A 229,692-nucleotide genomic window follows, 5' to 3' on the forward strand; every position below is an offset into this window, starting at 1 on the left:
CTCGGCCATCTCGGCATCCCCTACACTATCGTCGAGAAGAACGAGGAGCTCGGCGGCACCTGGTGGATCAACCGCTATCCCGGCTGCGGCGTCGACACGCCGAACCATTCCTATTCGTACTCGTTCGGCTCGGGTAATGCATGGACGCGCTATTTCTGCCAGCGCGAGGAACTGCTCGGCTATCTCCTCAAGGTCGCGGAGGAATACGGCGTCCGCAAACATCTGCGCGTCAACACCGAGCTGACCTCGTCGCACTGGGACGAAAGCAAGCGGCGCTGGATTTCGACGCTCAAGACGAAGAACGGCGAAAAGACCTTCGAATCCACCGCGCTAGTCTCGGCCATCGGCCAGCTCAACGATCCCTCCCGCGCGCGCTTCAAGGGCGAAGAGGATTTCAAGGGCACGATCCTGCACTCGGCTCTGTGGTCCGGCGATATCGAACTCGACGGCAAGCATGTCGCCGTGATCGGCACCGGCGCGACATCGATGCAGCTCGTGCCGTCGATCGCCGGCCGCGTCGCCTCTGTCACGGTCTATCAGCGCAGCGCGCAATGGGCGCGGCCCGTTAAGGGCTATTCCGATCCGATCAGCGACGGTGCGCGCTGGCTGCTCGCGCATCTGCCGTTCTATGTGCAGTGGTATCGCTTCAACATGTTCTGGCGCTATGGCGACGGCCTGCTGCCGTTCCTGCGCAAGGATCCGGCCTGGCCGCATCCCGAGCGCGCCGTCAACAAGGGCAATGACCGGCACCGCCAGGAGCTGACCGACTTCATCCTGACGGAGCTGAAGGATCGGCCGGACCTGATCGAGAAATGCGTGCCCACCTATCCGCCCTATGGCAAGCGCATCCTGCTCGACAACAATTGGTTCAAGACGCTGACGCGGGACAATGTCGAGCTCGTCACCGACACGATCGACCATTTCGACGCTACCGGCATCGTCACCGCCGACGGCGAGCAGCGCCCCGCCGACATCGTCGTCGTCGCGACCGGCTTCAAGGTCACGGAGATGGCGTCGCGCCTCAACATCAGCGGCCGCGGCGGCAAGGATCTGCGCGAGGCCTGGGCCAACGACAATCCGACCGCGTTCCTCGGCCTCACCGTCCCGGACTTTCCGAACTTCTTCTGCATGCTCGGCCCGAACTCCGGCCCCGCCCACGGCGGCAGCGTCATCTTCCAGTCGGAATGCCAGAGCCGCTACATCTCCGCCTGCCTTGCCGGCATGATCGAGCAAGACGTCGCCGCCATCGACGTCCGCCCTGACGTGCTCGACGACTACGTCCGCAAGGTCGATGCCGAGCATGAGGCGATGATCTGGACCCATCCGGGCATGAGCACCTATTATCGCAACTCCAGCGGCCGGGTGTTTTCGGCCATGCCCTGGCGCTTCGTGGATTACTGGCGGATGACGCATGATCCGGATCTGGGGCAGTATAGGCTGACGAAGGCGTAGACTTGAGGAAGACCGACGTGACCAAGCCAATTGTCCGCGTCTACACCGACTACAAGAGCCCCTACGCGTTTGTGGCGAACAAGCGCCTGTTCGAGCTCGAGGAGGCGCACGGCGTCGAACTCGAATGGCTGCCCTATACGCTGCGCGTCGCTGAATTCATGGGGACGGTAGAGGAGCGCACGCCGCATTTCTGGCGCAAGGTGCGCTACGCCTATATGGACGCGCGGCGCTATGCCAATGCGCAAGGGCTCGTCATGAAGGGGCCGCGGCGGATCTACGACGCGTTCTATTCCAGCGTCGGCATGCTGTTTGCCCAGCGGTACGGCTTCTTCCGCACCTACCACGACACGGTGTTTCGCAAGTTCTGGGGCCATGAGCTGGAGATCGACGATCTCGCGTCAATATCCGGTGTCATCACGTCATGTGGCGGCTCGGCCAGCGAGTTCGAGGCCTATGTCCACGGCCCCGCGCGCGCCGAGCACGACCGCATCATCGATGAGGCCGAAAGGCTTGGCGTGTTCGGCGTGCCGACCATGGTGTTCAACGGCGAACTGTTCTGGGGCGGCGACCGCATCGACATGCTCATCGAACGGGTCGAGAAGCCCGAGACGATCGCGGCCGCGCTCGGCAGCCGCCATCGCAAGCCGGCGTAATTTCTAAGCCGCCAGCCCGCTCTCCACCGGAGCGAAGTCCATCCCGAGGCTTTCCGCCACGGCCTTGTTGGCGATGCGGCCGCGATGAACGTTCAGCCCGTTGCGCAAGTGTGGATTCTCCAGCACCGCCGCAAAGCCCTTGTCCGCGAGCAGCAGGCCGAACGGCAGCGTCGCGTTGTTCAGCGCCTGGCTCGACGTCACAGGCACCGCCCCCGGCATGTTGGCGACGCAATAATGCACGACGCCGTCGACCTCGTAGGTCGGATCGGAGTGCGTGGTCGGATGCGAGGTTTCGAAACAGCCGCCCTGGTCGATCGCGACATCGACCAGCACGGCGCCAGGTCGCATCGACTTCAGCATCGCGCGCGTGACGAGCTTTGGTGCACTGGCGCCCGGCACCAGCACCGCCCCGATCACGACGTCGGCGGCGAACGTCTCGTCCTCGACCGCTTCGATGGTCGAGAAGCGGGTGCGCACCCGCCCGAGAAAGACATCGTCCAGCTCGCGCAGACGGGCAATCGAGCGGTCGATCACCGTGACTTCCGCGCCAAGACCAGCGGCCATACGCGCGGCCTGCGTCCCGACCACGCCACCGCCAAGCACGACGACACGCGCCGGCTGCACACCGGGCACGCCGCCGAGCAGCAGTCCGCGGCCGCCGGCCGATCGCTTGAGCGCGGCGCCGGCGGCCTCGATGGCGAGGCGGCCGGCAACTTCGCTCATCGGCGCAAGCAGGGGGAGGTGACCGGCCGCGTCGGTGACGGTTTCATAAGCGATCGCAGTGCAACCTGACGCGAGCAGGCCCTTGGCCTGTTCGGGATCCGGCGCAAGATGAAGGTAAGTAAAGAGGATCTGGCTTTCGCGGAGCTGGGCCCATTCGCTCTTCTGCGGCTCCTTCACCTTCACGATCATGTCGGACGTCGCGAAGATATCGCGTGCGCTCTCGGCAATGGAGGCCCCTGCCCGCTGATAGACCTCGTCGGACGCCCCAATGCCGCTGCCGGCACCGGTCTCGACCGTCACCTGATGTCCGGCCGCGACATATTCGCGGACCGCGCCCGGGGTGAGCCCGACGCGATATTCCTGCACCTTGATCTCCTTGGGCACACCGACGCGCATCTTGGGCTCCTTTTGATTCACCTCACGATCGTAACGAGGTGGCCGGTTTGGTTTCGTGCAAATATCCGCTAGTTTCGCCGCATGCGCGCCGGTTTCGGTCGCGGAAGTGCCCTTTCACGCTGGAAACAAAACCTTGGACCTCGACCGGAAAGATCTCGCCATCCTCGCGGAACTCACCACCAATGCGCGGGCCAGCCACACCGAGCTCGCCAACAAGGTCGGGCTATCAAGCACGGCGCTGGCGCGGCGGCAGAAGGCGCTGGAGGACGACGGCTACATCCAGGCGTACCAGGCTGCGCTCGATCTCGCGCAATTCGGCCTCACCACGACCGTGCTGGTCCGCATTGCGTTGGAGAGCCAGAGCGACGAGGCGCTCAAGGCGTTCGAGGCCGAGGTGGTGAAGTGTCCTTCGGTCGTGCGCTGCTTCCTGATGTCCGGCACCGACGACTACATCCTGATCGTGCTCGCCCGCGACATCCAGGATTTCGAGCGCATCCACCGTACCGAGCTGTCGCGCCTGCCGCGCGTGGCGCGGGTACAATCGAGCTTCGCGCTGCGCGAAATCGTCAACCGTGCGGTGCCGACGGTGGTTTTCGGCGAAGCCAAGCGCTGACCACTTTGTCACGGGCGCATAATTCCCGGCAAGGAACCAAGCGGCCGGTTGTCCGTTGGACGCCATTGGCAAGCGGAGCCAACGGTGCCTCCGCGTCAGTACGGCTGACGTCTCGGCTCGGTCGCCGTCGCAGGGAGCAGGACATGAGTGATGTCACGCACGAGATTCCCGAACGCATTCCAATTCATATCGTCGTCAATGGCGTCGGCCACACGCTCGACCTGGTGCCTTGGACCACGCTCCTGGATGCCTTGCGCGACCATCTCGAGCTGACCGGTACCAAGAAGGGCTGCGATCACGGCCAGTGCGGCGCCTGCACCGTGCTGATCGACGGACGGCGCGTCAATTCCTGCCTGACGCTCGCCGTCATGAAGGACGGCGCCGAGATCACCACGATCGAAGGGCTTGCCAAGGACGGAACGCTTCACCCCGTGCAACAGGCGTTCATCGACCACGACGCCTTTCAGTGCGGCTATTGCACGCCGGGACAGATTTGCTCGGCGGCGGGCCTTTTGGCCGAAGGCCGCGCCCGGGATGCCGACGAGATCAGAGAGCTGATGAGCGGAAATCTCTGCCGCTGCGGCGCCTATCCGAACATCGTCGCCGCGATCCAGCAGGCAATGGACCGGCCATGAACAACTTCCAGTATTCCCGTGCCACCGACATCGCCGATGCGATCCGCCTGCTGACCGCCGATCCCGGCGCCAAGCTGATTGCCGGCGGCACCAATCTGATCGACCTGATGAAGGAAAATGTCGAGCGGCCCTCCCGGCTGATCGACATCTCCCGCCTGCCGCTCCGCGACATCGAGGAGACGGCCGGCGGAGGGCTGCGCATCGGCGCCTTGGTGCCGAATTCGGACCTCGCCTACCATCCGCTTGTCGAGCAGCGCTATCCCCTGCTCGCCGCCGCCATCCTCGCCGGCGCTTCCGCGCAATTGCGCAATATGGCCTCCGTTGGCGGCAACCTGATGCAGCGCACGCGCTGCGCCTATTTTTATGACACGGCGACACCCTGCAACAAGCGAGAGCCCGGCAGCGGCTGCTCGGCAATCGACGGCCTCAACCGCAACCACGCAATCCTCGGCACGAGCGCGTCCTGCATCGCGACCAACCCGTCCGACATGAGCGTCGCACTTGTCGCGCTCGGTGCGCTCGTGCACATCGCAGGTCCCTCCGGCCAGCGCGCGATCGCATTGATCGATTTCCATCGACTCCCGGAGGACAAACCCCATGTCGATACAAATCTCGGCACCGGCGAGATCATCGCGGCCGTCGAACTTCCCAAGCACGGCTTTGCCCGCAACTACAGCTATCTGAAAATCCGCGACCGGCTGTCCTATGCTTTTGCTTTGGTCTCGGTCGCGGCCGCGCTCGAACTGGATGGCAACGCGATCAGCGAAGCCCGCCTGGCGCTCGGCGGCGTGGCTCACAAGCCCTGGCGCAGCCTTGAGGCCGAAGCGGCGTTGCGTGGGCGGGCGGCGACGCCGGATCACTTCTCACGCGCGGCCGATCTGCTGCTGCAGGGGGCAACGTCCCGCGCACATAACCGTTTCAAGATCGAGCTCGCACGCCGCGCCATCGTGCGCACGCTGATACAAGCCGCCGGCGCCACGCCGCAATCGCAGGCTCACAAGAAAATCGCGTGAGGGACCGATGAACGCCTATGTCGGAACGCCAACGTCCCGCATCGATGGCCGCGCCAAGGTCACCGGAGCCGCCAAATATGCCGGCGAATTTTCGGCAGACGGTCTCCTCTATGGCTTCGTCGTCGAGGCCACGATTCCGCGCGGACGCATCGCTCGCATCGACGCCGGCGACGCGCTGCAAGTGAAGGGCGTGGTCGACGTGCTCACGCATGCGCATCGTCCGCCCCTCGCCGACAATGACGATGCCTGGAAGGACGAGGTGGCGCCGGAGAAGGGCTCGCCCTTCCGCCCGCTCTATGACGACAGGATCAGGTTCAACGGCCAGCCGATCGCGCTCGTCGTGGCGGATGACTGGGAAACCGCCAAATTCGCCGCGACCCGCGTGCGTGTTGAATACGATCGGGAGGCATTTGCGACCGATCTCGAATCCGAACATGGCAAGGCCGGCAAACTGGATCGGCCGCACAAGCCGCGCGGCGACGCCGCCGCGGCGCTGGCTGGGGCCGCTGTGCGGCACCAGGCGGATTACGTCCTCCCGACCGAGCACCACAACCCGATGGAGCTCTATGCGACCACGGTGGTCCGCGACGGCAGCGGCAGGCTGACCGTCCATGACAAGACGCAAGGCGTCCAGAACGTCCACAAATTTCTATGCAGTGTGTTCAACAAGAAGCCCGATGATCTCCGCGTGGTCTCGCCCTATGTCGGCGGCGCCTTCGGCTCCGGATTGCGGCCGCAATACCAGGTGGTGCTGGCGGTGCTTGCCGCGCTCGAACTCAAGCGATCCGTTCGTGTCGTGCTGACGCGGCAGCAGATGTACGGGCTCGGCTACCGGCCCATGACCATCGAGCGTGTCGCGCTCGGCGCAAGGCCCGACGGCACGCTCGATGCCGTCACGCACGAGGCCACTGCCGTGACTTCGCGCTACGAGGATTTTTCGCGCAATGACACCGGCTGGGCGGAACAGCTGTACAAAAGTCCGAACAGCCTCTTCTCCCACAAGCTCGTCGATCTCGACCTCTCCACACCCTGCGACATGCGCGCGCCCGGGGCCGCGTCCGGCGTCTGCGCGCTCGAATGCGCCATGGACGAGCTGGCCGTCGCGCTCAAGCTCGACCCGATCGAGCTGCGATTGAAATGCTATTCGGACCGTGACCAGAGTGAAGACCTGCCCTACACCAGCAAGCAGCTGCGCGAATGCTACGCCCGCGGCGCGGAAGCCTTCGGCTGGACCCGGCGCAATCCTGCGCCGCGCTCCATGCGCGACGGCAAGGAGCTGGTCGGCTGGGGCATGGCGACGGGGGTGTGGGAGGCGCTTCAGATGCCGGTCGCCGTCCGCATCGTGCTGACGTCGAACGGCCATGCCGAAGTATCCTGCGCCGCGTCCGATATCGGCACCGGCACCTACACCATCGTGGCACAAGTGGCCGCCGACGCACTCGGGCTGCCGATCGAGAATATCGACGTGAAGCTTGCCGATTCAACCTTGCCGCAGGCCCCCGTCGAAGGCGGTTCCTGGATGGCGGCGTCGAGCGCGCACGCCGTGCTGGGCGCGGCCGAAGACATTCGCCTGGAGCTCGCACGGCTCGCCAAGGCGGTGCCCGCCTCGCCCCTCGGCGGCGTCGATGCGCCCGACGTGATCCTTGTCGACGGCACGATCGCCAAGGCCGGCGACAAGGCGCGTGCCGTCTCGATCGCCGATGCGATGCGCCACGGCAAGCTCGAGCGGATCGAGAAGCAGAAGCTCAACCATTTCGCGGAGGACAAGTCGCACGCGCGCAACACCCATTCGGCGGTCTTCGCCGAGGTCAAGGTCGACGAAGAATTGGGCGTCATTCGCGTCACGCGCGTCGTGAGCGCGGTCGCAGCCGGCCGTATCCTCAATACCAAGACCGGCCGCAGCCAGATCATGGGCGGCGTGGTCTGGGGCATCGGAATGGCGCTGCACGAGGAGACGGTGATGGATCACCGCTTCGGCCGGATCATGAACGCGAACATCGCCGAGTACCACATTCCCGTGAATGCCGACGTTCACGACATCGACGTCATTTTCGTCGACGAACCCGACGACCGGATCAACAGGCTGGGCGTCAAGGGCCTTGGCGAGATCGGCATCGTCGGCGTACCTGCGGCAATCGCGAACGCGGTCTATCACGCCACCGGCAAGCGCATCCGGCGCTTCCCGATCACGCTGGACAAGTTGCTGGACTGATCGCCCGTCACACGAACCCCGCCGGATCGCGCGACTGTCATAAAACTGTCATCGAAAGTGCAGAGACCTGCCAGTCTCTGTACATTCGGGACACACCATGGATTATTTCAAGCGCTTCAACTTCCTGTTCGCTGCACCGGTGTTCGACGCCGACGATCTGGAAGGCATCCGCTTCAACCAGATTGTCGAGGAGATCCAGCGCTCCGGCTTCGAGGTCGTGAGGGCCCGCAGGTTGGAGGACGCCGAGATCGCGGTGCAGACCGACGCCGCGATCGGCTGCATGGTGGTGGACTGGGGCAAGAAGGGCCTTGAGGGGAAGACCTCGGCGCTGATCAACCTGATGCGGCGCCGCGGCCTCGACTTCCCGATCATCCTCCTGATCCGACGCAAGCGCTTCGAGGATTTGCCGGTCGAGGTGCTCGACTTCATCGACGGCTATGTCTTCCTGTCCGAGGAGACGCCGACCTTCATCGCCAAGAATTTGATCAGCCGGCTCAAGCAATATGCCGAGAACCTGAAAACGCCGTTCTTCGGCGCGCTGGTCGATTATGCCGAGGAAGGCAACCAGCTCTGGACCTGTCCGGGTCACAATGGCGGCGTGTTCTACAACCGCAGTCCGATCGGCCGGGTCTTCGTCGAGCATCTCGGCGAATCCGTGTTCCGCGACGACCTCGACAATTCCGTGCTCGACCTCGGCGACCTCCTCACCCATGAGGGCCCGGCGCTGAAGGCGCAGAAGGAAGCAGCAGCGATCTTCGGCGCGGAGAAGACCTATTTCGTGCTCAACGGCACCTCGACCTCGAACAAGGTCGCGCTCGGCGCCCTCGTCACCGACGGCGACCTCGTGCTGTTCGACCGCAACAACCACAAGGCCGCCCATCACGGCGCACTGATGATCAATGGCGGCATCCCGATCTACGTGCCGACCATCCGCAATGCCTGGGGCCTGATCGGCCCGATGCGCTGGGACATGCTCGACGAAAAGACGATGCGCGAGGCGATCCGCAATCATCCGCTGGTGACGGACAAGGATGCCTGGCGCAAGGAGCGGCCGTTCCGCGTTGCCGTGGTCGAGCAGTGCACCTATGACGGCTCGATCCACAGCGCCGAGATGATCCTGCAGCGCATCGGCCATCTCTGCGAATACATCCTGTTCGACGAGGCCTGGGCCGGCTTCATGAAATTCCATCCACTTTATGCCGGCCGCTTCGCCATGGGGCTGGCGAATCTTCCCCCCGAAGCGCCCGGCATCATCGCGACGCAATCCACCCACAAGCAGCTCGCGAGCTTCTCTCAGGCCTCCCAGATCCATATCAAGGACCGCCATATCCGCGGCCAGAAGCGGCGCGTCGAACACCGCCGCTTCAACGAAAGCTTCATGCAGCACGCCTCGACCTCGCCGTTCTACCCGCTGTTTGCCTCGCTCGACGTCGGCGCGCAGATGATGAAGGGCCGCTCCGGCGAGGTCCTTTGGGACGACACGATCCGGCTCGGCATCGAGCTGCGCAAGAAGATTCGCGCGATGCGCCGGGAGTTCGAGGAGAAGGAGCAAAATCCGGATCGCCGCTGGTTCTTCGAGCCCTTCGTTCCCGATCGCGTCGCCATTCCCGACGTCAGCCGTCCCGGCGCCGCGCACAACGTCGCTTGGGAGACCCTCTCAACCGATGAGCTCGCCACCAATCCGGCGCTGTGGCAGCTCTCGCCAGATACCAACTGGCACGGCTTCCCGGACCTTGCGGAAGGCTTTGCCATGACCGATCCGAACAAGCTGACCTTGCTCACCCCCGGCTTCGACCGCACCACCGGCGCCTATGCCGAGCACGGCATTCCCGCGCCTGTGGTCGCGCAGTATCTGCGCGAGAACCGCATCGTCCCTGAGAAGAACGACCTCAACTCCCTGCTCTTCCTGCTCACCCCTGGCGTCGAGGCGAGCAAAGCCGGCACGCTGATCTCCGGCCTCGTCGCGTTCAAGAGGCTGCACGACGACAATGCGCTGCTGGCCGACGCGATCCCGGAATTCTATCAGCGGCGGCAGGCGCGCTATGCCGGCGTGCGGCTGCGCGATCTCTGCGGCCAAATGCATCGCTTCTTCCGGGATGCCAACGTCAGTGCACTTCAGGCACGGCAGTTCATGCCCGAGCACATGCCCGAGATCGCGATGTCGCCCCGCGATGCCGCGCGCTATCTGTTCAAGAACGACGTCGACTATTTACCGATCGAGGCGATCGCAGGCCGCATCGCCACCACGCCCTTCGTGGTCTATCCACCCGGCATCGCCACCATCGTGCCCGGCGAGCGGCTGACGGAACGGGCCAAGCCCATGGTGGATTATCTCAAGATGTTCGAGACCTGCTTCAACACGTTCCCGGGGTTCGATGTGGAAATCCAGGGCGTCTACAAGGAGATCGATGCGCAGGGCCGCATCGGGCTCTATACTTACGTCGTTGCCGAGTAGGTGCTGATGAACGAAACAGCGATTGCCCGCCAAGATGAAGAGCCGGTCCTGGTCCGGCCCTCACGCGAGAGCGATGTCGAGGCGATGCTGGCGATCTATCGCCATCACGTCCGCAATGGGGTGCCGCGCGACGTCGAGGGAACCGGCGCACCCGAACCGGACGATCTGCGCGACCGCCGCAAGAATTTGAAGCAGACCCGCCTGCCGCATCTGGTCGCGACCTACCGCGGCGAGGTGGTCGGCTATGCCTATGCCGTGCTGTTCCGCAAGCGCCCGGCCTATCGATTCACCGCCAAGCATTCGATCTACGTCCACCACGAGCATCTCGGCCGCGGCGTCGGACGGCTGCTACTCCAGGGAATGATCGACGCTTGTGCGGCGGCCGGCTTCCGCCAGATGATCGGTTATATCGATGCCGACAACGCGCCGTCGCTGGCGCTGCACGAGAGGTTCGGCTTCGCGCGCGCCGGCCTGCTCTGCGGCGTCGCCTATCGGCACGGCCGCTGGTCCGACACCGTCATGGTGCAGCGCTCGCTCGGCGCCGGTGTCACCGCCCCACCTCCTGTCACGGCGCCGGGCCGCTAGAGCACGATCCGGACCCGAGGGGCCGCGTTAGCGTAAGGTGCACAGCGGTTTTTTCAAACGCGGAACGCATTTGCGCGGAGATCATGCTCAGGCAATCAACCAGACCGCGATGACGATTCATGCCGATCTCATCGCGTCTTGGATCCTCACGACGGAAAGTCGGCCGGTCTGACCTGGATGCGGTCGGCATGCAGCGACCAGTGATGCAACGCCTGGTCCTTGCAGAATTTTGCCTTCGCCCGCTCCGTGGCTTCGTTCTCGTCGTTGGCGTCGATCTCGAGCGTGCCCTGACAAACCTCGATCTGCCGGCCGTACTGGCCGAGCACGTCCTTCATGAACCTGACGACATAAGTTGACATGGGACCTCCTGCCTGCCCCCCCGGCCAGCCCCGGCGGCACTCTAATCCCATTTATCCCGGATGTGGGAGGGGGAATTTGACGCGGATCAAGACGATCAGGCGGTGCGGCAATCCATTTGCGGAACCGGCCGTCCGGGTCTAAGCCGCAATGCCGGCCTACACCTATGAGGACCCTTCCCTTGCACTTTGTCTCCGACACCGAAGTCACGAAAGCCCTGACGTTTCCGATCCTCATTGCGGCCCTGGAGGAAGCGCATCGCCGGCCGAAGATGGAGGTTCTCGACGCCTTCCTTGGAGACGAGAAAGGGCAATACGTCATCCGGAGCGCGGTCGATCCCAGCCGGTACATGGCGAGCAAGATGTTCACGAGCTTCCCGGCCAATCTTGCGGAGGGGAAGATGCCGGCGGTGCAGGCCGTGTGCGTGCTGTTCGACGGCACCAACGGACGGCCGTTGGCGGCGATGGACGGCACCGAGATCACGCATTGGCGCACCGCCGCCGACTCCGCTCTGGGCACGAAACTGCTCGCCCCGCCCGGTCCCAAGACGCTGCTTTGCGTCGGTGCCGGTGAAATGTCCGAATGGCTGATCCGGGGCCATCGCACCGTGCGGCCGTCGCTGCAACGCGTGCTGATCTGGAATCGAAGCCCGGACCGCGCCGCGGATCTCGCCCGGCGTTTGGCGGAGGACGGCGTGAAGGCGGAAACGGTCACGGATCTCGATGCCGCCACGCGTGAGGCCGACGTCATCACCACCTGCACCCGCGCGCATCAACCGCTGATCAAGGGAAAAAACTTGCGGCCGGGCACGCATCTGGACCTCGTCGGCGGCTACACGCCGCAAACACGCGAGGCTGATGACGAGTCAGCAAAGCTGTCGCGTGTCTTCGTGGACCGGCGGGAGCCCGCCTTCCACGGGGTCGGCGACATCCTGCAACCGATCGCAAGCGGCGCGATCAGCGAAACGGACGTCCTCGGCGACCTCTACGACCTCGCCAGCGGTCGCGTGCAAGGGCGCATCTCACCGTCCGACATCACCTTCTTCAAGAACGCCGGCGGCGGTCATCTCGACCTCATGACTTGCGAAGCCGTGTTCCAGCAGCTCGGCGCAAAGCTGGGGTAGACGCCTTACCCCGGGACAGAGCCGACATCAGCGATCACGTCTTGATGTCGAGTAGCGTGTCTTCCGTCTCGGCGTAGGCTTGAATGACCTTCGCATTGGCAATGAAGCTGTACTTTGCGGTCGCCAGTTGAACGAACTCGCTGGCGAGATCGACATTCGGCGCAGCGACCAGACCGTCCTGGTTTGCGAAGGGAGCGGTTGGGTCAGATTGCGCGGTATAGCTCGGCGAAACCGTCGACACGGTCGCAATGGTCCCGCCGGACGTCGAGCCGCTCGACTGGGAGACCTGATCGACTCGCAGCGGCACATAGGCCGCGGGAAACGTCGGACCAATGCTCGAACTGCCCGCACCGGCCGCTGCGCCCGATCCGCCTGACGCAGGCAGCGGGCCGGTCGTTTGAACGTTGGCGATATTGCTCGCGGCCACGTTCACACGCAAACTCGCGGCAGAAAGTCCGGATGTCGCAATCGAAACTATGCTCATGAACCCTGATCTACAGGACAAGTCATACGCGTTCATTCACGCCATCGGTAAAATCCGCCGCGTTCTATTTTCAGCCTCGTAACCAACAATCGGAGCGCAATAGCCCTTCGCGCGCCCCTACCCCGGCATCACGCCAAACGCCTGCTTGAAGCGCTCGGCATAGCGCGGCCAGACCTCGGGATTGATGATGCGCGGCGGGCGTTTGCCGTCGAGCGTCTCCAAGACCTGCTCGGCGGCGATACGGCCCATGTTCTGGCGCGCCTCGATCGTAACGCCTGCGGTATGGGGGCTCGCCAGCACGTTGTCGAACTGGAGCAGCGGATGCTCCGGCGGCGGCGGCTCCTTGGACCAGACGTCGAGACCGGCACCGGCGATACGCTTGTCGCGCAGAGCCTGGAGCAGCGCGTCCTCGTCATGGATGAAGCCGCGCGCGGTCGTGATGAAATAGGCATGCGGCTGCATCAGCGCGAATTCGCGCGTGCTGATCATGTTGCGGCTGCGCTTGTCGAGCGGGCAGGAGATCGAGACGAAATCGGCGCGGCGCAGCAGCTCGTCGAGCTCGACCTTCTCCCCGCCCCGCTCGGCCATCACCTCGGCCGACAAATACGGGTCATAGGCCAGCACTGTCATGCCGAGCAGGCCCTTGCACAGCGCGGCGATTCGGCGGCCGACATTGCCGAGGCCGATGATGCCGACGGTCTTGTGCTCGACCTCGTTGCCGACGAGTTCGTTACGGTTGACGTCGCGCTCGCGGCGCAGGCGGCGGTCGGACTGGATGATGCGCTTGGACAGCGTCAACATCATCGCCAGCGCATGCTCGGCGACGGAATGGGCGTTGCCGCCGGACTGGTTGACGACCAGCACGCCGGCATCGGTGCAGGCCTCGACATCGACGGGATCGAAGCCCGCCCCATTGCTCGATACCAGCAGCAGGTTCGGCGTACGCTTCAGGAAGGTGGCATCAACGTGAAAATGCGGCGCCAGCTCGTCACGGGCGGCGCCGATCTGGTAGACATGGGCGGCACTCAGGATCGGCGCGTAGAAATCCTCGGGACTCTCGTTCTCGATGCGATCGAGCCGGACGTCGGGCCGCGCCTTCAGGATGTCGATATAGATCGGATTGGCCAGATACTTGACGTAGAAGACGCGCTTGCTGTTGACGGACATCAGGACCCTTCCGGCTCTCTCAAGGAGACCCGCAAGGCCAGCGCACCCCACGCCCCATCCATGCGTCCCTCCCGTTTTCTCGTTATCGCCGCTTATGACATGGCGGCGCCGGCGACGGCAGGCCGTCTGGCGCAGATCACGGTGCCGGCCCGGACATGTTGACAATCCCGCTGCCTGCGTCAAGTTCGGCAGACCGCCGCGACGGCCAGAACCAAGAAGCATGCGCGGCTCAAGGGAGAACGCAATGGCGCTTGCGGAACAGCAGACCTCGCCCCAGGCGGCACAAAGCACCAGCGACAGGAGCTGGCACGGCATTGTCCTGCAGACCCTGAAGCGGAACGAGATCAGCCTGATCCCTTACGTGCCCGACCGCGTGCTGACGCCGCTGATCAAGAACCTGCACGCCGATCCTTTCTTCACCACCTTTGCCACCGCTCGTGAGGAAGAGGCCGTCGGCATCATCTCGGGCGCCTGGATGGGCGGACGTCGCGGCGCAGTGCTGATGCAGACCTCCGGTTTTGCCACGCTTGCCAACGTGCTGGCCTCGCTCGCAGTGCCCTACCAGATCCCGTTGATCATGTTCGTCTCCGAACGCGGCACGCTCGGCGAGTTCAATTACGGCCAGTCGCTGGTCTGCCGGACCATGCGCCCGGTGCTGGATTCGCTGGCGCTGGAGCACCACACCATCACGCGGCTCGACGAGCTCGAATTCATCGCCGACCGCTCGATCAAGCAGGCCGTCACGACGCAGGCGCCGGTGGCGCTGATCCTCAACCCGCTGCTCACCGGCGGCAAGACGTTCGACAAGTGAGGTCGGCCAAATGAGTTCAAAAACGAACACGCGCAACACCAAGGTGATGAACCGGTTCGACGTGACCTCGCGCCTGATCGCGAAGCTCAAGCACGAGGAAGCGGTGATCGGCGGCATCGGCAACACCAATTTCGATCTCTGGGCCGCCGGCCATCGTCCGCAGAATTTCTACATGCTGGGCAGCATGGGCCTCGCCTTCCCGATCGCGCTCGGCGTGGCGCTGGCGCAGCCCGATCGCCGCGTCTTCGCGCTCGAAGGCGACGGTTCGCTGTTGATGCAGCTCGGCGCGCTCTCGACGATTGCGGCATTGAAGCCGAAGAACCTCATCATGATCGTGATGGACAACGGCATCTACCAGATCACCGGTGCGCAGCCCACGCCGGCCGCGAGTGTGGCCGACATCGTCGCGATCGCCTCCGGCTCGGGGCTTGCCAACAGCGCCTGGGCCGCGGACGAGGAGGATTTCGAGCGGCTGGTCGACGAGGCCATGTCGGCTGACGAGCCAAGCCTGATCGCGGTCCGTATCGACGACAAGCCGGGCGTCGGCACAACCCGCAGGGATCCCGTGCAGATCCGAGAACGCTTCATGCACGGCCTCGGCGTGCGCGAGCCACTTTAACGTTTCGTCATTAACTACACGGCGATCTGATCCCTGCCCCTTAACAGGCCGTTGCAAATCCGTGCTATCGGCACCGGATGTCCATTTTTGTTCGCTTTTTTGCCTGGCTGCTCGCGGCCGCCGTCACATTCGCAACCCTCGGCCCGCCCGGCCTGCGGCCCCATTCCGACCTCGGCCAGGACGGCGAGCATGCCCTCGCCTTCATCCTGGTGGGACTGGCCTTCGGCCTCGCCTACCGGAACCGTCGCTGGGCCGTCGCCGCCCTCTCTGTGGTCCTGATCGGCGTGCTCGAGCTGATGCAGTTCTGGGCACCGGGACGGCATGCACGGCTGGAAGATTTCTTGGTCGATGCCGGCACCGCCTGCATCGGCTTTGCACTCGCCGCCGTCGCCGACTGGGTCATGGCGCGCTGCTTCCGCGCCAATTCGGCCCTGATAAACCAGGGCCCCGCGGAGTGACGCTCCGCAGGGCCCGGCTCTTCAAAGCCTTCGCGCTCTGATCGATCAGTCGATGATCTTGACGATGCGGCGCGTGCGCGGTTCGACGATCACGCGGCGATCGTTCACGACCGCGTAGCGATACTCGGTGTAGTTCGGCACGGGGCGCAGCACCACGGTCGGGGGCAGCGGCTCGCCCACCACGACGCGCTCGTGGATCACGACGGAGTCGTCGCGCGGAATCCCGCCAAGCACGGCATTCGGAATTTCGAGGCCGGCGCCGACGGCCGCACCGACGGTGCCGCCGACCATCGCGCCGATCGGGCCACCGATGTCGCCACCCGCACGCGCGCCGTCCGCAGCGCCCTGGGCAGTCGTCGACTGAGCAAAGGCTGCACTCGACGCCAGCAGCGAGGCGGCAGCCAACGAAATCGCAAGACGGGTTTTCATGTCCTGATGTCTCCAGTGATTGTTGTGCGCCTTCAACCGCGGGGCCGGAGCAATGTTCCGGTTCCCCCATGATGAAAGACACGCCAAATCTGGAGACTGTTACCGGGTAACAGTTCAGGCCGCGGCGATCTCGTGGCCCGCCATCAGTTCCAACGCCCGCACCATCGCGGAATGATCCCAGGCCTTGCCGCCATGCGCTGTGCAGGCCGAGAACAATTGCTGTGCCACCGCCGTGTTCGGCAGCGACAGGCCGAGCGTGCGTGCCCCTTCAAGCGCGAGGTTGAGGTCCTTCTGGTGCAGCTCGATGCGGAAGCCGGGCTCGAAATTTCGCTTCACCATCCGCTCGCCATGCACTTCCAGAATCCGTGACGAGGCAAAGCCGCCCATCAGCGCCTGCCGCACCAGCGCCGGGTCGGCACCGGCCTTCGATGCAAACAGCAGCGCTTCGCTCACCGCCCCGATCGTCAGTGCGACGATGATCTGGTTGGCGACCTTCGTCGTCTGCCCGTCGCCATTGGCGCCGACGCGGGTGACGTTCTTGCCCATCTTGTCGAACACCGGCTTCATGGTGTTGAAGGCGCGCTCGGGACCACCGACCATGATCGTGAGGCTCGCGGCCTTGGCGCCGACCTCCCCGCCCGATACCGGCGCATCGAGATAGTCCGCGCCGAGCGCCTCGATCTTCCTGGCGAACTCCTTGGTCGCCAGCGGCGAGATCGAGCTCATGTCGACGACAATCTTGCCCTTGGAGATGCCGCTCGCGACACCGTCCTTGCCGAACAGCACCGCCTCCACATGCGGGGTGTCAGGCACCATGATGATGACCGCATCCGCCTCCTCCGCGACTTCCTTCGCTGATTTGCAGGCGATGCCGCCCGCGGAAATCAGCTCCGGCGCGACCGGTGCGACGTCATGCAGGAGAACGCGATGGCCCGCGGCCAGAAGATGGCCGGCCATCGGCCGTCCCATGGTGCCAAGTCCGATGAAGCCGATGTCGATCATGTCTCGATGTCCTCAGGTCTCGAAGGTTTGCGCGGCGTGCCAGGACAGGCCTTCCAGCGTCGTGGTGCGCGGCTTGTATTCGCAGCCGATCCAGCCGCGATAGCCGATCGCGTCGAGGTGGCGGAACAGGAAGGGATAGTTGATCTCGCCGGTGCCGGGCTCATGGCGGCCCGGATTGTCAGCGAGCTGGATGTGGGCGATCTGCGGCAGATATTCCTGCATGGTGCGGGCGAGATCGCCCTCCATGATCTGCATGTGATAGATGTCGTACTGGATGAACAGATTGTTCGAGCGCACCTCGGAGATGAGCTGCACTGCCTGCTCGGTGCCGTTGAGAAAGAAGCCGGGAATGTCGAGCGTGTTGATCGGCTCGACCAGCAGCTTGATGTTCTCCCGCGCCAGAGTCGAGGCGGCAAAGCGCAAATTTCCGACCAGCGTTTCGTTGAGCTCGCGCGGGTCGGCATCGGCAGGCGCGATACCGACGAGGCAATTGAGCTGCTCGCAATCGAGCGCCTTGGCGTAGTCGATGGCACGAAACACGCCGTCGCGAAATTCACTGACGCGATCGGGCAGGATCGCAATGCCGCGCTCCCCTGCCGCCCAGTTACCCGCTGGAAGATTGTGCAGCACCTGCGTCAGCCCGTGAGCCTCGAGCTGTTCGCGCAGCAACGCCTTGTCGAAATCATATGGGAAGAGATATTCGACACCGCTGAAGCCTGCCGCTTTCGCCGCGGCGAAGCGATCGACAAACGGCATCTCGTTGAAGAGCATGGTGAGGTTGGCGGCAAATTTCGGCATGATGCTCTCTCCTATTCCGCCGGCTGCAGCACGCCGGGCCGCTTGGTCCCGACCTCGTCGAGCGGCAGATCCAGCACCTCCTCGAACTCGACGATGTTGTCGATCTCCGTGCCCATCGCGATGTTGGTGACACGTTCGAGAATGAACTCGACCACGACAGGCACGCGGTGCTTCGCCATCAATTCGCGCGCGGTCGCGAACGCCGCCTGCGTATCCCTGGGATCGGTGACACGGATCGCCTTGCAGCCAAGACCTTCGGCGACCGCGACATGGTCGACGCCGTAGCCGCCGAGCTCCGGTGCGTTGACGTTCTCGAAGGAGAGCTGGACGTGATAATCCATGTCGAAGCCGCGCTGGGCCTGGCGGATCAGGCCGAGATAGGAATTGTTCACGACGACGTGGATGTAGGGCAGATTGAACTGCGCCCCGACCGCGAGCTCCTCGATCAGGAACTGGAAGTCGTAATCGCCGGACAGCGCGACAATCTCGCGATCCGGGCATGCCGCACGCACCCCGAGCGCGGCAGGCAGCGTCCAGCCGAGCGGGCCGGCCTGCCCGGCATTGATCCAGTTGCGCGGCTTGTAGACGCCCAGGAACTGCGCGCCGGCGATCTGCGACAAGCCGATCACGGTGACATAGGTGGTGTCGCGGCCGAAGGCCTTGTTCATCTCCTCATAGACGCGCTGCGGCTTGATCGGGACGTTGTCGAAATGGCTCTTGCGCAGCATCGTCTTCTTGCGATCGCGGCAGGCCGCGGGCCATGCCTGGCGCTCGCGCAACCTGCCTGACCGGCGCCACTCCCTGGCGACGGTGACGAACAGCTCGAGCGCGGCCTTGGCGTCCGAGACGATGCCGAGATCGGGATTGAACACGCGCCCGATCTGGGTCGGCTCGATGTCGACATGCACGAAGGTGCGGCCCTTGGTGTAGGTCTCGACCGAGCCGGTGTGACGGTTGGCCCAGCGGTTGCCGATGCCGAGCACGAAGTCCGACTCCAGCATCGTCGCATTGCCATAGCGGTGGCTGGTCTGCAGGCCGACCATGCCGGCCATCAGCACGTGGTCGTCGGGGATCGCGCCCCACCCCATCAGCGTCGGCACGACCGGCACGTTGGCGATCTCGGCGAATTCCACCAGCAGGTCCGAGGCGTCGGCGTTGATGATACCGCCGCCTGCGACGATCAGCGGCCGCTCGGCGGCGTTGAGCATCTCCAGCGCCTTCTCGACCTGCTTGCGGGTCGCGGTGGGCTTGTAGACCGACAGCGGCTCATAGGTCTCGTCGTCGAACTCGATCTCGGCGAGCTGCACGTCGAGCGGCATGTCGATCAGCACCGGACCCGGCCGGCCCGAGCGCATGACGTGAAAGGCCTGGCTGAACACGCGCGGTACCAGCGCCGGCTCGCGCACGGTCACAGCCCATTTGGTCACGGGCTTTGCGATCGACTCGATATCGACGGCCTGGAAGTCTTCCTTGTAGAGCCGTGCGCGCGGCGCCTGCCCGGTGATGCAGAGGATCGGAATGGAATCGGCGATCGCCGAATAGAGCCCGGTGATCATGTCGGTGCCGGCCGGCCCCGACGTGCCGATGCAGACGCCGATATTGCCGGCCTTCGCCCGCGTATAGCCCTCGGCCATATGCGAGGCGCCCTCGACATGGCGCGCGAGGATGTGGCGGATCGACCCGCGCTTCTTCAGCGCCGAGTACAGCGGATTGATCGCGGCCCCGGGAACGCCGAAGGCAGTCGAGATGCCCTCTTTCTCCAGAATTCGCACGGCAGCATCGACGGCTCGCATCTTCGCCATATCGGACCTCGCTTGAGTTGCGTCAGCGAGCGCAATCATCAGGCGTGCAAGACGCGATCTCAACGAGATCGATTTTATTTTCCACGATGCGGCAGCCGCGGAAAAATCGCGGCGGTCTCAACTAGTTAGATCGAGACATCCGTGAAAGCCGCTCACTCGAACAGCGGCGCGAGCTCCATCTGCGGCACCAGCACAAGGCCCTTGTCGGTGATGCGAATTTCCGGAATGACCGATAGCGGAATCAAATTGAAGCCCATGTAGGGGATGGTGCAGCCGGCCTCGGCCCATTCCTTCTTCAGCACCTTGACCGCTTCGGCGACCTCGGTGACGCGCTTGTCGGAGAGTAGGCCTGCGATCGGCAGCGGCACCAGCGCCCTCACCTTGCCGTCGGCGACGACGCAGACGCCGCCCTGCTCCGCCTTGATGGCTGATATCGCCGCCTGCATGTCGCCCTCGTTGGTGCCGGCGACGATGATGTTGTGGCTGTCGTGCCCGACGCTGGAGGCGACCGCCCCGCGCTTCAGGCCGAAATCCTTCAGCAGGCCGTAAGCGACATTGCCGGCCGACTTGCCGTGGCGCTCGACCACCGTGACGAAGCACAGGCCGTAGCGCTCAAACAGCGACGGCCAGTCCTTGGCCGGCTCGATCGGAACCTTCTCATGGATCAGGGTAATGCCCGGCAGCGCGGTCTTGATGGCATTGACGGTACACGCCTTGGCCGGCAGCTCCGGCGTCAGCTTGACCTTCTCCGGAAGCTTGACGGTCGCATAGGCCGCCTTCGGATATTGATAGCGTTGCGACAGCGCCTGATCGAGCCGCGGCGTGATCTTGCCATGCTCGACCACCAACTCGCCGCCATACCAGGTGCATTGCGGTCTGAGCTGATCGTCCATCAGTACGAGATCGGCGCGGCGGCCGCCGCCGAGCCCGCCGATATCGCCCTCCATGCCGAAGCGTGTGGCGCCATGCAGCGAGCCCATCGACCAGGCCTGTTCGGGCGACATGCCGGCCTTTACGGCCTCGCGCACCACCCAGTCGAGACCGAACAGCAGCAGATCGTCGGCATCACGGTCGTCGGTGCAAACCGCCGTACATTTGTGCGACGCCCCGAGTTCGGTGATGGTGCGGATCGCCTGCGGCAGCGAGTGCCAGGGCGTGGTCGGCGGGCCGCCGCGCAGGAACACCCAGACGCCGGCGTCGAGCAGATCGTCGGCGATGTCGCGATCGATCGCCTCATGGGTGTCGGTGACGCCGCTCGCCGCATAGGCCGCGACGAATTCGCGGCCGTAAACGTGTCCGGACACCGGCCGTCCCCGCTTCAAGGCAGCGGCAAGGATGGCATGGCTGCGCTCGTCACCCATCGTGACAGGCACGAAATCCATCTTCTCGCCGAGTGCGACCGCTTCGGGCCAGCGGTCGAACAGGCCGGCGACCTTGTCCGGCGTGAGATCGCCGCCCGCGGTCTCCAGTTCCGCCGACGTGGCCGGCACCGTGCTCGGCACCGTCAAAAAGATCGAGAGCGGCGCCTCGCGCGCGTCCTCCAGCATCGCCTCGACACCGGCGACGTCCATGACGTTGCCGATCTCGTGGCTGTCGCAGAAGATCGTGGTGGTGCCGTTGAGGAGCGCAGCCTCGGCATAGGCGCAGGCCGTCACCATGGAGGATTCGATGTGGATGTGCGGATCGACCAGTCCAGGCGCGATGATGCCTCCGGCGGCGTCGTAAAGCGGCACCCCGCCCCAGACCTTCTTCGCCGCCCCGGCCGGTTTCACCGCTGCGACGCGGCCACCGGTGATCCAGACCTCCCGACCGGGATGGATGCGCTCCGAATAGGTCGAAAGCACCCGGGCCCCCGTGACCACGAGATCCGGTGCGACGCGGGCGGAGGCGACATCGGCCAGACGCCGGGTCATCGAATGCAGCGGTGCGACGGCGAAGCGGGTAAGTCTGGTCATCGGGACCCTCGCGTGGCGTTACGGCCCAGCGATCGTTACGCCCTGCGCTATAGCGGGCAAGCGCAAATATAACGGCAGGCCCTGCTTACGCCTTAGGCGCCGAACTGCCCGTCGTCCCCACCCTTGCAGGCCTGCGCGGGTTCCGCCTTCTCGGCGGTGCTGCGGCGGCGGGCTTGACCCGAATTCGCATCGACCGGCCCTTTGATTCATCGATCTCGAACGAGTTCGTCTTGCGCACGAGGTCGCTCAGCTTGCGGAACCCGAACGTTCTCGGATCGAAATCCGAGGCCAGATTGGCGAGCTGGCGGCCGACTTCACCGAGCGCGACCCAGCCGTCCTCGCTCTCCATCTGGGTGATGACCTTCTTGATGATGGGCGTGGCGGCATCGGGCGGCTGAAGCGACGTCGACCTTGAGGCGGCATCCTGGGTGGTCGCCGGGACGGCAAGCAGGTTCTCGGTGTAGACGAACCTTCGGCAGGCCTGCCTGAAGCTTTCCGGCGTCTTCTGCTCGCCGAACCCGAAGACATCGACGCCCTGCTCACGGATGCGGGCGGCCAGACGGGTAAAGTCGCTGTCGGACGAGACCAGGCAGAAGCCGTCGAACCGGCCGCTGTGAAGCAGGTCCATGGCGTCGATGACCAGCGTTATGTCCGAGGCATTCTTTCCCGTCGTATAGGCGAATTGCTGCTGCGGGATGATGGCGTGTTTGGACAGGATGTCGGCCCAACCCCTGGACCGCGCATTGGAGAAGTCGCCGTAGATGCGGCGGACGCTGGCCTCGCCGATCTTGGCAATCTCCTCGAACAGCCCATCCGCGATCTTCGCAGAGGCGTTGTCGGCATCGATCAGAACGGCGAGACGGGGCGAGCGAAGGTCCGACGGCATGGCGTTTCCTCAACGAGCTGGACGCAGCATTAGAGGACGCACGCGCCGGGACGGCTAGTCCTCGTTCGCCTTGAAGCGCCCCATCCCCTTCAGCACGAACGGGGCCAGCAGCGCAACCAGCGCGATGCCGAGCAGCGTCGCCGAGATCGGGCTCTGGAGCAGCGTCATGGGATCGCCGAGACTGATTGCGAGCGCGCGGCGCAGCTGGCTCTCGGCGATCGGACCGAGGATCAGGCCGACGACGACGGGCGCGATCGGAAAATCGAACCGGCGCATCAGGAAACCGAGCACGCCGAAGCCGGCCAGCATCGACAATTCGACCACCGAGGGCTTTGCGGCGATGGTGCCCATGGTCGCGAACACGAGGATGCCGGCATAGAGCCAGGGCTGCGGGATCGCGAGCAGCCGCACCCACAGGCCGACCAGCGGAAGATTGAGCACCAGCAACATGCAATTGGCGATGAAGAGACTGGCGATCAGGCCCCACACCAGGTCAGGCCGCTCGGCAAACAGCAGCGGTCCTGGATTAAGGCCGTATTGCTGGAACCCCGCCAGCATCATCGCGGCTGTCGCCGAAGTCGGCAGTCCCAGCGTCAGCAACGGCACCAGCGTGCCGGCGGCGGAGGCATTGTTGGCGGCTTCCGGTCCCGCAACGCCTTCGATGGCGCCCTTGCCGAATTCTTCCGGATGTTTTGTGAGCCGCTTCTCGGTGGAATAGGAGAGAAAGGTCGGAATCTCCGCGCCGCCTGCGGGCAGCGCGCCGATCGGGAAGCCGAACATGGTGCCGCGCAGCCATGGCTTCCACGACCGCTTCCAGTCTTCCTTGGTCATCCACAGCGAGCCGCGCACCGGCTCGAGCTTTTCCTCGGTGTGGTGGCGCCGCGACGCGACGTAGAGCGCCTCGCCCACCGCGAACAGACCAACCGCAAGCGTCGTCACCTCGACGCCGTCGAGCAATTCAGGAACGCCGAACGCAAGCCGCGCCTGACCCGTCAGCTTGTCGATGCCGACGAGGCCCAGCGTCAGGCCGATAAACAGGCTGGTCAGGCCGCGGATCGGAGAATCGCCGAAGGTCGCCGACACCGTGACGAAGGCGACGCACATCAGCGCGAAATAGTCCTCGGGACCGAAGCGCACGGCGAAATCGACCAGCCACGGCGCAAGGAACGCCAGCCCGATGGTAGCGATGGTGCCGGCGACGAAGGAGCCGATCGCGGATGTCGCAAGCGCCGGCCCGCCGCGGCCGGCCTTGGCCATCTTGTTGCCCTCGAGCGCGGTCGCCATCGAGGCGCTCTCGCCGGGCGTGTTGATCAGGATCGCGGTGGTCGATCCGCCATACATGCCGCCGTAGTAGATGCCCGCGAACATGATCAGCGAGCCGCCGGGATCGAGCTTGTAGGTCACCGGCAGCAGCAGCGCGACCGTCAGGGCCGGGCCGATGCCGGGCAGCACGCCGACGGCCGTGCCGAGGAACACGCCGATCAGCGCATAGAGCAGGTTCATCGGCTGGACGGCGACCGCCATGCCGTGGGCCAGCGCCGCAAAGGTGTCCATCACAGCAGTCGCTCCAGCGGGCCGGTCGGAAGGCTCAGCGTCAACAGCCGGTCGAACGCGAGATAGATGAGGGTCGACATCACGAGGGCGATGATGCTGTCGACGACGATGGCACGGCGCCCGAAAGCTGCCGACGTCGTCACGAACAGCGCCGACGTCGCCAGGATGAAGCCGCCGCCGAAGCCGATGATGGCAATGAGGAGCGCAAGGCCAACGAGGATCAAGACCACCGGCACGGGATCGGCGCTCTCGCGCGCCGGCAAGTTACCGCGCAGCGCGTCGATGAAATTGCCGATCGCGAGCAGCGCGAGGCCGGTGGCGACCACGACCGGCATTGCCTCCGGTCCCATCCCGTACATCGCAGTGGATTGCAGCCCGCGCGCGTCCCAGACCAGCACCGCAGCGAGACCTGCGAGCAATACAGCAATGACGATGCCGGCGCGATCGACGCGCCGCGGCAGGATGGGATCGCCTGAGGTCATGACTTGACCAAGCCGACCGATTTCAACACGTCGGTTACGCGCACGGTTTCCTTCTTCAGGAAGTCAGCGAAGGCGTCGCCGCCGAGATAGGCATCCTCCCACCCCTTCTGCTTGAGGATCTCCTTCCAGGCGTCCGACTTCACCATCTTCTCGACCGCATCGCTCAGCGTCTTGCGCTGCTCAGGCGTGATGCCGGGAGGCGCGACCACCGAACGCCAGTTGGCGATCACGAGGTCGATGCCTTGCTCCTTGAAGGTCGGGATATCGCTGCCGGCGATGCGCTTCTCCGAGGTCACACCGATCGCGCGCAGCTTGCCGGACTTGATCTGCCCTTCGTATTCGCTGAGGCCCGAAATACCCGCCGTGACCTTGCCGCCGAGGATTGCCGCCAGCGATTCGCCGCCGCCGGAGAACGGGATGTAGTTGATCTTCTTCGCGTCGGCGCCGACGGCGCCGGCGAACAGTGCAGCCATCACGTGGTCGACGCCGCCGGCCGAACCACCGGCGAAGGTCACCTTGGCGATATCGGCCTTCACCGCAGCGGCCAGATCCTGAGCAGTCTTGATCGGCGAATTCGCGGGCACCACGATCACCTGGATTTCCTCGGTGAGGCGCGCGATCGGCGTCACCTGCTCGAGCGTCACCGGCGACTTGTTCATCGCGAGCGCGCCGACCATTACGAAGCCGTTGACCATCAGCTGGTTGCCGTCGCCCTTGGCGCCGTTGACAAACTGCGCGATGCCAACGCTGCCGCCCGCGCCGGGAACGTTGGTGACCTGCACGCTGCGCGCGACGCCCGAAGCGACCAGCGCCTGCTGCATCGAGCGTGCGGTCTGGTCCCAGCCACCGCCCGGGGCCGCCGGCGCCATCAGCTTGAGCTCCAGCTGCTGGGCAAAGGCCGGTGTGGCTGCCGCAAGGGTCAGCGCGACGGCTGCGCCGACAAGGCGCGCGGGAAATTGAAACATGCGGGTATTCTCCAGGCTCTTGCGGACGTCGTTGATAGTTTGCCGCATTGTGTCGTTTGGTCGCATATCAGCCAAAACGGCCGATGCTGTCCAGCGACAGGCCCGGTTTCTCGTTAGCCAGGCTTCGGCATCACCCCGCCGAGCGCGACGGTCAGTTCGCCGGCGACTTCGCGCACGATCTGGCCGATTTCCGGCAATCTGTCGTCGGTCAGGCGGCTCGTCATGCCCGAGACGGAAATCGCCGCGAGCGGCTCGGCGCAGTCATTGTAGACGACTGCGGCAATACAGCGCAGGCCCATACAGGCCTCTTCATCGTCGAGCGCAAAACCCTGCTTGCGGATTTTTTCGAGCTCCTTGAACAGGTCGCCCGGCCGCACGATCGACTTCTCGGTCAGGCGGGGCATGCCATGATGGCGGATGACGGCGCCGACGTCCTCGTCCGAATAAGTCGCGAGCACCGCCTTGCCGACGCCTGACGTCACCATGGCGACGCGGCCGCCGACCTGGGTCAGCGAGCGCATGATCTCGCGGCTCTCCATGCGGGTCAGCACAATGATGAATTCGTCGTCGACGACGGCGAGGTTGGCGGTCTCGCGGGTGAGATCGCGCAGCTTGCGCAAGTAGGGAATCGCCTGCGCGGAGAAATTGCGCCGCCGCGCGAAGCTTGCACCCACGGTAAAGCTGCGCACGCCGACATGCCATTTGGACTCGGCGCGGTCGAACTGCACGAAGCGGCGGCTCTCCAGCGTCGCCAGCAGGCGGTGCACGGTCGAGGCCGACAGGCCGGTGCGGACAGCAAGGTCGCTGAGGCGATAGCCTTCGTCGTCCTCGGCCAGCGTTTCGAGGATCGACAGCGCGCGGTCGACGGACTGCACGCCGCCGTCGCGGCCCTCATGATCGGCCTCTGCGGTCGACCTGGGCTCGAGCGATTTGCGCCGGATCACGTTCTTGCTCATCGCGACCTGACCGTTCTCCCTCGCCCTATCCCTTTCCTTCACCCCGCTTGCGGGGAGAGGGCCAGGGTAAGGGGGAGTCTCCGCAAGGACGGTGACAGCCAGACTCGTGGAGAGTCCCCCTCACCCGAATTGCTTCGCAATTCGACCTCTCCCCGCAAGCGGGGAGAGGTGAACAAACATCCGCGCCGGATCAGCCGAAGCGGTATCGTCGTCTCAGAGCAGCCCTGCCCCGCGCGCCCACTTGTACTTGGCGCCGAGCACCTCGACCGGAAGCTCGGTGGAGTAGGCGTAGGCCGGGATGCCGTTCTGGTAGAGATATTCGGCGGCTTCTTCGACCTCGACGTCGCCGGCAAGCGAGGCGACGATCGGCTTCACGAAGCCCTTGGCCTCCATCTCCTTCTTCACCTCGACCATGTTGCGGGCGAACACCATCGGCGGCGTGACGATGGTGTGCCAGTAGCCGAGGATCAGCGAATGGATGCGTTCGTCCGACAGGCCGAGCTTCACCGTGTTGACGTAGGTGATCGGCGGCTCGCCGCCGGTGATATCCACAGGATTGCCGGCCGCACCGAACGGCGGGATGAACTTGCGGAAGGCGGCATCGAGATCCGGCGGCATCGACATCAGCGACAGGCCGTTGTCGACGCAGGAGTCCGACAGCAGCACGCCCGAGCCGCCGGCACCCGTGATGATCAGCACGTTCTCGCCCTTCGGCGTCGGCAGCACCGGCACGCCACGGGCGAATTCGAGCAGCTGCCGCAGCGAGCGGGCGCGGATCACGCCGGACTGCGCCAGGACGTCCTCGTAGATCTTGTCGTTACCGGCGAGCGCGCCAGTGTGCGACGAGGCCGCCTTCGCGCCGGCCGAGGTGCGGCCGGCCTTGAGCACGACGACCGGCTTCTTCTTGGAGACGCGCTTGGCGGCTTCCGCGAAGGCGCGGCCGTCCTTGAGGTCTTCGCAGTGCTGCGCGATCAGGTTGGTGTTCGGGTCCTGCTCGAAGAAGGCGAGCAGATCGTCCTCGTCGATGTCGGACTTGTTGCCGAGACCGACGATCGCCGAGACGCCCATCTTGGCCGAGCGCGAGAAGCCGATGATCGCCATGCCGATGCCGCCCGACTGCGACGACAGCGCCGCGTGGCCCTTGACATCGTAAGCCGTGCAGAAGGTCGCGCAGAGATTGGCCGGGGTATAGTAGAAGCCATAGATGTTCGGCCCCATCAGGCGGATGTCGTACTTCTTACCGACTTCGACGATCTCAGCCTGGAGCTCAGGCGCACCGGCCTCCGCAAAGCCCGATGGGATCAGCACCGCGCCCGGGATTTTCTTCTCGCCGCATTCGGTGAGCGCCGCGGCCACAAACTTCGCGGGGATCGCGAACACGGCCGTGTCGATCACACCCGGAACATCCTTGACGCTCTTGTAGGCCTTGTAGCCGAGGATCTCGGCGGCCTTGGGATGGATCGGATAGATGTCGCCCTTGTAGCCGCCGTTGATGAGGTTCTTCATCACGGAGTTTCCGATCTTGCCGTCCTCGGCGGAGGCGCCGACCACGGCGACCGCCTTCGGCTGCATGATGCGGTTCATGGCCGCGACGATCTCTTCGGTCGGGCGCGGCTTGGGCTTGGGTACATAAGCGAAGTCGACGACGATGCGGACGTCGGCGGCGATCGCGCCCTTCGCCGTTGCAAACACCGGGTTGAGGTCGAGCTCGACGATCTCAGGGAAGTCGGTCACGAGCTGCGAGACCTTGACGATGACGTCGGCGAGCGCCGTGCGGTTCACCGGCTCGCCGCCGCGAACGCCCTTCAAAATCTCATGCGCCTGGATGCCGTCGAGCATCGAGAGCGCGTCTTCCTTGGTCGCGGGCGCGAGGCGGAAGGTGATGTCCTTCAACACTTCGACCAGCACGCCGCCGAGGCCGAAGGCGACCAGCTTGCCGAACGAACCGTCGGTGATCGAGCCGACGATGACCTCGGTGCCGCCGGCCAGCATCTGCTGCACCTGGACGCCTTCGATCTTGGCATCGGCCTTGTACTTCTTGGCGTTACCGAGAATGGTCTCGTAGGCCTTCTCGGCATCCTCGGCCGTCTTGAGGCCGACAATGACACCGCCGGCTTCGGTCTTGTGGAGAATGTCCGGCGAGACGATCTTCATCACCACCGGGAAGCCCATCGAGGACGCCATCTTGCCGGCTTCGCCCGCCGACCTCGCCACGCCCTCCTTCGGCACCGGGATGCCGTAGGCGTCGCAGACCAGCTTGCCTTCCGGCGCCGTCAGGCTCGTGCGGTTGTCCGCCTTGACCTGGTCGAGCACTTTGCGGACGGCATCTTTGGAATTGGACATGTGGCTTCTCCCTTGACTTCAGTTCGTTCTTTTCAAAGCGCGCGCGTGTCGCGGCTGCCCGTGAATGCTTGCCATTCGCCGCGCTCTGTTCCATGTCGCGGAACGGAGTGGCATAAAGCCAACATTACTCCGACGCCTTGGACCAAAAATGGCTGGCGATGGCATTTGGTATGCCAGAAGCCAACTTGTCAAGCTGCTGCATGGCTTAGAACGCCGCAAAAAATAGGCAGCTTGACATTCTGGCATGTGGTATGCCAAAAACTTTCCCGTTAATAATCCTGTAAAAGACGACTCCCACTGGAGGAGATTCGTCGTGTCACTGCGGAAACCAACCAAGGCGTTGCCGAACATGACCGAGGCAGATATCGCGATCGTTCGTATTGCCCCGGAGAGTAGCTTCAAGAACAAGGCGTATGACGCCTTGAAGGAAGCCATCCTCAAGATGGACATCTACTCGACGCCCGAGCCGGTGATGCTCGACGAGCGCGCGCTGTCCGAACGCCTGGGTGTGAGCCGCACCCCGATCCGCGAAGCCATCGCGATGCTCGAGCAGGACGGCTTCGTGAAGACGGTTCCGCGCCGCGGCATCATGGTGGTGCGCAGGACCAAGAGCGAGATCGTCGACATGATCCGCGCCTGGGCGGCTCTCGAGAGCATGGCGGCCCGCCTGATCACCACCACCGCACGCAAGAAGGACATCACGGCGCTGCGCGACTTCTTCAAAGACTTCGGCAAGGACCGCCTGCCCGAGGATCACGTCGAGGAGTATTCGCGCGCCAACATCGCCTTCCACCAGGCGCTGATCTCGCTGTCGGAATCGCCCGTGCTGGTCGACCTCACCAACGATCTGCTGCTGCACGTGCGCGGCTACCGCCAGCTGACCATCGGACGCAAGGATCGCACCGCGACTTCGCTGCCCGAGCATCTCGGCATGATCGAAGCACTTGAAGCGCGCGACACCGAGCTCGCCGAGAAGCGCGCCCGCGACCACACCCTTGGCCTTGCCGCTTACGTCGAAGCGCACGGTCAGGAACTGTTCACCTAGCAACGTTCACCAGAAGGGCGAGCCATTCGCCCGCAAAGCCTAAAACGGCATATGAGACCAGGGAGACAAGGCCCATGCTGAATACCGCGACCAAGTCCGAAGCACCGGGCACCGAGCAGGAACTGACGGATGGCTTTCATCTCGTCATCGACGCGCTCAAGCTGAACGGCATCAACACCATCTATAATGTGCCGGGCATCCCGATCACGGATTTGGGCCGCATGGCGCAGGCCGAAGGCATTCGTGTGATCTCCTTCCGCCACGAGCAGAACGCCGGTTACGCCGCGGGCATTGCCGGCTACCTCACCAAGAAGCCCGGCGTCTGCCTCACCGTCTCCGCGCCCGGCTTCCTCAACGGTCTCACCGCGCTCGCGCACGCCACCACCAACTGCTACCCGATGATCCTGATCTCGGGCTCCTCGGAACGCGAGATCGTCGACCTCCAGCAGGGCGACTACGAGGAGATGGACCAGCTCGCGATTGCGAAGCCGCTGTGCAAGGCGGCCTATCGCGTGCTGCACGCCCAGGACATCGGCATCGGTCTCGCCCGCGCCATCCGTGCCGCGGTCTCGGGCCGTCCGGGCGGCGTCTATCTCGACCTGCCGGCAAAACTGTTCGGCCAGGTGATGAACGCCGATGCCGGCCAGAAGTCGCTGGTCAAGGTGATCGACGCAGCGCCTGCGCAGATCCCCTCACCCGCTTCGGTCAAGCGCGCGCTCGACGTGCTGAAGAGCGCAAAGCGTCCGCTCATCATCCTCGGCAAGGGCGCGGCCTACGCGCAGGCCGACGAGGAGATCAAAACCTTCGTCGAGAAGAGCGGCGTGCCGTTCCTGCCGATGAGCATGGCCAAGGGCCTCCTGCCCGACACGCATCCGCAGTGCGCCGGCGCAGCGCGCTCGACCGTGCTGAAGGACTCCGACGTCGTTCTGCTGATCGGCGCGCGGCTGAACTGGCTGCTCTCGCACGGCAAGGGCAAGAGCTGGGGCGAAACGCCGAAGAAGTTCATCCAGGTCGACATCGAGCCGAGGGAAATGGACTCCAACGTCGAGATCGTCGCGCCCGTGGTCGGCGATATCGGCTCGGTTGTCTCGGCCTTCAACCAGGCGATCAGTGCGGGCTGGACCGCGCCGCCGGCCGAATGGACCAAGGCGATCGTATCCAAGCGCGACGAGAACGTCGCCAAGATGGCGCCGAAGCTCATGAACAACAAGTCGCCGATGGACTATCACGGCGCGCTCGGCGTGCTGAAGAACGTCATCAAGGACCATCCCGAGGCGATCCTCGTCAACGAGGGCGCCAACACGCTCGACCTCGCCCGCGGCGTCATCGACATGTACCGGCCGCGCAAGCGTCTCGACGTCGGCACCTGGGGTGTGATGGGCATCGGCATGGGCCAGGCGATCGCGGCCGCGCTCGAGACCGGCCATCCCGTGCTGGCGGTGGAAGGCGACTCGGCCTTCGGCTTCTCCGGCATGGAGGTCGAGACCATCTGCCGCTACAACCTGCCGATCTGCGTCGTCATCTTCAACAATGACGGCATCTATCGCGGCACCGACGTCAACAGCGTCAACGCCGATCCGGCGACGACGGTATTCGTCAAGGGCGCGCGCTACGACAAGATGATGGAAGCCTTCGGCGGCGTCGGCGTGAACGCCACCTCGCCCGACGAGCTCAAGCGCGCCGTCAGCGAGGCGATGGCCTCGGGCAAGCCGACGCTCATCAACGCGGTGATCGATCCGGCCGCGGGCTCGGAGAGCGGCCGCATCGGCAACCTCAATCCGCAGAGCGTTCTGCAGAAGAAGAAGTAAGTCCACCCCTCAACCCTTTATTCCCTGCCGGGTGCAGGGGCAGACAGAGTACGGAGCAACACGATGACCAAAGCGCTCACGGGCGTTCGCATTCTCGACTTCACCCACGTCCAGTCCGGACCGACCTGCACGCAGTTGCTGGCGTGGTTCGGCGCCGACGTGATCAAGGTGGAACGTCCTGGCGTGGGTGACATCACCCGCGGCCAGCTGCAGGACATCCCGAACGTGGACAGCCTGTACTTCACCATGCTCAACCACAACAAGCGCTCGATCACGCTCGACACCAAGAACCCCAAGGGCAAGGAAGTCCTCACCGAGCTGATCAAGAAGTGCGACGTGCTGGTCGAGAATTTCGGCCCCGGCGTGCTCGACCGCATGGGCTTCCCCTGGGAGAAGATCCAGGCGATCAATCCGAAGATGATCGTCGCCTCGATCAAGGGCTTTGGCCCCGGACCGTACGAAGACTGCAAGGTCTATGAGAACGTCGCGCAGTGCACCGGCGGCGCCGCCTCGACCACCGGCTTCCGCGACGGCCTGCCGCTCGTCACCGGCGCGCAGATCGGCGACAGCGGCACCGGCCTGCACCTGGCGCTCGGCATCGTCACCGCGCTCTATCAGCGCACGCATTCGGGCAAGGGCCAGCGCGTCACCGCCGCGATGCAGGACGGCGTGCTCAACCTCGCCCGCGTCAAGCTGCGCGACCAGCAGCGCCTCGCCCATGGTCCGCTCAAGGAATACAGCCAGTTCGGCGAAGGCATTCCGTTCGGCGACGCCGTGCCGCGCGCCGGCAACGATTCCGGCGGTGGTCAGCCCGGCCGCATCCTGAAGTGCAAGGGCTGGGAGACCGATCCCAACGCCTACATCTACTTCATCACCCAGGCTCCGGTCTGGGAGAAGATCTGCGACGTGATCGGCGAGCCCACCTGGAAGACCGATCCGAACTACGCCAAGCCGGCCGTCCGCCTGCCGCGCCTCAACGAGATCTTCGCCCGCATCGAACAGTGGACGATGACGAAGACGAAATTCGAGGCGATGGAAATCCTCAACAAGGACGACATCCCCTGCGGGCCGATCCTGTCGATGAAGGAGATCGCCGAGGACCAGTCGCTGCGCGCGACCGGCACCGTGGTCGAGGTCGATCACCCGACCCGCGGCAAGTACATCTCGGTCGGCAACCCGATCAAGCTGTCGGATTCTCCGAGCGATGTGGAGCGCTCTCCGCTGCTCGGCGAGCACACCGACGAGATCCTGCGCTCTGTGCTCGGCTTCAGCGATCACCAGGTCGCCGACATCCACAAGTCCGGCGCGCTCGACCCGCCGCAGAAGCAGGCCGCCGAGTAAGCGGATCCAGTTCAAGCCAAGACGAAAGGGCCGCCCGAAGGGGCGGCCCTTTTTGCATGAGAGCACCATCGGGGTGCAGGCTTAAGCTAAAAACTGAAAAATCAACCCCATGCACAGTAGCTAACCCCTTGGCCACGAAAGAATTTCGCATTTAGCGAAATGGCTTTGACGCGTCGGGCAAAACAGGGGTATTATGCCATCATCCGAAAAGTGAATATTTTGCGCGGCGAGGAGCACTTCGCAGCACGATCGAGGTGACTATCTCGAGACAAAAAGCCGCCGGTTTCGGCGGCGAGCTCCGGCATAGCCTTCGGCTTTTTCAGAGAATTCATTTCATCGAAGGGATTTGGCCATGCTTGCTGAATTCATCGCACGGCGTGCGGCAGCGCGAAACATCCATTACGGCTGGGTGATGGCTGCACTGGGATTTCTCTATTCGCTGTTTGCAAGCTCGGCGCTCGGCGTGCCCAGCGTCCTGATGCGGGAGATCGCTTCTGACATCGGCGTCAGCATGAGCGAGTTGTCTGCATCGCAAGGACTTCGCTTCGCGCTGTTCGGACTGGCGGCGCCGTTCGCCGGCGGCTTGATGCTCCGCTACGGTCCGCGGAAGATGCTGTCGATCGCCGGAACGCTGGCGCTGGCCGGACTGCTGCTGACGATCGTCATGACGAACCGGTTCGAAATGTGGCTCGGCCTCGGGCTTATTCTCGGCATCGCGCCGGGGCTCACGGCCCTGCAACTTGCCGCGGTCATCTCGGTACGCTGGTTCACGACCCATCGGGGATTGGTGGTCGGGCTCCTGAACGGATCAATCGCAACCGGCACCTTGATCTTCATGCCGCTGGGCGCGTGGATCGCCGAGAATTGGGGCTGGCGCGTCGCGCTTGTTCCGTCCGGATTCGGTCTTCTCGTCTCGCTCGTCCTCTTTCTGCTGCTCGGGAAGGACCGCCCCCAGGAATTGGGGCTGGCGCCACTCGGAGAGACGGCGATGCCGCCGGTGCCCGCAATTCCTACGCAGAACTTTGCGGCAATCAGTTTCCGGGGCCTGCGCCTGGCATCAACCCGTCTGGTGTTCTGGGTGCTGGCGCTGACGTTCCTCATCTGCGGTGTATCCAGCTACGGGCTGACATCGACACACTTCGTGCCATTCTGCGGCGATCTCGGCTTGCCGGTCGTGACATCGGCAGGTTTGCTCGCCATGATCGGGGTGTTCGATCTGATCGGCACGATCGGATCGGGATGGCTGTCCGACCGCTACGACAACCGATGGCTGCTGGCGATCTATTACGGCTTTCGTGGACTTGCGTTGATCTGGCTTGTGGAGTCCAACGCGACGTTGGGAGCGATGAGCGCGTTCGCGATACTCTACGGCCTGGATTTCATCGCGACTGTTCCGCCTACGGTGAAGTTGACGGTCGGCACGTTTGGGGGGGAGATGGGGCCGGTGGTCTTCGGCTGGATTTTTGCCGCCCACCAGCTCGGCGTTGGCCTGATGGCATTTGCCGCGGGCGTCAGCAGAGATACGCTAGGGACCTATGTGCCGGCGTTTCTTCTCGCCGGGGTCCTCTGCCTTTTGGCCGCTGCAGCCTTTGCGCTGGTGAAGGGTCCGGCGATTGCGGCTCCCGCGTAACGGACCTCTCTCGCCCCGCCGCAGAAGCAGGCCGCTGAGTAAGCGGGACCATCAGAGAAGACGAAGGGCCGGCCGATTTCGGCGGCCATCCTTTGTCTGGCGTTGGCCAGAGCCTTTCCCGTTCCGATGGAATCGGAACGGGGCTCTAGATTCTTGTTTTGACGCGTTTTCTTGACGCGAACCGGCATCCACTTCGCTCGAAAACGCTCTGATCCGGAAAGCGCACAGTGGCTTTCCAGAGGGATCACGCTTCAGAGCGCTTCAAGTCCGAGCCGGCGGAACAACTTTCGATCGGCTTCGTCCTGCGGATTGCCCGCCGTCAACAGCGTGTCGCCGACAAAGATCGAGTTTGCACCGGCAAAGAAGCACAGCGCCTGCATCTCGTCGGTCATCGCCGACCGCCCCGCCGAGAGACGCACGAAAGAGGCCGGCATCATGATACGCGCCAGTGCGACAATGCGCACGAACTCGATCGGACCTATCGGCGTCGCCTTCGCCATCGGCGTTCCCGAGATCGGGATCAGCATGTTGATCGGCACGCTCTCCGGCGCTTCCGGGAGGTTGGCGAGCGTAACCAGCATGTCGACGCGGTCCTGTTCGCTCTCACCCATGCCGAGAATTCCGCCGCAGCACACTTTCATGCCGGCCTCGCGGACATGCTCCAGCGTATCGAGACGATCGGCGAATGTGCGGGTGGAGATAACACTCGGATAGTAGCGCTCCGAGGTATCGATATTGTGATTGTAGTAATCAAGCCCGGCTGCACTCAGCCGGTCGGCTTGATCCCGGTCGAGCATGCCGAGCGTCATGCAGGTCTCGAGCCCGAGCTCCTTCACGGCTCCGACGACCTCGACAATGGCATCCATGTCGCGCGGCTTCGGATTGCGCCAGGCCGCCCCCATGCAATAACGCGTCGCGCCGCTGTCTTTTGCCTTGCGTGCCTCGGCAACGATCTTCCCGACCTCCATCAACTTGGAGGCTGCAATAGCTGTCGCATGATGCGACGACTGGCTGCAGTAACCGCAGTCTTCCGGACAACCACCTGTCTTGATGTTCAGCAGCCGGCTCAACTGCACGCGATTTGGGTCAAAATGCTCCCGATGTACGGATTGTGAACGGAAGAGCAGATCGTTGAAGGGAAGCTGGTAAGCCGCCCATGCATCTTCACCAGTCCATCTTTGAGACCTTTGCGGTCTTTCCTTCGCGGGGATTGTCTCCCCGTCGTTCGCACCGAGCATTACACATCTCCTGACATTGCGGCGGGACAATCGCACTATCGCAAGCCTGGCGCCAGTCCGCAGGGGTCCGTGGAACATAAGCGGCGGCGTGCCGTTGTTGTCTAAGCCGGCGTGCTATCCCGCGGTACGAGCAAGGCAGCCGCCAAGGCGAATGACTGAACATCGCAAAAGCATCTGCGCAACGCTGCAGAATTGGCCCTCTTCTCGCCCCGAAGGTAGCAAGCCCACGCACAGCATTTGCGGATGGGAGGCGTCGGCCAGCACTCGTCCTGTCACAGCTTGTTGATCGAAGTGAGGTCGAAATGTTGAGAGATCAATCCTCGGATCGAGCCAAGCGTGAAGCCAACAAGGCGTTCAAGCCTGTCAAAACGCAGAAGCCGATGAATGACTATGCGAAGGACCAGCACGCCTTCAACGAGAACCGCGAGCGGCTGAAAGCGGAGCGATTGGCCCGCGAGGCCAAGTCGAAGGGCCGCTCTGAATAGGACGCGTTCCGTGCCAGGTTACGATCTTGCGTCCGCGCGAGAAGGCTGGCGCTGAGCGCGTCTCGTCGAAATCGACGCCTGACCAAAGCGCGATGAGATCGGAATGAATCGTCATCGCGCCTTCGCACTTTGCGCTAACGCGGCCCTTCGGGTCCGGATCATGCTTTAGAGCATATCGAGCACGACGACCCCGTCTTCGAGCTCACCGGAAGCCAGTCGGCTCCGCGCGATGCGTTCGAACTCCGTCCGGTATTTCTGAAGATAGCTGAAGGCCTGCTTCTGCGTCTGAAACGTGGTCGCAAGGCGGCACATTTGCCGGCCTGCACCAAGCGCGAGAAAGAAGGTGATTGTGCCGCCGTTGTCCGACTTGACCCTAGGCACGATCCGCACTCATTGGCATGTGACCGGTCCTCTCCAGATTTTCGTCGGCGCTGTTGAAATCGACTATCGCGGCAGCTTTCTCTTGCGCTTCGTCGGGGTTGGCGCCGGCAACGACGCTTGAAGGGTTGCGTCGGCCGCTTCCTTGGCTTCGCGCAGTTCGCGAAGCCGCGCCATGTTCTTGCGAACATCGACGGCATGTCTTTCCACGTCCGCCATTGCCCGCGTTCCCTCCTCGGCAGCCAAACGCTGACGGTTGGAACGCGCGATGCTTTGGGGTGACGGTTCAGCCGACTTCTTGCTGCTCATGCTTCACCCACTCCGCCAACGAACAAAACCCGCTCAATCCCTGGGATCGAGCGGGCAGCGTCGTGGCCGTTTCAGTACATCCGTGAAACGGCCCCGGGATCTCAGGCCAGCGAGAGATTCTCTGCGCTGACCTTACCTCGCATCTTGTCGGTCTTGGCCTCGAAGTTGACCTTCTGGCCCTCGGCGAGACCTGAAAGACCAGCCCGCTCGACCGCGCTGATGTGAACGAACACATCGTTGCCGCCGTCGTCGGGCTGAATGAATCCAAAGCCCTTCTGGCCGTTGAACCACTTCACGGTACCTGTCGTCATTTTCTTCTCCAAAGCGCATACACGCACATTCCGCGTGACAATCACGCAGAACCGATTCAATTCGTCGATGTCTCTGGAAAAGGAGCCCGCGGGCGCATTCAACAAGGCACAGCGGCTGAACGAATAAACATCAGGCTATACCTCATCATTGCTACTTGCAAGGCTTGGCGGGATAAGGCTTGGCGGAACAAGGCTTGGCGGGATTTACTGCCTCAGGAACTCGGCGGAACTTTTCAACTTTGAAGATGCACGCCCGCACGGCGTCTGAGGCAAGGTGAGTTGCACGTTCGCGGCCGCGGCTTGGTGCGAGCTAACTGTGCCGGCGCGAGAACGTCGACACGATGTCGCGCCATCCAGCGCTCACCGCACGCCACCAGCAAGCTGCTGCCGAAAGAACCGCACCACTCTCCGTCCAGCCAATCGGCTGTGAGCACCGAAAGACCGCCAAGCGCCACACGTGCCAGCACCATAGCGAAGGGATATCAGATCGCGCCCGACAGTACGGCGGTGGGTTGGAAGCGTGAACACTTGCTCCTGGCGTTCGCGTCAAGGCAAAGTACGGGAAAACAGGGAGGTCAGCATGTCACTGCTCGGTAAGGCCGCCGTCGCGATGTGGTGGAGCGTCCGCCCCCAGCAGCGCGCGGAGTTCGGCGACTGGCATTCCCACGAACATTTTCCCGAGCGGATGAGCATTCCAGGCTTCCGGCGCGGATCGCGCTGGACCAGCACGACGGATACCGAAGGCTTCTTCGTGCTGTACGAGCTGGAGCGGTACGAGGTGCTCACGTCGAAGGGATATCTCGACCGGCTCAACGCGCCGACGCCATGGTCGACCAAGATGATGCCGCACCATCTCGGCATGGTCCGCAGCCAGTGCCGCGTCGCCGCCAGCTTTGGCGGTGGCGTCGCGACCTCGCTCGCCACCATCCGGCTTTCGCCGGAGGCCGGACGCGCGGCCGCGTTGCAGACACATCTCTCGGAGACGCTCGACACATTGGCGCAAATGCCGGGGCTGACGGGCGCCCACCTCCTCCTGACCGACACGCCCCGGACCAGCTCGCCCACCACCGAACAGCAGATCCGCGGCAAGGACGGCGCCGCCGACTGGATCATGCTGCTCTCCGGTTACGACACTGATGTGGTTGAGCGTGCAGTGGCCGAGCAGCTCTCGCCGCCGGCGCTTGACCAGGCGGGCGCCCGCGAAAATCCGACGATCGGCCGCTACCGGCTCGCCTTCACGATGACGCCGCAGGATGTGGCAACGATCTGACGGATCGGTCGTCCTGGCCGGCCGCGAGGTAGATCTCGCACCCTTGCTGCCTTCGGGCAATCTCAACGTCCGGGGCTGCATGGGAACGTTGTGCGCGGGTGAAGACTGGTCGCGCTGAGCGGCAAACCGATCCAAACAACTTCCAAAACAACTTGCAAGACAACATCCAAGACAACATCAAGGGCCGCCGGTTTCGGCGGCCCCCGTTTTTCTGTCATGCCATGTCGGATCGGCGGCATCCCGGTCGTCCTTGAGACATGAATGGGCCGTAGACGCCAAGGTCGGGCCCATCGATGCAAGAGGATGAAGGAACATGCCCAGCACTGTACGTCTGCACCGCGTTCTCTCGACCAGTCCGGAGAAAGTCTATCGCGCCTTCCTGGAGGCGGATGCGCTGGCGAAATGGCTTCCGCCGAACGGCTTTACCTGCACCGTCCATCATCTCGAGCCCAAGGTCGGGGGCACGTTCAAGATGTCGTTCCGGAATTTCACGACGGGCAACAGCCACGCCTTCGGCGGCGAATATCTCGAGCTCGTCGCGGGCGAACGTCTCCGCTACACCGACAAATTCGACGACCCCAATCTGCCCGGCGTGATCGAGGTGACCGTGATCCTGAAGAAGGTCTCGGTCGGCACCGAGGTGGACATCACGCAGGCCGGCATCCCCGACCTCATCCCGCCCGAGGCGTGCTATCTCGGCTGGCAGGAATCGCTGCGAAACCTCGCAAGGCTCGTGGAGCCGGAGATCAACCAGTAGCGGCGACATCAGTATCGTAGGGTGGGCAAAGCGCAGCGTGCCCACCGATGCTCTCAACCTCGGAAAGATGGTGGGCACGGCGCTCCGCGCCTTTGCCCACCCTACGGCACTGGCACGGCTCGTCGAGCCCGAGATCAATCAGTAACGTAAAGGCACCTTCCGCGGGCGATCTGTTCGATCCGAGGCGCGGATCCACCCACGTCATTGCGAGCGCAGCGAAGCAATCCAGAGTCGCTCCGCAGAACCATTCTGGATTGCTTCGCTGCGCTCGCAATGACGGAGAATGAGGAACCCTCCGAGAGAATGACTCACATCGAGCCTGCGGATATCTGCAGGGCCGCATTGACCTGCGGCGGCCAGCGATGCAGATCTGACTGATTGCGAACGACTGTTACGCGCTCTTCGGCGCAATCCCACCGCTTGCGGTCCATCGGTCCGGCTCGGGACTGTGTCCGATCAAAGCGAGGCCGTAGGCAATCGACTCGAACTGGTCGCCGGACATCAATCGTTCGTTGCCGAACCGCTCGGCGAACAGTTTTCGGACGGCGGGCACAAACGAGGTCCCGCCGGTCAAGAACACCTTTTCCACCTCGCGCGCGGTGATGCCGGCTTCGCCCAGCACCTTGTCGACTGTTGCACCTAACCGGGCGATATCGTCGGCTATCCAGGATTCAAAATTCTTCCGTGTGATGGTTGAGCCGATATCCACCCCGCCGCCCTTGAAGCGGAAGTCCACCTGATCCTGCGCCGACAGCGCCACCTTGGCATCGGACACCGCGCGGTACAGCGAGAAGCCGAGGTCGAGATCGACGATGGTGATGAAATCCTCGAGCTGGCCCGGCTTCAACGCGGTGCGCGCAAGCTCCCGCAGCTCGCGCAGATCGCCATTGCTCTTCATCATCGCGAGCTGATGCCAGCGCGCGAGGTTGGTGTAGTGGCCGCTGGGGATCGGCAGCACCTTGTCGAACGAGCGGAAGCTGGAACCCTTGCCCAGCCGCGGCGAGACGACGTGATCGACGATGCGGTAATCGAACGTGTCGCCTGCGATGCCGATACCGGCATGGCCGAGCGGCTCGGCGCGCAAGACACCGCCGGAGCGCGAGAAGCGCATCACGGAGAAGTCGCTGGTGCCGCCGCCGAAATCCGCAACCAGGACGGTGGCGTCGCGCTCCAGCCGGCGGGCGAAGGAGAACGCGGCGCCCACGGGCTCGTAGACATAGCGCGCGTGGCCGGCGCCGAGGCGTTCGAACGCGGCCCGATAGCGCTGCATCGCCAGCGCCTCGTCGGGATTGCCACCGGCGAAGCGCACCGGGCGGCCGACCGTGATGGTCGATGTCTCGAAGCCGAACCTGTCTCCGCCATGGCGCGCCAGCGTGCGCAGGAATGCCGCCAGAATATCCTCGAACTTGTAGCGCTGCCGGAACACCTGAGTGGTGTTGAAGCTGCTGCTCGCTGCGAAGGTCTTGAATGACTGGAGGAAGCGGTAGACGTGGCGGCCTTCAAGAAACTGCTCGATCGCCCACGGCCCGCCCTCGGCCTGGGCTCCGGCTCCCGGCCGGTCCTCCCAGAAGCACAGGGCCGACACGAAGACGCTGTGCCGGTGTCCGCCATGGTCGAAGCGGATGGCCTCGACCCGGCGGTCGTCCGCCGCGAGGGCTACGACCGTATTGCTGGTCCCAAAATCGATGCCGATCGAGACGGCGGCCGAGGCGCTCGACATGAACCACTCTGACAGTTGATTGGAAAAGGGGGCAGACCACTACCGGCTTTGAATTGCCCTGCCAAGGGCTCAATGTTGCAGCGCGGTCAGGCACATCCCGAAGAGGTGGCCGATCCCGGCAAATGGAACCGTTAGCGCGACACGATTTCCGGTCCTTTGGCAGCAAATCCTGCCCTCTCCGTACGCCGCCTGGCAATTTTAGGCCCAGAACGGTCGCTTTAACGGTTGATTATGCTGCAATGCGGGAGCGCACATGCTGCTATGCAATGGCATGCATAGACAGTGGCATCTGGTATACATAGATTGCCCTTCGAAATGAGACAGCAACACTGACTGTCTTAAGAAAGGGAATTCCGATGTCCAAGACCGCTGCTGTCGCCCTCGCCCCCTCCTCCTCGCTGTTCGCCCGCTTCATGGCCGCGGTCGACCGCTTCCTGATGGCGAGCGCCGAGATCTCGAATCACAACGGCGACCTGCCGCGTTTCGGCCTGTAAGACGGCCCTCAACGGCGCAGCCGACACGGCGCGCGGTTGGCAGATCCCGCAGACGCAACGTTCGATCAAATGGCCCCGCATGTCGGGGCCATTTCTTTTGAGTCCTCTTGATTCCGCGCGTCGCTCGCGGACACAACTGCGACGATTGGTCCGCCGAGGTGACCCGCCGATCCAATTGTTTGTCTACTGGCATCTCGCATACCATTCGCCAACCAAGAACGACTGCACAATTGAAGATGCAAAGGGGACAGGACCGTTCGAGTGCGCGGCACGCTTGCTACGATCCTCGCCGCGCGCTCCTTGGCCGAGCCTTAGCCGAAAGGAGCGGATGCCGCGCAACGTCCCTGCTCATAGAGTTTCGTTTGCGACTGCCACGGGAGATCGACCACCAAAGGTGACCCCGGGCAGGTGAATCGAGATGGGCTGACGCAAGCCGACAAAGAGCGGCTGCGTTCGAGATTCGACAGGGAGAGAAGCAAGATGAAGCCATTCGTTCTGAGTGTCGCCTTGGCGGCAATCGCGATGTCGTGCGCGGGCAGCACCGCAAGCGTTGCGGCCTGGGAGCCGGTCCGTCCGGTCGAGTTCATCGTGCCCGCGGGCACCGGCGGCGGCGCCGACCAGATGGCGCGCACGATCCAGGGCATCGTCACCAAGCACAATCTGATGAAACAGCCGCTGGTCGTCATCAACAAGGCCGGCGGCGCGGGCGGCGAAGGCTTCCTCGACGTGAAGACGTCGACGAACAACCCCCACAAGATCATCATCACGCTGTCGAACCTGTTCACGACGCCGCTGGCGACGGGAATTCCCTTCAACTGGAAGGACCTGACCCCGGTCGCAATGCTGGCGCTCGACGAGTTCGTGCTCTGGGTCAACGCCGAGAAGCCTTACCAAAGCGTCAAGGACTATGTCGACGCCACGAAGAAGGCCCCGAGCGGCTCGTTCAAGATGGGCGGCACCGGCTCGAAGCAGGAAGACCAGATCATCACGGTCGGCATCGAGAAGGCGATCGAAGCGAAGTTCACCTACATCCCCTACAAGGGCGGCGGCGAAGTCGCGGTCCAGCTCGTCGGCAATCACGTCGATTCAACCGTCAACAATCCGATCGAGGCGGTGGCGCAATGGCGCGGCGGCAAAGTCCGTCCGCTCTGTGTCTTCGACGCCCAGCCGATGGCCTATGACGAGCCGATCGCCGACGGCAAGGCCTGGAAGGATATTCCGACCTGCAAGTCGCAGGGGCTTGCGATGGAATATCTCATGCTGCGCGGCATCTTCATGTCGCCCAAGGCCACCAAGGACCAGATCGAATATTACGTCGAGCTGTTCAAGAAGGTCCGCGCCACGCCGGAATGGCAGGACTTCATGAAGAGCGGCGCCTTCAACACGACGTTCCTTGCCGGAGCCGACTACGCCAAGTGGATCGAGGCGGAGGAGAAGCGCCACGAGGGCCTGATGAAGGAAGCCGGCTTCCTCGCTTCGGGGAACTGAGCCCGCGACATCGGTGACGGCCGAGGACGCTCGTCGTCCTCCCGTTTGCCGCGACCGCACACGACTTGCGATTCCGCCTGGAGGTCCCATGACTGAACGATCCGGCTCCGACTCTGGCCCGGCACACAAGACGCTGGAAATCGGCATGGCGCTGCTGATCGGCGCGTTCGGCCTGGTCGTGATCTTCGGCAGCATCAAGGCTGGCATCAACTGGGGCGCGGAGGGTCCGCGTGCCGGCTTCTTCCCCTTCTATGTCGGCGCCGCCATCGTCGGCGCGAGCGCCATCAACCTGTGGAGCGCGCAGCGCGACGATGACGGCCGGCTGTTCGCGGAATGGGGACAGCTTCGCCAGGTCATGAGCGTCGTGGTGCCGACCGCGATCTATGTCGGTTCGATGCCGTTTATCGGCCTCTACGTGGCCTCGATGGTGTTCATCGCCTGGTTCATGCGCTGGCTCGGCGGCTATCGCTGGCTGACGGTCGCCGCCGTGGCGATCGGCATGCCGGTCGTGACCTATCTCGTTTTCGAACGCTGGTTCCTGGTCCCGCTTCCCAAGGGGCCGCTCGAGGAATGGCTCGGCTTGTGAGAGCTGCGCATTCAGTCAATTGCTGCTGCAGGACGAATTGATATGGAAGAGTTGGCCAATCTGTTTCACGGCTTCGCGGTCGCCCTCCAGCCCTACAACATCATGCTGATGATCATCGGCATCACGCTCGGGGTCATCATCGGCGTGCTGCCGGGATTAGGTGGCGCCAACGGCGTCGCGATCCTGCTTCCCCTCACCTTCAGCATGCCGCCGACATCGGCGATCATCATGCTGTCCTGCATCTATTGGGGCGCGCTGTTCGGCGGCGCCATCACCTCGATCCTGTTCAACATCCCCGGCGAGCCATGGTCGGTGGCGACCACTTTCGACGGCTACCCGATGGCGCAACAGGGCAAGCCCGGCGAAGCGCTGACGGCCGCCTTCACCTCCTCCTTCGTCGGCGCGCTGTTCGCCGTCATCATGATCACGCTGGTCGCGCCGCTGGTTGCGGGCTTTGCGCTGCGATTTGGTCCGGCGGAGAAGTTCGCGGTGTACTTCCTCGCCTTCTGCAGCTTCGTGGGCCTCAGCAAGGAGCCGCCGTTCAAGACCATCGCGGCGATGATGATCGGGTTTGCGCTTGCCGCGGTCGGCCTCGATTCGATCACGGGACAATTGCGGCTGACCTTCGGCGTCACCGAGCTGCTGAACGGGTTCGACTTCCTGATCGCCGTGATCGGCCTGTTCGGGATCGGCGAGATCCTGCTGACCATGGAGGAAGGGCTGGCGTTCCGCGGCGGCAATGCCAGCATCAACCTTCGCGTCGTGCTCCAGACCTGGCGGGAGCTGCCCGCCTACTGGATGACCTCGCTGCGCTCCTGCCTGATCGGGTGCTGGATGGGCGTCACGCCCGCCGGCGCGACGCCGGCCTCCTTCATGAGCTACGGCATCGCCAAGCGGCTGGCGCGGCGCGGCAACAATTTTGGCAAGGGCGAGATCGAAGGCGTGATCGCGCCGGAGACGGCCGCGCATGCCGCCGGCACCTCGGCGCTGCTGCCGATGCTGTCGCTCGGCGTGCCGGGCTCGCCGACCGCCGCCGTCCTGCTCGGCGGACTATTGATCTGGGGCCTCCAGCCCGGGCCGATGCTATTCGTCGAGCAGAAGGAGTTCGTCTGGGGCCTGATCGCCTCGATGTATCTCGGCAATATCGCCGGCCTCATCGTCGTGCTCACCTGCGTGCCGGTCTTCGCCGCGATCCTGCGCGTGCCGTTCGGCATCATCGCGCCGCTCATCCTGGTACTCTGCGCGATCGGCGCCTATTCGGTGCACAACAGCACCTTCGACGTGATGCTGATGCTGGTGTTCGGCGTGCTCGGCTATCTCCTGAAGAAGTGCAACTACCCGCTCGCGCCGCTCGTGCTCGCCATCGTGCTCGGCGACAAGGCGGAGGAAGCCTTCCGGCAATCGCTGCTGGGATCGCAGGGTTCGCTCGGCGTGTTCTTCTCCAACGGCCTCGTCAGCACGATCATGGCGCTCGGTCTCGTCGCGCTGTTCTGGTCCGCGATTCAGGAAGGCTACAGCCGGCTGCGCACGTCGATGGCGTAACGCGTCCTGCGTCAGGCTGCCGCAAGAGTCGCGTCAAATCCGCCGCACCCCGGACTTCTGGAATAAAGAATTCCAGGAATCGGCAGTCATCTGACGGCCGCGCATCGATGCGAAAGGACTGGGCACGTCGACGTGCGCAAGTGGGAAGCCGGCGGTGAATCGCTTCCCAAAGCTTGTTTTGCGGCTTCCCGCAACAGGCAAGAATTCTCGCGAAATCAATGAATTGAGCAGGCACGATCGCTGCTGCCGCTGTCGCGCGGCTGCGATGGGGCTTTACAATTTGCTGGCCGAAGCGCATGTGGAGTGATCCCGCGATATTTCGCCGCACCCTCCAGTCCCTCGGTTGAATCTTGGCATAATGAATACCAAGATGCGGGACAGCGCACGCATAAAAATGACGGCGCCTTCGGGAGGGTTTTTAATGACGGACATGGTGCAGTCAACAGTGGCCCCTAGTGCCGCGCGCGTCAGCGATGCCTATCGCTGGACGCAGTTGGCGATTGGCGTCGCCGCGATGGTAATGATCGCCAACTATCAATACGGCTGGACGTTCTTCGTCCCCGACATCCAGAAGAAGTTCGGCTGGGATCGCGCGTCGATCCAATGGGCCTTTACGTTGTTCGTGCTGTTCGAGACCTGGCTCGTGCCGGTCGAAGGATGGTTCGTCGACAAATACGGTCCGCGCATCGTCGTGCTGGTCGGCGGCGTACTCTGCGCCCTCGGCTGGGTGATCAACGCGCAGGCGACCACGCTCAACGGCTACTATCTCGGCATGATCATCGCAGGCATCGGCGCCGGTGGCGTCTACGGCACCTGCGTCGGCAATGCGCTGAAATGGTTTCCGGACAAGCGCGGTCTTGCCGCAGGCATCACGGCCGCGGGCTTCGGTGCCGGCTCTGCCCTCACCGTCGCGCCGATCCAGGCCATGATCAAGGACAGTGGTTTCCAGACCACCTTCCTCTATTTCGGCCTCGGACAAGGCATCATCATCTGCATCCTCGCCTTCTTCCTGCTCGCGCCGAAAGCAGGCCAGGTGCCGGCCGTGGTGGCGAACGCCGCGCTGGTGCAGACACGTCGCAACTACCAGCCGACCGAGGTGCTGCGTCAGCCGATCTTCTGGCTGATGTACTTCATGTTCGTGATCGTGGGCGCCGGCGGCCTGATGGTGACGGCCAACCTCAAGCCGATCGCAGTCGACTGGAAGGTCGACAGCGTGCCGGTGACGCTGATGGCGGTGACGATGACGGCGGTGACCTTCGCGGCCACGATCGACCGCGTGCTCAACGGCCTGACGCGTCCGTTCTTCGGCTGGATCTCCGACATGATCGGCCGCGAGAACACGATGTTCATCGCCTTCGGCATGGAAGGCGTCGGCATCTGGATGCTCTACCTCTGGGGCCACGACCCGGTCTGGTTCGTGCTGCTCTCGGGCTTCGTGTTCTTCGCCTGGGGTGAGATCTACTCGCTGTTCCCCTCGACCTGCACCGACACGTTCGGCGCCAAGTTCGCGACCACCAATGCCGGCCTGCTCTACACCGCGAAGGGCACGGCGGCGCTGCTGGTGCCGATCGCCAACTACATGCAGCAGTCGTCGGGCACCTGGGACAGCGTGTTCATCATCGCGGCCGGCGCCAACATCCTGGCCTCGGCGCTGGCGATCGCGGTGCTCAAGCCGTGGCGCAAGGTCGTGGTCGCAAAATCGACCGCCTGACGCGCTTCACTTCAACTCGTTCAAGCGGCGACGCCCGGCCTCACGGCCGGGCGTTTTCGTTTTGCGCGAAGTTTTCGCGATCGCCACCAGCTCGATGGAACCGCGCATTTTTGTCGCAGTCGGCCCGAGATAGGGCTTGCTTTCTGGGATATGGTATACCAAGCTCCGCGCCGCGCTTGCGACGATAAGCCACAATATTTGCGACATCAGGTCATCTTGCAACCGGTGTCGACCAGACAAGCGCGTTGGGAGGTTCTTGATGATTTCCAGCACGGATGGCGCCGTCACAGCCGCGCCTCTTCGCACAGGTTTCCGTTGGCTCCAGCTCGTGATGGGCATCGTCTGCATGGCGATGATTGCCAACCTGCAATACGGCTGGACGCTGTTCGTCGATCCGATCGATCACGAGTACCATTGGGGTCGCGCCGCGATCCAGCTCGCCTTCACCATCTTCGTCGTCACCGAGACCTGGCTGGTGCCGGTCGAGGCGTGGTTCGTCGACAAATACGGCCCGCGCATCGTCATCATGTTCGGCGGCGTGATGATCGCGCTCTCCTGGATCCTCAATTCCTACGCCAACTCGCTTGCCCTGCTCTACACGGCCGCCGTGGTCGGCGGCATGGGCGCAGGCGCAGTGTACGGCACCTGCGTCGGCAACGCGCTGAAATGGTTTCCTGACCGCCGCGGCCTCGCCGCCGGTGCGACTGCCGCCGGTTTCGGCGCCGGCGCTGCGCTCACCATCGTGCCGATCGCGACCATGATCGCATCGAGCGGCTATCAGCACGCGTTCCTCATCTTCGGCATCGGCCAGGGCGTGATCGTGTTCGTGCTCGCCTTCTTCATCCAGCCGCCGCGGATCTCGATTCCGCCGAAGAAGAAGCAGCTCAACCTGCCGCAGACCAAGATCGACTTCACCCCGCCGCAGGTGCTGCGCGCCCCCATTTTCTGGGTGATGTATCTCGTCTTCGTGATGGTCGCTTCCGGCGGCCTGATGACCGCGGCGCAGATCGCCCCGATCGCGCACGACTTCAAGATCGCCGACACGCCGGTCACGCTCGCCGGCTTCCAGATGGCGGCCTTGACCTTCGCGATCTCGCTCGACCGCATCTTCGACGGCTTCGGCCGCCCGTTCTTCGGCTTCGTGTCCGATACGATCGGCCGCGAGCACACCATGTTCATCGCCTTCGGCACCGCCGCGCTGATGCTGCTGACACTGTCGGCCTACGGCCACATTCCGATCGTGTTCGTGCTGGCGACCGCGGTTTACTTCGGCGTGTTCGGCGAGATCTACTCGCTGTTCCCGGCGACCTGCGGCGACACCTTCGGCTCGAAGTTCGCGACCACCAACAACGGCATGCTCTACACCGCGAAGGGCACGGCCTCCCTGCTCGTCCCGCTCGCCAGCGTGATCTCCGCGGCCTATGGCTGGAAGGCCGTGTTCGTGGTGGCGGTGGCGCTCAACGCAACGGCGGCGCTGATGGCGCTGTTCGTGATCAAGCCGCTGCGGCGCTCCTTCATCCTCGGCAAGGAAGCCGAGAGCGAGAGCACGGCCACGACCAACGCAAAGACCGAGACGGCGTAAGCCGCCACACGCCAACACGACGGTCGGAAAGGGGCGCAGCGATGCGCCCCTTTTTCTTTTGCCGCGACCACAAACGTCAGTATCGCTGTCGCAAGATTTTTCGGATCAGCCAAATCCAGCGCTTGACGATTGGCATTATGTATACCACACTTCCCTCATCGTTCACCCAGGGAGGTTGCCATGCTGGTCGGAGACATTCTGCGCAAGAAGACGCCGCGCGTTGTCACGGTGCGAATGAACGAAACGGTGGGTATCGCCGCCAAGCTGATGCGCGCGAACAACATCAGCGCGCTGGTGGTCAAGGACGTGGTCCGCTCGGAAGGAAACACCGCGGTCGGCATGTTCACCGAGCGCGACGTGGTGCGCGCGGTCGCCGAGCACGGCGCCAACGCCATCAACGTGAAAGTCTCGCAGCTCGTCTCGGTGCAGCAGCTCGTGTCCTGCACGTCGAGCGACACGATCGAGCACGTGCGGCACTTGATGAACCGTCATCACATCCGCCATCTGCCCGTGATCGACGATTACAGCCTCGTCTCCGTCATCAGCATGCGCGACATCGCCGCTGCCGTTGACGAAGCGATCAACGGCGCGCCGCAAGCGGCCGCCTAGACTAAAGCGCATCGCGCCTTAGAGCGTCACGACCCTTCCCCTGCGACTACCGGCCCCGGCTCGGATGCTTCCGAGCCGGACCGGATCTTTCGTCCCAAAATCCGGTCTCTGCTCGCGAGGATTTCATGAAGATCTGCATCTACGGCGCCGGCGCGATCGGCGGATATCTCGGGGTTCAACTCGCGCGCGCTGGCGCGGACGTCAGCCTGGTCGCCCGCGGCGCGCATCTTGCCGCGATGCGCGAGCGAGGCCTGACGCTGCTCGCGGGCGAGGAGAAGCACACCGTGCATCCGCGCTGCACCGACGATCCCGCCGAGCTCGGCGTGCAGGACTACATCATCATCACGCTGAAGGCGCATTCGATCACGGGCGTGATCGAGAAGATGCAGCCCCTGCTCGGGCCGCACACCCGCATCGTCACCGCCGTCAACGGCATCCCATATTGGTACTTCCACAAGCACGGCGGCCAATACGAGAATTCAACGCTTGAGAGCATCGACCCCGGCGGACGGCAGTGGCGCGAGATCGGCGCCGAGCGCGCCATCGGCTGCATCGTCTACCCCGCCACCGAGATCGAGGCGCCCGGCGTGATCCGCCACGTCTACGGCAACAATTTCCCGCTCGGCGAGCCCTCCGGCGAGATCACCTCCGACGTGCAGCGCCTCGCCGACCTCTTCGTCGCCGCCGGGCTGAAGGCGCCGGTGCTCGACCGCATCCGCGACGAGATCTGGCTGAAACTCTGGGGCAATGTCTGCTTCAACCCAATCAGCGCGCTGACCCATGCAACGCTCGACGTGATCTGCACCGATCCCTCCACGCGTGCGCTGTCGCGCGCGATCATGGTGGAGACGCAAGGCATCGCCGAGACGTTCGGCGTCAAATTCCGCGTCGACGTCGAGCGCCGCATCGAGGGCGCCCGCAAGGTCGGCGCGCACAAGACCTCGATGCTCCAGGATCTCGAGCGCGGCCGTCCGATGGAGATCGACCCGCTCGTCACCGTGGTGCAGGAGATGGGCCGCCTCACCGGCATCGCCACGCCCGCGCTCGACTCGGTGCTGGCGATGGTGACCCAGCGCGCCCGCATCGCCGGCCTCTATGACGGCGTCTCGGCACCTCACGATCCCCGCGCACTGGCGGTGGCATGATGGCGGGCGAGATGAAACAATGGCTGCGCTTCCGCCATGCCGGTGCGACCGGTTTCGGCACGCTGACCTCATCGGGCATCAGCGTCCATGAAGGCGAGATGTTCGGCCGCAACGCGACGACCGGCAAAACGCTTGCGCTGTCGGAAGTCGAGCTGCTCGCACCTTGCGCGCCCAGCAAGATCGTCGCGCTCTGGAATAATTTCCACGCGCTCGCCGCCAAGCTGAACCAGCCTGAGCCGCCGGAGCCGCTCTATCTGCTGAAGGCGACCACCACGATCACGACGCCTGGCGCCGTGATCCGCCGCCCCTCTTACTACGACGGCAAGACCACCTATGAGGGCGAGCTCGGCATCGTCATCGGCAGGACCTGCGCCCGCGTCTCGCCGGCGGAAGCGGACAGCTTCATCTTCGGCTACACCTGCGTCAACGACATCACCGCCAACGACATCCTGACCAGCGATCCCACCTTCCCGCAATGGGCCCGCGCCAAGGGCATCGATGATTACGGCCCGTTCGGCCCCGTCATCGCGACCGGCCTCGATCCGGCCAAGCTCACCGTGCGCACCATCCTCAACGGGGCTGAGCGGCAGAACTATCCGATCTCGGACATGATCTTCACCGCGCAGGAGCTGGTCAGCAAAATCTCCCACGACATGACCCTGCTTCCCAGCGACCTCATCGCCGTCGGCACCTCGGTCGGCGTCGGCGTGATGAAGGAGCCGGTGAATATTGTGACCGTCGCAATCGACGGCATCGGCGAGCTGACGAACGAGTTTCGGCTGTAGCCCTCCCAGTCATTCCGGGCGCAGCTCCGTCGTGCCCCGGAATGAAAGCCTACCGGCCATTTTCGCCGCAGCGCGGCAAAATTGATCCTGCGCAAATCGCGCCGTCGCGGCTGCCTTTATCCTTTCCGGCAATCGATTTCTGACGCCAGGGAGGACGCCATGTCGACTGCCGGCAATGCGCTTTTGTGGACGGTCTTGTACTTTGCTCTCGCGTTCGCCGCGATCTTCGTGGTCTGGTTTGCCGACAAGATGCGCTCGAACTTCCTCGGCAAGTGATAGCGAGCACGACGTCGTAGCCCGGATGAGCGGAGCGTCATACGGAACAGACCGTGACGCGGTCCCGCATATCGCTACGCTCATGGGACGACAGGCCTCGCATCTTCGGGAAAACTCGGCAAATCCAGCAGCCCCTTCCATCGTCTGCTGGCACAACCAGTCGTGGATTCACGCGACCAGGCGCATCAGGCAATCGGCGCGCCCCTTGATCTCGGTTCCGCTCTCCAATAGCAACTATGGCGAGAATGTGTCCCAAGTGGGGAAGTCACGATGTGGCTGTTTTTCGTGGTTGCCTGGTTTGTCCTGCTAGCCGCCATCGCGATCCTCGCCCAGCAGGTGTTCGGCTATGACGTCGCGCACTTGCCCGCCCTGTTTGCGGACCTGCCGATGCCGCAGCGCATCGCAACCGGCGCGATCGTGACCCTCGGGCTGGCGCTGATCGGCGCCCCCGCCTGGCGGCTCTCGCGTCAGGACCGGCGCCTCAATACCCTGCGCGACCGCCTCAAGAAGACCCGCGAGGACGTCGTCGTCGCGCACGCCCTGCAAAACCACCTCGACGCCACCGTCCAGCACCTGATCGAAAGCGATCCCCGGGAGGCCGTCTCCGCCCTCCACGACAAGCTGGGCGAGATTGAGCAACGCGCGCTTCTCCAACAGGGCCGCAACGAATCCACCGACATGCACGACCAGCTCGCCGAGATCCGCCGCCGCCAGCAGGCGCTGCGCGAGACGGTTGGCAAGGTCGCCGATCAGCGCCGCGCGGTCGAGCCTGTGTTCACCGAGATCCGCGACCGCCAGAACCAGCTCGAACGCTCCCTGCTCGACCTAGAGACCGACGACCGCAAGAACAACCTCGCCGACCGCCTGAAAGACGTGGCGCGCGACGTATCGGCGCTGCTGTCACGGGTGAACGCGGTCCAGGACATTTTCGTGACCCTCAACCAGTACAGGGAAGATCTGGCGAAATCCCATGCGGAGCTGGTCCCGCTGCGCTCGTCGGACGCCGGCATCAATGCCCTGATCGGCGAGCTCGGCCTCAGCCATGACCGGCTGGCCAAGAGCATCGACGAGCTCGAGACCGGCGGCGAGGCGCCGCTCGACACTCGCGTCGAGACGCTCTCGAAGAACAAGATCGAGATCGCGCAGCGCCTCGCCCGCATCGACGACAGCTTCAACATCCTGAAAGCGATCCGGCTCGATTTCGAGGAGCTCGGCCAGCGCCAGGCCCAGCTCGAACGCTCGCTCGCCGACGTCGAAACCGACCCCGACGGCAAGACCCTCGTCGATCGCCAGAACGCGCTGAACGATTTTGTCCTGCAGTCGCGCCAGCGTCTCGGCGCGTTGCAGGAGACGCTGGCGACGCTGAACGCCTTCAAGACGGAGCTGTCGAAGTCGCAGGCCGATCTCGTCCCGTTGAAGGCGCCGGTGTTCGGCATCGAGGCCCTGATCGCGGAGGTCGGCACCACCCGCGATCTCCTCGCAAAAACCGTCGGCGAGATCGAGGCGAACGGCGACGTCACCCTCGCCTCGCGCGTCGATGCGCTGAGCAAGAGCAAGCGCGAGGTCGAAGACAGGCTCGCCCGCATCTTCGACAATTTCAACGCGCTCGATGCCTTGCGAAAGGACATCGGCGGCATCTTCTCGACGATCAGGAACAGCCTGAACCGAATCGGGTGATTAGCTGCGTAGGATGGGTAGAGCGTAGCGAAGCCCATCCCTTCTCCTCGCGCTGATCGTCAATGGGTTTCGCTGCTCTACTCATCCCGCGGGCCTCAATCACGCCGCGCAGAAACATCCAGACACATCACATCTCGGCGCATCCGATCAATGCCGCCAACTTGTCCCGTGCGCGCCGCAACTTGGACGCATTCCGACGTCCTTCTGTGAAGCGTGTCTGGGGGCACGGCACTGCCGTGTTTGGACTAAACCTTCTAGGGGTATCACTGTGAAGAAGATTGTAATTGCTCTGGGTGCGACGCTTGCTCTGGTGACGGCTGCGAACGCTGCGGATCTGCCGCGTCGCCAGCCCGTCTATCCTGCGGAGCAGGCGCCGATCGGCAAGATGCCGATTGGCAAGAGCCCGATTGGAAAGGCCCCGATCGGCAAGGCGCCCGGTCCGGTCGCTGCGCGCTACTGATAGCAGCATCGCTGCATCAGTGTAACGGCCGGCAGTCGAGGGGGCACAGCGTGACGAACAAAACTGATCGATCGGGATCCTGCATCCTTGCAGGGTTCGCCCTCGCGGCCATGATCGCATGCACGACACCCTCGGCCTCGGCCCACGAAGCGAACAAGCGCGTTGCCGATGCGAATGCGCTTGCTACGACCGACACCGCATCGCGACCTCAGCCGCAATCGACGCGGCGCCCCGTCGCGGGCGCCGAGAAGGGTCCCTACTACGTCGACTTCCGCGCGCGGACGGCGGCGAGCTGGGGCCATGCGTTCGTCTGGTACGGCAAGACCAGCGAGCGCGCCGTCGAAGTCGCGGGCCTCACGCCCGCCGGCGACACCTGGGCCTACGTGCTCGGTCACCTCACCTGGGTGCCAGCCGAAACCGGCGCGAGCTACGGCGATCTCGATCCGGACTATCTGACCGCGAACTACCGCGTCTATCTGAGCGAAGCCGACGCCAAGCGCGTGTTCGCCTACATCAAGAAATTACAGGCAAGCTCGCCGGTCTGGAACGCCGAGACCACCAACTGCACCGGCTTCATCGGCGACATCGCCGAGTTCATGGGATTGAAGGTCCCCTACCGTTGGCAGCGCCCGGAAAACTTCGTCAACAGCCTCAAGGAAATGAACGGTGGCCGCCAAATGGTGCGGCTGTCGGCGGAGTAGCTCTACCGTCATTGCGAGCGCAGCGAAGCAATCCAGAGTCCCTCCGCGGAGACAGTCTGGATTGCTTCGCTGCGCTCGCAATGACGATGTTGAAGCTGCGGGGCTCAATGACGCTTCAGCCGCCGTCCCGGCGGGCGCCCCGGTGAAGGGCACGCCCCCAAATTATCCGCCCCGCGGAATCCCCTCAGTCCCCGCATGACACCCCGCCCTCACCGCACGGCCCCGCAATAGACATTTGCCACCCCCGGCGGCATCCTCCCGGCATCAACCGACAACAGAGCCTGCGGGCCATCCAGGGGGAAACAGATCATGCTGCAGACACGGTTCACCAAACTCGTCGGCGTCGAGCACCCGATCGTCCAGGGCGGCATGCAATGGGTCGGACGCGCCGAGCTGGTCGCCGCCGTCGCGAATGCCGGCGCGCTAGGCTTCATCACGGCGCTGACCCAGCCGACGCCGGAGGACCTCACCAAGGAGATCGCGCGCTGCCGCGACCTCACCGACAAGCCGTTTGGCGTCAACCTCACCATCCTGCCCGCGATCAAGCCGCCGCCTTATGCCGAATACCGCGCCGCCATCATCGAGAGCGGCGTCACGGTGGTCGAGACCGCCGGCAACAAGCCGCAGGAGCATGTCGACGAGTTCAGGAAGCACGGCGTCAAGGTCGTGCACAAATGCACCAGCGTCCGCCACGCCCTCTCGGCCGAGCGCATGGGCGTCGACGCCATCTCGATCGACGGGTTCGAATGCGCCGGCCATCCCGGCGAGGACGACACCCCCGGCCTGATCCTGATCCCGGCCGCCGCCAACAAGGTCAAGATCCCGATGATCGCCTCCGGTGGCTTCGCCGACGCCCGCGGCCTCGTCGCGGCGCTGGCGCTCGGGGCCGAGGGCATCAACATGGGCACCCGCTTCATGGCCACCAAGGAAAGCCCGATCCACCAGCTCATCAAGGAGAAGATCGTCGCCAATGACGAGCGCGAGACCGAGCTGATCTTCCGTACCATGCGCAACACCTCGCGCGTCGCCAGGAACGAGATCTCGACCAAGGTCGTCGCGATGGAGAAGGAAGGCGCCAGGTTCGAGGACATCCGCGAGCTCGTCGCCGGCGCCCGCGGCAAGATGGTCTATGCGACCGGCAATTCGGACGAAGGCATCTGGTCGGCCGGCCAGGTCCAGGGCCTGATCCAGGACATCCCGACCTGCGCCGAGTTGGTCTCCCGCATCGTGCGGGAAGCCGAAGCCATCATCAGGAACAGGCTGGAAGGCATGATCGTTCATCCACAACGCGAAGCAGCGGAGTAAGAAGGACAACTATCGCCCGAGAGGCGAGGTGATACTCGCCGTCGCTTAAACAGATACATCAAGCGCAAGAAAGCAATTCATGAAGGCTTACGTCTACGGCCCTGATGGAGCTACGATTTCCGACGTCGCTCAACCTGCACCTAAAGGTTCACAGGTGCTGGTCCGCGTCCGCGCCTGCGGGCTGAACCGCGCCGACACCGGCATGCGCAAGGGCCACGCCCATGGCGCGGCCGGCGGCGTCGGCACCGTGCTCGGCATGGAATGGGCCGGCGAGGTCGCCGCGCTCGGACCGGACGCCAAGGGCGTGAAAGTCGGCGACCGCATCATGGGCTCGGGCGGCGCGGCGTTCGCCGAGTACACGCTCGCCGACCACGGCCGGCTGTTCCGCGCGCCCTCGAACATGAACTTCGAGGAGGCCGCCACCCTGCCCGTCGCACTCGCGACCATGCACAATGCCGTCGTCACCGTCGGCGGCGTGCAGCCCGGGCAAGCCGTGCTGATCCAGGGCGCGAGCTCCGGCGTCGGCCTGATGGCGATGCAGATTGCCAAGCTCAAGGGCGCCAAGCTCGTGATCGGCTCCTCGACTGATTCCTATCGCCGCGGCCGGCTCAAGGAGTATGGCGCCGATCTCGCGATCGACTCCTCCGACCCCAAATGGGTCGACGAGGTGCTGAAGGCGACCGGCGGCGAAGGCGTCGACCTCATCGTCGATCAGGTCTCGGGCAAGGTCGCCAACCAGAACCTCGCGGCGACCAGGATCAAGGGCCGTATCGTCAATGTCGGCCGGCTCGGCGGCACCCATGCCGACTTCAACTTCGACCTGCATGCCGCCCGCCGCATCAATTATATCGGCGTCACCTTCCGCACCCGCACCATCGAGGAGGTCCGCGAGATCTTCGACGAGGTCCGCAAGGACATCTGGGGCGCGGTCGAGTCGCGCAAGCTCCAGCTGCCGATCGACAAGGTCTATGCGTTCGACGACATCGACAAGGCGTTCGAGCACATGGAGGCGAACAAGCATCTGGGGAAGATCGTCGTGACGCTGTGACCCTGGCCGGGCGATGAGCGCGCGGTTCGTAGGGTGGGCAAAGCGAAGCGTGCCCACCATTCCAGCTGGCGATCGCGAAAAGATGGTGGGCACGGCGCTACGCGCCTTTGCCCACCCTACGAGAGCTGGGCAAGTGGCTTAAGCCCGCATTCAATTCAGAAGCATTCGCAATAGCTTCGCTCCTGCAACTCACTCGCGACTAGAGCTGTGGATCGTCGCTTGATGTTCAGCCCTAGGCTGCTAAATCCCGGCCATGAGCGAACAGCACAACAAGACCTCGGTCGCGGCGATCTCGATCTTCGCCAGCGGCGGCATGGCGGCGGCCAAATTCGCGGTCGGCATCGCGATCGGCTCGCTGGCGCTGATCTCCGAGGCCCTGCATTCCTCGATCGACCTGGTCGCGACCATCATCACCTGGGCGGTGGTGCGGGTGTCCGACAAGCCAGCCGACGAAGAGCACCATTACGGCCACGGCAAGCTGGAGAGCATCTCCGCGCTCGGTGTCACCGCCCTGCTCTACGTGCTCGCCGGCGGCATCCTGGTCGAGTCCTATAGCCGTCTGCGCGAGGGAACCCCGCCGCCGACGATCTCGGCCGTGCCGTTCGTGGTGCTGGTGATCGACATCGTCGTGAACCTGTGGCGGGCCCGCGCCCTGCACCGCGCCGCACGGGAAACGCGCAGCCAGGCACTCGCCGCCGACGCGCTGCATTTCGCCTCCGACGTACTCGGCTCGTTCGCAGTGATCATCGGCCTGATCCTGGCCGCCCTCGGATTCTGGTGGGGCGACGCCGCGGCGGCCGCCGCGGTCGCCGTGATGATCGCCCTGCTCGGCCTGCGCATGGCCGGCTCGACCGTGCAGACGCTGGTCGATCGCGCCCCCGAGGGCGCGCAGGAGAAGGCCACGGCCGCGATCCGAAGCGTACCCGGCGTGATCGACGTCGAGCGGCTCCGGGTGCGCATGGTGGGAGCGACTACGTTCATCGACACCATCGCGAAGGTGCCGCGGACCTATCCGATCGACCGCGTCGAGGAGATCAAGCGCAAGGCGCAGGCAGCCGTCACCAAAGTGTTCGGCGATACCGACCTCAGCTTCACTGCGGTCCCCGTCGCCCGCGACAACGAGACCGTGCGCGACCGCATCATGGTGATCGCGCGCAATTCGGGCCTCGCCATCCACCACGTCACGGTGCACGATCTCGGCGCCAAGCTGATCGTCGGCATCGACCTCGAGGTGGACGCCAGGATGCAGCTCGACGCCGCCCATGACGTCGCCAACACGCTGGAGCGCAATATCCAGGAGGAGTTCGGCGCGGACGTCGAGGTCGACGTCCACATCGAGCCATTGGAACCGGAACTGCCGTTCGGCGTCGATGCCGCTCCGGAGCGGGTGCAGACCATCGCCGGCGCGCTCGCAGAATATGCTGCCGGCGGCGAGATCCACGACATTCACAACGTGCGTGTCCGCAACACCGACGCCGGCGAGATCGTCAACTTCCACTGCCGCGCCGCGCCCTCGATGAGCGTGATCAAGGTGCACGAGCATGTCGACGCGATCGAGCGCAGGCTGCGCCGTGCGTTCCCGAGCGTGAAGCGCGTCATCAGTCACGCCGAGCCGCCGCGTGCGTGATGGACAGTGCGCGAGCGATCACGCGTTCTCGTTTCGGACTCGTCGCGCACGTCGATTTGCGGACGCCGGATGCGCGAACTCTCCGTGGGATAAGAATAATTTCGCGTTAACGTTTCGTTGACTCTCGACAGCCTGCGAAAACTGGATTCAAATCGGGCATGATTCGGAAGTGACGTGGGGCTGCTTCCGAACTCAAGTTGCAAGCAGGTTTTCCAGGGGGCCGAAGGCATGTCGCGTGCAGACGCCGCGAACGCGTGCGTCCAATCCGATTCGATCAAGGGATTGGCGCAATCGATCGCGAAACCTGCCTATCATCGGCTCCTGATCGCGGAGCCGGCGCTGCGCCGCGCCGTGCCGACTCTCATCATCGCTTTCCTGATCACGATCTGCCTCGGCGCATTCGTGCAGGTCGTCGATCAGACGCGCCAGAAGCGGCTGGTGCTGCGCCACGACATCTCGGCGCTGGCCGACCTGCTCGCAGAGCGTATCGATCGCCTTACCTCCTCGCGGCAGGAGCGGCTCAAGAACATCGAGAACCTGCCGACACTGCTGCCCGATCTCATCCCGTCCTGGGGCACGGCCGCCCGCCGCCACGTCGTCGTCACCTCGGCCGGCGTCGACCGCCGCATCCTCGCCCGCATTCCGATCGACAGCGCCCCCTCGGGCAACGACCGCCTGCTCGATGCGATCACCACGGCGCAATTGCTCGCGGCGCCGCCGCGCGACAACAACGTCTCCGACATGACGCTGCCGAACGGCAACGCCGCGATGGCGACCTCGCGGCAGATCAAGTCGCTGCCGGGCCTCGTCACCGTGATCCAGGAGCGCAACGAGCCGCTCTGGGGCTCGGATGCCGCGCTCTCGGTGACGCTGTCGGCGACCACCGGCTTCGTCGTCCTGATCCTCGGCTTCGCCTTCCACTGGCAGTCGACCCGCGCCCGCGAGGGCGACCTCATCAACGACGCCGTGCGCGGCCGCATCGACACCGCGCTCAACCGCGGCCGCTGCGGCCTGTGGGACTGGGACCTGTCGCGCGGCCGGATCTTCTGGTCGCAGTCGATGTTCTCGATGCTCGGCCTCGACGGCCGTAACGAGCTCCTCACCTTCGGCGAGGTCAACGCGCTGGTGAAGTCCGACGACATCGACCTGTTCGAGATCGCCGATCAGCTCATCTCCGAGAAGATCGACCATATCGACCAGACCTTCCGCATGCAGCATGTCGACGGTCACTGGATCTGGCTCCGCGTCCGCTGCGAGAAGACGCGCGGGGCGACCGATTCCAGCGTGCACCTGATCGGAATCGCCGTCGACATCACCGAGCAGAAGAGCCTTGCCGAACGCACCGTCGAGGCCGATCTGCGCCTGCGCGACGCCATCGAGACCATTCCGGAGGCCTTCGTGCTGTGGGATGCGAGCGACCGCCTCGTGCTCTGCAACTCGCACTTCCAGCGCCTGCACAAGCTGCCCGACAGCGCCGTCATCCCCGGCACCTCCTACGAGACCGTGCTCGAAGTCGGCCGCATGCCGGAGGTGCGCACCCGCCACAACGAGACGGCCAGCCAGGGTCCGGGCGCGCGCACCTTCGAGGCGCAGCTCGACGACGGCAGCTGGCTGCATATCAGCGAGCGCCGCACCAAGGACGGCGGCTACGTCTCGGTCGGCACCGACATCACCCGGATCAAGGAGCACGAGCAGAAGCTGGTCGACAACGATCTGCGCCTGCGCGCCACCGTCATCGATTTGAAGCGCTCCCAGGCCGCCCTCGAGCGCCAGACCAACGAGCTCGCCGATCTCGCCGAGAAGTATCAGCGCGAGAAGACCCGCGCCGAGGAAGCCAACCAGACCAAGTCGAAATTCCTCGCCAATATGAGCCATGAGCTGCGCACGCCGCTCAACGCCATCATCGGCTTCTCCGAGATCATGGGCTCGGGCATGTTCGGCGAGCTCGGCTCGGAGAAGTACCAGGAATATTGCCAGGACATCCTGACCAGCGGCCATTACCTGCTCGAAGTCATCAACGACATCCTCGACATGTCCAAGATCGAAGCCGGCCGCATGAAGCTCGACATGGAAGAGCTCGACCTCGGACAGACGCTTGCGGAGTCCCTCCGCGTCGTCTCCGGCCGCGCGCACGACAAGCATCTGACGCTCGACGCCGAGATCGAGAAATCGATCTCGGTCGTTGCCGACCGCCGCGCGACCAAGCAGATCATCGTCAATCTGCTCTCCAATGCGGTGAAGTTCACGCCCGACGGCGGACGCATCGTGGTGCGCAGCCGGCAGCTCGACGACCGGATCGTGCTGATGATCGCCGACACCGGCATCGGGATCGCGCAGCATTCGCTGGCGCGGCTCGGCCGCCCCTTCGAGCAGGTCGAGAGCCAGCTCACCAAGACCTATCACGGCTCCGGACTTGGACTTGCGATCGCGCGCTCGCTGGCGCAGCTCCACGGCGGCTCGATGCGGCTGCGCTCGAAGATCGACGTGGGCACCGTCGTCCGCGTGACCCTGCCGCGCGATGCGATCAAGGCGGCGTCCGCGATGTCGGCTGCGGCCTAGCGCATGATCGGTGCTGATTGAATCAGAACCGAGGCTCTCGATCCCTGTTTTGACGCGTTGTCTTCACGCGAACCGGTATCGCTCGAAAACGCTGTAGACCCTACAATTGCAGTGACGGTGCCACTTCGCGCGCGACGTTGACCAGCGCCGCGATCAGCGGCGTCATCGGATCGCGCTGCGGGATCACCATGCCGATGCTGTAATTGACATCGGGATCGGTGATCGGGATCGAGCGCACCGTATCGGACAGGCCAAGCGTCTCGGCAAGCTTGGCCGGCATTACGCTCGCCCAGCGCCCCGTCTTCACATGCGTGAACAGCACCAGCAGCGAGTTCGAGGTCAGGGTCGGCGTCGCCTCCGCGCCGACCGAGCGGAGCGCGCGGTCGATGATGCGGCGGTTCTGCATGTCGGGCGTCAGCAGGCACAGCGGCACCTGCCCGACCTCCTTCCACGTCACCGTCTCGCGATCGCCGAACATTCCATCCGGCGCGGTCAGCAGGCGATAGCTCTCGTTGTAGAGCGGAATGGTGCGCACCTTGCCGATCGGCTCGTTCTCGATATAGGTCAGCCCAGCATCGACCTCCAGATTTTCGAGCAGCCCCAGCACCTCGGATGAGGTGGTGGACTGGATCCGGAAGCGCACCTCGGGATGCTTGGCGCGGAACGGCGTCGTCAGCTGGGCGACCATGCCGAGCACGGTCGGGATTGCCGCGATGCGGATTTCGCCCGAGAGCTGATGCTTCAGCCCGTTGATCTCGTCGCGCATGGCGCGGGCATCGCCGACGATCCGCCGCGCCCAATCCAGCGCCCGCTCGCCCTCGGGGGTAAAACCCTGGAAGCGGGAGCCGCGCTGGACCAGCATCACGCCGAGGATCTCCTCGAGCTGCTTGAGCCCGGTCGACATCGTCGGTTGCGTCACGCCGCAGACTTCTGCCGCGCGTCCAAAATGCCGCTCCTTCGCCAGCGCCAGCAGCAGTTCAAGCTTGTCGATCAACCGGTCGTCCCCTCGGATTCTGTCGTGGCATGCAAGCTAGCACGCCCCACCCTTGCCAACACACAAAAACCGCCCCGCGGAACAGCCTCGATAGCAATTTCATATCGATCGATTGCACACGCCAATCGATCAGAATTCGCAATCGCAGCATGAGACAGCTTTATTGATCTTCGAACGATTCCAAATAGTTTGCGATCAAGGGACGCTCAATCTGAGAACAAAGAATGACAGCGGTTTACGAGCCTTGGGACGAAACGCGCGGCGCCGAGATCATCGCCGAACATGCGAAGCAAGAGGGCGCGACGCTCGTCATCCTCCACGCCCTTCAAGAGGCGTTCGGCTACGTGCCGGAGGCGGCGATTCCCATGGTGGCGCAGGCGCTGAATCTGTCGCGCGCCGAGGTGCATGGCGTGTTCACGTTCTACCATGATTTCAGGCACAAGCCGGCCGGCCGTCATGTCCTGAAGCTGTGCCGCGCGGAGGCCTGCCAGGCTGCGGGTGGCGACGCGCTGGCTGCGCGCGCCGAGGCGAAGCTAGGCGTGCCGCTCGGTAACACGACCGCCGATGATCGCGTCACGCTGGAGCCGATCTACTGCCTCGGGCTGTGCGCGACCGCACCGTCCGCAATGCTCGACGGCCGCCTCATTGGCCGGCTCGACGAGAAGCGCCTCGATGCACTGGTTGCGGAGGCACAGCGATGAGCATGCGTCTCTTCGTCTCACGCGATGCGGGTGCGGTGGCCGTAGGCGCCGACGAGGTTGCGCTGGCGCTGGAACAGGCTGCGGCCAAGCGCGGCGTTACTGTCGAGATCGTCAGGACCGGCTCGCGCGGGATGTACTGGCTGGAGCCGCTGGTCGAGGTCGCGACGCCGCAGGGCCGGATCGCCTTCGGCCCGGTCAGCGAGACCGATGTGCCTTCCCTGCTCGACGCGCTCGCCAGCAACACGCCGCACCTGCTGCGGCTGGGCGCGACCGACGAGATCCCCTGGCTGAAGCGACAGACCCGTCTCACCTTCGCCCGCTGCGGCGTGATCGATCCGCGCTCGCTCGACGATTACCGCGCCCATGGCGGCTACAAGGGCCTGGAACGCGCGCTGTCGCTTGGCTCCGATGCAATCCTCGTGGAGGTCACCGCATCGGGCCTGCGCGGCCGCGGCGGCGCGGGCTTCCCGACCGGCATCAAGTGGAAGACGGTTGCGCAGGCCAAAGCCGATCGCAAATTCATCGTCTGCAACGCCGACGAAGGCGACAGCGGCACCTTTGCCGACCGCATGATCATGGAAGGCGACCCCTTCCTGGTGATCGAGGGCATGACGACCGCCGGCATCACCGTCGGCGCGACCAAGGGCTACATCTACATCCGCAGCGAATACCCGCACGCAGTCGAAGCGATGAACGCGGCCATCAAGGCGGCGAAGCGCGGCGGTTATCTCGGCGACAAGATCGGCGGCTCGACCTCCAGCTTCGATCTCGAAGTGCGGGTTGGCGCCGGCGCTTACGTTTGCGGTGAAGAGACCTCGCTGCTGGAAAGCCTCGAAGGCCGCCGTGGCCTGGTGCGCGCCAAGCCGCCGCTGCCGGCGCATCACGGCCTGTTCGGCAAGCCGACCGTCATCAACAACGTGCTGTCATTCGCGGCGATCCCCTTCATCCTCGCCGAGGGCGCCAAGGCCTATACCGATTTCGGCATGGGCCGTTCGCGCGGCACGATGCCGATCCAGCTCGCCGGCAACATCCGCCATGGCGGGCTGTTCGAGACCGCGTTCGGCGTGACGCTCGGCGAGCTCGTCGACGACGTCGGCGGTGGCACGTTCACGGGCCGCCCGGTCCGCGCGGTGCAGGTCGGCGGCCCGCTCGGCGCCTATTTCCCGCGCGCGCTGTTTGATACCCCGTTTGACTACGAAGCCTTCGCCGCACGCGACGGCCTGATCGGCCATGGCGGCATCGTCGTGTTCGACGACAGCGTCGACATGCGCAGGCAGGCGCGCTTCGCCATGGAATTCTGCGCCATCGAATCCTGCGGCAAGTGCACGCCCTGCCGCATCGGCTCGACCCGTGGCGTCGAGACCATCGAAAAGATCATCCGCGGCGAGCGCGTGAGCGAAAACCTCGCGCTCGTCGAAGACCTCTGCAACACGATGAAATTCGGCTCGCTCTGCGCACTCGGGGGCTTCACGCCCTACCCCGTGCTCAGCGCGTTGAAGCATTTCCGGGAGGATTTCGCACCCATCCCGACCACGCTTCAGGCCGCGGAATAGGAGAACGACGATGTCTCTGATCGAAGAAATCGACTACGGCACGCCACGCTCCAAATCGGAAACGATGGTCACGCTGACCATCGACGGCAACCAGGTCACGGTGCCCGAGGGCACTTCGATCATGCGGGCCGCGATGGACGCCGGCCACCAGATCCCGAAACTCTGCGCGACCGACATGGTCGATGCGTTCGGCTCGTGCCGGCTCTGCGTCGTCGAGATCGAGGGCCGCGCCGGCACGCCGGCCTCCTGCACCACACCGGTGATGCCGGGCCTCGTCGTGCACACCCAGAGCGAACGGCTGAAGAAACTGCGCAAGGGCGTGATGGAGCTCTACATCTCCGACCATCCGCTCGACTGCCTCACCTGCGGCGCCAACGGCGATTGCGAATTGCAGGATATGGCAGGCGCCGTGGGCCTGCGCGACGTCCGCTACGGCTATGAGGGCGAGAACCACGTCTTCGCCAAGTCCAACGGCGAGGTCAACGCCGCCTGGATGCCGAAGGACGAGTCCAATCCCTATTTCACCTACGATCCGTCGAAGTGCATCGTCTGCTCGCGCTGCGTCCGCGCCTGCGAGGAAGTGCAAGGCACCTTCGCGCTGACCATCTCGGGCCGCGGCTTCGACAGCCGCGTTTCGCCCGGCATGAGCGAGAGCTTCCTCGGCTCCGAATGCGTCTCCTGCGGCGCCTGCGTGCAGGCCTGCCCGACCGCGACGCTGACGGAAAAATCCGTGATCGAGATCGGCCAGCCCGAGCACTCCGTTGTCACCACCTGCGCCTATTGCGGCGTCGGTTGCGCCTTCAAGGCCGAGATGCGCGGCGAGGAAGTCGTGCGCATGGTGCCGTACAAGGACGGCAAGGCCAATCGCGGCCATTCCTGCGTCAAGGGCCGTTTCGCCTGGGGTTACACCAACCACAAGGAGCGTATCCTCAACCCGATGATCCGCGAGCGGATCGAGGATCCCTGGCGCGAAGTGTCCTGGGATGAGGCGTTCTCGTTTGCCGCCACCAAGATGCGCGGCATCCAGAAGAAATACGGCCGCGACGCCATCGGCGGCATCACCTCGTCCCGCTGCACCAACGAAGAAACCTATCTGGTGCAGAAGCTGATCCGTGGCGGCTTCGGCAACAACAATGTCGACACCTGCGCCCGCGTCTGCCATTCGCCGACCGGTTACGGCCTGTCGCAGACCTTCGGCACGTCGGCCGGCACGCAGGACTTCGACTCGGTGGAGGATACTGACGTCGCGGTCATCATTGGTGCAAATCCCGCCTCCGCTCACCCGGTGTTCGCTTCGCGCCTGAAGAAGCGGTTGCGCCAGGGTGCGAAACTGATCGTGATCGATCCGCGCCGGACCGAAATGGTGGAATCGCCGCACGTAAAGGCGTTGCACCTGCCGCTGATGCCCGGCACCAACGTTGCCGTCGTGACGGCGCTGGCGCACGTCATCGTCACCGAGGGCCTCGCCAACGAAGCCTTCGTGCGCGAGCGCTGCGACTGGGCCGAGTTCGAGGAATGGGCCGCCTTCGTCGCCCAGCCGAAACACAGTCCGGAAGCCACCGCGATCCTCACCGGCGTCGATCCGCAGGTGTTGCGCGAAGCCGCGCGCATCTACGCCACCGGCGGCAATGGCGCGATCTATTACGGCCTCGGCGTCACCGAGCACAGCCAGGGCTCGACCACGGTGATCGCGATCGCGAACCTTGCGATGGTCACAGGCAATATCGGCCGTCCCGGCGTCGGCGTGAATCCGCTGCGCGGCCAGAACAACGTCCAGGGCTCGTGCGACATGGGCTCGTTCCCGCACGAGCTGCCCGGCTATCGTCACATCTCGGGCGACGCCGTGCGCGACCAGTTCGAAGCGTTGTGGAACGTCAAGCTCAACCCGGAGCCGGGCCTGCGCATTCCCAACATGTTCGATGCCGCAATCGAAGGCACGTTCATGGGCATCTACGTGCAGGGCGAGGACATCCTCCAGTCCGATCCCAACACCAAGCACGTGGTGGCGGCGCTGTCGTCGATGGAATGCGTCATCGTTCACGACCTCTTCCTGAACGAGACCGCAAACTACGCCCATGTCTTCCTGCCCGGCTCGAGCTTCCTCGAGAAGGACGGAACCTTCACCAACGCCGAGCGCCGCATCCAGCGCGTCCGCAAGGTGATGTCACCGAAGAACGGCATGGCCGACTGGGAGGTCACCATCGCCCTCGCCAAGGCCATGGGCTTCGAGATGAACTACAGCCATCCGTCCGAGATCATGGACGAGATCGCGGCACTGACGCCGACGTTTACCGGCGTCTCCTACGCCAAGCTCGACGAACTCGGCTCGGTGCAATGGCCCTGCAACGAGAAGGCGCCGGAGGGCACCCCGGTGATGCATATCGGCGGCTTCGTCCGTGGCAAGGGCAAGTTCATCGTCACCGAATACGTCGCAACCGACGAGCGCACCGGGCCCCGCTTCCCGCTGCTGCTCACCACGGGCCGCATCCTCAGCCAGTACAATGTCGGTGCGCAGACAAGGCGCACCGAGAACGTGGTCTGGCATGCCGAGGACCGGCTCGAGATTCATCCGCACGACGCCGAGCAGCGCGGTGTGCGCGACGGCGACTGGGTGCGACTCGCGAGCCGTGCGGGCGAAACCACCCTGCGCGCGGAGATCACCGACCGCGTCTCACCGGGCGTCGTCTACACCACCTTCCATCACCCGGACACGCAGGCCAACGTCATCACCACCGACTTTTCGGACTGGGCCACCAACTGCCCCGAATACAAGGTGACCGCGGTGCAGATCTCGCCGTCGAACGGTCCATCCGACTGGCAGAAGAGCTACGACGAGCAGGCGCGGCACTCCCGCCGCATCGCGCCGGCCGAGGCCGCGGAGTAACGGCATGCACGTGCCGGTCCAGGCCATCGACCGCGAGATCTGGCGCGACGGTGTCGCGTCCGAAGGGGCGCGGCTGATCCCCGAGGAGACGCCGCTGGCGCTAACCTATAATGGCGGCACCTACGCCGTCATGATGGGAACCCCGCAGAACCTCGAGGATTTTGCCGTCGGCTTCAGCCTGGACGAAGGCATCATCAGGTCGGTCGACGACATCAAGTCGCTCGAAGTGGTCCGCCTCGACGACGGCATCGAGCTCAGGATGTGGCTTGCGTCGGAAGATGCCGGACGCATCAGCGAGCGGCGTCGCCACATCGCCGGCCCGACCGGCTGCGGCATTTGCGGCATCGATTCAATTGCCGAAGCCGTGCGGCCTGCGGCCGTCGTGCAGCAGGGACAGACGTTCACGCCTGAGCAGATCATGACGGCGATGCAGGCCATCGCGCCCCTGCAATCGATCAACATACAGACCCGCGCGGTCCACGCGGCCGCGTTCTGGTCGTTGTCAAATGGCATCGTCGCCCTGCGCGAGGATGTCGGCCGCCACAACGCGCTCGACAAGCTCGCCGGTTCGCTGGCGCGCAGCCGGACGAACGCAAGCGGCGGCATGGTCTTGCTGACGAGTCGTGTCTCGGTCGAGATGGTGCAGAAGACGGCCGCCATCGGCGCGCCTGTGCTGGTCGCGGTTTCCGTACCCACCGCGCTCGCGGTGCACACCGCGGAGGCCGCCGGCATCACGCTGATCGCGATTGCCCGCAGCGACGGGTTTGAAGTGTTCACGCACCAGGGCCGCGTCACGGCTCATCGTGCTCAGGAGATTATCGATGTCGTCGCCTGACCGCCTCGTCTACATGGCCAACCAGATCGGCATGTTCTTCAAGAGCCAGGGCCACGACAAGGCCGTGCCTGGAATCGCCGACCATATCAAGAAATTCTGGGATCCCCGGATGAAGCGCGCGATCTTCGCTCATCTCGACGCCGGCGGCGCCGGGCTGGAGCCGAACGTGCTCGAAGCGCTGACGTCACTGAAGCAGACTATTTCCCTTCCAGCTGCGCCGTGAACACGCGCCGCACCTCGCTCTGCGTTTCCTTCACGCGGGCCTCGAGCGAGGAGAAATCCGGCGCATCGCCGGCGCGCGCCATGACGCGCTGAAGGTCGGTGCCGGCAGTGTCGGGCTTGAAGCCATCACTGACGCAGAGCCGCAGGATCTGCGTCAAATCGTGATAGAGCCGCGCCGCGGCGCGCAGGATTTCCGCCTCCGACTGCGGCAACACGCCGAGCTTGGCGGCGTTGTCCAGCACCTGGAGGGTGCTGACATCCAATATCTCCGGCTGGTCGTGGGCGTGCACGAGCTGGAGATATTGCGCAATGAAGTCGATATCGACCATGCCGCCGGCGGCGTATTTGAGATCCCAATGGTCGCTCTCGCCCTTCTCCTGCGCGATGGCGCGCCGCATATCGGCGACGTCGTTGGCAATGATCGCCCGGTCGCGGCGGCGGGTCAGGACATCGCGGATGATGCGCTCGATCCGCTCACGGAATTCATCCGAGGCCGATACCACGCGGGCGCGGGTCAGGGCCATGTGCTCCCAGGTCCAGGCCTCGTTGGCCTGGTAGTCCGCGAATGAGACGAGACTCGACGCGACCGGACCGGCGCGTCCCGACGGGCGCAGCCGCATATCGATCTCGTACAGCACACCGTAATTGGTGCGCGTGGTGAAGGCGCTGATCAGGCGCTGGGTGAAGCGCGCGAAGTAGTGTGCACCCTGAAGCGATTTTGGCCCGTCGGAGTCCGGATTGTCGCTGTCGAAATCGTACAGCAGGATCAGGTCGAGATCGGACGATGCCGTCATCTCGCGGCTGCCGAGCCGGCCCATCGCGATGATCGCGGTCTCCTGATCCTTGATACGGCCGTGTTGGGCGGCGAAGCGCTCGGCGACAAGATCGTGCACGGTATGGACGGTGCCTTCGGCGACATCAGCGAAAGCCGTGCTCGCCTGCTGCGCCGAGACCGTGCCGGAGAGAATGCGCGTGCCGATCAGGAACAGGCTCTCCTGCCCGAACAGGCGGAGACGGTCGAGAAATTCCTCATAGGAGTCGGCGTCGCGCACCGTGGCGGCCAATCGCGCCGACAATTCCTGCTTGTCCGGCATCGCGCCGAAGAATCTCGGATCGATCAGGCCGTCCATGAGCTGCGGCTTCCGCGCCAGCATCTCGCCGAGCCGCGGAGCCGCGCCCAGCACCAGCGCCACGAGCGCGACGAGATCGCGGTTCTGGCCGAGCAGCGTGATCAGCCGGCCGCCAAGCTGGAGTGCCTGGAGGAACTGATCGAACGCCACGACGGCGCGATCCGGCTCCTCGGCACGCGCGAGGCCGTCGATCAGGGCCGGCACGAACTCGACGAAAGCGCTTCGTGTCTGGTCGTTGCGGAACACACGGTAGTCGCCGGTGATCCAGTCGCGCATGGTCTGCGCGAGGGCGGCCGGCTTCTTGAACCCGAGCGTCGTCAAATATTGCAGCAGTCGCGGATCGTCAGGACCTGCGCGATAGTCGAGCGCTGGCAATTTTGCCGTGCCGGTCGGGTCATCGCCCTCGAACAGTTTTTCGTAGTGCCCCTGCACGATCTGGAGCTGCCGCAACAGGTCATGCGCAAAGGCTTCGCGATCCGGATAGCCGAAGAAGTGCGCAAAGCGCTCGACCGCCTCCTTGTCCTCGGGCAGCGCATGGGTCTGCTCGTCGGCGATCATCTGGAGGCGGTGCTCGACGCGGCGCAGGAATTCATACGCCGTGGTCAGTTCGTCACGCGCCGCAGAAGTGATCCAGTTGCTGGAGGCGAGAATATTGAGCGCGGCCAGCGTCGGCCGCACCCGCAGCTCCGGATGACGGCCGCCGGCGATCAGTTGCTGCGTCTGCGCAAAAAACTCGATCTCGCGGATGCCGCCGCGGCCGACCTTGACGTTGTGCCCCTCGACCGCGATCTCGCTCTGGCCGCGATAGGTCTGCATCTGACGCTTCATGTCGTGGACGTCGGCAAGTGCGGCGAAGTCGAGATGCTTGCGCCAGACGAACGGCGCGATCTCCGCGAGCAGCGCCTCGCCCGCCCGCGCATCGCCGGCGCAGGCACGCGCCTTGATCATCGCGGCGCGCTCCCAGGTGCGCCCTTCCCGCTCGTAATAGTTTAGCGCAGCATCTCGCGAGATCGCCACTTGCGTCGAGGACGGATCGGGACGCAGGCGCAGGTCGACGCGGAAGACGTAGCCGTCATAGGTACGCTGCTGGAGAATGCGCGCCATGCCCTGCGTCACCCGGACGAAGAACGGCTGCGGCTCGATGTCGGGCGCGAGCGTCGTGGCATCGGGATCGAAGAACACGATGAGGTCGATGTCGCTGGAATAGTTCAGCTCGCCCGCCCCCATCTTGCCCATCGCGAGCACGATCAGGCCGCAGCCTTCTTCCGGAGCTTCGGGATTGGGCGGCAGGATCTTTCCACGTGCGGCTTCCTGCCGCAGCTGGTACTGGAGCGCCGCCTGCACCGAGGATACCGCGACATCGGTCAGCGCCGCCGTCACCTGCATCACCGGCCAGACGCCGCCGATATCGCACAGCGCGGTGAGAAGCGCGGCTTCCGCCTTCATGCGGCGAAGCACTCGCATCACCTCGGCCTCATCGGCGGCTGCCAGCACCGCGTCCCCCGCCTCCGCGATCAGCGCGGGGAGATGCACATCCGGATCGCATTCGAGCAGCCGGATCAGCCGCGGCGTATCCGCGCGCACCAGATCGAACAGATAGGGCGAGAACTCCGCGATGCCGGCCAGAATATCCCGCGCGAAGGGATGAGCCAGCAGCGCCTCCACACGGGCCAATTGCGCCGGCTCGAGTTCAGCCCGCCAATTTTCAAAACGGCGTTCATCGGTTGTGGAAGCGGCAATATGGGGAGCCTCCGCGAAGCGCGCGGCCAGGCCCTCACCATGCTTGTCCGCGTTTCCCGGCGCGGAGTGGTTCATGCCACCTTCTGTGGCACATCCTGCATTGGCGGAGCAACCCTGTCGCCGGCACGCGCCGGGAGCACCAGCGTGGCGACGAGGCCGGGCTGGGCATCACCCAGCCGCAATTCTCCGCCATGCAATGTCGCGACCGCGGCGGCAAGGCTGAGACCGAGGCCGGAACCCGGCAGCGTGCGGCTGGCCTCAAGCCGCACGAATCGCTCGATGACATGCTTGCGGTCGGCTTCGGGGATACCAGGGCCGCGATCGGTGACGCTGAGCAAAACCTGGTCGCCCTCGCGCTTCGCCTCGATGATGATCTGCCTCGAGTCCATGCTGACCACGGTTCCACCGGTCTGCGCGACCGGCTTGCCGTATTTGATCGCGTTCTCGACCAGGTTGGCGAGCGCCTGGCTGATCAATTCGCGGTTGGCGTGAACCGGCGTCGGTTCGGCCTTGACCTTCAACGTCATGCCGTCGTCCTCGGCCAGCGGCTCGTAGAGCTCGTGAATGCCATTGGCGACATCGGCGGCGTCAAAATCGTCCATGTTGCCGCGCGCCTGCCCGGACTCGGCACGCGCGATCATCAGAAGTGCGTTGAAGGTGCGGATCAGCCCGTCGGATTCTTCGATGGTCCGCTCCAACGCGGCACGGTAATCGGCCTCGCAGCCCGACTTCGCCAGCGCCTCCTCGGCGCGGTTCCGCAGCCGTGTCAGCGGCGTCTTGAGATCGTGGGCGATGTTGTCGGAGACTTCCTTGAGCCCCGCCATCAGGGCCTCGATCCGCTCCAGCATGGCGTTGAGGTTCTCGGCGAGGCGGTCGAGCTCGTCGCCGCTGCGCCCCACCGGCAGGCGTCCGCTGAGGTCACCGGTCATGATGCGCTGCGCGGTGCCCGTCATGGCGTCGATGCGCCTCAATACCCTGCGCGCGACGAAGATGCCGCCGCCGAGGCCGAGCACCACGACAATCAGGACCGACCATTGCGCCGCCTTGGCGACGATGCTGAACAGCCGTCGCCGCTCGGCGAGATCGCGGCCGATCAGCAGCCGGAAGCCGTTTTCCAGCTCGGTGACGCGCACCAGCGCGCGGTGGTCACGGTCATCGGCATCCTCGATGCGGCGGTAGGCGGTCTCGGACCAGCCGCGCGTCGCCATCACGCCCGGCGCCAGCGAGCCGACATTGCCGGCGATCGCCTGCCCGGTCGGCGTGGTCACGAGATAGAGGTTGGCGCCCGGCCGCAGCGCCCGGTACTCGATCGCGAGCACGAGGGCGCGCAAGCCGCGGCGGCCGTAGATCTCGTTGATCTCCGAGGTCTCGGCATTGACCGTCTGCGTGATCTCCTCGGTGATCAGCCGCCGCGTATTCCAGGCGAAATAGCCGAGCAGCGAGGCCGCGAACATCGCGAACAGCAGCAAATAGACCAGCGTCAGCCGGAATGCCGTCGTGCGGACGAGTTTACCGAATGCCGTCACGGATCATGTACCCGGCGCCGCGGATCGTGTGGAGCAGCGGCCGCTCAAAACCCTTGTCGATCTTGGAGCGCAGCCGCGATATGTGAACGTCGATCACGTTGGTCTGCGGATCGAAGTGATAATCCCAGACGTTCTCCAGCAGCATGGTGCGCGTCACCACCTGGCCGGCATGCTTCATGAGGTATTCGAGCAGGCGGAATTCGCGCGGCTGGAGCGTCAGCTCGTCCTTGCCACGGGCGACGCGATGGGACAGCCGGTCGAGCTCGAGATCGCCGACCCGGTAGAGTGTGTCCTCGGCCGGACCGCCGCGGCGCCGCGACAGCACCTCGACCCGGGCCAGCAGCTCGGCAAATGAATAAGGCTTCGGCAGATAGTCGTCGCCACCGGCGCGCAGGCCCTTGATGCGGTCGTCGACCTGCCCGAGCGCGGAGAGAATCAGCACCGGCGTCGAGTCGTCCTTATCGCGCAGCGCGCCGATCAGGGACAGGCCGTCGCGCTTGGGCAGCATGCGGTCGACCACCAGCACGTCGTAGTCGCCGTTCTCGGCCATGGCGAGGCCTTCCTCGCCGTCGGCGGCGTGGTCGGCAATATGTCCGACTTCGCGAAACGCCTTCACGAGATAGTCGGCGGATTCGCGGTCGTCTTCGATGATGAGGAGGCGCATCGTGCGTTCGGCGGCGGTCAAGGAGGTCAACCTTCTCTAAACATGGCGCGAGCGGCAATCGCATGCAAGCCAGGCGAACGAGACTTGGGTCGAGAACTTGGGTCGAGAGAAAGGCGGGCGGTGAAGCTGGGGGGACTTCACCGCCCTAGGCCTTCCGACGGAGGGGGGCGTAATTCCACCGGAAGGTAGACTGGGGGAGCGTGCCTTGCGCTGCTCCCCCGAAGGGCGTCGGCGGCGGGGGCGACTGATGCCGGCGACACCCCTCATCTCGTAGGCCTCCTGAAGGCTTAGCCCTTGGCGATGGGCACGGCGACGAAGCGCGACTGGCCGCCGCTCTTCACGCGCATCAGGACGCTATTCTTGTTGTCGGTCCGCGCCGTGTTGATGGCGTCGCGGACTTCGCCGGCGGTGCTCACGCTCTTGCCGCCGACCTCGAGAATCACGTCGCCTTCCTTGAAGCCGCGTTCGGCCGCGGCGCTCTTCGGATCGACTTCGGTGACCACGACGCCTTCCTTGCCGGCGCCGGCCACAGAGTCGGCGGGCGCGACGGTCATGCCGAGCTTGGGCACGTCGGTGCCACGGCTCGCACCCTTGCCGCTATCCTTGCCGGTGTCGGCCTTGGCCTCGACCGTGTTCGGCAGCTGGCCGAGGGTGAGGTTCACGACCTTGTCCTGGCCCTTGTGCAACACGTTGAGCTTCACGGTCGCGCCGGGCGCCAGGCCGCCGATGGTGCGGGCGAGTTCGCGGGCATCCTTGACGGATTCGCCGTTGACCGACGTGATCACGTCGCCCGACTCAATGCCGGCCTTGGCCGCTGGACCGTTCGCCTGCGGCTCTGCCACCAGCGCGCCTTCGGCCTTCTTCATGCCGAGGCTGTCGGCGATGTCGGACGTCACCGGCTGGATTTGCACGCCGATCCAGCCGCGGCTGACCGAGCCCTTATCCTTCAGTTGCGCCACCACGCTCTTCACGGTGTTGGCGGGAATCGAGAACGCGATGCCGACACTACCGCCGGAGGGCGAGTAGATCGCAGTATTGACGCCCATCACCTCGCCGTTGGTGTCGAAAGCCGGACCGCCGGAATTGCCCTTGTTCACGGGCGCGTCGATCTGGATGAAATCGTCATAGGGGCCGTTGCCGATATCGCGGCCGCTGGCCGAGACGATGCCGGCAGTCACGGTGCCGCCGAGGCCGAAGGGATTGCCGACCGCGAGCACCCAGTCGCCGATCCGCGGCTTGCCGTCGGCAAGCTTGGCGAACGGGAAGTTCGTGCTGCCCTCGACCTTGATCAAGGCCAGGTCGGTGCGCTGGTCGGTGCCGATCACCTTGGCGGTGTAGGTCTTGCCGTCATCGGTGGTGACCTCGACCTTGTCGGCGCCGTCGACCACGTGGTTGTTGGTCACGGCAAAGCCGTCAGCCGAGATGAAGAAGCCGGAGCCCTGGCCCTGCACGACGCGGCCACGGCCGCCACCCTTCAGGCCCGGAACGCCATCCGGACCGCCGAAGCGGCGGAAGAAGCGCTCCATCGGCGAGCCCGGCTGGAACGGCGACTGCGCGTCGTCGCCGTCATCGTTGCTCGCGGTCTTTTCCTTGATGTTGACCTTCACCGAAATCACCGAGGGCTTCACGCGCTCGACGATGTCGGCGAAGCCGATCGGACGCTCGACTTTGCGGACCTCATTGTTGACCTGCGCATGAGCCGGGCTGGAGAACAGGTCGCTCGGCGAGATCGACGGGCCGAAGCCGTGCACGGCAATCCCGAGGCCGGCAACGACCGAGGCCATCAGCGCGATCCTGCGCGCGGAGAAAACCGACCGGCGGGGCTGCCGGTAGGACGGAAGGTTCGTGAGGTCGGGACGGTCGGTCATGCAGGAATCTCCAAGGGCCTAGAATTCTTTTGGTGCCGGATGGCAGCACGTTACGAACCTGAAGATGGGGGCTCCCGCCTTACCGTGCGCTGGCGGCGGGGTTAAACTTTTGTAATGAAGGCCCGCGCCGATGCGGCAGTTTATCGCACGCCGAAAGTGGTGGTCTTACAGGAACTTAATCGAGTTCCCCTGACGAGCACGGAACACACTTTTGGCGAGATCAGCTCGCTCTGACGCTGACGATGAATTCGTCGACTTCCCGCTTCAGGGTTTCGGCCTGCTGCGACAAGTCTACGGCGGAATCCCGCGCTTCGGCCGCCATGCGGCCGGTCTCCGCCGACGTCGAGGATCTGGACGATGTGGTTGGAGACGTCCAGGGTTCCGTGCGCGGCATCCTGCGCGCTGCGGGTGATGTCCTGCGTGGCGTTGCGCTGCTGGGCGGTGTCGACCTCGATGCCCGACATGATCGACGAGATCTCCGACAACGTCCTGGAGATGCCGTCGATCGCGCCGCGCGTTTCCGCCGTGATGCCCTGGATGCTGGCGACGTGCGAGGTGATCTCTTCGGTCGCCTTGCTGGTCTGATGGGCGAGGCTCTTCACCTCGGAGGCGACCACGGCAAACCCCTTGCCGGCCTCCCCAGCGCGCGCCGCCTCGATGGTGGCGTTGAGCGCCAGCAGGTTGGTCTGCGAGGCGATCGCCTGCACGAGCTGCACGACCTCCCCGATCTTGTCGGCGGCGTCCGACAGCGAGTGGATGGTATCGCGGCTCTTCTCGGCCTGCGTCGCCGCGCCCTCGGCGCGCTGGGTCGCATCCGTGACGCGGCGGCCGATCGTGCCGATCGAACTCGTCATCTCCTCGGCCGAGCCCGCGACTGTCTGCACGCTGGTGCTGGCCTGGTTCGCCGCGCTCGCGACCGCATTGGCCTTGGTGCTGGTGTCGTTGGCCGTCCGCGACAGCGTCTCGGCATTGCTCTTCAGGTGCAAGGCCGATGACGCCACGCTGTCGACCACACTGGCGACGAGCTCGTTGAAACTTTTGATCCGGGCGTCCAGGAATTTCGATCGCTCGGCCTGGTGCTGGGCTTCGAGCAGCTGCTGCTCGGTGAGGCGCCGTCGCTCCAGGCCATTCGTCTTGAAGACTTCCAGCGCGCCGGCAAGCAGGCCGATCTCGTTGGTGCCGCCAAGGCCCGGAACAGATGTCTCGAATTTCTGGTCGGCGACCTCGCGCATGGCGTGCACGATCGCCGCCAGGGGACTGAGGATTCCGTTGCGTACCGCGAACCAGGTGGTGAGGCAGATCGCGACGGCGACCACCGCAATCACGCCGCAGGCCATCAGGAAATAAGAGAACGCCGTCTGTGCCTGCAGATAGATCTGCATCGCATGATCACGCGCAGGGCCGCTGAGCGCAGCGAAGTCCGACGACAGGCCGGTGATCTCGTTGTTGAGATAGAGCACCGCGACGAAGCCGGTGCCGCCGCCGATGCCCAGCAGGAACAATAATACAGCGACGACGGCGCCAACCAGGAAGCGGATCGTCAGATTGCTGTTCGTGAACATCGCTGAGGCACTCAAAGTCTGGAATCGAATTTCGCGACAAGCTTCCAGACAAAGGTCAACAGAGCATGAAACAGGCTGCGGCAGACGGCCTACGTATCATTACGTAGGCGCTAGGACGACTTCGCATCATCCGACATCAGGGCTGCGAGACGCGCCTCTTCCTCAGGCGTGAGCGGCGGAGCTGGTACGTCTGCACCGCTTCGCGCGCGCCGACGGATTTGCAGCCACAGCGCCAGGCCGCCGCCAATCAGCAGCAGCGGCGCGAGCAACCACAACAACATGGTCTGCCGCTCGAAGCGCGGCTTGAGCAGCACGAACTCGCCATAGCGCGCGACCAGGAAGTCGAGCACTTGCGAGTTGCTGTCGCCGGCCGCGATCCGTTCGCGCACCAGCAGCCGCAAATCGCGCGCCAGCGGCGCGTCGGAATCGTCGATCGACTGGTTCTGGCAAACCATGCAGCGCAGCTCGCGCGACAGGTCGCGCGCGCGCGATTCCTTCGCAGGGTCCGACATGATCTCATCGGGCTGCACGGCGTGCACTGCAGGCAAAGCCAGCAGCACGAGCGCAACGATCGCCAGCATCATCCGACGCATCAGGTCACTCCGCCGGCTGGAGGCGTTGCTTGGCCCGCGCCGGTTTCGGTGCACCGACCCGCAGGCGCCGGTCGGACAGCGACAGCATGCCGCCGAAAGCCATCAGCACCGGTCCCCACCAGATCAGCAGCACCAGCGGCTTGTGATAGATGCGCACAGCAATGGCGCCCTCGGCAGTCGCATCCCCGAGCGAGACATAGAGCTGGCTCGCGCCGCGGGTCAGCAGCGCGGCCTCGGTCGTCGAGGAGCCGCGCGTCGTAAAGCTGCGCTTGGACGGCGTCATGACGCTGATCTTCTCGCCGTCGCTGCTGACGTTGAACTCGGCGATCATCTCTCGGAAGTTCGGCCCCTGGCGCTGCAACAGGCCGTCGAGCTTGAGATCATAGCCGGCGACGTGCGCAACGTCGTTCTGCTTCATGGTCGCGATGTATTCGCTGTTCCAGGTGGTCTCGCAGACGATCCCGATCAGCGCGACGCCGAGCCCTGCATGGGCGAACGCCGTGCCCCAGGCCGAACGCGGCAGGCCGCGGGCCCGGTGCAGCGTCGTTGCGAACGGCAGGCGGAACAAGCCGGTCCGTTCGGACAGATCCGTCACGGCACCGGCGATGACGAAGACTCCAAGCCCAATGGCCAATGGCGCCAGCGCACTGCCGCCGCGCGTCCAGGCCCAGACAATGGCGATCACAACGAGTGCGGCAACGCCCGCCGCGAGCAGCCGCTGGGTGACCCCGAGCAGATCGCCGCGCTTCCACGCCAGCATCGGCCCGAACGGCACCGCGAGCAGCAGCAGCGTGAACAGTGGCACGAAGGTGAGATTGTAGAAGGGCGCACCGACGGACATCTTGAAATCGGCCAGCACTTCCATCGCCAGCGGATAGAGCGTGCCGAACAGCACGACCGCGCACGCCACGGTAAGCAGCAGGTTGTTCAAGACCAGTGCACCCTCGCGCGAGATCGGCGCAAACAGGCCGCCCTGCTTCAACGAGGTCGCGCGCCCCGCGAACAGCGACAGGCTGCCGCCGATGAACAGGCAAAGGATCAGCAGGATGAACACGCCGCGCGTCGGATCGGTGGCGAAGGCGTGCACGGAGGTGATGACGCCGGAACGCACCAGGAATGTGCCGAGCAGCGACAACGAGAAGGTCAGGATCGACAACAGGATGGTCCAGACCTTCAGCGCGTTGCGCTTCTCCATCACCAGCGCCGAATGCAGCAGCGCAGTGCCGGCAAGCCACGGCATCAGCGAGGCGTTCTCGACCGGGTCCCAGAACCACCAGCCGCCCCAGCCGAGCTCGTAATAGGCCCAGTAGGAACCCATGGAGATGCCAAGCGTCAGGAATATCCAGGCGACCAGCGTCCACGGCCTAACCCAGCGCGCCCATGCCGCGTCGATCCGGCCCTCCATCAGCGCCGCGATGGCGAAGGAGAACGAGATCGAGAAGCCTACATAGCCGAGATAGAGCATCGGCGGATGCACGGCGAGGCCGATGTCCTGAAGCACCGGGTTGAGATCGCGTCCCTCGATCGGCGGATTGACGATGCGCAGGAACGGATTCGAGGTCATCAGGATGAAGAGATAGAAGGCGCTGGCGATCCAGGCCTGCACGGCCAGCACATGCGCGCGCAGCGACAGCGGCAGATTGTTGCCGAAGGCCGCGACCAATCCGCCGAACAGCGCCAGGATCGACACCCACAACAGCATCGAGCCTTCATGGTTTCCCCAGACGCCGGTGATCTTGTAGAGCAGCGGCTTCATCGAATGGGAATTCTCGTAGACGTTGGCGACCGAGAAATCCGAGTCCACGTGAAGCATCACGAGCGCGATGAACGACGCGCCGACGAACAGGAGTTGCGCCAGCGCGGTGGAGCGCGCCACGTTCATCAACGCGGCATCGCGCAAGCGCGCACCGATCAGCGGCACGATGGACTGGATCAACGCCAGGGCGAGCGCCAGCACCAGCGCGTAATGTCCGGATTCCGCGATCACCGCACGGCTCCCTGCGGGTTGCCCTGCGCGGTCGCCGCAGGCTTTGTGTCACCATAAGGCTTCGTGTCACCAGAAGGCTTGGCGCCACCGGAAGCTTGCGCGCCGTAATCGTCCTTCCAGTGCCCCTGCTTCTTCAGGGCGTCGGCGACATCCTTGGGCATGTAGGTCTCGTCGTGCTTGGCCAGCACGGTGTCGGCCTTGAACACGCCATTGGCGTCGAGCGCGCCTTCGGCGACGACGCCCTGCCCTTCCCGGAACAGGTCGGGCAGGATGCCCTTGTAAGCGACCGGCAGCTTGGCGCCGCCGTCGGCAACCTCGAAGGTCACGGCGAGATTATCGCCGCGCTGGAGCGAGCCGGGCTGCACCAGACCGCCGAGACGAAACCGCTTGCCCGGCTCGACGTGCTTCTCGGCGACCATCGTTGGCGTCGAGAAGAACACGATGGAGTCGCGCAGCGCGTTGAGCACGAGCGCGGCCGCAAGCGCGAGCACTGCGAGGGAGCCGCCGATGATGGTCATACGTCGCTGCTTGCGCGTCATGGCGTATCCGTTCTCCGCCCGTCTCGTCCTGAAATCGTCATCCGTCGACCCCGAGCGTCTTGAGGCCTTCGTTGAGCTGTCGCAGCCGCGCGGCATCGTTGGCGACCGCCTGGCGGGCATCGCTCGATGCGCCCACCGCCTTGTCGCGATCGCCCATCACGAGATAGGCGCGCACCAGGCGCAGCCACCCCTCGACGTCGTCGCCATTCTGCTTGAGGCGCGTAGCGAGCCGTTCGACCATGCCGCGAACCATCGCGTTGCGATCGCCCTCGTTCATGTCCTTGGAAGCTGCGACCGTCTCGTCCGACAGCGCCGGCATCGTAGCGCCTCCGCCGCCGACCCGCGCGAGCGAGGTCTGCACGAGAGGACGCCACGGCGCATCCGCCGGCGCTTTCGCCAGCAGCGCGCGCCAGATGTTGGCGGCATCGTCCTTGCGGCCATCCTGCTCGGCGGCAAGACCCAGGAAATAGTTCGCCTTGGGATCGTCGCCGTTGAGCGCATGCGCACGCTCGAATTCGGCCTTCGCCTCGGCGGTCACCACGCCGCTTGCAGCAGCCGCGATCGCTTCGCCGAGATCGGACCTGCGCTCCGCACTCTCGCCATTGTAGGTGAGCGAGTTGCGATAGGCGCGCACCGCATCGTCGAAGCGACCGAGCCGCTCCAGCACCGGCGCAAGCACGTTCCAGCCGCGTCCGTCGGTCGGATTCTTTTCCAGATGTTGCTCGACCTGCACGACGAGGTTCTCGAGCGATTGCGCCATACCGGACCCGGAGCCCCGCTCCCGCTGCGCCAGCGGAAAGTCGCGCAGCATGGGCGAGCCGAGCGGCATGTAGACGCCGACCGCAACCAGCGGCAGGGCGACGAGCGCCAGCACTGCGGCTGCGCGGCGCCATTTAAGGCTCGATTTCGGTTCCGATGCGGGCTCGCTCCCGGCCGCGGCAAGCAGCCTGCGGCTGATCTCGACACGTGCGGCCTCGGCTTCGGGCGCGGCGATCAGCCCTGCGGCGAGATCACGCTCGATCTCGGCGAGCTGGTCCTTGTAGACCGCGACCTCGCTACCCTGATTTTGCGCGCGTCCGCTGCGGCCGAGCGGCAGAAGCACGGCGAAAATCGCCGCGACCGTCATCAGCGCGAACACGAACCATAGCGTCATCTGGCAAGCTTCCGGCAGCGCGCGAACCGCGCCCACAGGTGGCTTTACACCACGGCCGGACGATGCGGCAATTGACAATTGTCAATTCGGCGCGACCGCACACAGTCCCGAAACGGTGCGAATCCAACGGCTTAGCCGATCTCGAAGTCCGCGCTTTGAGCGGCGTCCTCGCCGTGCCCGTTGAAGGCCCTCAGGAAGTATGTTCCCGGCTCGATTGCGTCAGGCAATCTGATGCGCAACACCCCGACGGGAACAGGCGAAGCAACCCTGGTAACGGTCTCCGGCAGCTGCCGGCCGCTTGCCTTCTCGATCAGCACCACCTTCGCACCAACCATCAGCCTTTGATATTTGGCAACAATGACGCGGTTTTCAATTTCGATGGAGCTGATAAGGGGTTTCATGCGCCCACAGATAGAAATTTCAAAAACTTGCACGGCGACCGTAGGGCCCGCCACCGGCATCGTCAACCACAAATTGTGATCACAAAAACATGCGCCTGGATCAGCTCGCGCGCGACGATTTGCGCTCGCCCGTGGCCGCGTTCTCCGCGGCGCGACTCATCAGCGACGCATAATCATCGCCGAACAGCACCTGGCAGAAGCGGATCGCGGCCTGCACCTGCTGCTGCCGATAAGTGCGGACCTTGTGATCGGCGGCACGCAGCGACTGCACCAACTGCTCGGTCGACCGTTCGACATATTGCTGGAGATCGGAATAGGTGCGCAGCGTCACTTCATTGATCGCAAGCTCGCTCGCGTAGTTGCGGCAGGTCGCGACGAAATCGATCAGCGCCACGGTTTCCTCGACCTCGGTGCTGTCGATCCGCGCCCCCGGCGGAATGTCCTTCTCGGGACGCTGGCGCAGGATGCGGCGAACGCGGCCGGGAACGCTGTCGATCTCCGATTGCAGCGCATTGGAGATGTCGGCCCGGATCGAGGTCAGCTGCTTGCCCCAGGCGGAATCGTTGCGCAGATCGAGTTCCGTGCGCAGGCCGCGGACGCCGTCATGCAGCGCCTTGAGATTGTCGGCGACATTGTCGAAATGGCCGCGCTTGATGTCCATGCGCAACGCTGCGGCGACGCAGGACAGGTCATGCAGCGCGATCGTGACGGCGACGCCATAGGGCGTTGCCGCGACGCGGATCTCGTCGTCGGAGGCGGCAATCTTGATGGCGAGGCGGATGATCTGCCAGCGCGCCGTCATCCGCTGCGCGATGATCGACAGCGCGAAGGGCAGCATCTGCGGAGTCTGGAGGGCCGGAATGTTCATTGCTGCCGTTACCGAGGCGATCTGTGGCTCGCCGAAGACGCGCAGGAAGCGCGGCAGCTTCTCGTTCAGCGTCGCGATGGCTTCCCGGACCTGGAGCACCGCTCCGATCGAATAGAGGTCCTCGATCACGTTGGGCGAGCCGACGCGGGCGAGCGCGCGCGTCTTGTCGCCGCCGCCGGGACCCGTCAGTTCGAAGATGGCATCCGCGGCCACCGCCTGGAGCTTCGAGGCGAGGGCTTCGACCTGCCCTGCGCTGTCTGAAGCCGGCATGCGCGCCAGCGCCGCCTCGAATTCGTTCACCTTGTCCGGGGCGCCATCGCGGCCGAGCCATTGCCAGATCGGATGCAGCGAAGAGCGGCGGATCTGGCCGACCCGGACCGGGGCGCCGGCCTCGACCAGGAACGGTTCCAACACCTGGAACAAAAGCCGCGACAGGTCGTCCGTGCGCGGCGGCGGAGCCTCGTCGGCTTCGGTCTTGCGGACGACCTTGCGCAGCTGCTCGAGCACGAGGGTCGCCACGGCCGTGTCCTGGCCGCGCTCGAGCGCGCGCTCGAACTCCCGCATCAGCAGTGCCTGCGACTGCGGCGGGAGCTGCGCGAGATATTCCCTCAGCCGCTCGATCGATGTCTGGCTCATGCGCCCGGGTAATGCACGGTAAAATGGCGGACGTGGGATGCGTCCTGCGCGATCATAGATGGGCCCCACTTAAGAAGCCGTTTAGGAAGTCCCTCCGAAATAGCTCCGGTTTCGTCCGGATCGGTGCCGGCCACATCAAATAGTCATGCGGGAACAAAGGATTATATTCCCGGGAGGACCAGCTCCGCCCGCAGGCCACCGGTCGGGGCGCCGCCGAGCGAGAGGCTGCCGCCATAGAGCGCGGCGAGGTCGGTCACGATGGACAGGCCGAGCCCCGAGCCGGGCTTGGACTCGTCGAGCCGCTGGCCGCGCCGCGAGACCTGGGCGCGCTCGGCCTCCGACAGGCCGCGGCCGTCGTCATCAACGATCATCCGCAGGCGCGGGCCGGCGCCCGCCTGCTGCGGCGCTTCCACCAGAACCTCGATGAAGACCTGCGAGGCCGCCCATTTGCAGGCATTGTCGACGAGATTGCCGACCATCTCCTCCAGATCCTGCCGCTCGCCGCGAAATTTCGCGGACGGATCGGCCTTGGCCTCGACCACGATGCCGCGATCGCGATGGATCTTCTCCATGGTCCGCCGCAGGGCCTCGATGACGGGCGCGACCTCCGTCACGGTCGCGACCACCGAGACGCGTGCCGCGATGCGCGCGCGCTCCAGATGATGGGCGAGCTGGTCTCGCATCACGTCCGCCTGCTCCATCACCTTGGCCGCGAACGGATCGGCGACATGGGTGCCGGCCTCGTTCACGATGACAGAGAGCGGCGTCTTGATCGCATGGGCGAGGTTGCCGACATGGGTGCGCGCGCGCTCGACGATCTCGCGATTGGCATCGATCAGAGCGTTGGTCTCGCGCGCCAATGGCGCGATCTCGACCGGGAATTCACCTTCGAGCCGCTCCGCCCGCCCCGAGCGGATGTCGGCGATGGACTCAGAGATGCGCTTGAGCGGCGCAAGACCGAAGCGGACCTGGAACACCGTGGTCAGCAGCAGCACGATGCCGAGCGCGGTGAAGGTGCCGCCAAGATAGTAGTCGAAGCTGCGCGTCTCGTCGAAAATCTCGGTGTCGTCGCCGGCGACGCTGACCAGATATTTGCCGTCCGCGCCGAGATCGACGGGACGCTCCACCATGCGCAGGTTCTGTCCCTCGGGCCCGTCGACATAGGCCAGGCGAATGCCGGCGGCGGTGAGCTCGGTGCCCTGCTCCTCCAGCTTCGGCAGCTTCTTGTCCCAAAGCGAGCGCGAGGAGCGCACCTCCGGCTTTTCGGTATCGGTCCGCGTGATCTGCCAGTACCAGCCCGACAGCGGCAGCTCGAACAGGGGCTCGCCGAGCGACTGGAACTGACGGTCCGGCGGCTCGTCGGGGGTCGCGACCTCGGCGATGAGGGTGCGCAGATAGAGATTGAGCCGGCGGTCGAAGGCGCGCTCGGTGGCGCTCTTGTAGACCGACGACAGCACCACGCCGGTGATGGCCAGGATCACCACGAGCCACGCCGTCGCCGACAGGAACAGGCGGTTGGCAAGCGAGCTAGCGGGCATCGGAAGGATCCCGGCAGGCGCAGGATGGCGGGGCGTCGGACGTCATGACCGGACCAAGGCCCCTGTTCGGCCTGCCGTCAAGTCCTGACGCCTCAAGCGCCGGGCGGCGGGGTCAGGAGATAGCCGAGGCCGCGGACGGTCTGGATGATGTCGACGTCGAGCTTCTTGCGGATGCGGCCGACGAAGACCTCGATGGTGTTGGAGTCGCGGTCGAAGTCCTGGTCGTAGAGGTGTTCGACCAGCTCGGTGCGGGACACGACGCGCCCCGAATGGTGCATCAGGTAGGCCAGAAGCCGATATTCGTGCGAGGTCATCTTGACCGGATTGCCGGAGACGCTGACCCGTCCGGTCCTGGTGTCGAGCGTGACGGGGCCGCAACTCAATTCGCTCTGGGCATGACCAGTGGAGCGGCGCAGCAGCGCGCGGATGCGCGCCAGCACCTCCTCCAGATGGAACGGCTTTGGAACGTAATCGTCGGCGCCGGCATCGAACCCCTGGACCTTGTCGCTCCAGCGGTCGCGCGCGGTGAGGATCAGGACCGGCATGGTGCGGCCGTTGCGGCGCCAGGCTTCTAGGACCGAGATGCCGTCCTTCTTCGGCAGGCCGATGTCGAGCACAACGGCATCGTAGGGCTCATTATCGCCGAGATAATGCCCCTCCTCGCCGTCGAAGGCGCGATCGACGACGTAGCCGGCGTCCGTCAGCGCCTTGGTGAGCTGGCGATTGAGATCGGGGTCGTCCTCAACAACAAGCAGGCGCACGCTTCTCTCCAGAAATAGGCCGCATGAACACCGCTACAGATGAGCAATTCCGGCGTGAACTGAATATGAACACGGGGAACCGGCCGCGTTACTTTTTGGTCATATAGAGCTTCTCATGCGCCGACGCGACTGCGCCCGCCGGGCCACCGGACGAGCCGGCGGCGTGGCGGGCGCTATGTGCCGCTACGCGGCGTAGTCGGAAGGTCCGAACCCTCCCGTCGACTGGCCGTCAGGTCCGGAAGAACACGAACCAGATGACGGCGAGGATCAGGATCGCGAGCCCGGTCGAGATGGCAAGCAGGGCGGCCACTGACGGCCCAGGCTCGCCCTGACGCGCCTCGGTTGCGGTTTCGATGATCTGATCGTGCTCTCGCGTAGCTGCCATAATGCCCTCGATCTCTGGATGTCGGCTGCAGTGGTCGCGACCTCCTCGCAGCCTGATGTCCCGGGCCAACGCGTGATTGGATGTGATGTTCCGGTTTTTGCCGCTGCATCGGGCTGCAACCAGGCGCCGAGCGGACGGTTAACGCAGTTGCAAGATTCCGCTATCCGCCTTGCTATGATTCGTTGTTCCCCGATGGTATCCTCGTCCTCTGTCCCCGTTGCGTTTGGAGTAGCCCATGGCCCCCCGCGCCAATTGGAAGGGTTTTCTGCGTCTGTCGCTCGTGACCTGCCCGGTCGCGCTGTATCCGGCCACTTCGGATACGGAGAAGGTCTCGTTCAACCAGATCAACCGCAAGACCGGCCACCGGATCAAGTACCTCAAGGTCGACGCCGAGACCGGTGACGAGGTCATCTCCGAGGACATCGTCAAGGGCTACAAGGTCGACACCGACACCTATATCGAGGTCACCAAGGACGAGCTCGACGACATCGCGCTGGACTCCACGCATACGATCGAGATCGACGAGTTCGTGCCGAAGGCCGATATCGACAACCGCTACCTGATCCGCCCCTATTATCTCGTGCCTGACGGCAAGGTCGGCCACGACGCCTACGCGGTGATCCGCGAGACCATCCGCAGCATGGACAAGGTCGCGATCGGCCGCGTCGTGCTGACCAACCGCGAGCACATCATCGCGCTGGAGCCGCTCGAGAGCGGCCTGATGGGCACGCTGCTGCGCTATCCCTACGAGGTCCGCAGCGAGAAGGAATATTTCGACGACATCCAGGACGTGAAGCTGACCAGGGACATGCTCGACCTTGCCAGGCACATCGTCGAGAAGAAGTCCGGCGCGTTCGAGCCCGAGCTGTTCGAGGACCATTACGAGACGGCGCTGATCGATCTCATCAACAAGAAGCGCAGCGGCGCGCCGATCACCGCGAAGGCCGCGCCGAAAACCGGCGGCAACGTCATCAATCTGATGGACGCGCTGAAGAAGAGCATCGCGAACGAGAAGGACACGGCGCCCGCGGCGAAGGTCGCCAAGGAGACCGTCAAGGAGACCGTCAAGGGCAAGAAGCCGAAGAAGCGTGTCGAGGGCCAGCGCGAGATGCTATTGCCGATCGCCGGCAAGGGCGGCAAGACAGCAGCAGCCAAGGAAGCGCCCCCCAAGAGGGCCGACAAGCCGGTGCGCGCGCCTGCGCGGGCGAAGAAGGCCGGGTAGACGCAATCCGCAGCTGCAACCGCGCCGTGATGTCGCTCCTCCTCGATCGGCCGGCCTGACATGCCCTGGTCGACGGCGTTCGACGATCCCGTTCGCGTGGGCAGCAAACGCAAGCTGCTCACGCTTCAAGAGGCGGCCGACTACATCATGCGGCTGCCCGAGGACGCGCAGCACGAAACGCACTGGCAGACCGCGATCGAGACCCTGATCAAGGCAGCCGAGACCGGCGGCGGCTGGGTGATGTTCGCCCGCATCGCGATGTTGCGGGCGCTGAATGCGGACGGACGGCGCGAATGAGCGCCATGGTTGGCATCCCCGGTTAACATCCTTCCCGACCTCGACGAACAGGCTCAACAAACCGTTAAGCGGCGCGCTCATTCCGGCACGGCAGGGTATTCCTACGGGAGACAAAATTAACCGTTGGTTCCCCCTGCGCACAGCATGGTCCCGGTCCCGATCGAGCCAAGGGTTCGCGTGCCCCGTGCAGCAGGACGTCAGAAAGAACTACATCAGCATCGTGAACGACGGGCCCGGGACCGAACAGGCCGCCGGCACGGCGACGCGGTCTCGGCCGGGCACCGTGCAGGATCTGGTCAATCGCCTCACCGCCGTGCTGAAACGCCGTCTCCCCGGCGCGCAGAGCCCCACGATCGCGCCATGAAAGCACGGCCCGCGCGAAGGGCTCGATTTTGAATCCATTTGGATGGATCGATGGAACCTTAATTTAATGAATGCCATCGTATGTGACGGAGGCGCGCTCGCCCCGGGGCTAATTCTTTTGGCGCGCAGAAAAATCTATTCGATCTATTTACGAGTCCGAAAACGACGCGGCCATACATTGGATCGGATGAACAGGAGCTGGCAATGAGTTTGCTTAGGTCTTTCCTTGCCGACGAGACTGGCGCCACCGCCATCGAATACGGCCTGATCGCCGCCGGCATCGCGCTGGCCATCGTGACCGTCGTGAACAACACCGGCAGCCAGCTCCTCAACAACAAGTTCAACTCGATCAGCTCGTCGCTGAAGTAACGGCCGCCTCGTAACGGCAGCCCTGGCCTGACGCGAAGTCCTTGCACGCGCTGACTCCGGCACGGCAGTCCGCGCACGCTCCCTCGCCGATCTCGTCATTGCAAGCGCAGCGAAGCAATCCAGAGTTTCTCCGCGGAGGGATTCTGGATTGCTTCGCTGCGCTTGCAATGACGGAGGATGGGTGACGGAACAGCCCATCCATTCGCGTTTCGAACAGCGGACACATCTCCGCACTCTCGCGGCAGCTTTCGTCCCTTCGAGAAAGCGCGCAGGGAAAGCCAGGCGCCGGCTGGCACCTGAGATCCCATGTACGGATGAAAATGCGCACGGGTGGACCACAGGTAACGCTGGAACCGTGCTTTGACGGCCATGCGAGTCCTGATAGTCTTCGGCATGGCTCGAGCCGTGCCGCCAATCGATCAACCAGAGCTGTTTGAAGGATGCGGATGAGAAGCGTGACGCTTTTGGCTCTCAGCCTCATGTTTGTCGGCACCTGGTCCCACGACGGCGCGAGAGGACAGACTTCGGTCGCGCCGCCGGTTTCGCTTGCTCCGCCCCAGGCATCGCCGCCACGCGCGAGCGCCAAAAATTCCAGAATTCCGCCGGCGGCGTCCGGGAGGCAGGCTCCACCCATGATCGGCGGCCCTCCGCCGGTGCCGAATCCCGCCGCCGACTACGATGGCTTCAGCGTCGGCACCGTCGACGACAACGACACTTCAAGTCAGGTGGCGCCGCCTGTGAGGTCTCGCGCGGCAAAGGGCTCCAAGTCCGATTTGGATACAAAGACCAATCTGGATACGAAAGGCCCCGCGGCTCAGCAATTGATCGATCAGGAAGACGAAGCGTTGAAACGAAAGCTGACGATCTGCAAAAACTGCAAATAGGGAGTTTGTCACCCGTTGGCCGGACCGATCGGCGACGGCGGGCAAGCTCGTTACCCGGACGGAGCGCAGCGAAATCCGGGCCAGGCAGCTCGCTGCATGGCTGACCTACCGCGACTGTCACCCGCCCGCGCTTTACCGCCCGGACATTTCCTGATCCTCTCTTCTCAACCAGCCGGATCAACCGGCCTGCCCCAGGGAGACGCCATGAAGCTCGGGACCGCGATTGCGGAAATCATGAAGCGCGAGGGGATCGAGATCCTCTGCGGCTATCCGGTCAATCATCTGATCGAGCATGCGGCCAAGGCCGAGATCCGTCCCGTGATGGTGCGGCAGGAGCGCGTCGGCGTGCACATGGCGGATGCGATCTCACGCGTGACGTCGGGGCGTACGATCGGCGCGTTCTGCATGCAGCACGGGCCCGGCGCGGAGAACGCGATGGGCGGCGTCGCGCAATGCTACGGCGAGTCCGTTCCGGTGCTGGTGCTGCCGATGGGCTATCAGCGCCGGCTTGCGCATATCGAGCCGAACTTCAATTCCAGTGAGGCGATGAAGCCGTTCGCGAAATCGTCCGAGCCGATCATCCTCGCCGCGGAAGTCGCCAACATTTTTCGTCGTGCCTTCACCAAGCTCAAGAACGGCCGCGGCGGTCCCGTCATCGTCGAGATCCCCGCCGACATGTGGAACGAGGAGGTGCCGGAGCCGCTCAACTACACGCCGGTGCTGCGCACGCGCTACGGCGCCGATCCTGTTCATGTGAAGGAGGCAGCGGGCCTGCTCGTCAACGCGAAGCGCCCCGTGCTCTATGCCGGCCAGGGCGTGCACTACGCGCAGGCGTGGCCGCAACTGAAGCGGCTCGCCGAGCGGCTCGCCATTCCCGTCACCACCAGTCTCGGCGGCAAGTCGTCGTTCCCGGAGACGCATCCGCTGTCGCTCGGCTCGGGCGGCCTCGCGGTGCCGCGCGCTGTGCCAAAATTCCTGGCTGAGGCCGACGTCATCTTCGGCATCGGCTGCTCCTTCACGGAGACCAATTTCGGCATCGCGATGCCGAAGGGAAAGACCATCATCCACTCAACGCTCGATCCGAACCATCTCAACAAGGATGTTGAGGCCAAGATGGGCCTCGTCGGCGACGCCGGCCTCGTGCTCGACGCACTGCTGGAGGAGATCGGCAAGACCGTCACGGCGGATCGCGACGCATCAGCGGTCGCGGCCGAGATCGCCACTTCGCACAAGGAGTGGCTGGCGAAATGGATGCCGAAACTCACCAGCAACGACGCGCCGCTCAACCCCTATCGCGTGCTCTGGGACCTCCAGCACACCGTCGACGTCAGCAACACCATCATCACGCATGATGCCGGCAGCCCGCGTGACCAGCTCTCACCGTTCTGGAAATCGGTCGAGCCCCTCACCTATCTCGGCTGGGGCAAGACGACGCAGCTCGGCTACGGCCTTGGGCTCGCGATGGGCGCAAAACTCGCAAGGCCCGACAAGCTCTGCATCAATGTCTGGGGCGACGCCGCGATCGGCTTCACGGGCATGGATTTCGAGACCGCGGTGCGCGAGCGCATCCCGATCATGTCGATCCTGCTCAACAATTTCTCGATGGCGATCGAACTGAAGGTGATGCCGGTTTCGACCGAGAAATATCGCTCGACCGACATTTCCGGCGACTACGCCGCGATGGCGCGCGCCTTCGGCGGCTATGGCGAGCGGGTGACCAAGCCTGAGGACATCATCCCCGCGATCAAGCGCGGCATCCAGAAGACGCAGGAAGGCGTGCCGGTGCTGCTGGAGTTCATCACCAGCAAGGAGACCGAGGTGTCGCGGCCGGGCACGTGAGGCGGTCACAAGGCCGCGGGCGCTGGCTCCTGCCGCAAGGAATGTGATAATCCGGCAGGATGTCGCGCATGTCGCGGCATCAAGCCGGATTGCGAATGACCACCACTTCCAACGATGTCGCCGGGATCGACGAGTTCAGACGGCAATTGCAGTCGGCCGCGGCCGAGAACGCACGGCTGCGCAGCGAGCTTGCGATTGCAAGGGATCGCCAGGGCGCCAGCGCCGAGATTTTGCGCACCATCGCGGCCTCCCCGTCCGATGCGCGGCCGGTCTTCGCCGCGATCGCGTCCAGCTCGAAGCGCTTGCTCGGCGGCTTCTCGGCGACCGTGCTCCAGTTCATCGGCGACGAGCTGCATCTCGTGGCGTTCACGCCGACCAGCCCGGAAGCGGACGAAGGCCTGAAGGCCTCCTTCCCGAGGCGGATCGAGGACTTTCCGACCTTCGCGCTGGTGCGCGACGGCGAGACGATCCAGTTTCCAGACAGCGAAGCCGACGACGTGCCGGAGCTGAACCGCAATCTGGCGAGGCTGCGCGGCTTTCGCAGCGTGCTGTTCATGCCGCTGATGAACCGGGGCGCCCCGGTCGGCATGATCAGCGTCACGCGCGCCGAGCCCGGTGCGTTTGCGCCCGATCTCGTGCAATTGCTTCAGACGTTCGCCGACCAGGCCGTGATCGCGATCGAGAATGCGCGGCTGTTCAACGAGACGCGCGAGACGCTGGAGCGGCAGACCGCCACGGCCGACATCCTGAAGGTGATGGCCGGCTCGCCGTCGGACGTGCAGCCGGTGTTCGACGCGATCGCCGCCAACGCCAACCGGCTGATCGGCGGCTTCTCCACCGCGGTGCTGCGCTATGTCGACGGCGCCGCGCACCTCGCGGCGTTCACGCCCGGCGATCCGGCCGGCGACCGCGTGCTCCAGGCCTCGTTCCCGGTGCCGTTCGCGCAATTCCCGCCGTATCAGCTCGTGGCTAAAGGCGCCGCGGCGCAGCTCCCCGACACCGAGCTTGAGCCGGCCGCACGCGACATCGCGCGTTCCCGGGGCTTTCGCAGCATGCTGTTCACCCCCTTGATGAGCGAGGGCGAGGCCATCGGCGTCATCATCGCCACGCGCCGCGTGACCGGCGCGTTCGCCGAGCATCATGTGCGGCTGCTGCGGACCTTCGCCGACCAGGCGGTGATCGCGATCAAGAATGTCAGCCTGTTCAACGCGACGAAGGAAGCGCTGGAACGGCAGACCGCGACCGCTGACATCCTCAAGGTGATCGCGGCCTCGCCGGCTGATGTCACGCCGGTGTTTCAGGCGATCTCCGACAGTGCCAAGTCGCTGGTCGGAGGACATTCCTCCACCGTCACCCGCGTCGTCAACGGCATGCTGCATCTGGCCGCCTTCACCACCGACAACGAGGCCGGCAACGCGGAGCTGCTCAGCTCGTTCCCGGCGCCGCTTGCGGCATCGGGCATCCACAGCCGGGTGGCGACGAGCGGAGACTACGCCTTCCGCAGCGACATGCAGAACGAGCCCGATCTCACGGAGGCCATGCGCGAGCTGGCGCGAACGCGAGGCTATCGCAGCATCCTCGTGATTCCGATGCTGCGCGACGGCATCGCCATCGGAACCATCGGCGTGACGCGCCCCGAGGCGGGCCCATTCCCGGACAAGGCGATCAGCCTGCTCAAGACCTTTGCCGACCAGGCCGTGATCGCGGTCGAGAACACCCGCCTGTTCAACGAGGTGCAGGACCGCACGCGGGAGCTCGCCAAATCGCTCGACGATTTGCGCGCGGCGCAAGACCGGCTGATCCAGACCGAAAAGCTGGCCTCGCTCGGCCAGCTCACCGCCGGCATCGCGCACGAGATCAAGAACCCGCTCAACTTCGTCAACAATTTTGCCTCGCTCTCGGCCGAGCTGACCGACGAGCTGAACGAGGTGCTTGCGCCCGTCCCGCTCGCCGACGATCTGCGCGCGGAGGTCGACGAGCTGACGGGGCTGCTGAGAGACAATCTTGGAAAGGTCGTGCAGCACGGAAGGCGCGCCGATTCCATCGTCAAGAACATGCTTCTGCATTCGCGCGAGGGCGGCGGCGAGCATCGGCTGGCCGACATCAACGCGCTGGTCGAGGAGAGCCTCGACCTCGCCTATCACGGCGCGCGCGCCGAGAAGCCGCGGTTCGACGTGACGCTGAAGCGTGAGCTCGATCCCGCGGCAGGCTCCGCCGAAGTGTTTCCGCAGGAGATCACGCGGGTGTTGCTGAACCTGATCTCAAACGGTTTTTATGCGGTGACCAGGCGCAAGGCGGATGATGGCGCCGGCGGCTACGAGCCGGCGGTAACAGCGACGACGCGCGACCGCGGCGACAGCATCGAGATCCGCATTCGCGACAACGGCACCGGCATTCCGGAAGACGTGAAGGCGAAGATGTTCAATCCGTTCTTCACCACCAAGCCGGCTGGCGAAGGTACCGGTCTCGGACTGTCGATGAGCCACGACATCATCGTGAAGCAGCACGGCGGCACGATCGACGTCACGACGGAGCCCGGCGCGTTCACGGAGTTCACGATCCTGTTGCCGCGAAAGAGCAGCTTTGCGGATACGACCACAGGATAGCGTCGCTCGGGAGGTGCCTTCATGAATCCAGCGCGGCTCATTCGGCGACAATTGCTGTCGCTGTCCGGCGTCGGCCTCATGCTGGGGGCGCTGTTCTTCGCGGCCGCGCTGACGCCGACGCTGATCCCGCGCAGCTATCTCACGCAAGGTGCCCTCGCCGGCGGCTGCTTTGCGATCGGCTATTTCGCCGGAATCCTGTGGCGCCGGCTGTGGCACTATCTCGAACTGCCCGAGCCTTCGGCGCGCACGAGATCAATTGCGAATGCGCTTGCCGCAGCCGTCTGCTTGCTCGTCGTCATTGTCTTCCTGTGGCGCACGGCCGAATGGCAGAACTCGATCCGCGCCGTGATGAAGATGGCGCCGGTCGAGACCGCCCATCCGTTCAAGGTCTGTATCATCGCCCTGATCACGTTCGTCGTGCTGCTGGCGCTGGGGCGGTTGTTCGCGCTCGTCGCCCGCTTGCTCGCCGCGCGCACACGACGCCTCGTGCCGCGGAAGGTCGCGAACGTGATCGGCGTGCTGGTCGCAGGCCTGCTGTTCTGGTCGATCGCCAGCAATGTCCTGATCCGCACGGCCTTCAACCTGCTCGACTCCTCCTTCCGCGAGCTCGACGCCTTGCAAGAGCCTGAGCGGCCGCAACCGACCGCCCCCGATCGAACAGGCAGTTCTGCGTCACTGGTGAAGTGGAAGGAGCTTGGCCGCATGGGGCGCCGATTCGTTGCCTCTGGCCCGACCGCGGCCGAGATCGGCCCCCTTACGGGAGGGCCTGCGCAGAATCCCGTGCGCGTCTATGTCGGCCTCGGCAGCCGCGACACGGCGCAGGCGCGCGCCAGGCTTGCGCTCGACGAGCTCAAGCGCCAGCACGGCTTCGACCGCAAAATCCTGATCGTCATCACGCCGACCGGCACCGGCTGGATCGATCCGGCCGCGATGGATACGGTCGAATATCTCCACCATGGCGATGTCGCGAGCGTCGCGATGCAGTATTCCTATCTCAACAGCCCGCTGTCGCTGCTATTTCAGCCGGAATACGGAGCGGAAGCGGCGCGCGCGCTGTTCGCGGAAATCTACGGCTACTGGACGACGCTGCCGAGGGACAAGCGGCCGAAGCTGTATCTGCACGGGCTCAGCCTCGGAGCCATGAACTCGGAGAAATCCGCGGAGCTGTTCGAGACGATCGGGGATCCCATTGCCGGCGCGCTGTGGAGTGGGCCGCCGTTCGAGAGCCACATCTGGCGCTCGGTCACCGCGAACCGCAATCCGGGATCGCCGGCCTGGCTGCCGGAATTCCGCGACAGCCGCTTCGTCCGCTTCATGAACCAGAACGGACCGACGGTGCCGCCGGATACGCCCTGGGGGCCGATGCGGGTCGTCTATCTGCAATATGCCAGCGACGCGATCACCTTCTTCGCCTACCGCGACGCCTATCAGGCGCCGGACTGGATGAATGCGCCGCGCGGACCGGACGTGTCACCGGAGCTGCGATGGTATCCTATCGTGACGATGCTGCAGCTCGCCCTCGACATGGCGGTCGCGACCGCGACGCCGATGGGCTTTGGCCATGTCTACGCGCCCGAGCATTACGTCGATGCCTGGGTTGCGGTGACAGATGTCAGTGATTGGTCCGCCGAAGCACTCGCGCGTCTCAAGGAACAGCTTGCGGCGAAGGCGCGGAAGACGAGCGCAGGTGATGCCGACGACGATCCCGATCGCGGCGGCTAGCCCCTACTCCGCCATCTCCACCTGCTGCGTGACGGAGGGGCCGGCGAGCGGCCGCTCCTCCATCGCGATCAGGCAGAGCGCGGCGGTGGTCATCAGCGCGGTGGCGGCGCCGAAGACGTAGCGGAAAGCGTGCCGCATGTCGTCGGCGGGAATGGCGACCGCGCCGGCGGCATGATGCTCGCCGGCCAGCGGAACGTCGGCGCCGAGCGCGATCAGCAGGATCGCCGCGAACGCCGCGACCGTGAACGAGGACATCAGCGAGCGGAAGAAGTTCATCGCGCCCGTGATGGTGCCGACTTGTGGGCGCGCGACCGAATTCTGCAGCGAGACCACGCAGACCGGGAAGGTCGTGCCGAGGCCGAGCGCAAACGCCGCCATCAGCGTCAGCAGGCCCCACAGCGGCAAGGTGGTGACCGTGAGGCCGAGGCCGCACAGCGCGGCCCAGGACGTGCCGATGATGGCAACGCGCTTGTAGTGTTTTGCGCGCGCCATGGTGCGGCCGGCAATCGCCGCGCCGCAGGTCGAGACCGCCGCGAGCGGAATCAATGCAAGCCCCGCCTCGCTGGCACTGAGGTGATAGACCTGCTCGTAATAGAGCGGAAGCTGCACGGTGAGGCCCGTGATCGCACCTAGGCCGCAGCCGCCGGCCGTCAACGCGAACGGCGCCACCGATCCCGTCAGCAGCTTCAAGGGCAGGAACGGCTCGTCGGCGCGGCGCGCGTGCCAGACGAAGGTGACTGCGAGGGCGACGGCGCCACCCACCATCGCAAGCACGGTCGGCGAAAGCCACGGATAACGCGTGCCGCCCCAGGTCACCACCAGCATGAAGACGACGGCTGAGGCCATCAGCAGGACGCCGCCGAGCCAGTCGACCTTGCGCTTGCGGTGGAACACCGGGATCTTCTTCATCTTCGGCAGCAGCAGCGCGATCGCCGCGGCGGCGAGCGGCAGATTGATCCAGAAGATCATCGACCAGTGCAGATGCTCTGCGAACACGCCGCCGATGACCGGGCCAAGAATGCCGCCGACCATCCAGACGCTGGAGAAATAGGCCTGGTACTGTCCGCGCTCGCGCGGCGAGACGACGTCGGAGATCACGGTCTGGACGACCGGCATGATGCCGCCGCCGCCGAGGCCCTGAAGGCCGCGCGCCAGAATCAGCATCGGCATGTTCGGCGCGATCGCGCACAGCACGGAGCCTGCGACGAACAGGCTGAGCGAAATGATGATCATCGCGCGGCGGCCGTAGATATCGCTCAGCGTCCCGAACACCGGTGCGACCGCGGTCGAGGCGAGCAGATAGGCGGTGATGACCCAGGAGAGATTGGAGACGTCGTGAAACTGGCGCCCGATGGTCGGCAGCGCGGTGGCGACGATGGTCTGGTCGAGGGCTGCCAGGAACATCGTCAGCATCAGGCTGATCACGATGGTCCGGACCTCGTCCTGCGACAGCGGCGCCGGCGGCGCGAGCGAGGGCGCGTCATCGACGCTCAGGACCTCGCTCGGAAGGCGGGACAGCTCTTCGGCGATATCGTCGGGCAACGCCTGGATGTCGGCAGAACTGCTCTGCCGGTCGAACTTGTTCATCTCGATCGGAAGCCGTGAGGCGGCGCAACGCCGCGAAGGATTCGTTCTATGCCGCCAATGTAGACAGCAAAGTTCTTCTCAGGCAGGCACCGCGGCGCATGGGTGCATCCCACCGCGGGGTCATCGCGATGACGTGATCCGACGTCGCAGGCGGATCAGTCCTTCGGGCGTCGCTTCAGGCGTGCCCGTTTCGGCAGCTGCGCCGGCCATTGGACGATGTGGTCCTCGAGCTCCTCGTCCGGGATCTCCTCCTCGCTGCCCTCGACCCGGCCGCGCACGGAGACGCCGGCTTCATGAACGGTGTTGGGATCGCCCGAGACCAGCGGATGCCACCAATAGAGGTCGCGCCCTTCCGCGACCAGCTTGTAGCCGCAGCTCGGCGGCAGCCAGTTCAGGGTGCGGACATTGGCCGGGGTCAGGCGGACGCAGTCGGGAACCTTGGCGGAGCGATTCGGATAGTCCTTGCAACCGCAGGTCCCGGCATCGAGCAGCTTGCAGCCGACATGGGTGAAATAGATGTCGCCGGTATCCTCGTCCTCGAGCTTGTTCAGGCAGCAGCGGCCGCAGCCGTCGCACAGGCTCTCCCATTCGGCCTCCGACAGCTCTTCCAACGTCTTGGTTTTCCAGAAGAATCCTTCCTGGCCTGAAGGTCGTTTGGGAGCTGCGGTCATGCGTCTCAACAAGGGTTCGAAAGAGCTACGGCTCGTTCCATCTAGGGCGTGAGGCCCGGACGCTGCAAGCAACGCCCAATTGAGGCCCGTAATGAACCGGGGTCAATTAGGCCTGTTGTTCAAAATCGTGAGCCTGACCATTGGTTTATAGGCCCTGCTCGGCTAGAAGGAACAGCAAGTCCCCTCGGATGCGAAACCGGCGCCTTGGGTTTGCCGCAACATTCCCTCAAGGCGTCTCGGTGCCGCCCCGGCCGGGTGCTAGAACGCTGTCGAACCGAGCCTCAAGGGTTCTAGGTGGTCCAGAACACACCATCCAACTGGAAGAGCCGCATCCGGAATTTCTTTCTGGACCTCGACGCGCGCATCGATTCCTCGCTGTTCTCCTCGGCCAAGGGCATCCGCGAGCTCTACGAGCGCTATTCGACCTTCATGGACCGCTTCTATGTCGGGCGGTGGAAGCGCTGGGTGTTCATCGAGCCGCTGTCGGAGGCCGCGACGCTGGGCCTCGGCGGCCTGGTCGTGATGCTCACGCTCGCCATCCCCGCCTTCCGCGAGACCGCGGACGAGGACTGGCTGAAGAAATCCGATCTCGCGGTGTCCTTCCTCGACCGCTATGGCAATCCGATCGGCAGCCGCGGCATCAAGCACAATGACTCGATCCCGCTGGAAGATTTTCCGGACGTGCTGATCAAGGCGACGCTCGCGACCGAAGACCGCCGCTTCTACGAGCATTTCGGCATCGACATCGCCGGCACCGCGCGCGCGCTCGTCACCAACGCCCAGGCCGGCGGCGTCCGCCAGGGGGGCTCCTCGATCACCCAGCAGCTCGCCAAGAACCTGTTCCTGAGCAACGAGCGCACCATCGAGCGCAAGGTCAACGAAGCCTTCCTCGCGGTCTGGCTGGAATGGCGCCTGACCAAGAACGAGATCCTCAAGCTGTACCTCGACCGCGCCTATATGGGCGGCGGCACTTTTGGCGTCGACGGCGCAGCCCACTTCTACTTCAACAAGTCGGCGCGCGACGTGACGCTGTCGGAAGCCGCGATGCTCGCCGGCCTGTTCAAGGCGCCGACCAAATACGCCCCGCACATCAACCTGCCCGCGGCGCGCGCCCGCGCCAACGTCGTGCTCGACAATCTCGTCGATGCCGGCTTCATGACCGAGGGCCAGGTGTTCGGCGCCCGCCGGAATCCTGCCTTCGCGGTCGATCGCCGCGACGAGGCCTCGCCGAACTACTATCTCGACTACGCCTTCGACGAGATGCGCAAGCTGGTCGACACCTTCCCGAAGTCGTACACCGAGCGCGTCTTCGTGGTGCGCCTCGCGATCGACACCAACGTGCAGAAGGCGGCGGAAGACGCCATCGAGAACCAGCTGCGCCAGTTCGGCCGCGACTATCACGCGACCCAGGCCGCGACCGTCGTCTCCGATCTCGACGGCGGCATCCGCGCCATGGTCGGCGGCCGCGACTATGGTGCGAGCCAGTTCAACCGCGCGACCGACGCCTACCGCCAGCCCGGCTCGTCGTTCAAGCCTTACGTCTACACCACCGCACTCCTGAACGGCTTCACGCCGAACTCGATCGTGGTCGACGGCCCGGTCTGCATCGGCAATTGGTGTCCGCAGAACTATGGCCATTCCTATTCCGGCTCGGTGACGCTGACGCAGGCGATCACGCGCTCGATCAACGTCGTGCCCGTCAAGCTGTCGATCGCGATCGGCCAGAAGGAACAGCCGAAGGCGCCGAACCCGGCCAAGCTCGGCCGCGCCAAGATCGTCGAGGTCGCCCGCCGCTTCGGCCTCAAGGCGCCGCTGCCCGATACCCCGTCGCTGCCGATCGGCTCGGACGAAGTCACCGTGCTCGAGCACGCCGTCGCCTACGCCACCTTCCCCAACCGCGGCAAGGCGGTGACACCGCATTCGGTACTGGAGGTGCGCACCGGTGCCGGTGATCCGGTCTGGCGCTGGGACCGCGACGGTCCGAAGCCGCGACAAGCGATCCCGGCCTCCGTTGCCGCCGACATGGCCGGCATGATGAGCCACGTCGTCAGCGAAGGCACCGCGCGCCGCGCCGCGCTCGACGGCATTCCGACCGCCGGCAAGACCGGCACGACCAATGCGTATCGTGACGCCTGGTTCGTCGGTTACACCGGCAATTTCACCTGCGCGGTGTGGTACGGCAATGACGACTATTCGCCGACCAACCGCATGACCGGCGGCTCGTTGCCGGCGCAGACCTGGCACGACATCATGGTCGCCGCGCATCAGGGCGTCGAGGTCCGGGAAATCCCCGGCATCGGCATGGGCCAGAAGCTGCCGCCGCAGCCGACGGCAGCACAAGCCAATGCGGCACCGAAGGTGCTGGAGACCAAGCCCGGTCCGCCGCCGGTGCTGACCAAGCGCGGCGCCGACATCCTGGTGCGCGTCGAGAAGCTGCTCGATGACGCCGCCAAGACCGCGACCAAATCAACCAGCAACGACGCCAATGCGGCCAAGCCGGCCTCGTCGACGAGCGCGCTCGCCTTTCCACAGAACTATGCGGAAGAGAATGCGAACGCATCCGCCCCGCGCAAGAACTGATCGAAACCCGTGCGGCTGATCCTGATCACATTGACGGCCCTTCTGCTCGCGAGCGTGGTCGGCGTCGGCGCGACCTGGATGACGACGACCCGCGGCACCGAGATCGGCGCGCTGACCATCGGTCCGTGGACCGCGCGGCCGCGCACCGGCACCGCCGACGTCGATCCCTATTCGCGCGCCACTATCGTGCGCAACGGCGAGCTGCCGATCGGCACCGGTGACGGCGTCGCCTTCACCGCGACCGCCGACGAGAAGAAGAAGGCGCTCGACGGCCGCTGCGACGTCGTCGTCTCCGGCGTGACGCCGCCGGCGCGGTTCTGGACACTGACGCTGTACGACCGCAAGGGCCACCTCGTCGCCAATTCGCTGCAGCGCTACGGCTTCACCAGCCAGGAGATCGTGCGGCAGTCCGACGGCTCGTTCGAGATCCGCATCGCCTCGCGCTCACGCGCCGGCAACTGGCTGCCGACCGGCGGCATCGAGCGCTACGCGCTGATGCTGCGCCTCTACGATACCCCTGTCGGGGTCGCGACGCGCACACAGCGCGATGCGCCGATGCCCACGATCAAGACGGTGGGCTGCTCATGATCCGCCTGATGTTCACCATCGTCGCGGGCGTGGTGCTGGGCCTCGTGGTCCATCTCGTCAGCGTGCTGGCGCTGCCGCGGATCGCGACACAGGACGCCTATTCGCGGCTGACGCCGATGACGAAGCTCAACGCCGTGACCCAGCTTCCCCTCGCCGATCCCAACAATTCGCCGATGCCGTTCATGGACCCGGCCTTCGCGATCGCGATCTGCCGCTACGACCTCACGGGCGGGCCGCTCAAGCTGACGGTGCCGGTGAGCCAGGCCTACACCTCGGTGTCGTTCTACACCCGCAACGAGATCGCCTATTACGCCATCAACGACCGCTCCGCCGGCAAGAAGGTGATCGAGCTCGACCTGATGACCGAGCCGCAGCACAACGAGCTGCCCGAGGACGAAGAGATCACCGCGGCCGACCGCCTGATCATCGATTCCCCTGCTACCACCGGCTTGATCGTGATGAAGGCGCTCGCCGCCGAGCCCGGCTTGATGCAGCAGGCCCAGGCAACGCTTCAGGCTGCGACCTGCGCGCCGCAGACAGAAGCGCCGGCCAAGGCCGAGGCGCCGCGTGGCCGGCGCTGAGCGCGGTCGTTTCGACGCAATCAAAACAAAAACACGAAAAACAACCCCATGCACAGTAGCGGGGGTATTGAAATCATTGGACTAACGTTCGTCGGTCGGCGTCCTTTCCGGCATGATCGACATTTGGGACCATGGACCTGGAAGGTTTGACACGTCGGGCAAAACACTGGCACAACGGCAGCATCGAAAAGTTCGTAACACCCGCGCGGAAGAATCCGCTGCGGGTTTTTTCATGTCGGAGAAAGAGCGCCATGATCAAAGAATCATTATGCTCCTCCGCGGCAACCAAAGCTGACTTACCAGCGAACCCAAAATTGGATCCCTCCTCCTTCGGAATCAGCTTTTTGTGCTGGCCGTCTTGTCCAGCGCCGCGCGCAAGCCGTTGGCGAGCTTGATCGCGTCGTCGTTCGCCCAGAAGTGCATGAAGAAGAGGCGCGGCTGTTCATCCAGCATATGGCTATGGAGAGCCGTCACGCCGATGCCATGCGATCGCAACGCCTTGATCACGGGGTTCACCTCGCCGCTGGTCATTACGAAATCGCCGGTAATGACTGCCTTGCCGCCACCGGTCGGTTGAAAGTTGATGGCGGTTGCGACGCCCAGCGGACCGACGGGGCTCAACTGAATCCCTTCTTCGGTAATAGGATCGCGGCGGGGAACGTTGAACTGATAGACGCCGCCGTTGGCCTGCCCCTTGACGCCAATGATCTGGTCGAGCTGCGCGGTGTCGAGATCGACAGCAGGCGGAGGAGCCGTCGGGGCCGCCGCCGACAGCGGCGTCTTGCTTTCGGCAAGCGCATCTCGAATGGCGGTCGCGATCTTGACCGGATCGCCGTGCCCCGCCACGTGCATGTAGAACGTCGCCGGGCTCGCGCCGAGCAGATGATTGTGAACAGCAGTGATCTCCAACTCGCTCGCGATCATCTTCAGCATGACCGGGTTGATCTCGGATTCGAGCAGCACCAGATCGCCCATCGCCATGACCCCGCCATGCGCGGGCTTGAACGCGACCCAGCCGCCGAGCGCCAGCGCCGGCTTGATGGTCACGCCGTCGAGAGTCACCGTGAGGTCGGTGCGCGGAAAGCCGTAGCGATGTACATCGCCGGTGACGGCCGGCTTTCGGCCCAGCGCTTCATCGACCTTCTGCCAGTCGACATCCTGCGCGTGAGCGGCCGCGATGAAACAGGCGACGATGCCTATCAGCGCCGAGCAGGCGCTCCACGCCGTACCGAGGAGACGAGACGATTTGTCGGATGAGATCGAAAAAAAAGACATGTTGCGCCCATGCGTCAGGACGCGATTCTTGGGCATGTCGCCTCACGGGGAGATCGCACATCCCCGGCAACCGAAATAGAAACCCGGACGGCCAAGCTGTCAACCCGAGCATCCCGCGAACCGCCGAGCAAGCGTCACGAAGAGTTCAACCTCGATATGGAACCAGACCGTCATCTTGAGACCCGAGGACGAATTCACACAAGGTCGTCCGCACGGCAGAGGCGCGCTCACACAAGAGCGGGCTCATGAGGAACGCTTCCCGAATTGAGCCCCCCGCGCCCACAGCAATGCGAGCGGACCTAGCGCGATGCCGGCCGCAAGAACAACGAACGCCAGCAGCCAGCCGCTTGCGCTTTGCGGACCGCCGGCTGCGTCGAGCGCGGCGCCCGTGCCCCAGGCTCCGAGCGCTGACAGGCCGAAGCCGACCGTGGAGTGCAGAGCCAGAGTTGCACCACGATGCTCGGAGACGGCCGCAGCCGACATGCCGGCAGTCAACGCGCCAGAATCGGCGGGCACGGTCAGGCCATAGACGAGCAGCAGCAGCGCGAGCACCCATGCCGGCGCCGTAGCATTCAGCCCGACGACGATTGCAACACAAGCCGACGCGATCATCACGATAGTGATCGCGCGATGCCGGCCGAATTTCAGCGCGGCCTCGTTGCCGAGGATGCTCGCGGGCATCGAGATCACCGCGAAACAGAAGCTCAGCACGACGGGGCTCAGCCATGACGGCGCGCCTTGATGGGCGACGACGAAGGTCCAGAACCCGACGAGCCAGGTGCGGATGCCGTAGAGCTCGAAGCAGTGGGCGCCGTAACCGAGGATGTATCCGAGCGCCTCGCGGTTCGCGAAGACGGGCGCGAAGTTGAGAAGACGCTCCGCCTTCGGCGCGGGATGCTGCCCCTGCATCAGGAGGCACGCGGTGACCATGGCGACGGGGCCGAAGCCGGTGACGAGGAATGCGCTCCGCCATCCCCAACGGTCGGCGATAAGTTGCGCGACCAGGAACGAGAGGCCAACACCGACCGAGAAGCTCGACGTGTACAGCGTGACGGCCCGCGAGGTGTCGCCGGCGGGAAGACGGTCCGTCAGCGCCTTCGGGCCCGGCATATAGGCGCCGGCAAATCCAAGTCCTGCAAGGGACCAGATCGCGGTCGCCGACCAGAATCCTTGCGCGAAGATTCCGAACGCCGCGGTCGCGAGCCCGCTGACGATCGAGCCCCAGAGCAGCACGAGCCGCGCGTCGACCCGGTCGGTCAATGTCGTCAGCACGGGCACCGCGAGCATGTAGCCGAATGCATAACCGCTTGCCATCAAGCCGCCTTCGGCCGCCGACAGTCCCCACGCGGGCATCAGGTGCTGCGCCAGATTTGCGGACAGCGTCACGTGCGGCAACAGGTTGCCGACCTGCCCTATGCACATCACCGCAATCAGAGACCGACCGCTTAAGTTACGAATTTTGCTCTCCTGGCTGGAGGGGCGTTGATGTTGCCTGCTCCGTGCGAAGCAGCAGCAGCGCGAAGAAGGCCGAGACCGAGATGAGCGCGCTGATCCACAGCGCACTGCTGCCGATGTGCTCCACCATCAGCCCCAGTGCGAGCGGCGCGGCGGCCCCCGTCAGTCGCGACGGGAGCGAGATCATGCCGACGCGTCTGCCGAATCCCGCCGACCCGAACAGCGCCAAAGGGAGCGTCCCTCGGGCAATGGTGATGATGCCGTTGCCTGCTCCGTACAGCACCGTGAAGGTCGACGCGAGCAAGGGTCCGCCCGCGACGAGCGCAACGACACCGATCGGATTCATGAGCATGGCCAGCCTCGCCGAGAGCAGCGGATGAAACCGGGCGAGCCATCCTGCCTCCAGAAGGCGCGCGCCGACCTGCGCTGGTCCAACCAACGCGCCCGCGAGCAAGGCTTGCGCCGGTGTCGCGCCAAACGCAACCAGCATGGTCGGCAGAATGGCGGAGATTCCCGAGCTGACGAAGCTTGCTGCTACGAACATGTAAGCCAGCAGCACCATCGCGAAGGTCTCGCTCTGGCGTCCGGATTGCTGGCTCGCGCCCCCGCCCGGCCGAGACTCCTGGTCCAAGGGGGCGGCGCGCGGCAGCGAAAGATTGAGCGGCAGCGCAAGGCCGATATGGATCACCGCCCACACCTGACAGACGACGCGCCAGCCGTACTCCGAGGTGAGCCAGGTCGTGAGGGGCCAGCCGAGGGTGCTGGCGAATCCGGCGATCAGGGTGATGCCGGTGATGGTTCGTCGCGCATGGGTACCGTAGATGCGAGCAAGCGTCGCGAAGGCCGCTTCATAGAGGCCCATGCCCATGCCAATCCCGAGCAGCGCCCAGGCCGCAATCAGCACCGCCGCGCCATGGGCGACGGACAGCAGGAGCAAGCCCGCCACAAAAACGAGGTTCGAGATCGCAAGCAGGCTGCGCCCTCCGAACGTATCGATGGCATGGCCCACGCGCGGGCCGAGCAGACCGGAGATGACAAGCGCTCCAGACAGCGCGCCGAACACGTATGTCGGCGCAAGACCGAGATCGCGCGCAATCGGCGCAGCCAGGATGGCAGGGAGATAGTAGCTCGACGCCCACGCAACGGTCTGCGCGGAACCGAGCGCGACGACGACAGCGAGCGGACCCGCAGCCTGGCCCGCAGGGACTTGCGTCATGAGCAGCCGCACCCCGCAGCGCCAGCCTTCTTTGCCGATTCATCGGCAGCGCAGCAGGCTGACGGCTCCTCCTTCGCCGGCCCGCCGCAACATCCCGCTGCGGCTCCGGCGACCTCGATGCCACCACGCGTGCAGACGCCGGTCTCCGGCAGCACAAGCTCCACCCTCGCCGCAGCTTCCTTGTCGCCAGCGAGATCGGCCGCGATCGAGCGGACCTGTTCGTATCCGGTCATCATCAGGAAGGTCGGCGCACGGCCGTACGACTTCATGCCCGCCATGTAGAAGCCCGGCTCATCATGCGCGAGCTCGCGCGCACCGTGCGGACGCACCGTCCCACAGCTATGCTCGTTGGGATCGATGAGAGGTGCGAGGGCGACTGGTGCCTCGATGGCGGGATCGAGCCGCAGACGCAGTTCGGACAGGAACGAGAAGTCGGGACGGAAACCCGTCGACACGATCAATTCGTCCGCCACCACGCTTCGCCCGGCGCAACAGGGGCCGGCCGCGATCTTGAGGCGGCCTTCGGATTCCGAGAGATGCGTGACGCCGAATTCGGCTTCAACCCTGATCCTCCCGGAGGCAACAAGCGCGGCGAAGGCACTCCCAAGCTCGCCGCGTGCAGCAAGCTTGTCATTCCGGCCGCCGCCGAAGGCCTTCGCGGGATCAGCGCCACGCAACAGCCAGACGGGTTGCGTACCCGGCACCTCATCGGCGAGATGCACGAGGTCGATCAGCGTGCCTACCGCGGAATGACCGGCGCCCAGAACAGCAACGGACTTACCTGCATATCTGGAACGGCCAGCACCTCGGGCATCCGGCATGCCGTAGGCAATACGGTCGCTGCACTGGGGCTCGCCGATCGCCGGCAAGCCGTTGTGGCCGGCCGGATTGGGGGAGAACCATGTGCCTGATGTATCGATCACGGCGTCTGTACGCAGAGCTTCGGGACCCTTACCGTTCTGATACCGGATCTCGAACAGCGCCTGGTCGCGCCCCTTGGTCTTCGCCTTGTCGAAGCCGACGCGGCTGATGGCCGAGACGCGGCTGGCGGTCCGGATCACCTCGCGCAGCGGCGTGCGCGTCGCGAGCGGCATCAGGTATCGCTCAAGCAGTTCGCCGCCGGTCGGATAAGATTGCGGGTCCGGCGCATTCCATCCTGTCGGCGCCAGCATCCGCGCGGCGGCCTTGTCGACATTGTACTCACACGGCGAGAACAACTGGACATGCTGCCACTGGCGGACGGCGTGTCCGACTTCGGGTCCGGCCTCGAGCACAATGGGGGACATGCCGCGCTCGAGCACGTGCGCGGCCGCGGCCAGGCCGACCGGCCCTGCCCCGATAATGGCAACTGTCCTTCCGTCGCTCATTTCGCTACTCTCATATTTCTAGAATTATCGAATAAATCGGCAAAAAAATCAGGCCGCCGTCTTGGCATCCTTGCATTCGGCTTCGTCCACGCAGCATTCCGACACCAGGAAATCGACCAAGCCCTGCATCGAGTCGTAATTGGCATGGCAGACAAGCGTCGTGGATTCGCGGACCTGACTCACGAGCCCGACCGCGACCAGAGACTTGATGTGATGCGAAAGCGTCGATGCCGGTATCTTCAGCTTGTCCTGCAAGCGGCCGACGGGCGTGCCCGATCGTCCAGCCCGGACCAGCGCCCGGTAGATCTGAAGCCGTGTCCGGTTACCCAGGGCTTCCAAGCGTGCTGCGGCGTCGTCGATCTTCATGACCGCACCATATGTCGATCGCCTCCCAACGTCAACGGTATTTCTAGAATATTGGAAATATGGATCGACCCCGCGCGGTGGCTCGCCTCAACAGCACTTTCCGTTCTGCTGGATCGGCGGACAAGGAACAGACCCGTAGGAGCAATAGACGCAGCAATCGCCACTCTTGGGCTTGAGCCGGGTCCCGCACCCCCTGCAATCGTAGAAGAACTGACAGGCGTCAATCGGCATGGTTTCGGCTGACGCGTGATGACAGACCGGACACGTGATTATCGATTGCGTTTGCATGGCCGGCTTCATGCCCTACGATGCGCCTCTTCACGATGCCAGCCAAACGATATTTCCAGAATGTCCGAAATAGCGAGCGGAAAGTTCGGGATTTCGGATTGACGCAATTTCAATAATTCCATATATCTGGATATATGGAAACTGAAGAAGCCGTTCTCGCGCTCGCCGCGCTCTCTCAATCGACCCGACTGGAGGCCTTCCGGACGCTGGTCAAGCACGAGCCCGACGGGCTCGCCGCTGGCGACCTCGCACGCCAGTTGGAAGTCCCGCCGAACACGCTTTCGGCCCATCTGTCGATCTTGACGCGTGCGCGGCTCGTCACCTCCGAGCGGCGCAGCCGTTCGATCGTCTACCGCGCCAACCTCGCCGAATTCCGCGACATTGCGGTTTTCCTGGTTCGGGATTGCTGCGGCGGGAGGCCAGAGGTTTGCGAGCCGGTCGTCGACAGCCTTCAAGCCTGCTGCTCGCCAAAGCGAAAGGAGCGAAGCCGTGCCTGACCAGATGTCCAACGTGCTGTTCCTATGCACCGGCAATTCGGCGCGCTCGATCCTCGCCGAGTCGATCCTTCGCAAGGACGGAGCCGGCCGTTTTCAATCCTTCTCCGCCGGCAGCACCCCGAAAGGGGCGGTCCACCCGCTGGCACTGCGCACGCTGGAAAGCTTGGACTATCCCGCCGACGGGATGCGTTCGAAGAGCTGGCTGGAGTTCGCCGCTCCCGATGCGCCGGTGATGGATTTCGTCTTCACGGTTTGCGACAACGCCGCCGGTGAGGCCTGCCCGATCTGGCCGGGACAACCGATGACCGCGCACTGGGGTATCGAAGACCCCGCCGCTGCCGAAGGCACCGATCTGGAGAAACAGGCGCAATTCATCACCGCGTTCCCCTACCTCAAGAATCGGATCGACACCTTTGTGAGCCTTCCGCTCCGGAATATCGACAAACTGTCCCTTGGTACCAGACTGCGCGAGATCGGCCGCTCCGCGGGTACAACACATTCAACGCCGAAGGCCGGCTGATGGACAGTTTCGATCTTCCGCGACGCCTCGCTGCCGAAGCGCTCGGCACGGGGATTCTCGTCGCCACGGTGGTCGGCTCCGGCATCATGGCCGAGACGCTGACCAAGGATATCGCCCTTGCGCTGCTGTGCAATACCTTGCCGACCGGGGCCATTCTGGTCGTCCTGATCACCGTGCTCGGCCCAATCTCCGGCGCGCATTTCAATCCCGCGGTCACGCTCGTCTTCACCGGCAAGCGCGAGCTGCCGGTGAATGAGGGTGCACTCTACATTCTCGCGCAGATCGCCGGTGGCGCCATCGGGACGATGGTGGCACACCTGATGTTCGCGCACCCCTTGATCGACCTGTCGATGAAGGTCCGGACCGGCGAAGCGCAATGGTTCGCGGAAGCGGTGGCCGCTTTCGGACTGGTCGCCACCATCCTCGCCGGCATCCGCTTCCAGCGTGCGGCGGTCCCCTGGCTCGTCGGGCTCTACATCACGGCCGCATATTGGTTCACGGCATCGACATCGTTTGCGAATCCGGCAGTCGCCATTGCGCGCTCGCTGACGAACACTTTTTCCGGCATTCGCATGGCTGATCTTCCCGGCTTCATTCTCGCTGAGCTCTGTGGCGCGATCGCCGGCATGCTGTTGATGAACTGGTTGCTCGGGCGCGACGCTGTGCGCGGCCCGGTTGCCGTTGCGGAGACCCGATCATGAGCGTCACGATCTATCACAATCCGGATTGCGGAACCTCGCGCAACACACTCGCCATGATCCGGCAGAGCGGCGCGGAGCCCGCTGTCATCGAATATCTCAAGACCCCGCCATCGCGCGAAACGCTCAAGCAGCTGATCGTATCGATGGGCATTCCGGTCCGCGCATTGCTGCGAGAGAAGGGCACGCCTTACAAGGAGCTCGGCCTCGCCGACCCCAAATGGACGGACGACGAGCTGCTCGACTTCATGATGGCGCATCCCATTCTCATCAACCGTCCGATCGTGGTAACGGCGAAAGGCACGCGCTTGTGCCGCCCCTCCGAAGCCGTGGTCGACCTCCTGAACAATCCCGTCGGGCGCTTCGTGAAGGAGGACGGCGAGGTGGTGGAAGCCAAATAGGCTCCCCCTCATTTGCGCTCCGGACATCGTTCCTAGTGGAGGATCTGGCTGAGGAAGCCCCTCGCCCGCTCAGTCCTCGGCGCACGGAAGAAGGTTTCGGGATCGGCCTCCTCGACGATCGACCCGCGATCCATGAAGACCATCCTGTCGGCAACTTCGCGGGCAAAGCCCATCTCGTGGGTGACGCAGACCATGGTCATCCCATCCCGCGCGAGCTCCACCATGATATCCAGCACCTCCTTGACCATCTCCGGGTCGAGCGCCGAGGTCGGCTCGTCGAACAGCATGATCTTCGGCTGCATGCACAGCGCACGCGCGATGGCTACGCGCTGCTGCTGGCCGCCGGAGAGCTGTCCGGGATATTTGCTCGCCTGATCGTGGATGCGCACCTTGCGCAAGAAACCGATCGCACGCTCCTGCGCCTCCGCGCGGGACAGGCCGCGCGCCTTCATCGGGGCCAGCATGCAGTTCTCGACGACCGAGAGATGCGGAAACAGGTTGAAGCTCTGGAACACCATGCCGACCTCACGGCGGACGCTGTTGATGTCGCTCATCCGGTCCGTCAACTCGACGCCATCAACGAAGATACGGCCGCCGTCATGCTTCTCGATATGGTTGATGCAGCGGATCAGGGTCGACTTGCCCGAGCCCGAGGGTCCGCAAAGGACGATCTTCTCGCCTGCCCCAACGCTGAGATTGATGTCATTCAGCGCAGTGAACCGGCCGAAGCGCTTCACCACGTTCTCTACGGCGACGATGGCCTGACATCGGCTCGTCTCGGTCACGACTGTCTCCTGAACCATCTTCATCTCCCAAAACCGCGTACGATTTCCTATCGGCGCATTCCGGCGATCGCATAGCGCTTGCGCAACAACGCAACGCATTGGGATGCCGCCGAACTGATGGCGAGATAGACCACGACGACCACGAGATACATCTCGACGAGACGGCCGTTGAGCTGCGCAAGCTTCGAGGCTGCGCCGAGCAGATCGGTGAGCGAGAGCACGTAGACCAGCGACGTATCCTGGAACAGGATGATGGTCTGGCTCAGGATGATCGGGCTCGCCACACGGAGCACCTGCGGCAGGATCACGCTTCGATACGTCTCGAAGGTGGACAAGGCGAGCGCCTGGCACGCCTCGAACTGCCCCCGGTTCACGGCGCGCAATCCGACGCGGATGATCTCGGAATAATAGGCCGCCTCGAACAGGCCGAAGGTGATGAAGGCCGTCCAGGTGGCACCGATCGGTACAGGACGGCCGTTGCCGGCGAGATGGCCGAGTACGATCGGCACCAGGAAGAAGAACCAAAACAGGACGAGGATCAGCGGGATCGAGCGGATCAAGGCGATGTAGCCGCGCACGACCTTCCCGATCACGGGTACTTCGAAGTGCTGCAACAGCGCGAAGCAGGTGCCGAGGATCATGCCGACCACGAACGCCACCGCGGTCAGCGCGAGCGAGAACAGCAATCCGGACCAGAGAAAGGGCCACGCCTGAAGAACGATCGAGAAATCGAGGCTGTTCATTTCGCGATCTCCATCCCCTCCGGCAAGGCGCCGGCCCGCTGGACGTCGTCGGCCAGGCTCGGCTCGATCGCATCCTCTGCCCGCGCGGTGCCGGGGATGCGCACGGCCCTGTCGATCAGTGCCATCGCCTGATAGGCAATCAGTGCCAGCGCGAGATAGATCAGGGTCGCGGCGCCGAAAGCCGTAAAGGTCTGAAATGTCGCTTCGCTGATCTGGCGCGCCTGCGCCGTGAGCTCCATCAACCCGATCGTGAGTGCAACCGAGGTGTTCTTGTAGATGCCCATCACCTCGCTGGTCAGGCTCGGCACGATCAAGCGCAGCGCCTGCGGCACGATGATGTGCCGATAGGTCAGATATCCGGTGAGCCCCAGCGCGTTGGCAGCCTCGACCTGCCCTTTCGGCAGGGCCTCGATCCCGGCACGAACCTGCTCGGCGATCCGGGCCGCGGTGTAGAGGCCCAGGCACACCAGCGCCGGGAAGAACGATCCCCACGGCGGCGGAATCTGCTTGATGGCGTCTCCGAGTGCGGACGGAAGGATCTCCGGCAAGACGAAGTACCAGAGAAACATCTGCGCCAGGACGGGGATGTTGCGGAATATCTCCACATACAGCCGCGCGAGCGCCGCGACGGCGCGGTTCTGCACGGTCCGGCCGATCCCGACGACGATCCCGACCGCGAAGGCGATCCACCAGCCGAAGAAAGCCAGGGCCAGGGTCCAGCCGAGCCCCGACAGCAGCCAGTCGATGTAGCGCTGGCCATCCGCCGTCTGTTCAAAAAGCACTGCGAACATGGCGAGCCTCGAAGCTCCGGATGCGAGAGAGGATCAGCTTATGGAAAATTCTCCACTGCCACGCCGGCTAGTCGACCGCGTCGCTGGGACGCGCGATCCGTTCCATGAGTTCGTCCGTGAGCGGGAAGGCGAGATTCTCCCCTTTCGGCGGGATCGGCCGGGTAAACCATTTGGCGTAGGTCTTCTCGAACTGGCCCGACGCCATCTGCTTCGATAGAACGTCGTCGACCAGCGCCTTGAAGCCGGCATCGCCCTTCGTGAACATCAGGCCATAATAGATCCTGGCGTAGCCCTCGGGGAGAAAGATCAACGCGTCGGGTTTCGGAGCCGCGGCCTTGAGGCCGGCGAGAAGGATATCGTCCTCCATGAAGGCGGCCGCGCGGCCGGTATTCAGCATCAGGAAGGATTCGGCATGGTCCTTCGCCTGGACGATGTTGAATCCGAGCTGCTCCTTCGCGTTCACGCCTTGCGCGAAGCCGACGGCATTGGAGCCCTGGGTCACGACGATCGTCTTGCCTTTCAGATCGGCGGCCGTCTTGAGACCGCCTTCGGCCTTGACCAGCCAGCGCGGCTGGCTGACGAAGGTGGCGACCGAGAACGAGACCTGCTCCTGCCGCTTCCTGTCGTTCGCCGTGCCGCCGCACTCGATGTCGACGGTGCCGCTTTGAATCAGCGGGATCCGGTTGGACGAATTCACCGGAGCATAATTGACCGTGAGATTGGGCAGGCCGAGTTCCGTCTTGATGCGCTCGACGATCGCCGCGCAGAGGTCCAGCGAGAAGCCGATCGGCTTCTGATCGGGACCGAGATACGAGAACGGAATGGAGGCCTCGCGGTGGCCGATGGTGATGGCCCCGCTCGATTTGATCTTGGCGAGCGTGGGACTGTCGGCCGCGATCGACGGTCCGGCGATGGCGCCGGCGACCGCGAGGCCGGACAGAACGCCCAATACACGCGCAAAACTTGTCATGTGCATTTCCCCTCCGAAGACAACGGCTAGGCGGCCCGCGATGACGGCTTCACGCCGCCCCGCTTGATGACATCGATCAGGCGATCGACGTCGGCGAAAGTGTTGAACATCCCGAACGACACGCGAATGCCGTCGCGCTCCGGTGACACGCGAACGCCATTCTGCTCGAAATGACCGAGCCATTCGGCAGCGGGAAGCGCGATGACATAGATGTGCGGCGCGCGGTGCTGCCGCTCGCGAGGACCGACGAGGCGAACATCCAGCGCATCGAGCCCCGCGATGAGATGGTCGCCGAGATCGAAGCAATGGTTCTGGATGTTCTGCACACCCAGCGCTTCGATCATGTCGAGGGAGGCACCGAGCGCGTGGATCGCCGGAAGATTGAAATTGCCGAGCTCGAAGCGACGCGCGCCCGTGGCGAGCTTGAGCCTGTCAGGCCGGGCGATGAGATCGGCGGGGACTTCCGCAAGGCTGGCGGCAGCGAGATAGACGGGCTCGAGCCCGGTCCTGGATTTGTCCCAGTAGAGGAGCCCGAGCCCCTGCGGCACGAGCAATCCCTTGTGGCTGCCGGACCCGATGAAGGTCGCGCGCATGGCTTTGGCATCGATCGGCACGACGCCGATCGCCTGCATCACGTCGACGACGAAATAGAGCCCCTTTTCCTCGCAGAGGGCGCCGATGCTTTCGATATCGAAGCGATGGCCGGCGTGGAAGGTCACCTGCGACATCGAGATCGCGCGCGTGCTCGCGTCGATGTACGGCCGCAGGCTTTCTGCGTTCACGATCTCCGTCATCGGCACGAAGTCGACCGTCACGCCCTTGCGTCGCAGATTGATGAACGCATAGGCGTTGTTCGGATGATCGCCGTGGATCATCAGGACCTTGTCGCCCGCTCGCAGCGGCAGCGCGTTGGCGGCGATGTTCATGCTTTCGGAGGTGTTCTTGGTGAATGCGATCTCGTCGGCCGCTGCGCCGAGAAACCGTGCCAGCTTTTCGCGGGTCTGCTCGACGCGCTCGAGCCACACGCTTTTCGGGCCCGCCGTCTCAAAGCCCTCGCGGAGAAAGAGATCAATCGCCGCCTTGACCGGGCGCGAGAGCGGCGTCTGGAAGCCGGAGTCGAGATAGGTGATCCGCTCGACAGCCGGAAATTCCTTCCGCACGGCATCGACGTCGTAATGGCGAGACATCCCACTCTCCCGATGAGCACACCCGGCAGTCATGGATGCGCTGCACAAATCCTGATCACCTCTCGGCGACGCCAACGATATGAGCAATCTGCTGGAACGGCCAAGCATAATTTTCATATTTCAATAGTATTTATTCCGAAAAATGATAATCATTTGATTATCAGATCAAGGATAGGCGGATGCCGCAACCCAATTCCGACGGACCACTCGACCGTGCATTCGCCATCGTTGGCTATGTCGCCGGGCAAATCAGAGCGGTCTCGGTCGCGGAAATCGCCAACGCGCTGGCTCTCCCGCTGCCGACCGCGCATCGCCTCATCGGGAATCTGGAGCAGCGCGGGCTTCTTCAGAAGGCCCTGGGAACGAAGCGCTACGTGGTCGGCAATCAACTGGTCACGCTGTCGGCCAAGGTCATCGGCGCAGCCTTCCGAACCGCGCGCCGGCACGCCGTGCTCCGCGCAGTCGCGGCTGAAATCGGCGAGCAATGCGAGATCGGTGTCGTGCGAGACAATGTCGTTGCTTACGTCGACAGCGTCCGCATATCGCAACCGCAAGGCCTTCAATTCAATCCGGGCGAAGCGGCCCCGCTTCACTGCACGTCGACCGGCAAGATCTACATGAGCCGTTTGCCGGGACGAGCCCGCGAGAAGCTGTGCCACGCACTCGCGCTGACCAAATACACCGAGACGACGATCATCGATGTCGAAAGCCTGATGAAGATCCTCGATGAGACGCGCAAACGCGGCTGGGCCAAGACCAATGAAGAGTATGTGCGCGGGGTCGTTGGCTGCGCCGTTCCGATCCTGTCTCCGGATCGCGAACTGATCGCATGCCTGGGCGTCTCCGTTCCCGTGGCCCGCGTGAGCTTCACTGAACTGGACCGGTTCATAGCGCCCCTCCAGAAAGCCGCAGCGCTGCTATCGGAGACGATCCTCGGAGACGACGAGGACGGCGCAAGCGATGCGCCCGAGGACGAGAAGCTCACTCGCTAGTCCACCGATACTCGCTTCTCCGGCTGAGCCATGTTCGGCGGTCGTCGCGGCCGACCAGCGCGCGGCGCCAGGTTGGGCTTCTATCTCTGGCTTGCCTGCCCGGTCCCGCTATTGCTTGCGGCACTCTTGAGGCCGGAAGGCCGGAAAGTTACTCCCGATAATGGCCTGAACGCAGGTCGGGCAAATTAGCAACACAACGTCACCATCGACCGACTGCCCCGTCGAACGGCCCGCGCGGATGTTGACGCGCTCATCCCCGGATGCCAGTTTCGTGATCGGTAGTGTCCGCAAGGACTCTTCAAGGGAATGCGGTGCGTCCACCTCAGTGGGCAATTCCGCGGCTGCCCCCGCAACTGTAGGCGGATAGCCGACGACCAAACGAACCACTGGAGCCCCGCTTGGGCCTCTGGGAAGGCGGTCGAAGGCGATGACCCGCGAGCCAGGAAACCTGCTGCCAGCCATGGTCACGCGCGAACGCATTGGGCGGGGTGCCCTGATGTCGGACAAGTAGCCTGTGCATCTGCCGCCTGGGGCGAAGGCAGACTGCTAAGGCAACCGCGGTGACGGTTTGTTTGCGTCGCCGCAGAGCGTTGTCGTGCAACATCTTCATTTCGGTACCGGCATTGCGCCGGAGTCTTCGCGTGTCCGTATCGGCATCGCACAGGGGCGAACGGGCCATCTGGCTGCCCTGCTCGGCTTGCTGGTCTCGACGTCCCTGTCCTCGGTGGCGACGGCGCAGACCGCGACCCGCGGCTCGTCGCAGGAAGTCGGTCCGGTGATCGTCTCTCCGCCCACTTCCAAGCCGGCCCGCGCTATCGGTCCCGACGGTCAGAGATCACGCACGGCACGCCGCGCCACGGGGCGCAACCGCGCCGCTGCGGTCGTTCCTGCGCCTCGCCCTTCAAGCGCCCCGGTGCAAACGCCGCTGAACACGGCCGCCGTCACCGATGTCGGCTCCCGGCTCGGCATCACGGCGCGGGAGATGCCGGCGACCGTCGAGGTCATAAGTCAGCGGACGATGCAGGATCTGGGCATCCGGACCACGACCGACGTCGCCAAGGCTGCAGTCGGTGTCACCGGCGGCGATGCGCCCGGCGCGCCTGCCATCTTCTCGATGCGTGGCTTTTCCGGCGACCAGATCTCTACGCTCTACAACGGCATCCCGATCGGGCCGTCGACCATGACCGGCCGTCCCATGGACGTGGCTGGCCTCCAGCAGGTCGAGATCATCAAGGGACCGGACTCGCTCGTAGCGGGCCTCGGCGCGACCGGCGGCGCCATCAACTACGTGAACAAGGTGCCGCATACCGGGCCTGTTATCAACGACGCCTTCACGTCCTACGATTCCTTCAACGGCTATCGCGCCGGTTACGGATCGGGCGGCAGCACGCTGATCAACGGCCTCGACTACCGCTTTGACATCAGCCATTTCAACAACAAGGGCTTTATCGACGACACCTATTCGAAGCTCAGCAACGTCTCGGGCCAGCTGAACTATCGCGTCAACGAGAACCTGAAGATCTGGGGCGCGGCCGAATACAGGCAGGACAACGACCGCTTCTATTGGGGAACGCCGCTGGTGCCCGCGAACGCGCCGGGCGTCGTGCCGACGAACGGCATCGTGTCCGGTCGGTGGAGTAACTATTACCTCGGCGGCGGCACGCCGGTCCCGGTCACCATCGACGCGCGCACGCTGACCACGAACTACAACGTGCTCGACAATCACAGTGGCGCCGGCGAGCTCTGGCTGCGCAGCGGCTTTCAATGGGACATCACCAACAACGTCTCGCTGAAAAGCCAGGTCTATGGCTATGACGCCCACCGGCACTGGTTCAACAACGAGATCTCGTCGTTCGACCAGACCGTTGGCAATTTCGCAGGCGCGCAGAGCATCTATCGCGAACGCCTGGCGCTGGATCACGCCCAGCGGCTCTACGGCAACATCACCGACCTCACCGTCAATTCCAACGTCGGCGGAATGGACAATCGCTTCGTCGCCACCGTGGCGGCGAGCAGCAACCAGTTCAACGTCTCGCAAGACACGCTGTTCTTCAATGACTACGTCGACCTCCTCAACCCGGATCGCGGCCTCTACGGCCCGCGCAGCGACGAGAAGATCTACACGCATCTCGACACTGCCTCGCTGTCGTTCGAGGACCGGCTCAAGCTGACCTCGACCTTCGCGCTGATCGGCGGCATCCGTTTTGAGAATATCGAGCTATCGCGGACCCGCTTCGACGAGAATGGCCTCCTGAAAGCCAACTATCCTTTCTCGAAGACGTTCAATCCGGTCACCGGACGCATCGGCTACACCTGGGACATCGCGCCCGGCGTGATGCTTTACAGCCAGTACGCGACGGCAGCCGACCCGACGGTGGCGAACATCTTCATCCTCAGGCCCACCACGCCGCTGTTGCTGACGACGTCGCGAACCTACGAGACCGGCGTGAAGCTGCTGTCGGCCGACAAGCGCGCGGAGGCCACGTTCTCGGCCTTCGACATCGAGCGCAAGAACGTCTACGTCCCCGAAAGCGGCATCCTCTTCAACGTCGCCGGCAAGATCGCCTCCAAGGGCGTCGAGATCGCCGCCGCGGTCAATCCGGTCGCAGGCCTGAAGCTATGGGGCAACGTCGCCTTCGTGCAGTCGCGCTTCATCGACTTCACCTATGTCGACGGCAATGGCGACTTCCAGTCCTACTCGGGCAAGACGCCGCCCAACGTTCCGAACTTCATCGCCAATGCCGGCGCGTCCTACCGATTCGACACGAAGCTGCCGGTGGAGATCGGCGGCCTCGTCCGTCATGTCGGCGACCGCTTCAACTTCCAGGATAATCTGGTCACGATGAACGCCTACACGATCTTCGACGCATACGCGTTCGTCGATATCCCAAAAGCCTATTTCCCGGGCGTCGACCAGACCCGGATCAGCTTTCGCGTCAAGAACCTGACCAACAAGCTTTACGCGGCGTGGGGCGATCCCGGCTATCCCGACCAGATCATCCTGGGCGCGCCGCGCAGCTACGAGGTCGCGGCTTCGTTCAAATGGTAGTCGCGGATCACCTTGCCCTGGCAGTGGCAGGAGTTGTCACGCGACAGTAGGACGCAATCGCAAATCGATTGCGCCGTTGAAGCCGCAGGTCTCGAGAGCTATCGATCAGCGAAACCTCACTTCCATCGGGAGGAACGCATGAGCACCATCACCGGCGGTTGTCACTGCGGCGCGATCCGCTATCAGGTCGAGGGCGAAGCGATCGTGCATGCGCTGTGTCACTGCCGCGATTGCAGGCTTCACGCGGGCGCTCCTGTCGTCGGCTGGACGATGTACGCGGACGATGCCGTCAAGGTGACCAAGGGCGAGCCCAAGGTGTATCACTCCTCGGAACATGCCCGGCGGCACTTTTGCGGCGACTGCGGAACCGGCCTGTTTTATGTCAATGCCGACATGTTGCCCGGGGTCATCGACGTCCAGAGCGCGACCTACGACGATCCCGATGCCGTACCGGCGACGATGCACATCCAGGTCGCAGAGCGCCTTGGATGGATGGAGCGCGCGCACGAACTGCCGACATTCGACCGCTATCCTCCGCCACCGTAGCGACGCGCGCGAAGCGTTCGCCGTCTGGATGGAACCGCACAAACACCATCTTGCAACGGCCGGACGATCTCACGTACATTGATCGGCGTGGGGACGAAGCAGACTCCCCGTGAGACCTCGGTCCAAGCTCTGCGCAGCACGCCATTCGTGGAGCTTGCGCATGGATACCGAACGCCACTCTCCTCTCCGCCATACCGTTGCCATCCTCTCCCGCGGCGACGCTGCCGCGCGCCGGGACGCGACGGCGCAAAACAGCCGCTTCGTCCGCGTTTTCGAAGCACTCGGCGCAGTCGGCATCGACGCCCGGCCGGTGATCTACGACGAGAGTTTCGCCGACGCCGTCCGCGATCAACTGCTCGCCGTCGATGGCGTGCTCGTCTGGGTCGATCCGATCCATCAGGGCAAGACGCGCGAGGCTCTCGACCCGATGCTTCGCGAGGTTGCTGCGCAAGGGCCATGGGTGAGCGCCCATCCCGACGTGATCCTGAAGATGGGCGTCAAGGACGTGCTCTACCGAACGCGTCATCTCGGCTGGGGGGCCGACACGTATCGCTATGACACCGCCGCAAGCTTCCGCGCCGAATTTCCCTCGCGCCTTCAGGCGAACGGTCCGCGCGTGCTCAAGCAAAATCGCGGCAACGGAGGCCAAGGCGTGTGGAAGATCGAGGCGCTGGCAAACACGGATTCAGTGGTTCGGATACTCCATGCCCAACGCGGCAGCATGCCCGAGGACGTGCCGCTCGATGCCTTGCTCGCCCGCTGCGAACCGTATTTCGGCTGGGGCGGCTGCATCATCGATCAGCCATTCCAACCCCGCCTGCCCGACGGCATGATCCGCTGCTACATGAGCGGCGCCAAGGTCGCGGGCTTTGGGCAGCAGCGGATCAAGGCCCTGATCCCGCCGCCGCCGGAAGGCCCCGACGCACCCGAGGCGCAGCCGGGCCCACGGATCATGCACGGACCCGATGCTTCGCAATTCCAGGCGCTCCGAAGATCGATGGAGGACGAATGGACGCCGCAGATGATGGATACGCTCGACCTCGACGAACCGTCGCTGCCGGTGATCTGGGACGCGGATTTCCTGTATGGACCACGGAATGCGGCCGGCGCGGATACGTACGTCCTGTGCGAAATCAACGCGAGCTCCTGCTTCGCGATTCCCGACGAGGCGCCGGCGGCGATCGCGCGAACAGTGGGGCAGCGCTTGCTCCGGACTCGCGAGGTGCGTTCGGGCGCATAGCGGGACAGCGGGATACCGCGATAGCATCCGACACTAATGCGTCCCGCAGCGACAGCTCTCGTAATCGGCGGGATCATGGCTGTTGACGATCCTCACGCGGTCACCGTGGTTCAGCTTCAGCGCGCGCAGCCGCGCCTGGTTGGCCATCCGCATGCCCCGGTCCATGTCGCCCTTGCGCTGGAAATAGCCGAGCATCAGCGGCACGCGCGGCGATGCGTCGAGCTGGGCGTGGTGGAAATAGCTGTCGCCGGCATGCAGCAGCCATTTGTCACCTGATCGCACCGCGATACCGCAATGACCGAGCGTGTGGCCGGCGAGCGGGATCATCAGGATGTCCGCCTCCTTGTCGCCAAGCGCGCGCACGCCCTTGAAGCCGAACCAGTCCTCGCCGGCGTCGTCGTAGAACTTCCAGCCCGGTCCGTGGCTCCACTGCCCGGTGACGTAGCGCCCTTCGGGCGGCGCGGGCTTGCGCAGCACCGCCATGTCGTATTCGGCGCGATGGACGTGGATCGCGGCGCGGGGAAAGTCCGACACACCGCCGGCGTGGTCGCGGTCGAGATGCGTCAGCAGCACGTGACGCACGTCGCCGGGTGAATAGCCGAGCGCCTTCACGTGCTCGAACGCCGTCTCCGCCGGATCGAGCCTTGGCACCGTCTGCCGTAGCCATCGCCGGCCGAGCCGGCCGGGCACCGCGATATCGCCGAGGCCGATGCCGGTGTCGACCAGAGCGAGTCCGTCCCGGGTCTCCACCAGCAGGCAGTGGCAGACCAGGCGCGCGCGCTGGAACAGGCCGCCGGTGCCGTTCACCAGGCGGCGGCCCATCGGGCACATCGTGCCGGTGTTGAGATGGTGGATCTTCATCGCGCGTCCCTGCCTGTTGTGTGCAGGGCGTTCTTGCCACCGGCCAATCCATAGGTAAAATATCGAATATTGATAGTATCTCTAGGTTTATCCTATGGACATCCGCGAGCTTCGTTATTTCGCCGCCGTCTACCGCGAACGCAATTTGACCGCCGCGGCGCGCGCGTGCTTCGTGTCGCAGCCGTCGATCTCGACCGCGATCACCAATCTGGAGGCCGAGCTCGGCACCACGCTGTTCATCCGGCACAAGAAGGGCGTCGCGCCGACCGCCTCGGCCGAGCAGTTTCATGCGCTGGCCCGCCGCATCATCGACGAGGCGGACGCCGCACGCAGCCTGTTCAGGAAGCCGAGTACGAGGACCAATGTGACGCTGGGCCTGATGCGCACGCTCGACGTGCCCCGGACGATCGCGCTCTTGAAGCCGCTGACGGCGCGCAGCGACATCGCGCTCCGCCTCGTCGGCAGCGACGAGCGCGCCGATGCGCGGATCATTGCGAAGACCATGCTGCGCGACGACGAACATTTCGTGCCGCTGTGGAGCGAGCGTTATGTCGCCGCGCTGCCGCCGTCACATCCGCTGACGCTGAAGGAGAAGCTCCGCGCCGCCGATCTCGCCGAGGTCCCGCTGATCGACCGCTGCCATTGCGAGCAGAGCGCATTCTTCGGCCGCAGCGCGCAGCGGCGCCAGACGGCCGCGATCGCGCAATCGGAGGACTGGGCGATGGCGCTGGTCGCCGCCGGCGTCGGCATCGCCATCGTCCCGGAAGGCGTGGCGAAGGGCAATCCGGACGTCGCGATCAGAGAGATCGAGGTCAAGGTCGGGCGCGAGGTTGGGCTGGCCTATCGTGCCTCAGTGCCGCTGGCCGATGCGCTGAAGGATTTTGTTGCGAAGCTTCAGAGGCAGCGAAAGGTCGATCGGACTCCAGGCCGGCGCGTTGCGCGCAAAGCGCCTAGCCCTTCGAGACGACCGCGCGGCCGTAAGGCGGCTGGCTCATGACCGGCGGATGGGCGGTCTGGGCTGCGAGCTCGCCGATCAGGCGGTCGGCATCGGCCGCCAAACCGTCGGGCGCCTGGATCACCAGACGCTCGAGCGCCCAGCGATAGGACGAGATGCGCTGCTCCAGGCACTGCTGCACCCACTGCACGATCAGCGAGTTCTCCTGCATGCGCGCGACCGCATCGTCCCTCTCCCTCGGCGAGAGCTCGGAGACGCGCGCCATGCTGGCATCGCGCTTCCTGTCGAGATCGATGACGCGGATCGCGGAGGCGAAGAACGGCTCGAAGCGGGTGATGTCGTTGCGGACGTCCTCGATCAGCTGCGCATAGCGCGAGGAATGCGAGCGGTGCGGCTCGTCGATCAGCGTACGGCCGTACATGGTGCGGTCGAACACGATCCTCTGCCGCCAGGGCGAGGGCAGCGGCTTGTAGTCGCCGAACACGCTCTTCCAGGCCGGGCGCGACAGCGGCGGCTCGATCATGGGATAGGCGAGGTCGCGTAGCTGGCGCTCCGCGTCGGTGAGCTGGAATTGCGAGGACTGCAGGCCGACGCTGGAGGTGACCTCCGCGCCCAGCCAGCGATGCATGTCGTCGCTGCGCATGTCAGCGCGGGTGCGGCCGAAATCGCCGCCGCTACACGCGCCGAGCGCCGCGCCAACGAGTGCGAGCAGGACGGCCGTTACGGCGGTGCGGATCTGGCGGCTGGCATCCGGCATTGCAAAAGCCGGATGCTAGCGGCGACGACGACGGCGCCCCGGCGCTGTGCCCTGCTCCGGCCCGCGATCGCCGCTGGTTTCGTCCGTCTCGCGCTCGATACGGATCACGGGGAGGATCAGAATCGTTCCCGTTTCCGTGCGCGGCGTGGCATCCCCCGACGAGCCTGCCCGGCGACCGGCCGGAAATTCGATAATGGTCCCCATATCAGCTCTCTATCAATTGCCGCGCGACCCGGCGCACTCGTGCAACATGCATTCATTAAGATCAGTTCATGGTTAACGGGATGTAAACGCCCCTTCCGGACCGTAGCCGCACGGGCCCGGCCGGACGTCCCGTTGCGGCACGAAATCGCCCTGAATTACGGGAGGAACTTCACGGCTCGTTTTCCTTAACGAGCCTTTAAAGGAACCTGCAGTAGGCTGGCGGTGAGTATCTTTTCCAGGTCGCGTATCTCTCCATGACCAAGTCGCTGTTTCCCGGATTCGACGGGCTGATGAGCCTCTCCCGTCGCGAGGGCGTCGATGTTCGCCCGACGCTGCTGCGCGTGCTGACGGACCTTTATGTCCAGGCACCCACCCACAGCGACGACGAGCAGCGGCAATTCGTCGAGCTCGCCACACGATTGATCGACCAGGTCGACGATGCGACGCGCGCGGCCGTCAAGGCGAAGCTCGCGATCTACGCACAGACGCCCGTCCCGGTCCTGCAGAAACTCGGGCTGGTCGCCGCCCAGGAAGGCCGCAGGGTTCCGCTCGCACGCGAAATTCGGAGCTCCCCGCAGGCGGCTTCACCTGCCCGCACGCCGACCGACGCCGAGTTGCGCATGGCCGCCAACATGGCGATGCAGCCGAAGGAAGCGGCCGAGATCCACGACATGTTCTTCCGCGCCGATGCGAGCCAGCGCGCGCTGATCCTGCACAATCTGGCGCAGACCCCGCTAAAGGCCGCGCCGCGGATTCCGACCGTGCGCGCCAGGCGCGCGATCCAGATCCTGGAGATGGCGGCGATCGCCAATGATTTCGAGAATTTCACCTACGAGCTCGGCGACAGCCTGATCCTGCCGTCGCGCGTCGCAGCGCAGATCGTCGACGATGCCGGCGGCGAAGCACTCGCGGTCGCCGCACGCGCGCTCGACATGCCGAGCCCGAACTTCCAGCGCATCCTGCTGTTCTTCAAGCCGGAGATCGGGTCGTCGGTCGATGCGGTGTACCGGTTGTCGCGGCTCTACGACCGGCTCAGCGACCGCTCCGCGCTGGTGATGCTGGCGGCCTGGCGCGGCTCGACGCTCGCCGTCACGCGCGCAAAATACCAGTCCTCGCTGCATGACGGCGAACGCCAGCGCGCGCGTGCGGGCGCCCACCAGACGCGGCCGGGCGCGCAGCCGGGCTCCGCGCCTGCGGTGCGGACGGGCACCGACGGATCGGACAGCTAGGTCTTCGCCAGTTCGAGGAAATGCCGCCCCGTGCGGTCCTCGGTCTCGACGATCCAGGCATCCGGATCGAAGCGGATTTCCTTGCTCAGCCGTTCCTCGATGGTGTGCTCCGGCAGGGGCTGCTGCGCGACCGGCACGAAGAAGCGATCGACCGGGCGGCCGTCGTCATAGACGGTCTGCGGCGCCGGCGCGTACAGCATCGCATTGCCGTCGAGCAGCGACACCTTCACGAATACCGCCCCCGCCTCCTCGGCACCGCGACGACGCACGGCACCGAACACGCCTTCGGTCTGACACCGGCGCAGGTAGGCGGAGACCCAGATGTTTGATTTCAAACGCATGAAGGGCACGATAGGCCAGCGCTGCATTCAGCACCAGCCTTCGCACGACAATGACGCTTATTCGACCGGATGGCCGATCGCGGCTCCGAGCTCGCGCAGCAGGCGGTCGGACACCTGACCCGTCACCTGCATCTTGTGTTCGCGCTCGAATTTCTGGATCGCGGACTGGGTCTCGGCACCCATCGTGCCCGTGATCTTCAAATTGCCGTAGCCGTATTCGGACAGCGCGCGCTGCACGCCGGCGATACGTCGTGCGGCCGGGCTCTGCTGCACGGGAATCGGCGCCGGCGGACGCGCGATGGCGACGGAAGGCGGCGCCGACGCCGTCTGCTTGACCAGATTGGTCATCGGATCGCCCGAGCGCTGCGTCGATGCCGTCGCCTCGACCGGCTTCTCCGGGGCCTTCTCGGCGGCACGCTCGGCGGGTTTGGGCTCGGCGCGGAACTCCGTCGCTCTCGGCTCCAGCGGCGACGTATCTGCGCCGACGGGGCGCGGACGCGGCAGGGGGTTCGACAGCGGCACGGACGATGGCGCGGGAAGATTGATCACCGTGCCGAACATCGGCGCCGGATGACGTCCGGTCTGAAGGAACAGCGCGTTCGCAACGATCGCGCTGACTGCGGCGACGGCGACGAGACCGGCCAGCGTATCCTTGGGACTGTGCAGCAGGATGCGCATCGCAAGATTGCGCTCGGTCTCGACATCGATGACCGCGGCCTTGGCGCCACGGCGGCGCGGAGCGGCTTCGTCCTTGGCAGACTTCTTAGGCACTTTTCTTCACCAGCGCGGGTTGGTCGTGAGATTGGTCCTGAAGCTCCTGGCGCAGCACCGGCGTCAGCGTCGCGATCTTGCTCTCGGCGGGCCTGACCTGCGGCGGCGTGTAGACCAGCGGCAGCTTGACGGTGACGGAGGTGCCCTCGCCGAGCCTGCTTTGTACAGTCAATTCACCGAGATGCAACGCCACCAGACTCTTCACGATCGAAAGTCCGAGACCCGTGCCTTCATGGCGGCGCTGATAGGTCTTTCCGGCCTGGAAGAACGGCGCGCCGATGCGCTTGAGATCATCCGCCGCGATGCCGACGCCGGTGTCGCTGATGCGCAGCGTGAGCTGCGAGCCCGACACCGCGGCTGATACGGAGACCTGACCGCCGCGCTCGGTGAACTTGATGGCGTTGGCGACGAGATTGAGCACGATCTGCTTGAAGGCGCGCGGATCGCCGGTCATGACAGGCAGGTCCTGCGGCGCATCGGTGATGAGGTCGATGCCGTTCTCCCGCGCCTTCAGCGCCAGCAGATTGCAGCAATGCAACAGAGAGGCGCGCGGCGCGAACGGCTCCGACGCAATCTCGAAATTGCCCGATTCCATCTTGGACATGTCGAGGATGCCGTTGACGACCGACAACAGATGCTGGCCGGAATCGTTGATGAGCTGGGCGTATTCCTTGCGCTGGGCCGCACCCAGCATCAGGGTCTGCTCCTGCGCGATCATCTCGGAGAAGCCGATGATGGCGTTGAGCGGCGTGCGCAGCTCGTGGCTCATGGTGGCGAGGAAGCGCGTCTTGGCGGCATCGGCCGCCTCGGCGGCGCTGCGGGCCTCATCGAGCGCCTGCTCGCCGAGCTTGCGATCGGTGACGTCGCGCATCACGCCGACGACTTCTGCTTCGCGCGTGACATCACGGTGAAGATTCTGATCGAGCGGCCGGCAGCGCATCTCGACCCAGATGAAATCGACTTGAGCGCGCTCGGAGCCGAAGGGTTCCCGCCGCAGCCGGAACTCGACGCTGCGCACGTCGCCGCGCGCGGCATCGGAGAGCGCGGTGAGATAGGCCGGCCGATCGGCGACATGGACGCGGTCGAACAGGCCGTGGCCGAGCAATTGCGCGACGGGCATGCCGAGCATCGCCTCAGCCGCCGGCGAGATGAATTGCACCGCGCCGTTGCGCTGATGCCGGGAAATGACGTCGCTCATGTTGCGCGCGAGCAGACGATAGCGTTCTTCCTCGCGCGACAGCAGCGTGACGCTGGTGCGTGCGAGCGACTCGGCGCCGAAGGCGAGGCCCGCGGCATAGAGCGTCGCCGAGGCGACGCCGAACGCCATCAGCACGCCGCGTTCTGCGGCGCTGCCGTCTCCAGCCGGCAGCCAGCCGAGCTGGCTGACGAGGATCAGGACGCTGGCGCAGGACAGCGCAAGCAGGGAGGCAAAGGCCGCGACCCGGCGCGAGGCCGACAACGCGGCTTCCAGGGGAACCACGACCAGCCAGATCGCGGCGAATGATTCGATGCCGCCGGTGGTGCCGGCAATCGCCATGATCAGGCCGGCGAGCGCCAGCGACGACAGCACATGGGCGCCTTCATAGCGGCCGGTGCGCGACAGGAACCATGACAAGAGGATGGGGGCGATCAGCCACGCAAAGGCAGCGACCTCGATCGCGCTCGGCGCGCCGCGCATGGCGAGATAGACCGGGAATGCGGCAAAAGCTGCCAGGCTGCCCAGCAGCCGCGGCGCCATGAAGGCACGATGCCGCGCTCGCGTCAGCGCGTCATAACGCGCGGAAGGATGCAGCAGCGCATCGAGACAATCGCGGATGATACTCAAAACTGTCACGGGTCTCGCGCTTCGGCTCACTCGTCTGAGAAGACGCGCCGGAACGCCTCCTTATCGTTGAGCTACCGTGTCAGAGCGACCTTAAACGAGTGCTAAGGCAATGCGGCCCGCCGCCGGACACCGCGTCATCGCGGAGATTTTTAGGCGATTTGACCATGTCATCATCGGGGATGGTGAACACAGGGTTTCACCGCCCCCCACATGGTTTCGAAATGGTGGATATGCGACCCCCGGGCGGACTCACGGACCTGCGCGTCAATCGAAAATTTACGAGACGGCGATTTGCGAAGTTTCTAGCGTAAATTTTCCGCGAATTAAGCGGAAGGCAATCACTTGCGATTTATCGAGAGTTGCTAGGTCCGACGCCTCGCGGAGATCGCCGCGGCGGGATCTAACATACAGGTCGATAAGATGCGCTTTCTGCTCCGCATCACATTCTGGCTCGGGCTGGTGCTGGTGCTCCTGCCGCGGGACAAGACGCCCGGATCGGAGAAGCTGCCGCAGATCGGCGCCGCCGACGCGGTGCAGGCTGCGACCGCGGCCGTCTCCGACGTGAGCCAGTTCTGCAAGCGCCAGCCGGCGGCCTGCGAGGTCGGCGGACAGGCTGCGACCATCATCGGCCAGCGCGCACAGGACGGCGCGCGCAAGATCTACCAGATCATCAACGACAAGAAAGAGCAGCTCGAGAAGCCCGACAAGAAGGCGCCCGATCATACCGGCTCGATCGCGCTGGCCAGCGAAGGCGACACTGCTGCGAGCGAGGCGCCGCGCGACACCCTGAGCCAGGACGACCTCGCGCTGGAATGGCGCGGCCCTGCGGCGGCGCCGGCGAATTAGCGCCCAAACCCTATCGATTTCGCGTCCTCGCATCCTTATATTGGCCTGAACGGGAACATTGGGCCAGCATGACGACGATCGACGAAATCAGGGACAATTTCGAGCTTCTGGACGAGTGGGACGACCGCTACCGGTACGTCATCGAGCTCGGCCGAACCCTGGAACCGATGCCCGAGGCCGAGCATTCGGCCGAGAACAAGGTGAATGGCTGCGTCAGCCAGGTCTGGCTCCAGAAGCTGGTCGATCGCGATGGCGGCGCCCCGATCCTGAAATATCGCGGCGACAGTGACGCCCACATCGTGCGCGGGCTGGTCGCGATCGTGCTCTCGCTTTACTCCGGCCGCACGCCGCAGCAGATCCTCGCGACCGACGCGATCGCGGTGTTCAACGAATTCGGCTTTCGCGATCACCTGACGCCGCAGCGCTCCAACGGCCTGCGCTCGATGGTCGAACGTATCAAGACCGACGCGAGAGAAGCGCTCGCGGAGGCGTCGTAGGAAGCTTCGTAGGGTGGGCGAAGCGGAGCGTGCCCACCTCCTGAGTGTGATCGGAGAAAGCACGTGGGCACGGCGCTTTGCGCCTTTGCCCACCCTACGGGATCCAGCGCTTGGCTCTACTTCCGCCGCCGCTGCTGCTGTCCCAGTCCCATCTGCTTGGCCAGTTGCGAGCGCGCCACCGCGTAGTTCGGCGCGACCATGGGATAGTCGGCCGGCAGGCCCCATTTCTCGCGATATTGCTCCGGCGTCATGTTGTACTGGGTACGCAGATGGCGCTTCAGCGACTTGAAGCGCTTGCCGTCTTCCAGACAGACCAGATAGTCCGGCGCGATCGACTTCTTCAGCGACACCGCAGGCTTTGCCGGCTCGAGCGGCGCCGTCTCGTTGCGGCCTGACGAGACGCGCACCAGGGCGCCATGCACCTGGCTGATCAGGTTCGAGATCTCGGCCGCCGGCGTCGGATTGTTGCTGACATAGGCGGACACGATGCTCGCCGTCAGCTCGATGAAATTCTTAGCCCCGGCATCCGACATCGGCCCGACCTTTCCCTGACCTTGCGTCTCGCCGGATTGGTGACGCTAAAGTATTCCGTGTCAACAATACCTTCGACCGAAAAAAGACAACTGACGAATATGAGCTGATTACTGGCGAAGCAACAAGAACGATAGTGCTCTACTTCGATGATTCAGTCTCAGGACCGCTGGTCGAGATGGGCGCGCAGCTCGTCGATCGAGGCGAAGCGCATCATGCCTTCCGGCATCTGCGCTTCGATCGAGCCGTCGGAATAGAGCGAATAGGCCATGCCGTCGACGATACCCGATTTGAGCACGGTCACGGGCGCGTGCTCGGCCGCCGGCTCCGGTTCGGCTGCAGGCGGCGGCGGGCCGGGCTCAGCAAAGCTCGACGGCGAGCGCGGCGGCGGGCGACGCACGGCGGCCGGCGGTTCCGGCGGCCGCATACGGTCCGGCTTTGGCCAGGCATCGTCGAAGCTCGCAGGCGGACTATCCGGGGCGGCAGGCTCCGCAGGCTCTTCATGAGGCTGCGGCGGCAAGCCCTCGGTCGCCTTCGCCTCCGCGCGCTCGCGCTCCTTGCGGGAGGTCGACGCGAACAACAGGTTGCGACGGCGCGGCGCTTCCGGAGCCGCAGGCGACGTTGGGGCGTCCGGTTCCGGCGGCGGCTCGACGCGCGGACGTTCGCGCGCGGCGGCCTCGCTCTGCCATGGCGGCGGACCCGCGGCCGGTGGCGGCGGTGGCTCGGTTTTCGTCGCCGGTGCCGGGAACGGCTCGGATACAGGCGCGCCAGGCACCGCGAGCCCCGGAAGCACGGGCCTGACCCGGACCTCGCCCTGCGCAGCCGATCCGGCCAGCCGGCGGGCGATGCCCTTCAGTTCCACGACCACGACGTGGAGGCCGGCCAGTAACATTCCGGAGCAGACGCCAATGGTGCCGGCGATTATGAGGGTGCTGCCGAGGCTGAACTCCCTGACGGTGAAGCCGAACAGGATCGTAAGGAGGCCCGCCAGGACGGCGAAAATCCCCACAATCAACAATGCCAAGCTCATCGAACTCACCCCTGGTCGCGCAGCCATGCGCGACACCCGTTACGGCACGATACCGTCATACGGTGTTCCACGCCAACGGCGAATTAGAGCCTGCGTTCCTAAAGGGAAGGATATCAGGGACTTATTCACATTCCCTTCAGCTACCGCCCGCTACTTCTAAGCTGCTCTCAAGGTTCCGGATTTGCTGCGTCGCATCAGGATTTTAGCCATAATGCCCAATTACTTGGTAATGGAACTGCGCTATAGGGATTCCGGGGAAGTGGCCCGCGGGCACCAGCAGGGCCAAGAGGGGATTCCGGGTCACCAATAGCCATGACATCCATCACGACTTCGGCGATCGACACGCCTCTGCGGCGCTCGGTTGAACGGACTTGCGACGATCTCGCCATGCTGGTGCTGGCTGCGGTCGCCGTCACTGCAGGCTTGACCTTCCGCGATTACGGGCTCGGCTGGGACGATTACACGCACGCTGAATATGCCGACCTGCTGCTGCGCATGTTCGGTTCCGGCTTCAGGGACACCGCGGCGCTCTCCTTCGCGAATCTCTACATGTATGGCGGCGGCTTCGACATGGTCGCGGCTCTCCTGCACAAGGTCATTCCGCTCGAGCTGTTCGAGACGCGACGTCTGCTCGGCGCCGTCGTCGGCGTGATCGGGCTTGCGGTGACGTGGCGGCTCGGCCGCCGCATCGGCGGGCCCCTTGCCGGTCTTGCCGCACTCCTGCTGCTCGCGCTCTGCCCGATCTTCTACGGCCACATGTTCATGAACCCGAAGGATGCGCCCTTCGCGGTGGCCATGATCATCCTGATGCTCGGCCTCGTCCGCCTCGCCGAGGAATATCCGCAGCCGTCGCCGCGCACGATCCTGATCGTCGGCCTGGGTGCCGGCCTCTCGCTCGGCTGCCGCGTCCTCGGCGGCCTCGCGCTGGTCTACGCCATGATCGGCTTCATGCCGCTGTTCCTGGAGGAGCTGCGCACCGAAGGCGCCCGCGAAGCAGCCCGCCGCTTCGCCCATGTCGTCTACGTGCTGCTGCCCGGCCTCGTGTTCGGCTATCTCGTGATGGGCCTGATCTGGCCCTGGTCGATCATGGAGCCCGGCAATCCCTTCGAGGCCCTGACCTATTTCTCGCACTTCTTCGAGAAGCCCTGGAAGGAGATGTTCGACGGCGCGATCGTGTCCGTGCCCGACATGCCCTGGTCCTATCTGCCGACGCTGTTCGCGCTGCAGCTTCCCGAGGTGATGCTGGTGCTGATGGGCGGCGCCGTGGTCAGCACCTTCGCCATGCTGCCGCGCCGCGAGGTTCCGGCCCGCCGCAAGACCATCCTCTTGATGCTGACGCTGGCGGCGACCCTGCCGCTCGCGATCGCGATGGTGAAGCGGCCGGCGCTGTACAACGGCATCCGCCACTTCGTCTTCGTGATCCCGCCGATGGCGGTGCTCGGCGGTGTCGCCTTTGCCTGGGCCATGGAGCGCCTGCGCACCAACCACCGCACCTGGCAGCCGGTCGTGCTCGCGACCTTCTGCTTCGGCCTCGCGCTCTCGCTGGCCGAGATGATCCGGCTGCATCCCTATCAGTACACGCATTTCAACCACATCGCCGGCACCGTGCGCGGCGCCGACGACCGCTTCATGCTGGACTATTGGGGCCTTGCGCTGAAGCAGGCCTCGGACGAACTGCGCGAGCAGATCGTCGAGCGGCAGGAAGTGGCGCCGGGCAACCGCAAATGGAAGGTCGCGGTGTGCGGTCCGCAGCGCCCGGCCCAGGTGGCGCTCGGGCCCGACTTCACCATCGGCTGGGATTCCAACGCGGCCGATTTCGCGATGACGCTCGGCGAGTTCTACTGCAAGGGCCTCACCGCGCCCGTGTTGGTCGAGATCAAGCGCGACGACGTGGTGTTCGCCCGCGTCTACGACATCCGCGGCCGCAGCATTTCCAGCCTGCTGTCGATCCCGGCGCCGTAATATTCTTCTCCGGGACCTTTCATTTCGCTTCGCTCCATGCGGGCTACGCGTGGCTGCTGCGATTTGACCGCCTTGCCGCCAGCTTCACCCGCGACTACGCTCCTTCCCCGCAACAACGATGTTCGGAGAGACAAGCCATGTCGCCAGCGGAAGCGCGCCTGAAGGAAGTACCGTCGAACATGACGGAGGCGGAGTGGCAGCAACGGGTCAATCTCGCCGCCTGCTACCGCCTCGTCTCGCTGTACGGCTGGGACGATCTGGTCGACACCCACATTTCAGCGCGCGTGCCCGGCCCCGACCATCACTTCCTCATCAACCCCTACGGATTGATGTTCGACGAGATCACGGCATCGAGCCTCGTCAAGGTCGACCTGCACGGCAACCAGCTCTCCGAGAGCGAGTACAGCATCAACCCGGCCGGCTTCACCATCCATTCGGCGATCCACGAGATACGCGAGGACGCGATCTGCGTGCTGCATCTCCACACGCTCGACGGCACCGCGGTGTCGAGCAGCGCAGAAGGACTCTTGCCGCTCAACCAGACCGCCCAGCTCGTCACCCACGACCTCGCCTATCACGACTATGAGGGCATCGCACTCGATCACGACGAGCGGCCGCGGCTCCAGAAGGACCTCGGCGACCACAACCACATGCTGCTGCGTAACCACGGCACGCTGACCGTCGGACGCTCGGTGGCCTCCGCATTCGAGCGCATGTACCATCTCGAGCGCGCCTGCTCGATGCAGGTGCGCACGCGCGCGCTGGGCACGCCGGTCTATCCGGTCGACGACGTCGCGATCGACAAGAACACCGAACTGCTCGCCAACCGCGACCGCGCCGAGCTGCGCGCCAACAACCTGGTCTGGCCGCCGCTGCTGCGCAAGCTCGACCGCGAGCTTCCGGGCTATCGGTCTTGAGATTTTCGGGATTTCGTGTAGGGTAGCTCCCAACTACCTCTGCACGTTCTGGAATGAAACGCCGCCCAATTCCGGGCGGCGTTTTTATTTGGTCCGTTCGTCATTGCGAGGGGCGAAGCGACGAAGCAATTCAGACAGCCTCCGCGGAGGGATTTCTGGATTGCTTCGCTTCGCTCGCAATGACGGGAACAGGTCTCGTAGGGTGGGCAAAGCGGAGCGTGCCCACGTCTTCTTCCCTCGTAATCACTGAACGATGGTGGGCACGGCCCTTTGCGCCTTTGCCCACCCTACGGCACCTCGCCTTACTTCACATCCGCGAGCGCCGCGAGGATGCGGGCCCAGGAGCGGATGCCCTTCTGGAAGCTGCGGAGGTCGTACTTCTCGTTCGGCGAGTGGATGTTGTCGTCATCGAGACCAAAACCGACGAGCAGCGAGTCCAGACCGAGCGTGCGCTTGAAGTCGGCGACGATCGGGATCGAGGCGCCCGAGCCCATCAGCACGGTCTCCTTGCCCCACTCCTCGGTCAGCGCCTTGCTGGCGGCGGCGAGCGGCTTCATGTTCCAGTCGAGCGCGACCGCGGGCGCGGCCGAATGGTCGCCGAACTCAACCTTGCAATCGCCCGGCAGCCGCGCCGTCACATAATCGCGAAAAGCCTTGCGGATCTTCTGGGGATCCTGCCCTTCGACCAGACGGAACGAGACCTTGGCTGAAGCGTGCGACGGGATCACCGTCTTGGAGCCTTCGCCGATATAGCCGCCCCAGATGCCGTTGACGTCGCAGGTCGGACGCGAAGAGGCCTGCTCGATCAGCAGCCGGCCCTTCTCGCCGGCGGGGATCGACAAGCCAATCGGCTTGAGGAACATCTCCGGCGTCAGGTTGAGCTTCTTCCACTGCTCCAGGATATCAGGCGGCAGGTCCTTCACGCCGTCATAGAAGCCGGGGATGGTGATGCGGTTGTCGTCGTCGAACAGGCTGCCCAGAATTTTCGTCAGCACCCGGATCGGGTTCATCGCGCTGCCGCCGAACACACCGGAATGCAAGTCGCGATTGGCGGCGGTGATCTTCAGCTCTTCATACAGCAGACCGCGCAGCGACGTCGTGATCGCGGGCGTGTTGCGGTCCCACATGCCGGTGTCGCAGACCAGCACGTAGTCCGCTTTGAACTCGTCCTTGTTGGCTTCGATGAAGGGGACAAAGTTCTTCGAGCCGACCTCCTCCTCGCCTTCGATCAGGAAGGTGATGTCGATCGGCAGCGAGCCCGTCACCTTCTTCCAGGCGCGACAGGCCTCGACGAAGGTCATCACCTGGCCCTTGTCGTCCTCGGCGCCGCGCGCGACGATGATCTTGCGGCCGTCGGCATGGTCGGTGACGACGGGCTCGAACGGCGGACGACGCCAGAGATCGAGCGGATCGACCGGCTGCACGTCGTAGTGGCCGTAGAAGATCACATGCGGCCGTCCGCCCGCTCCGGTCTTGCCGACGATTGCGGGATGGCCGGCGGTTGGCCTCACTTCGGTCGCGACACCAAGGCTCGCAATGTCCTTGGCGAGATGCTCGGCCGCCGCCTTGCAATCCCCGGCGAAGGCCGGATCCGCGGAGATCGACTTGATCCGCAACAGCGAGAACAGACGCTCCAGGCTGTTGTCGAAATCCTTGTCGATGTGGTCGAGCACGGATTGAAGCTGCGCATTGGCCATGGTCGGATTCCCTGACTTTTGAGTCTCAAGATGTCTGCGGTTTTAGCGCTGCCGCAGGCTCAGAGCCAGCCGCAACCGGCGGATGGCGGATGTGCCACGCCAGCGCACCGGCAAGAACAGCCGTAGCAATGAGGTTATTGCCCCAGGCCTGGAGGACATTGGGAAACCAGGGCAGCGACAGCAACATCAGGATGCCGGCAGCGCCCAGGGCAAGCCAGGTTCCCAGGCGCACATTCGCCCGCTCGTCAAAGGCGGCGCGATGCATCAGCACCGTCATCGGGAAGAACAGCCACATGAAGTAGTATTGCCGCGCCAGCGGCGATGCCACCGTCATCAGGCAGAACAGGATGCCGAGCTCCTCCGCATCCGAGCGCGCCGTTCGGCGCGCTTGCGGCGGCATGACCGCGAGGAAGCCGAGCCCGAGCAACGCCGACAGCGCCAGCACGATCAAGTTCGCCGTCTTGTAGTCGACGTCGATGACATTCATCGTGCGCGGCGGCTTGTTGGGGTCTTCCTGGTTGTAGTTGATCGGCCGGACCAGGCGGTGCGTGACAGCAATGAGGGACTGGTTGACCCACGACCAGTTCTGCTCGTCGCGCTGGCCAAAGCCCTTTTCCGAGCTCGTGCCGACCATGCCCTGGTACCAAGTCTTGAGCTCGGCCGCGTTGCGCTCGAAGCCGCGGATCGGTGCAGGCACGACATAGAGGAGGATGCCGGCGAAAGCGACCGTCGCGACGACGGCCGCCCACTTCCTGCGCCAGATCAGATAAGGCAGCACCGCGATCGGAAACACCTTGATGGCGGAAGCGAGCGCGAACAGGAAGCCCGCGAGCCAGGACCGTTGACGCTGCAACAACCAGAAGCCCCACAGCATCATCGCCAGCAACACGAGGTTCGGCTGGCCGAGGTCGAACATGTCGAACACGAAGGTCAGGGTGACCATGGCCGGCAGCGCTTCGAGCCATGGGCCGGGCCTGCGGCCCGATCCCGTCATGGCATTGGAGAATACGCCCGTGTACCACCATGCCGCCATGTTCAGGATCGACAGCACGACATAGAGCGCGATCTTGCCGAACCAACTCGGGATCGCGAGCAAGATCGCGGGCAGCGGCGGATAGATGAACTCGAAATACTCGCCGATCTTGTCGGGATAGAGCGATCCACCGTGCAGCACCTGCTGCCCGGCCCAGTACCACAGCCCATAATCCTTGGTCTTGCCGTGGCCGAAGATCTCGGGAACGAGCACGTCGGCGGTCAGGAGGACGCAGCAGAACAGGAAGAGCAGATCGAGCGGCGCGCGCAGCGACAAGGCTCTGTGCGGGCCGAGTTTGTCTGATAGATTCGGTGATGTCACATTATGTCCCGTCGGCAACAAATAGCACGTAGCAGACCGACGGACGCTTGGAGAACCCCCTTCGCCTGAAATTATGGTGTTCGGCCTCGCCCGGCGTGCGGGGTAATCGCATCCAAATATTCGCGAGATCTCGTCATGCCCGGGCTTTTCCCGCCCGCGCGGCCGAAGCCGCTTCGGCGAGGCGAAGGCCCGGGCATCCACGTTCTTGGAGCTGCAAGCAAGTGGATGGCCGGGACAAGCCCGGCCATGACGCTGTGGAGGCTTTAGGCCTCAAACCCGGCTTCTCTGCCTATCGACGCAGCAGCCCGCCGAGAGCGCCGCGGACCAAAGTGCGGCCGATCGAGCCGCCGAGCTGGCCACCGACCGATTTGCCGACATTGGCGGCCATCCCGCCGATCACCTGATTGGTGACCGATCGCGTCACGTCGCGCGCGATGATCTGGCCCGCGGACAGGCGGCCGCGCTTGACGTTGGTGCCGAAGATGGTGCCGACGATCGAGCCGATCTGGCCGAGGATGCCGCCGCCACCTCCGCCGGCCGCGCCAGCATCGGCCGTCGCAGCCGTGCCGGCAATGCGCTTCTGGATCATCTCGTAGGCGGACTCTTCATCGACGGCGGTATCGTATTTGCCCTTCACAGGGCTCGCATCCATGATCACCTTGCGCTCTTCCGGCGTGATCGGTCCGATGCGGGCCGACGGCGGTCGGATCATGACACGCTCGACCATCGTCGGCGTGCCGTTGCCTTCGAGGAAGGACACCAGCGCCTCGCCCTTGCCGAGCTCCATGATCACCTTGGCGGTGTCGAGCTTCGGGTTGGGCCTAAAAGTCTGGGCCGCGGCGGCGACCGCCTTCTGGTCGCGCGGAGTGAAGGCGCGCAGCGCGTGCTGCACCCGGTTGCCGAGCTGCCCGAGCACGCGATCCGGCACGTCGATGGGGTTCTGCGTCACGAAATAGACGCCGACGCCCTTGGATCGGATCAAACGCACCACCTGCTCGATCTTGTCCATCAACGCCTTCGGCGCATCATTGAACAACAGATGCGCCTCGTCGAAGAAGAACACCAGCTTCGGCTTCGGCAGATCGCCCGCCTCGGGCAGCTCCTCGAACAGTTCTGACAGCATCCACAGCAGGAATGTCGCGTAAAGCCGTGGACTCTGGAGCAGCTTGTCGGCGACAAGGATGTTGACCATGCCGCGGCCGTCGCGGTCAGTCTTCATGAAGTCCTTCAGCGTCAGCGCCGGCTCGCCGAAGAATTTGGTGCCGCCCTGGTTCTCCAGCACCAGAAGCTGGCGCTGGATGGTGCCGACAGTGGCCTTGGTGACGTTGCCAAAACCCTGCGCCGCCTTCTTGACGTCGGCGAGCGGGCTTTGCTCCGCATCCGCTGCCTTCTTGCCGCCATCCGGCACGATGGCGTCGAGGAGCGCGCGCAGATCCTTCATGTCGATGAGCGTCAGGCCGGCATCGTCGGCGACGCGGAAGGCGACGTTGAGCACGCCTTCCTGCACGTCGTTCAGGTCGAGCATGCGCGCGAGCAGAAGCGGGCCCATCTCCGTGACGGTCGCGCGCACCGGATGGCCCTGTTCGCCGAACACGTCCCAAAACACCGTCGAAAACTGGTCGGGCTGGAAATTCAGCCCCATCTCGGTGGCGCGCTTGACGATGAAATCCTTTGCTTCGCCGACCTCGGAGATGCCGGAGAGGTCGCCCTTGATGTCGGACGCGAAGACCGGAACACCGGCGCGCGCAAATCCTTCCGCCATCACCTGCAGTGTCACGGTCTTGCCGGTTCCGGTTGCGCCGGTGACGAGACCATGGCGATTGGCGAGCGCCAGCGTCAGCCATGCCTGCTCGTCTCCCTTGCCGACGAAGATCTTGTCGTCGGTATCGCCGAGCTTGCTGTCCTGTGCGGTCATTATTCTCTCTGATCTCTCTGCCGAGTTTCGCGTATTGAAACTCAAAGGCACCTGTTCCGCAGTTTAACGCATGTCGCGTGCCGATTAAAACCGTTCAACGCGCCCTGAGCATGCGACATTGTCGGAAACATACCGCCGAACATCAGCCGAAAGTAGGAGCGACGCATTCGCACCGCGGCAATTTTTCGCGGAATCCAGCTCCGCTCTTGCATCGCGGCAACACTTTTCGCGCCTTCGAGAGTGAATCGGAACGTTGCGTGCGTTCATCGCTTGTATTTCACATCGCACCGGATCAAGATCATTTTCGAAAGAAATACTCCGGCGTGCAAACCGGCTGAGGGGCGGGCATTATGGACGAGCTGATCGGGCGGCTGGCGACAAACGCCAGCATAGATGGTGCTGTGGCTGAAAAGACCGTCGGCATCATCCTGGGCTTCCTCCGCAGCGAAGGTCCTTCCGAGAATGTCGAAGCCCTGATCGATCAAATTCCCGGTGCGGAAGCGGCAATCGAGGCATCCAGGAGCGGCGGCGGACTGTCGCGGCTGATGGGCGGCGGCCTGATGGCCGTCGGCACGCGCCTGATGGGCCTGGGGCTTGGCATGTCCGAGATTCAGAACGTTGCCCGTGAACTTTTCCGCTATGGCCGAGACAAAATCGGAGCTGATCAGATGGGCAAGATTATTGCGGGGACGCCGGGCCTCAGCCAGTTCGCCTGAGCGACGTTTTTTATATCGAGCATCATGACATATCCGATCTCCGAGATTGAGGGCCTGCCAGCCTTTGCCGCCAACAAGTTGAAGGCGCACGGAATCCGCACGACCGATGCGCTGCTCGAGGCTGCCTCGACCGTGAAGGGCCGCAAGGCGCTGGCCGCCAAGACCGGCATCAGCGAGCAGCAGTTGCTGGAATGGGCCAACGTCTCCGACTACATGCGCATTCCCGGGATGGGCCGGGCCAAGGTCGGCCTTGTCCGTGCCGCCGGCGTCACCACCGTGCGCGAGCTCGCCTATCGGAATCCAGCAAGACTCGCCCAGAGCATGCGGGAAGCCAACGAGAAGAAGAAGCTCGTCCGCGTCCTGCCCTCTGAAAAATCGGTCGGCGACATCATCGCCAAGGCGAAGAAGCTGTCGCCGAAGATTACGTATTGATCCGGAGATAAGGCTGGGCCGATAGGGCACCGCTACTCCCAAGTCGTCATTGCGAGCGCAGCGAAGCAATCCAGAATCCCACCGCGGAGAGACTCTGGATTGCTTCGCTGCGCTCGCAATGACGGAGAGTGGGCAAGAGCATTGCTCCCTCACGGGGCCTCGGAGCGGATCGAACGCCTCCAATCCCGCCTTGACTCCCCCTCCCCGACCGCGCAAAGCCACGCGCATGAATGCCTCGCCCTCCCCATCCGTCCCGCCGGCCGGCTCGGCCGGGCCTGACGTGCTGCGGACGCTGCTGGAACGGCCGATTCCGGCAGTGATGGGCGTGCTCAACGTCACCCCGGATTCCTTCTCCGACGGAGGAGAATTCATCGCGCCCGAGCTGGCGCTTCCGCGGGCGCGGGCGATGATCGAGGCCGGGGTCGACATCATCGACATCGGCGCCGAGTCCACCCGGCCCTACACGGGCGCCCGGCCGGTCACGGCGGAAGGCGAGCTTGGCCGGTTGAGGCCCGTGCTGGCCAAAGTCGTGGCGCTGGGCGTTCCCGTGTCGATCGACAGCATGAAGGCAGAGGTAGTGGCCTTTGCACTCGACCAGGGCGCTGCGATCGCCAACGACGTCTGGGGCCTGCAACGCGATGCCGACATGGCGCCACTGGTCGCCGCGAAAGGCGTCCCCGTCATCGTCATGCACAACCGCGACAGCGTCGATTCCGTCATCGACATCGTCGCGGACATGAAGGCGTTCTTCCTGCGCTCGCTGGACATAGCAGCGAAAGCCGGCATCGCGCGCGACAAGATCATCCTCGATCCCGGAATCGGCTTCGGCAAGACGGCCGAGCAGAGCATGATCGCGCTGGCGCGGCTGCGCGAGCTCGACATGTTCGGCCTGCCGGTCCTGGTCGGAGCCTCGCGCAAGCGCTTCATCGCCTCGGTGTCGCCGTCGGAGCCGAAGGAGCGTCTCGCCGGCTCGATCGCCGCGCACCTGATCGCCGCGCAGCGCGGCGCGAAAATCATCCGGACCCATGACGTCGCCGAGACCTTGCAGGCCCTGCGGGTCGCGAACGCAATCGAGAGCAAGCAATGACCGATACGATCTTCGTCACCGGCCTGTCGATCCACGCCCGCCACGGCGTGATGGATCACGAGACCGAAGTCGGCCAGCGTTTCGTCATCGATCTCGAACTCTACACCGACCTGTCGGAGCCCTCGCGCAGCGACCGCCTCTCCGACACCGTGTCCTACGCCGAGGTCGTGGCGACCACGACGGCGGCATTCAAGAACACCAACTACAAGCTTTTGGAGCGCGCGGCCGGCGCGGTGGCCGATGCCATCCTGTCGCACTTCCCGCGCATTCGCGCGGTGAAGATCACCGTGCACAAGCCGCATGCGCCGATCGCGGCGATCTTCGACGATGTCGGCATCATGCTGACGCGTTCGCGGCACCCCTGACATGGCGAGCGTGCTGATCGCACTCGGCGGCAATGTCGGCGATGTCCGCGCGACATTCCGCAAGGCGATCGCCCATATCTGCGGCATGGCGCAAGCCGCAATGATCGCGCGCTCGTCCGACTATACGACGCCGCCCTGGGGCGACGAGGATCAGGATCCGTTCATCAATGCCTGCGTCGAAATCGAGACCGACCTCGATCCGCACGCGCTGCTGTTCGTGATGCAGAAGGTCGAGCAGAAATTCGGCCGCACGCGGGAGAAGGATCGGCGCTGGGGGCCGCGCACGCTCGATCTCGACATGATCGCCTATGACGACGTCAGCTTCGAGAAACCCGACCTGACCCTGCCGCATCCGCGTTTGTTCGAGCGCGCTTTCGTGCTGGTGCCGCTGGCGGAGATCGCGCCCGACCGCGTGATATCAGGCATTCGTGTGCGTGACGGGCTTGCCAGCGTCTCGACGCAAGGCATTGAGCGGCTTCCGGATACCGGTTAACCAAAAACAACCGTTTGCAGGGGCGGCCCGCCGTGGCAATTTCGCCTGCGAATAACAAGCCGTTTGGGAGCCCTTCGCCGTATGACCTCCGTGACTGACGACCTGCCGCTGGCGGCCGATTTTCCCAAGGCGACCGTCGAAGACTGGCGCAAGCTGGTCGACGGCGTGCTGAAGGGCGCGCCGTTCGAGAAGCTGGTCGGCAAGACCTATGACGGCCTCAAGATTGATCCGCTCTATCCGCGCGCCAGGGGCGTCGCGCCCGTGGTGGGACGGCCTGCGGCCGCGCCGTGGCAGATCATGCAGCGGATCGACGATCCCGATGCGGCGCTCGCGAACGCGCAGGCGCTGACCGATCTCGAAAACGGCGCGACGGGTCTCGCGGTGGTGTTCGCCGGCGGCAGTGGCGCTCACGGGTTCGGGCTGGAACCTTCGGCGGATGCGGTCGCAAAGGTCTTCAAGGACATTCATCTCGATGCCGGCATCGGCATCGAGCTCCAGATCGGTCCGCAATCGCGGATGGCGGCGATCCACGTCGCGGAATATGTCAAGAGCCGGGGTCGCGATCCCGCCGCCTGCAACATCCGCTTCGGGCTCGATCCGCTCGCGGCCGGTGCGGTGTGGGGTCACAGCCCCTATACATGGGACGAGATCGTTCCGGCCGTCACTGGCGCGATCAAGGGTCTCGCCGCGCTCGGCTTCAAGGGACCGTTTGCTTCGGCCGACGGGCGCGTGATCCACGATGCCGGCGGCTCCGAAGTGCAGGAGCTTGCGTTCGTGCTCGCCTGCGGTGTCGCCTATCTGCGCGCGATCGAAGGCGCGGGCGTTCCGCTCGAGCAGGCGCAGGGCATGGTCTATGCGCGGCTCGCCGCGGATGCCGACCAATTCTTGACCATGGCAAAATTCCGCGCGCTGCGACTGCTGTGGGCACGCATCGAAACCGCGTGCGGGCTGACGCCGAAGCCGCTGTTCATTGCGGCCGATACGGCGTGGCGCATGCTGACGCAACGCGATCCCTACGTGAACATGTTGCGCGCGACCATCGCGACATTCGCGGCCGGACTCGCCGGCGCCAATGCGATCACCGTGCTGCCGCACACACTGGCGCTCGGGCTGCCCGATGCGTTCGCGCGGCGCGTGGCGCGCAACACGCAAGCCCTGCTGCTGGAAGAAAGCAACCTCGCCAAGGTCAGCGATCCCGCCGCCGGCGCAGGCGGCGTCGAGACACTGACCGCGCAGCTTTGCGAGGCGGCCTGGGCGCTGTTCCAGGACAGCGAGAAAGCCGGCGGCGCCTTTGCCGCGCTTCAGCAGGGCCTGTTCCAGGGCAAGGTCGCGGCTGCGCGAAAGGCGCGCGATGCCAACATCGCAAAACGCCGCGACGTGCTGACGGGCGCCAGCGAGTTTCCGAACCTGCATGAGAGCGAAACGGCGGTGCTGAAAGCAACGCCGGTCGCACTGGCACCGTACGGCGAGCCAAAATACAAGTTCGATGCGCTGCCGCCGATCCGGCTTGCGGAACCGTTTGAGGCACTGCGCGACAAATCCGATGCGGCGCTGAAGGCCCGCGGTGCGCGGCCGAAGGTGTTTCTGGCCAATCTCGGCACGCCCGCCGATTTCACGGCGCGGGCGACCTTTGCCAAGAGCTTGTTCGAGGCCGGCGGCATCCAGGCCGTCGACAGCGAGGGCTTTGCCGATCCGGCCAAATTGGCCGCCGCATTCAAGGCCTCCGGCGCCGAGCTTGCCTGCCTTTGTTCCAGCGACAAGGTTTATGCGGAACACGCCGAAGCTGCCGCCAAGGCCCTGCAAACGGCCGGTGCGCGACATATCTATCTGGCAGGCCGTCCGACTGATGCCGAGGCGGCGCTGCGTGCGGCCGGCGTCACGGGTTTTGTCTTCGCCGGAGGCGATGCGCTTGCGACACTGCAAGACGCTTACCGACGGATGGAGCAGGCATGAGCGAAGCGGGCAAACCAGTCTTCACCGGCGGCTGCCAATGCGGCGCAGTGCGCTTTGCGGTGACGGCCACGCCGAACCGGGTTTCGATCTGCCACTGCCGGATGTGCCAGAAGGCGAGCGGCGCGCCGTTCGCCTCCTTCGCCGACATCAACCGGACGGACTTCGCCTGGAGCAAGGGGCAGCCGTCGTTCTTCCGCTCCTCCTCGATCGCCGATCGCGGCTATTGCGCCGCCTGCGGCACGCCGCTGAGCTTTGGCCGCATCGACGGCGACCGGATCGAGATCATGACCGGCGCCTTCGACCGGCCCGACCAGTTGGTGCCGACCCGGCAATACGGAACCGAGTCCCGCCTCGGCTGGGTGGTCGGAATCTCCAACCTGCCGAGCCAGACCACGCAACAGAATTACGGGCCGGAGAAGATGGCGACCATCGTCAGCCATCAGCATCCGGACCATGATTGAGCGCCTATGATATGGTTGAAGCCATGAGCCGCATTCCGAACTTTGCAGACATCGCTTTCGAGCGCGCCGCCACCGCCGCGCCTTCAGGCAGCGCCGAGCCATGGCTGACGCCCGAGGGCATCCTGGTGAAGCCCGCCTATGGCGAGGCTGACCTCGCCGGGCTCGACTTCCTCGAGACCTATCCCGGCATCGCGCCCTATCTGCGCGGCCCCTACCCGACCATGTATGTCAACCAGCCCTGGACCGTCAGGCAATATGCCGGCTTCTCCACGGCGGAGGATTCCAACGCGTTCTACCGCCGCAACCTCGCGGCCGGCCAGAAGGGCCTCTCGGTCGCCTTCGATCTCGCCACCCATCGCGGCTATGACAGCGATCATCCGCGCGTCGGCGGCGACGTCGGCATGGCCGGTGTTGCCATCGATTCCATCTACGACATGCGCACGCTGTTTGCGGGCATTCCGCTCGACCAGATGAGCGTGTCCATGACCATGAACGGCGCGGTGCTGCCGATCCTCGCGCTCTATGTTGCGGCTGCGGGCGAACAGGGCGTGGCGCCGGAGAAGCTCTCAGGGACGATTCAGAACGACATTCTGAAAGAGTTCATGGTGCGCAACACCTACATCTATCCGCCCGCGCCCTCGATGCGGATCATCTCGGACATCTTCGCCTACACCTCCACGAAGATGCCGAAATACAATTCGATCTCGATCTCCGGCTATCACATGCAGGAGGCCGGCGCGACGCAGGACCTCGAGCTTGCCTATACGCTCGCCGACGGCGTCGAATATCTGCGCGCCGGACTTGCCGCAGGTCTCGACGTCGACCGCTTCGCGCCGCGCCTGTCGTTCTTCTGGGCGATCGGCATGAACTTCTTCATGGAAGTCGCCAAGCTGCGCGCGGCGCGCTTGCTCTGGGCGAAGCTGCTGAAGCCGTTCAACCCGAAAGACCCGCGCTCGCTGTCGCTGCGCACGCATAGCCAGACCTCGGGCTGGTCGCTGACCGCCCAGGACGTGTTCAACAACGTCATGCGCACGACGGTGGAGGCGATGGCGGCGACGCAAGGGCACACCCAGTCGCTGCACACAAATGCGCTCGACGAAGCGCTGGCGCTTCCGACGGACTTCTCCGCCCGCATCGCCCGCAACACGCAGCTTTTCCTCCAGCAAGAGAGCGGCACCACCCGCATCATCGATCCCTGGGGCGGCTCCTATTACGTCGAGCGGCTCACGCGCGACCTTGCGGCGAAAGCCTGGAGCCACATCCAGGAGGTCGAGGAGCTCGGCGGCATGGCGAAGGCCATCGAGGCCGGCGTACCGAAGTTGCGCATCGAGGAGGCCTCGGCCAAGACCCAGGCCCGCATCGATGCCGGCAAGCAGGCGGTGATCGGCGTCAACAAGTACAAGCCGACGGATGAGGCTGCCATCGACATCCTCAAGGTCGACAACACCAATGTCCGGCGCTTGCAGATCGACAAGCTGACGCGGCTCAAGTCCGAGCGCAGCCAGAAGGACGTCGATGCCGCGCTCGCCGCGCTGACGCGCTCGGCAGGCGAAGGCAACGGCAATCTGCTCGCGCTCGCGATCGACGCGGCACGGGCAAAAGCCACCGTCGGCGAAATTTCGGACGCGATGGAGAAGGTGTTCGGCCGGCACCGCGCCGAGATCAAGTCCATCACCGGCGTCTACAAGCGGGAGGCGTCCAGCATGGGTAACCAGGTCGAGAAGGTTCAGGCGCTGATCGACGCCTTCGAGGAGGCGGAAGGCCGCCGGCCGCGCATCCTGGTCGCCAAGATCGGCCAGGACGGCCACGACCGCGGCCAGAAGGTGATTGCCTCGGCCTTCGCCGACATTGGCTTCGACGTCGATATCGGGCCGCTGTTCGCGACCGCGGACGAGGCCGCGCGGCAGGCGGTCGAGAACGACGTCCACATCCTCGGCGTCTCCTCGCTCGCCGCGGCCCACCTCACCGCAGTGCCTGAACTCAAGGCCGCGCTGAAGAAGCAGGGCCGCGACGACATCATGATCATCGTCGGCGGCGTGGTGCCGCCGCAGGATTATGACGCGCTCTATGCGGCCGGTGCAGAAGCCATCTTCCCGCCCGGCACGGTGATCGCCGATGCAGCCGAGGAGCTGATCCGCAAGCTGAATGCGCGGCTCGGGCATAGCGAGGCGGCGGAGTAGATGCTACGCTGGCCGGATAACCGGCCGGGTTGCGTCCATGACACGTGATGAGATCATCGCTGCGATACGCAAGAACGCTGATGCCATCAAAGCCAAGGGCGTCTCGAAGCTCGCCATCCTCGGCTCCCGGGCTGGCGACGATTATCGCCCGGACAGCGACATCGATGTCCTGGTCGAGGTCGAACCGGAGGCCTCTTTCTCGCTGCTCAACCTGATCGACGTCGAGCGGATCATCGAGGATGCGACCGGCTTGCAGGCGCAGGCGACCGTCCGGCGCTCCGCCTCCCCCCACTCTGCGCAGCAGATCGCAGACGACATCCTCGAAATATTCTGACGCTCACGTAAGGAGCACTCCCCTTGAAGTTCATGATTGGTTTGAGCGTCGCCGTGGCGCTTGGCGCAACGTGCGTGATCTCCACCTTCGCGGCGGACACCAAGCCCGACGCCGTGCTCAAGACCAAGAGCATCGAGGCGCGCGTCTTCCTCGACGACGGGATCAAGGCGGATGCAATGCTCGCGGCGGATTGCCTGGCCGAAGGCAGGAAGTGGCTCGACAAGAACGCAGCCGAAGCCGCCGCCTCGCGCAAGGAGGATCCGCAATTCTTCAAGGACGGCGGTTGGGACTTCGAGCGCAAATATGCGATCCGCTCAGTGGTGGCAGAGCGTTATGTCAGCGTCCTGCGCAACGACTACATGGACACCCATGGCGCCCATCCCAATTCGGACGTGAATACGATCCTGTGGGACAAGATGGACGGCAAGCGCATCTCGATCCGCCCGTTCTTCACCGAGACCGCCGACAACGGGGCGACCATGAAGGCGATGGTGAAGGCCGTGGTCGCCTCACTGAGAGCCGAGAAGAAGAAGCGCGGCACCAGCGAGACCGCGACCGACGAGTGGTTCAAGGAGCTCGCTCCGAGCCTGCTCAAGATCGGCGCTGTGACGCTCGCGCCTTCAACCGACGCGGGCAAGAGTTCCGGGCTCACCTTCCACTATCCGCCTTACGCGGTCGGCCCTTACGCCGAGGGCGAATATGTCGCCTTCGTGCCGTGGGAAACGCTGAAGACCTATTTCACGGCGGAAGGCATACGCATCTTCGGTGGCGCGCGGCCGAAGGGCGATGCGGACGAGCCGCAGTGATGATGTTTTGAGCAGCGACACGTTGCTCACAGCGCTGTGGTAGCGCTACCTTGCAGCGGCGCCGCAAAGCCGACTAGAATGCCTTCATTGACAAGAGCGCCCGATGTCACGGGCGCCGCTGGGAGGCATTGATGTCCAAGATTTCGCGCCGCACTTTTGCGGCCTCTTCCGCCGCGATTGCCGCATCCGCAGCATTCGGTCTCACACCCGCACGCGCACAGGCCTATCCGGCGCGCCCGGTCACCGTGATCGTGCCCTGGGGCGCCGGTGGCGGCACCGACGCGACTGCGCGCATTGTCGCAGCCTTGCTGGAAAAGGATCTCGGCCAGCCCTTCAACGTCGTCAACCGCACCGGCGGTTCAGGCGTGGTCGGCCATAGCGCGATCGCGACCGCGCAGCCGGACGGCTACACGATCGGCATGCTCACCGTCGAAATCTCGATGATGCACTGGCAGGGCCTCACCGAGCTGACGCCGAAGAGCTACACGCCGCTGGCGCTGATGAACGAGGACCCGCCCGGCATCCAGGTCTCCTCGTCCTCACCCTACAAGACCGTGAAAGAGCTCGCCGAAGCGATCAAGGCGGCGCCTCCCGGCAAGTTCAAGGCGTCGGGCACCGGCCAGGGCGGCATCTGGCATCTGGCGCTGGTCGGCTGGATGCAGGCGATGGGCCTGCCCGCCAACCAGGTCGCCTGGGTGCCGTCGAACGGCGCGGCGCCCGCGATGCAGGACCTCGCCGCCGGCGGCCTCGACCTCACCACCTGCTCGGTGCCGGAGGCGCGCGCCATCATCGAGGCGGGCAAGGCGAAGAGCCTTGCCATCATGGCGCCGGCGCGCAACCCGATCTTCAAGGACGTGCCGACGCTGAAGGAGGCGATGGGTATCGACTACGCAACCGGCGCCTGGCGCGGCATCGGCGCACCGAAGAACCTGCCGCCGGAGATCGCAACGAAACTCACCGCGGCGCTGAAGAAGGTCTACGACTCCGCCGAGTTCAAGGACTTCATGAGCAATCGCGGCTTCGGCACGGTGTGGGGCGACGGCGGCGAGTTCGCAAGCTTCATGGACAAGGGCGACGCCCAGATGGGCACCGCGATGAAGGCGGCGGGTTTGTCGAAGGCTTAATTCCGCTGCTGCTCTCGCGTGAGATAAACGTGGTTGGAGTGATTGGATCGCGGACTTCCTCGCCTCTCCCCGCCTGCGGGGAGAGGCCGGATCGCATCGCAGATGCGATCCGGGTGAGGAAGGGTCTCCGCGGAACCAACTCTCACCTCCCTCGCGGCGAGCCTCCCTCACCTCAACCCTCTCCCCGCAAGCGGGGCGAGGGAGCGCACTTCCCGGAATTCTGACAGGACTTCGCCCATGCGTCTTCCCGACTCCGTCACGGGATCGTTTCTCGTCGTGCTCGGCGCTGCGGCCGCCTATGGCGGCTGGATCTTGCCGCCCGTGCCGGGGCAACCGGTCGGCCCCAACGTATTCCCGCTCGTGATCGGCATCGGGCTCGCGCTGTGTGGGCTCGCGATCGTGTTCGGCATCGGCCATTCATTCGAGGAGGAGGAAGAGCTGGTCCCGCTCGAGGACGGCCAGGTGGCTGCGCCGCCGCCGCAGAGCAAGCTCTACGGCCTGCGCGCCCTGCTGCCGCCGGCGCTTCTGCTGTTCTACGTCGCTGCCGCCGACCGGCTCGGCTTCATCATCACCGCGGCGATCATGGTCTACATCACCGCGACCGCGCTCGGGGCGAAGTGGAAGCTTGCGCTGCCGCTGGCGGCGCTGTCGCCCTTCGCCATCCACCTCATCTTCGGCAAGCTGCTGCGCGTGCCGCTGCCCGCCGGTCTGCTGCCGACGCCCTGGTGATCCCATGCTGAAAACCCTGATCGACGCGTTCGCCCTGATCTCCACCTGGGAGGTCATCATCGCGATGTTCGCAGCCTCCGTTTACGGGCTCGTCATCGGCTCGCTGCCGGGCCTGTCGGCGACGATGGCGACCGCCCTGCTCGTCCCCGTCACCTTCTACCTGTCGCCGATCGCAGCGATCGCGACCATTGTCGCGGCCTCCTCAATGGCGATCTTCTCGGGCGACATCCCCGGCGCGCTGCTGCGCATTCCCGGCACCCCCGCCTCGGCAGCCTATGCCGACGAAGCCTACGCCATGACGCGCAAGGGCCAGGCCGAGCTCGCGCTCGGGGCCGGCGTGTGGTTCTCCGCCGTCGGCGGCATCGCCGGCGTGCTGTCGCTGATGATCCTGGCGCCGCCGCTCGCCGAGATCGCGCTGTCGTTCTCGACCTTCGAATATTTCTGGCTGGCGCTGCTCGGCCTGATGTGCGCCACTTTGGTTGCGCGCTCCTCGCCGGTGAAGGCGATCGCGGGCATGTTCCTCGGCCTGCTGGTCTCGTGCATCGGCATCGAAAATCCCGGCGGCGTGCCGCGCTTCACCTTCGGGATCACCGATCTGTTCGGCGGCATCGAGCCGATCCCGGCGCTGGTCGGCGTGTTCGCGGTGGCACAGGTGATGCGCGCGATGCTGACGCCCGAGCCGCCGCCGCTGCCGCGGCGAAAATTCGGAAGCATCATGGCCGGCCAGTGGAAACTGACGAAGAAGTATCACTGGCAGATGACGCGTGGAAACATCATCGGCATCATCATCGGCGTGCTGCCCGGCGCCGGCGCCGACATGGCCGCCTGGGTCTCCTATGCGATGTCGAAACGCTTCTCCAAGGAGCCGGAGAAATTCGGCACTGGCCACGTCGAGGGCCTGGTCGAGGCCGGCGCCAGCAACAACGCCAGCATCGCCTCGGGCTGGGTGCCCTCGCTGCTGTTCGGCATCCCCGGTGACACCATCGCCGCGATCGCGATCGGCGTGCTCTACATGAAGGGCCTCAATCCCGGCCCGACGCTGTTCACCGAGAAGGCGTCGAGCATGTATGCGATCTACCTGATGTTCATCATCGCGAATATCCTGATGATCCCGCTCGGCATCGCCATGATTCGGGTCGCCGCCTACATCCTGCTGGCGCCGCGCTCAACCGTCATGCCGATCATCATGCTGTGCTGCGCGGTCGGTTCGTTCGCGATAGGCAACAACATGTTCGGCGTCGTCACCGTCGCCGCCTTCGGCGTGATCGGCTACGTGATGGAGGCCAACGGCTATCCGGTGGCCGCGATGGTGCTCGGCATCGTCATGGGCACCATGGTCGAGCAGGCCTTCGTCACCTCGCTGATCAAGTCCGACGGCAGCATCCTGCCGTTCTTCGAGCGCCCGGTCGCCGCCATCCTCGCCGCCATGGCAATCGGCGCCCTGCTCTGGCCGGTGATGGTGTGGGTCTGGCGCAAGGTGAAACCGGTGCAGGCGGCGGCAGCAACGACCCGGTGATATCGGGCGGGCGGCCCTCGCCTGCCCTGCCGGGGCGTTGTAAAGCAGGGCATGACTGAGAAGAAGGCCCCGCTCGACATCAAGACCCTCGCCAAGGAGCTTCGCGCCGGTAGCCGTGCGGCGCTGGCGCGAGCCATTACGCTGGTGGAGAGCCGGCGCGGCGACCATCAGGCGCTGGCACGCGAGCTGGTGCAGATGCTGCTGCCCGACACCGGCAAGGCGATTCGCGTCGGCATCACCGGCTCGCCTGGCGTCGGCAAGTCCACGACCATCGACGTGCTCGGCAGCTATCTGATCGAACAGGGCAACAAGGTTGCAGTGCTCGCGGTCGATCCGTCCTCGGCGCGCAGCGGCGGCTCGATCCTCGGCGACAAGACGCGGATGGCGCGGCTGTCGGGCTCCGACGACGCCTTCATCCGCCCCTCGCCATCGTCAGGCACGCTCGGCGGCGTCGCCGCCAAGACGCGCGAGGCCATGCTGTTGTGTGAGGCTGCCGGCTTCGACGTCGTGCTGGTCGAGACCGTCGGCATCGGCCAGTCCGAGACCGCCGTCTGCGACATGACCGATTTCTTCCTCGCACTGATGCTGCCGGGCGGCGGCGACGAGCTCCAGGGCATCAAGAAGGGCCTGGTCGAGCTCGCCGACATGATCGCGATCAACAAGGCCGACGGTGACAATCTCAAGCGCGCCAAGATCACCGCCGCCGACTATCGCGGCGCGCTGCATATCCTCAGCCCCCGGTCCGAGCATTGGCATCCGCCGGTCGAGACCTATTCGGCGCTGACCGGCGACGGCATCGCAAAGCTCTGGCAGAAGGTCTTGGATCACCGCAAGGCGATGAACGCATCCGGCGATTTCGCCGCGCGGCGCCGCGACCAGCAGGTGAAGTGGATGTGGTCGATGCTGGAGCAGCGCATGCTGGCGCGGCTGCGCAGCGAGGCATCGGTTCGCACGAAAGTCCGGAAGATCGAGGCTGAAGTGGCGGAAGGCCATCTCACGCCGGCACTCGCCGCCGAGCAGATCCTGGGGTTGCTGCAATGAGCGAAAAGCTTCGTATTCTCCTCACCGGCTTCGGACCGTTTCCCGGCGCGCCCCATAACCCGACCCAGCCGCTGGTGGCGCGGCTCGCGCAACTGCGCCGGCCAGCGCTCGACGATGTCGCGATCGCGAGCCACATCTTCCCGGTCACCTATGCCGCGGTCGACCGGCAATTGCCTGATGTGCTCGCGAAGGAGAAGCCGGATGCGCTGCTGATGTTCGGCCTCGCCGCGCGCACGCCTTACCTGCGCATCGAGACCCGCGCGCGCAATGCCGTCACCATGCTCTGGCCCGATGCCGCCAACACCCGTTCGAGCAAGCGCGGCATCGCCGCCAATGCGGACGCGATGACGTTCGGGCCGCACACGGCAAGGCTGCTGCGCGCCGCGCGCCTCACCGGCATCGATGCGCGATCCTCGCGCGATGCCGGTGCCTATCTCTGCAACTATCTGAGCTGGCGCGCGATCGAGAATGTAAGAGCCGGCGGGCCGCCGCTTGCGGCGTTCATCCACATTCCCCTGCTTGCCCGCAGCGGCGCGGTGCGGCGCAAGGGTGCGCCGCGGATCACGCTGGAGGAGTTGGTGGACGCGGGCGAAGCGATGCTGATGGAGCTGGTGGGCTTGGCAAGGAAGCGGCGGAACACACAGGTCCCGTAGGGTGGGCAAAGGCGCGCCTGCGCCGTGCCCACCATGCATCTGCATTGGTGGAGACAATGGTGGGCACGCCTGCGCTTCGCCCACCCTACGGCACCTCGTTTTGCGTAAACATTTAACCCTACCGCGAACAATCCTCACGCTGCCAGCCGCCCTGCGCTACCTAACTCCCGCGGACCCCCGCGTCCGTCGGAGGACGCGTCATGGACCTCAATCGCCGTCATCTCATCGGAGCTTCCACCGCAGGAATCGCGGGCGCACTCGCCATGCCGGCCGACGCCGCGCGCGCGGCGCCGCTGACGTCGCTGCTCGGCCGCGATGCCACGCAATATGGCGTGCGGCCCGGCAGCAGCGAGGATCAGACGCGCGTGCTCCAGCGCGCGATCGACGAGGCTGCGCGGGTGCAGATGCCGCTGGCGTTGCCGCCCGGCATTTATCGTTCCGGACTGTTGCGGTTGCCGAACGGTTCGCAACTGATCGGCGTGCGCGGCGCGACGAAGCTCGTCTTCACCGGCGGAGCCTCGGCGATCCAGAGCGACGGCTCCGACGCCATCGGCCTCACCGGCATCAGCTTCGACGGCGGCGGCATTGCGCTGCCGACGCGGCGCGGACTGATCCACGTCCTCGGCGGACGCGACGTCCGCATCACCGATTGCGAGATCACCGGATCCGGCGGCAGCGGCATCTGGCTGGAGCAGGTCTCTGGCGACATCTCCGGCAACATCTTTACCGGCATTGCAGTGACGGCGGTCGTCTCGTTCGACGCCAGGGGCCTCAGCGTCTCTCGCAACACCATCATCGGCACCAATGACAACGGCATCGAGATCCTGCGCACCGCGATCGGCGACGACGGCACGCTGGTCGCCGATAACCGGATCGAGAACATCAAGGCGGGCCCCGGCGGCTCCGGCCAGTACGGCAACGCCATCAACGCCTTCCGCGCCGGCAACGTGATCGTGCGCGGCAACCGCATCAGGAACTGCGATTACTCGGCCGTGCGCGGCAATTCGGCCTCGAACATCCACATATCAGGCAACAGCGTCAGCGACGTGCGCGAGGTCGCGCTCTATTCCGAGTTCGCGTTCGAGGCCGCGGTGATCGCCAACAACACGGTCGATGGTGCCGCCGTCGGCGTCTCGGTCTGCAACTTCAACGAAGGCGGCCGCATCGCGGTGGTCCAGGGCAACATCATCCGCAACCTGATCCCGAAGCGCCCGATCGGCACCGCCCCCGACGACGATGCCGGTGTCGGCATCTACATCGAGGCGGATTCATCGGTCACCGGCAACGTCATCGAAAACGCGCCGTCCTACGGCATCGTCGCTGGCTGGGGCAAATATCTGCGCGACGTCGCGATCACGGGCAACGTAATCCGCAAGGCGCTTGCCGGCGTCGGCGTCTCCGTGGTGCCGGGCGCCGGCACCGCACTCGTCAACAACAACATGATCTCGGAAACCCCGCGCGGCGCCGTGGTTGGGCTCGATCACGCCCGTGCGGTGACGTCGGATCTGTCGGCCGACGGCGCGCAGCGGTTTGCGCAGGTGGTGGTCGGTGGCAACGCCGTGCGGCGGTAAGTGTGGCTGACAACGGGGCCGCTCATCCTTCGAGGCTCGCCATGCGGTGCTCTGCACCGCAGAACTCGCACCTCAGGATGACGGGATAGCTTTAGGTTGTTTCATAGAAACTTGACAACCCAAGCACCGCCGTCATCCTGAGGTGCGAGCGGCGCAGTGCGGAGCACTGTGCCGGAAGCCTCGAAGGATGATGTTGTGGGCATCTATGTCTACATGCTGCGCTGCGCCGACGGCTCTTTCTACATCGGAAGTGCCACCGGCGAAGACACGTCCAAGCGGGTTGACGAGCACAATGCCGGTGCGCATCCCGGATACACTTATTCGAGGCGCCCGGTCGTTCTGGTGTGGTCGGAGTATTTTGATCGGATCACCGACGGCATTGCGGCCGAACGACAGCTCAAAGGGTGGAGCCGCGCCAAGAAGGAAGCGCTCATCCGTTCGGATTGGACGTCGGTGAGCCAGCTTGCACGGCGGCGTGCAGGAGCGCCTAGGGCAGAGAAGTAATCTGAGGCGTGGCAGCGGATGGGCCGCCCATCCTTCGAAGCTCCCGGCGCGATGCTAGGCATCGCGCCACGCGCACCTTAGGATGACGGAGTTGGAGAGGACGCAGTGGTCCTCTTGGAAATTCGCCTTAGAACACGTTCCGCAGCAGCGGGTACTTCGCTTCCAGGCCGTCGAGGCTGAAGGTGAATTCGACGACGCGCTCGGGGGCTGCGACGATTTCCGCGGCCGGTGGAGCGAACTGCGGCAGGAGCGCTGCCATTGCAGCGGGCGTGGCGAGTGGCGGTCGCACAGCAGGCGCGGTGATCGGCGCCACCACAGCGGATGCGGCGACCGGCGGCCTCACGACAGGTGCGGTGCGCGGTGCCGTCGCAATGCGTGGCGCCGTCGCAACAGGCGCGGTCGGCGGTGCCACCTCGGCAGGTGTGACGAATGGCCCTCGCGCTGCACGCGCCTTGAGCAGCGCCACGGGGGCAGCCGCGGGAATCGGCGCCATCACGGCAGGTGCGGCGATCGGGGCGAGCGGAGCTTCGTTGATTTCGGCAAGAACGTCCGGCCTGGGCGCGAGCCTGACCGGTACGGCGGTCTCGGGCGCGATGTGGACGGCCTTCGGCTGCATGGTCTGCGCCTGCGGCTCGCGCGGAAACATGCGGGGCATGGTCGCCGGCGACCAGCCGAATGCGGGCGAGACACTCGCGGCCGCCGCGGCCACATCAGCGCCGGTCGCCAGGGCCCGCCAGGTCTGGACGGCGCGCTTGGCTTCCTGGATGTTTTCGAGGAATGCGATCTCGGAGTGGTAGCGGCGCCAGCGTCCGGTCTCGAACATTTCGGAGAGGTGCTCCAGCCGCTGCTCGGCGAGAGCGCACCAGCGTGTCGCAATGTCGCGGCCACGAGCCACGTCGCGAACAGCCTCTTGGCGATGTGTCATAAACCAGCCCGTCAGGAGAAAAATACGGACGCGACGCAACGCACACGAATCGATTTAGACGCGACATGAATATTTTGTGGAAAAGTTTTGACTTGTCCAGCAACGACACGCCGGACGTCGTCAATCACCGTAGTCGTGCGGAGAATTGATGTGTTTTCGAGTCAAGCTTCGCACAAGCATAACCGGCCTGCCGGGGCGATTCCTGGGCGCTGACCATGGGCGCCGCCACGTTTGCTCAACCGGAAGCTGATCGCGCGGAGCGGTTCAAGAAATCAGCCCCCAAAAAGAAAAGACCCGTCCGGGGGGACAACCGGACGGGTCGAGCCATATGGGCGCTTGGGGTGGATGGGCGCTCGCGCCTGATATGACTTATGGGGAGGGATGACCGCTCCCACATAATTTGGTCGTGGCAGACGACTGAACGTTCAATGCGGCGTTCGATTTCCTGGCCTTCGCACCGCGCGCAAAGTTGTCGCGGCCGCGCTATCGCGTCGCCGGGCTATCCGTCTGAGAAATCGTGGATTTATCGTCTGCGCTCGACAGCGAGGGTTGTTCGATCGCGCGGCTGCCAGGCTCGTCGCGACGCTTCTCGGCATCTTCACGTTTTGTTGTACCGGACGCAGCCGCAACCGGCGTCGCGCTGTCGACGGGAACGGCCATGACTGCGGCAAACGCGTCGGCCTCGCCGTCGCCGAAAAGATCATCACGGCCGGGTGAACCGAGGTCGCGCGCGGTCTTCGCCAGCGTCATGCGCAGCGCCTCCGGTTTGAGCGTGTAATTGCGCTCGAGCAGCAGCGCGGCGACGCCCGAGACATAGGCGGCCGAGAACGAGGTACCCGAGGTCATCTGGTACTTGCCGTCGGGCGCCGGCAGGAAAATGTCGACGCCAGGCGCCGCCAGCGCGATGTAATTGCCGCGGTTGGACGCCGAGAACAGCCTGTCCTGCTGGTCGGTCGCGCTGACCGCGATCACATTGGGATTGGCGGCGGGATAAAGCGGCGGCGATTTCGCACCGGCGTTGCCGGCGGCCGCGATCAGCACCAGCCCGCGCGCGGCGGTCGCCGCGATGGCGCGCTCGATCACGGCGTCCTTCGGACCGGCAAAGCTCATATTGACGATCTGCGCGCCGTGCTCGGCGGCGTAATTCAGCGAGCGCAGGACGATGTAGGACGAGCTCTGGGCCCCGCCCGTGGTGCCGCCGAAGGCGCGGATGGCGATGATGCGCGCCTCGGGCGCGCTGCCCATCAGCTTGGCATGCGCCACAATGGCGCCGGCGATGCCGGTGCCGTGGACATGCGGGCCCTCGGTGCTGCCGAGCGCATCAAAGTTGTCGGCGATGGAATGGGCGAGCTCCGGATGTTGGGCGTCGATCCCGGAGTCGATCACGGCAACCGTCACATTGGCGCCGTGCGCCAGCGTATGCGCTTGCGGCAGGCGAAGCCTGGCCAGCGCATATTGCGCGGGATCGCCCTCGGTCGGCGCGGACGATTTCTGATCCTGGAGCAAATAGCGGAAGTTCGGCTGAACCGAGCGCACGCTGCCGTCGGCGGCGAACTCACGCCGGACCGTCTCGGTCGGCCGGCCGTCGGTGATGCGGAACAGCCCGAACGTCGCCCCGATCAGCGGAAAATTCTCGGAGGACACGCGCGTCAGGCCATGACGGCGCGCAAGTTCGTCGGCCTCGGTCCCCGACAGCGCGCTGTCGATCTCGGCGACGAATTCATTGGCAAAGGTGCGCAAGTCGACGGCGGCCGGCGTGTTGCTGCCCCGCCCCTTCCCTGCGCTCTTCTTGCCCGATTTGCCCGTGCCGTCGCCGCTTGTGCCCGGCTGTGCCAGGCATTCACCGCTGGCGTCGCGATAGGGGGCGGTGCAGGCCGGATAGAGGTTCGGCGAATAGCGGGCATAGGGCAGCACCGGCGTCGGACCGATCCGTGCGGTGATCCGGGACGTCGTGGCGATCGGACCCGGACCGCGGCCGACACCGACCGCCCGCGCGGCAACACCGGGACTGACGCGCGCGGCGATGCTCGGAGAGATGGTCGGCGTGCGCGTGGGCACGCTGATCGTCGGCGTGCGCATGATCGCCTGCGCCTGCGCAACCTCGACGCCGAGACAGGCGGCGAGCAAGAGCGCAGCTCCAACCGACGAAGCGTAGGCTCTCCCCCTTACCCCACTCTCGGAGTTGCCCGTCATCGGTGCAGCGGCGCCTTACGGCGTCGCGACGGCGAGGTTGACGAACTTCTCGCGCGACATCCTGCCGAGCAGCGAGGCGAGTTCGTCCTGGCTCATCGCCTTGTCGAACTGGAGACGGAACATGCCGCCCTTGGCATCGCCGATGATCGACGCCTGGTAGCTGTCGAGCAGCGCAGTGATGTCGGCGATGCGCGCCTCGGGCGTGAAGCGCACCAGCGCGCGCGCAGGTGCAGCGGCAGCCCCGAGCTCGCGCGTGATCGGCGCGCCGACCGACAGCGAGGCGGTCTCGAAGGTCGCGGTCTGGGTCTTCATCAGCACGGCGCCGATGATGCCGGCCTGGAGCAGCAGCGCAATGGCACCCAGGCTCGCCGACCAGGCCAGCGTACGCGGCGACAGGCTCGAGAAGAACGTCGCGATCCGCGCCGACAGCGGCAGCGAACCGACCGGCCGCGCGGGCTCCGCGTCGATCTCGGCGAACAGCTTCTGCATCGCCCGCGCCGACGGAGCCCCCAGGCTCTCGTTCAGATGGATGGTCTCTTCGTACTCGCCGCGGATCGCGGCATATTGCTTTGCAAGTTGCGGATCACGCGCCAGCGCGTCCTCGACGCGGCGAGCGTCGCGCGCGTTCAGCGTGCCGGCGGCGTGCCAGGGCAGCAGCAGTTCAATTTCACTGGGCTCTTGCTCCAGCATCTTCTTGCTCAATGCCATCATGGCCAGCCTCGCTCAACGCCGGCTGCCTTCAGCAGTTCGGCCAGTTTCTTGCGCGCATAGAACAAGCGCGTCTTCACAGTGTTCTCGGGAATGCCGACGATTTCGGCCACTTCTTCCACGGACTTCTCGTGGTAGTAGACAAGATCGACGATTTCCCGGTGCTCCGGCGTGAGGCCTGTCAGACACTCCCGCAACGCTTCACTGGTATCCTTCTTCTGCACCACCGTTTCCGGATCATCGGACGTATCCTCGATCGCGTTCGCGGCGTCTTCGTCCAACTCAAAATCCTTCCTGCGCCGGAGCGCAGACAGGGCCTTGAATCGGGTAATTGCCAGCAGCCAGGTGGAAACGGCGGATCGACCCTCGAACTTGCCGGCTTGACGCCAGACGTCGAGAAACACCTCACTGATGAGGTCTTCCGCCGCCTGCTCGTCCCGCACGAGCCTCAGCCCGAACCTGTAGACCCTGACATGGTGCCGCCCGTACAGCACCTGCATGGCGAGCCGGTCACCTTGAGCGATCCTGGCGATCAGGACCTCGTCCGTAGCCGCCTGTGTCACGCTCAATGCCCGTCTCGCAAAGTTGGTCGGGTCGATACGGCGGACGGTTCGACGGGGGGAGCTAAATTCTTCAGGCTACCGCAGTCACACGGGGACCTGTGTGATCTACCCCACATACGCGAATTTTCCTTTTGCCACCCGCGGCGGTTGGCCGCCTCGCTCGATAAAGGTAACATAGTAGTGATGCACTTTCCTGCGCAATGTCGTCCGGCACAGATTGCCCGACATGTGGAACCATAGCAGCCCTGTACGACGTATGTCTCACCAAGCCCTGCTTTGGCTCGAACCCGTCGCCAACGATGCCTAATCGCCGGCAAATTCTCCCCCCGGCCGCTATCAGCCTGTTGCGCGCTGCACCCTTTGGATTCGATTTCAAAGGATACCAAACCTAAAGGCTTGCCGCGTAGATTTTCGGGCTGACATCCACCCTTGGCGGGACAATGAGCACGGCCGCGACGACCTTATCGGAGAGGAATGCCGCTGAGGTCGCGGATCTCGTTCTCATGCCCGACGCGGCCGCGCCCCAAGTGCGAGCGCGCCGGGTCCGGCAACGCCGGCAGATGTATGTCGGCCAGGCCGCAAGCTACTCGCTCGGCGCCTTCGTGCTGCTGCTCTATGCCCATGACGGCGTCGTCCGGATGAACGTTCCGTCGCTGTTCTGGATCGGCGGCCTGATGATCATCGGCATCTTCGTCGTGATGTCGGAAGCCGGCGTCGGCGACAGGCACAGCGACCACTATCTCACCGTCTTCCAGATCTCGGCGCACATGGCGCTGCAGTTCATCTTCCTGGTGTCGGTGCCGACCATCGGCATCGCCTTCATCAGCGTGCTGTTCCTGATCTTCGCCTTCGGCACGCTGCGCATGACCTCGGCGCAGGCGATGTTCACCTGGGCGATCGCGACGACCTGTCTGGCTGCCGTCTTCCTCGCCTCCGACCTGCCGATCGGCATGCCGGTCGCCACGAAGCTCCAGCGGACCGCCTCGATGCTGTGCTTCGTCCTGGTGATCGGCCAGTGCGCTTTCCTCGGCCTGTTCGGTGCCACGCTGCGAAAGGTCCTGTACCGGCGCAGCATCGAGCTGAAAGCCGCCTATCAGCGTATCGAGGAGCTCGCCGAGCTCGACGAGCTTACCGGTTCCTACAACCGCCGCTGCATCATGCGGTTGCTCGATGCAGAAGTCGAAAAATCGCGGCAGGCGTCCGCACCTTGCGCCATTGCGCTGATCGACCTCGACTGGTTCAAGCGCATCAACGACGCCCACGGCCACCCTGTCGGCGACGAGGTGCTGCGCACCTTCGCCATCACCATTTTTGCAAATATCCGCCCGGCCGACTGTTTTGGCCGCTACGGCGGCGAGGAATTTCTGCTGCTGCTGCCGGACACCGCGGGCGACGCCGCCTCGCGCATGATGGAGCGGCTGCGCGGCATCGTCGCCGATCTCGACTGGAGCGCATTTTCGCCCGGCATGCGGGTGACGATTTCCGCGGGCGTCGTGACGCTGCGCGACGTTGATACTGCCGACACGTTTCTCGCGCGCGCCGACAGCGCGCTCTATTCCGCCAAGGCGCAAGGGCGCAACCGTATTGTAACGAGCTGACCAATCCATTTTCCCCCCGGCTGCGCAGAAGCCGCAGCCGGACCGAACGCTCCAGGACAGGGCCATGAGATCGAAATCCGCCAAACCATCCGAGAACCTGCTGGAGGAGTTGCAGGTTGCACTCTCGCACGGCACCGTCGCGCGCCGGGTCGAGACGCTGCGCCGTGTCACCGATCTCTTCGTGGGCAACGCCGTGGACTATTCCGACGACCACGTCCGCGTGTTCGACGACGTCTTCCAATGCCTGATCGAGCAGATCGAGACCTCGGCGCGGGCACTGCTCGCCGACCGCCTCGCACCGATCGCGATCGCGCCGCCAAAAATCATCCGCACGCTCGCGCTTGACGAAGTCATCGAGGTCGCCGGCCCAGTGCTGTCGAAATCGGAACGGCTGGACGATGCGACCTTGATCGAGATCGCGCGCACCAGGGGCCAGGCGCATCTCAAGGCGATCTCGCTGCGGCGGGTGCTGTCGGAAGCGCTGACCGACGTGCTGGTGACGCGCGGCAACGAGGATGTCGTGCAATCGACCGTCAGCAATCCGGGCGCGCAGCTCTCCGAGGGAAGTCTCACCGACCTCGTCACACGCGCCGAACGCGACGATGACCTCGCCGCCTGCATCGGCCTGCGGCCCGACCTGCCGCGCCATCACTACCTGAAGCTGGTCGCAAAGGCGTCCCTGAGCGTGCGCAGGAAGCTTGAGGCCGCCCACCCCGGGCTCGCGGACGAAGTCTCGAGCGTGGTCCAGGAAGCCACCCAGCGGCTCCGCGCCGCCGCCATGACCAGGCAGACCGAAATGGCCCGCGCGCTGGTGAAGTCGCTGCACGACGACGGCCGTCTCAACGAGTTCCAGGTCACGACTTTCGCCGAGCAGGGCAAGTTCGACGAGACCAATGCGGGGCTCGCCGCCCTCGCGGGCGTTCCGGTCGAAACCGCCGAGAACATGATGATCGAGAGCCGCACCGAGGGCGTGATGATCCTCGCCAAGGTCGCGGGCATGCAATGGTCGAGCGTTCGCGCGATCATCGCGATGCGCGAGAAGCTCGCGGGCGGCTCGCAGACCGACATGCTGACACTGCGCGATACCTACGAAGCCCTGCGCGGCTCGACCGCGCAGCAGGTGCTGCGCTTCCACCGCATGCAGCAGGGCGCGACGCCCGCGGCCTGAGACCGGCGCCGCTAGTAGCGCAAAACTCTTGAACCTGCGTACGCACCGATCGCGGCCACCAGCGCGGTCGCAAGCGTGTACCAGGTCGCGACGAACAGTGGCGAGTCGTCGGTGCAGTGCGAGGCGTAGAGCGTCGCGGCGAGGCCGGCCGACAGCAGGCCGGCGAGCGCACCCGCGAGTGCAGGATGCGACGGTGCGCCGTGGCGCAGGCCGAACAGCGCGCCCGCAAGCAGCGGCAGCGACATCGCGGGGATCGCGAGCAGGCATACCCTGGAATTCTTGCCCATCAGCCGCATCGTCATCGGCATCGCCGGGGCCATCATGGTCTCGCTGCCGATCGCAACCGCAAGCAGGCCGACGGGAAGCAGCAGCAGCCAGCCCCAGCCGCGCATCAGGGCTTCGGGCCGCGACAGATGCAGGCTGACGATGATCGCCGGGATCGCGAGCGAGAGCGTCACCGCGAACTTCATGTCGAAGAACGGATTGTGCATCGCGCTCATCACGTCGGCACGCACGCCGAGGAACGTCGCGAAGATCAAAATCGACAAGGGCGCGGCCACCAGCAGCGCCATCGTCAGCACGGCGCCGACGCGCGGCGCGCGATGGGCGTTGTCGGCCGCGAGCGAGCGAATGAGTTGATCGGTATCCATGACTAGTGGTCCCGCAGTTTGGCAGTCAGCGCCGCAAGTCCGCGATGCAGCGCGACCCGCACCGCACCTTCGCTCATCGAAAACTTTGCCGCCGTGTCCTTGATCGAGGTGCTGTCGACGGCGATCGACTGCAGCACGTCGCGCTGGCGCTGCGGCAGGGTGCTGAGCTGCGTTGCGACCTCGCCTGCCGAAGCCGTCTCCTCCGGCACCTCGCCCGGCAGCGTCTCGGCGAAATCGTCGATGTTGACGAAGACCCGCCTGCCCCGCCGCCGCAGCGTATCGATCAGCTTGTTGCGCGCGATCGCGAACAGCCACGGGGCGAAGGGGGCTTCGCTGTCCCAGGTGTGCCGCTTCAGATGCACCGCCAACAAAATCTCCTGCACGATATCCTCGGCCTGGTCAGGAGGCTGCCCGGCCCGCGCCAGACCCCGCCTCGCAGCAGCGCGCAGCACAGGCGTGACCGCCCTCAACAGGCGATGATACGCCGCATCATCGCCTGCCATGGCCGACCGCATCAGGCCGGTCCACTCGTCCTCACGTCCGCGCACGCGCGCCCTCACCATGCAATTCGGCAGCTCTTTCAGTTTGTTACGTCGGCATCCGAAAGATCACGAACTCGTGATCCGCGCCACGCCTCGCCACTCGATGCCGCCGTCAAGACCCGCGACGGCTCATAACACCGATCGGTCCCGTCCGCATCCGGCGGCCGGTTGCGAGGGAGCGGTTTGCCCCGCTTTTGCCCGGTGTAGCCCGAAGATTCCTATTTTCTGCCCCGCTGTGGTCACGCGCCAGGGTCTCTGTTCGGTCCCGGGACGGGCGGAATTGGGGAGACGTCAACATGATGAGAGCCAGCGGGCGCGCGGCATTGATTCTTCTTGCCGGCCTTTTTGTGCTGTTCGGAGCCACTGCACAGGCGGCACCGGGTTCAGCCGCAAGCAGCAAATCGGACAGCGCGGGCAACGAGACCGAGGCAGTCAAGCCGAGCAAGCAGCGGCACCATGCTTCGCGCCACCGCGACAGCGACAAGACGGCGCAGAAATCCGACGACAAGCCCGGCAAGAAGGACGGCGCCGCAAAGGCCGAAAACGACGTGCCGGCCTCGAGCCAGATGCCGCCGGCAGTCGCCAACGCCAACGCGCAGGTCGCCGCAGCCGATACGCCGACGGCCGCCGCGGCCTCCGCGATGACCGGTCGAGCCAACGACAACGTTCAGGCAGCAGCCGATAATACCGCCGCCCCGAATGACGAGGCTCAGGTGGTGGCGCCCGATCAGCTCAACGACATCGACCGCGCCCTGCAACAGGACCCGCCGGCACAGAAGGCGGTAATCGCCGCAACCGACGCGCGGCCGGCGCCGGTGATGGCGAGCAGCCACAGCTCGGCCTGGGACCAGAGCTCGCTGATCGGCAAGATCTTCATCGGCGTCGGCACGCTGCTGACGCTGGCCTCCGCCGCACGCATGTTCTTCGCCTGATTCTCGGGCGATTTTGGCCTGAGGAACCTCGTCCGGAACGCGCGTCTCGCGGCGCGTTCCGGACGGCTTCGTTCCGACGGCTTTTCGGCCCTTGAAGCCCACCGCGCCAGCGGGCACATTGCCCGCCCAATCAAACGCGTGGGTGGAGCATGAGCACGTTCGAACACATCATCGTCGAGAGCAAGGGCGCGGTCGGCATCGTCAAGCTGAACCGGCCGAAGATGCTCAACGCGCTCTCCTTCGGCGTCTTCCGCGAGATCGCGGCCGCCGTCGACGATCTCGAGGCCGATGACGCCATCGGCTGCATCGTCGTGACCGGCAGCGAGAAGGCCTTTGCCGCCGGCGCCGACATCAAGGAGATGCAGCCGAAGGGCTTCATCGACATGTTCTCCGAGGACTTCGCCGCGATCGGCGGCGACCGCGTCGCGCGCTGCCGCAAGCCGACCATCGCCGCGGTCGCGGGCTATGCGCTCGGCGGCGGCTGCGAGCTCGCCATGATGTGCGATTTCATCATCGCCGCCGACACTGCAAAATTCGGCCAGCCCGAAATCACGCTCGGCACCATTCCCGGCATCGGCGGCACCCAGCGCCTGACGCGCGCGATCGGCAAGTCGAAGGCGATGGACCTCTGCCTCACCGGCCGCATGATGGATGCGGCGGAAGCGGAGCGCTCAGGCCTCGTCAGCCGCATCGTGCCCGCCGACAAGCTCATGGACGAAGTCATGGCCGCCGCCGAGAAGATCGCATCGATGTCGCGGCCCGCCGTCGCCATGGCCAAGGAAGCGGTCAACCGCGCCTTCGAAACCACGCTCGCCGAGGGCATGAGCGTCGAGCGCAACCTGTTTCACTCGACCTTCGCGCTCGAGGACCGCTCCGAGGGCATGGCGGCGTTCATCGAGAAGCGCAAGCCGGTGAACAAGAACCGGTAACACCCGCGAGCGGTCAGGCTGGTGTAAGGCTTCACCGCCCTGCCGCAGAAACCGTGTGACGCACCTGCAACAAGCACGGAATAGATGGGGGTTTTCCCCGCGGCAGTTTGCCTGCGCGACCCGCGCTGGTTAAACAGTTAAGAGGCCACCGTCGGCGGGGGCGGACAGCCGGGGTTGAGCGGGATTACATGATTGGGCGTGCCGCCAGAGCTGGTCGCATGATGACGCGGCATCGATCGGGCGTGGGTCCTGCGCTTGCGACATGGACCACGCTGGCGCTCTGTTGCGCCCTGCCCTCCGCCGCATGGGCGGAGGCCCTGCCGGAGGCGCTCGCCAAGGCCTACCAGACCAACCCGCAGCTGAATGCCGAGCGCGCGCGGCAACGCGCCACGGATGAAAACGTGCCGCAGGCGCTCGCCGGCTACCGGCCGCAGATCGTGGCAAGCCTCAGCGCCGGCCTGCAATCTGTGCGTAATCTGCTGCCCGACAACACGATCCAGACCGCCAATCTGAAGCCGTGGATCATCGGCGTCACCGTGACGCAGACCCTGTTCAACGGGTTCCGCACCGCCAACAGCGTGCGTGCTGCGGAACTTCAGGTGCAGTCCGGCCGCGAGGCCCTGCGCAATGTCGGCCAGGGCGTGCTGCTCGACGCGGTCACCGCCTACACCAACGTGCTGGCCAACCAGTCACTGGTCGAGGCGCAACGCTCCAACGTCGCGTTCCTGCGCGAGACGCTCGCCGTCACGCAGCGCCGCCTCAATGCTGGCGACGTCACGCCGACCGACAGCGCCCAGGCCGAGGCGCGACTCAACCGGGGACTCGCCGACCTCAACGCCGCGGAAGTCGCACTCGCCGTGAGCCAGGCGGTCTATGCGCAGGTGATCGGCAATGCGCCGTCGCAGCTTCGGGCCGCCGAAGTCGTCGACCGCTATCTGCCGAAGAGCCGCGAGGATGCGCTGACGATGGCGATCCGCCAGCATCCGGCGGTGATGGCGGCGGGCTTCGACGTCGATGTCGCCTCGACCAACATCCGCATCGCCGAAGGCGCGCTGCTGCCGAGCGCCAGCCTCCAGGGCAGCGCCAGCAAGAGCCGCAACAACGACCCGACGCTCGGAACCTTCGCCGAAGACCAGGCCTCGATCGTCGCCAACGTCACCGCGCCGATCTACGACGGCGGCCAGGCCGCCGCGCAGACCCGGCAGGCCAAGGAGATCACGGCGCAGAGCCGGCTCGTGCTCGATCAGGTCCGCAACCAGGCGCGCACGGCGGCGACCAGCGCCTGGGTGGCCAATGAGGGCGCCAAGATCACGGTCTCCGCTTCCGAGTCAGAGGTGAAGGCGGCGACGGTCGCGCTCCAGGGCGTGCAGCGCGAGGCCGCCGGCGGGCAGCGCACGACGGTCGACGTGCTGAACTCGCAGGCCGATTTGATCCAGGCCAAGGCCCGCCTGATCGGCGCACTGCGCGACCGCGTGATCGCCTCCTATACGCTGCTCAGCGCGGTCGGCCATCTCGACGTCAAGACGCTCAGCCTCAACACGCCGGACTATCTGCCCGAAGTGCATTACCAGCAGGTCCGCGACGCCTGGCACGGCCTGCGCACGCCGTCGGGACAGTGATATCTTGCTGCAGGCAGCACCCCAGCTCGACATATCGCTGTCTCAGTCCTCTACGCCGCCGGAGCAGCCATGACCAACCAAGCTCACGCCCGCGCGTCGCAGCCCGCGACACCAATCAATTTTGACGTTCCGCCGCATGCCTGCGACTGCCACACGCATATCCACGGCGATGTCGCAAAGTTTCCGTTCTTTGCGGGGCGCGTCTACACGCCGGGACCGGCCTCACCGGAGGAGATGGCGGCGTTGCACAAGGCGCTGCATATCGAGCGCGTGGTGATCGTCACCCCGAGCGTCTATGGCACGGACAATTCCTCCAGCGTGTTCGGCATCAAAGCGCGCGGTGCGAGCGCGCGAGGAGTGGCCGTGATCGACGACAAGACGACGGAGGCGGAGCTCGATGCGATGCAGGCAGACGGCTTCCGCGGCATCCGCATCAACCTTGCAACCGACGGCGTCAACGATCCCGATGTCGGCCGGGCCCGCTTCACCGCCGCTGTCGAGCGGATGAAGGCGCGCGACTGGCACGTGCAGCTTTACACGACGCCACCGATGATCTCGGCGATCAAGCAGCTTGTGCTGGCCTCGCCGGTGCCTGCTGTGTTCGACCATTTCGGCGGCGTTGAAGCCTCACTCGGGCTGGACCAACCGGGATTTGCGGACCTGGTCGAGCTCGTCAAATCGGGCAAAGCCTACGTCAAAATCTCCGGCGCATATCGCTCGTCGAAGCTCGCGCCTGATTATCAGGACGTGCTGCCCTATGCGCGTGCGCTGATCGCAGCGAATGCGGACCGCATCCTCTGGGGCACCGACTGGCCGCATCCCGACTCTGTTCCGCTGCCCGGGCGAAAGGCGACCGACATTGCGCCGTTCTACCCGATCGACGACGGACGCCTGCTCAACCAGCTGCCGGTGTGGGCGCCGGAGGCGGATGTCCGCAAGAAGATCCTGGTCGACAATCCGGCGCGAGTCTACGGTTTCTGAGTCGCAGCGGCCGCGCGCGATCAGCGCGCGCGGCGGGAGAAGAAGGAGATCAGGACCGGCAAGGTCACCAGGATCACGACCGGCGCGAGCAACATGCCGGTGACGACCACGACGGCGAGCGGCTTCTGCACCTGCGAGCCGATGCCTTCCGACAGCGCCGCCGGCAGCAGGCCGACGCCGGCGACGACGCAGGTCATCAGCACCGGCCGGAGTTGCAACTCGCCGGTGCGTATCACCGCGCTCATGCGGTCCATGCCTTCCTCGATGAGCTGATTGAACTGCGACAGGATGATGATGCCGTCCATCACGGCGATGCCGAACAGCGCAATGAAGCCGATCGCAGCCGAGACGCTGAACGCGGTGCCGGTGATCAACAGCCCGAGCACGCCGCCGAAGATCGCCATCGGGATCACGCTCATGGCAAGCAGGGTATCGGTCATCGAACCGAAATTGAACCAGAGCAACACGCCGATCAAAGCCAGCGAGATCGGCACCACGATCGACAGCCGCCGGATCGCATCCTGGAGGTTGCCGAACTCGCCGACCCAGTCCATGTGCGCGCCGGGCGGCAGTTGCACCTGCTCGGCGATCTTCTGCTGCGCTTCGCGGATCGCGCTGCCGAGGTCGCGCTCGCGCACCGAGAACTTGATCGGCAGATAGCGCTCCTGCTGCTCGCGGTAGATGTAGGCGGCGCCAGAGACGAGGCTGATCGTGGCGACCTCGCTCAGGGGGATCTGCGTGACGGTGCCGTTCGGCCCGGGCGCGCCGATGCGTAGGTTCTGGATCGCCTCCGCGCTCCTGCGATATTCCGGCGCGAGGCGGACGATGATCGGGAAGTGGCGGTCAGAGCCCGGCTCGTAGAGATCGCCTGCGGTATCGCCGCCGATCGCAACCTTGATGGTGGCGTTGATATCGCCGGGCGCGAGCCCATAGCGCGCGGCCTTGGCGCGATCGATGTCGATCTGGATGGTCGGCTGTCCGAGCGAGGTGAACACCGCAAGGTCGGTGACGCCCTGCACGGTCGACAGCACCGACTTGATCTTGTTGGCGGTATCGGTCAGCGCCTGGAGATCGCTGCCGAACAGCTTGATCGAGTTCTCGCCCTTCACGCCGGAGACGGCTTCGGAGACGTTGTCCTGGAGATATTGCGAGAAGTTGAACTCGACCCCGGGGAAACGGTCGTCGAGCTGCTTGAGCAGTTGCGCGGTCAGCTCTTCCTTGTCGTGGGTGCCGGGCCATTGGCTCGCGGGCTTCAGTGGCGCGAAGAACTCGGCATTGAAGAATCCGGCGGCGTCGGTGCCGTCATCGGGACGGCCGTGCTGCGACACCACGGACTCGACCTCGGGCCGGGCGCGGATCAGCTTGCGCATCTCGTTGACGTAGGTGTTGCCTTCCTGGAGCGAGATGGTCGGCGGCAGCGTGGCGCGGATCCAGAGATTGCCCTCTTCGAGCTTGGGCAGGAATTCGAGGCCGAGCAGCCGGCTGAGGGCTACTGTCATCAGCACGAGACCGATGGCGCCGCCGAGCATGATGCCGCGGTTGGCGACGGCCCAATTCAGCACCGGCATGTAGATCCGGTGCAGGATCATCATGACCCTCGTCTCGGTCTCCTCGACATGCGCGGGCAGAATGATCGCGGACAGCGCCGGAGTAACCGTGAACGTCGCGAGCAGCCCGCCGGCGAGCGCATAGGCATAGGTGCGCGCCATCGGTCCGAAGATGTTGCCCTCGACGCCCGAGAGTGTGAACAGCGGTATGAAAGCCGCGATGATGATGGCGGCGGCAAAGAAGATCGAGCGCGACACGTCGGCTGCGGCGCTGAGGATGGCATGGCTCTTCATGCCGAACAGCGTCTCGGGCGAGACGTGCTCGAATTCGGTGAGCGGCGTGGTCTGCGTCAGGCGGCGGAAGATGGCCTCCACCATGATCACGGTGGCGTCGACGATCAGGCCGAAATCGATGGCGCCGACCGACAGCAAATTCGCGGATTCCCCGCGGAGCACCAGGATGATCACGGCAAAGAACAGCGCGAACGGAATGGTGGCGCCGACGATCAGCGCGCTGCGGAGATCGCCGAGAAACATCCACTGCAACAGCACGATCAGCAGGATGCCGACCACCATGTTGTGCAGCACGGTGTGGGTGGTGAGCTCGATCAGGTCCCCGCGATCGTAGATGCGCTCGATGCGCACGCCGGGCGGCAGGATGCTGGAATTGTTGATGGTTTGAACGAGCTGGTGCACGCGCTTGATGGTTGGCGAGCTCTGCTCACCGCGGCGCATCAGGACGATGCCCTGCACGATGTCGTCGGAATCGTCGAGGCCGGCAATGCCGAGACGGGGTTTTTGACCGACAGTGACGGTGGCGACGTCCTTGACCAACACCGGATTGCCGTTGGTCTGCGACACCATGGTGTTGGCGAGGTCGTCGATGGAACGGATCAGGCCGACGCCGCGTACCACGGCTGATTGCTGGCCGATATTGACGGTGTTGCCGCCGACATTGACGTTGGAATTGCTGACCGCCTGGAGCAATTGCGGAAGCGTCAGGCCGTTGGCGACGAGCTTGTTGAAGTCGACCTGGAGCTCGTAGGTCTTGCTCTTGCCGCCCCAGCCGGTGACGTCGATCACGCCGGGCACGGCGCGGAAGCGGCGCTGGAGGATCCAGTCCTGGATGGTCTTGAGGTCAAGCACGCTGTAGTTCGGCGGACCGACGAGGCGGTAGCGGAAGATTTCGCCGATCGGGCTGAGCGGCGAGATCTGCGGCTGCACATTGCCCGGCAGCGGCGCGAGCTGCGCCAGGCGGTTCAGCACCTGCTGCTGCGCCTCGTCATAGGTATAGGCGAAGGAGAACTGGATTTTGACGTCGGACAGACCGTACAGCGAGATGGTCCGGATCGTCGTGATGTTCTTCAGACCCGCGACCTGGGTCTCGATCGGGATCGTGATGTAGCGTTCGATCTCTTCTGCCGACAGGCCCGGACTTTGCGTCACGATGTCGACCATCGGCGGCGTCGGGTCGGGATAGGCCTCGATGTTGAGCTGGTTGAACGCGATCAGGCCGCCGATCAGCACGGCGACGAACATCCCGACCATCAGGAAGCGCCGGTGGACGGCAAGGGCGACGAGACGATCCATTCAGGTCTTCAATTTTCTTGGGTCGTCGATCAGCTACCGGACGCCGCGCGGTCGATGAACAGGCTGCCCTTGGTGACGATCTGCTCGCCTGGCTTCAGGTTGCTGGTAACCTCGACGAGATTGCCATTGATGAGGCCGATCTGGATCTGGCGCAGCTCGACCGACTTGTCCTCGCGCGCGACCCAGATGCGGACCTTGTCGGCCTCGTAGATCAACGCCTGCTTCGGCACCGCCGGTGCGGCACGGTCGCCGGCCGAATAGATCGTGACGTTGGCGAACATTTCCGGCTTGAGCAGCCCGTCCTTGTTGTCGATGGTCGCGCGAACCAGGAGGCGACGGGTGTTGGGATCGATGGCGGCGGCAACGTAGTTGATCTTGGCGGTCAAGGGGCGGCCCGGCAGCGCCATCACGTTGACGGTGATGTCCTGCCCGATGCACATAGCGGCAGCATCGCTTTCGCGCACGAAGGCGGTGAGCCAGACCGTGGAGAGGTCGCCGATCACGAAGACCGGATCGCTGGCGCCGGAATTGACGTACTGGCCGGGACCGATCTTGCGCTGCACGACGGTGCCGGAGATCGGCGAATAGATCGTGATCTCCGGATTGATCGCGCCCTTGTCCTGGAACGCCTTGATGGTCTCGTCGGTGAAGCCGAGGATGCGCAGCTTATTGCGCGCGGCTTCCAGCGCCGTCGCCGAGGAGCGCACGTCGTTCTGCGCCTGGACCTGGGTCGCTTCCGCCTGCTGATAGTCCTTCAGCGGAATGGCGCGGCCCTCATAGAGGTCCTTGGCGCGCTTGAACTGGATGTCGGCAAGATCGATCGCAGACTTCGCCTTGTTCTGCGCGGTCATCGCCGCGATGAAATCGTTCTGGGCCTGCACGGTGTCGGCGGCCTCGATTGTGAACAGCGGTTGGCCTTGCTTCAGCATCTCGCCCGGCTTGGCGAGCAGCTTGGTCACCCGGCCTGCATAGGGCGAGAATACCGGCGTCGAGCGATCCTCATCGACCGCGACCTTGCCCTCGGTGACATATTCGGCCCGGAAGGTCTTGGCCTTGACCGGCTCGATCGTCAGCGTCGCCCATTCGGACGGCGTCGGCGTGAAATTCTGCGCATTCCTGCGCGACTGGCTGGAGATCTCGGAGTGGCTCTTCTCCTTGGCCCCCACGCGCATGAAGCCATAGGCACCGGCGCCGGCGAGTGCCAGTAAAACTACGGATGTGATCACCCGTTGTTTTGTAAACACCTGCAATCGCTTGGTATTTTCAACTACCATGGGGCCCGGTCGTGTCTGCGACGATCTCGGCAGACGCCTGCCTTATCGGTCGCGCTAATAGTGCTGAATTGGGATTTCAAACAACCTAAAAAACGCTGGCCACCTTTCGGTTTGCGTTAAAATATTGCAACGCGTCAGCTTCACGTCAGTTTCGCGCCGGCCATTGTGGCGGATGACTGCCGAGCGGCATCGCCGGGCGGCTCCATCGCGCCGGCGTTGTCGACAGCAGCGCCGAATGGCGCACCGCCTTCAACGTGCCGAAGCCAGATGGCATGGGCTCGATGAATGCAGCATGTACGGCATCCCCCGTAAGATCCGGGGTGTCCAGGCCGCCGTCGAGACGGCCGAGATTCCACAGCCAGCGCCCGGTCTGCGCCAGCGACACGCGCACGTGCCAGCTGCCGCCTTCGCGGGCCTGACGCGCCTTGGCCATCATCGCGCCGAACGCCATCAGATAGCCGGTGGCGTGATCGAGCATCTGCGCCGGCAATTCCTTGGGACCGTCGATGCCCGCGGCCTGCCCCTCGGCGTGGTTGAAGCCCGTCGTGGTCTGCACCAGTGAATCGAAACCGCGCCGCTCCGCCCAGGGGCCGGCATGGCCATAGGCCGACAGCGTGACGTAGACGATGCCGGGATTGATGTTCGCTGCATCCTCCGGCGCGAAGCCGAGGGCTGCAAGCGCGCGCGGACGATAGCCTTGCGAGAAGATGTCGGCGCCCTTCAACAGTTCGCGCATCTGCGCCCTGCCCGCCTCGCTCTTCAGCTCGATGAAGGTCGTGAGCTTGCCGCGGCCGGTGTCGATGGTGAGCCAGGGAATGGCCGGCAGCTCCGGCCCTGAGACGAGCAGCACGTCCGCGCCGTGCGCGGCGAGCGTGCGGCCGGCAACGGGGCCTGCGATGACGCGCGAGAGATCGAGCACGCGCAGACCGGAAAGCGGACGATCGCTGTTCGACAATCCCTGAGGCCACGACTTTGGCGGGGCCTCGCCGATCTTCTCGATCGAGACCAGTGGCAGTTCGGCGAGCGCGCGGGCCTGCGGCAGCGCGGACCATTCGTCGTAGGAGCGCATCAGGGCAACGACGCCGCCTGCAGCATAGGCCGCAGTTTCAAAATCCTCGCCCTTCCACTGCATCAATGCAGCCTGCACCCTCTCGCGCTCGGGCTCGCAACCGAGCACCTTGCAGACGGCGTCGCGGTGATGCGGGAAATTGGTGTGACAGCGGACGAAGCGATTATCACCGGTTTTATAAACGCCGGCGATGGCGTCCCAGGCCGGCGGCGGCGGCTTGTCGTCGAGCCGCAAATAACGCTCCGAGCGACATTCGGCGACGGCGTGGCGCATGTCGACGGAGACGTCCTGCGTCTTGCCGCTGCGCAATCTCCAGATTTCGGCGGCCGCAAGGCCGGCGGCGGCGATCGTCGTCTGCCCGGCGACGGCGACGCGAAACGAGGACGGAATTTGCGGCTCCTCGCCGGTCAGCCGCACGCGTTCGAGCGCGGCCTTGTCGCCACGGATGGAGGTCCAGAGATCCTTGAGAATATCGGCGGGGCCTTGCATGACCGCTTCTCTCCCTTTCGGATTTGAGCCTGATCTTTTCGGAAATCCGCTGCGCATTTTTCCGGATCATGCTGTAGTTTTCGCGACCATGTCATGATCGCAGAAAGGAATGCAATGGCCGCCGTAGATCCCCTCACCGCAGGCGCCGTGTTCATCGCAACGGCGGCCACCGATGCGGTCTATGTCATGTTCACCTCGGCCGTGATCGCGCGCAAGCGGGTGCCGGCGGCGAACTGGAGCGCGGTCTGGTACCTGCTCTCCTCCTACGCCGTGATCAGCTACACCGAAAACCCGTTCTATGTCGCTTTCGCGGCGATCGGCTCCTGGGCCGGCGCCTACGCCTCGCTGACCTTCCTGCACCGCCCGCCCGGCGGCCCGCCGGTGGGGGCGGCGCCGGAGTAGAGGGCGGCACTCTTTCGGCTCGCACGGTGTCGTCATCCGCGAAGGCGGATGATCCAGTACTCCAGAGGCGGTTGTGATTGAACCGAGAGGCCGCGGCGTACTGGATACCCCGCTTTCGCGGGGTATGACACCGAGAACGAATTCGACATCCTCGCTCAAACAACTAAGCTCCGCACGATCAACAAGGAAAACCAAACAATGGATCTCGGTCTCAAAGGCAAGAACGCCATCGTCCTCGGCGGCACGCGCGGCATCGGGCGGGCGATTGCGGCGACGCTGGCCGGTGAAGGCAGCAATGTCGCGGTGTGCGCACGTAACGCGGATCAGGTTGCGGCGACCGTCACTGAGCTGAAGGCGGGCGGGATCCGCGCCAGCGGCGGACCGGTCGACGTCACCGACGGCGCGGCGCTGAAAGCCTGGATCGAGGCTGCTGCAAAAGAGCTCGGCGGCGTCGATCTGCTGTTCTCCAACGCCGGCGCGATGTCGCAAGGCCACGATCCCGCATCGTGGGAGCAGAATTTTCGGCTCGACGTGCTCGGCGCCGTGCATGCGTTCGATGCCGCACGGCCGTTCCTCGAGGCGAGCGGCGAGAAGAGCGGCGATGCCGCCTTCGTCATCATTTCCTCGATCTCGGCGGCGCAGGCTGATCTCGCCAGTTCCTACGGCCCGATCAAGGCGGCGCTGATCCACATGGCCAAGGGACTGGCGCGGCAATACGCCAAGAAGAAAATCCGCGTCAACGTGGTCTCGCCCGGCACGGTCTATTTCAAGGGCGGCGTCTGGAACATGATCGAGCAGAACATGCCGGAGCGCTACAAGGACGCGATGAAGCGCAATCCGACGGGCCGCATGGCAACGCCGCAGGAGATCGCGAGCGCGGCGGTGTTTCTGGCGAGCCCGGTGTCGGGATTCACCACGGGATCGAATCTCGTCGTGGACGGCGCGATTTCGAACCGGGTGAACTTCTAGAGGGCTGACGCGCGATCGCGTCTCGTCCCGTCATCCTGAGGTGCGAGACGTGGGACGCAACGCGTCCCATGGGGAGCCTCGAAGGATGCACGGCCTCGATGCAGCCGGGCCGTCGCCCTTCGAGGGCCGCTGAAGAAGCGGCCACCTGAGGGTGACGGTGAAAGATTTGCGTGCGTTGAACAAGCCTCAATGAAAATCCCGCGATGGCGGCAGGATGCGGACGTTGCGGGGGTGGCGGATTTTTTGCGCGGGCATATCCGCGTGGGAATGGGGGTCGTCGTTGAGGGGCTCGATCACGGTAGCGCCTGCCGGTACCGGATGCTTGCGGCTCAGCGCATCGTTGGCGAGGCCGACCAGATCGTGCGAACGGTCGACCATGCGCTGGGCGATGAGATGCGTCACCTTTTCGGGGCTGCTCTGGATATAGCCCTCGACCAGGATGAGGCGCGCGCCCATCACCTCCTTGCGGTACTGCTCCATGATCTTGGGCCACACCACGACATTGGCGATACCGGTTTCGTCCTCCAGCGTCATGAACACGACGCCGCTGGCGCTGCCCGGCCGCTGCCGCACCAGCACCACGCCGGCGCAGCGGACGCGGCGCCGCTCGTTGTCATGGCTGATGTCCCTGCAGGCCACCACACGCTCGCGCGAGAACATCTCGCGCAAAAACTCCATCGGATGGCCCTTCAGCGATAGCCGGATGGTCTGGTAGTCCGCGACCACCTGTTCGGCCCGCGGCATCTCCGGCAACGGTTTTGCGTGCTCGTCCGGCTGCTCGCGCGCGGTCGCCGCCTCGAACAGCGGCAGCGGCACGCTGTCGGGCAGCCGCCGCACCTGCCACAGCGCCTCGCGGCGGTCGAGGCCGAGCGAACGGAACGCGTCGGCATCCGCCAGCAGGATCAGCGCACGCTTGGGCAGCCCGGTGTCGCGGGCGAAGTCTTCGAGCGAGGTGAAGGGACGGCGGTTGCGGGCCTTGATGATGCGATCGGCCCAGTCTTCCTGAGTGACATAGACTTTGCCTTGCCGCTTCGCCTGCTCCTCTTTGAGGAACCCCTCATCAGGATCGAGCCAATGAAAACCGTCGATCTGGCGGAAACCGAGACGCACGGCACAGTACTTGTCTTCGGTATTTTCCAGCGTGTTCTGCGCAAAGCTGTAGGAGACGTCGATGTCGCGGACCTCGACGCCGTTCTTGCGAGCATCGCCGACAATCTGCGCCGGAGCGTAAAAGCCCATCGGCTGCGAGTTCAGCAGACCGCAGCAGAATGCGTCCGGGTGGTGCCATTTGAGCCATGAGGAGATGTAGACGAGCTGCGCAAAGCTAGCCGCGTGGCTCTCAGGAAAACCGTAGGAGCCGAAACCCTTGATCTGCTCGAAGCAATTTCTGGCGAATTGAGGGTCGTATCCTCGGCGGATCATGTTGCCGATCATTTTCTCTTCGAAATTGCCGATGGTCCCGACGTTGCGGAACGTTGCCATGGCACGTCGCAATCCGTTGGCCTCTTCCGAGGTAAAGCCTGCGGCCACGATCGCAATCCGCATGGCCTGCTCCTGGAACAGAGGCACTCCTAACGTCTTGTGCAACACCTTATAGAGCTCGTCTGCCTCTCCATATTCAGGCGACGGAGCCGGATAATTTTCCTTCTCTTCACCGTTCCGTCGCCTCAGATACGGATGAACCATGTCGCCCTGGATCGGGCCGGGACGCACGATCGCGACTTCGATGACGAGATCGTAGAAGGTCCGCGGTTTCAGCCGCGGCAGCATGTTCATCTGCGCGCGGCTCTCGACCTGGAACACGCCGAGTGATTCCCCCCGCTGCAGCATTTGATAAACTTCGTCGTCATCCTCCGACTTGATATCCGCAAGCTCGTAACGCTTGCCCTTGTGCCGGTCGATCAGATCAAAACATTTCCTGATGCAGGTCAGCATGCCCAGCGCGAGCACGTCGACCTTCATCATGTTGAGTGCGTCGACGTCGTCCTTGTCCCATTCGATGAAGGTGCGATCGTCCATCGCGGCATTGCCGATCGGCACATAGGTGTCGAGCCGGTCCTGCGTGAGCACATAGCCGCCGACATGCTGGGAAAGATGGCGCGGGAATTCGATCAGCTCGGTCGCGAGCTCGACCGCGAGATTGATCATGGAATTGTTGGGATCGAGCCCGGCCTGCCTGACCTGCATGTCGTTGAGGCCCTTGCCCCAGCTTCCCCATACGGTGTCGGCGAGCGCGGCGGTGACGTCTTCGGTCAGACCCAGCGCCTTGCCGACGTCGCGGATGGCGCTGCGCGGACGGTAATGGATGATGGTGGCGATGATCGCGGCGCGGTGGCGGCCGTAGCGGCGATAGACATATTGCATCACCTCCTCGCGCCGCGAATGCTCGAAATCGACGTCGATATCAGGCGGCTCCAGCCGCTCCTTGGAGATGAAGCGCTCGAACAGCAGATCGACCTGGGTCGGGTCGACCGAGGTGATGCCAAGCACGTAGCAGACGGCCGAGTTCGCCGCCGATCCCCGCCCCTGGCACAGGATGTTCTGGCTGCGTGCGTAGTGCACGATGTCGTGCACGGTGAGGAAGTAATGCGCGTATTTCAGCTCGGCGATCAGCGCGAGCTCTTTCTTCAGGGTCGCATGAAGCTTCTCGTCGATTTTGGTGATGCCGCCGAAATATTTGTCGACGCCCGCCCAGGTCAGATCCTCCAGATGCCCCTGCGCGGTCTTGCCCGGCGGCACCGGCTCGTCCGGATATTGGTATTTGAGCTGGTCGAGCGTGAAATCGATCTTGTCCGCAAAGCGCATGGTCTCCGCGATCGCCTCGGGAAAGTCGCGGAACAGCCGCGACATTTCGCGTGGCGTCTTCAGGAAGCGCTCGGCATTGGCTTCCAGCTTCCGTCCGACCGCCTCGATCGTGGTTTTTTCCCGGATGCAGGTGAGCACGTCCTGAAGCGGACGGCGGCCGGGGTCGTGATAGAGCACTTCGTTGGTCGCGAGCAGCGGAACGTTTGCCTTGGCGGCGAGATCATCGAGCCGCGCCAGGCGGCGGCGGTCGTCGCCGCGATAGACCAGGCTCGCCGCCAGCCACACGCCCTCGGCGCGGCTTGCTTTCAGCTTTGAAAGAATATCCAGCGCCTGCTCGGGCTCGAATCGATGTGGCAGCGTCAGGACCAGGAGCTGGCCCTCGGAAAACTCAAGAAGATCGGTAAAAGCGAGATGGCATTCGCCCTTCTCGATCCGCGTGATGTCGTCGCCGCGCTTGCCCCTGGTGAGGAGCTGGCACAGCCGGCCATAGGCGGCGCGGTCGCGCGGATAGACAAGAATGTCGGGCGTGCCGTCGATGAAGACGATGCGCGCGCCGATCAGCAATTTCGGCTTGTGCAGCACCTTGTCATTGCCGAGTTCCTTGTAGGCCCGCACCACGCCGGCGAGCGTGTTGTGATCGGCAATGCCGATCACGGGAATGCCGAGGATACTCGCCTGATGCACATAGGCGCGCGGATCCGAGCCGCCGCGCAGGAAGGAGAAGTTGGTGGTGATGCCGATCTCGGCATAAGCGGGCATAGTCATGCGAAGAGACCGTGCACATACCAGTTGGGGGGAATGGGTTTGCCTTCGGCGTCGAACACCTCTCCCTCGTAAAGACCGTCGCGAAAGATCCAGAAGCGCAGGCCTTCGGCATCCTCGATGCGGAAATAATCCCGCGTCAGTTGCTTGCCATCCTGCCGCCACCACTCCATCGCGATGCGCTCGGGTCCCTCCACCCGCACCACCGCATGTTTCGCGCGCCGCCAGGTGAATTGATGCGGCGGGCCGTCGGGCACGGTCGCGAAAGGCACGGTGACCAATTCCGGCTTGTCGAACAGCCGCAACGGACGCAGCGGCGGCTCGCTCTCGGCGCGCGCCGGCCACTCGGCCTGCATGGCGGCGGCGAGATGATGCTGTGCGGGGGCGGCCAGCACCGCGCATTCGGGGATATGGGTATCCTCAGGCAAATGCACGACGACGCGCTTCCCGCCGATGCGCGCGGCGATGCGGTCGATCAGCGCGGCGAGCTCGTCATTGTCGTGGACATGGGCGTCGAGGTCGCGCTGCTCCTGCACCACGATCTCGGTGCGGCTCGCCGATAGCCGCACCATGTCGAAACCGAAGCCGGGATCCAGCGGATCGGCAAGCGCATCGAGACGCTCGCGGAACAGACGGTCGACGACCGCGCTTCGCGTCACGGAACGTCCGGTCTCGACCATGATCGTGCGCACCACGCCGTCGGTGCGGAAGAACGCGGCTTCTAACCGGCGCGCGCCCTTGCCCTGCTTCTCCATCGACGCGATCAGCGTATCGGCGAGCCGCGACAGCGTCATCGCGATCATGGTGTCGGTCGCGATCGGCTCGGCAAAGCGCTTCTCCACGATGTAATCCGGTAGCGGTTTGCGCGGACTGATCGGCGCATCGCCCTGCCCCAGCGCATGCGCGAGCAGCGTGGAGAATCGTGCGCCGAACCGCGCCGTGATCTCGCTCGGCGCGCGCGAAGCGACATCGCCGATGGTTTTCAGGCCGGCACGACGCAGGCCGGTCGTGATCACCTCGCCTGCGCCGAGCGCTGATACAGGAAACCGGTCGATCGCCGCGGCCTCCCCACCATCCGCAACGATGGTGCCGGAGGCCTGCCGCGTCAGCGTGCGCGCGCAGACCGAGGTGCCGGCGATCGCCGCGCTGACGGCAAAACCCTGCCGGGCGAGCGCGCGGACGAGGGTCTGCAACAACGCAGCTTCCCCGCCGAACAGATGCGCGCAGCCGGTGATGTCCAGAAACAGCCCGTGCGGCGGATCGAGCGCCACCAGCGGCGTGAAGCGGTCGCACCAGTCGGCGATGTCGCTGAGCGTCTTCGCATCGGCCACGACATCGGCGTCGAACACTTTTAGATCCGGACACATCGCCCGCGCATTGGCCAAGGGTTGACCGATATGCAGCCCGAGGCGCTCGGCGGCCTCGTCCAGCGCATGGATTATCAGCGCATTGTTGTCCTTGATGACAACGATGCTCGGATCATTGGCCTTACCCAGCGCGCCGAAGAACCGCTGAATCCGATCGATGGGCAGGCGCGGCAGCCACAGGCTGAGGATACGTCGACGGTTCAGAGAACTGGCACTCATCACATTTCCATTCCATGATCCACCGGCCGCACGGGCCATGACGATTGCGCAAGAGTTCGGCATCGAAGCGCGGTGCGCCCCAGGAGCTCCAAGCCGACCCCGGCGGTGAATGCGCCGCGCGCAGCATCCATCTGGTTTCGGCAGTCGAGGGCAGCGGTTGCGCGGCCATCCGCAGCAGCAGGCCGGTGACGCCGGAAGACTGCGCGGCCAGCGTCAGCTTGCGGCTCGCCACGAGATCGAATTGCCGCGTCTCGCCCCAGAGCTCGAGCACGACGGCGCCCAGCGCATCGCAGGCGAGCGCATCGGCCGAGGTCCGCAGCGCGCTCTCGACATCGGCGGCGCGCACCATCACCACGCGGCGCGGATCGAGACCGATCTCGGCAAGCCCGCTCATCGACAGCGCGCCGGTCTCGAGTTCCGAAAAATCCTGCCGCACCCACAGCAGCGGCCGGCGCCGCGAGACACGCCCCGCAAGCCCCATGACGAAACCCGTCGCGGCTGCGCCCTGCCGGCCCTCGCAAAACACCTCGTGGATCACCGCGCGCGCGAGCCCGCCCTTCAGCGCGCTGTCGGCCTCGCTATGGCCGAGCGCGACGCGATCGTGCTGGTGCACGACCTCCGCGGTCTCGATGCGCTCGATCTGGCCGCGCAAGGTCGCAAGCGCGCTCATCCGTGCGGTGGCGCATGATCCGCCAAAGTGTGAGCGGTTTGGCGACAAGATCATGCGCCCTCTTAAAAAGAAGAGCGCGATCGGACGCAAAACCGGCGACCACTTTTGCTGATCGCGCTCTGCATGCTCGCCGCTCCTTCAGGGGTGATTGCCGAGGTTCTCAAAAATAAGAACCTGTGGCTGGCTCATTTGTTCATGATATGTTCTAATATAAAGCTAACGGCGGCCGGGGAGTCAATCGAATTGGTGCTCATCCGGATTCATAAGCTGAATCAAAGGGATTCCACGATGGACGTACAACGCAAGCTGGAGATTCTGGCGGATGCCGCCAAATACGACGCGTCGTGCGCCTCCAGCGGCACCGAGAAGCGGGATTCCAGCGACGGCAAGGGCATGGGCTCGACTGCGCCGGGCATGGGCATCTGCCATTCCTACGCGCCTGACGGACGCTGTATCTCGCTGCTCAAGGTGCTCCTGACCAACGCCTGCAATTACGATTGCCTCTATTGCGTCAACCGCGCCTCCTCGAACGTGCCGCGCGCCCGCTTCACCATCGACGAAGTGGTCAAGCTCACGCTCGACTTCTACCGGCGCAATTACATCGAGGGCCTGTTTCTCTCCTCCGGCATCATCCGCAGCCCCGACTACACCATGGAGCAAGTGGTCAGCGTCGCGCGCAAACTGCGCGAGGAGTATCACTTCCGCGGTTATATCCATCTCAAGACCATTCCCGAGGCCGACGATGCGCTGATCGCGGAAGCCGGCAAATATGCCGACCGTCTCTCCATCAACATCGAGATGCCCCAGGAGACGAGCCTGCAACAATTCGCGCCGGAGAAGGATGTCCGCGCGATCCGCCGCACCATGGGCCGGCTGCGGCTGAAGCTGGACGAGGCCGAGGACAGCCGCAGTACGAAAACGAAGGCCAAGCCGCAGCGCTTCGCGCCGGCCGGCCAAAGCACGCAGATGATCGTCGGCGCTGATGCGGCCTCCGATCACACCATTCTCCACACCAGCTCCAATCTCTACGGCTCTTACCGGCTGCGGCGCGTCTATTACTCCGCCTTCAGCCCGATCCCCGATGCGAACCGCGCTTTGCCTCTGGTGCAGCCGCCCTTGCTGCGCGAGCACCGGCTTTACCAAGCCGACTGGCTGATGCGGTTCTATGGTTTCGATGTCGGCGAGATCGTCGACGACAGCGCGATGCTGCCGCTCGACATCGATCCAAAACTCGCCTGGGCGCTGCGCCATCGCGACCGCTTTCCGCTCGACGTCAACCGCGCCAGCCGCGAGGAATTGCTGCGCGTGCCGGGCTTCGGCACCAAGGCGGTCGAGCGCATCATCGCGACACGGCGCACCACCACGATCCGCGTCGCCGATCTCGCGCGGCTGCACGTGCCCCGCAACAAGGCGCTGCCATTCATCGTCCTCAGCGATCACCGCCCCGCGCCGCACCGCCTCGACGAAGCAGGGCTGATCGAACGGTTCAAGCCGAAGGCAACACAATTGGGGTTTGGCTTCTGATGCAGTACATCATCCTCGACAATCAAACCGATTTTGACGGCTGGCGCAAAGCCGCGCGTACGCTCGTGCTCCACCACGTGACGCCCGCCGATGTCACCTGGGCCGTGCAGGGCGGCGAAGCCGATTTGTTCGCACCACCTTCGCCGTCTCCGATCCTTGAAGTGAATGATGGCACCTTCAACGTCTCCGCAAAATTCGTCGATCTCGCAAAAGCCGCGATCCTGCATCGTGATCCCGAGCGCTTTGCGATCCTCTATCGCCTGCTCTGGCGCTTGAAGGACAATCACGATCTCATCGAGGTCGCGATCGATCCTGATGTCGCGCAGGTCATTGCGATGGCAAGAGCGGTTCATCGCGACGAGCACAAGATGCATGCCTTCGTGCGTTTCCGCGAGATCGGACGCGAGCGCGCAGCGCATTACGTCGCCTGGTTCGAGCCGGAGCATCACATCGTCGAGCTCGCCGCGCCGTTCTTCGCAAAACGCTTTGCCGACATGCCGTGGTCGATCCTGACACCCGATCTGTGTGCGCATTGGGATGGCCACGCGCTCTCGTTCACACCGGGCGTAAGCAAGAGCGAAGCACCCGGCGAAGACCGGCTGGAGGAAACCTGGCGGCGCTACTACGCCAGCATCTTCAATCCGGCCCGGCTCAAGGTGAAGGCGATGCAGACGGAGATGCCGAAGAAATACTGGAGGAACCTGCCCGAGGCGTCGATCATTAAGCCCTTGATCGAGGACGCCGAGCGCATGACCGGTGCCATGATCGCCAATGCCGCTACCGATCCGCACAAGCCCCAGAAGCGGCCGGAGGCTCCGATGCCACGCAAGCGAGCTGCCGACGATCTCGAAGCGCTCCGCGAGGAGGCGGCTCATTGCCGCGCCTGCCCGCTCTACAAGGACGCGACGCAGACCGTGTTCGGCGAGGGCCCGAAAGACGCCACCATCATGCTGGTCGGTGAGCAGCCCGGCGACAAGGAAGACCTCGCCGGCCATCCCTTCGTCGGCCCGGCCGGCCAGATGCTCGACCGTGCGCTGCAAGAAGCCGGCGTCGACCGCAAGAAGGTCTATGTCACCAACGCGGTGAAGCACTTCAAATTCGTGCCGCGCGGGAAGATACGCCTGCACCAGAAGCCGGCGACGCCGGAGATCCGGGCGTGCCGGCAATGGTACGAGCGGGAAGTTTCGGCAATCCAGCCCGAGCTCATCGTGGCGATGGGCGCCACTGCCGCGCAAAGTGTGTTCGGCAAGATCACCCCGATCGGAAAGACCCGCGGCCGGCTCATAGACCTGCCCGACGGTCGCAAGGCACTGGTGACGGTGCATCCGTCCTATCTGCTGCGGCTGCCTGATCCGGAAGCGAAGGTGCTGGAATATCAGCGCTTTGTCGAAGATTTGAGGATCGCCGCCGGCTTGCAGAAGAAGGCCCCGCGCGCCGCCTAAATCCAGATGGGAAAGCGACTTTACGACGCAGTTGTCATCCAGCCTTCAAATCCATCGCGGACAATAGCCCTTCAAATTAGTTAAGGGGCGTCCAAAAATGACAGATGTTGCATTCGACCGTGCGGTAGGCGATCCGACGCCTGTCCAGCCGGCTTCCAGGCCAAATCTCGACAAGGGCTTTAACCCGCTCACGATGATCCTGTTCTTCGGCATTCTCGCCGCGGGCCTGCTGTTCGTCGCCTACAGCATCTATGTCGACGTCAACGCGACCGGCACGAAGGTGACGACCTTCGTGCCCTACATCCTCCTGTTCGTCGCGCTGCTGATCGCGCTCGGCTTCGAATTCGTCAACGGCTTCCACGACACCGCCAATGCGGTGGCGACCGTGATCTACACCCACTCGCTGCCGGCCGAATTCGCGGTGATGTGGTCGGGCTTCTTCAACTTCCTCGGTGTGCTGCTGTCGTCCGGCGCGGTCGCCTTCGGCATCGTCTCGCTGCTGCCGGTCGAGCTGATCCTCCAGGTCGGCTCCAGCGCCGGCTTCGCGATGGTGTTCGCACTCTTGATCGCCGCGATCATCTGGAACCTCGGGACCTGGTATTTCGGCCTGCCCGCCTCCTCCTCGCACACGCTGATCGGCTCGATCATCGGCGTCGGCGTCGCCAACGCCGTCATGCGCGGCCGCGACGGCACCTCGGGCGTTGATTGGAGCAAGGCCACCGAGATCGGCTACGCGCTGCTGCTGTCGCCGCTGTTCGGTTTCATCTGCGCCGCCGTGCTGCTGCTCCTGCTCAAGTTCATCGTGCGCAACCCCGCCCTGTACGCCGCGCCTGAAGGCAACAAGGCGCCGCCGCTTTGGATCCGCGGCCTGCTGATCGCGACCTGCACCGGCGTCAGCTTCGCCCATGGCTCGAACGACGGCCAGAAGGGCATGGGCCTGATCATGCTGATCCTGATCGGCACCGTGCCGACCGCCTACGCGCTCAACCGCACGCTGCCGGAATCCCAGGTCGCCCAGTTCCAGAAGGTCTCGGAGGCCGCCTCCAAGGTGATCGCGGCCAAGGGCGCCGGTCACTCGATCATCGGCGATCCCCGTCCTGCGGTGACGCAGTACATCACCTCGCACCACATCAGCGAAGGCACCTACCCCTCGCTGTCGGTGCTGGTGAAGGATGTCGGCGACCAGGTTGCGAAGTACGGCTCGCTCAACAAGGTACCGGCGGAAGTGGTCGGCAACACCCGTAACGACATGTACCTGACCTCGGAAGCGATCCGCTTCCTGATGAAGGACAAGGAAAACGACCTTAACAAGGAAGAGGTCGCGACCTTGAACGCCTACAAGGGCGGGCTCGATAGCGCCACCAAGTTCATCCCGAACTGGGTGAAGATCGCGGTCGCCATCGCGCTCGGCCTCGGCACCATGATCGGCTGGAAGCGCATCGTCGTCACCGTCGGTGAGAAGATCGGCAAGACCCATCTCACCTACGCTCAGGGCGCCTCGGCCGAGCTGGTCGCCGCGGCCACGATCGGCGCCGCCGACGTGTTCGGCCTGCCGGTCTCGACCACCCACGTGCTGTCGTCCGGCGTCGCCGGCACCATGGCCGCGAACGGCTCGGGCCTGCAGATGGCGACCATCCGCAACCTGCTGATGGCCTGGGTGCTGACGCTGCCCTGCGCGATCGCGCTGTCGGCCACGCTGTATGTGATCTTCTCGCGGATCTTCTGAAGCCGATCACGCGCCTCAAAGACAAAGGGCCCGTGCGATGCACGGGCCCTTTTCGTTTGTGCTTCGGGGTTCGGCGTTAAGACGCCGCGAGCGATTCCTCGACCAGCTTGACCCAGTAGGAGGTGCCGAACACGATCGCCTCGTCGTTGAAATTATAGGCGGGGTGATGCAGGCCGGCGCTGTCGCCGTTGCCGCAGAAGATGAAGGCGCCGGGCCGCGCTTCCAGCATGTAGGCGAAATCCTCGCCGCCCATCAGCGGCGGCATCTCGTGCACATTGGCCTCGCCGGCAACGTTCCTGGCGATGCGCCGTGCCACCTCGGTCTCCGCGGCGTGGTTGTTCACGACAGGGTAGTTGCGCTTGTAGTGCAGGTCGATCTTGGCGCCGGTGATCTGTGCCACGCCCGCCACCACTTCGTGCACGCGCTTCTCGACGAGCGTGCGCACCTCAGGCGACAGCGTGCGGATGGTGCCCCTCAACGTCGCAGTCTGCGGAATGACGTTGCGGGCATTGCCGGCGTGGAATTCGCAGATCGAGATCACGGCCGATTCCAGCGGATCGACGCTGCGGGCGACGATCGACTGCAGCGCGGTGATCACCTGCGCACCGACCAGCACTGAATCGACGCATTTGTGCGGACGCGCGGCGTGGCCGCCGAGGCCCTCGATCATGATGTCGACCTCGTCGGTCGCAGCCATGATCGGACCCGGCCGGATCGCGAACGATCCGATCGGAATGCCCGGGCCGTTGTGCATGCCGTAGACCTGCTCGATGCCGAAGCGCTCCATCAGGCCGTCCTTGACCATGGCCGCGCCGCCGGCGCCGCCCTCCTCGGCCGGCTGGAAGATCACCACCGCATCGCCGGCGAAGTTGCGGGTCTCGGCGAGGTAGCGGGCCGCCCCTAACAGCATCGCGGTGTGGCCGTCATGGCCGCAGGCGTGCATCTTGCCTGGGTTCTTGGAGGCGTAAGGCAGGTTGGTCTGCTCCTCGACCGGCAGCGCATCCATGTCCGCGCGCAGCCCGATGGTCTTGAGCCCCTCGCCGGCCGGCTTGCTGCCCTTGATCACACCGACCACGCCGGTCTGGCCGAGGCCGGTCACGACCTCGTCGCAGCCGAACTCGCGCAGGCGGTCCGCCACGAATGCTGCGGTGCGGTGAACGTCGTACAGCAGCTCCGGATGTTGGTGGATGTCCCGGCGCCAGGCCTGAATATCGGGTTGAAGGTCGGCGACGCGGTTCACGATGGGCATGGAGGGTCTCAAGCTTTGTTGAAAATACAGGACTGTCTACCATGCAAGCGCCAGTCCACCTAACTCCCGCGGATCGAGGGGAGCCCTGTCCTCTCGTCATGGCCGGGCTTGTCCCGATCCGCCGCGTCTGCCTATTAGGACGCAACGCTGAGTGACCATACGGGTGGAAACAGAATGCCAAGACGGCTCGAAGGTGAGTTTGACTACATTGTCGTCGGAGCCGGCACGGCGGGCTGTATCCTCGCCAACCGGCTGTCGGCCGATCGCAACAATCGCGTCCTCATCCTCGAAGCCGGCGGCGACGACAACTGGATCTGGTTCCACATTCCGGTCGGCTATCTCTTCGCGATCGGCAATCCGCGCTCGGACTGGATGTTCAAGACCGAGGCGGAGCCCGGTCTCAATGGTCGTTCGCTCTCCTATCCCCGCGGCAAGGTGATCGGCGGCTCTTCGGCGATCAACGCCATGATCTCGATGCGCGGACAGGCCGCCGACTATGACCACTGGCGCCAGCTCGGCATGACCGGCTGGGGCTATGACGACGTGCTGCCGCTGTTTAAGCGGCTCGAGGATCATTTCCTCGGCGCGAGCGAACATCATGGCACCGGCGGCGGCTGGCGCATCGAGGCGCCGCGGCTGTCATGGGCCGTTCTCGACGCCGTCGGCGATGCCGCAGAAGAAATGGGCATCAAGCGCATCCCGGATTTCAACACCGGCGACAACGAGGGCACCAGCTATTTCCACGTCAACCAGAAGCGCGGCCGGCGCTGGTCGTCGGCACGCGGTTTCCTCAAGCCCGCGCTGAACCGCCCCAATTTGCGGCTCGAGAAGCACGTGCTGGTCGACCAGCTGATCATCGAGCAGGGCCGCGCCGTCGGCGTGCGCTTTATCCAGAACGGCGAGATCATCGAGGCGCGCGCCAAACGCGAAGTGATCCTCTCGGCAGGCTCCATCGGCTCGGTGCAGGTGCTGCATCGCTCCGGCATCGGCCCCGCCGACTGGCTGTCGCCGCTCGGCATCGACATCGTGATGGACAAGCCCGGAATCGGCCGCAACCTCCAGGACCATCTCCAGCAGCGCGCGATCTACAAGGTCGAGGGCGTGCGAACGCTGAACGAGACCTACTACAATTTGTTCCGCCGCGGCCTGATGGGTCTCGATTACGCCTTCCGCCGCCGCGGTCCGTTGACCATGGCGCCGTCGCAGCTCGGCATCTTCACACGCTCCGATGCCACGCGCGCGCGCGCCAACATCCAGTTCCACGTGCAGCCGCTGTCGCTCGACAAGTTCGGCGATCCGCTGCACCGCTTCCCCGCGATCACGGTGAGTGCCTGCAATCTCCAGCCGACCTCACGCGGCACCGTACGGCTGCGCTCGGCGATAGCGGACGAGAAGCCGATCATCGCGCCGAATTATCTGTCGACCGACGACGACCGGCAGGTCGGCGCCGACGCGATCCGCACCACCCGCCGCCTGATGCGGCAGAAGGCACTGGCAAAATATCGCCCGAGCGAGTATCTGCCCGGCCCTTCCGTCGGCGACGACGACGCCTCACTCGCAAAAGCCGCCGGAGATATCGGCACCACCATCTTCCATCCCGTCGGCACCGCGAAGATGGGTGCGGTGAATGATCCGATGGCGGTGGTGGACGAGCGCCTGCGCTTCTACGGCCTCTCTGGCCTGCGCATCGTCGATGCCTCGATCATGCCGACGATCACGTCGGGCAACACCAACACGCCGACCGCGATGATCGCCGAGAAAGGCGCGACGATGATTTTGGAGGATGCGAAGTAGCATCCCGCCACCATGATCAACCCGCACCCCTTTTCAATCGGCCCGGCCGACGCAGAGATCGCCATGCTGCAATGGGGCGAGAGCGGCAAGCCGCCCGCCCTCCTCGTGCACGGCACCGGCTTCGTCGCCGATGTCTGGGACGAGGTCGCGCGCGAGCTTGCATCGACCTATACGGTCTATGCGCTCGACCGCCGCGGCCACGGCGCCAGCCACAAGCCGGGCTCCTATCATTTCCTGGATTTTGCCGAGGACGCCTGCCGGGTAATCGATGCACTCGATCTGCGCGATGTCTACGGGATCGGACACAGCGCGGGTGCGACCGATCTCCTGCTCGCGGCAAAGCTCTTGCCCGGACGTTTGACACGCCTGTTCGTGATGGAGCCGACCATCATGGACCCGCGCGCGGCACGCTCCGGAGGATTGGAGGAAGACTCCCTGTCCCGCGTGCAGGGCGCGCTGCGCCGTCAGGCGGAGTTCGATAGCATCGATGCCGTCTTCAACCGCTACCGCACCGCGCCGGCATTTGCGGATTGGACCGAAACGTCGCTGCGGGCCTATGTACGCCACGGCTTCGTACCGCTGGAAGATGGCCGGATTCGGCTCTGCTGCACGCCCGAGATCGAGTCGGCGATGCTGCGTCCGATCTACGAGGCGATGGCGCAGGTCTACGTTGGCGATGCTCGGGGCAATCCGTTTGCCTCGCTTGCCGAGATCGACTGCCCGGTGCGCATCACGACTGCCGCGAAGTCCGGGCCGATCTACAAGGTGATGGCCGCGCGCGCGGCGTCGCTGATCCCACGCGTCAGTACGCTGGTCTTCGAGGGCGCCGGGCATTGCGTGGCGCAGGAAGTGCCGGCGGCTGTAGTGGAAGCGGTGCGAGACTTTTCAAAGTAGGTCTCGTGCCCCGGCTCTGCGCCGCAATGCTTACGCATTGCAGCGCGTCCGGGACACGATACCACCTCACGAAATCGTCATCGCCTCCCGCGAATAAACCCGCCCCTCCCCCAATCACCTCCCCGAAGCCCAATTCCGGGCGAGAGGAGACGTGCGATGAGCGGACACGATCACGGCGACGACGGCGTCAGCCGCCGCAAGGTGCTGGAATGCATGACCTGGGCCGGCACCGGGGTGCTCTGGACCATCACGGGCGGCGTGCCGCGCTCGCTCGGTATCATCGATTCCGCGCAGGCCGCGACCGCGACGGCGCCCGGCATGACCTTCCTCCAGATCAGCGACAGTCATGTCGGCTTCGACAAGCCGGCCAATCCCAACGCGCTCGGCACGCTGGAGGAAGCAGTCAACAAGATCAACGCGATGCCGGCGAAGCCCTCCTTCATGATCCACACCGGCGACATCACGCATCTCTCAAAGGCCGCCGAGTTCGACAATGCCGACCGCATCATCTCGCAGACCAAGCTCGACGTGCACTACGTGCCCGGCGAGCATGATTTCCTCGACGAGGAGGTGAAGTTCTATCGCGAACGCTACGGCCGCGGCACCAAGGGTGCGGGCTGGTATTCGTTCGATGCCGGCGGCGTGCACTTCATCGGCCTCGTCAATGTCGTCGATCTCAAGGCCGGCGGCCTCGGCAATCTCGGCGCCGAGCAACTCGCCTGGCTGGAGGATGACCTCCGCGGCAAGTCGAAATCGACGCCGATCGTGCTGTTCGCGCACATCCCGCTCTGGACCGTCTATCCGGAATGGGGCTGGGGCACCGAGGACGGCGGCCGCGCGCTGGAACGAGTGAAAGGCTTCGGCTCGGTCACAGTGCTGAATGGCCACATCCACCAGGTGATGCAGAAGGTCGAGGGCAACGTCACCTTCCACACCGCGCGCTCGACTGCGTTCCCGCAGCCGGCGCCGGGGGCCGCGCCGTCGCCCGGACCGATGAAGGTCGAGGACGCAAGACTGCGCGGCATGCTCGGCGTCGCCAGCATCAACTTCAAGCAGAACGAGCAGCGGCTCGCGATCATCGACACACCGCTGCAAGGCTAAGGCTGAACGGAAGCTGACAATGAAGACACTCAATCGCCGCGACTTCGGTGTCGCTGTGGCCGCGGCCATCCTGTTGCCCGCAACAACGGCCCGCGCCGACGACATGGAAGTGCACATCGACAATTTCGTTTTCCAGCCGGCCGAGCTCAAGATCAAGCTCGGCACCACGGTGACCTGGACCAACCGGGACGACATCCCGCACACGATCGTTTCGGCCGGCAAGTTCAGGTCGAAGACCCTGGACACCGACGACAAGTTCTCGTTCACTTTCACCAATGCGGGCGACTACAAATATTTTTGTTCGTTGCACCCGCACATGACGGGGATGATCAAGGTTGAGTAACATCTCGAACCAAGGCATCAACGTCTTGCCCGGCCAGTGGTCCCACGCTGGCCGGGCTCGTGTGCCTTCCGTCACACACGGGAACGAAACGAACAGGGACGAAACAACGCGACGCGCAGAACAAGAGGCAAAGCGAGGAGCGATGCCCGCCAACGACGATTTGGAGAAGGCGCAGCGTTTCCGCGAAGCGGCGCTGCCTTATCTCGACGACGTCTACACGCTCGCGCGCTATCTCTTGCGCGATGCCTCCGATGCCGAGGACGCGGTGCAGGAGTGCTACCTGCGCGCGCTGAAGCACTTTGACAGCTATCGCGGGCCCGCGATGAAGCCCTGGCTGTTCGCGATCCTGCGCAACGTCTGTAACGCCGAATATGCGCGGCGCGCGCATAGGCACAGCGCGATCGAGGACACGCCCGATGCCGCCGAGCAGACGCCGATGTGGCAGGAGACCGAGGCGAGCCCCGAGACCGAAGTGCTGCGCAGCCGAGATGCCGGCGCAATCCGCAAGCTGATCGACGCGCTCGCCGAACCGTTCAAGGAAACATTCGTGCTGCGGGAGATCAACAACCTGTCCTATCGTGAGATCGCCGAGACCATCGGCGCCCCCGTCGGCACCGTAATGTCCCGCCTCGCACGCGCCCGCGCCATGCTGCGCGCGGCCTGGATGGCGGAAGAGGAGCACTCGAAATGACCTGCGACGAAGCAAAGATCCTGCTTCACGCGCTGCTCGACAACGAGCTCGATGCCGGCCACGCGCGCGAGGTCGAAGCCCACATCGCCGGCTGCCCGGGCTGCGCCGCGGAGTTTGCCGCACAGCGCGAGATGCAGCGCGTGCTCGCCGAAACCAATCTGCGCTACACCGCACCAGCAAGCCTGCGCAGCCGGATCGAGGCCTCGCTGCCGCAACGCCAGCAGCCGAGCCGCCGCTCGGTGCTGCGCGGCTTTGCGATGGGCTCGGCCGTCTCCGCGCTCGCCGCCTCCGGCGTCGTCGCCGTCGTGCTGCGCCAGGACGACCAGCAACGCATCCTCTCTGAGGTCGTCTCCGCGCATCTGCGCTCGCTCCAGGCCGGCCACCTCATCGACGTGGTCTCCACCGACCAGCACACCGTGAAGCCGTGGTTCAACGGCAAGCTCGACGTCGCCCCGCCCGTGATCGATCTCACCGCGCAAGGTTTTACGCTGGTCGGCGGCCGGCTCGACTATATCGACGCCCGCGCCATCGGTGCGGTCGTCTACAAGCGCCGGCAGCACGTGATCAATTTGTTCGTATCGCAGACATCGAACGCGGAATATCGCGCGCCGAAGACCGAGACCATGCAGGGCTTCAACTGCCGCCGCTGGGGCAATCGCGGCCTGAACTTCTGGGCCGTCAGCGATATCGGCGCCGACGAGCTCGCCGAATTCGTCGACAAGTTCGAGGCGGCGATGAAGGCGAATGTGGAGGGCTAGCGCATCCACCCGTCATTGCGTCGCAGCCCCGTCATCGGGCCGCGGGTTCGGCCGCTTGGCTCGCAATAGCGATCTAGAACATGCCGTTGCCATGCACCGCCGTGTCGGGCACGGGCTGGCGCACCTCCCAATGCTCGACGAGCTTGCCGCCCTCGAGGCGGAAGATGTCGACGATGGCAAGACCGGGATCCGCGGGCGTGCGCTGCGCGTGGACATGCGCGATGACGAGATCGCCATCGGCTGCGATCCGCTTGACCTCGGCGCGCAGTTCCGGAAACTGCCGGCGCAGCTCGGACAGGTGCTTTCGAATGCCCTCGACGCCATCCGCGATCATGGGGTTATGCTGGACGTAGCGCGGACCTAGATGGATCGCGGCCGCATCGAAATCTCCCCGGTTGATCGCCGTTTCCAGAAATTCGCGCACGATGGCCTTGTTGGCCGACATTTCGCTCATCAGCTTGTTCTCCCATGAAATCGTCACGCGTTCTGGACCGGCGCGGCGTCGGCGTCGATGTGCGCGGCTTGCAAAGTCCAGTCCGATCGTCTCAAAGAGCAACCGTCGGCACGCGGGAGCGGACGTGATGGATGCAAGGTCGGAGGTGTTGGCGGCATATCGCACCGGCAGCGCGTTCCTTGGCACGGCCCTGCTGCGCCGTCCCTGGGGTATCGGCGTCGAGCCGCAGCGGAACTCTGCGCTTCACGTCGTGCTCGCGGGCAGTTGCTGGCTGAAGCTGACGGGCCGTGACGAGCCCATTCATCTTTCACCCGGCGATGTGGTCCTGGTCGCGAGTGGCGTCGGCCATGCGCTGAGCGATCCGCCGGATGCCGCGATCGTTCCCATTCGTGACGCGCTGTCCGCGGCATCAGCCCCGGAGGCGGCCTCGGCGTCCGATGCAACGAGGCTGCTATGCGCGAAATACCAGCTCGACGAGGCCGGGCCTCATCCGATGGTGTCGCTCATGCCGCCCTTGGTTCACCTCACCGCACAGCAGGTCGAGGCCAACGAGCCGTTGCGACTGGCGTTACAGTTGCTCCGTGTCGAAGCGCAGGGCCGCCGCAGCGAGGCCGAAATCGTCGCATCGCGCCTGCTCGACAGCGCATTGGTCCTGCTGTTGCGCGCGTGGATGGACAATCAGCCCGCGGGCAGCGGCAACTGGTTCGGCGCATTGAGCGATCCCGCGATCGTGCGCGCCTTGCGCCTCATCCATGAGCAGCCGCAGGACGACTGGACGGTCGCAGCCCTGGCGGACCACGCTCTGCTCTCGCGCGCCACCTTCGCGCGCCGTTTCACGCAACTGGTCGGAGAGCCGCCGCTCGCCTATGTCACGCGCTGGCGGATGAGCCTGGCGGCCAAAACGCTGCGTGAAACCGGCCGCTCCATCGACGAGATCGCACGGGCCGTGGGGTACGAGTCCGCGCCGTCGTTCTCGAAGGCCTTCAGTCGCGTGTTTGGACGATCACCAGGACGCTATCGAAACGGCAGCTCGTGAATGTATATTTCGCGACGGTCGGAGAAGGCCAAGAAACTCAGACCCATGCATCCTGGCGAGGTTCTGCGGGCGGAATTCCTTGTTCCGCTCAACATGTCTGCAGGCGCTCTCGCCAAGACGTGCGGCCTGCCCCGCACGCGCATCGGGCGGATCGCGAATGAGCAGACTGGAATCACCGCCGACATCGCACTTCGGCCGGCCAAGGCGCTCGGCACGACCGCCGAGCTTTGGCTCAATCTTCAGAATGATGACGGCATCCAGATCGCCAGACGCGATCTCGGCAAGGCACTCAACCGCATTGAGACTGTGAACAAGCCGAAAGCGGCCTGAGCGATCGGCGGCCTTACGCCGACCGCCGCACCGCGTTGTCCACCAGCGTCTTGCCGAGCGACCAGATCGCGCCGGGGACCTTGTGGCTGCCGGCGATGACGTCGTCGAACGCCTTTTCGATCCAGCTGCAGTCTTCCTCGGTGATGGTGAGCGGCGGCAGCAGCTTGATGGTGTGGCTGCCGTGGCCGGCCACTTGCGTCAGGATCTTGTGATCCTTGAACAGCGGCACGGTGATGAGCTGGCAGAACAGGCCCTTGTTGGCGGTCTCCAGCACGTTCCACGAGGCCCGCAGGCGCAGCGACTTCGGCGGACCGAACTCGACGCCGATCATCAGACCCTTGCCACGCACTTCCTTCATCAGCTCGTAGCCGGGCACCATGCGCGTCAGCGCGAGGCGCAGCTCGGCGCCGCGCTTGGCGGCGGACTCGATCAGCTTCTCGGACTCCATGACGTCGAGCGTGGCAATACCCGCGGCCATGGCGAGGTCATTTTTCGAGAAGGTCGAACCGTGCACCACAGCGCGGTCCATCTGATTGAAAATCTTGTCGAAGATGGCCTTGCGCGTCAGCACCGCGCCGACCGGAACGTGGCCGCCGGACAGCGACTTCGACAGCAGCACCATGTCGGGTTCGACGTTCCAGTGCTCGACCGCCAGGAAGCGGCCGGTGCGGCCCATGCCGGTCTGGATCTCGTCGGCGACGAACAGCGTGCCGTATTTCTTGCAGAGGGCGGCCGCGCCGGGCAGGAACTCGTCGGTGGGCATGTTGACGCCCTTGCCCTGGATCGGCTCGACGATGAAGGCCGCGACCTCACGCGAGGCCAGCGCCTTTTCGAGCGCGGCCAGGTCGTTGAACGGGATCGAGGTGCAGCCCGGCAGCAGCGGCTCGAAGCCGGTGCGGAAGTTCGAATCACCCGTCAGCGACAGCGCGCCATAGGTCAGGCCATGATAGCCGTGGGCGCAGTAGACGATGCCCGGCCGGCCCGTGGCGCCACGCGCGAACTTGATCGCGGCTTCGACGCATTCGGCGCCGGAATTGGCGAAGAACGCCTTGTCGAGATAGGGGACGTATTTCAGCAGCCGCTCGGCGAGCACGCCGGCGAGCACCGAGACGTCGAACTGGACGAGGTTGGGCAGGTCCGCATCGAGCACGCTCTTGAGCGCCTCGCGCATCACCGGGTGATTGCGCCCGATCGCGAACACGCCAAAGCCGGACAACAGGTCGAGATAGCGGGCGCCCTCGCGATCGTAGAGATACTGCCCCTGCCCCTTCTGGAAGCCGACATCGTAGCCGATGGTCTTGAGAACCCGAACGAACTGCTCGTTCAGATGCCGATTATGCAGGGTGCTGCGCTGGGCCTGACGGTCCGCGAATAGCTGAGACATGTCTGGATTTGGGCTGTGCATCCGCTACATACTTCGGTTGAGGGCCGTCTCGTCAACTGAAAACGGACCGTTACTGAAAACGGTCTGTGCGGCCTTTTGCCCTTTTTCGGACCATCTTCGCAAGCACAGCTTTAGACCATGTTGCACTGCCAAGGAACTATCATGCGTTTAGCCCTTTACACCGGACTAATACTGGCTGGCGGTTTCACCGGCCTGAACCCGGCGCTCGCCGCCGATCCGACCGGCGACTGGCGGGTTGCCGACGCCGTCGCCAACATTCGTGTCGCCCAATGCAACGGCAGCATGTGGGGCGCGGTTTCCTGGGAAAAGCAGCCCGGCGGCCGCGATGAATACAATCCGGATGCATCGAAAAAGACCAGGCCAACGCTGGGCATGGCGACCCTGATCGACATGAAGAAGAAGCCCGGCACCGATCAGTGGGAAGGACAGGTCTACAACGCCAAGGACGGCCAGCTCTACAGCGCGACGATCACGCCTGTCGGCACTGACCAACTCGAGATCAAGGGCTGCGTGATGGGCTTCCTCTGCGGCGGCGAGACCTGGACCCGCGTCGGCCCGCCGATTCCTTTGAGCACCGCCAACGCCATGGCCAAGGGCGCGCCGAAGCCCACCGGCGCGGCGCCTAAAGCCCAAGGCTCCACAGGCGGCACGACCGGCACCACAGCGCCGGCCCCTGCCCCCGCAGCCCCGAAGACCGCCACCACTGCCAAGCCCGGTCAGAAGAGCGCCGCCGACCCGGTCGGCGACATCTGCCTACTCCCTGAGATTGCGGGGTTTGCCCATTAGGGCCGGCTGGAACAGCAGCACTGCGGCAAGCGTCGTCACCAGCGAGAGTGCGAGCAGCTTGCCCATGCTGGATGTTCCGGGGTGGCTCGATAGCCACAGGCTGCCGAACGCGGTCGCCGTCGTCAGCGCGCTGAAAAAGATTGCGCGCGTCAGGCTGGTCTGGAGCAGGTTTGTCCTGCCCGAGCGCCATGCCACGACATAATAGATCTTGAAGGCGACGCCGACGCCGAGCAGCAGCGGGAACGCGACGATGTTGGCGAAGTTGAGCGGCAGGCCGATCAACACGCAGATTTCGAGCGTGACGGCGCCGGCGACCAGCAGCGGCACCAGCGTCATCAGCACGTCGACGAACCGCCGCAGCGTGATCCAGAGCAACAGGCCGATCACCAGCAACGCGTAGATGCCGGCGTGGATGAACGCCTTCACCACGGTGTCACCGGATTTCAGGATCGAGACCGGACCGCCGATCGCGGTCGGCTCCGCCGCGAGCACCGCCGCTGCAAATTTGCGCAGCGTGTCGTTGTCATTGGGATCGCCTTTCGGCAACGCCTCGACGCGGATGATGCCGTCCTTGCTCTTCCAGGCGTTGACGAGATCGGGCGGCAGTGAGTTCAGGGTGACCGGCCCGGCCTGCATCGCGTTCCTGAGCTGGTTGAGCGCGATCTTCAGCGGCGTGACGAACACGTCCTGCGCTTTGTTCCGCGTGGTCTCGTCGCCATTGGCGAGCTTTTCGAGCGCGTCCGCAAGCCGGCGCGAGGCGACCGCACCCGGGCCCTTCGCGTCACCCGCGGTCCGGCGCAGATTGTCGACCGAGGACTTCAGCGAATCGACGTTCTCCTTGTCGGTCGGCGCCGCATCGATCTGATCAGGATTGAGCGCGGGGTTAAGCACCTTGGCGCCCTGCTCGAGAAGCTTCAGCTTCGGCGGCTGGTCTTGCGGCACGAAGCTGTCGAGCGACATCACGCGCAGCACCTCGGGCACCTTCTCCAACCTCGCCTCGACCTGCCTCGCCTGCTCCTCGGACGTGGTCATCACGTTGATGGCATTCGCGCCGGTGTTCGGATCCTTGCGCAAATCGAGGAAGGTCGCGATCGACTCCGCGTGCGGGTTGCGCAGGTTCATCGGGTTGAAGTCGAACTTCATGAAGTAGAGCAGCGGCAGGCCGGCGAGCGCCAGCAGCAGTGTGCCGCCGACGACCAGCACACGGTGCTTCTCCAGGAAATGATCGAGCGGTGCCAGGAAGGCGTAGCCGACCGGTTCCTTCTCGCCGGGCGGGTTCAGCAACTTCAGCATTGCCGGCAGGATGGTGATCGAGGAGAGGAACGCGACCAGCATGCCGACACCGGCGATCTGGCCGAGTTCCGCGATGCCCTTGTAGTCAGTCGGCATGAAGCAGAGGAAACCGGCCGCGGTCGCCATCGCCGCAAGCGAGAGCGGCACCGCCGAGCGTTTCGCAGCCAGCACCAGCGCCCCCGAAAGGTCGTTGTGCTTGTAGCGCTCCGAGCGGTAACGAACGCTGTACTGGATGCCGAAATCGACGCCGAGGCCGACGAACAGCACCGCGAACGCGATCGACAGCAAATTGAACGAGCCAACCATCATCAGACCGGCGGCGGTCGTGATCGCAAGCCCGACGAAGAGATTGATGAACACGGCGAAGATGATCTTCGCCGAATGCAGCGCGAGCCACAGGATGAGCAGCACGACGAGGACCGTGCCGACGCCGTTGACGACGGCGCCCTCCTGGACGGTGGCGTATTCCTCGTTGGCGATCGGCACCGGACCGGTCAGCCGCACCCGCGCCTGGTACTTGGTCGGAAAATCCAGGTCCGCCGCGGCCTTGCGGATCGCGTCGGTGGCGCCCTTGCCGGGCTCCAGCGCGTTGTAGTCGAGGATCGGCTTGAACTCGATGAAGGCGCGCTTGTCGGAATCCGACAGCGGCTCGTCACTGACGAGCTCACGCCAGGAGAAGCTTGCATTGCCCTTGTTGAGCACGGTCTCGACGGTCTGCGCGATCTGGTTGAAGGGCCGCGCGGTGTTGTCGAGCTTGACCTGGCCGCGCTTGACGCCGGCAAGTCCCGTCTCCAGCGCGCCGGTCAGGCCGCGGATCGAGGGGTCGCCCGCCATGATCTCGACCAGGGGCGCTGCGGATTCGAACTGGCTGGTGATCTTGGCGACTTCCTCGGTCGGCAGGAACAAGAGGCCGTTCTTCTCGAAGAACTCGCCGGTGCCGAGCTGCTGCATCGATTGGAAGTTGGTCTTATCGTCCTTCAGCTTGGCAAACAGCGCGTCCGAAGCCGCGGTCGCCATCTCCGGCGTCTTCGCCTCGACGACCGCCGTGATCGTGGCATCGCGGTCGAAGGCGCGGTCGAACTGCTGATCGCGTTGGCGCCAGTCCAGATTCTGGGCAATCAGCGAATTGATGTCGGTGTTGATGGCGAAATGCTGGGACGCGTAATAGCCCGCCCCCACCGCCAGGAGGAGCCCGAGAACGACGACGAGGGAGGCAAACCGGGTGCAGGCCCTGACGATGGCAACGACTACGCTTTGCAGCATCTTTTCTTTCTGCGGTTAACAGCTTGCCGGAAACGCCCGCTGTTTATCGGAGTTCCCCAGCGAAACCTATTGCTGTTTTGAGTGGTTCTCACCGCACGAAGGTTCGAGGTAAACGGCGAGAGACCGTGGCAAAATCATGCGGGGCGGTCGGTATAGCCGGGGACTTGAGGCGGGAAAGTGACGAAGAGGTGAGCACAATTGCCGCCCTCTTGCCCGTCGCGATTGCCCTATTATATTACCGTGAAACGACATCGCTCGGAACCCGGGTTTCATCCGGTCTTTCCTTTTTGCCGATTTTTTGACACAAAGCGCTGTGCCTCCATGCGCCGAGGCCCAGTTGGGGTGGGCGGTTACCGCATGCGCGAACCAATGGTGCGGTTATTGCAACTCATTGGGCAGTATCGAGGTGCCGCCGGGGACCTAAGAAGCGGATTGGTGCAACTTGCGTGATGGGCGTCCTATGGAAGTTTTTCTAGCGCAGCCGCGCGGCTTTTGCGCGGGCGTGGTGCGTGCGATCGAGATCGTGGAACGGGCGCTGGAGAAGTACGGCCCGCCCGTCTACGTGCGCCACGAGATCGTACACAACAAATACGTGGTCGAGAGCCTGAAGAACAAGGGCGCGATCTTCGTCGAGGAATTGTCCGAGGTGCCGCCGAAGTCGGTGACCGTTTTCAGTGCCCATGGCGTCGCCCGCAGCGTCGAGGAAGAGGCCGCCGCGCGCGACCTTCCGGTCCTCAATGCGACCTGCCCCCTGGTCACGAAAGTTCACAATCAGGGGAAGAGGTACATCACCAAGGGCCGCACCCTGATCCTGATCGGCCATGCCGGCCACCCCGAGGTCGAGGGCACGATGGGCCAGGTTCCCGCCCCGGTGCTGCTTGTCCAAAGCGTTGAAGAGGTTAAGGCCCTGACGCTGCCGGCGGATACGCCAGTGGCCTACATCACCCAGACCACCCTGTCGGTCGACGACACCAGGGACATCATTTCGGCCCTCCAGGCCCGCTTTACAGATATTCAAGGTCCGGATATCCGGGATATCTGCTATGCGACACAGAACCGCCAATCTGCGGTAAGGGACTTGAGCAAGCTGGTCGACGTGATCTTGGTGGTGGGCGCTGCCAACAGCTCGAACTCGAACCGGCTCCGCGAAATCGGCACTGAAGCCGGCGTCGCGAGTTATTTGATTGCCGACGGCAGCGCGCTCAATCCGGAGTGGTTGAAAGATGCCAAGACCGTCGGCGTCACGGCCGGCGCTTCGGCGCCTGAGGTACTCGTGGATGACGTGATCGAAGCGATGCGGCGGATCGGACCGGTCAAGGTCCAGGTGCTCCCCGGTCGCGAGGAAAACATCGAATTCCGGCTTCCGGCCCAACTGGCCGCGAGCTGACCCACCCGAATTTCAAGCCCAGAAAGAAACGTGTAATGGCAATCCCCTTCTTCAAGGAAATGCGTATCGGCGGCTATTTGCTCAAGCAGAAACTGCTTGGCCGCAAGCGCTATCCGCTCGTGCTGATGCTGGAGCCGCTGTTCCGCTGCAACCTCGCCTGCGTCGGCTGCGGCAAGATCGACTATCCCGATGCCATCCTCAACCGTCGCATGACGGCGCAGGAGTGCTGGGACGCGGCCGACGAGTGTGGCGCGCCGATGGTCGCCATTCCCGGCGGCGAGCCGCTGATCCACAAGGAGATCGGCGAGATCGTGCGCGGCCTCGTCGAGCGCAAGAAGTTCGTCTCGCTCTGCACCAACGCGCTGCTGCTCGAGAAGAAGCTCGATCTGTTCACGCCGTCCCCGTATTTGTTCTTCTCCGTACATCTCGACGGCCTGAAGGACCATCACGACAAGGCGGTGTCGCAGAAGGGCGTGTTCGACCGTGCCGTCTCCGCGATCAAGGCGGCCAAGGCGCGCGGCTTCACCGTCAACGTCAACGCCACCATCTTCGACGGCCATCCGGCCGAGGAGATCGCGAAGTTCCTCGACCTCACCGTCGAGCTCGGTGTCGGCGTCTCGATGTCGCCGGGCTATGCCTATGAACGTGCGCCGGACCAGGAGCACTTCCTCAACCGCACCAAGACCAAGAAGCTGTTCCGCGACGTCTTTGCGATGGGCAAGGGCAAGAAGTGGAATTTCATGCATTCCGGCCTGTTCCTGGACTTCCTCGCCGGCAACCAGGAATACGAGTGCACGCCGTGGGGCATGCCCGCGCGCAACATCTTCGGCTGGCAGAAGCCCTGCTACCTGCTCGGTGAAGGCTATGCCAAGACCTTCAAGGAGCTGATGGACACCACCGACTGGGAGACCTACGGCACCGGCAAGTACGAGAAGTGCGCCGACTGTATGGCCCATTGCGGCTACGAGCCAACGGCTGCCACCGCTGCCCTCAACAACCCGCTGAAGGCGATGTGGGTGTCGCTGCGCGGCATCAAGACCACGGGTCCGATGGCGCCGGAAATCGACATGTCCAAGCAGCGTCCGGCGCAGTACATCTTCTCGGAGCAGGTCCAGAAGAAGCTCTCCGAGATTCGCAAGGACGAGGCCGCCGCCGCGCAGGAGAAGGCCGCTCGGAAGGCCTCGACTGCTGCGTAATCGCGCCAGCAAGAGTCACAAATGAGAAAGGCCCGGTCGCCATTGGCGACCGGGCCTTTTTCTTTTGCCGGATCGAGAAGCTCAGGCTGCCTTGGAGACCAGGGCCTCGCTGTCGACGAGCTCGGTGCCGATCAGGTAATCGCGGCAGCCGCGCAAGCTGCGGAGCGCGCGGTTGAAGTCGATGCCGGTCGAGACCAGCGCATGCAGCGTCGCCGGGTTGCGGACAATGCCGCGCAGCACGGCGGCAAGGTCGATCTGGCCGTTCGGCTTGATGGCGGCGCGGGCGAGCGCCGGCAGCGCGCGATGGGCGGGATCGCTGATGACGCGGACCGCGGCGAAGGGCAGCCCGGCTTCGGCGGCGTAGGCGGCCGCGATATGGCTTTCCATGTCGACGGCAGAGGCTCCGGTCTCCGAATGCAGCGCCGCCTTGCAGGAGCGCCCCGTGACCACTTCCTCGGCACCGGCGAGGCTGCCGCGCACGACGCGGCGGCGGCCCGACGTCAGACGGTCGATGAGGTCGTCGCCGAGCGACAGGCCGGCCGCCCAGCGGGTATCGCCAGAGAGCACCTCGGTCGCCAGCACGACGTCGCCGGAGCGCAGCGTCGGGTCGAGCCCGCCGGCCACGCCAAACGAGATCACGCCGCGAATCGTATCGGGATCCACCACCGTCAGAAGCGCCCGCAACTGGGTTGGGCTGCTCGACGAACAGATGACCGCCATCCCGGGCCCAGCCGCGATGCGGGCCTCCTGGACCAGTCCGGTCACGATCAGTATCGGCCGCGGGTCGATGGCAGTCCCCACGGTAATATAGTCCCCCGTCCCCAAAGTCACATTCCGACCCCTACCACCCTGCTGTTGGTGTTCCGCAAGTTCCGATACCGCGCCAGTGCCCACAACGGAAAGAACTTCGAGTAACCATGGTACCGCAGATAGAATACACGGGGAAAGCCTGTGGCGGTGTACCGCTGCTCGTCCCACAGTCCTTTTTTGTTCTGTGTTGCAATCAGGTACTCCACCCCGCGGGCGACGGCCGGGTGATCAACCTCGCCAGCTGCCATCAAGGCAAGCAAAGCCCATGCCGTTTGCGAGGCGGTCGACGGGGCCGCCTCCCATCCCCGGTAGTCCAGCCGGTAGCTGACCGCGTCCTCGCCCCAGCCACCGTCGTCGTTCTGGATCGAGGCCAGCCAGTCGGCAGCCTTCCGAATCATGGGGTCGTCATGGCGGACGCCGGCCATGTTGAGGGCACAGAGCACCGACCAGGTTCCGTAGATGAAGTTCATGCCCCAGCGGCCGTACCAGGACCCTTCCGGGTGCTGGGTCTTCCTGAGGTAGGCGACCCCGTCGGCGACGTGCTTGCTGGTCTGCTCGGTCTCGCCGAGCTGGGCCAGCATGGACACGCACCGCGCGGTGACGTCCTCGGTCGGCGGATCGAGCAGCGCGCCATGGTCCGAGAACGGGATGTTGTTCAGGTAATATTCGAGGTTGTTGACGTCGAAGGCGGCCCAGCCGCCATCGTCGCTCTGCATTCCCTCGATCCACTCGCGGCCGCGATCAATCGCGACGTCGTAGCCGGTCGCACCGTGTTCCCGGCGCATGCGGTCCATCGACATCACCACGACGGCGGTGTCGTCGAGATCAGGGTAGTGCGCATTGTTGTACTGGAAGGCCCAGCCGCCCGGTCGCACGTCGGGCCGCTTCACCGCCCAATCGCCCTTCACCTCGAGCTCCTGCTTCGGGATCAGCCAGTCGAGGCCCTGCTTGGCCGCAGGCACCGCCTTGTCGCCGCCGGCTTCCAGCAGCGCGTGAGCGGTCAGCGTCGTATCCCACACTGGCGAGACGCAGGGCTGGCAGTAAGCTTCGTCCTCGCCGATCACGAGCAGCTTGTCGATGCCGCGGCGCGTGATCGCGCGCGGCGGGAAGTTCTCGTCCTTGCCGAGCGCGTCATACATCATGACGATGTTGGCCATGGGCGGATAGATCGCGCCCATGCCGTCCTCGCCATTGAGCCGCTCCTCGGTGAAGGCGAGCGCAGCGTCGATCGCGCGCTTGCGCAGGCTCTTCGGAAACAGCGGCTCGATCACGCGCAGAATCGCGTCGAGCGAACGGAACAGCAGGAACCAGGCCATGCTCTGATGCGGCGCCTTGGCGGTCATGCCGATCGAGCGCGGATCCTGCAGGAACAATTCGTCGATGCCGACGCCCTTCGGATTCTTCGCGCGCGGCTTCAAGGCCGCAATCACCATCAGCGGCACCATGGTGGTGCGCGCCCAATAGGAGATCTTGTTGAGGTGGAACGGCGACCAGAACGGCAGCAGCACGATCTCGATCGGCAGCACCGGCACCGCACGCCAGGTCACGACGCCGAACGTCGCGAGCAGGAAGCGGGTGAAGACGTTGCTGTTGATCGCGCCGCCGCGCGCGTGGATCGCCTCGCGCGCACGCACCATGTGCGGGCTATCCGTGGAATCGCCGATCATCTTCAGCGCGAAGTAAGCCTTCACGCTGGCGCTCATGTCGAACTCGCCGTCATGCACGAGCGGCCAGCCGCCATGGGCGCCCTGCACGCGACGCAGATAATTGCCGATCTTGGCCTCGAGCACGGTGTCGACGGGCTCTGCGAGATAATGGCGCAGCAGGATGTATTCCGCCGGAATCGTGCAGTCGGCCTCGAGCTCGAACACCCAATGGCCGTCGGATTGCTGGAAGCCGAGGACGCCTTGCGTCGCCGACGCAATGCTCGATTCCAGGATGCTCGATTCCAAGGCTTCGCGGCTGGTCGCGTTCACGGAATCCATGTCGCTCGATTGCTCCGATAGTCGATTGAAATTTGACCGGGACTTTGCCCGTCAGGGCCGCTTTGCGGCCAAAACCAGATCGGCGGCGCGATCACCGGATCGGACCGATCCCTCGATGGTTGCAGGCAATCCCGTAGCAGTCCAGTCGCCGGCAAGAAACAGGTTTTTCAGCGCGGTGGCCGGCCCGGGACGCAGGGCATTCTGCGCCGGTGTGGCCGCAAATGTGGCACGGCGCTCACGTACGATCTGCCAAGGGGGCAACTCGCCGGAAACACCGCCCGCCTCGCAGACGTCGTTCCAGATCGCCTGCGCGAGTTCCTCGCGCGGCATGTCGACCAGGCGGTCGCCATTGCTGATGGTCACGGACAGCCGGTTCGGGAACGCGAACAGCCATTCCACGACACCGCCGATCACGCCGAGGATCGGCGCCGAACCCGGCGGCGGTTCGAATCGGAAATGCGCATTCACGATGGCGCGGAATTCGGTCGGCGTCTTCAGGCCGGGCAGCAGGCTGGAGGCGGCACGCGGCGGCACCGCCATCACGACGACATCGCCCTCACCGATCTGGATCACATCCTCGCCGCCGAAATTCAGCGCGCCGACCTTGCCGTCGCTGGTCGCAAACGAACGCAGCTCATGGCCGAGCTGAACGGTGTGACCGCGCTCCTGCAAGAACGTCACGGCGGGCTCGATCAGCACGGCGCTGAGACCGTCGCGCGCGATCAGCGGGCGGCACGCCTGTCCGCCGGCGAGCAGCGTTTCGCGCACGATCGCGCCGGCAAGCCCGGCCGAGCCCTCTGGCGGATCGACGTTGAGCGCTGCAAGCAGCAGCGGCTGCACCAGGCGCTGATAGAGGACGCCCTCGCAGGGAATGGACTTGCCGACCAGCGTCTCCTCCGACGCCCAGATCAGCGGCGCCAGCTTGAGATAATCGCTGAGCCCGGTGTCGGGAACGCGGCGGCTCTCGTCGAGCACCCAGGTCGGCAGCCGGCCATCGCCGAGATCGATCTGCCAGCGCTGCCCGGTCTTGATATCGACGAACGGAAACTGCGCGCGTTCGGGGCCGACGAGACCGGCCTCGGTGCCGATCGAGCGGGCATAGGCGCGCGCATGGCTGTTGCCCGACAGCAGCAGATGATTGCCGTTGTCGATGGTGAGATTGGTGGCGCCGTCGAAATAGGAACGACAGCGGCCGCCGGCCTGGTGCGTCGCCTCGTGCACCGCGACCTTGAAGCCGGCATTGGCGAGCCGCACGGCGGCGGAAAGGCCGGAAATCCCGGCGCCGATGATGTGAGCTGTCTTTTGCATCAGATGAACGCGTAACGGAGCAAGATCAGGATGCGTGTGACCTTCGACACACGCACCGGCTCGCGCGGCGCGTTGAAGCCGCGCGCGATCAGGAGGTCCAGAATGGAATGGTAGTATTTCGACATGATCCGTGGCGCGCGCACGGCGCGGCGCTTGTTGCGGTTCATGATCTCGTCCGACTTCTCGAAATGCGCCTTCGCACGCTGCGTCAGAGGCTGGCAGACCTTTGGCAGCGCACGTTCGGTGATCACGCGGTTCGGATCGTTGGAGGTGATGCCCGCATGCAGCAGCGCCTCGCGCGGCAGATAGAGCCGGCCGAGGCCCGCGTCCTCGTCGATATCGCGCAGGATGTTGGTGAGCTGGAGCGCGCGGCCGAGATGGTAGGCGAGCTGGATGCCGTCTTCCTCGGGCAGGCCAAACACCCGCACCGACAGCCGTCCTACGGCGCTGGCGACACGATCGCAGTAGAGATCCAGCGTCGCCATGTCCGGCGCGCGGATGTCCTGCGGCACGTCCATCTCCATGCCATCGACAATCGCAAGGAAATCCTCGCGCTTGAGGCCGAAGGTCTTCACCGAGGCGACGTAGTCCTTCAGCCGCGGCGGCGGATGGCCCTGATAGAGCGCGTCGATGTCGTTGCGCCACTCCTGAAGCGCGGCGAGCCGCTCGTCGCGCGGACCGTCGGAATCGGCGATGTCGTCGACCTGGCGGCAGAAGCTGTAGATCTGGAACATCGCTTCGCGCTGGTCATGCGGCAGGATGCGCATCGCAGCGTAGAAGGAGCTGTTCGATGCGGTCGAGCCGTAATTGGCGCTGGGCGAGGTCGCCTCAAGCGTCATGTGCAGTCCCCGGTCTGGAAATGGCCTTGCGTCCGATCGCGCGGCGGCCGACTTCGCCGATCATGCCGGCGAGGCTGAAAGTGAGAAGCTCGAACTTGTTCAGATGCACGCGCTCGCGCAGGGGATCACGCACCTTCAACAGGCGCACGATGCGGTCGGCATAGGCCTGGATCACCGACACGTCGACGCCGAGGCGAAAATCCCTGATCTCCGCGCTCAGCGACCTGCCCTCGTCGAGCAGTGCCTGGTTGCGCACGGCGAGCGCCTGAAGGCAGGCCAGCATCGCCGGCGGCGACTGCGTCAGCCCGAGTTGCTCGACCGAGGCGCCACTTGCGGCCAGCGCGTCGCGCGGCAGATAGACGCGATTGAGCTCGCGGAAATCCTTGCCGCAATCCTGCAGATGGTTGTTGATCTGGAGCGCCGCGCAGAGCGCGTCCGACGCCGCCCATGTCGACGTGCTCTCGCCGTGGACGTCGAGCATGAAACGGCCGACCGGCATCGCCGAGTAGCGGCAATAGTGGATGACCTCGTCCCAGTTCTCGTAGCGCAACTTGGTCACGTCCATGCGGAACGCGATCAGCACGTCGAGCGCGTGGCGCGGTGCCATGCCTCGCTCGGCCAGCGCCCGCCGCAGGATGACGGCTTCGGCCTGGGTTTCGCCCTCGCCGAGCAGTTCCGCCTCGAGCAGATCGAGATAAGCGAGCTTCTGGTCGGGCGGCAGCGTCGCGTGATCGGCGATGTCGTCGGCGGTGCGGACGAAATTGTAGTACGCCAGGATCAGCGCGCGATGGCGCGGATGAATGATCCAGGACGCGACGGGAAAATTCTCGTCGCGGTCACCCTTGCCGGATCGCAATTCGCTCGCAGAGGTCATCGAGGGCTGGTTTACAATCGTTTGGACAGGAAGGGCTTTTTCGTTCGCGCGGGCTCATGCCGGCGATGCCGCCGCGGCCCCCATATAGGGGAATACGGCCGCAAAACCAATCCTGTCTCTCGATGGCTGCCCTTCCGGATCCGGCCCGAAAAGGCGGCCCCCGGGCCGCCCTCGGTGGGCCAGTGGCCGAGCTTACTGGTTGTGGTTCTTCAGGACCTGGTCGCAGGCCTGCGAGATCTTGGCCCGGTGCTCCTTGAGGCAGGCCAGGATGGTGAAATCGCCCTGGTCGATGACCGGGCGGCAGAACTTCTGCACATCGCGGGTGCAGGCCTTCTGTTCGGCGTCCGTGCCGCGTCCTGCCTGGGCGAATGCCGCCGTCGAAAGGGAGGCCGACAACAGGGTGAGAGCGACGAGAAGCTTACGCATTGTATTCCTTCATTCTGACGGCAGAACCGCACCTATTCCCGGACAGCACAGGGCGGACGACCGGAACGGATTGTTCTGATGGCAAGTCGCCGCGGAACATGCGGCCTCGGAGAAGCCACAAGCACTGGCAAATGCGGCCAAATTGGCGCCACATCCACCAAATCAGGTCTTCCCTCGCTCATCATTGGCAGATGTAAGAGATTGATACTACGTCATAATTCTGGAACACCGCGTTTTGATGCGTACCTGTTGCAGAGCTGCATCTCTCGGCCCTGCTTTTCCCGCCAGAAACACACCGAAACAGAGAGAATCGCTCAGGCCGACCTGGCGCGAGGGCGTCGTGAACCGCCGTCCCTGGCTGTCACGCTTTGAACCTGACATAGGCTCGGAACACTAAACTTTCGATGTGGCGAGACGTTCATCGTAAGCGAACGTCATTCGAAAACGGGATATTCAAAATGCAATTCTTTGGGCGATCTGGACAGGCGATCAAGGCGGCCGGCATCGGGGCTGCGCTGCTCTTCTCAGTCTCGGCAAGCCACGCTCAGTCGTCCGGACCGTTTGCTGGTTTCGACGGTGCGTGGACCGGCACCGGCACGGTGTCGCTGTCCGATGGCACCACCGAGCGCATCCGCTGCAAGGCCGACTACAAGGTCGCCGGTACCGGTCTCAGCCTCAAGCAGGCCCTGCACTGCGCATCCGACAGCTACAAGTTCGATCTCACCAGCGACGTGACGAGCCAGGGCGAACGAATCTCCGGCAACTGGAGCGAGACCAACCGCAACATCTTCGGCAATCTCCAGGGCACCGCCGGCGGCGGCCAGATCGAGGTGTTCGTCGAAGCCAACGGCTTCGCCGCCAACCTGTCGCTGCGCACCAACGGCACCAAGCAGACGGTGCAGATCAGCTCCAAGGGCGAGATCCGCGGCGTCAACATCACGATGACGAAGGGCTGATCGCCCTCTCCGCTTCGTTCGGAATACGGCCCCCGGTTCACGCGAGCCGGGGGCTTTTTGCTGACATGAACATGCTCAGATGACTTGCCGAGACGGATCCAATTCGCAGACATCTTCTCAAGGCCGCCGGGCTCCTCGTGGCCAGTCGTGCCTTCGCCAATGACCAGCAAGGGCCGAACATCCAGCCGTCGTCCGTGAAGCCGCGTCACGTGCTCTGTTTCCTCGGCAAGGACAACAGCCTGCTGCATCGGCCGAAAGCGATGGCCAAGACGATCGCGGATTTCAACTTCAAGATCGACCGCACCTATTCGCAAGCCAAACCCGATCCGCATATGGAGCGGTCGTTCGGCGTCTGCTGGGACCGCGTCTTCCCGAAGGCTTGGTCTGCCGCGGACGAGCCGCCGTGGTCAACCACAAGGCGGTGCTCTACGTGCTGAGCCCGCCGCTGGACGAGATGTTCGACGCGGGCGCCGTCGCTGCAAAATGCGAAAGCGCTGGCGTCGCCCACGGCGTCGCGCGGTGGCGCAATCTCGCCGATCAGGCGCGCAAGGGCGCAAAGACCAGCCAGCGTCTTGGCATGCCCCTCGCCGTTGCCAAGGCGTGTCGTCTTGCTTTCGCCAAGCGTCCGCTCGGCGGCGAGCGCTACTACGAGACCGTCGGCTATCACCTCGTCGGCCTGCCGGATATCTACGTCGCGAGATCGCGCGGCAACGAATGGTCCGCGGTGATGCTCATGGAGGAGATCGCAAACGCGATGGCGGAGCACGGCATCGAAACGACGCTACGCGACCGCAGGCTCGCGCTCACGCTCGAGCAGGACTACGCCGCGGACGATTTCAAGTTCAATCCGTACGGGATCGTCCGCGTCGAGGCGTGAGCGCGAGGCGGCGTCTGCCGCCCCCGCCACTAGATCGCCGGCTTGTCCGGGCCCTGCAGTCTGGCGTGCAGGTTGATCAGCCACATCGCCGTCGGCCGCAGGATGAAGAGGTCGGCGACGAGCGCCATCACCATCGAGAAGGCGCTGAGCCAGCCGAACAGCCGCAGCGACGGCAGATCCGAGAACACGGTGACGACGAGCCCGCAGGCCAGCACCACCGTGGTCAGGATCAGCGCCGGTCCGACCAGCACGGTTGCCCGCTCCACCGCAAGCGCCGAGCCGACGCCCGGCTTGCTCTCGAGCCTGAGGCGGTTGAGGAAGTGGATGGTGGCGCTTAAGCCCAGGCCGAACGAGACCGTGAGCGCGACGACGCTGGCGAATTGCAGCCCCTCGCCCATCGCCCACAGCACCGTTCCCGACATCACCACAGGGAAGATGCCCGGCAGGATGCAGGCGAACATCACCACCCAGGAGCGGAAGGCGAGCCCGATGAAGATCGCGACCAGCGCGAACTCGACGGTGAGGCCGCGGTTCAGCTTCTCGATCATGCTGGCCGAGTTGCGCGCCGCAATCGCGGCAAGGCCCGTCACCGCGATCTCGTAGCCGGGATGCTTCTTGCGGACGGCGTCGAGCTCCGTGTCGAGCTTGTCGACGATCGGCAGGAGCTGGCTGGAATCCTTGTCCGGCACGCGGCCTGCGACCACCACCGCATCCTGTTCGGCGTCGATGAAGCGCCGGACCAGATGCTCGGGGATGACGTTGACATATTCCTTCAGCGTCGCGACGTCGGCGCTGCCGGCCTTTTCCGCAAGCCAGCGGCGCAGGGTCTCGAGCGACCAGACGTTGCCGACACCGGCCGCCTTCTCGACGGTCGCATGCACGTCCGCGATGGTCTGGAGCGTCTCCGGCGAGTAGAGCGTTTCACCCTTGGGGAACTGGACCAGCACGTTGACGGGGTTGGCGCCGGTGAGCTTGGCATCGAGCCGGTCGCTGGCGGCAACGGCCTGACGCTTGTCCGGCACCTGGTCCGCAAGCCGGTAGCGCGGCTCCAGATTGGCATAGATGACGCCGAGACCGGCGACGAACAGCACGGCGATCAGGCTGAACAGGCCGGGACGGCCCACCATGCGCACCGCGATCCAGTAGCAGAAATTGCGCAGCGCCTGGACGCCGGCATCCGCACTCTGGAACTTGACCGCGAACGTCTTCTCGTTGCGCACGAGCAGCACGCCGAACACCGGCACCAGCGACAGCACCGCGACCAGCGCGATGATGGTGGCGGCGAGGCCCGCCTCGCCGAACTTGCGGATCAGGTCGGAGTCCGAGAATTGCAACGCAATGAAGGAAATGCCGGCGGTGCCGTGCGTCAGCACGCAGGCCGGCCCCACCACCAGCACCGCATTCTTGAACGCCGTGAACTTGTCCTGTCCTGCGATCAGCCGGTCGCGCGCGGCGAAGGTGAGCTGCATCGAGTCGGAGAAGCTGATGACCATGATGAGCGGCGTCATCACGTTCAGGAACATGTTGAGATTGAAATTGGCCCAGCCGAGCGCACCGAGCGCCAGCAGGATCGCGATCATCGGCGGGAACGCCGCCGCCACCATGAACGAGATCTTGCGGAAGAAGATGATGGCGATGATGCAGCCGGCGAGAATGCCGAGGATGTTGTAGGTGAGCCCGTCGCGTTCGACCGCGTTGCGGATCTCGAGCTGCATCACCGGCACGCCGGAGAGCTGCACGTTGAGGCCGGTATCGCCGAGGTCTTCCTTCATCAGCGCCCGGATGTCGCCGACGGTCTTGGTCAGCTTGCTGGAGGCGACCACCTGCGGATCGAGCGACAGCACGATCAGCGCCAGCGTGCCGTCCTCCGACAACAGCTTGCCGCGGATGATCTCGTTGTTTTTGACGGTCTCGATGAACTTGTTGTAGGCGTCGCCCTCCGGGAGCTCAGCCGGGAAAAGCGCCGCCGGCAGCTTGCCCGGCGCCGGCGCCTGCCGCGCCGAGAACAGCGAGACCAGGCCGCGCGTGCCTTCGACCAGCTGCATGTCGGTGACGAAGTCGCGCAGCTTCTCGAGGTTGTTTCGCGCCAGGAGGTTCTTGCCTTCAACCACGACGAGAACGTCGAATTCCTCGGCCGGGAACTTCTTGGTCACCTCCTCATACTGCTTGAATTCGCGGGTGTCGGAGCGGAACAGCTGCGACAGCGAATCGTCGATCTTGATCCGGTGGATGCCGAACACGGCACCGACGATCAGGGCGAGCAGGACGATGCAGGAGACGATCGGCGCCCGGACGGCGATCAGCCCGATGCGCTCGAGCCCGAAGGCGATCGAGGACGTCGGTCCCTGCTCGACCTTGTCGACATGAACCTCATTCTCGCGGTGCTTTTCGAGCATGCCTTGTCCAGTTCCTAAATCGGCTCGGTCTGTGAGCTTATTGCGCCCCGCGAACGGCTTGAAAATGCCATACCAATGGGAGGCTTGCCCGTTGAAAATGCGCGGAAAATCGCCGCGAGGGGTTTAGCAGGTCAACCGGTCTTTTCGCAAGCAGGCCAAGTGTGGCCGAATCGATCAAGATGTGGCGATTTTGCCAGAACGCCCGTCATTCGGGCAAAGCCGTGCCAATTCGACGCGGCGCACGGTCCGCGCTCTCATCTTTCAGCGCCACGCCGGTGACCTCCCGGGCCATCCCCTCACGGACCAGCCAGGCGATCTTGAAGGCGGCCTCGTCATAGCTCAACCCGGACTTGTGGAGGTTCGAGACGCAATTGCGCTCGGCATCGGTGCGGCCCGGCTTCGGCGCGAAGGTCAGATAGGCGCCGAGGCTGTCGGGCGCGGACAGGCCCGGCCGCTCGCCGATCAGCGTCACCACCATGCGCGCGCCGAGAATCGCGCCGATCTCGTCGCCGAGCGCGACGCGCGCGCCTGAGGCGACAACGACACGTCCAATCGCGACGTCGTTCCCTTCCGCGAGCAGCGGCAGCAGATGAGACACCAGCGCCACCGCATGGGCGTGAACCGCCGCCGCCGACAGGCCATCGCCGATCACGACCGCGAGCTGGCACGGCTCCGCCGCATGTCGTGACAACAATTCGACCGAGTCGGCATCAAGCTGGCGTCCCAGATCAGGACGTCGCAGATAGTCTCCGCGGTCGGCCGCCCGGCTCCGCGCCTCGGTGACGACGAGGCCAAGCGCGCGGAGATCGGAGGCCAGACGCGCCGCGTCGAGGACGGCATGCACGGCATCGCGGGCGCGGGCATGGTCCAGCGTGAAATCGAGCAAGGCCCTTGTCGGCACACTCGCGCCGCTGCGGCCGAGCGCGACGCGCGCAGGCGTGAGCGAGCGCAGATCGAGGGTCGGGCGGCGCGGGACGGCCGGATCAGACATGTCGCGTCATTCGGCGGGAACGGAGGCCTCGCGCAGCCGCAGCGAATAATTCGAGGCGTTCTGCTTGCCGCTGGAGGCCGCGCGCGCAAAGGTGATGAGATGGTGCGCGATCAAGGTGCAGCCGATCAGCCCTTCGATGTCGCCGCGCTTGATGCGCCCGAACGCAAACTTCCAGAACACGCGCCTGTAGTCGCCGAGCACACCGACCTTCCAGAAGATGTTGCGCAGCATGACGAGACCGCGCCGGATGTTGGGCCAGGTCTTCATCTCGTCCGGCGTCGGCATCTTCAGGCGGTGCACATAGACGTTGTCGCATTGATACTGGAAGCGCGCGTAGACCTTCTCGGGCTCGTAGGCGACGCCCATGGCGTGCTTCCAGGATGCGACGACCTCGTCATAGGGCAACAGGAAGTCGACGTTGGAATCGCGGCCGTCATCCTCGATCAGGCGTCCCTCGCGCTCAAGACGGTCCCACAGCGGCGTCTTCGGCAGCGCCTGGAGCAGGTTGATCGTGAGCAGCGGAATCCGGGACTCCTCGACGAAGGCGAGCAGCGCCTCCGAGGTGTTCGGCTTGTCGGTGTCGAGCCCCATGATGATGCCGGACACGACCTCCATGCCGTAGGAGTTGATCGTTTGCACGCCCTCGAGGATCGGGACCATCATGTTGTGGTCCTTGTGCATCGCCTTCAGCGCATCGGGATCGGGCGTTTCGATGCCGCAGAAGATGGTGATGAAATAGGCCTCGCGCATCTTTTCCAGAATTTCGGGCCGCTTGGCGATGTTGAGCGTCGCCTCGCAGGCGAGCCGCACCACATAGCCGGTCCGCTTTTGCCATTCGATCAGATGCGGCAGCAGGTCCATCGCTGCCTTGCGGTTGCCGATGAAATTGTCGTCGACGAAATAGACCGTGTCGGTCATGCCGCACTCGCGCAGGCGGTCGAGCTCCGCGATGATCTGCTCGGGCGACTTGAGGCGCGGATTGCGGCCGTAGAGGCCGGGGATGTCGCAGAACTCGCACTGATAGGGACAGCCGCTGGAATACTGGATGCTGCCGAGGAAGTATTTCTTCACGTCGGCAAGCTCGTAGGCCGGAATCGGAAACTCCGTCATCGGCACACGGTCCTTCGTGGTCAGCACGACCTGCTGCGCCGGGCGCGACGTGTCGCGCGACAGGATATCGAGCAGCTGATTGGTGGCGTCGCCAAGCTCGCCGACATGGAGATAGTCGAAGGACGGATAGTAATCCGGGCAGGCGCTGACGGAGGGACCGCCGAGCGCGACCGGCAGATCGAATTCATGGGCGCGGCGGCAGATGTCGTTCATCTGCTGGCGCTGGATGTGCATGCCACTGACGAAGACCGCCTCCGCCCACGCAAACTCTTCCTTGGTCGCGCGCCGGAGATTCTCGTCGACGAATTTGACCTGCCAGTCCTCGGGCAGATAGGCCGCGAGCAGCAAGAGCCCCTGCGGCGGCATGAAGGCGCGGACGCCATCGGTCAATGGATAAGAATGCTCAAACGTCCCGAACGACGAGGTGTACCGCGGAAACACGCAAAGAATCCGCCGGGCTGTACCGTTACTTTCAGCTCGCATCAAAGCTCCCCCGCCACTCGACATAGCTGCGGAAATTGCCAGCCAGACACATAGCGTAATGCTGTCGCCGGAATTTCTCAATATTGTGGCATGAGCATAATTCGGAGAGGGACCAATGGTTTCCTCAAGCCGAAGGGGGCTCCGGCGGCGTCAGGCGATCAAACGCGAGGCAAAATCGGGGAGCAGGCCTGCATCGCCGGCAAGGCGGAAATCGGCGCCCGCAATCCCCGACTGCACCAGCCAGTCGTCGAATTCCGGCGCGCGGCGCAGCGAGAAGACGTCGCGGACATAGAGCGCGTCGTGAAAGGACGTCGACTGGTAGTTCAGCATGACGTCGTCGGCGCCGGGGACGCCCATGATGAAGGTGACGCCGGCGGCGGCCAGCAGCGTCAGCAGATTGTCCATGTCGTCCTGGTCCGCCTCGGCATGGTTGGTGTAGCAGATGTCGATGCCGAGCGGCAGGCCGAGCAGCTTGCCGCAAAAGTGATCCTCCAGCCCGGCGCGGATGATTTCCTTGCCGTCGTAGAGATATTCCGGGCCGATGAAGCCGACCACGCTGTTGACCAGCAATGGCGCAAAGGCACGGGCGACCGCGTAGGCGCGGGCCTCGCAGGTCTGCTGGTCGACGCCGTGATGGGCGCCCGCCGACAGCGCCGAGCCCTGGCCGGTCTCGAAATACATCACGTTCTCGCCAACCGTGCCGCGCCTCTGCGACAGCCCGGCCGCCTGCGCCTCCTTCAGGAGCGCAAGGTCGACGCCAAAGCTGCGGTTGGCGGCCTCGGTGCCGGCGACCGACTGGAAGACGAGGTCGACCGGCACGCCCTGCCCGATCAGCGACAACGTCGTCGTGACATGGGTGAGCACGCAAGCCTGGGTCGGGATCTTCAGCCGCGCGATGATCTCGTCGAGCAGCCGCAGCAATTGCGCGATGACGGCCGGATCGTCGCTCGCCGGGTTGATGCCGATGCAGGCATCGCCGGCCCCGAGCAGGATGCCGTCGAGGATCGAGGCGGTGATACCCCTGGCATCGTCGAAGGGATGGTTGGGCTGGAGCCGCGTGCTCATCCGCCCCTTCAGCCCGATGGTGTTGCGAAAGGCGGTGGTGACCTCGCATTTCCGCGCCGCCAGGATCAGGTCCTGGTTGCGCATCAGCTTCGAGACCGCCGCCGTCATTTCCGGGGTGATGCCGCCTGCCAGCTTGCGCAAAACCTCGGGCGTTGCGGCATCCGACAGCAGCCAGTCCCGGAAGGCGCCGACCGTCAGCGAAGCCGCCGGCGCGAAGGCCTTTGCGTCGTGGCTGTCGATGACGAGGCGGGTGACCTCGTCGCTTTCATAGGGGATGACCGCTTCCTGCAGGAATTGCCCGAGCGGGACATCCGCAAGCGCCATCCGCGCCGCGATCATCTGCTCGGCGCTGACGGCCGCGATTCCGGCCAGCCGGTCGCCGGAGCGCGGCGGCGTCGCCTTGGCGAGGAGATCGCGCAGGTCCGGGAATGTGTAGGTCGTGGCGTCGATGGTGTGGCGGTAGACCAAAGGCCCCTCCGGGGTTCATCGGCCAGTGGCCGACCCAAAATCGAATACGCGCTTGGCGGCCGGCGTGCACGCCGATGTTTGGGGCATTGCGGGCGAATCCCGGGCCGGGCCGGCGGAAACCGAGACAACGAAACCAAGAGGCTGAAATAACTGACCTTTCTTTCGACTAAGGACGAAGGGGCCGGGCCACGGCGTTAAGACTGCGTCCATCTTCATTCTGCATAGTTTTGCATCAATTTTATACCACCGCGCTTTTCCGGCCACTCCCGGCCATTCGGGTCCCCGCACCATGACAACCGATCGATCTGGGAATGCCACTGCGCTGGCAGGCCGTTTCACGCTGGCGACCAAGCTCTACGCGATCTTCGCGCTGTTCGCGCTGCTCACGGCGGCGATCGCGATGCTGTCCGACTACAACAGCCGCCGCAGCGCCGAGTTGACGAGCGCGATCGAGACCGCGAACGCCGCCGCGCTCAATGTCGAGCGGGTCAACTCGCTGGTCTACGCGGTCGTGATGGAATCGCGCGGCGTCTACATGTCGACCGAACCCGCGGTCGTGAAGAAATACGGCGAGGGCCTGCTCAAGTTCAACGCCCAGATCCTCGACGTCGTGAAGCGCTGGGAAACCATCGTCAGGGCCGACGATGCCGAGCAGTTCGCCACCTTCAGGAAGCGCATCGAGCAGTTCGTCGACTTCCGCAAGGAGCTGGTGCGCCGCGGCGTCGAGATCAATGCGGCCGCGGGCCGCGAATGGGGCGACAACGACGCCAACCGCGCCGTGCGCTCGGCGCTGAACAAGGATCTCGAGGCGCTGTCCAAGGTCTATACCGAGCGCGCCAAACAGATCGCGCATGAGACCGAAACCAATCGCACCCTCTCCTTCGTGCTGACCTGCCTCGGCGGCGTGGCGCTGGCGCTGGTCGTGATCGGCATCATCATCATCGCCCGCTCGATCGCCCGCCCCCTCTCCGCCATCACCGCGACCATCGAGCAGGTCGCGGACGGCGCCGAGAATGTCGTGGTGCCGCACTCTGGCCGCGCCGACGAGATCGGCGCGCTGGCACGCGCCATCCAGATCTTCCAGGACGCGATGGGCCGCAACCGCAATCTCGCCTCGCAGGTCTCGCAGGACTCCGCCGCGCGCGAGCAGCGCGCCCGCCACATCGAGCAATCCGTCGAGGCGTTTCGCGAGGCGATCGGCGCGATCATGCGCGGCCTCAGCGACAACGCCTCCGTCATGCGCGACACCGCACAGACCATCACCCGCGTCACGGCGGACGCGAGCAGCCGCGCCGGCACGGCGGCGAACGCGACCCAGCAGGCCTCGCACAACGTCACGGCGGTGGCAGGCGCAGCCGAGGAGCTGTCCGCCTCGGTGGTAGAGATCGGCCGCCAGGTCCGGCAGTCCGCAGGCGCGGTCGAGCAGACCGGCCAGCGCACCGCGAAATCGATCTCCGAGATCGAAAGCCTCGCGGCCGCCACCCAGCGCATCGACGGCGTGCTCAATCTGATCCAGGCGATCGCCGAGCAGACCAATCTGCTCGCGCTGAACGCCACCATCGAAGCCGCGCGCGCCGGTGACGCCGGCCGCGGCTTTGCCGTCGTCGCGCACGAAGTGAAGGCGCTGGCGGGTCAGACCGCCAAGGCGACCGCCGAGATCGGCGAGAACGTCTCGATGATCCAGGCGTCCACCCGCAACGCGGTCGACGCCGTGCGCGAGATCGGCGGCGCGGTGCGCGAGATCAACGATGTCACCTCGGCCATCGCCGGCGCCATCGGCCAGCAGGACGCCGCCACGCGCGAGATCTCGTCCAACGCGCAATCGGCTGCCCAGGGCAACGAGACCCTGGTCGCGAACATCACCTCGCTGCGCGACGCCATCGGCGAGACCGACACCGCGGCGGCCTCCGTGCTGACGGCCGCGAGCAGCCTGACGGAGACGGCGGACACGCTGTCGCGCGAGGTGGAGAAGTTCTTCCAGAACTTGCGGTCAGGGGCGGACAGCCGCATCGCCAGGGCGGGATGACAGTGCGCCCACCGCCGCGAAGCCTGCGGTGGGCTCGCTCCGACAAAAAACTGAAAAACAACCCCATGCACAGTAGCCGGGGATAGCGATATCAACGGCTTGACTATCGGCACGAGGTCTTGCGGATTTTACGAATCCCATTTGACTCGTCGGGCAAAACACCGGCATGATGTCATCATGGCGATGGTCCTCCTGAACCGAACCTGGCGAAGCACTGCGCGATGAACAAAAGCAATCGAGTGCTATTTCTCTGCACTGGAATCAGCCCAACGATTAAGCTTAGGCGTGCGCCAGTATCGTGTCGGACCTTGATCTATCTCAAGGTCTCCGGGGGCTAAATCGGCAATCTTTTGGCGGCGGGTGCATTGCCGATACCTCGCGCACACAGGCGGCGCGCGAGTCGAACGATTGAAGCCGGCATGGGCCCTTGTGCCTGATCTGACGGCAAGTCCCATGGAAGATCCATTCCTGAACTACTTCGCATTGGGCCTGTTGTTTTTCGTAGTGATCGTGCTGGTCTACGGCATCATCGCGATCCACGACATTCCGGCTCGGATCGCGCACGCGCGTCATCATCCGCACCAGGACGCGATCCACGCCGCAGGCTGGATCAGCCTGTTCATGCTGCACCTGCTGTGGCCGTTCCTCTGGATCTGGGCGATGATGTATCGACCGGATCGAGGCTGGGGCTTCGGCCAAAAGCCGGGCGAGCCCGCTTCGCCGCAGGAGGCGGTGGCTGAGCTCGAGGCGCTCAGGCGCCGAATGACGGAGATCGAAGCAAAGCTAGAGAACAGGGATCCAGCAGCTCAATCGAACAAGGAACAGCCTCGGCCTGCCGTCGGGCAATCGGGACCAGCGATCTCGGCTGCCGAGGGGAGCGCTCCTGCGACAGATGCGGTAGCTTTGGAGAGCCGAGGCGGCCGACGATAACTGACGTGCTCTCGAAGCTTGGAGCGGGAGGCCACCGATGGAAATCTTGCTCACTTTGACCTACGTGGCGATCTGCATTGCCATCTTCAAGATTTTCAGAATCCCGGTCAATCAATGGACGCTTACGACAGCGGCCCTCGGCGGCATCTTTGGCCTTGCGCTCCTGTTCATAACGATGGCCTACAATCATCCATTTTCCACCAACGCGCGCGTTTTCTTCACGGTCACGCCGATATTGCCTTCCGTTCGAGGCCGGGTGATCGAAGTGCCAGTCCAGGACCGTACCAACCAGCACCTCGAAGCTGGAGACATTCTCTTCAAGATCGATCCCAAACCTTACGAATATATCGTCGCGGAAAAACGGGCGGGGCTGGCGGATGCGGAGGCCAGTGTCGCCCAGCTCAAGGCGTCCGTCGATCAGGCCTCGGCGGCGACCGCAAAGGCGAAGGCCCAACTGCAGCTTGCCCAGGAGAACTATGACCGTCAGTTGACGCTCTTCCAGAAAAATGTCGTCGCTCAGGCCACACTCGACACCGCAACGCGCAATCTCGATGCGTCAAAACAGGCGACGGCCGAGGTGATTGCTGCAGAAGACCGTGCCCGGCAAGCATATGGCGCGACAGTGGATGGTGAGCACTCCGTCATCGTGCGTTTACGCAATGAGCTAGCCGACGCTCAATACGATCTGGATCAGACCGTTGTTCGAGCCCCTACAGGCGGCTTCGTCACCGAGCTGGCGCTGCGGCCGGGCGTGTATGTGGTCCCGGCGCCGTTCCGTCCAGCCATGATTTTCGTCAACGACGACAAAAAGGACCGGGCTTTGGCAGCGGCGTTCCAGCAAAACGCCTTGCAGCGCGTTCATGCCGGCGATGATGCCGAAGTTCTGTTCAGGGGCATACCGGGCCGCGTATTCAAGGCCAAGGTCCGCCTTGTGATCGATGCGATTGCCGGTGGCCAGCTTCAAACCACGGGCACGCTACAGAATGCCGGTGTGGTGGTGCCCGGAGACCGGACTTTGGTCGTTTTTGACCTCGTCGATGACATCTCAAATTATCAGGTGCCGCTCGGTTCGGCGGGCGAAGCGGCCATCTATACCGAGCATTTTCACGAGCTTTCGTTATTGCGGAAGATTCTCTTGCGCATGCGCAGCTGGCAGAATTACGTCTTCCCGGAAAGCATCTAGAAACCGCGACGTCAGCTGAGGTTTTTGTAGATCAGGTCAATGACCATACGGACTTGAGGGGCCAGGTGCTTGTTGGCGGGTCATCTGGCGGCCGCATTTCCGCTATTGGTCCATTGCACTGATTTATGCAGATCAATCATTGGGGCTTGATGATGCTTGGACTTGCGCGTCATTTGCGGATGCTCGCTGTTGATTGGGAGCTTCTCGCATCGGCATAGGAGGCTCTCGCCGGGGCTGGAGCCTGTACCAAGCCACTTGACCGGGTTCGAATTGGGCGCGGTCATGCCTTGACCAGAACGGCGGCGCATGGTCGCCAACCACCAGGATGTCCGCCGGCGCCACGGCTGGATCGCGTGCTATCTTCGCGACGACGGCAAATACGTCGTGCCAAAGTTCGGCCATCCGGCAAACTTTAGGTCGACCAAAAGCGCCGCCGTCGATACCGCAGTGAAAATCTGTCAGGGCTTGACCAGGTGCGACTGGAATATGTGTATTCAGTGTGAGCCAATAGATGAAGCGTGGCTTGCCTTGCTTTCCCGCTTCGCGTGAGACCGCTGAAATCACGGGCGCGAGATCTGCATCGCACGCGCCGGCGAAGGCGCTCCCGCATACGCGATGGGTCGTTTTGACTAGCTCCTCGCGGAAGAGTTCCTGGTCGAATCCGATTGTCGGATACCACCGCTCGCGCTCGAACATTCCTCCAGCGAACCCGTGCACGGCGATGTTGCGATACCCTTGCGCAGCAAGCAAATCCGGCAGGCAAGCCCCGGTGTCACTTTGAACGTACTCTGTGTAGAATGTGCGTGTATTACACAGTTCCCGCATCTCGCCTGATGTCGTCGAACCGAAATAGACCGTTTTTCCGGAGGTGACGATGTAGTCCCTTCTCAGGCTTTGATCATACAGGGGTTCCGCTATGCGCGCTCGGGCGTTCTGGTCCTGAAGGTAGCCCAGGCCCTCAACAATCACTAGGACAACGTTGTTTCCTTCAATCCCCGCCGCCTGTCTAAAACCCGAAACTTCCGCAGCGGAATGCACCGGCTCATTGCGGCCCATCGTAGAGCCGAAATGGTAGTGCGGCGAGGCGTTGCTGACATAGTCGAGTACGCCGAACGCCTGCGCCAAGAAGAAGAGAACGGGTATGTTCGCTTTCACAAGAGTGGTGCGCGACCTCAAGCATGCCAAGGTCGCTACTGTGGTTATGACGAGGGTAGCGATCAGAGCAAGGTAAAGCGGAGAAGCGAAGAAATTGATACGCTTCGCGTGGTCCACAGCTGCCGTTAAGTCGCTCACTGCGAGACCGAACATGAGAGACAGCGTTTGCACAACGTCGAAGGAGAGCGCGGCAAGAAACAGCGTGACGGTAAGTATGAAGGGAATGCGCCGCGCCAGGATGGCAATGCTTGCATAGAGAGCGATAGCGACGGACCGCGGCGGCAAACCGATATCAACCAATGAAGTCATCGTTGCGAGCGAGACCAGGTTTGGCATCAGCAGCCCCCCCGCGAGTAGCCTTGCGTTGGGTAAATCGAGCTTGCTGAAGAACGTGAATCGCTTTTGACGATGGGGCGCGACGGCGGGCACTGACGACGGAAGCATTTTCGCAACCAAAAGGACCGTTATTCTTTGGTGCAATCTATGGGCGAGTCATGAAAATTAGATTAACTGGGATTGCGGAGAACACGTTGAATGAGTTCACCAGGTGGAAGGAAAGCTCGTGCCTCAGGCGTCGTTTCTGAGCCAGCGCCGGGTCGCGGAAAAGCTTCACCGTGATCCGCACCAACTGGTCGTTTATGCTGGGGCAGCAATGTCAGCTTCCGGCCCATCGCGACAAACTGCGCTGCCGCACGCATTTGGTCGCTATAGGAGCAAAGCGGACGTAGTCACCAGTCACATAACGCCGCCGGGTTTATAGGTACACGGCCTAGCAAAGAGAACGCCGACAGTTTCGGCTCCCTTGACTTCGCTCTCGTCCCAAGCGCGAGTAGATCCCCAGACCGCACTGGAGAAGATCGATGAACTCGTTGGGCTGCCTGCCATCGAACGAAGGGGATCAGCGTGCCGAATTCGATTGATCGACAAATATCCGAACGCGCCCAATTCCCTCGACTTCGCGATAGTGGCTCAACTCGGTTTGGAGCTCGGGATCCGAATTGGCCCAGGCCAGCCAATCGAACGGGAACGTGCTCAGCAGATAGGTATCCACGAGAATGACATTGGGGCGCCCGTTTCGCAGGTCCGCCAGCAATTGCCGCCGCTCGAACTCGATGATGCGGTCCAGCCTTGCTCGCTCGCCTTCGGTTGGCTGCGAGCTGTTTTCGCGCAATATCGCGCCGGCGGCCAGCAGTTGCGCACAAGAGCTGCCCACCCAAACTCCGCCGATTTGACGGACGAGCGGATGCCCAAGGCCGATGTGATCGGTAATCGTCAGCAGCCGCGGGTGCTTCACATATGCCTGGACGCGCACCTGCAGCGGCGGAAATCCCGGGGCTGGTGATGACAGATAGAGCCCTATGGCGACGACGGTCGCGAGGCCGCCGATCACGATGGGCCCCCGCAACGCCTTGGTGCCAACCTGCAGCAACGGCGCCGCAATCGCGAACAGACAGAGCGCGAAAGCCGTGTATGGCCATCCCTTGCCTTGAAGCAGGAAACTCGCGGCGCCGCCGACCGATGCGGCCAACCAGGGGATGGCGTTGCTCCCCGTCTTGAGATTTTGAGGACCGCACAGACGCAGGAACCCAACAGAAGCACCGATCACAGCGATCGGGATGGGAAGCAGGGCACTCAACTCCCTTCTGATCGGCAAATAGGCCTCGGCGACCATCGGGGCATAAATGGAGAGATAAGCGGGGAAGACGGCAACGACCACCACCCCGTAGCTGATTGCGACAATCGCGGCCGCCCATGCTTCGGGGGTGAACAAGGGCCTGAAGGACCGCTGGCGAAGGGCGCCCAGAATGATCGGGAGGCCGGCCACCAGGGCAAAGAAAGGCTTGATGCTCATGGCCAGCCCGGCCCCTACGCCAGCGAGGATCGCGACCCGTCCGGAATGGAGCCCGCGCCAGCGCAGCGCGGTGATGGCGACAAAAGGGGTCAGCGCGATGACGGCGATGTGCTCACGCTGTCCGAAGATGGTGCCGGGAAGAATTGCGAGCAGAAACGCAAACGACCAGGTTGAAAGACTCCTCTCCCGAGCGCCCAGCTTCGCCGCCGCAGCTGCGCGATCGATCACAAAAAGCGCGCCTGATATCTCGACGATCACGAGGACGATCACGATGAATTCGGGTGCAATGCCGGTCATTCGCCCGAGCATCGCCGCCGGCATGTACATGTAGACTGAGAGGGGCGGATTGGACTCGAATAGGTCGATCCCGAGCCTTCGGCCGTCCAGAATTTTTTCGTTGACAGACAGCAGCCAGCCCACATCCGCGTTGAGAACGACAGGTATTTGGACGAGCAAGGCCGTCAGGAGGATCGCGGCCACGATGATCCAGCGTTGACGCGTGCTGAAATCGTCTCCCAGCAGGGCAAGGGCGCTTTGCTTGGGCGCAGGCGATCTATTCTCGTTCACCTGCGGGAACCTGCCATGGCGTGATCAGCGCCACTCTCAATCAGGAGTAGTTACTATTGTGCTACAATGATCTGAAACAATGCCGTGACGACCTGAAACAATGCCGTTCATGGTCAAGGGGGCAGAGCCGCGGGGCCGGACTGTCCCCGTCGGCCGACCTCACATCCAGAAGTGCCAGCGCAGCACCTATCCCGCCATCACCCCGCCGCGCTTGATCAGCTCCTTGCCGACGGCAGCGAGATGCACCTGGTCCGGCCCATCGCCGATGCGGATGAAGCGGGCGTAGACATAGGCGCGGGCCAGAAACGTGTCCTGCGAGACGCCGGCGGCGCCGTGGATCTGGATGGCGCGGTCGATGACGCGGGCGGCCATGCTGGGCACCACGATCTTGGCGGCCGCGATCAAGTCGCGCGCGGCCTTGTTGCCTTCGCGGTCCATCTTGTCGGCAGCTTGCAAGGTGAGCAGCCGCGCCTGTGCGATCTCGCAGAAGGAGTTTGCGATGTCCTCGCGCACCGAGCCCTGCTCCGCGAGCGGCTTGCCGAAGGCTGTGCGCGACACCGAGCGCTGGCACATCAATTCGAGCGCGCGCTGCGCGCAGCCGATCAGCCGCATGCAATGGTGGATGCGGCCAGGGCCGAGCCTGCCTTGCGCGATCTCGAAGCCGCGGCCCTCGCCGAGCAGGATATTCTCGGCCGGCACGCGGACGTTCTCGTAGACGATCTCGGGGTGGCCGACCGGCGCGTCGTCGTAGCCGTAGGTCAGCATGTCGCGGACGATGCGCACACCGGGCGTCGCCTTCGGCACCAGGATCATGGACTGCTGGCGATGGCGGTCGGGATCGTCGGGCGCGGTCTTGCCCATCACGATCAGGATCTCGCAATCCTCGTTCATCGCCCCTGACGTGAACCACTTCCGGCCGTTGATGACGTAGTCGCCGCCGTCGCGCCTGATCTCGCACTGGATGTTGGTGGCGTCGCTGGAGGCGACCTGCGGCTCGGTCATCGAGAAGCCGGAGCGGATGCGCCCCTCCAACAGCGGCTTCAGCCAGCGCTCCTGCTGCGCTTTCGTGCCGTAATTTGCCAGCACCTCCATGTTGCCGACATCGGGAGCCGAGCAGTTGAAGACTTCCGGCGCCCAGAGGATGCGGCCCATGATCTCCTTCACGGGCGCATATTCGAGATTGGTGAGGCCAATGTTGTTAGGGTCTTGGTTATTAGGGTCTTGGCCGTGCTCGCCGGAGAGAAACAGGTTCCAGAGCCCCTGCTCCCGCGCCAGCCGCTTCAGGTCCTGAAGCACCTGCGGCGTCCTGTAGCGCGTGGCTTCCGGCTTCACCTGCTCGTAATAGAGCTCCTCGACCGGCTCGACATGCGTCCGCATGAATTGGCGGACGCGCTCCTGGAGCTCCAGCGAACGGGCGGAGTGTTGAAAGTCCATTTAAATCCTCCGCTCGATGACCTTTTCGCCAGTCTCGTAGGGTGGGCAAAGCGAAGCGTGCCCACGTCCTGTTTCCGTATCGAGCAGGTCGTGGGCACGGCGCAAGTGCGCCTTTGCCCACCCTACGATTCCGAGCGAGCGGAGAGAGCCAACTCGCTCGCCCTCACGTTCCCCGCAAGAGCTCGCTCGCGACGATCCAGTCGTTGCCGTCGAACTGGAGCATATAGCCGTCCTTGATCGGGCGGAAATCCTGCGGTGTGGTGTTGAGGGTGATGCCGGGCATCAGAAGTGACAGCGGCACGTTCTTCAAATTGGATGCCTGGGCCATGATGTTCTCGCGCGTCAGATTGTCCTTGCACTGCTTCAGCAGGACAACCAATGCCTCGGCGACGGTGTAGCCGTAGAGGCCGGCGACGTTGTTGATGTCGGCATTGGGCAGGCGCTTCTTCATGAACTCGATATAGGCCACCATCGCCGGATCGTCCTTCGGCGTTTCGACGAAGGGCTTGAGCGAGCCGAGCGAGAGCACACCCTTGCCGGCATCGAGACCTGCCGGCACCATCACGGTCGCCTTGTTGGCGCAGCCGGAGGCGAGAAAGCGCGTCGGCTGCCAGCCGACCTCGTGGGCCTTGCGGATCGCCTGTGCGCAGGCGCGCGGCGTCACCGAATAGATCATGAAGACATCGGCCTTGGTGTTGGCGAGCGTCAGCACCTGGGAATCGACGGTGGGATCTGTGACCTCGAAGCTCGAGGCCATCGCGAGCGCCTTGTCGGCGTCGGCACCAAGCGCTTCCTTGACGCCGCGAAAATATTCCTTGCCGGCGTCGTCGTTCTGATAGAGCACCGCGAAGCGCGCATTCGGGTTCTTGGCGCGGGCGTAGGCGACGTCGATCGCGGCTTCGCTGGTATAGTTCGGCGCCCAGGGCAGCGCCATCGACCACGGCATGTTGGCGGGATCGTTCCACTTCGAGGCCGAGCTGATCAGGAAGATCTGCGGCACCTTGTTGCTGTTGAGATATTTTGCGATCGCCGAGCTCGGCGCGGTGCCCATGGTCGCGAAGATGAAAGCGACACCGTCACCCTCGACCAGCCGCCGCGCGGCTTCCATGGTCTTCGGCGGCGAGAAGGCGTCGTCGAGCGACAGGAGATTGAGCTTGCGGCCATTGACGCCGCCCTTCTCGTTGACCTCGTCGAAATAGGCCGAAATGACCCTGCCGGTGATGCCGAGCGGCGATGCGGGGCCGCTATAGGGCATGGTGTTACCGATCTTGATCTCGGTATCGTTGACGCCGGGACCGTAGGATTTTTGCGCGGAGACTGATGTGGACAGGCAGACGGCAGCCAGCGCTGCGGCCAGGGCCAAAGCGGCTTTCATGGTTTCTCCCCAGTGACGATCGTCCGCGCGACCCGAACGCGCAGCGTGCTGCTCTTTTGTCAGCGCGTCAGCTCAGCGGAGTTCCGCGAGATGGTCTTGCGTCGAGTTGCTGGTTCATTCGACATCTCGTTTCGAACCTGCGTATGAACGCCGAAGCAGGGCGAACAGGCTGCCGCCGGTCGCGGCTCCAACGAGATAGACAACGAGGGTTTGGAGCGCGAGCGGAAGACTGAGATTCATCTTGAAGAAGGAGATCGTGACCGTGTCGAGATTCTGCACGGCGAAGACGATGGTCGCTGCGGCGAAAAACACGATCACGGCGAGATGAAACCAGCGCATGACAATCCCTCAGCGTCGCCTGACGCGCGATGAAATCTGGACGAACAGTCATCGCGCTCTTGGGCGACCACGGTCCTTCTCCGGATCAAGCCTTAATGGCGCCGCCGCAGGCTAAAGCCCAGACTGACCCAGCCGGCGCCGGCCATGATCAGGTCGATGCCGAGGAACAGGCCGAGGATATAGACGCTGTTGACCGGCCAGCGCGCCAGGATCAAGAGCCCGAGCAGCAGGGTGATGACCGCAGACAGCGCCACCCACACCCACGGGCTTTCCCTTTTCATGCTGAAGGCGAGAAACAGCCTGACGGCGCCCGAGGCCAGCAGCGACGCGCCGAGGAACAGGGTGAGCAGCACCGCGGCGAACAACGGGTTCTCGAAGGTCAGGAAGCCCGCGACGATATAGAGCACGCCGAGCAAGGCCCAGATCAGGAACTTGCCCCAGCTCTTCATCTGGAACGCGCCGATCACCTCGGTGACCCCGGCGATGATCATCATCACACCAACCACGAGCACGCTCGCCACCGTGGCCATCATCATGCTGCCGAGCGCGATGAAGCCGGTGATGAGATAGACGACGCCGAGGGCGACGATCCAGCCCCACTTGGCGTGCAGCGCAGCAATGCCGGACCCAAGACCCAAGTTTGGAGACGTATCCGAAGCACTTGTCATGACGGCTACTCCTGCATGCGAAGCCCCAAGGCACATCTCAGGATAGCACGAGCCGCGCCGGGACAACAGCCAGTAGAGCAGCCCCCGCGGGAGCCCCATTGACTTAAGTCAAGGGCGGACGGGGCGTCCTCACCCGCGCGAGCGCTCCATGTCGAGCTCGGCCTTGAGACTATCGAGATCGCGATAGATCGAAGCGACTGCGAGCACACGTCCGTCCTTGCGGTACTTCAGCAGGCAGTCCTTGCCGTCGATGCTGCCGTCGATCGCAATGTGGTCAAAGCTTTCGGCGTGACCGACATAGTTGATCGGGACGTCGTAATGCTGCGACCAGAAGAAGGGCACGGCGTCGAAGCGTTCGCGCTTGCCGAGCATGTTGCGCGCAGCGGCCTGGCCCTGCCGCTCGGCCACCACCCAGTGCTCGACGCGGATGTTCTGGCCCGAATGCGGATCGGGCCAGCGCGCGATGTCGCCGGCGGCGAAGATGCCTGATGCGCTGGTTTCGAGATACTCGTTCACGCTGACGCCGCGATCGGTGACGAGCCCCGCCTGCTCGACGAGCGCAAGGCGCGGCTTGACGCCGATCCCGACCACGACCAGATCGGCCTCGATCACGCCGCCGCTCTTCAGCGTCGCGCGGGTGCCGTCGAGCTTCTCGACGGTGTCCTTGAGGTGAAAATTGACGCCATTCTCTTCATGCAGTGCGCGAACGAAATCGCCCATCTCGGGGCCGAGCACGCGCTGCATCGGCCGCTCCTCGGGCGCCACCACATGCACCTCGAGCTTGCGCGCCCGCAAGGAGGCCGCGACCTCGAGGCCAATGAAGCTGGCGCCGATCACCAGCGCGCGCTTCGCGGTGCCGGCCGCCTTGATGATGGCGCGGCTGTCGGCGACGGAGCGCAAGGTGTGGACATGTGGCTGGTTCGCGCCCGGAATCTGCAACCTGACGGGCTCGGCGCCGGTCGCGAGCAGCAGCCGGTCGAACGGCAGCCTGTCGCCATTGCCCAGCGAGACGTTGCGCGCCTTGGGATCGATCGCTGACACATCCGTGTTGAGCCTGAGATCGATGCCCGCGTCCTGATAATAGTCCTCGTCCCGCAGCGGCAGCCAATCCTCCGGTGCGCTGCCGGCGAGGTAATCCTTGGAGAGGTTGGGCCGGTCGACCGGCATCGCGCCGTCATTGCTCAGCATGGTGAGGGTGCCGGCAAAACCCTCGCGCCGAAGCGTCTCGGCCGCCGCGAAGCCGGCCGCGCCGCCGCCGACAATGACGAATTTTTCCGGCGTCGGCGCGCTGCGATGAGCGGGTGATGGCTTCGGCGCCTCGCGCTTGCGCTGAACGATGATGTCGTCCCGATCGCGCGAGACCTCCCACACCGCGAGCGCATTCAGCGCCGGCGGACGGGTGGCTTCGCCTGTGCGCAAGGCGAAGCAGGCGTGATGCCAGGGGCAGCGGATGGTATCACCGACCACCAGGCCTTCGGCGAGCGGGCCGTGGTAGTGGCTGCAAGCCGGCTCGATCGCAAAGACCTCGCTGCCGGCCTGCACCAGCAGCACATCCTCCTCGCCGACATGGCCGAGCAGTTTGCCGTCCTTGAATGTGGTCAGCGACACGCCTTTGGTCAGGTCGGGCCCGCTCGGCTTCTTGTCATCGGTCATGGCGTTGCCTCCTTGCGGATCAATCGTCCGAATTTGCCAGGCCCAGCAGTTCCTGCCGCGTCAGCGCATTGTCGCGGAACACGCCCAGCATGCGGCTGGTGACAAGATCGGTCCCGGGCTTGTGCGCGCCGCGCGTGGTCATGCAGTGATGCGTCGCCTTGATGATGACGCCGACGCCTTCGGGCTGGAGCACATCGTTGATCGTGTTGGCGATCTGCGCGGTCATCTTCTCCTGGATCTGGAGGCGCTTGGCGTAGACATCCACCACCCGCGCAAGCTTGCTGATGCCGACGACGCGACCTTGCGGGATATAGGCGACCCAGGCGCGCCCGACGATCGGCGCCATGTGGTGCTCGCAATGGCTTTCGAAGCGAACACCGCGCAGGACGATCATCTCGTCATAGCCCTCGATCTCCTCGAAAGTCTTTTGCAGGATTTCCGTCGGATCCTGCGCATAGCCGGAAAAATATTCCTCGAAGGCGCGCGCGACCCGGTCCGGCGTGTCGTGCAAGCCGTCGCGCGCGGGATCATCGCCGGCCCAGCGGATCATGGTCCGGACCGCCTGCTCGACCTCCGCCCTGTCCGGCCGTTCGCACGGCGCCTGCGCGACCGCGACACGCTCCAACCTGCGCGCTTGTGACGTCATCAATGGCCTCCCCTGCAACGAGCCGCACAAAAAGACGGCCCCTCAGCTTGGACGGCTGCAATCGCAAAAGGTTCCCAAGATCAGGAAAAATCGGAAGGGCGGGCCCTGAAGACCCTCATGGTGAGGAGCGCGAAGCGCATCTCCGGACGATGCGCCGCATCGCCGGGAGAACCATGCAGGCCCGGCTGGGGCCGTCATCCCTAGAGACACCCGCTTGGCAGGGTCCTCAGGGTGAGGGTTGAGCAGCCTTCCGCACGTCGAGCACGGCCTGCGCCCATTCGGTGGGGCGCTCCTGCGGGAGGTTATGGCCGGCACCAGCGAACACGCGGCGTTCGAAGACCCCCTCGAACTTGCGCGCGTGACTGATGGTGCCGGGGTTGACGCCGTCGCTGTCGCCGTCGATCGCGATGGTGGGAACGCGGACCGGCGGCTGCGCGGCGAGTTTTGCCTCGATCGCGGCATAGGCGGGATCGCCCTCGACCAGTGCGTAGCGGTGGCGATAGGAATGGATGACGACGTCGACGAAATCAGGATTGTCGAACGACACGGCGCTTGTCTCAAAGGTCGCGTCGTCGAAGGCCCATTTCGGCGACCACATCGCCCAGAGCTGGCGCGCAAAGCCGCGCCGGTCGCGCTCCAGCGCACAGCGGCCGCGCTCGTTGTGGAAGAGATATTGATACCAGAGCGCGGCTTCCTCCGACGGTGAAGCCGGCTCCATCGAACGCGCGATGTTCTGGATGTTGTAGGAATTGCCGGAGACCAGCCCGATCACGCGCTCGGGATGCAGCACCGAGACCACGCAGGCCGCGCGCCCGCCCCAATCGTAACCGCCGACGACCGCGCGCCCGATGTGAAGCGCATCCATGAAAGCCAGCAGATCGGCGCCGAGCGCCGCCTGCTCGCCCGAGCGCAGCGTCCCGGCGGACCGGAAACGCGTCGGCCCGTAGCCGCGCAGCCACGGCACAAGCACCCGCGCGCCTGCTTCTGCAATGATCGGCGCGGTCTCGGCATAGGCGTTCACATCATAGGGAAAGCCGTGCCCCATGATGCAGGGCCAGCCATCCGGGGCGCCGTATTCGAGATAGGCGATGTCGAGAACGTCGGTGGCGATTGTTTTTTGTTGCATGATTTGCTCACGGAGTGAGAGGCCGTAGCCCGCATGGAGCGAAGCGGAATGCGCGAACGCCAGCATCCGCGAATCCCGGATTTCGGGCTACAGGGCCGACTTATTTCTGCGGGCCGGACAGCGAGATGTCGCGCTCGGCGCGGAACACGTTGCTGTAGAGGTTGGCGATCCACTGCCGGCCGATCTCGGTCTTGTTGAGGTAGCCGATCTCGGTCTGGATGTGCGGTGCGACGCTGTTCCAGTAGAATTGCGGATAGCGGTTCACGATGTCGGCGGGCGAGTCGTAGCCGAGCTGGCGGTTGATCCCGACCTCCTCGAACTCGTAATAGAGTGCATTGGCCTTGCGCAGATAGTTGGGATCGCCGAGCTGGCCGATGAAATCCGCAGCGCGCAGGATCGACGCTTCGTCGTCATACTCCTGCCCTTCGCGCGCGGGGAAACGCGTGCCCTCGATCGCGCGCGCAATGCGCTCGCTGTCGATGCCGTGGACATGCGGCAGCCGGCGCCGCACGAAAAGCTTCGAGCGATCAACGTGATACATCATCAGACTGGCATCCGAGGCACCGCGCTGCAGCGACACCTTGGTGCCGGCATCATCGATGATGAAGCCGTCTTCGTCATCCTCGGGAAATAGACCGCGGACATAGCCGATGTCGTGAGCAAGGCAGGCAATCAGGATATGGAGGTAGTCCTCCGCAGCGAGATGAACGTGGAGATTACGTCCCGTCAGGATCGCCTGAGCTGCCAGGGTCACCAGCATGGTATGCTCGATGTTGTGATACAGCGCGTCGCTGTTGCCG

General features: G+C 64.5%; 205 protein-coding genes, 1 pseudogene and 1 riboswitch (2 of these 207 cut by a window edge). Of the genes and pseudogenes, 110 read left to right on the plus strand and 96 right to left on the minus strand.

Annotated features, from left to right (window positions below):
* Positions 1–1,452 carry the 3' portion of an NAD(P)/FAD-dependent oxidoreductase gene (locus JQ627_RS03515; protein ID WP_212482749.1) on the plus strand. It extends 459 nt beyond the left edge of the window, so the window shows 1,452 of its 1,911 coding nt (coding positions 460–1,911); the start codon falls outside the window, past its left edge; its stop codon occupies positions 1,450–1,452.
* Positions 1,453–1,469: 17 nt separating this feature from the next.
* Positions 1,470–2,105 (plus strand): 2-hydroxychromene-2-carboxylate isomerase, encoded by a 636-nt coding sequence (locus JQ627_RS03520; RefSeq protein WP_212482750.1) that lies wholly within the window; start codon positions 1,470–1,472, stop codon positions 2,103–2,105.
* A gap of 3 nt (positions 2,106–2,108) precedes the next feature.
* Here the strand turns inward: JQ627_RS03520 and ald are convergent, their stop codons facing one another.
* The gene (ald, locus tag JQ627_RS03525) at positions 2,109–3,224 is read right to left on the minus strand and encodes an alanine dehydrogenase (RefSeq protein ID WP_212482751.1); all 1,116 of its coding nucleotides are present in this window, start codon (positions 3,222–3,224) and stop codon (positions 2,109–2,111) included.
* 133 nt (positions 3,225–3,357) lie between these two features.
* Between ald and JQ627_RS03530 the strand changes: the two genes are divergently transcribed.
* The 6 genes from JQ627_RS03530 (at position 3,358) to JQ627_RS03555 (ending at position 10,737) form a co-directional block, all read left to right on the plus strand.
* Positions 3,358–3,837, plus strand: a complete 480-nt coding sequence (locus JQ627_RS03530; RefSeq protein WP_212482752.1) for an Lrp/AsnC family transcriptional regulator — start codon at positions 3,358–3,360, stop codon at positions 3,835–3,837.
* Between the two features lie 143 nt (positions 3,838–3,980).
* Positions 3,981–4,472, plus strand: a complete 492-nt coding sequence (locus JQ627_RS03535; protein WP_212482753.1) for a (2Fe-2S)-binding protein — start codon at positions 3,981–3,983, stop codon at positions 4,470–4,472.
* Positions 4,469–5,485: a xanthine dehydrogenase family protein subunit M gene (locus tag JQ627_RS03540; RefSeq protein WP_212482754.1), complete on the plus strand. Its 1,017-nt coding sequence runs from the start codon at positions 4,469–4,471 to the stop codon at positions 5,483–5,485. The genes JQ627_RS03535 and JQ627_RS03540 overlap by 4 nt, the downstream gene beginning before the upstream one ends.
* A gap of 7 nt (positions 5,486–5,492) precedes the next feature.
* Positions 5,493–7,697, plus strand: coding sequence for a xanthine dehydrogenase family protein molybdopterin-binding subunit (locus JQ627_RS03545; RefSeq protein WP_212482755.1), 2,205 nt, complete (start codon positions 5,493–5,495; stop codon positions 7,695–7,697).
* A 97-nt stretch (positions 7,698–7,794) separates the two neighbouring features.
* Positions 7,795–10,152: an Orn/Lys/Arg decarboxylase N-terminal domain-containing protein gene (locus JQ627_RS03550; protein WP_212482756.1), complete on the plus strand. Its 2,358-nt coding sequence runs from the start codon at positions 7,795–7,797 to the stop codon at positions 10,150–10,152.
* Between the two features lie 6 nt (positions 10,153–10,158).
* A complete protein-coding gene (locus JQ627_RS03555) occupies positions 10,159–10,737 on the plus strand; it encodes a GNAT family N-acetyltransferase (protein ID WP_212482757.1) in 579 nt (192 codons plus the stop codon).
* A gap of 146 nt (positions 10,738–10,883) precedes the next feature.
* On the opposite strand, the gene JQ627_RS03560 is transcribed toward JQ627_RS03555, so the two are convergent.
* Positions 10,884–11,096 (minus strand): hypothetical protein, encoded by a 213-nt coding sequence (locus JQ627_RS03560; protein WP_212482758.1) that lies wholly within the window; start codon positions 11,094–11,096, stop codon positions 10,884–10,886.
* A 179-nt stretch (positions 11,097–11,275) separates the two neighbouring features.
* On the opposite strand from JQ627_RS03560, the gene JQ627_RS03565 reads away from it, so the two are divergent.
* A complete protein-coding gene (locus JQ627_RS03565; protein ID WP_212482759.1) occupies positions 11,276–12,217 on the plus strand; it encodes an ornithine cyclodeaminase family protein in 942 nt (313 codons plus the stop codon).
* A gap of 34 nt (positions 12,218–12,251) precedes the next feature.
* Here JQ627_RS03565 and JQ627_RS03570 read toward each other — a convergent pair whose 3' ends face one another.
* Positions 12,252–12,701, minus strand: coding sequence for a flagellar basal body rod protein FlgC (locus JQ627_RS03570; RefSeq protein ID WP_212482760.1), 450 nt, complete (start codon positions 12,699–12,701; stop codon positions 12,252–12,254).
* A 117-nt stretch (positions 12,702–12,818) separates the two neighbouring features.
* Positions 12,819–13,868, minus strand: coding sequence for a hydroxyacid dehydrogenase (locus JQ627_RS03575; RefSeq protein WP_212482761.1), 1,050 nt, complete (start codon positions 13,866–13,868; stop codon positions 12,819–12,821).
* A gap of 244 nt (positions 13,869–14,112) precedes the next feature.
* On the opposite strand from JQ627_RS03575, the gene JQ627_RS03580 reads away from it, so the two are divergent.
* The 3 genes from JQ627_RS03580 (at position 14,113) to JQ627_RS03590 (ending at position 15,756) form a co-directional block, all read left to right on the plus strand.
* A complete protein-coding gene (locus JQ627_RS03580) occupies positions 14,113–14,679 on the plus strand; it encodes a thiamine pyrophosphate-binding protein (protein WP_212482762.1) in 567 nt (188 codons plus the stop codon).
* Positions 14,680–14,689: 10 nt separating this feature from the next.
* A complete protein-coding gene (locus JQ627_RS03585; protein ID WP_212482763.1) occupies positions 14,690–15,298 on the plus strand; it encodes a thiamine pyrophosphate-dependent enzyme in 609 nt (202 codons plus the stop codon).
* 77 nt (positions 15,299–15,375) lie between these two features.
* Positions 15,376–15,756, plus strand: a complete 381-nt coding sequence (locus JQ627_RS03590) for a VanZ family protein (protein ID WP_212482764.1) — start codon at positions 15,376–15,378, stop codon at positions 15,754–15,756.
* 45 nt (positions 15,757–15,801) lie between these two features.
* Here the strand turns inward: JQ627_RS03590 and JQ627_RS03595 are convergent, their stop codons facing one another.
* From JQ627_RS03595 to JQ627_RS03645, 11 genes are all read right to left on the minus strand, one after another.
* Entirely contained in the window at positions 15,802–16,185 is a 384-nt protein-coding gene (locus JQ627_RS03595) for a DUF1236 domain-containing protein (RefSeq protein WP_212482765.1), read from the minus strand.
* Between the two features lie 114 nt (positions 16,186–16,299).
* Positions 16,300–17,187 (minus strand): 2-hydroxy-3-oxopropionate reductase, encoded by an 888-nt coding sequence (locus JQ627_RS03600; RefSeq protein ID WP_212482766.1) that lies wholly within the window; start codon positions 17,185–17,187, stop codon positions 16,300–16,302.
* 12 nt (positions 17,188–17,199) lie between these two features.
* On the minus strand, positions 17,200–17,985 hold the full coding sequence (hyi, locus tag JQ627_RS03605; RefSeq protein WP_212482767.1) for a hydroxypyruvate isomerase: 786 nt from the start codon (positions 17,983–17,985) through the stop codon (positions 17,200–17,202).
* An 11-nt stretch (positions 17,986–17,996) separates the two neighbouring features.
* Positions 17,997–19,787: a glyoxylate carboligase gene (gcl, locus tag JQ627_RS03610; protein WP_212482768.1), complete on the minus strand. Its 1,791-nt coding sequence runs from the start codon at positions 19,785–19,787 to the stop codon at positions 17,997–17,999.
* Positions 19,788–19,939: 152 nt separating this feature from the next.
* The gene (locus JQ627_RS03615; protein ID WP_212482769.1) at positions 19,940–21,742 is read right to left on the minus strand and encodes an adenine deaminase C-terminal domain-containing protein; all 1,803 of its coding nucleotides are present in this window, start codon (positions 21,740–21,742) and stop codon (positions 19,940–19,942) included.
* Positions 21,743–21,827: 85 nt separating this feature from the next.
* Complete coding sequence (locus JQ627_RS03620; protein ID WP_212482770.1) at positions 21,828–22,628, minus strand: NYN domain-containing protein; 801 nt, start codon at positions 22,626–22,628, stop codon at positions 21,828–21,830.
* Between the two features lie 54 nt (positions 22,629–22,682).
* Positions 22,683–24,182 carry a tripartite tricarboxylate transporter permease gene (locus JQ627_RS03625; protein ID WP_028150271.1) on the minus strand — a complete coding sequence of 500 codons (1,500 nt, stop codon included), beginning with the start codon at positions 24,180–24,182 and terminating at the stop codon, positions 22,683–22,685.
* A complete protein-coding gene (locus JQ627_RS03630) occupies positions 24,182–24,664 on the minus strand; it encodes a tripartite tricarboxylate transporter TctB family protein (RefSeq protein WP_212482771.1) in 483 nt (160 codons plus the stop codon). Before JQ627_RS03630 ends, JQ627_RS03625 begins: the two co-directional genes overlap by 1 nt.
* Positions 24,661–25,629 (minus strand): tripartite tricarboxylate transporter substrate binding protein, encoded by a 969-nt coding sequence (locus tag JQ627_RS03635; RefSeq protein ID WP_212482772.1) that lies wholly within the window; start codon positions 25,627–25,629, stop codon positions 24,661–24,663. Before JQ627_RS03635 ends, JQ627_RS03630 begins: the two co-directional genes overlap by 4 nt.
* 113 nt (positions 25,630–25,742) lie before the next feature.
* Positions 25,743–26,585, minus strand: coding sequence for an IclR family transcriptional regulator (locus JQ627_RS03640; RefSeq protein WP_212482773.1), 843 nt, complete (start codon positions 26,583–26,585; stop codon positions 25,743–25,745).
* Positions 26,586–26,798: 213 nt separating this feature from the next.
* Entirely contained in the window at positions 26,799–28,928 is a 2,130-nt protein-coding gene (locus JQ627_RS03645) for an acetate--CoA ligase family protein (RefSeq protein ID WP_212482774.1), read from the minus strand.
* Positions 28,929–29,277: 349 nt separating this feature from the next.
* Between JQ627_RS03645 and JQ627_RS03650 the strand changes: the two genes are divergently transcribed.
* The 4 genes from JQ627_RS03650 to JQ627_RS03665 all read left to right on the plus strand — a co-directional run bounded on the left by JQ627_RS03650 (position 29,278) and on the right by JQ627_RS03665 (position 34,752).
* Positions 29,278–29,973 (plus strand): GntR family transcriptional regulator, encoded by a 696-nt coding sequence (locus JQ627_RS03650; protein ID WP_212483158.1) that lies wholly within the window; start codon positions 29,278–29,280, stop codon positions 29,971–29,973.
* Between the two features lie 74 nt (positions 29,974–30,047).
* Positions 30,048–31,781, plus strand: coding sequence for an oxalyl-CoA decarboxylase (gene oxc / locus JQ627_RS03655; protein WP_212482775.1), 1,734 nt, complete (start codon positions 30,048–30,050; stop codon positions 31,779–31,781).
* A 63-nt stretch (positions 31,782–31,844) separates the two neighbouring features.
* Positions 31,845–33,122 (plus strand): formyl-CoA transferase, encoded by a 1,278-nt coding sequence (gene frc, locus JQ627_RS03660; RefSeq protein ID WP_212482776.1) that lies wholly within the window; start codon positions 31,845–31,847, stop codon positions 33,120–33,122.
* Between the two features lie 352 nt (positions 33,123–33,474).
* On the plus strand, positions 33,475–34,752 hold the full coding sequence (locus tag JQ627_RS03665; RefSeq protein ID WP_212482777.1) for an MFS transporter: 1,278 nt from the start codon (positions 33,475–33,477) through the stop codon (positions 34,750–34,752).
* Between the two features lie 251 nt (positions 34,753–35,003).
* Here the strand turns inward: JQ627_RS03665 and bioB are convergent, their stop codons facing one another.
* Complete coding sequence (bioB, locus tag JQ627_RS03670; protein ID WP_212483159.1) at positions 35,004–35,990, minus strand: biotin synthase BioB; 987 nt, start codon at positions 35,988–35,990, stop codon at positions 35,004–35,006.
* Positions 35,991–36,292: 302 nt separating this feature from the next.
* On the opposite strand from bioB, the gene JQ627_RS03675 reads away from it, so the two are divergent.
* Positions 36,293–36,475, plus strand: a complete 183-nt coding sequence (locus JQ627_RS03675; protein ID WP_212482778.1) for a hypothetical protein — start codon at positions 36,293–36,295, stop codon at positions 36,473–36,475.
* 165 nt (positions 36,476–36,640) lie between these two features.
* Here JQ627_RS03675 and JQ627_RS03680 read toward each other — a convergent pair whose 3' ends face one another.
* From JQ627_RS03680 to JQ627_RS03690, 3 genes are all read right to left on the minus strand, one after another.
* On the minus strand, positions 36,641–36,865 hold the full coding sequence (locus tag JQ627_RS03680; protein WP_212482779.1) for a hypothetical protein: 225 nt from the start codon (positions 36,863–36,865) through the stop codon (positions 36,641–36,643).
* Positions 36,866–36,919: 54 nt separating this feature from the next.
* On the minus strand, positions 36,920–37,162 hold the full coding sequence (locus JQ627_RS03685) for a transcriptional regulator (RefSeq protein WP_212482780.1): 243 nt from the start codon (positions 37,160–37,162) through the stop codon (positions 36,920–36,922).
* Between the two features lie 101 nt (positions 37,163–37,263).
* The gene (locus JQ627_RS03690; RefSeq protein ID WP_028151479.1) at positions 37,264–37,473 is read right to left on the minus strand and encodes a cold-shock protein; all 210 of its coding nucleotides are present in this window, start codon (positions 37,471–37,473) and stop codon (positions 37,264–37,266) included.
* Between the two features lie 580 nt (positions 37,474–38,053).
* Between JQ627_RS03690 and JQ627_RS03695 the strand changes: the two genes are divergently transcribed.
* Both JQ627_RS03695 and JQ627_RS03700 read left to right on the plus strand, forming a co-directional pair.
* Entirely contained in the window at positions 38,054–38,743 is a 690-nt protein-coding gene (locus JQ627_RS03695; protein WP_212482781.1) for a hypothetical protein, read from the plus strand.
* A gap of 313 nt (positions 38,744–39,056) precedes the next feature.
* A complete protein-coding gene (locus JQ627_RS03700; RefSeq protein WP_212482782.1) occupies positions 39,057–39,500 on the plus strand; it encodes an SRPBCC family protein in 444 nt (147 codons plus the stop codon).
* Between the two features lie 391 nt (positions 39,501–39,891).
* Here JQ627_RS03700 and JQ627_RS03705 read toward each other — a convergent pair whose 3' ends face one another.
* Positions 39,892–41,220, minus strand: a complete 1,329-nt coding sequence (locus JQ627_RS03705; protein WP_212482783.1) for an Hsp70 family protein — start codon at positions 41,218–41,220, stop codon at positions 39,892–39,894.
* Between the two features lie 356 nt (positions 41,221–41,576).
* Here JQ627_RS03705 and JQ627_RS03710 point away from each other — a divergent pair, with 356 nt between their 5' ends.
* From JQ627_RS03710 to oxlT (JQ627_RS03730), 5 genes are all read left to right on the plus strand, one after another.
* Positions 41,577–41,714, plus strand: coding sequence for a hypothetical protein (locus tag JQ627_RS03710; protein WP_212482784.1), 138 nt, complete (start codon positions 41,577–41,579; stop codon positions 41,712–41,714).
* A gap of 480 nt (positions 41,715–42,194) precedes the next feature.
* A complete protein-coding gene (locus tag JQ627_RS03715) occupies positions 42,195–43,202 on the plus strand; it encodes a tripartite tricarboxylate transporter substrate binding protein (protein WP_212482785.1) in 1,008 nt (335 codons plus the stop codon).
* An 88-nt stretch (positions 43,203–43,290) separates the two neighbouring features.
* Positions 43,291–43,788: a tripartite tricarboxylate transporter TctB family protein gene (locus JQ627_RS03720; RefSeq protein WP_212482786.1), complete on the plus strand. Its 498-nt coding sequence runs from the start codon at positions 43,291–43,293 to the stop codon at positions 43,786–43,788.
* Positions 43,789–43,830: 42 nt separating this feature from the next.
* A complete protein-coding gene (locus tag JQ627_RS03725) occupies positions 43,831–45,330 on the plus strand; it encodes a tripartite tricarboxylate transporter permease (protein WP_212482787.1) in 1,500 nt (499 codons plus the stop codon).
* Positions 45,331–45,751: 421 nt separating this feature from the next.
* A complete protein-coding gene (gene oxlT, locus JQ627_RS03730; protein ID WP_212482788.1) occupies positions 45,752–47,041 on the plus strand; it encodes an oxalate/formate MFS antiporter in 1,290 nt (429 codons plus the stop codon).
* Positions 47,042–47,047: 6 nt separating this feature from the next.
* On the opposite strand, the gene JQ627_RS03735 is transcribed toward oxlT (JQ627_RS03730), so the two are convergent.
* A complete protein-coding gene (locus JQ627_RS03735) occupies positions 47,048–47,314 on the minus strand; it encodes a hypothetical protein (RefSeq protein ID WP_212482789.1) in 267 nt (88 codons plus the stop codon).
* On the opposite strand from JQ627_RS03735, the gene oxlT (JQ627_RS03740) reads away from it, so the two are divergent.
* The 11 genes from oxlT (JQ627_RS03740) (at position 47,301) to JQ627_RS03790 (ending at position 60,815) form a co-directional block, all read left to right on the plus strand.
* On the plus strand, positions 47,301–48,623 hold the full coding sequence (oxlT, locus tag JQ627_RS03740; protein WP_212482790.1) for an oxalate/formate MFS antiporter: 1,323 nt from the start codon (positions 47,301–47,303) through the stop codon (positions 48,621–48,623). The two genes, JQ627_RS03735 and oxlT (JQ627_RS03740), sit on opposite strands and share 14 nt — an antisense overlap.
* A 180-nt stretch (positions 48,624–48,803) precedes the next feature.
* On the plus strand, positions 48,804–49,232 hold the full coding sequence (locus tag JQ627_RS03745; protein WP_212482791.1) for a CBS domain-containing protein: 429 nt from the start codon (positions 48,804–48,806) through the stop codon (positions 49,230–49,232).
* A gap of 125 nt (positions 49,233–49,357) precedes the next feature.
* Positions 49,358–50,377, plus strand: a complete 1,020-nt coding sequence (locus JQ627_RS03750) for a 2-dehydropantoate 2-reductase (protein WP_212482792.1) — start codon at positions 49,358–49,360, stop codon at positions 50,375–50,377.
* On the plus strand, positions 50,374–51,162 hold the full coding sequence (locus JQ627_RS03755; protein ID WP_212482793.1) for a fumarylacetoacetate hydrolase family protein: 789 nt from the start codon (positions 50,374–50,376) through the stop codon (positions 51,160–51,162). Before JQ627_RS03750 ends, JQ627_RS03755 begins: the two co-directional genes overlap by 4 nt.
* 546 nt (positions 51,163–51,708) lie before the next feature.
* Positions 51,709–53,115, plus strand: a complete 1,407-nt coding sequence (locus JQ627_RS03760; RefSeq protein ID WP_212482794.1) for a hypothetical protein — start codon at positions 51,709–51,711, stop codon at positions 53,113–53,115.
* 268 nt (positions 53,116–53,383) lie between these two features.
* The gene (locus JQ627_RS03765; protein ID WP_212482795.1) at positions 53,384–53,575 is read left to right on the plus strand and encodes a hypothetical protein; all 192 of its coding nucleotides are present in this window, start codon (positions 53,384–53,386) and stop codon (positions 53,573–53,575) included.
* A 50-nt stretch (positions 53,576–53,625) separates the two neighbouring features.
* Entirely contained in the window at positions 53,626–54,276 is a 651-nt protein-coding gene (locus tag JQ627_RS03770; RefSeq protein ID WP_212482796.1) for a hypothetical protein, read from the plus strand.
* A 309-nt stretch (positions 54,277–54,585) separates the two neighbouring features.
* A complete protein-coding gene (locus tag JQ627_RS03775) occupies positions 54,586–55,581 on the plus strand; it encodes a nitronate monooxygenase family protein (RefSeq protein ID WP_212482797.1) in 996 nt (331 codons plus the stop codon).
* A gap of 79 nt (positions 55,582–55,660) precedes the next feature.
* On the plus strand, positions 55,661–56,629 hold the full coding sequence (locus JQ627_RS03780) for a zinc-binding dehydrogenase (RefSeq protein ID WP_212482798.1): 969 nt from the start codon (positions 55,661–55,663) through the stop codon (positions 56,627–56,629).
* Between the two features lie 253 nt (positions 56,630–56,882).
* The gene (locus tag JQ627_RS03785; protein WP_212482799.1) at positions 56,883–58,256 is read left to right on the plus strand and encodes a cation-efflux pump; all 1,374 of its coding nucleotides are present in this window, start codon (positions 56,883–56,885) and stop codon (positions 58,254–58,256) included.
* 228 nt (positions 58,257–58,484) lie between these two features.
* Entirely contained in the window at positions 58,485–60,815 is a 2,331-nt protein-coding gene (locus JQ627_RS03790) for a PAS domain-containing sensor histidine kinase (protein WP_212482800.1), read from the plus strand.
* A 100-nt stretch (positions 60,816–60,915) separates the two neighbouring features.
* Here JQ627_RS03790 and JQ627_RS03795 read toward each other — a convergent pair whose 3' ends face one another.
* A complete protein-coding gene (locus tag JQ627_RS03795; protein ID WP_014496684.1) occupies positions 60,916–61,809 on the minus strand; it encodes a LysR family transcriptional regulator in 894 nt (297 codons plus the stop codon).
* A gap of 224 nt (positions 61,810–62,033) precedes the next feature.
* Here JQ627_RS03795 and JQ627_RS03800 point away from each other — a divergent pair, with 224 nt between their 5' ends.
* Genes JQ627_RS03800 through JQ627_RS03820 form a run of 5 tightly spaced genes read left to right on the plus strand, consistent with a single transcriptional unit; the run spans position 62,034 to position 68,005 of the window.
* A complete protein-coding gene (locus tag JQ627_RS03800; protein WP_135215011.1) occupies positions 62,034–62,510 on the plus strand; it encodes a formate dehydrogenase subunit gamma in 477 nt (158 codons plus the stop codon).
* The gene (locus tag JQ627_RS03805) at positions 62,507–64,063 is read left to right on the plus strand and encodes an NADH-quinone oxidoreductase subunit NuoF (RefSeq protein WP_212482801.1); all 1,557 of its coding nucleotides are present in this window, start codon (positions 62,507–62,509) and stop codon (positions 64,061–64,063) included. Before JQ627_RS03800 ends, JQ627_RS03805 begins: the two co-directional genes overlap by 4 nt.
* A 10-nt stretch (positions 64,064–64,073) precedes the next feature.
* Positions 64,074–66,947 carry a formate dehydrogenase subunit alpha gene (gene fdhF / locus JQ627_RS03810; protein ID WP_212482802.1) on the plus strand — a complete coding sequence of 958 codons (2,874 nt, stop codon included), beginning with the start codon at positions 64,074–64,076 and terminating at the stop codon, positions 66,945–66,947.
* Between the two features lie 4 nt (positions 66,948–66,951).
* Positions 66,952–67,782, plus strand: coding sequence for a formate dehydrogenase accessory sulfurtransferase FdhD (gene fdhD / locus JQ627_RS03815; protein WP_212482803.1), 831 nt, complete (start codon positions 66,952–66,954; stop codon positions 67,780–67,782).
* Entirely contained in the window at positions 67,769–68,005 is a 237-nt protein-coding gene (locus JQ627_RS03820; protein ID WP_212482804.1) for a formate dehydrogenase subunit delta, read from the plus strand. Before fdhD ends, JQ627_RS03820 begins: the two co-directional genes overlap by 14 nt.
* Here JQ627_RS03820 and JQ627_RS03825 read toward each other — a convergent pair.
* The 14 genes and pseudogenes from JQ627_RS03825 to JQ627_RS03890 form a co-directional block, all read right to left on the minus strand.
* A complete protein-coding gene (locus JQ627_RS03825; RefSeq protein WP_212482805.1) occupies positions 67,980–70,949 on the minus strand; it encodes a bifunctional [glutamine synthetase] adenylyltransferase/[glutamine synthetase]-adenylyl-L-tyrosine phosphorylase in 2,970 nt (989 codons plus the stop codon). The two genes, JQ627_RS03820 and JQ627_RS03825, sit on opposite strands and share 26 nt — an antisense overlap.
* Positions 70,946–72,400: an ATP-binding protein gene (locus tag JQ627_RS03830; RefSeq protein ID WP_212482806.1), complete on the minus strand. Its 1,455-nt coding sequence runs from the start codon at positions 72,398–72,400 to the stop codon at positions 70,946–70,948. The genes JQ627_RS03825 and JQ627_RS03830 overlap by 4 nt, the downstream gene beginning before the upstream one ends.
* Complete coding sequence (locus JQ627_RS03835; RefSeq protein WP_038944287.1) at positions 72,384–73,064, minus strand: response regulator transcription factor; 681 nt, start codon at positions 73,062–73,064, stop codon at positions 72,384–72,386. Before JQ627_RS03835 ends, JQ627_RS03830 begins: the two co-directional genes overlap by 17 nt.
* Positions 73,065–73,351: 287 nt before the next feature.
* Entirely contained in the window at positions 73,352–74,932 is a 1,581-nt protein-coding gene (locus JQ627_RS03840) for a Do family serine endopeptidase (protein ID WP_212482807.1), read from the minus strand.
* A gap of 220 nt (positions 74,933–75,152) precedes the next feature.
* Positions 75,153–76,494 (minus strand): annotated as a pseudogene (locus JQ627_RS03845) (methyl-accepting chemotaxis protein).
* A 110-nt stretch (positions 76,495–76,604) separates the two neighbouring features.
* Positions 76,605–77,087: a cytochrome c-type biogenesis protein gene (locus tag JQ627_RS03850; protein ID WP_212482808.1), complete on the minus strand. Its 483-nt coding sequence runs from the start codon at positions 77,085–77,087 to the stop codon at positions 76,605–76,607.
* 4 nt (positions 77,088–77,091) lie between these two features.
* Positions 77,092–79,074: a heme lyase CcmF/NrfE family subunit gene (locus JQ627_RS03855; RefSeq protein WP_212482809.1), complete on the minus strand. Its 1,983-nt coding sequence runs from the start codon at positions 79,072–79,074 to the stop codon at positions 77,092–77,094.
* A complete protein-coding gene (ccmE, locus tag JQ627_RS03860; RefSeq protein WP_212482810.1) occupies positions 79,071–79,613 on the minus strand; it encodes a cytochrome c maturation protein CcmE in 543 nt (180 codons plus the stop codon). Before ccmE ends, JQ627_RS03855 begins: the two co-directional genes overlap by 4 nt.
* A gap of 37 nt (positions 79,614–79,650) precedes the next feature.
* Positions 79,651–80,766 carry a c-type cytochrome biogenesis protein CcmI gene (ccmI, locus tag JQ627_RS03865; RefSeq protein ID WP_212482811.1) on the minus strand — a complete coding sequence of 372 codons (1,116 nt, stop codon included), beginning with the start codon at positions 80,764–80,766 and terminating at the stop codon, positions 79,651–79,653.
* Positions 80,767–80,897: 131 nt separating this feature from the next.
* On the minus strand, positions 80,898–81,167 hold the full coding sequence (locus JQ627_RS03870) for a hypothetical protein (RefSeq protein ID WP_212483160.1): 270 nt from the start codon (positions 81,165–81,167) through the stop codon (positions 80,898–80,900).
* Positions 81,168–81,267: 100 nt separating this feature from the next.
* Positions 81,268–82,671, minus strand: a complete 1,404-nt coding sequence (locus JQ627_RS03875) for a hypothetical protein (protein WP_212482812.1) — start codon at positions 82,669–82,671, stop codon at positions 81,268–81,270.
* Between the two features lie 161 nt (positions 82,672–82,832).
* The gene (locus JQ627_RS03880; protein WP_212482813.1) at positions 82,833–84,209 is read right to left on the minus strand and encodes a sensor histidine kinase; all 1,377 of its coding nucleotides are present in this window, start codon (positions 84,207–84,209) and stop codon (positions 82,833–82,835) included.
* A 92-nt stretch (positions 84,210–84,301) separates the two neighbouring features.
* Positions 84,302–84,970 (minus strand): response regulator transcription factor, encoded by a 669-nt coding sequence (locus JQ627_RS03885; RefSeq protein WP_212482814.1) that lies wholly within the window; start codon positions 84,968–84,970, stop codon positions 84,302–84,304.
* 229 nt (positions 84,971–85,199) lie between these two features.
* The gene (locus tag JQ627_RS03890) at positions 85,200–85,355 is read right to left on the minus strand and encodes a hypothetical protein (protein WP_212482815.1); all 156 of its coding nucleotides are present in this window, start codon (positions 85,353–85,355) and stop codon (positions 85,200–85,202) included.
* Between the two features lie 235 nt (positions 85,356–85,590).
* Here JQ627_RS03890 and JQ627_RS03895 point away from each other — a divergent pair, with 235 nt between their 5' ends.
* From JQ627_RS03895 to JQ627_RS03930, 8 genes are all read left to right on the plus strand, one after another.
* Positions 85,591–86,577: a Ku protein gene (locus tag JQ627_RS03895; RefSeq protein ID WP_212482816.1), complete on the plus strand. Its 987-nt coding sequence runs from the start codon at positions 85,591–85,593 to the stop codon at positions 86,575–86,577.
* Positions 86,578–86,637: 60 nt separating this feature from the next.
* Entirely contained in the window at positions 86,638–86,874 is a 237-nt protein-coding gene (locus tag JQ627_RS03900) for a hypothetical protein (RefSeq protein ID WP_212482817.1), read from the plus strand.
* A gap of 184 nt (positions 86,875–87,058) precedes the next feature.
* Positions 87,059–87,238, plus strand: coding sequence for a hypothetical protein (locus tag JQ627_RS03905; protein ID WP_212482818.1), 180 nt, complete (start codon positions 87,059–87,061; stop codon positions 87,236–87,238).
* 203 nt (positions 87,239–87,441) lie between these two features.
* Positions 87,442–87,606, plus strand: coding sequence for a Flp family type IVb pilin (locus JQ627_RS03910; RefSeq protein ID WP_091890949.1), 165 nt, complete (start codon positions 87,442–87,444; stop codon positions 87,604–87,606).
* Between the two features lie 446 nt (positions 87,607–88,052).
* Positions 88,053–88,490, plus strand: a complete 438-nt coding sequence (locus tag JQ627_RS03915; RefSeq protein WP_212482819.1) for a hypothetical protein — start codon at positions 88,053–88,055, stop codon at positions 88,488–88,490.
* Between the two features lie 204 nt (positions 88,491–88,694).
* Positions 88,695–90,329, plus strand: coding sequence for a thiamine pyrophosphate-requiring protein (locus JQ627_RS03920; RefSeq protein ID WP_212482820.1), 1,635 nt, complete (start codon positions 88,695–88,697; stop codon positions 90,327–90,329).
* 95 nt (positions 90,330–90,424) lie between these two features.
* Positions 90,425–92,935 carry a GAF domain-containing protein gene (locus JQ627_RS03925; protein WP_212482821.1) on the plus strand — a complete coding sequence of 837 codons (2,511 nt, stop codon included), beginning with the start codon at positions 90,425–90,427 and terminating at the stop codon, positions 92,933–92,935.
* A gap of 21 nt (positions 92,936–92,956) precedes the next feature.
* Positions 92,957–94,657, plus strand: a complete 1,701-nt coding sequence (locus tag JQ627_RS03930; protein ID WP_212482822.1) for an alpha/beta-hydrolase family protein — start codon at positions 92,957–92,959, stop codon at positions 94,655–94,657.
* Positions 94,658–94,660: 3 nt separating this feature from the next.
* Here the strand turns inward: JQ627_RS03930 and JQ627_RS03935 are convergent, their stop codons facing one another.
* Both JQ627_RS03935 and JQ627_RS03940 read right to left on the minus strand, forming a co-directional pair.
* Positions 94,661–96,244 (minus strand): MDR family MFS transporter, encoded by a 1,584-nt coding sequence (locus JQ627_RS03935; protein WP_212482823.1) that lies wholly within the window; start codon positions 96,242–96,244, stop codon positions 94,661–94,663.
* 155 nt (positions 96,245–96,399) lie between these two features.
* Entirely contained in the window at positions 96,400–96,915 is a 516-nt protein-coding gene (locus JQ627_RS03940) for a YcgN family cysteine cluster protein (protein ID WP_212482824.1), read from the minus strand.
* A 294-nt stretch (positions 96,916–97,209) separates the two neighbouring features.
* On the opposite strand from JQ627_RS03940, the gene JQ627_RS03945 reads away from it, so the two are divergent.
* From JQ627_RS03945 to JQ627_RS03955, 3 genes are read left to right on the plus strand one after another with little or no spacing between them, the layout of a single operon-like run.
* Positions 97,210–99,495, plus strand: a complete 2,286-nt coding sequence (locus JQ627_RS03945; RefSeq protein WP_212482825.1) for a transglycosylase domain-containing protein — start codon at positions 97,210–97,212, stop codon at positions 99,493–99,495.
* A 9-nt stretch (positions 99,496–99,504) separates the two neighbouring features.
* The gene (locus JQ627_RS03950) at positions 99,505–100,083 is read left to right on the plus strand and encodes a DUF1214 domain-containing protein (RefSeq protein ID WP_212482826.1); all 579 of its coding nucleotides are present in this window, start codon (positions 99,505–99,507) and stop codon (positions 100,081–100,083) included.
* Positions 100,080–100,664, plus strand: a complete 585-nt coding sequence (locus JQ627_RS03955) for a DUF1254 domain-containing protein (RefSeq protein ID WP_212482827.1) — start codon at positions 100,080–100,082, stop codon at positions 100,662–100,664. The genes JQ627_RS03950 and JQ627_RS03955 overlap by 4 nt, the downstream gene beginning before the upstream one ends.
* 336 nt (positions 100,665–101,000) lie before the next feature.
* Here the strand turns inward: JQ627_RS03955 and JQ627_RS03960 are convergent, their stop codons facing one another.
* The 6 genes from JQ627_RS03960 to JQ627_RS38940 all read right to left on the minus strand — a co-directional run bounded on the left by JQ627_RS03960 (position 101,001) and on the right by JQ627_RS38940 (position 106,631).
* On the minus strand, positions 101,001–101,939 hold the full coding sequence (locus JQ627_RS03960) for a DUF1259 domain-containing protein (RefSeq protein WP_249142842.1): 939 nt from the start codon (positions 101,937–101,939) through the stop codon (positions 101,001–101,003).
* A 243-nt stretch (positions 101,940–102,182) separates the two neighbouring features.
* Positions 102,183–103,361: an MFS transporter gene (locus JQ627_RS03965; RefSeq protein WP_212482828.1), complete on the minus strand. Its 1,179-nt coding sequence runs from the start codon at positions 103,359–103,361 to the stop codon at positions 102,183–102,185.
* Between the two features lie 28 nt (positions 103,362–103,389).
* Entirely contained in the window at positions 103,390–104,610 is a 1,221-nt protein-coding gene (locus JQ627_RS03970; RefSeq protein WP_212482829.1) for an MFS transporter, read from the minus strand.
* Positions 104,607–105,977 (minus strand): NAD(P)-binding domain-containing protein, encoded by a 1,371-nt coding sequence (locus tag JQ627_RS03975; protein WP_212482830.1) that lies wholly within the window; start codon positions 105,975–105,977, stop codon positions 104,607–104,609. Before JQ627_RS03975 ends, JQ627_RS03970 begins: the two co-directional genes overlap by 4 nt.
* A gap of 48 nt (positions 105,978–106,025) precedes the next feature.
* Positions 106,026–106,343 carry a helix-turn-helix transcriptional regulator gene (locus JQ627_RS03980; protein ID WP_212482831.1) on the minus strand — a complete coding sequence of 106 codons (318 nt, stop codon included), beginning with the start codon at positions 106,341–106,343 and terminating at the stop codon, positions 106,026–106,028.
* A gap of 87 nt (positions 106,344–106,430) precedes the next feature.
* Entirely contained in the window at positions 106,431–106,631 is a 201-nt protein-coding gene (locus tag JQ627_RS38940) for a GDCCVxC domain-containing (seleno)protein (RefSeq protein ID WP_249142908.1), read from the minus strand.
* A gap of 134 nt (positions 106,632–106,765) precedes the next feature.
* Here JQ627_RS38940 and JQ627_RS03985 point away from each other — a divergent pair, with 134 nt between their 5' ends.
* From JQ627_RS03985 to arsC, 4 genes are read left to right on the plus strand one after another with little or no spacing between them, the layout of a single operon-like run.
* Entirely contained in the window at positions 106,766–107,128 is a 363-nt protein-coding gene (locus tag JQ627_RS03985) for a helix-turn-helix transcriptional regulator (RefSeq protein WP_212482832.1), read from the plus strand.
* Positions 107,121–107,648, plus strand: coding sequence for an arsenate reductase ArsC (locus JQ627_RS03990; protein WP_212482833.1), 528 nt, complete (start codon positions 107,121–107,123; stop codon positions 107,646–107,648). Before JQ627_RS03985 ends, JQ627_RS03990 begins: the two co-directional genes overlap by 8 nt.
* On the plus strand, positions 107,648–108,349 hold the full coding sequence (locus JQ627_RS03995) for an MIP/aquaporin family protein (protein ID WP_212482834.1): 702 nt from the start codon (positions 107,648–107,650) through the stop codon (positions 108,347–108,349). The genes JQ627_RS03990 and JQ627_RS03995 overlap by 1 nt, the downstream gene beginning before the upstream one ends.
* Positions 108,346–108,747, plus strand: a complete 402-nt coding sequence (arsC, locus tag JQ627_RS04000; protein ID WP_212482835.1) for an arsenate reductase (glutaredoxin) — start codon at positions 108,346–108,348, stop codon at positions 108,745–108,747. The genes JQ627_RS03995 and arsC overlap by 4 nt, the downstream gene beginning before the upstream one ends.
* 32 nt (positions 108,748–108,779) lie before the next feature.
* On the opposite strand, the gene JQ627_RS04005 is transcribed toward arsC, so the two are convergent.
* From JQ627_RS04005 to JQ627_RS04025, 5 genes are all read right to left on the minus strand, one after another.
* Positions 108,780–109,550: an amino acid ABC transporter ATP-binding protein gene (locus JQ627_RS04005; protein WP_249142843.1), complete on the minus strand. Its 771-nt coding sequence runs from the start codon at positions 109,548–109,550 to the stop codon at positions 108,780–108,782.
* 29 nt (positions 109,551–109,579) lie between these two features.
* The gene (locus JQ627_RS04010; protein ID WP_212482836.1) at positions 109,580–110,275 is read right to left on the minus strand and encodes an amino acid ABC transporter permease; all 696 of its coding nucleotides are present in this window, start codon (positions 110,273–110,275) and stop codon (positions 109,580–109,582) included.
* Positions 110,272–111,066: an amino acid ABC transporter permease gene (locus tag JQ627_RS04015; RefSeq protein ID WP_212482837.1), complete on the minus strand. Its 795-nt coding sequence runs from the start codon at positions 111,064–111,066 to the stop codon at positions 110,272–110,274. The genes JQ627_RS04010 and JQ627_RS04015 overlap by 4 nt, the downstream gene beginning before the upstream one ends.
* Before the next feature lie 67 nt (positions 111,067–111,133).
* Complete coding sequence (locus tag JQ627_RS04020; RefSeq protein WP_212482838.1) at positions 111,134–112,042, minus strand: transporter substrate-binding domain-containing protein; 909 nt, start codon at positions 112,040–112,042, stop codon at positions 111,134–111,136.
* Positions 112,043–112,062: 20 nt separating this feature from the next.
* Positions 112,063–113,223: an aminotransferase class V-fold PLP-dependent enzyme gene (locus JQ627_RS04025; RefSeq protein ID WP_212482839.1), complete on the minus strand. Its 1,161-nt coding sequence runs from the start codon at positions 113,221–113,223 to the stop codon at positions 112,063–112,065.
* Positions 113,224–113,402: 179 nt separating this feature from the next.
* Between JQ627_RS04025 and JQ627_RS04030 the strand changes: the two genes are divergently transcribed.
* The 4 genes from JQ627_RS04030 to JQ627_RS04045 all read left to right on the plus strand — a co-directional run bounded on the left by JQ627_RS04030 (position 113,403) and on the right by JQ627_RS04045 (position 119,050).
* Complete coding sequence (locus JQ627_RS04030; protein ID WP_212482840.1) at positions 113,403–114,215, plus strand: IclR family transcriptional regulator; 813 nt, start codon at positions 113,403–113,405, stop codon at positions 114,213–114,215.
* A 262-nt stretch (positions 114,216–114,477) separates the two neighbouring features.
* A riboswitch (cobalamin riboswitch) is annotated at positions 114,478–114,686 on the plus strand.
* A gap of 124 nt (positions 114,687–114,810) precedes the next feature.
* The gene (locus JQ627_RS04035; protein ID WP_312015727.1) at positions 114,811–117,264 is read left to right on the plus strand and encodes a TonB-dependent receptor domain-containing protein; all 2,454 of its coding nucleotides are present in this window, start codon (positions 114,811–114,813) and stop codon (positions 117,262–117,264) included.
* Between the two features lie 138 nt (positions 117,265–117,402).
* Positions 117,403–117,810, plus strand: coding sequence for a GFA family protein (locus tag JQ627_RS04040; protein ID WP_212482841.1), 408 nt, complete (start codon positions 117,403–117,405; stop codon positions 117,808–117,810).
* 160 nt (positions 117,811–117,970) lie between these two features.
* Entirely contained in the window at positions 117,971–119,050 is a 1,080-nt protein-coding gene (locus JQ627_RS04045; protein ID WP_212482842.1) for a Cj0069 family protein, read from the plus strand.
* A gap of 33 nt (positions 119,051–119,083) precedes the next feature.
* Here the strand turns inward: JQ627_RS04045 and JQ627_RS04050 are convergent, their stop codons facing one another.
* Positions 119,084–119,911 carry an MBL fold metallo-hydrolase gene (locus JQ627_RS04050; RefSeq protein WP_212482843.1) on the minus strand — a complete coding sequence of 276 codons (828 nt, stop codon included), beginning with the start codon at positions 119,909–119,911 and terminating at the stop codon, positions 119,084–119,086.
* A gap of 94 nt (positions 119,912–120,005) precedes the next feature.
* Here JQ627_RS04050 and JQ627_RS04055 point away from each other — a divergent pair, with 94 nt between their 5' ends.
* Positions 120,006–120,908 carry a LysR family transcriptional regulator gene (locus tag JQ627_RS04055; RefSeq protein ID WP_212482844.1) on the plus strand — a complete coding sequence of 301 codons (903 nt, stop codon included), beginning with the start codon at positions 120,006–120,008 and terminating at the stop codon, positions 120,906–120,908.
* Here the strand turns inward: JQ627_RS04055 and JQ627_RS04060 are convergent.
* A complete protein-coding gene (locus JQ627_RS04060; RefSeq protein ID WP_212482845.1) occupies positions 120,862–121,623 on the minus strand; it encodes a hypothetical protein in 762 nt (253 codons plus the stop codon). The genes JQ627_RS04055 and JQ627_RS04060 overlap by 47 nt on opposite strands.
* Before the next feature lie 15 nt (positions 121,624–121,638).
* A complete protein-coding gene (locus JQ627_RS04065; RefSeq protein WP_212482846.1) occupies positions 121,639–121,827 on the minus strand; it encodes a hypothetical protein in 189 nt (62 codons plus the stop codon).
* Between the two features lie 254 nt (positions 121,828–122,081).
* Between JQ627_RS04065 and JQ627_RS04070 the strand changes: the two genes are divergently transcribed.
* Positions 122,082–123,056 (plus strand): DUF2336 domain-containing protein, encoded by a 975-nt coding sequence (locus JQ627_RS04070; protein ID WP_212482847.1) that lies wholly within the window; start codon positions 122,082–122,084, stop codon positions 123,054–123,056.
* Here the strand turns inward: JQ627_RS04070 and JQ627_RS04075 are convergent.
* The 3 genes from JQ627_RS04075 to JQ627_RS04085 are packed head-to-tail and all read right to left on the minus strand — an operon-like array spanning position 123,053 to position 126,002.
* Positions 123,053–123,397, minus strand: coding sequence for a DUF1491 family protein (locus JQ627_RS04075; RefSeq protein WP_212482848.1), 345 nt, complete (start codon positions 123,395–123,397; stop codon positions 123,053–123,055). The two genes, JQ627_RS04070 and JQ627_RS04075, sit on opposite strands and share 4 nt — an antisense overlap.
* Before the next feature lie 57 nt (positions 123,398–123,454).
* Positions 123,455–124,168, minus strand: a complete 714-nt coding sequence (locus tag JQ627_RS04080) for a peptidoglycan-binding domain-containing protein (protein WP_212482849.1) — start codon at positions 124,166–124,168, stop codon at positions 123,455–123,457.
* A complete protein-coding gene (locus tag JQ627_RS04085) occupies positions 124,161–126,002 on the minus strand; it encodes a PAS domain-containing sensor histidine kinase (RefSeq protein ID WP_212482850.1) in 1,842 nt (613 codons plus the stop codon). The genes JQ627_RS04080 and JQ627_RS04085 overlap by 8 nt, the downstream gene beginning before the upstream one ends.
* A 411-nt stretch (positions 126,003–126,413) precedes the next feature.
* Here JQ627_RS04085 and JQ627_RS04090 point away from each other — a divergent pair, with 411 nt between their 5' ends.
* Complete coding sequence (locus tag JQ627_RS04090; RefSeq protein WP_212482851.1) at positions 126,414–126,839, plus strand: DUF5330 domain-containing protein; 426 nt, start codon at positions 126,414–126,416, stop codon at positions 126,837–126,839.
* 68 nt (positions 126,840–126,907) lie between these two features.
* Entirely contained in the window at positions 126,908–127,336 is a 429-nt protein-coding gene (locus JQ627_RS04095; RefSeq protein ID WP_212482852.1) for a SufE family protein, read from the plus strand.
* Between the two features lie 116 nt (positions 127,337–127,452).
* Here the strand turns inward: JQ627_RS04095 and JQ627_RS04100 are convergent, their stop codons facing one another.
* Both JQ627_RS04100 and JQ627_RS04105 read right to left on the minus strand, forming a co-directional pair.
* A complete protein-coding gene (locus JQ627_RS04100; protein ID WP_212482853.1) occupies positions 127,453–127,869 on the minus strand; it encodes a MucR family transcriptional regulator in 417 nt (138 codons plus the stop codon).
* A gap of 158 nt (positions 127,870–128,027) precedes the next feature.
* Positions 128,028–128,897, minus strand: coding sequence for a DUF308 domain-containing protein (locus tag JQ627_RS04105; RefSeq protein ID WP_212482854.1), 870 nt, complete (start codon positions 128,895–128,897; stop codon positions 128,028–128,030).
* Positions 128,898–129,209: 312 nt separating this feature from the next.
* On the opposite strand from JQ627_RS04105, the gene JQ627_RS04110 reads away from it, so the two are divergent.
* Entirely contained in the window at positions 129,210–130,859 is a 1,650-nt protein-coding gene (locus JQ627_RS04110) for a glycosyltransferase family 39 protein (RefSeq protein ID WP_212482855.1), read from the plus strand.
* A gap of 137 nt (positions 130,860–130,996) precedes the next feature.
* A complete protein-coding gene (locus JQ627_RS04115; protein ID WP_212482856.1) occupies positions 130,997–131,776 on the plus strand; it encodes a class II aldolase/adducin family protein in 780 nt (259 codons plus the stop codon).
* Positions 131,777–132,078: 302 nt separating this feature from the next.
* Here the strand turns inward: JQ627_RS04115 and JQ627_RS04120 are convergent, their stop codons facing one another.
* From JQ627_RS04120 to JQ627_RS04130, 3 genes are all read right to left on the minus strand, one after another.
* Positions 132,079–133,473, minus strand: coding sequence for a M20/M25/M40 family metallo-hydrolase (locus tag JQ627_RS04120; RefSeq protein WP_212482857.1), 1,395 nt, complete (start codon positions 133,471–133,473; stop codon positions 132,079–132,081).
* A gap of 25 nt (positions 133,474–133,498) precedes the next feature.
* Complete coding sequence (locus JQ627_RS04125) at positions 133,499–134,782, minus strand: glycosyltransferase family 87 protein (RefSeq protein WP_212482858.1); 1,284 nt, start codon at positions 134,780–134,782, stop codon at positions 133,499–133,501.
* Positions 134,783–135,116: 334 nt separating this feature from the next.
* The gene (locus tag JQ627_RS04130) at positions 135,117–136,742 is read right to left on the minus strand and encodes a helicase HerA-like domain-containing protein (RefSeq protein WP_212482859.1); all 1,626 of its coding nucleotides are present in this window, start codon (positions 136,740–136,742) and stop codon (positions 135,117–135,119) included.
* A gap of 350 nt (positions 136,743–137,092) precedes the next feature.
* Between JQ627_RS04130 and JQ627_RS04135 the strand changes: the two genes are divergently transcribed.
* The 17 genes from JQ627_RS04135 to JQ627_RS04215 all read left to right on the plus strand — a co-directional run bounded on the left by JQ627_RS04135 (position 137,093) and on the right by JQ627_RS04215 (position 152,707).
* A complete protein-coding gene (locus tag JQ627_RS04135) occupies positions 137,093–137,458 on the plus strand; it encodes a DUF2267 domain-containing protein (RefSeq protein WP_212482860.1) in 366 nt (121 codons plus the stop codon).
* A gap of 24 nt (positions 137,459–137,482) precedes the next feature.
* Positions 137,483–137,890 (plus strand): DUF4332 domain-containing protein, encoded by a 408-nt coding sequence (locus JQ627_RS04140; protein ID WP_212482861.1) that lies wholly within the window; start codon positions 137,483–137,485, stop codon positions 137,888–137,890.
* A gap of 226 nt (positions 137,891–138,116) precedes the next feature.
* On the plus strand, positions 138,117–138,977 hold the full coding sequence (folP, locus tag JQ627_RS04145) for a dihydropteroate synthase (RefSeq protein WP_212482862.1): 861 nt from the start codon (positions 138,117–138,119) through the stop codon (positions 138,975–138,977).
* Entirely contained in the window at positions 138,974–139,342 is a 369-nt protein-coding gene (gene folB / locus JQ627_RS04150; protein ID WP_212482863.1) for a dihydroneopterin aldolase, read from the plus strand. Before folP ends, folB begins: the two co-directional genes overlap by 4 nt.
* A gap of 1 nt (position 139,343) precedes the next feature.
* Positions 139,344–139,835: a 2-amino-4-hydroxy-6-hydroxymethyldihydropteridine diphosphokinase gene (gene folK, locus JQ627_RS04155; protein WP_212482864.1), complete on the plus strand. Its 492-nt coding sequence runs from the start codon at positions 139,344–139,346 to the stop codon at positions 139,833–139,835.
* Positions 139,836–139,916: 81 nt separating this feature from the next.
* Complete coding sequence (locus JQ627_RS04160; protein ID WP_212482865.1) at positions 139,917–141,788, plus strand: methylmalonyl-CoA mutase family protein; 1,872 nt, start codon at positions 139,917–139,919, stop codon at positions 141,786–141,788.
* Positions 141,785–142,249, plus strand: a complete 465-nt coding sequence (locus tag JQ627_RS04165; protein ID WP_028153540.1) for a GFA family protein — start codon at positions 141,785–141,787, stop codon at positions 142,247–142,249. The genes JQ627_RS04160 and JQ627_RS04165 overlap by 4 nt, the downstream gene beginning before the upstream one ends.
* A gap of 23 nt (positions 142,250–142,272) precedes the next feature.
* The gene (scpA, locus tag JQ627_RS04170; protein WP_212483164.1) at positions 142,273–144,429 is read left to right on the plus strand and encodes a methylmalonyl-CoA mutase; all 2,157 of its coding nucleotides are present in this window, start codon (positions 142,273–142,275) and stop codon (positions 144,427–144,429) included.
* Positions 144,430–144,466: 37 nt separating this feature from the next.
* Positions 144,467–144,763, plus strand: coding sequence for a nucleotidyltransferase family protein (locus JQ627_RS04175; protein WP_212482866.1), 297 nt, complete (start codon positions 144,467–144,469; stop codon positions 144,761–144,763).
* Positions 144,764–144,795: 32 nt separating this feature from the next.
* A complete protein-coding gene (locus tag JQ627_RS04180) occupies positions 144,796–145,569 on the plus strand; it encodes an RsiV family protein (protein ID WP_212483165.1) in 774 nt (257 codons plus the stop codon).
* A gap of 131 nt (positions 145,570–145,700) precedes the next feature.
* Positions 145,701–146,693 (plus strand): tripartite tricarboxylate transporter substrate binding protein, encoded by a 993-nt coding sequence (locus JQ627_RS04185; protein WP_212482867.1) that lies wholly within the window; start codon positions 145,701–145,703, stop codon positions 146,691–146,693.
* Positions 146,694–146,930: 237 nt separating this feature from the next.
* Entirely contained in the window at positions 146,931–147,422 is a 492-nt protein-coding gene (locus JQ627_RS04190; protein ID WP_212482868.1) for a tripartite tricarboxylate transporter TctB family protein, read from the plus strand.
* Positions 147,423–147,426: 4 nt separating this feature from the next.
* A complete protein-coding gene (locus JQ627_RS04195) occupies positions 147,427–148,938 on the plus strand; it encodes a tripartite tricarboxylate transporter permease (protein ID WP_212482869.1) in 1,512 nt (503 codons plus the stop codon).
* 51 nt (positions 148,939–148,989) lie between these two features.
* The gene (gene meaB / locus JQ627_RS04200) at positions 148,990–149,979 is read left to right on the plus strand and encodes a methylmalonyl Co-A mutase-associated GTPase MeaB (protein ID WP_212482870.1); all 990 of its coding nucleotides are present in this window, start codon (positions 148,990–148,992) and stop codon (positions 149,977–149,979) included.
* Complete coding sequence (locus JQ627_RS04205) at positions 149,976–150,632, plus strand: pyroglutamyl-peptidase I (RefSeq protein WP_212482871.1); 657 nt, start codon at positions 149,976–149,978, stop codon at positions 150,630–150,632. The genes meaB and JQ627_RS04205 overlap by 4 nt, the downstream gene beginning before the upstream one ends.
* A 200-nt stretch (positions 150,633–150,832) precedes the next feature.
* On the plus strand, positions 150,833–152,203 hold the full coding sequence (locus tag JQ627_RS04210) for a TIGR03808 family TAT-translocated repetitive protein (protein ID WP_212482872.1): 1,371 nt from the start codon (positions 150,833–150,835) through the stop codon (positions 152,201–152,203).
* A 195-nt stretch (positions 152,204–152,398) separates the two neighbouring features.
* Complete coding sequence (locus JQ627_RS04215; RefSeq protein ID WP_212482873.1) at positions 152,399–152,707, plus strand: GIY-YIG nuclease family protein; 309 nt, start codon at positions 152,399–152,401, stop codon at positions 152,705–152,707.
* A gap of 127 nt (positions 152,708–152,834) precedes the next feature.
* On the opposite strand, the gene JQ627_RS04220 is transcribed toward JQ627_RS04215, so the two are convergent.
* The 4 genes from JQ627_RS04220 to JQ627_RS04235 all read right to left on the minus strand — a co-directional run bounded on the left by JQ627_RS04220 (position 152,835) and on the right by JQ627_RS04235 (position 157,102).
* Entirely contained in the window at positions 152,835–153,602 is a 768-nt protein-coding gene (locus JQ627_RS04220; protein WP_212483166.1) for a TIGR03809 family protein, read from the minus strand.
* 513 nt (positions 153,603–154,115) lie between these two features.
* A complete protein-coding gene (locus tag JQ627_RS04225) occupies positions 154,116–155,825 on the minus strand; it encodes a S8 family serine peptidase (RefSeq protein ID WP_212482874.1) in 1,710 nt (569 codons plus the stop codon).
* 15 nt (positions 155,826–155,840) lie between these two features.
* A complete protein-coding gene (locus JQ627_RS04230; protein ID WP_212482875.1) occupies positions 155,841–156,536 on the minus strand; it encodes a hypothetical protein in 696 nt (231 codons plus the stop codon).
* The gene (locus tag JQ627_RS04235) at positions 156,533–157,102 is read right to left on the minus strand and encodes a sigma-70 family RNA polymerase sigma factor (RefSeq protein ID WP_212482876.1); all 570 of its coding nucleotides are present in this window, start codon (positions 157,100–157,102) and stop codon (positions 156,533–156,535) included. The genes JQ627_RS04230 and JQ627_RS04235 overlap by 4 nt, the downstream gene beginning before the upstream one ends.
* Positions 157,103–157,536: 434 nt before the next feature.
* Here JQ627_RS04235 and JQ627_RS04240 point away from each other — a divergent pair, with 434 nt between their 5' ends.
* Together JQ627_RS04240 and JQ627_RS04245 are read left to right on the plus strand one after the other, a co-directional pair.
* The gene (locus JQ627_RS04240; RefSeq protein ID WP_212482877.1) at positions 157,537–158,694 is read left to right on the plus strand and encodes a GGDEF domain-containing protein; all 1,158 of its coding nucleotides are present in this window, start codon (positions 157,537–157,539) and stop codon (positions 158,692–158,694) included.
* A 64-nt stretch (positions 158,695–158,758) separates the two neighbouring features.
* On the plus strand, positions 158,759–159,862 hold the full coding sequence (locus tag JQ627_RS04245; RefSeq protein ID WP_212482878.1) for a DUF2336 domain-containing protein: 1,104 nt from the start codon (positions 158,759–158,761) through the stop codon (positions 159,860–159,862).
* A gap of 11 nt (positions 159,863–159,873) precedes the next feature.
* On the opposite strand, the gene JQ627_RS04250 is transcribed toward JQ627_RS04245, so the two are convergent.
* The gene (locus JQ627_RS04250) at positions 159,874–160,512 is read right to left on the minus strand and encodes an NrsF family protein (RefSeq protein WP_212482879.1); all 639 of its coding nucleotides are present in this window, start codon (positions 160,510–160,512) and stop codon (positions 159,874–159,876) included.
* Positions 160,513–160,514: 2 nt separating this feature from the next.
* Positions 160,515–161,060, minus strand: coding sequence for a sigma-70 family RNA polymerase sigma factor (locus JQ627_RS04255; protein ID WP_212482880.1), 546 nt, complete (start codon positions 161,058–161,060; stop codon positions 160,515–160,517).
* Positions 161,061–161,350: 290 nt separating this feature from the next.
* Here JQ627_RS04255 and JQ627_RS04260 point away from each other — a divergent pair, with 290 nt between their 5' ends.
* The 4 genes from JQ627_RS04260 to JQ627_RS04275 all read left to right on the plus strand — a co-directional run bounded on the left by JQ627_RS04260 (position 161,351) and on the right by JQ627_RS04275 (position 165,515).
* On the plus strand, positions 161,351–161,986 hold the full coding sequence (locus JQ627_RS04260; protein WP_212482881.1) for a hypothetical protein: 636 nt from the start codon (positions 161,351–161,353) through the stop codon (positions 161,984–161,986).
* Positions 161,987–162,135: 149 nt separating this feature from the next.
* The gene (locus JQ627_RS04265; RefSeq protein ID WP_212482882.1) at positions 162,136–162,915 is read left to right on the plus strand and encodes an enoyl-CoA hydratase; all 780 of its coding nucleotides are present in this window, start codon (positions 162,136–162,138) and stop codon (positions 162,913–162,915) included.
* 188 nt (positions 162,916–163,103) lie between these two features.
* Positions 163,104–164,534 carry a TolC family outer membrane protein gene (locus JQ627_RS04270; protein WP_409363795.1) on the plus strand — a complete coding sequence of 477 codons (1,431 nt, stop codon included), beginning with the start codon at positions 163,104–163,106 and terminating at the stop codon, positions 164,532–164,534.
* 69 nt (positions 164,535–164,603) lie between these two features.
* Entirely contained in the window at positions 164,604–165,515 is a 912-nt protein-coding gene (locus JQ627_RS04275; RefSeq protein WP_212482883.1) for an amidohydrolase, read from the plus strand.
* Between the two features lie 20 nt (positions 165,516–165,535).
* Here JQ627_RS04275 and JQ627_RS04280 read toward each other — a convergent pair whose 3' ends face one another.
* The 3 genes from JQ627_RS04280 to JQ627_RS04290 all read right to left on the minus strand — a co-directional run bounded on the left by JQ627_RS04280 (position 165,536) and on the right by JQ627_RS04290 (position 171,484).
* Positions 165,536–168,652 (minus strand): efflux RND transporter permease subunit, encoded by a 3,117-nt coding sequence (locus tag JQ627_RS04280; RefSeq protein WP_212482884.1) that lies wholly within the window; start codon positions 168,650–168,652, stop codon positions 165,536–165,538.
* A 29-nt stretch (positions 168,653–168,681) separates the two neighbouring features.
* Positions 168,682–169,926, minus strand: a complete 1,245-nt coding sequence (locus JQ627_RS04285; RefSeq protein ID WP_212482885.1) for an efflux RND transporter periplasmic adaptor subunit — start codon at positions 169,924–169,926, stop codon at positions 168,682–168,684.
* 145 nt (positions 169,927–170,071) lie between these two features.
* A complete protein-coding gene (locus tag JQ627_RS04290) occupies positions 170,072–171,484 on the minus strand; it encodes a CoA transferase (protein WP_212482886.1) in 1,413 nt (470 codons plus the stop codon).
* A gap of 114 nt (positions 171,485–171,598) precedes the next feature.
* On the opposite strand from JQ627_RS04290, the gene JQ627_RS04295 reads away from it, so the two are divergent.
* Together JQ627_RS04295 and JQ627_RS04300 are read left to right on the plus strand one after the other, a co-directional pair.
* A complete protein-coding gene (locus JQ627_RS04295; protein ID WP_063984616.1) occupies positions 171,599–171,886 on the plus strand; it encodes a hypothetical protein in 288 nt (95 codons plus the stop codon).
* A gap of 198 nt (positions 171,887–172,084) precedes the next feature.
* The gene (locus JQ627_RS04300) at positions 172,085–172,855 is read left to right on the plus strand and encodes an SDR family NAD(P)-dependent oxidoreductase (RefSeq protein ID WP_212482887.1); all 771 of its coding nucleotides are present in this window, start codon (positions 172,085–172,087) and stop codon (positions 172,853–172,855) included.
* A 186-nt stretch (positions 172,856–173,041) separates the two neighbouring features.
* Here the strand turns inward: JQ627_RS04300 and JQ627_RS04305 are convergent, their stop codons facing one another.
* The 3 genes from JQ627_RS04305 to JQ627_RS04315 are packed head-to-tail and all read right to left on the minus strand — an operon-like array spanning position 173,042 to position 178,732.
* Complete coding sequence (locus tag JQ627_RS04305) at positions 173,042–176,425, minus strand: error-prone DNA polymerase (protein ID WP_212482888.1); 3,384 nt, start codon at positions 176,423–176,425, stop codon at positions 173,042–173,044.
* On the minus strand, positions 176,422–178,008 hold the full coding sequence (locus tag JQ627_RS04310) for a DNA polymerase Y family protein (protein WP_212482889.1): 1,587 nt from the start codon (positions 178,006–178,008) through the stop codon (positions 176,422–176,424). The genes JQ627_RS04305 and JQ627_RS04310 overlap by 4 nt, the downstream gene beginning before the upstream one ends.
* Positions 177,911–178,732 carry an ImuA family protein gene (locus JQ627_RS04315; RefSeq protein ID WP_212482890.1) on the minus strand — a complete coding sequence of 274 codons (822 nt, stop codon included), beginning with the start codon at positions 178,730–178,732 and terminating at the stop codon, positions 177,911–177,913. Before JQ627_RS04315 ends, JQ627_RS04310 begins: the two co-directional genes overlap by 98 nt.
* Positions 178,733–178,966: 234 nt before the next feature.
* Here JQ627_RS04315 and JQ627_RS04320 point away from each other — a divergent pair, with 234 nt between their 5' ends.
* From JQ627_RS04320 to JQ627_RS04330, 3 genes are all read left to right on the plus strand, one after another.
* Complete coding sequence (locus JQ627_RS04320) at positions 178,967–180,202, plus strand: putative DNA modification/repair radical SAM protein (RefSeq protein ID WP_212482891.1); 1,236 nt, start codon at positions 178,967–178,969, stop codon at positions 180,200–180,202.
* A complete protein-coding gene (locus tag JQ627_RS04325) occupies positions 180,202–181,644 on the plus strand; it encodes a UdgX family uracil-DNA binding protein (RefSeq protein WP_212482892.1) in 1,443 nt (480 codons plus the stop codon). Before JQ627_RS04320 ends, JQ627_RS04325 begins: the two co-directional genes overlap by 1 nt.
* Before the next feature lie 97 nt (positions 181,645–181,741).
* Complete coding sequence (locus JQ627_RS04330; protein WP_212482893.1) at positions 181,742–183,370, plus strand: inorganic phosphate transporter; 1,629 nt, start codon at positions 181,742–181,744, stop codon at positions 183,368–183,370.
* Between the two features lie 76 nt (positions 183,371–183,446).
* On the opposite strand, the gene JQ627_RS04335 is transcribed toward JQ627_RS04330, so the two are convergent.
* Positions 183,447–184,619 (minus strand): M20 aminoacylase family protein, encoded by a 1,173-nt coding sequence (locus JQ627_RS04335; protein ID WP_212482894.1) that lies wholly within the window; start codon positions 184,617–184,619, stop codon positions 183,447–183,449.
* Positions 184,620–184,793: 174 nt separating this feature from the next.
* On the opposite strand from JQ627_RS04335, the gene JQ627_RS04340 reads away from it, so the two are divergent.
* The 6 genes from JQ627_RS04340 to JQ627_RS04365 all read left to right on the plus strand — a co-directional run bounded on the left by JQ627_RS04340 (position 184,794) and on the right by JQ627_RS04365 (position 190,200).
* Positions 184,794–186,413 carry a GMC family oxidoreductase gene (locus JQ627_RS04340; RefSeq protein ID WP_212482895.1) on the plus strand — a complete coding sequence of 540 codons (1,620 nt, stop codon included), beginning with the start codon at positions 184,794–184,796 and terminating at the stop codon, positions 186,411–186,413.
* Positions 186,414–186,425: 12 nt separating this feature from the next.
* On the plus strand, positions 186,426–187,307 hold the full coding sequence (locus tag JQ627_RS04345; RefSeq protein WP_212482896.1) for an alpha/beta fold hydrolase: 882 nt from the start codon (positions 186,426–186,428) through the stop codon (positions 187,305–187,307).
* 156 nt (positions 187,308–187,463) lie between these two features.
* Complete coding sequence (locus JQ627_RS04350) at positions 187,464–188,408, plus strand: metallophosphoesterase (protein WP_212482897.1); 945 nt, start codon at positions 187,464–187,466, stop codon at positions 188,406–188,408.
* Positions 188,409–188,427: 19 nt separating this feature from the next.
* Positions 188,428–188,751, plus strand: a complete 324-nt coding sequence (locus JQ627_RS04355; protein ID WP_212482898.1) for a cupredoxin family copper-binding protein — start codon at positions 188,428–188,430, stop codon at positions 188,749–188,751.
* Between the two features lie 142 nt (positions 188,752–188,893).
* Entirely contained in the window at positions 188,894–189,442 is a 549-nt protein-coding gene (locus JQ627_RS04360; RefSeq protein ID WP_212482899.1) for a sigma-70 family RNA polymerase sigma factor, read from the plus strand.
* Complete coding sequence (locus tag JQ627_RS04365; protein ID WP_212482900.1) at positions 189,439–190,200, plus strand: anti-sigma factor; 762 nt, start codon at positions 189,439–189,441, stop codon at positions 190,198–190,200. Before JQ627_RS04360 ends, JQ627_RS04365 begins: the two co-directional genes overlap by 4 nt.
* A 73-nt stretch (positions 190,201–190,273) precedes the next feature.
* Here the strand turns inward: JQ627_RS04365 and JQ627_RS04370 are convergent, their stop codons facing one another.
* A complete protein-coding gene (locus tag JQ627_RS04370; RefSeq protein WP_248882084.1) occupies positions 190,274–190,654 on the minus strand; it encodes a nuclear transport factor 2 family protein in 381 nt (126 codons plus the stop codon).
* On the opposite strand from JQ627_RS04370, the gene JQ627_RS04375 reads away from it, so the two are divergent.
* Both JQ627_RS04375 and JQ627_RS04380 read left to right on the plus strand, forming a co-directional pair.
* Complete coding sequence (locus JQ627_RS04375) at positions 190,635–191,690, plus strand: AraC family transcriptional regulator (protein WP_212482901.1); 1,056 nt, start codon at positions 190,635–190,637, stop codon at positions 191,688–191,690. The two genes, JQ627_RS04370 and JQ627_RS04375, sit on opposite strands and share 20 nt — an antisense overlap.
* 45 nt (positions 191,691–191,735) lie before the next feature.
* Positions 191,736–192,020, plus strand: a complete 285-nt coding sequence (locus tag JQ627_RS04380) for a HigA family addiction module antitoxin (RefSeq protein ID WP_249142847.1) — start codon at positions 191,736–191,738, stop codon at positions 192,018–192,020.
* Between the two features lie 13 nt (positions 192,021–192,033).
* Here JQ627_RS04380 and hpnO read toward each other — a convergent pair whose 3' ends face one another.
* A complete protein-coding gene (gene hpnO, locus JQ627_RS04385; RefSeq protein ID WP_212482903.1) occupies positions 192,034–193,425 on the minus strand; it encodes an aminobacteriohopanetriol synthase HpnO in 1,392 nt (463 codons plus the stop codon).
* A 141-nt stretch (positions 193,426–193,566) separates the two neighbouring features.
* Here hpnO and JQ627_RS04390 point away from each other — a divergent pair, with 141 nt between their 5' ends.
* Positions 193,567–194,211, plus strand: a complete 645-nt coding sequence (locus JQ627_RS04390) for a DUF2147 domain-containing protein (RefSeq protein ID WP_212482904.1) — start codon at positions 193,567–193,569, stop codon at positions 194,209–194,211.
* Here the strand turns inward: JQ627_RS04390 and JQ627_RS04395 are convergent.
* Positions 194,179–196,767 carry an MMPL family transporter gene (locus JQ627_RS04395; RefSeq protein WP_212482905.1) on the minus strand — a complete coding sequence of 863 codons (2,589 nt, stop codon included), beginning with the start codon at positions 196,765–196,767 and terminating at the stop codon, positions 194,179–194,181. The genes JQ627_RS04390 and JQ627_RS04395 overlap by 33 nt on opposite strands.
* Positions 196,768–197,227: 460 nt before the next feature.
* Here JQ627_RS04395 and ispH point away from each other — a divergent pair, with 460 nt between their 5' ends.
* Together ispH and hpnH are read left to right on the plus strand one after the other, a co-directional pair.
* A complete protein-coding gene (gene ispH / locus JQ627_RS04400; protein WP_212483169.1) occupies positions 197,228–198,154 on the plus strand; it encodes a 4-hydroxy-3-methylbut-2-enyl diphosphate reductase in 927 nt (308 codons plus the stop codon).
* 35 nt (positions 198,155–198,189) lie between these two features.
* The gene (gene hpnH / locus JQ627_RS04405; protein ID WP_212482906.1) at positions 198,190–199,350 is read left to right on the plus strand and encodes an adenosyl-hopene transferase HpnH; all 1,161 of its coding nucleotides are present in this window, start codon (positions 198,190–198,192) and stop codon (positions 199,348–199,350) included.
* 81 nt (positions 199,351–199,431) lie between these two features.
* Here the strand turns inward: hpnH and JQ627_RS04410 are convergent, their stop codons facing one another.
* The 6 genes from JQ627_RS04410 to JQ627_RS04435 form a co-directional block, all read right to left on the minus strand.
* Complete coding sequence (locus tag JQ627_RS04410; protein WP_212482907.1) at positions 199,432–200,181, minus strand: phosphorylase; 750 nt, start codon at positions 200,179–200,181, stop codon at positions 199,432–199,434.
* Positions 200,178–202,145, minus strand: coding sequence for a squalene--hopene cyclase (gene shc, locus JQ627_RS04415; RefSeq protein ID WP_212482908.1), 1,968 nt, complete (start codon positions 202,143–202,145; stop codon positions 200,178–200,180). The genes JQ627_RS04410 and shc overlap by 4 nt, the downstream gene beginning before the upstream one ends.
* Before the next feature lie 51 nt (positions 202,146–202,196).
* Complete coding sequence (hpnE, locus tag JQ627_RS04420; RefSeq protein ID WP_212482909.1) at positions 202,197–203,453, minus strand: hydroxysqualene dehydroxylase HpnE; 1,257 nt, start codon at positions 203,451–203,453, stop codon at positions 202,197–202,199.
* Complete coding sequence (gene hpnD / locus JQ627_RS04425) at positions 203,453–204,292, minus strand: presqualene diphosphate synthase HpnD (protein WP_014496821.1); 840 nt, start codon at positions 204,290–204,292, stop codon at positions 203,453–203,455. Before hpnD ends, hpnE begins: the two co-directional genes overlap by 1 nt.
* Positions 204,282–205,166, minus strand: coding sequence for a squalene synthase HpnC (hpnC, locus tag JQ627_RS04430; RefSeq protein ID WP_212482910.1), 885 nt, complete (start codon positions 205,164–205,166; stop codon positions 204,282–204,284). The genes hpnD and hpnC overlap by 11 nt, the downstream gene beginning before the upstream one ends.
* Before the next feature lie 192 nt (positions 205,167–205,358).
* Positions 205,359–205,592: a hypothetical protein gene (locus JQ627_RS04435; protein WP_212482911.1), complete on the minus strand. Its 234-nt coding sequence runs from the start codon at positions 205,590–205,592 to the stop codon at positions 205,359–205,361.
* 458 nt (positions 205,593–206,050) lie between these two features.
* On the opposite strand from JQ627_RS04435, the gene JQ627_RS04440 reads away from it, so the two are divergent.
* From JQ627_RS04440 to JQ627_RS38950, 3 genes are all read left to right on the plus strand, one after another.
* Positions 206,051–206,548, plus strand: coding sequence for a hypothetical protein (locus tag JQ627_RS04440; protein WP_212482912.1), 498 nt, complete (start codon positions 206,051–206,053; stop codon positions 206,546–206,548).
* A 137-nt stretch (positions 206,549–206,685) separates the two neighbouring features.
* Complete coding sequence (locus JQ627_RS38945; protein ID WP_249142848.1) at positions 206,686–206,985, plus strand: hypothetical protein; 300 nt, start codon at positions 206,686–206,688, stop codon at positions 206,983–206,985.
* Entirely contained in the window at positions 206,952–207,425 is a 474-nt protein-coding gene (locus JQ627_RS38950) for a hypothetical protein (protein ID WP_249142849.1), read from the plus strand. The genes JQ627_RS38945 and JQ627_RS38950 overlap by 34 nt, the downstream gene beginning before the upstream one ends.
* A 29-nt stretch (positions 207,426–207,454) precedes the next feature.
* Here the strand turns inward: JQ627_RS38950 and JQ627_RS04450 are convergent, their stop codons facing one another.
* The 4 genes from JQ627_RS04450 to JQ627_RS04465 form a co-directional block, all read right to left on the minus strand.
* On the minus strand, positions 207,455–209,821 hold the full coding sequence (locus JQ627_RS04450) for an RND family transporter (RefSeq protein WP_212482913.1): 2,367 nt from the start codon (positions 209,819–209,821) through the stop codon (positions 207,455–207,457).
* Positions 209,822–210,026: 205 nt separating this feature from the next.
* Positions 210,027–210,812 carry an ethanolamine ammonia-lyase subunit EutC gene (gene eutC / locus JQ627_RS04455; RefSeq protein WP_212482914.1) on the minus strand — a complete coding sequence of 262 codons (786 nt, stop codon included), beginning with the start codon at positions 210,810–210,812 and terminating at the stop codon, positions 210,027–210,029.
* A gap of 6 nt (positions 210,813–210,818) precedes the next feature.
* Complete coding sequence (locus JQ627_RS04460) at positions 210,819–212,405, minus strand: B12-binding domain-containing radical SAM protein (protein WP_212482915.1); 1,587 nt, start codon at positions 212,403–212,405, stop codon at positions 210,819–210,821.
* A 150-nt stretch (positions 212,406–212,555) separates the two neighbouring features.
* Positions 212,556–213,938, minus strand: coding sequence for an ethanolamine ammonia-lyase subunit EutB (locus JQ627_RS04465; protein WP_212482916.1), 1,383 nt, complete (start codon positions 213,936–213,938; stop codon positions 212,556–212,558).
* A gap of 289 nt (positions 213,939–214,227) precedes the next feature.
* Here JQ627_RS04465 and JQ627_RS04470 point away from each other — a divergent pair, with 289 nt between their 5' ends.
* From JQ627_RS04470 to JQ627_RS04480, 3 genes are all read left to right on the plus strand, one after another.
* On the plus strand, positions 214,228–215,964 hold the full coding sequence (locus JQ627_RS04470) for a methyl-accepting chemotaxis protein (RefSeq protein WP_212482917.1): 1,737 nt from the start codon (positions 214,228–214,230) through the stop codon (positions 215,962–215,964).
* A gap of 453 nt (positions 215,965–216,417) precedes the next feature.
* Entirely contained in the window at positions 216,418–216,894 is a 477-nt protein-coding gene (locus tag JQ627_RS04475; RefSeq protein ID WP_212482918.1) for a DUF3302 domain-containing protein, read from the plus strand.
* Between the two features lie 37 nt (positions 216,895–216,931).
* Entirely contained in the window at positions 216,932–218,077 is a 1,146-nt protein-coding gene (locus JQ627_RS04480) for an HlyD family secretion protein (protein WP_212482919.1), read from the plus strand.
* 132 nt (positions 218,078–218,209) lie between these two features.
* Here the strand turns inward: JQ627_RS04480 and JQ627_RS04485 are convergent, their stop codons facing one another.
* The 10 genes from JQ627_RS04485 to JQ627_RS04530 all read right to left on the minus strand — a co-directional run.
* A complete protein-coding gene (locus tag JQ627_RS04485; protein ID WP_212482920.1) occupies positions 218,210–219,568 on the minus strand; it encodes a sulfatase-like hydrolase/transferase in 1,359 nt (452 codons plus the stop codon).
* A 562-nt stretch (positions 219,569–220,130) separates the two neighbouring features.
* Complete coding sequence (locus tag JQ627_RS04490; protein WP_312015728.1) at positions 220,131–221,651, minus strand: hypothetical protein; 1,521 nt, start codon at positions 221,649–221,651, stop codon at positions 220,131–220,133.
* Positions 221,652–221,837: 186 nt separating this feature from the next.
* Positions 221,838–223,085 (minus strand): acyl-CoA dehydrogenase family protein, encoded by a 1,248-nt coding sequence (locus JQ627_RS04495; RefSeq protein ID WP_212482921.1) that lies wholly within the window; start codon positions 223,083–223,085, stop codon positions 221,838–221,840.
* A 163-nt stretch (positions 223,086–223,248) separates the two neighbouring features.
* Entirely contained in the window at positions 223,249–224,460 is a 1,212-nt protein-coding gene (locus JQ627_RS04500) for an ABC transporter substrate-binding protein (RefSeq protein WP_212482922.1), read from the minus strand.
* A 114-nt stretch (positions 224,461–224,574) separates the two neighbouring features.
* Positions 224,575–224,799 (minus strand): hypothetical protein, encoded by a 225-nt coding sequence (locus tag JQ627_RS04505; protein WP_014496835.1) that lies wholly within the window; start codon positions 224,797–224,799, stop codon positions 224,575–224,577.
* 92 nt (positions 224,800–224,891) lie between these two features.
* Positions 224,892–225,467, minus strand: coding sequence for an HdeD family acid-resistance protein (locus tag JQ627_RS04510; RefSeq protein WP_014496836.1), 576 nt, complete (start codon positions 225,465–225,467; stop codon positions 224,892–224,894).
* Positions 225,468–225,596: 129 nt separating this feature from the next.
* Positions 225,597–227,120, minus strand: a complete 1,524-nt coding sequence (locus JQ627_RS04515) for an FAD-dependent oxidoreductase (RefSeq protein WP_212482923.1) — start codon at positions 227,118–227,120, stop codon at positions 225,597–225,599.
* 19 nt (positions 227,121–227,139) lie between these two features.
* Entirely contained in the window at positions 227,140–227,766 is a 627-nt protein-coding gene (gene folE, locus JQ627_RS04520) for a GTP cyclohydrolase I FolE (protein WP_212482924.1), read from the minus strand.
* 226 nt (positions 227,767–227,992) lie between these two features.
* The gene (locus JQ627_RS04525; RefSeq protein ID WP_212482925.1) at positions 227,993–228,892 is read right to left on the minus strand and encodes an alpha/beta fold hydrolase; all 900 of its coding nucleotides are present in this window, start codon (positions 228,890–228,892) and stop codon (positions 227,993–227,995) included.
* A gap of 100 nt (positions 228,893–228,992) precedes the next feature.
* On the minus strand, positions 228,993–229,692 hold the 3' portion of the coding sequence (locus tag JQ627_RS04530) for an HD domain-containing protein (RefSeq protein WP_212482926.1). The gene runs 128 nt beyond the window's last position; only the last 700 of its 828 coding nucleotides appear in the window; the start codon falls outside the window, past its right edge; the stop codon is at positions 228,993–228,995.

Source organism: Bradyrhizobium liaoningense, assembly GCF_018130785.1.
GTDB lineage: Bacteria > Pseudomonadota > Alphaproteobacteria > Rhizobiales > Xanthobacteraceae > Bradyrhizobium > Bradyrhizobium liaoningense_A.

Coding starts and splice junctions, on each gene's coding strand:
- ald (WP_212482751.1), bottom strand. CDS start 3,224: ATGCGCGTCGGTGTGCCCAAGGAGATCAAGGTGCAGGAATATCGCGTC.
- JQ627_RS03535 (WP_212482753.1), top strand. CDS start 3,981: ATGAGTGATGTCACGCACGAGATTCCCGAACGCATTCCAATTCATATC.
- JQ627_RS03540 (WP_212482754.1), top strand. CDS start 4,469: ATGAACAACTTCCAGTATTCCCGTGCCACCGACATCGCCGATGCGATC.
- JQ627_RS03545 (WP_212482755.1), top strand. CDS start 5,493: ATGAACGCCTATGTCGGAACGCCAACGTCCCGCATCGATGGCCGCGCC.
- JQ627_RS03550 (WP_212482756.1), top strand. CDS start 7,795: ATGGATTATTTCAAGCGCTTCAACTTCCTGTTCGCTGCACCGGTGTTC.
- JQ627_RS03555 (WP_212482757.1), top strand. CDS start 10,159: ATGAACGAAACAGCGATTGCCCGCCAAGATGAAGAGCCGGTCCTGGTC.
- JQ627_RS03560 (WP_212482758.1), bottom strand. CDS start 11,096: ATGTCAACTTATGTCGTCAGGTTCATGAAGGACGTGCTCGGCCAGTAC.
- JQ627_RS03570 (WP_212482760.1), bottom strand. CDS start 12,701: ATGAGCATAGTTTCGATTGCGACATCCGGACTTTCTGCCGCGAGTTTG.
- JQ627_RS03575 (WP_212482761.1), bottom strand. CDS start 13,868: ATGTCCGTCAACAGCAAGCGCGTCTTCTACGTCAAGTATCTGGCCAAT.
- JQ627_RS03580 (WP_212482762.1), top strand. CDS start 14,113: ATGGCGCTTGCGGAACAGCAGACCTCGCCCCAGGCGGCACAAAGCACC.
- JQ627_RS03585 (WP_212482763.1), top strand. CDS start 14,690: ATGAGTTCAAAAACGAACACGCGCAACACCAAGGTGATGAACCGGTTC.
- JQ627_RS03590 (WP_212482764.1), top strand. CDS start 15,376: ATGTCCATTTTTGTTCGCTTTTTTGCCTGGCTGCTCGCGGCCGCCGTC.
- JQ627_RS03595 (WP_212482765.1), bottom strand. CDS start 16,185: ATGAAAACCCGTCTTGCGATTTCGTTGGCTGCCGCCTCGCTGCTGGCG.
- JQ627_RS03600 (WP_212482766.1), bottom strand. CDS start 17,187: ATGATCGACATCGGCTTCATCGGACTTGGCACCATGGGACGGCCGATG.
- hyi (WP_212482767.1), bottom strand. CDS start 17,985: ATGCCGAAATTTGCCGCCAACCTCACCATGCTCTTCAACGAGATGCCG.
- gcl (WP_212482768.1), bottom strand. CDS start 19,787: ATGGCGAAGATGCGAGCCGTCGATGCTGCCGTGCGAATTCTGGAGAAA.
- JQ627_RS03615 (WP_212482769.1), bottom strand. CDS start 21,742: ATGACCAGACTTACCCGCTTCGCCGTCGCACCGCTGCATTCGATGACC.
- JQ627_RS03620 (WP_212482770.1), bottom strand. CDS start 22,628: ATGCCGTCGGACCTTCGCTCGCCCCGTCTCGCCGTTCTGATCGATGCC.
- JQ627_RS03625 (WP_028150271.1), bottom strand. CDS start 24,182: ATGGACACCTTTGCGGCGCTGGCCCACGGCATGGCGGTCGCCGTCCAG.
- JQ627_RS03630 (WP_212482771.1), bottom strand. CDS start 24,664: ATGACCTCAGGCGATCCCATCCTGCCGCGGCGCGTCGATCGCGCCGGC.
- JQ627_RS03635 (WP_212482772.1), bottom strand. CDS start 25,629: ATGTTTCAATTTCCCGCGCGCCTTGTCGGCGCAGCCGTCGCGCTGACC.
- JQ627_RS03640 (WP_212482773.1), bottom strand. CDS start 26,585: ATGAGCAAGAACGTGATCCGGCGCAAATCGCTCGAGCCCAGGTCGACC.
- JQ627_RS03645 (WP_212482774.1), bottom strand. CDS start 28,928: ATGTCCAATTCCAAAGATGCCGTCCGCAAAGTGCTCGACCAGGTCAAG.
- JQ627_RS03650 (WP_212483158.1), top strand. CDS start 29,278: ATGACCGAGGCAGATATCGCGATCGTTCGTATTGCCCCGGAGAGTAGC.
- oxc (WP_212482775.1), top strand. CDS start 30,048: ATGCTGAATACCGCGACCAAGTCCGAAGCACCGGGCACCGAGCAGGAA.
- frc (WP_212482776.1), top strand. CDS start 31,845: ATGACCAAAGCGCTCACGGGCGTTCGCATTCTCGACTTCACCCACGTC.
- JQ627_RS03665 (WP_212482777.1), top strand. CDS start 33,475: ATGCTTGCTGAATTCATCGCACGGCGTGCGGCAGCGCGAAACATCCAT.
- bioB (WP_212483159.1), bottom strand. CDS start 35,990: ATGCTCGGTGCGAACGACGGGGAGACAATCCCCGCGAAGGAAAGACCG.
- JQ627_RS03675 (WP_212482778.1), top strand. CDS start 36,293: ATGTTGAGAGATCAATCCTCGGATCGAGCCAAGCGTGAAGCCAACAAG.
- JQ627_RS03685 (WP_212482780.1), bottom strand. CDS start 37,162: ATGAGCAGCAAGAAGTCGGCTGAACCGTCACCCCAAAGCATCGCGCGT.
- JQ627_RS03690 (WP_028151479.1), bottom strand. CDS start 37,473: ATGACGACAGGTACCGTGAAGTGGTTCAACGGCCAGAAGGGCTTTGGA.
- JQ627_RS03695 (WP_212482781.1), top strand. CDS start 38,054: ATGTCACTGCTCGGTAAGGCCGCCGTCGCGATGTGGTGGAGCGTCCGC.
- JQ627_RS03700 (WP_212482782.1), top strand. CDS start 39,057: ATGCCCAGCACTGTACGTCTGCACCGCGTTCTCTCGACCAGTCCGGAG.
- JQ627_RS03705 (WP_212482783.1), bottom strand. CDS start 41,220: ATGTCGAGCGCCTCGGCCGCCGTCTCGATCGGCATCGATTTTGGGACC.
- JQ627_RS03710 (WP_212482784.1), top strand. CDS start 41,577: ATGTCCAAGACCGCTGCTGTCGCCCTCGCCCCCTCCTCCTCGCTGTTC.
- JQ627_RS03715 (WP_212482785.1), top strand. CDS start 42,195: ATGAAGCCATTCGTTCTGAGTGTCGCCTTGGCGGCAATCGCGATGTCG.
- JQ627_RS03720 (WP_212482786.1), top strand. CDS start 43,291: ATGACTGAACGATCCGGCTCCGACTCTGGCCCGGCACACAAGACGCTG.
- JQ627_RS03725 (WP_212482787.1), top strand. CDS start 43,831: ATGGAAGAGTTGGCCAATCTGTTTCACGGCTTCGCGGTCGCCCTCCAG.
- oxlT (WP_212482788.1), top strand. CDS start 45,752: ATGACGGACATGGTGCAGTCAACAGTGGCCCCTAGTGCCGCGCGCGTC.
- oxlT (WP_212482790.1), top strand. CDS start 47,301: ATGATTTCCAGCACGGATGGCGCCGTCACAGCCGCGCCTCTTCGCACA.
- JQ627_RS03745 (WP_212482791.1), top strand. CDS start 48,804: ATGCTGGTCGGAGACATTCTGCGCAAGAAGACGCCGCGCGTTGTCACG.
- JQ627_RS03750 (WP_212482792.1), top strand. CDS start 49,358: ATGAAGATCTGCATCTACGGCGCCGGCGCGATCGGCGGATATCTCGGG.
- JQ627_RS03755 (WP_212482793.1), top strand. CDS start 50,374: ATGATGGCGGGCGAGATGAAACAATGGCTGCGCTTCCGCCATGCCGGT.
- JQ627_RS03760 (WP_212482794.1), top strand. CDS start 51,709: ATGTGGCTGTTTTTCGTGGTTGCCTGGTTTGTCCTGCTAGCCGCCATC.
- JQ627_RS03775 (WP_212482797.1), top strand. CDS start 54,586: ATGCTGCAGACACGGTTCACCAAACTCGTCGGCGTCGAGCACCCGATC.
- JQ627_RS03780 (WP_212482798.1), top strand. CDS start 55,661: ATGAAGGCTTACGTCTACGGCCCTGATGGAGCTACGATTTCCGACGTC.
- JQ627_RS03785 (WP_212482799.1), top strand. CDS start 56,883: ATGAGCGAACAGCACAACAAGACCTCGGTCGCGGCGATCTCGATCTTC.
- JQ627_RS03790 (WP_212482800.1), top strand. CDS start 58,485: ATGTCGCGTGCAGACGCCGCGAACGCGTGCGTCCAATCCGATTCGATC.
- JQ627_RS03800 (WP_135215011.1), top strand. CDS start 62,034: ATGACAGCGGTTTACGAGCCTTGGGACGAAACGCGCGGCGCCGAGATC.
- JQ627_RS03805 (WP_212482801.1), top strand. CDS start 62,507: ATGAGCATGCGTCTCTTCGTCTCACGCGATGCGGGTGCGGTGGCCGTA.
- fdhF (WP_212482802.1), top strand. CDS start 64,074: ATGTCTCTGATCGAAGAAATCGACTACGGCACGCCACGCTCCAAATCG.
- fdhD (WP_212482803.1), top strand. CDS start 66,952: ATGCACGTGCCGGTCCAGGCCATCGACCGCGAGATCTGGCGCGACGGT.
- JQ627_RS03820 (WP_212482804.1), top strand. CDS start 67,769: ATGTCGTCGCCTGACCGCCTCGTCTACATGGCCAACCAGATCGGCATG.
- JQ627_RS03825 (WP_212482805.1), bottom strand. CDS start 70,949: ATGAACCACTCCGCGCCGGGAAACGCGGACAAGCATGGTGAGGGCCTG.
- JQ627_RS03835 (WP_038944287.1), bottom strand. CDS start 73,064: ATGCGCCTCCTCATCATCGAAGACGACCGCGAATCCGCCGACTATCTC.
- JQ627_RS03840 (WP_212482807.1), bottom strand. CDS start 74,932: ATGACCGACCGTCCCGACCTCACGAACCTTCCGTCCTACCGGCAGCCC.
- JQ627_RS03850 (WP_212482808.1), bottom strand. CDS start 77,087: ATGCGTCGGATGATGCTGGCGATCGTTGCGCTCGTGCTGCTGGCTTTG.
- ccmE (WP_212482810.1), bottom strand. CDS start 79,613: ATGACGCGCAAGCAGCGACGTATGACCATCATCGGCGGCTCCCTCGCA.
- ccmI (WP_212482811.1), bottom strand. CDS start 80,766: ATGACGCTATGGTTCGTGTTCGCGCTGATGACGGTCGCGGCGATTTTC.
- JQ627_RS03870 (WP_212483160.1), bottom strand. CDS start 81,167: ATGAAACCCCTTATCAGCTCCATCGAAATTGAAAACCGCGTCATTGTT.
- JQ627_RS03875 (WP_212482812.1), bottom strand. CDS start 82,671: ATGAGCCAGACATCGATCGAGCGGCTGAGGGAATATCTCGCGCAGCTC.
- JQ627_RS03880 (WP_212482813.1), bottom strand. CDS start 84,209: ATGCCCGCTAGCTCGCTTGCCAACCGCCTGTTCCTGTCGGCGACGGCG.
- JQ627_RS03890 (WP_212482815.1), bottom strand. CDS start 85,355: ATGGCAGCTACGCGAGAGCACGATCAGATCATCGAAACCGCAACCGAG.
- JQ627_RS03895 (WP_212482816.1), top strand. CDS start 85,591: ATGGCCCCCCGCGCCAATTGGAAGGGTTTTCTGCGTCTGTCGCTCGTG.
- JQ627_RS03900 (WP_212482817.1), top strand. CDS start 86,638: ATGCCCTGGTCGACGGCGTTCGACGATCCCGTTCGCGTGGGCAGCAAA.
- JQ627_RS03910 (WP_091890949.1), top strand. CDS start 87,442: ATGAGTTTGCTTAGGTCTTTCCTTGCCGACGAGACTGGCGCCACCGCC.
- JQ627_RS03915 (WP_212482819.1), top strand. CDS start 88,053: ATGAGAAGCGTGACGCTTTTGGCTCTCAGCCTCATGTTTGTCGGCACC.
- JQ627_RS03920 (WP_212482820.1), top strand. CDS start 88,695: ATGAAGCTCGGGACCGCGATTGCGGAAATCATGAAGCGCGAGGGGATC.
- JQ627_RS03925 (WP_212482821.1), top strand. CDS start 90,425: ATGACCACCACTTCCAACGATGTCGCCGGGATCGACGAGTTCAGACGG.
- JQ627_RS03930 (WP_212482822.1), top strand. CDS start 92,957: ATGAATCCAGCGCGGCTCATTCGGCGACAATTGCTGTCGCTGTCCGGC.
- JQ627_RS03935 (WP_212482823.1), bottom strand. CDS start 96,244: ATGAACAAGTTCGACCGGCAGAGCAGTTCTGCCGACATCCAGGCGTTG.
- JQ627_RS03940 (WP_212482824.1), bottom strand. CDS start 96,915: ATGACCGCAGCTCCCAAACGACCTTCAGGCCAGGAAGGATTCTTCTGG.
- JQ627_RS03955 (WP_212482827.1), top strand. CDS start 100,080: ATGATCCGCCTGATGTTCACCATCGTCGCGGGCGTGGTGCTGGGCCTC.
- JQ627_RS03960 (WP_249142842.1), bottom strand. CDS start 101,939: ATGTCTTTTTTTTCGATCTCATCCGACAAATCGTCTCGTCTCCTCGGT.
- JQ627_RS03965 (WP_212482828.1), bottom strand. CDS start 103,361: ATGTGCATAGGGCAGGTCGGCAACCTGTTGCCGCACGTGACGCTGTCC.
- JQ627_RS03970 (WP_212482829.1), bottom strand. CDS start 104,610: ATGACGCAAGTCCCTGCGGGCCAGGCTGCGGGTCCGCTCGCTGTCGTC.
- JQ627_RS03975 (WP_212482830.1), bottom strand. CDS start 105,977: ATGAGCGACGGAAGGACAGTTGCCATTATCGGGGCAGGGCCGGTCGGC.
- JQ627_RS03980 (WP_212482831.1), bottom strand. CDS start 106,343: ATGAAGATCGACGACGCCGCAGCACGCTTGGAAGCCCTGGGTAACCGG.
- JQ627_RS38940 (WP_249142908.1), bottom strand. CDS start 106,631: ATGCAAACGCAATCGATAATCACGTGTCCGGTCTGTCATCACGCGTCA.
- JQ627_RS03985 (WP_212482832.1), top strand. CDS start 106,766: ATGGAAACTGAAGAAGCCGTTCTCGCGCTCGCCGCGCTCTCTCAATCG.
- JQ627_RS03995 (WP_212482834.1), top strand. CDS start 107,648: ATGGACAGTTTCGATCTTCCGCGACGCCTCGCTGCCGAAGCGCTCGGC.
- arsC (WP_212482835.1), top strand. CDS start 108,346: ATGAGCGTCACGATCTATCACAATCCGGATTGCGGAACCTCGCGCAAC.
- JQ627_RS04005 (WP_249142843.1), bottom strand. CDS start 109,550: ATGGTTCAGGAGACAGTCGTGACCGAGACGAGCCGATGTCAGGCCATC.
- JQ627_RS04010 (WP_212482836.1), bottom strand. CDS start 110,275: ATGAACAGCCTCGATTTCTCGATCGTTCTTCAGGCGTGGCCCTTTCTC.
- JQ627_RS04015 (WP_212482837.1), bottom strand. CDS start 111,066: ATGTTCGCAGTGCTTTTTGAACAGACGGCGGATGGCCAGCGCTACATC.
- JQ627_RS04020 (WP_212482838.1), bottom strand. CDS start 112,042: ATGCACATGACAAGTTTTGCGCGTGTATTGGGCGTTCTGTCCGGCCTC.
- JQ627_RS04025 (WP_212482839.1), bottom strand. CDS start 113,223: ATGTCTCGCCATTACGACGTCGATGCCGTGCGGAAGGAATTTCCGGCT.
- JQ627_RS04030 (WP_212482840.1), top strand. CDS start 113,403: ATGCCGCAACCCAATTCCGACGGACCACTCGACCGTGCATTCGCCATC.
- JQ627_RS04040 (WP_212482841.1), top strand. CDS start 117,403: ATGAGCACCATCACCGGCGGTTGTCACTGCGGCGCGATCCGCTATCAG.
- JQ627_RS04045 (WP_212482842.1), top strand. CDS start 117,971: ATGGATACCGAACGCCACTCTCCTCTCCGCCATACCGTTGCCATCCTC.
- JQ627_RS04050 (WP_212482843.1), bottom strand. CDS start 119,911: ATGAAGATCCACCATCTCAACACCGGCACGATGTGCCCGATGGGCCGC.
- JQ627_RS04055 (WP_212482844.1), top strand. CDS start 120,006: ATGGACATCCGCGAGCTTCGTTATTTCGCCGCCGTCTACCGCGAACGC.
- JQ627_RS04060 (WP_212482845.1), bottom strand. CDS start 121,623: ATGCCGGATGCCAGCCGCCAGATCCGCACCGCCGTAACGGCCGTCCTG.
- JQ627_RS04065 (WP_212482846.1), bottom strand. CDS start 121,827: ATGGGGACCATTATCGAATTTCCGGCCGGTCGCCGGGCAGGCTCGTCG.
- JQ627_RS04070 (WP_212482847.1), top strand. CDS start 122,082: ATGACCAAGTCGCTGTTTCCCGGATTCGACGGGCTGATGAGCCTCTCC.
- JQ627_RS04075 (WP_212482848.1), bottom strand. CDS start 123,397: ATGCGTTTGAAATCAAACATCTGGGTCTCCGCCTACCTGCGCCGGTGT.
- JQ627_RS04090 (WP_212482851.1), top strand. CDS start 126,414: ATGCGCTTTCTGCTCCGCATCACATTCTGGCTCGGGCTGGTGCTGGTG.
- JQ627_RS04095 (WP_212482852.1), top strand. CDS start 126,908: ATGACGACGATCGACGAAATCAGGGACAATTTCGAGCTTCTGGACGAG.
- JQ627_RS04100 (WP_212482853.1), bottom strand. CDS start 127,869: ATGTCGGATGCCGGGGCTAAGAATTTCATCGAGCTGACGGCGAGCATC.
- JQ627_RS04105 (WP_212482854.1), bottom strand. CDS start 128,897: ATGAGCTTGGCATTGTTGATTGTGGGGATTTTCGCCGTCCTGGCGGGC.
- JQ627_RS04110 (WP_212482855.1), top strand. CDS start 129,210: ATGACATCCATCACGACTTCGGCGATCGACACGCCTCTGCGGCGCTCG.
- JQ627_RS04115 (WP_212482856.1), top strand. CDS start 130,997: ATGTCGCCAGCGGAAGCGCGCCTGAAGGAAGTACCGTCGAACATGACG.
- JQ627_RS04120 (WP_212482857.1), bottom strand. CDS start 133,473: ATGGCCAATGCGCAGCTTCAATCCGTGCTCGACCACATCGACAAGGAT.
- JQ627_RS04130 (WP_212482859.1), bottom strand. CDS start 136,742: ATGACCGCACAGGACAGCAAGCTCGGCGATACCGACGACAAGATCTTC.
- JQ627_RS04135 (WP_212482860.1), top strand. CDS start 137,093: ATGGACGAGCTGATCGGGCGGCTGGCGACAAACGCCAGCATAGATGGT.
- JQ627_RS04140 (WP_212482861.1), top strand. CDS start 137,483: ATGACATATCCGATCTCCGAGATTGAGGGCCTGCCAGCCTTTGCCGCC.
- folP (WP_212482862.1), top strand. CDS start 138,117: ATGAATGCCTCGCCCTCCCCATCCGTCCCGCCGGCCGGCTCGGCCGGG.
- folB (WP_212482863.1), top strand. CDS start 138,974: ATGACCGATACGATCTTCGTCACCGGCCTGTCGATCCACGCCCGCCAC.
- folK (WP_212482864.1), top strand. CDS start 139,344: ATGGCGAGCGTGCTGATCGCACTCGGCGGCAATGTCGGCGATGTCCGC.
- JQ627_RS04160 (WP_212482865.1), top strand. CDS start 139,917: ATGACCTCCGTGACTGACGACCTGCCGCTGGCGGCCGATTTTCCCAAG.
- JQ627_RS04165 (WP_028153540.1), top strand. CDS start 141,785: ATGAGCGAAGCGGGCAAACCAGTCTTCACCGGCGGCTGCCAATGCGGC.
- scpA (WP_212483164.1), top strand. CDS start 142,273: ATGAGCCGCATTCCGAACTTTGCAGACATCGCTTTCGAGCGCGCCGCC.
- JQ627_RS04175 (WP_212482866.1), top strand. CDS start 144,467: ATGACACGTGATGAGATCATCGCTGCGATACGCAAGAACGCTGATGCC.
- JQ627_RS04180 (WP_212483165.1), top strand. CDS start 144,796: ATGATTGGTTTGAGCGTCGCCGTGGCGCTTGGCGCAACGTGCGTGATC.
- JQ627_RS04185 (WP_212482867.1), top strand. CDS start 145,701: ATGTCCAAGATTTCGCGCCGCACTTTTGCGGCCTCTTCCGCCGCGATT.
- JQ627_RS04190 (WP_212482868.1), top strand. CDS start 146,931: ATGCGTCTTCCCGACTCCGTCACGGGATCGTTTCTCGTCGTGCTCGGC.
- JQ627_RS04195 (WP_212482869.1), top strand. CDS start 147,427: ATGCTGAAAACCCTGATCGACGCGTTCGCCCTGATCTCCACCTGGGAG.
- meaB (WP_212482870.1), top strand. CDS start 148,990: ATGACTGAGAAGAAGGCCCCGCTCGACATCAAGACCCTCGCCAAGGAG.
- JQ627_RS04205 (WP_212482871.1), top strand. CDS start 149,976: ATGAGCGAAAAGCTTCGTATTCTCCTCACCGGCTTCGGACCGTTTCCC.
- JQ627_RS04210 (WP_212482872.1), top strand. CDS start 150,833: ATGGACCTCAATCGCCGTCATCTCATCGGAGCTTCCACCGCAGGAATC.
- JQ627_RS04225 (WP_212482874.1), bottom strand. CDS start 155,825: ATGACGGGCAACTCCGAGAGTGGGGTAAGGGGGAGAGCCTACGCTTCG.
- JQ627_RS04230 (WP_212482875.1), bottom strand. CDS start 156,536: ATGATGGCATTGAGCAAGAAGATGCTGGAGCAAGAGCCCAGTGAAATT.
- JQ627_RS04240 (WP_212482877.1), top strand. CDS start 157,537: ATGAGCACGGCCGCGACGACCTTATCGGAGAGGAATGCCGCTGAGGTC.
- JQ627_RS04245 (WP_212482878.1), top strand. CDS start 158,759: ATGAGATCGAAATCCGCCAAACCATCCGAGAACCTGCTGGAGGAGTTG.
- JQ627_RS04250 (WP_212482879.1), bottom strand. CDS start 160,512: ATGGATACCGATCAACTCATTCGCTCGCTCGCGGCCGACAACGCCCAT.
- JQ627_RS04260 (WP_212482881.1), top strand. CDS start 161,351: ATGATGAGAGCCAGCGGGCGCGCGGCATTGATTCTTCTTGCCGGCCTT.
- JQ627_RS04265 (WP_212482882.1), top strand. CDS start 162,136: ATGAGCACGTTCGAACACATCATCGTCGAGAGCAAGGGCGCGGTCGGC.
- JQ627_RS04270 (WP_409363795.1), top strand. CDS start 163,104: ATGATTGGGCGTGCCGCCAGAGCTGGTCGCATGATGACGCGGCATCGA.
- JQ627_RS04275 (WP_212482883.1), top strand. CDS start 164,604: ATGACCAACCAAGCTCACGCCCGCGCGTCGCAGCCCGCGACACCAATC.
- JQ627_RS04280 (WP_212482884.1), bottom strand. CDS start 168,652: ATGGATCGTCTCGTCGCCCTTGCCGTCCACCGGCGCTTCCTGATGGTC.
- JQ627_RS04285 (WP_212482885.1), bottom strand. CDS start 169,926: ATGGTAGTTGAAAATACCAAGCGATTGCAGGTGTTTACAAAACAACGG.
- JQ627_RS04290 (WP_212482886.1), bottom strand. CDS start 171,484: ATGCAAGGCCCCGCCGATATTCTCAAGGATCTCTGGACCTCCATCCGT.
- JQ627_RS04295 (WP_063984616.1), top strand. CDS start 171,599: ATGGCCGCCGTAGATCCCCTCACCGCAGGCGCCGTGTTCATCGCAACG.
- JQ627_RS04300 (WP_212482887.1), top strand. CDS start 172,085: ATGGATCTCGGTCTCAAAGGCAAGAACGCCATCGTCCTCGGCGGCACG.
- JQ627_RS04305 (WP_212482888.1), bottom strand. CDS start 176,425: ATGACTATGCCCGCTTATGCCGAGATCGGCATCACCACCAACTTCTCC.
- JQ627_RS04310 (WP_212482889.1), bottom strand. CDS start 178,008: ATGAGTGCCAGTTCTCTGAACCGTCGACGTATCCTCAGCCTGTGGCTG.
- JQ627_RS04315 (WP_212482890.1), bottom strand. CDS start 178,732: ATGATCTTGTCGCCAAACCGCTCACACTTTGGCGGATCATGCGCCACC.
- JQ627_RS04320 (WP_212482891.1), top strand. CDS start 178,967: ATGGACGTACAACGCAAGCTGGAGATTCTGGCGGATGCCGCCAAATAC.
- JQ627_RS04325 (WP_212482892.1), top strand. CDS start 180,202: ATGCAGTACATCATCCTCGACAATCAAACCGATTTTGACGGCTGGCGC.
- JQ627_RS04330 (WP_212482893.1), top strand. CDS start 181,742: ATGACAGATGTTGCATTCGACCGTGCGGTAGGCGATCCGACGCCTGTC.
- JQ627_RS04335 (WP_212482894.1), bottom strand. CDS start 184,619: ATGCCCATCGTGAACCGCGTCGCCGACCTTCAACCCGATATTCAGGCC.
- JQ627_RS04340 (WP_212482895.1), top strand. CDS start 184,794: ATGCCAAGACGGCTCGAAGGTGAGTTTGACTACATTGTCGTCGGAGCC.
- JQ627_RS04345 (WP_212482896.1), top strand. CDS start 186,426: ATGATCAACCCGCACCCCTTTTCAATCGGCCCGGCCGACGCAGAGATC.
- JQ627_RS04350 (WP_212482897.1), top strand. CDS start 187,464: ATGAGCGGACACGATCACGGCGACGACGGCGTCAGCCGCCGCAAGGTG.
- JQ627_RS04355 (WP_212482898.1), top strand. CDS start 188,428: ATGAAGACACTCAATCGCCGCGACTTCGGTGTCGCTGTGGCCGCGGCC.
- JQ627_RS04360 (WP_212482899.1), top strand. CDS start 188,894: ATGCCCGCCAACGACGATTTGGAGAAGGCGCAGCGTTTCCGCGAAGCG.
- JQ627_RS04365 (WP_212482900.1), top strand. CDS start 189,439: ATGACCTGCGACGAAGCAAAGATCCTGCTTCACGCGCTGCTCGACAAC.
- JQ627_RS04370 (WP_248882084.1), bottom strand. CDS start 190,654: ATGAGCGAAATGTCGGCCAACAAGGCCATCGTGCGCGAATTTCTGGAA.
- JQ627_RS04380 (WP_249142847.1), top strand. CDS start 191,736: ATGCATCCTGGCGAGGTTCTGCGGGCGGAATTCCTTGTTCCGCTCAAC.
- hpnO (WP_212482903.1), bottom strand. CDS start 193,425: ATGCACAGCCCAAATCCAGACATGTCTCAGCTATTCGCGGACCGTCAG.
- JQ627_RS04390 (WP_212482904.1), top strand. CDS start 193,567: ATGCGTTTAGCCCTTTACACCGGACTAATACTGGCTGGCGGTTTCACC.
- JQ627_RS04395 (WP_212482905.1), bottom strand. CDS start 196,767: ATGCTGCAAAGCGTAGTCGTTGCCATCGTCAGGGCCTGCACCCGGTTT.
- ispH (WP_212483169.1), top strand. CDS start 197,228: ATGGAAGTTTTTCTAGCGCAGCCGCGCGGCTTTTGCGCGGGCGTGGTG.
- hpnH (WP_212482906.1), top strand. CDS start 198,190: ATGGCAATCCCCTTCTTCAAGGAAATGCGTATCGGCGGCTATTTGCTC.
- shc (WP_212482908.1), bottom strand. CDS start 202,145: ATGGATTCCGTGAACGCGACCAGCCGCGAAGCCTTGGAATCGAGCATC.
- hpnE (WP_212482909.1), bottom strand. CDS start 203,453: ATGCAAAAGACAGCTCACATCATCGGCGCCGGGATTTCCGGCCTTTCC.
- hpnD (WP_014496821.1), bottom strand. CDS start 204,292: ATGACGCTTGAGGCGACCTCGCCCAGCGCCAATTACGGCTCGACCGCA.
- hpnC (WP_212482910.1), bottom strand. CDS start 205,166: ATGACCTCTGCGAGCGAATTGCGATCCGGCAAGGGTGACCGCGACGAG.
- JQ627_RS04435 (WP_212482911.1), bottom strand. CDS start 205,592: ATGCGTAAGCTTCTCGTCGCTCTCACCCTGTTGTCGGCCTCCCTTTCG.
- JQ627_RS04440 (WP_212482912.1), top strand. CDS start 206,051: ATGCAATTCTTTGGGCGATCTGGACAGGCGATCAAGGCGGCCGGCATC.
- JQ627_RS04450 (WP_212482913.1), bottom strand. CDS start 209,821: ATGCTCGAAAAGCACCGCGAGAATGAGGTTCATGTCGACAAGGTCGAG.
- eutC (WP_212482914.1), bottom strand. CDS start 210,812: ATGTCTGATCCGGCCGTCCCGCGCCGCCCGACCCTCGATCTGCGCTCG.
- JQ627_RS04460 (WP_212482915.1), bottom strand. CDS start 212,405: ATGCGAGCTGAAAGTAACGGTACAGCCCGGCGGATTCTTTGCGTGTTT.
- JQ627_RS04470 (WP_212482917.1), top strand. CDS start 214,228: ATGACAACCGATCGATCTGGGAATGCCACTGCGCTGGCAGGCCGTTTC.
- JQ627_RS04475 (WP_212482918.1), top strand. CDS start 216,418: ATGGAAGATCCATTCCTGAACTACTTCGCATTGGGCCTGTTGTTTTTC.
- JQ627_RS04480 (WP_212482919.1), top strand. CDS start 216,932: ATGGAAATCTTGCTCACTTTGACCTACGTGGCGATCTGCATTGCCATC.
- JQ627_RS04485 (WP_212482920.1), bottom strand. CDS start 219,568: ATGCCAAACCTGGTCTCGCTCGCAACGATGACTTCATTGGTTGATATC.
- JQ627_RS04495 (WP_212482921.1), bottom strand. CDS start 223,085: ATGGACTTTCAACACTCCGCCCGTTCGCTGGAGCTCCAGGAGCGCGTC.
- JQ627_RS04500 (WP_212482922.1), bottom strand. CDS start 224,460: ATGAAAGCCGCTTTGGCCCTGGCCGCAGCGCTGGCTGCCGTCTGCCTG.
- JQ627_RS04505 (WP_014496835.1), bottom strand. CDS start 224,799: ATGCGCTGGTTTCATCTCGCCGTGATCGTGTTTTTCGCCGCAGCGACC.
- JQ627_RS04510 (WP_014496836.1), bottom strand. CDS start 225,467: ATGACAAGTGCTTCGGATACGTCTCCAAACTTGGGTCTTGGGTCCGGC.
- JQ627_RS04515 (WP_212482923.1), bottom strand. CDS start 227,120: ATGACCGATGACAAGAAGCCGAGCGGGCCCGACCTGACCAAAGGCGTG.
- folE (WP_212482924.1), bottom strand. CDS start 227,766: ATGACGTCACAAGCGCGCAGGTTGGAGCGTGTCGCGGTCGCGCAGGCG.
- JQ627_RS04525 (WP_212482925.1), bottom strand. CDS start 228,892: ATGCAACAAAAAACAATCGCCACCGACGTTCTCGACATCGCCTATCTC.